Source organism: Pseudomonas sp. DC1.2 (genome assembly GCF_034351645.1).
Taxonomy (GTDB): Bacteria; Pseudomonadota; Gammaproteobacteria; order Pseudomonadales; family Pseudomonadaceae; genus Aquipseudomonas.
Map to the genome: position 1 here is coordinate 120,344 of NZ_CP133782.1, position 229,142 is coordinate 349,485.

Here is a 229,142-nt window from a genome sequence, read left to right on the forward strand (position 1 = left end):
CCGTTGGCGGCTTCACCCGTGCCTTGTTCGAAGCGGTAGTGATCGTGCTGATCGTCAGTTTTATCAGCCTCGGCGTGCGCGCGGGGCTGGTGGTGGCATGCTCGATCCCGCTGGTGCTGGCGATGGTCTTTGTGTTTATGGAATACAGCGGCATCACCATGCAGCGGATTTCCCTCGGTGCATTGATCATTGCCCTCGGGTTGTTGGTGGATGACGCGATGATCACCGTGGAAATGATGGTCACGCGCCTGGAAATGGGCGAAACCAAGGAGCAAGCGGCGACGTTCGCCTACACCTCAACCGCGTTTCCGATGCTCACCGGTACGCTGGTGACCGTCGCCGGTTTCGTGCCGATTGGCTTGAACGCGAGTTCGGCCGGTGAGTACACGTTCACCCTGTTCGCGGTGATCGCCGTGGCCATGCTTGTGTCATGGGTGGTTGCGGTGCTTTTCGCTCCGGTGATTGGCGTACATATCCTCAGCACCAACGTTAAACCGCATTCAGCGGAGCCTGGGCGCATTGGTCGGGCCTTCAACTACGGCATGCTCTGGGCCATGCGCAATCGCTGGTGGGCCATCGGCATCACCCTCGCGCTGTTCGTGGCGTCGGTGTTTTCCATGCAGTTCGTGCAGAACCAATTTTTCCCGTCCTCGGACCGTCCAGAAATCCTCGTCGACCTCAACCTTCCTCAAAATGCTTCGATAGCCGAAACGCGCAAGGCCGTGGATAAACTTGAGGCGACCCTCAAGGACGATCCAGACATCGTGCGCTGGAGCACTTACATCGGTGAGGGTGCGATTCGTTTTTACCTGCCCCTCGATCAGCAATTGCAGAACCCGTACTACGCACAACTGGTGATCGTCAGCAAAGGCCTGGAATCGCGCACCGCGCTGACTCAACGCTTGCGTGATCGGCTGCGCAAAGACTTCGTCGGCATCGGCAGCTACGTCCAGTCTCTGGAAATGGGGCCGCCGGTCGGTCGGCCGATTCAGTACCGGGTCAGTGGCAAAGACATCGATCAAGTGCGTAAACACGCGATCGAACTGGCCACCGAACTGGACAAAAACTCGCACATCGGCGAAATCATTTACGACTGGAACGAGCCCGGCAAAGTGCTGCGCATCGACATTGCTCAGGACAAGGCGCGGCAACTGGGGCTGTCCTCCGAAGACGTGGCCAACCTCATGAACGGCATCGTCGTTGGCTCTCCAATAACTCAGGTGGACGACGATATTTACCTGATCAACGTGGTCGGTCGCGCCGAAGATGCTGAACGCGGGACCCCTGAGACCCTGCAAAACCTGCAAATCGTCACGCCAAGCGGCACCTCGATTCCGTTGCTGGCCTTTGCCACCGTGCGCTATGAACTGGAGCAACCGCTGGTGTGGCGCCGCGACCGCAAGCCGACGATCACCATCAAGGCGGCTGTTCGCGACGAAATCCAGCCAACCGATCTGATCAAACAACTGAAGCCGACCCTCGATAAATTCGCTGCCGGGTTGCCGGTGGGCTACAAGGTCGCCACCGGCGGCACCGTCGAGGAAAGTGGCAAGGCCCAGGGCCCGATTGCCAAGGTGGTGCCGTTGATGCTGTTTTTGATGGCGACCTTTCTGATGATCCAGTTGCACAGCGTGCAGAAGCTGTTCCTGGTGGCCAGCGTCGCGCCACTCGGCTTGATTGGCGTGGTGTTGGCGCTGATTCCGACGGGGACGCCGATGGGCTTTGTGGCGATTCTCGGGATTCTGGCGCTGATCGGCATTATCATCCGCAACTCGGTGATTCTGGTGACGCAAATCGAGGAGTTCGAAAACAACGGTGCTTCTCCGTGGGACGCCGTGGTGCAGGCGACGGAGCATCGTCGCCGGCCGATCCTGTTGACGGCGGCGGCGGCCAGTTTGGGGATGATCCCGATTGCCCGCGAGGTGTTCTGGGGGCCGATGGCCTACGCGATGATCGGCGGGATCATCATCGCCACCCTGCTGACGCTGCTGTTTTTACCCGCGCTGTATGTGGCCTGGTACAAAATTCGCGAGCCAAAGAAAGAAGTGCAGTAAGGCAAGCAGGCTCGTTCCCACAGATGACATTCAATCTAATGTGGGAGTGAGCCTGCTCGCGAAGGCGCCCGACCTGGCTACGCCGACTTACGCCAGACACTTGCCAGCCAAGGCTGTTGATCGCGTGGCAGTCCCGTGGGGCGGTAGTAATGCTCCAGTTCGACAAACCCGGCCTCGGTCAGCAAGGTCTGCCACGCCTGCAAATCGTGATACGCCCCATAGCGTGGCCCGTTCCAGCCCTCTTGGTTCTCCCCACGGGGATTGGAACTGAACAATACCCCGCCCGGCTTTAACGTGCCGTGCAACTGCTTCAACACCCGAGGCAGTTCCTGGCGCGGGATGTGAAACAGCACCGCATTGGCAAAAATCCCGTCGAAGCGGTCGGCCGGTAGATCGAGTTTCAGAAAATCCTGCTGCCAGACCTCGCAACCGCTGTCCTCGCGGGCCATGTGTGCAAACTGCTCGGAGCCATCAAGGCCGACGGCGGTGTGGCCCCTGCGCGTGAACGTCTGCAAATCACGGCCTGGCCCGCAGCCGAAGTCGAGAATGCTGAACGGTGCTGCGCCCTGAATGTGCCGCAGCAACGCGTCGATGTTCTGACTGACGTCATGGTCGCGCGTCCCTTCACGAAAGTCCTCGGCCACCGAATTGTAATGATCCAGGGTGGTGGCGGTGATCTGCTGAAGGTCGTCGGGGGTTTGTTTCATGGTGGGCTGCGCAGGCAATTGGGGTTTGCCGAATATACGCCATCAACCTTGGGGCTGCTTCGCCGCCATTCGCCAGCAGGCTCGCGAAGGCGATATCACTGACGATTCAGGTTTGTTTCATCCCCCAACTTTCAATCGACCGATCAACCATGGCGTTGGCAATCTCCAGCAAATGCCAGATGGAAAACACCAATGCCCGGTCAGAGGCTTTGAGGTGGTCACTGCATTGATAGGCCGTGACGGACGCGCAGCGCGGCAGGTCCGTTGGGAAAAATCCCTCATCGTGTGGGGAGTGAGTGCCGCCAAGATCGCTCAGCGCTTGTTCAGCCCCCGAGCCAACCGATCCCCGCCGAGTTGAATTATCGCCACCAACACCACCAGCAACACAATCACCGTCAACATGATCTGGCTGTCGAAACGCTGATAGCCATAGCGATACGCAATATCCCCCAGCCCACCGGCACCAATCGCCCCGGCCATGGCCGACGAGTTGATCATCGTCACCAACGTAATGGTGAATCCCCCGACAATCCCCGGTAACGCTTCGGGCAACAGCACATGCCAGACGATGTGCCAGCGCCGGCAACCCATGGCTTGCGCGGCTTCGATCAAGCCGTGATCGACCTCGCGCAAACTGACCTCGGCGATGCGTGCAAAGAACGGTGTGGCAGCGATGGTCAGCGGCACCACGGCGGCCCACACGCCGTAGGTAGTGCCGACGATCAACCGGGTAAACGGAATCAGCGCCACCATCAAAATCAGAAACGGAATCGAGCGAAACAGGTTCACGAACGCGCCCAGTGCGCGGTTCAGTACCGGGGCCTGGTAGATGCCACCCTTGGAACTGGTGACCAGAATCACCGCCAACGGAATGCCCGCCAGCAACGCGATCAGTGATGACACGCCGACCATCAAAAAGGTGTCGATAAAACCCTGAAGCAAACGATCAAACCACATAGCCCAGTACCTCCACCTGTTGCGCCCAGTGACTGGCGCGTTGACGCAATTGTTCGGCGTCAAGCGACGAGCCGGTGATTGCCAGCAGCAGTTGCCCGAGCGCGTGGTCCTGAATCCGTTCGACACCGCCCTGAAGTAGCTGCACGCGACCACCCAGGGCGCTGAACAATGCCGCCAGGTCTGGTTCATCCGTGGCACTGCCGGTGAATTGCAGGCGCAGCACCACGGCGGCGTCCGCAGCCTGTGGTTGTGGCTCAAGGCGACGTTGCAGCGCTTGCGGCAACGCATGTTGCAGCGGCGCCAGCAGGGTTTTACTGACGTTGTGTTGCGGATTGCCAAACACCTCCCACACCGGGCCTTGCTCGACGATTCGCCCATGCTCCAGCACCACGACGCGGTCGCAGATGTCGCGGATCACGGCCATCTCGTGGGTGATCAGCACGATGGTCAGGCCCAGCCGTTGATTGATCTCGCGCAGCAGGCCGAGGATCGATTGCGTGGTCTCTGGGTCCAGCGCTGACGTGGCTTCGTCGCACAGCAGAATTTCTGGGTCGTGGACCAACGCGCGGGCGATGCCGACGCGTTGTTTCTGTCCACCGGAAAGCTGCGCCGGGTAGGCCTTGTGTTTGTCTTGCAGACCCACCAGTTCCAGCAGTTCGCGAACTTTAAGCTGACGCCGGTCCTTGGGCACGCCAGCGACTTTCAGCGGCAATTCAACGTTTTGCCAAACTGTCTTGGCCGACATCAAGTTGAAGTGCTGAAAGATCATGCCGATGCGCCGACGCAGCGCGACCAAGCGGTTTTCATCGAACTCGCCAATGTCCACTTGATCGATCAGCACCCGTCCGGTGCTCGGCTGTTCCAGGCGATTGATGGTGCGGATCAGTGACGATTTTCCTGCGCCGCTGCGGCCAATAATGCCGAACACTTCACCGCGCTGGATCGCCAGATCAATGCCGTGCAACGCCGCCACCGGACCTTGCTGGCCGTTGTAGGTTTTACCCAGGCCGATGAAGCGCACATGCGCGTGGTTAAGCTGTGGGTGCAGGTCGGTTTGCTTCGCATTGTGGGGCTCTGGAATCTCCAGTCGCCGTTGGATAGCGGCCGTCATGTTCAGCTTTCCCAGCCCGCTTGGTACAGCGTGCCGTGGGCCTTGTCCAACGCTGCGCGAACAGCCGGCGAATGCTGGTAGATGTCGACAAATTTGATCAGGCGCGGGTCGGTTTTGCTTTTCGGCTGGATCACGAACTGAATCACGTATTCCTTGTGGTCGAGGCCGTCGAACAGCAGCGCCGAGCCGGCATCGAAGGTCTTCGACAAACGGATGTAGGCGGGGTAGCCCTGCACCAGGTCGGCGTCATCATAGGCGCGGACCAGTTGCACAGCTTCGACCTGGAGGATTTTGATTCTCTTCGGGTTGGCGATGATGTCTTCTTCGGTGGCTTTGTAGCCGACACCCGGTTTGAGCGTGATCAGCCCGGCTTTGGCCAGCAGTTGCAGACCGCGACCGCTATTGATCGGGTCGTTGGCAATGGCCACGGTGGCGCCTTCAGGCAATGCGTCGAAGCTTGTGTATTTCTTCGAGTAGAGGCCGACGTTGTTGATGATTCCCGGAGCAAACGGCACCAAGTCAAACCCAGCGGCAGCCTTGGCGTTCTCTAGAAACGGGATGTGCTGGAAGTAATTGACGTCGATGTCGCCGGCAGCGAGGCTGACGTTCGGGGCGATCCAGTCGGTGAACTCCACGAGTTCGACTTTCAGGCCTTGTTTGGCGGCTTCGTCGACGGCGGCTTCCAGCGCAATGGCGAACGCGGCGGTGGTGCCGACTTTCAGCGGCGCCTCGGCGCCAAAGGTCACGCTGCTGAAGAGGCCGAGGGCCAGGGCCAGTGCTTTGACTGGGTGGGTCAGGAGTTTCTGGGTCATGGTCGTTATTCCAGTCAAGTTAAGGCCGATCAGTGTCGGTAATGGGCGCCGGTATGTTGCTCAGGCAAATGCGCACCGCCGTGAAACAATTTTTCGCGCAGGCTGCCCGCGTCGTAGGCGGTCTTGTACGAACCGCGGCGCTGCAACTCCGGAATCACCAGGTCGATGAAATCCACGTAGCTTTCCGGGGTGACGATCCGCGTCAGGTTGAAGCCGTCCAGACCGGTTTCGGCAATCCACGATTCCAGCTCGTCAGCCACCTGCTCCGGCGAACCGACCACCGTGATGTAGCGGCCACCCAAGGCGTGCTGTTCGAGCAATTTGCGCCGGGTCCAGTCGTTGTTTTGCAGGTTTTTGGTGGCGGACTGGATAGCGTTGCTCTTCACGTACTGGATCGGCTCATCGAGCTCGTACTGGGAAAAATCAATCGCTGTCGAGGCTGAGAAATGTGCCACGCCGGCTTCGGCACTGGCGTAGCTCAGGTATTCGGCGTGCTTGGCCCAGGCCAGTTCCTCGGTCGCGCCGACGATCACGTTCAGGCCCATAAACAGTTTGATGCCCTCGGGGCTGCGCCCGGCCTCAACGGCACTGGCGCGCACCTTGTCCACCTGAACTTTGGTCGAAGGCTTGTTCTGGCCGCTGATGAACACGCACTCGGCGTGCCGCCCGGCAAACACCAGGCCGCGATCCGAGCTGCCCGCCTGAAACAGCACCGGCGTGCGCTGTGGTGACGGTTCGCAGAGGTGATAACCCTCGACCTGATAGAACTCGCCCTGGTGTTTGACCTTGTGAACTTTGTCTGGCAGGGCGTAGATCCGTTGCGTTGGATCGTTGATCACCGCGTCGTTTTCCCAACTGCCTTCCCAGAGTTTGTAGAGCACTTGCAGGTACTCGTCGGCCTGGTCGTAACGCCGGTCATGTTCCACCTGTTCGCTCAGGCCCATGGCCTTGGCCGCGCTGTCGAGGTAGCCGGTGACGATGTTCCAGCCGACCCGGCCGCGACTTAGGTGATCAAGGGTCGACATGCGTCGGGCGAACAGGTACGGCGGTTCGTAAGTCAGGTTGGCGGTCAAGCCGAAGCCGAGGTTTTTAGTGACGGCGGCCATGGCCGAAACCAATAGCAACGGGTCGTTGACCGGCAGCTGGATCGACTCTTTGAGCGGCACATCCACCGAGTTTTGATAGACGTCATACACGCCCACGATGTCGGCGATGAACAAACCGTCGAACAGTCCACGCTCCAGCAATTGCGCCAGTTCGGTCCAGTATTCGAGGGTTTTGTATTCGGTGGAGTTGTCCCGTGGATGGGTCCACAGACCATGGTTGATGTGCCCGATGCAGTTCATGTTGAACGCGTTGAGCAGGATTTTTTTCTTGGCATCGGCCATCAGATGGTCCCCCGCAGTGGCGGGTTTTCATCGTTGAGGTAGTAATTGCCCACGGCGTGGTACTTCCAACGTACCGGGTCGTGCAAGGTATGCACCCGAGCGTTGCGCCAGTGGCGATCCAGACCGTGTTCGATCAGGGTGGCCTGGCTGCCGGCCAGCTCGAACAGCGTGCTGCCGGCGGCGAGGGAGATGTCGGTGCTGATGGCGCGGGCTTCGGCGACGGCAATCGAGGCCGCGGCGACGGTGTCGGCGTTGGTGTTCGCCTGGGCCTTGTCGAGGAATTCGCCGGAGCGTTCCAGCAGGGCTTCGGCGGCGTGCAGGCGAATAGCCAAGTGGCCGAAGCTTTTGAGGGTCAACGGGTCTTCAGTGGCGTTGTCGTTGCCGGAATCGATCCACGGTCGGGTTTTGGTGCGCACGAAGTGCAGCGCGTCTTCATAAGCGGCGCGCGCGATGCCGCTGTCGATGGCGGCATGGAGAATCTGCGCCAGCGGACCGACGGTGGTTGGGCGTTCGAAGGCGCTTTGAAACGGGATCACGTCGTCGGCGGCGACATAGACGTCTTCGAACACCACCGAACCGCTGCCGGTGGTGCGCTGGCCGAAGCCGCTCCAGTCGTCGATCACTGTCAGTCCTTTGCTGTCGCGCGGGACAAATGCCAGTTGTTGTATACCGTTTTCATCCACCACTGACGTCGGGATGCGCTGGGCGTAGATCGCGCCGGTGGCGTAGAACTTGCGGCCGTTAATGCGGTAGCCGTCACCGTCTCGCTTGAGGCTCGTCACGCGGTCGTGGGCGGTTTTGGTGCCCAGTTCCGCTAGAGCATTACCGAAGCGCTGCCCGGCCAATACGTGCGCGTACAGGCGCTTTTTCTGCGCTTCGCTGCCATTCACCCGCAGCACTTCGAGTGCATAGAAATGGTTCTGCGGAATTTGTCCGAGGGAACCGTCGGCTTGTGCGATCAAGGCAATGACCTTGGCCAGGGTGACATTCGACACCCCGGCGCCGCCGTAGGCTTTGGGTACGCTGATGCCCCACAGGCCCGAACGGGAAAAGACTTCCAGTTCCGGGTGTGGCAGGCGGCGCTCGCGGTCGCGCAACGCGCTGTCGCGTTTGAAGTCGTCGGCCAGGTCTGTGGCGACAATCAGGGCGTGCTCATCGCTGGTTATGACCGCGACGTGGTGAGAAAAAGTCATGTGTTTCTCCAGAGGTCTGGTCGGTCAGATCCAGGAATGGCGAGCGGGCAGCGTGCCGTTGAGGTGATAGGTGCCCACGGCGTGGTACTTCCAGCGCACCGGGTCGTGCAGGGTGTGTACGCGGGCGTTGCGCCAGTGACGATCAAGATTGAATTCGGCGAGGGTGGCGCGGCTGCCGGCCAGCTCGAAGAGTTTTTCGCTGGCCAGCAACGAGATCTCGGTGGTCAGCACTTTGGCTTCGGCCACGGCAATCGAGGCGCGGGCGGCGGACTCTGCGGTGACAGGCGCCGCGCTGACTTGATCAAGCACTTGCCCGGCCTTGCGCAGCAGCGCTTCGGCGGCGTGCAATTCGATTTTCAGTTTGCCGATGTCGGCGATCACGTACAGGTCATCGCTGGCGCGTTCGACCTTGGCGTCGATCCACGGCCGAGCGCGGGTTTTGACGAATTCGATAGCGTCATCAATGGCACCCCGGGCAATGCCGGCGTCGATGGCTGCTTGAATCAACTGCGACACCGCGCCTTGAATATTCGGGCTGTCGTTAATCTTCCAGTTATCCACCACCTGCTCGGCGTCGACCCGCACGTTGTTGAGCAAAATGGTGCCGCTGGCCGTGGTGCGTTGGCCAAAGCCCGACCAGTCATCAACGATGCGCAAACCGGGCGTACCACGGCGGACGAAGGCCAGCACTTGTTTGCCATCGTCGTTCAACGCCTTGACGGCGACCCAGTGGGCGAATAGCGCACCGGTGGAATAAAACTTCTGGCCGTTGATGACAAAACCGTCGCCGTCGGCGGTAATCCGCGCTTTGAGTTCGAGGGTATTTTTGGTGCCGCGCTCCGGCCCCGCATTGCCGATGCGCCAGCCTTCGAGGACGCTGTTGAACAACTGCTTTTTCTGCGGTTCGGTTGCGCAGCCCAGCACCAGATTGAGCAGGCCGAACTGATTCTGCGGAATCTGCCCGAGGGCCGGGTCCGCCGCGGAAATGATCGCGAAAACATCGGCAATGGTGACGAATGAAACCTGGGGGCCACCGTACTCGCGGGGGATGGCAATGCTGCCCAGGCCGCTACGGGTAAAGTGTTCTATTTCCGCCCATGGCAGCTTGCGCTGCTGGTCACGTTTGGCGGCGTGCAGGCGGGCGACTTGCGCCAGCTCATGAGCGGCCTTGATGGCTTGTGCGTCGTTGCGCAAGACCTGCGCGGGCAACAAGGGGGGCGCGACGTCCAGATCACTCTGGACAATGGCTTCTGCCAGACTGGACATCAGTGCCGCTCCTTGGCTGCACGCAATGCCCTGGCGATTTGCACTGGGGTGATTGTGTTCCGGACCATACCTACCTCACATCTCATGGAGACGCCGCGAACGTTGCGGCGAACGAAAACAAGAATGTCCGGTGGTCCGGTGTATATACCCTAAGCGCGTATAAATAATTAATAAACTAACTTTTAGGAATATACATAGAAGGGCAGTGGGTATTTCCCTCACCGCAGAAGCCCTGCCACGGAGTTTCCTCTTGCTACAGGGGGCCTCGGTGAGGGTTCTTAGTTGGTACGCGGTTCAGCGGCCATGAGGTGTTCTTTTAACGGCACTTTCAGATAGGGATTGGCGCAGCCGATTTTCAGCGTTCGCGGCGGCGCCCAGCGCGAGTTGTTACCCACTCGGTCAAGGATGCAGTAGGTCACCTCGAGCCTGAGATCTTCGCCGGCTTCAAGAATGATCGCCGGCGGCACCCAGACCTGGATTGTCTGCCCCACATCGCCAGCCTTGAGCTTTGGCAGGTCCATGCGCACATCACCCCAGCGCAGGGTGATTTCATCGTCCACGGCCATGTTCAGGTAGGGTTCGATGGTCAGTGGCACGCCGCGTTTTATCTGGTTCGGGTTGACCCCTTGGCGGCGAATCGTGTCGGGGATGCCTACGGGGGCCAGGCTCTGGTTTTCGTCACCGCACAACGCGAAGGTTTGTCCGCCGGGGCAGTCGAGTTTGATCTGGACGTGAGTCGTCTTCGACAGTGCCGGTGCTTGCCCGACCTGCATGACCCGGTAGTGAGTATGTGAAGTGCCATTGTTGATGAAGCTTTCCGGCACCCGCAGCTGGACAGCGTGGCCGACATCACCCGTTATCAGGGTTTTCGACGCTACGTAGCAGTTGTCCCAGTACAGTTCGATAAGGTCGCCTTCATCCATGCCGGAGTAGGGCTCCACGTCGATCCGCAGGTGCGCGGCGCAAGTGATATTGATGCCGCTCCTGTGCGATTGCGCCAGAGTGGGTGCCGCCATTTCGGGTGTGTTCGAGGTACTTGTCATGGGGTTTCTCCTTGAAGCCTTCCAGCGAAGTCCATTTCTGAAAAATCAAAAGGCGTGAATTACCAAGCAACAAACTGTTCACTATTTACACATTGAAATAATGATGAAGTGCGATGAATGGCGCCTGTTGGAGACTAGATAAGAGCGCGCCTTAACAAGTGTCAAGAGAGAGTGTTAGTTGAACGTCAGTTCTTGCGTTATTCAGAATAATCCTACGTTCCGTGGTTAATAAACCACCTCTCCCTGTCGAATTTTTCCGTGATTTTAGTGAGTATTACGCTGCGGCCCTTTGCATCTGTGGGTGTCGTTTAGTGAACGATGTGGGGGATTTTAGGCGAGTTAAATCTGTTGCAAGGCATATATATGTACCGCACGCACTGGAAAGTACGAACCTATAGTGCAGGCAGTTTAAATAAAGGAAATGGGACTATAAGACGAGGTCGCTGTTACTTCCGTCCATGGAAGTTAAGGCGTGTTACAGGTTATTCAGTTCTGCGCGTTATTCAGGAACTTGCTGAGAAACTGCCGCGTCCGCTCTTCTTTTGGGTTGGCAAACAGCGCCTTGGCTTCGCCTTGTTCGACGATCACCCCCTTGTCGAAAAACACCACGCGATTCGCCACGTCTCGGGCAAACCCCATTTCGTGGGTGACGATGACCATCGTGCGCTTTTCTTCGGCCAGGCCGCGAATGGTCGCCAGCACTTCGCCCACCAGCTCAGGGTCCAGTGCCGAGGTCGGCTCGTCGAACAGGATGACTTCCGGTTCCATCGCCAGTGCCCTGGCAATCGCGACACGCTGTTGCTGGCCGCCGGAGAGGCGTCGCGGGTAAGCATCTTCCTTGCCCGCGAGGCCAACCTTGGACAGCAGCTTCATGCCCAGGGCAACGGCTTCGTTGCGTGGGATTTTTTTCACCACCAGCGGGCCTTCGATAACATTTTCGAGGGCGGTGCGATGGGGAAACAGGTTGAAGTTCTGGAACACGAAACCCACGTGCTGGCGCAAACGTCGTACCAGACTCTGTTGCTGGTTCAGGGGGCGGCTACTATCGATCTCTATGTCACCGACCTTGATCCGGCCGCTGGTGGGTTCTTCCAGAAAATTAAGGCAGCGCAGGAAGGTGGTTTTGCCCGAGCCGCTGGGACCAATGATCGCCACCACCTCGCCTTCCTTGACTTGCAGATCGATGCCGTTGAGCACCACTTGACCCTTGAACTGCTTTGTCAGTTTTTCCACGACAATCATTGGGTCAGGACTCCTGGTCGTGCCGATTGACCCGCGCTTCCAACCGGTTTTGCAGGTGCGACAGCACCGTTGCAAGTATCCAGTAGATCAGCGCGGCGGCCAGATACATGGTGAAGATTTCGAAGGTGCGAGCGGTGATCAATTGCGCTTGGCGAAACAGTTCCGGCACTTGAATGGTAGCCGCAAGCGCGGTGTCCTTGACCAGCGAAATGAAACTGTTACCCAGCGGCGGCAGAGCGGTGCGCGCCGCTTGCGGCAGGATGGCCCGCCGCAAGGTTTGCGCACGGGTCATGCCAATACTGGCGGCAGCTTCCCACTGGCCGCGCTCGATGGAGCTGATCGCGGCGCGGAGGATTTCACACGCGTAAGCCGCCATGTTCAGCGAAAAACCGATCAGGGCCGCGGGCAGCGGATCCAGCTCAAGACCCATTTGCGGCAAGCCGTAATAGATCACGAACAGTTGCACCAACAACGGCGTACCGCGAAAGAACGAGACGTAGATACGCGCGATCCAGCTCACCAGCTTGAAGCGCGACAGGCGCATGAGTGCCAGGCCGAAGCCCAGCAGCAGGCCGAAGAACATCCCACCCAGGCTCAAGATAACCGTGTAATACGCGCCCTTGAGCAGGAAGGGCGCGGAGTCCAGCGCGAGTTGGAAACCTTCTTGCATTATTGAGTGACGTCAGCGTTGAAGTATTTTTCCGAGATTTTTTTCAGCGTGCCATTAGCGCGCAATTTCTCGATGGCTTGGTTCACGGCGGCCAGCAGTTCAGGCTCGCCTTTGCGCAGGGCAACACCGGCTTCCTGGCGGGAGAAGGCTTCGCCGGAGATGGCGGTGTCCTTGGCTTTGCTGAGCAGTTCGAGGGCGGCCAGCCGGTCAACCAAAATGGCGTCGATACGGCCTACGCGCAGGTCCTGATACTTGGTCGGATCATCGTCGTAGGTCTTGATGATGGCTTGCGGGACGTTGTCTTTGAGCCACTGTTCGTAGTTGGTGCCCAGGCCCACACCGACTTTTTTGCCCGCCAGGTCAGCAGCGGTCTTGATGGTGCCTTCATTCTTTTTCAGGGTCAGGGCCTGAATCCCAGAGATGGTGTACGGCTCGGAGAAGTCATACTTCTTCTTGCGCTCGTCCGAGATGGTCACTTGGTTGATCACCGCGTCCAGTCGTTTGGATTCCAGCGCTGCAAGGATACCGTCCCATTTGGTCGGTTGCAGTTTGACCTTTACACCCAACTCTTTGGCCAGGGCTTCGGAGAACTCGACTTCGAAGCCGGCCAGTTTGCCGTCGGCGTCGACGAAACTGAACGGTGGATAAGTGCCTTCCAAGCCGACGTTGATCACGCCCGCCTGCTTGATTTTTTGCAGTTGCTCACCGGCAACTGCCTGCCCCAGCAGGCCGGCGCTGAGTGCCAGGCCCAATGAACCCACCAGCAGATTTCGACGTAGTGCGGAAAAATTCATGACAAGCCCCTGTGTTTTCTTATGGAAGACGCTTAAGGAAAGTTGGCAAATTCGGGAGTGAAACGACAGCGGTATCCTGCCTTAAAGCAGCCTGTGCGTCTCGCTGCAAATTCGCCTGCGGCGCGACTATATGACGTTCCTGTTAGATAGGAAAATACTAAATATTTAATTTGTTATTCTTTTGTGGAATAAGAATTCAGCATCGTTTCCGTACTCTTGCAGGAGAACGATCGGTTACAGGAAGTCTTTGTAGGCAAACAACGCCGGCGCCCCACCGGTGTGCAGGAAGATAATCGGACCTTCATCGAAGCGCCCGCGCCCAATGCCGTCCAGCAACCCGGCCATGGCCTTGCCGGTGTACACCGGGTCGAGCAGCACACCTTCCTGGCTCGCCAGCAGTTTCACCGCCGCCAGTGTTCCGGCATTCGGCTCGCCATAACGCGGGCCGAAATACTCGTCCCACAGTTCAACCTTGAAACTCGCTGGCAGGCTCACACCCAACAGCTCGGCGGTACGTTCGGCCAGGCCCTGAACTTTGGGACGCTGATCTTCATCGCTGCGTGACACTGTGACGCCAATCACCGGTAAATCCGGCAGCACTTCGCTCAGCGCCAGTGCCAAGCCGCTGTGGGTCCCGGCGCTGCCTGAGGCGAGGACGACGGCGGCGAAGGTCAGCCCGGTGTCCTTGATTTGTTCGGCCAGCTCCAGGCCGGCGCGCACGTAACCCAAAGCCCCCAAGGCATTGGAACCACCGATGGGCACCACATACGGTTTTTTCCCGTTATTGCGCAGACGTCCAGCGAGGGCTTGTAGTTGATCGTCGGCGTTGTCGAGGTTTTCTACCTGCTCAACCTTGGTGTCGAACAGGTCCAGCAGCAGCCGATTGCCGTTGCTGAGGTAGTTGGTGTCGTCGGTCCCTAGCGGGTTTTCCAGCAACGCCACACAGCCCAGCCCGCATTTTGCCGCCAGCGCCGCCGTCTGACGGACGTGGTTGGACTGGAGCGCGCCAGCGGTGATCAAGGTGTCGGCGCCCTGTGCCTGTGCATCGGCAACCAGGTATTCGAGTTTGCGCAGCTTGTTACCGCCCATTGCCAGCGGTGTCAGGTCATCGCGCTTAACGTAAACGTCGCGGCCCAGCCAGGTCGACAGGCGTTCGAGTTTTTCCAGGGCAGTGGGATGGCTGAGCAGGTCGAGGCGATTAAAGCGGGCAAGCTGTTGTTTGATCATGGGTCCGTACTGGCACAGGAAGATGTCAGGACTATAGGCATGCCTATTTGGCGCGGCAACCGCCAATTGCATATAGCCAAACGGGTTGGCCACCGCACAATTGGTTCTTAATTCGGCTTGAGGGGCATGCCGTAAAGTAACCGCCGTTGACGCGGCCAGACAGTCCGGCCGCCCGTGAGGAGTCTTTACCGTGAGCGAGCGTTCCAGTCATTGGCAATTGCAGACAATCGTTAGCCAACTGCGTATGGCGCGTGACCAGTGGCGCGCACAAAACGGTCGCGCCAGCGGCGAGCAGGGCGGTCGTGAACTGCCGTCGCGAGCGGCCATGGCCGACATTCTGGAGGCGCTGTGCGGTGCGTTGTTCCCGATGCGCCTGGGCCCGGTGGACTTGCGCGAGGAGAGTGAAGATTTTTACGTGGGGCACACCCTCGACGTGGCGTTGAATGCCTTACTGGGTCAGGCGCGACTCGAATTGCGTTACGCCGCCCGTCATAGTGCCGAGGTCGATACTGAAGTCGAGGTCCGGGCCATTCAGATCATTCAGGACTTCGCCCTCGCGTTACCGGGGCTGCGCAGTCTGTTGGACACCGACGTGCTGGCGGCCTACCACGGCGACCCCGCGGCTCGCAGTGTTGATGAAGTGCTGCTGTGCTATCCGGGGATTCTGGCGGTGATTCACCATCGCCTGGCTCATCATTTGTACCGCGCCGGGTTGCCGTTGTTGGCAAGGATCAGCGCAGAAATCGCGCACTCGGCCACCGGTATCGATATCCATCCGGGCGCGCAGATCGGACGTAGCTTCTTTATCGATCACGGAACGGGCGTGGTGATTGGCGAGACGGCGATTATCGGTGAGCGTGTGCGGATTTATCAGGCCGTGACCCTGGGCGCCAAACGTTTTCCGGCGGATGAAGACGGGCAGTTGCAGAAGGGCCATCCGCGTCATCCGATTGTCGAGGATGATGTGGTGATCTATGCCGGTGCGACGATCCTGGGGCGGATCACCCTTGGCAAGGGTTCGACCATCGGCGGCAATGTGTGGTTAACCCGCAGCGTCCCCGCAGGATGCAACCTGACGCAGGCCAATTTGCAGCATGAGGAGGGGGCGCAGAAGTAAATCCCGAGGTCTCGGCTGACGGCGACGGCGACGGCCTCGCCGCAAGGCTGCTCACGAAGGGTTTCATGCCGAAGCGGGATAATGGCCGTTAGCTCATTTATCACTGAACGAATTAGCCGATCCCCGCGTCATACCCTTCCTTGAACTAACGTAGGAAAGGCACCGCCCAGCCCTGCGATTAGTCCTTAGCGTCCTATTCATGTTTAACTTGAACGTTCATTCAAGTTAAACCGCCGGTTTGCTGCCCGCTCACAACAGGAGGCTTGCCCTTGCCGAGTCCGTTATTGATTGCCCTGTTTCATCCCTTTGAGGTGCGCCTTTCATGAGTGCGCCGTCCACCCCTATTAGCGGCCAGGTCCGCATGAACCCGCCGGTGTTCTACTTTTCGGCGGGTTTTATTCTGCTGTTTGGCATTGTCGTCATTGCCATGCCCGAACAGGCCGGTGCCTGGTTACTCGAAGCGCAAAACTGGGCGGCCAATACGGTCGGCTGGTACTACATGCTCGCGATGACGCTGTACCTGGTCTTCGTGGTGGTTACTGCCTTGTCCGGCTACGGCAAGATCAAGCTCGGTGCCGACCACGACGAACCCGAATTCAGTTACCTGTCCTGGGCCGGCATGTTGTTCGCGGCGGGGATCAGCATCACGCTGTTCTTTTTCTGCGTCTCCGAACCGCTGACGCATTTAGCGCAACCACCCCAAGGCACGGCCGGCACGCCAGACGCTGCGCGCCAGGCGATGCAGATTTTGTTTCTGCATTGGGGGCTGCATGGCTGGGGCGTTTTTGCTTTCGTCGGCATGGCCCTTGCCTACTTTGCCTACCGGCATAACCTGCCGCTGGCCCTGCGGTCGGCGCTTTACCCGCTGATCGGCAAACGCATCAACGGCCCTATTGGCTATGCGGTGGACGGCTTCGGCATCATCGCCACTGTGTTCGGCCTCGGCGCCGACATGGGCTTCGGAGTGTTGCACCTCAATTCGGGTCTGGACTATCTATTCGGAGTCGCTCACACCCAGTGGATTCAGGTGGGCCTGATCACCCTGATGATGGGCGCGGCGATCATTGTTGCAGTCTCCGGCGTCGATAAAGGCGTGCGGGTGATGTCTGACATCAACATGCTGCTGGCCTGCGCGCTGCTGCTGTTTGTGCTGTTCGCCGGCCCGACGCAGCACTTGCTCAACACCCTGATCCAGAACATCGGTGACTACCTCGGCGCACTGCCGATGAAGAGTTTCGACCTATACGCCTATGACAAACCGAGCGACTGGCTCGGCGGTTGGACGGTGTTCTATTGGGCTTGGTGGATTGCGTGGTCGCCATTCGTGGGCCTGTTCATCGCGCGGATTTCCCGTGGCCGGACCATCCGCGAATTCGTCTTCGGCGTGTTGCTGATTCCGCTCGGTTTCACCCTGGCGTGGATGTCGATTTTCGGCAACAGTGCCATCGACCAAGTGCTCAACCACGGCATGAGTGCGCTCGGCATGTCGGCCATCGACAACCCGTCGATGACCCTGTACCTGCTGCTGGAAACCTACCCGTGGAGTAAAACCGTCATCGCGGTGACGGTGTTTATCAGCTTCGTGTTCTTTGTGACCTCAGCTGACTCAGGCACCGTCGTGCTGTCGACATTGTCGGCCAAGGGTGGCAACCCGGATGAAGACGGGCCGAAATGGCTGCGGGTGTTCTGGGGCGCAATGACGGCGCTGGTGACCAGTGCGCTGCTGTTCTCCGGCAGTATCGATGCGCTGAAGTCCGCCGTGGTACTGACTTCGCTGCCGTTCTCGATGATCTTGCTGCTGATGATGTGGGGGCTGCACAAGGCGTTCTATCTGGAGTCGCAGAAGCAGATTGCACAGATGCATTCCCTGGCGCCGGTCTCCGGCTCTAAACGTGGCGGTTGGCGTCAGCGCTTGAGTCAGGCGGTGCATTTCCCTTCGCGCGATGAGGTCTATCGCTTCCTCGACACGACAGTGCGCCCGGCGATTGAAGAAGTGAGCGCGGTGTTTGTCGAGAAAGGCTTGAGTGTTGTGACTCAGCCTGACCCGGCGAATGACAACGTCAGCCTGGAGATCGGTCATGGCGAGCAGCACCCGTTCATCTACCAAGTGCAGATGCGCGGTTACTTTACGCCGTCCTTTGCCCGTGGCGGGATGGGTTCCAAGCAACTCAACAACCGTCGTTATTACCGGGCCGAAGTGCATTTGGCTGAGGGCAGTCAGGACTACGATCTGGTGGGATACACCAAAGACCAGATCATCAACGACATCCTCGACCAATACGAACGGCACATGCAGTTCCTGCACTTGGTGCGCTGATTGGAGACCGGTGGCGCCTAGGCGTTGTTCAACACCCTGAACAGAACCAGTGCCGCCACCGGCACCCCAAACACCACGCTGCCGACCACCAGTTCCGCGCTGAGAGACTGGCCGGCAGTGACGATGCCGATGGCGCCGTTGATCACCGTCAGTGCCAGCCACAAGGCGACGAAGCTGTAGGTCAGGGTCTGGCGACTGAAGCCGATGCGTTCGCCGATGAACAGCATCAGTGCCAGCAGGACCAGGCCGAAGAAGATGATGATGGTGGTGTGCATAGTGGTGTCCCGTCCTTCAGAGGTGTGCTGCTTCGAGGCCGCCTTCTCGTGAAGGTGTCACTGCCGTATCAGGCTGAGCATAGTTAAACCAACCCACCATTGGCGCGCAAAATCTGCCCGTTGACCCACGCCGAATCCGGCCCCACCAGAAACGACACGACGCGAGCGATGTCTTCAGGCTGACCCAAACGCTCCAGCGGCGGCATTTTGGCGAAGTTCTGGATCTGCTCTTCACTCTTGCCATGCAAAAACAGCTCGGTCGCCACTGGCCCTGGCGCCACGGCATTCACCGTAATGTTGCGCCCACGCATTTCTTTGGCGAAGACCTGCGTCAGCGACTCCACCGCCGCTTTGCTGGCGATGTATACCGCGTAGCCCGGCAGGTTCATGCCGACCGTACTGCTGGAGAAATTGACGATTCGCCCGCCGTCGTTCATGCGTGTCGCCGCTTCACGCAAGGTATTGAAGGTGCCTCGGGCGTGGATGTTGAAGGTCTGTTCGAACAGCTCATCAGTGTGTTGCGCCAGCGGCATCACGTTGAGAATGCCGGCGTTGTTGACCAGCACATCGACCTTGCCCAGTTGCGCTTCGGTCTCATCAAACAGTCGGCGCACGTCCTCGGCACTGGCCACGTCAGCCTTGACCGCTATGGCTTGATGCCCGGCCTGGCGCAATTCGACTGCCAGCTTAGAGGCCTCGATGGCGCTGTTGGCGTAGTTGATGGTGACGGCGAAACCTTCACTGGCCAGTTGCTTGGCGATCACTGCGCCAATGCCGCGCGAGGCGCCGGTCACGATGGCAACTTTCGACGTTTGAGTCGTCATGGCGTTGATTCCTTTAGAGGTGTTTGATTGGGTGAAGCCAGACTCACATGTTTACTCAAGCTGATAAACGGGAGTGTAAGCCGCAACCCCAGAAACTTCCGTCACCTTGGTTGGACCCGTAAGGCCGGCTGCCTTCTAAAGAATAGGCAGTGGTGGCGGAGTATGATGCTGTAGCCCTCTACCTGCCCCTCCCTCAATAAAAATGGCGATAAGCCGGTATTTGACCACTGGCTTACGGCGGTTACTCTTCGGCCCTCATAAATGGATTTGACCTGTGAAGAGTGCTGATAATGCCCCAGAAATTGTCTGAGGAAAGTGATGAAACACTCAAGCGCCGAGGGCTGGTACGGTGTAAAACATGGACCTACGTCATTACTCCGATACCGCACAGCATGGAGCCATCTGGCCCCTCTAAAGCAAAAATTGCCTCAGTGCGTGAGCGGGAACAAAAGGAAGAGATCCATCGATACGAAGCGCTTCAAAAAGCCGAGCGCGCCCGACAAGAGGAATTTCTTCGTCGATGTGACGAACGTGAAAAAGCCGAGTTACTAAAACCTCCTCCCGTTCAGGACTGCACATTTGCCAAATCCACTAGCGTGGCGAAGGGGCACGTCTGCCATCCGAACGGCACAGTCCCGTTTGAGGGCTTGGGCAATTACGGCACCTATGCCGTGCTCAGCACCCGCGAGGCCATCACCTCGGCGGGCACACCTCTTCAACTGATCGGTGGCTCAACCACGGCACTGACCTTGGCTGGCCGAGTCGGTGGCTCGTTGTCGATGGGTTTGTCCGGTGCTGCCGTCAGCGCAGGTGTTGTCGCGGGAGGTATTGCGGGTACCGTCGCGATGCTCTGGCCCAATACCTTTGCGTCTGACGCCGCGTTTTACAACACCGAAGAATTCGCCAATCTGGCCGCCGCCAACATTGGTGTACGGATCAACGTCAAACACCTACCCGGTGAATCAGTCAGCGCGTTCGGGGTATACACCGGCAATAACTCCGCGTGGCGAAGTGTCCCGGTGATTGCTGCCACCGCACGCGGTGATCAATTGGTCGCGGATCTGGGTGACGGCGTAGAGTTGATCTGGACACCTGCCGTCGATACCGGCAGCGTGCTGGGCATTCCAGCGCTGGAAGGTGCCCCGCAATTACCTGCGGCGTTTGTCTTTCCCGAAGCCGACCAGGCCGAGCAACGCTATGAGCATCCGGCTAACCCACCGGACTTCCGGGACGCCATTATCTGGTTTCCGAGTCAGCCGCAAATCCTGCCGGTCTACATCTCGCTCAATGTGCGTGGTGCGCCGGGCGTGGTCACAGGCGTGGGTCAAGACGTGACGGGGATTTGGCTCGCTGGGGCAGGCATTGGGCTGGGTTCCCCAATCCCAACGCGAATTGCCGACCAGCTCAGAGGGCGCGCGTTTTCGAGTTTTGGCTCGTTCAGACGGGCGTTCTGGGTGTCTGTTTCGAGAGATCCTGAGTTGAGTTCGCAGTTCTCACCGAGAGACCTTGATCGTATGCGTGCTGGCAGAGCGCCGCGCGTCGACATTGCAGATATTGCAGGCTCTAGAATTTCACATGAGATACATCACGTTGAGTTAATTTCTGAAGGTGGAGAGGTTTACGACGTGGATAATCTACGGGTCAACACTCCCAAAAATCATATTGAAGTACACCAGGATTAAGGTGCAGCCATGAGCGATCCATTTATCAAAAACAGCCTTGCAGATTACACAGAAAACGAGTTCGTGAAATTTCTTGAAGAAATATTTAGAGAGGATGTTGCTCCGACCGGCGAGCGAGCCGATGTGCTTGTTTTGCATTTCAATAAAATTGTCGGTCACCCCAGTAAAATGAACTTGATTTATCGCCCGGAGCCGGGAGCCGACACATCTGCTGAAGGCATCACCAAGACCATCAAAGAGTGGCGCGAAGCCAATGGCCTACCGGGCTTTAAGCCTCGCTTCTGATCGATCGTTCAGGAGTGTAGTGATCAACTAATTTCGGATACCTCGATAGGGGATTTTGACGCCATCGCTCGCTCGTAAATGGTCGGTGGCAGATATCCCAGTTTCGAGTGCAGCCGTTCGTTGTTGTAAAACCCAAGAGGGTGTACTCAGTGATGTCGCGTATCGCTGTAACGCTATGAGCATCCGGCAAATCCACCGGACTTCCGGGACGCCATTATCTGGTTTCCGAGTCAGCCGCAAATCCTGCCGGTCTACATCTCGCTCAATGTGCGTGGTGCGCCGGGCGTGGTCACAGGCGTGGGTCAAGACGTGACGGGGATTTGGCTCGCTGGGGCAGGCATTGGGCTGGGTTCCCCAATCCCAACGCGAATTGCCGACCAGCTCAGAGGGCGCGAGTTCTCAAGCTTTGATGCGTTCAGGAAGGCGTTTTGGGTTGAGGTTGGAAATGACTCAGAACTGAGCAGGCAATTCAATCAGCAAAACATAGGTCGCATGCACGATGGCTATGCACCCAATGCTCGCTACAACGATGCTATAGGGAAAAGAAAAGTTTTTGAATTGCATCATATTGACTTGGTGTCGGAAGGTGGAGAAGTTTACGACGTAGATAATCTGCGGATTAACACTCCTAAAAATCACATCGATATTCATCGAGGTTAGTAGGTACGCCATGAACAACAGTTTCTCGGACTACACCGAAGCTCAGTTTATTCGCCTCATGCAGGAAATATTTACGGCTAACAATAACGGTACTCCCGACGACGTCCTGGGCGAGCTTTTGGACCAATTTTGTAAACTTGCGGAGCACCCCGATGGGACTGATTTGATCTACTACCCTGAATCGGAAGATCAATGCACCCCGGAAGGTATCACCGAAACTGTGAAAAAATGGCGCGAAGCCAACGGCTTGCCAGGCTTTAAGCCTCGCTTCTGATCGATCTTTCAGGAGTGTAGTGATCAACTAATTTCGGATACCTCGATAGGGGATTTTGACGCCATCGCTCGCTCGTAAATGGTCGGTGGCAGATATCCCAGTTTCGAGTGCAGCCGTTCGTTGTTGTAAAACCCAAGAGGCTGTACTCAGTGATGTCGCGTATCGCTGCAACGCTATGAGCATCCGGCAAATCCACCGGACTTCCGGGACGCCATTATCTGGTTTCCGAGTCAGCCGCAAATCCTGCCGGTCTACATCTCGCTCAATGTGCGTGGTGCGCCGGGCGTGGTCACAGGCGTGGGTCAAGACGTGACGGGGATTTGGCTCGCTGGGGCAGGCATTGGGCTGGGTTCCCCAATCCCAACGCGAATTGCCGACCAGTTCAGAGGGCGCGAGTTTTCAAGTTTCAACTCGTTTAGACGGGCGTTCTGGGTGGCTGTTTCGAGAGATCCTGAGTTGAGTTCGCAGTTCTCACCGAAAGACCTTGATCGTATGCGTGCAGGAAGTGCTCCACGCGCCACAGAGGTTGATATGGTGGGTATGAGACAGTCCCACGAGATACATCACGTTGAGTTGATTTCTGAAGGCGGTGAGGTCTACAACGTTGATAATCTTCGGGTCAACACCCCTAAAAATCATGTCGAAGTACATCAGGGTTAAGGTAACAACATGAGCGATCCATTCATCAAAAACAGCCTCTCGGACTACACCGAATATGAGTTCGTTAAATTCTTGGAAGAGCTTTTTAAGGAGGATGTTGCACCGACAGATGTCCGTGCAGACATCCTTTTGTTTCATTTCAGGAAAATCATCGGACACCCATGCGGTGCGGATTTGATTTACCACCCTGAGCCGGGAGCCGACACATCTGCTGAAGGCATCACCAAGACCATCAAAGAGTGGCGCGAAGCCAATGGCCTACCGGGCTTTAAGCCTCGCTTCTGATCGATCTTTCAGGAGTGTAGTGATCAACTAATTTCGGATACCTCGATAGGGGATTTTGACGCCATCGCCCGCTCGTAAACGGTCGGTGGCAGATATCCCAGTTTCGAGTGCAGCCGTTCGTTGTTGTAAAACCCAAGAGGGTGTACTCAGTGATGTCGCGTATCGCTGTAACGCTATGAGCATCCGGCAAATCCACCGGACTTCCGGGACGCCATTATCTGGTTTCCGAGTCAGCCGCAAATCCTGCCGGTCTACATCTCGCTCAATGTGCGTGGTGCGCCGGGCGTGGTCACAGGCGTGGGTCAAGACGTGACGGGGATTTGGCTCGCTGGGGCAGGCATTGGGCTGGGTTCCCCAATCCCAACGCGAATTGCCGACCAGCTCAGAGGGCGCGAGTTCTCAAGCTTTGATGCGTTCAGGAAGGCGTTTTGGGTTGAGGTTGGAAATGACTCAGAACTGAGCAGGCAATTCAATCAAGACAACATTAAACGGCTTGTAAAGGGACTGGCACCAACGACTCGCGTGCGTGATCAGATAGGAAAGCGGATTTCCTTTGAGTTGCACCATGTTGAGCGTATCGCTGACGGCGGTGCTGTTTATCATGTGGATAACCTGCGGGCTAACACCCCAAAAAATCATATAGATATTCATAGGGAGGCTCAGTGATGGAGCTTAAGGGCGCACTTTCTGATTACACCGAAGACCAGTTCAAAGCATTGATTCAGTCTATAAAAGACTGTGAAGGGACCGAGGATTTTCAGGCTGGGTTAATAGAACACCTGAACAGCCTTGCAGCGGGTGCCGGTGGTTCTGACCTGATCTATTATCCTGAAAATGGTTCGGACAACTCAGCAGAAGGAGTCGTGCAGGCAATTCAGGCTTGGTGCTTGGCCAACGAACTACCAGGCTTTAAGCCTCGCTTCTGATCGATCTTTCAGGAGTGTAGTGATCAACTAATTTCGGATACCTCGATAGGGGATTTTGACGCCATCGCCCGCTCGTAAACGGTCGGTGGCAGATATCCCAGTTTCGAGTGCAGCCGTTCGTTGTTGTAAAACCCAAGAGGCGGTACTCAGTGATGTCGCGTATCGCTGTAACGCTATGAGCATCCGGCAAATCCACCGGACTTCCGGGACGCCATTATCTGGTTTCCGAGTCAGCCGCAAATCCTGCCGGTCTACATCTCGCTCAATGTGCGTGGTGCGCCGGGCGTGGTCACAGGCGTGGGTCAAGACGTGACGGGGATTTGGCTCGCTGGGGCAGGTATTGGGCTGGGTTCCCCAATCCCAACGCGAATTGCCGACCAGCTCAGAGGGCGCGAGTTCTCAAGCTTTGATGCGTTCAGGAAGGCGTTTTGGAAAGCAGTAGCAGGCGACCCTGAATTGAGTCGGCAATTCAATGAAGACAACTTAGACCGTATACAGACAGGCTATGCACCAACTGCTCGGGATAAAGATACTGTAGGGAAAAGAAGTACGTTTGAACTGCATCACGTTGAGCGTATTGCTGACGGCGGAGCCGTATATGACGTGGATAATCTCAGGGCTAATACTCCCCAAAACCACATAGCCAATCACCGGAAACAATAGATCTATGAAAAAAAGTATCTCGGAGTACACCGAAGCTGAGTTCATTCGCTTCATGCAGGAAATACGTGGGGCAAACAAGAGCGCATCAGACGAAGTGCTGGGCGAACTTTTGGAGCAATTCAGGCAGCTCACAGGCCACCCTGATGGCAGTGACCTAATCTACTACCCTGAAGACGGTGCAGATAATTCAAACGAAGGCATCACCGAAACTGTGAAAAAATGGCGCGAAGCCAATGGCCTACCGGGCTTTAAGCCTCGCTTCTGATCGATCGTTCAGGAGTGTAGTGATCAACTAATTTCGGATACCTCGATAGGGGATTTTGACGCCATCGCCCGCTCGTAAACGGTCGGTGGCAGATATCCCAGTTTCGAGTGCAGCCGTTCGTTGTTGTAAAACCCAAGAGGCGGTACTCAGTGATGTCGCGTATCGCTGTAACGCTATGAGCATCCGGCAAATCCACCGGACTTCCGGGACGCCATTATCTGGTTTCCGAGTCAGCCGCAAATCCTGCCGGTCTACATCTCGCTCAATGTGCGTGGTGCGCCGGGCGTGGTCACAGGCGTGGGTCAAGACGTGACGGGGATTTGGCTCGCTGGGGCAGGTATTGGGCTGGGTTCCCCAATCCCAACGCGAATTGCCGACCAGCTCAGAGGGCGCGAGTTCTCAAGCTTTGATGCGTTCAGGAAGGCGTTTTGGGTTGAGGTTGGAAATGACTCAGAACTGAGCAGGCAATTCAATCAAGACAACATTAAACGGCTTGTAAAGGGACTGGCACCAACGACTCGCGTGCGTGATCAGATAACTGCGTATCACGCACCACCGCCAGGCCGTTTCCGTTTGAATTTAGGGTCGATGGCGAACTGAAGGAAGTGGTCATCGACAGCGCGCTTTCAGTGTTCGGCGCGGAAATTTATGCGGCCTCGGCGATTGCCGGACTTGGCATCATCCAGTGCCCGCATTACCGGATGGAAGCGCTGATTGCCCAAGGGCTGGTGCAGGAAATCCTGACCGACACACCGCCGCCAACGATGCCGGTTTCCGTGCTGTACCCGCACAACCGACACCTGTCGCCACGGGTTCGGGTGTTTGTGGATTGGTTGGGGGAAGTGTTTGCGGGGGCGGTGTGAGCCGCGTCCCAAATGATCGTTCCCACGCTCTGCGTGGGAACGATCATGGCCTGAAAAATCCGTCAGGCGCTCTCGCGTTCGATCACTCGGCACTCCAGCAGGTTCAATCGCTGCACCTCGTGCGCCACCGGCAACACCCCCAGACTCTCCAGCACCCGCGTCGCTGCCAGCACGCCGATTTCCAGCGCGGGCGGCTTGATGGTGCTTAAGCTCGGCAGCAGCATTTCGGCAAACGGGTAATCGCCAAAGCCGAGGACGGCGCAGTCTTCGGGGATTTTCAGCCCGGCGCGTTGCCCGGCGAGTAGCCCGCCGGCGGCGAGGTTGTCGTTGGCGAAGATGATGGCGTCGGGCGGCGGCGAGGCCTTCATCAGCGCCTCCATGGCCTGCTTCCCGGCGTCGAACGGCGCACGATCCGCATCCGGAGCGAACACCCACGGTTCCAGTCCCCACTCGCGAACCGTGGCCGCATAGCCGTCACGGCGCTCCAGCGCACTGAAATCCCCGACTGCGCTGTTTTGCACAAAGGCGATTCGCCGATAGCCTTTGCGATGCAAATACCGGGCAGCACTAACGCCCACTTCATAGTGCGAAAAGCCGATCTGCACGGGCTCGCGTTCGGGTTGGTAATCCCAGGTTTCGATCACGGGGATGTCGGTGTCGGCAATCAGTTTTTCGGTGCCGGCACTGTGGAAGTGGCTGGTTAGCACCAGCGCTGCCGGTGACCAGCCGAGGAACGCGCGCACCGCGCTTTCTTCCTGTTCGACGCTGAAGTAACTCGACGCCAGCAACAGTTGATAACCGTGGCGGCTGAGGGTGTCGCTGAAGCCCTGGAGGGTGTTGGCGAAGATGGGGCCGGAGATGTTCGGGATAACCATGCCGACAATTTTGCCGCGGGCTGACGCCAGACCACCGGCCACCAGGTTTGGCACATAACCCAACGCGGCCACCACCGCCGCGATGCGTTCGCGTCGTTCCAGCGAGACGTGCTCCGGTTGGTTGAAGTAGCGCGATACGGTAATCGCCGAGACACCGGCGTGGCGGGCCACGGTATTGAGGGTCACACGGCCGGCGCCACGGCGTTTGCGGGGCTTGTCTGCACTCAACGGGAAATCCCTCTTAAAAACTAAAACGCATATAAAAGTAATTTTTCAGTATTGGACGGTCTATGCGCGGCTTGTTGATACTGGCGATGTTAGCGCTAACAAAGCGCGCTGTCTGCTACTCGCTCGAGCGAATGCCCAAGACATATTCACAGGCGCTGTCCCCGCAGAAGGGCAGCGGTTCAGGGCAATTTTTCGAGCGGGCAGACCATGCACAACATTCCTGGGGATCCACACCCACTGGCGCAATCGATTCGCGCCACCACATTTCGACATAAGCCGCCTCTGGGCTGGTGTCTGGCCGCACTGGCGGCGTTGTCGTTGCCGCAAGCGTTCGCCACCGACAGCGTGGAGCAGGAGCCCACACTCAAACCGGTCACGGTCACCGCCACCCGTCGTGAGGAGTCGCTGCAAAAAGTCCCGGTGGCGGTGTCGGTGATTGAGGGCGAGCAGCTTGAGCGCGACAACCGCAACGGCGTCGCGAGCCTTGTCCAGCAAGTACCGTCGCTGAATTTCCGCACTGGCGCGTCGAACAAAGACACCTCGCTGTTCGTTCGGGGCGTGGGGACGATCTCTACCTCGCCCGGCGTCGAGCCCACCGTGGCCACGGTGATCGACGGCGTGGTCTACGCCCGTCCGGGACAGGCGACCCTTGATCTGCTGGACTTGGAGCGCATCGAAGTCCTGCGCGGGCCGCAAGGCACGCTGTTCGGCAAAAACGCTTCGGCCGGGGTGCTCAACATCACCAGCAAAGCGCCGACCAGCGAGACCCACGGCTACATCGATCAGTCGTACTACAGCGGCAATGAAAGTCGCACCCGGTTCGGCCTCGGAGGAAGTTTGATTCCCGGCACGTTGAAGGGTTCGATGACCACCCTGTTTGGCAGCTACGACGGTAACGTCGATAACCAGCACAACGATCAGGAGGTTAACGGTTACAACCACAAAGGCGTGCGCGGCAAACTGGAGTTCACCCCCAGCGACGACCTCAAACTCACCCTGATTGCCGACTATATGCAGTCCCACGATGACGCGCCCAATGGTGTGGTCAGCCAGTCTCTGACCCCGGCGTTTGCCACGGCCCTGAACCCGGTACGGGCCTCCAGCGACAACCGCGATATCAATACCGACACTCGCAGCCACGTCGATGACATCAACAAAGGCCTGTCGGCTCAGCTCGACTGGAACCTCGGTGACTACACCCTGACCTCGATCACTGCGTGGCGCGGTTGGGACAACACTCAGTATCAGGACGGTGACCGCCTCGGCACCGTGACCGCCGCGTTCCCCGGTACGGCTGACAAGGGCGCTCTGGCATTTGATCAGTATTCGCAAGAGTTACGTCTGGCCTCGCCGAAGGGTGAGTTCCTCGAATACGTGGGGGGCCTGTTCTACATGCACGGCAAGGATGACGAGACGTATCAGCGCACGTTGACCACGCCCACCAGCCTCAACCGGGGCGTTGCCGATTACAGCACCACCAGCGACAGTTACGCAGTGTTCGGCGAAAGCACGCTCAATTTCACGTCGGACTTTCGTGGTATTGCCGGCCTGCGCTGGACCCACGACGACCTGGAATATGATCACCGCCGGGTCTCTACGTCGGCCACCACCGTCAGCGGCATTCAGCCGGACACCAGCAGTTCCGGGTCGGTGGACGAGGACGGCTGGTCTGGGAGACTGGGCGTGCAGTACGACCTGAGCGACGCGGTGACCACCTACCTGACTTATTCGCGCGGCTACAAAGGCCCGGCCTATAACGTGTTCTTCAACATGCAGCCCAGGGACACCGAGGCGCTGAAACCGGAAACCTCCAACACTTGGGAAGCCGGGATCAAAGCCACTTCATGGAACCATCGCCTGACCACCAACCTCGCGGTGTTCCACAGCGCTTACGACAACTATCAAGCGAACTTTTTTGACACCGTCGCCGGGCAAGTAGTGACGCGTCTGATCAACGCCGGCAGCGTCAGCACCGAAGGCATAGAGCTCGATTACGCCTTGCAAGCCACCCAGCAACTGAAGTTCTCCGGCGCCCTGGCCTACACCCGCGCGCGCATCGATGAGTTCGCTTGCCCCGCAGGCGCGGCGGCGGCGTGCAACGTCAATGGCAAGCCGCTGCCCTTCAGCCCGGACTGGAAAAGCTATGTGCGCGCTGACTACACAATCGCGCTGGATAACGGTCTGGATATCGAGCTGGGCACCGACTACAGCTGGCAGAGCGAAGTGCAGTACGACATCAGCCAGAACGCTGACACTAAACAAGGTGCCTACGGCATCTGGAATGCCAGCGTTGCCCTGGCCGACTACAGCAATGGTTGGCGCGTGGCGTTGCTGGGCAAAAACCTCGCCGACAAGTCCTACTCACCGCTCCTGGCCAGCGGCGGTAATTACATCTACCGCGCCGTGCCGCGAGACGACGAGCGCTACTTCGGCGTGCAACTGCGCAAGGACTTCTGAGCATGACCCGTCAACTGAAACTGGGGGCTTTCCTGATGGCCACCGGGCACCACGTTGCTGCTTGGCGTCATCCCGACGTGCCAGCGAACGCTGGACTCGATTTCGCCCACTACAAGCGACTGGCACAGATTGCCGAGGCGGCGAAGTTTGATGCGTTGTTCGTCGCCGACAGCGTGGCGGCGCCGATTGGTGAGAGTGCGAGCCGCATGGCGCGCTCAGACCACTTTGAACCCCTGACGTTGCTGTCGGCATTGAGCGCTGTGACAGAACGTATCGGGCTGATCGCCACGGCCACCACCAGCTATAACGAGCCGTACCATGTGGCACGAAAATTCGCTTCGTTAGACCATCTTTCAGGGGGGCGCGCGGGGTGGAATCTGGTGACTTCCGACAACGCCGCCGAAGCGCAAAATTTCGGCCGCGACCAGCATATTGGCCATGCTGAGCGCTATAGCCGGGCGCGGGAGTTTCATCAGGTGGTCACGGGGTTGTGGGACAGTTGGGCAGACGACGCCTTTGTACGCGACAAAGCCAGCGGTACGTACTACCACCCGGAAAAAGTACACGTGCTGGATCATGTCGGCGAACACTTCCGCGTCAAAGGACCGCTGAATGTCGCGCGCTCACCCCAGGGCCAGCCGGTGATTGTGCAGGCCGGTTCTTCCGAGATTGGTCGGGAGCTGGCGGCAGAAACCGCCGAGGTGGTGTTCACTGCTCAGACATCGCTGGCCAATGCCCAGGCTTTCTATGCCGACCTCAAAGGTCGCCTGAGTCGGTACGGTCGCGGCGCCGATTCGCTGAAAATCATGCCCGGCGTTTTTGTGGTGGTCGGGCGGACGGAAAGCGAAGCACAGGAAAAATATGAAACGTTTCAGCAATTAGTCGAACCACAGGTTGGCGTGGCATTGCTTGGGCGTATGCTGGGCAACTTCGATTTGTCGAAGTACCCGCTGGGCGGACCGCTGCCGGCGTTGCCGCTGACAGAAAGCGGTCAGCAAAGTCGTCAGAAACTGCTGACGGAGCTGGCGGGTCAAGAGAACCTCAGCCTCGCCGAACTGGGTCGCAAGGTTGCCGGTGGTCGGGGTCATTACAGCCTGGTGGGAACGCCGGTGCAGATTGCCGACCAATTACAGGCGTGGTTCGAGCAGGGCGCGGCGGATGGTTTTAATGTGCTGGTGCCGCACCTGCCGGGTGGCCTGGAAGACTTCGCCAACGGTGTGGTCCCGGAACTGCAGCGACGCGGACTGTTCAGAACAGAGTATGAAGGTCGAACGTTGCGCCAGAACCTTGGCCTGGCGCGGCCGAGTAATCGATTGATGTAATGCCATTCGCGAGCAGGCTCGCGAAGACGTCGACACCATTTCAAAACAAACAAGAGAGGATTCGATGACTTACACCGCTGCCGAAAACCGCTACAACTCCATTCCCTACCGCCGTGTTGGTCGCAGCGGGTTGGTGCTGCCCGCGCTTTCGTTGGGCCTGTGGCACAACTTTGGCGACAGCACGCCGATCGATACCCAGCGCTCGTTGCTGCGTACTGCGTTCGACCTCGGCATCAATCACTTCGACCTGGCCAACAACTACGGCCCGCCGTATGGCAGCGCCGAGATCAACTTCGGTCGCTTGCTGCGTGAAGACTTCAAGCAGTACCGCGACGAGTTGATCATCTCCAGCAAGGCCGGCTGGGACATGTGGCCAGGCCCTTACGGCCAGGGCGGCGGTTCGCGCAAATACGTACTGGCCAGCCTCGACCAGAGCCTGCAACGCCTGGGCCTGGACTACGTGGACATTTTTTACTCCCACCGTTTCGACCCCGACACCCCGTTGGAAGAAACAGCCAGCGCTCTGGCCACCGCTGTGCAGCAGGGCAAGGCTTTGTACATCGGTATTTCGTCCTACTCCGGGGTAAAAACCCGCGAGATGGCCGCGTTGTTGAAAGAGTGGAAAGTGCCGCTGCTGATTCACCAGCCAGCCTACAACCTGCTCAACCGATGGGTCGAAAAGGATCTGCTGGACGTTACCGACGAACTGGGCACCGGAGTGATTGCCTTCACACCGCTGGCTCAGGGCCTGTTAACCGACAAATACCTCAACGGCATTCCGAAAGACGCGCGCGTTAACCGTCCGGGTGGCGGCTCATTGCAGTCCTCGCACTTGTCCGACGCCAACATCGCGCATGTGCGCGGGCTTAACGAAATCGCCAAACGTCGCGGCCAGAGCCTGGCGCAACTGGCGTTGGCCTGGACCCTGCGTGATCCGCGCGTGACCTCGGCACTGATCGGCGCGAGCCGGCCGGAGCAGATCATCGAGAACGTCGGGGCGTTGAAGAATTTGACCTTTAGCGCTGAAGAATTGGCAGAAATTGATCGGTTTGCCCAAGAGGGCGGTATCAACCTTTGGGAGAAGCCTTCGACGGCGGAGTAAGCGCGTTCTGATCGTTCCCACTCCGCGTGGGGACGATCGGTTCATCTGAAAAACGGCACATCCCCCAGCACCGTCGCCCGCTGCATCACTCGCCGTGCCGGACGGTAGTCATCCACCGCGTAATGCTGGGTTACGCGGTTATCCCAAAATGCCACGTCATCCTTCTGCCAACGCCAGCGAATCGTGAAGTCCGGCCGTGTGGTATGCGCGAAGAGAAACCTCAAAATCGTCTCGCTTTCGGTCTCCGACAGCTCATTGATCTTCGACGTGAACCCTTCATTGACGAACAGCGCCCGACGCCCGCTCACCGGATGCGTGCGGATTACCGGGTGCGACAGCGGCGGATTCTTGCGCCGTGCTTCTTCCCACTGTGCCAACGCTTCGGGTGTGTTGCCATAGCGCTCCAGCGGGAACGAACGGATGAAGTCGTGCGTAGCGGTCAACCCTTCGAGCAAGTTTTTCATCGGTGCCGACAGCGCCGCATAAGCCGCTATGCCGCTGGCCCACAAGGTGTCGCCGCCGAACGGCGGGAGTAACTTGGCGCTGAGCACCGCGCCCATGGCCGGGGTGGGCAGGAAGGTCACGTCGGTGTGCCAGATCGCGTTGTCGCGCACGTCGGTCACGGCGGTATCGAGCACCAGCACTTCGGGCTGCTCGGGCACGTTCGGATAGATCGGGTGAATGTGCAGGTCGCCGAAATAGGCGGCGAAGCGCGCCTGTTGCTGCGGCGTTATCGGTTGATCGCGAAAGAACAGCACTTGATGTTCGAGCAGCGCCTGTTCGACGGCGTTGCGTTGTTCCATGTTCAGCGGTTGGCTGATGTCGATGCCGCTGATGTGCGCGCCGAGGGCGCAGCTTAGGGGGACTATGCTCAGTTGGCTCATGGTGATTCTCTTCAGTTCGCGGGGCTCACGCATGAACAATTAGTTTGCCTGACCATGCCACGGCACCAGTTTGCGTTGCAGGGCGCGCAGGCCCATTTCCATGGCGAAGGCGATTAGCGCGATGACCAAAATCCCCAGCACCACCACATCGGTGACCAGGAATTGCGCAGCCGACTGCACCATGAAACCGAGGCCGCTGGTGGCGGCGATTAATTCGGCGGCAACCAGCGTCGACCAACCCACGCCCAGGCCGATGCGCACGCCGGTCAAGATGTCCGGCAACGCGCTCGGCAAAATCACATGGCGGATCAGCTGCGCCCGCGTCGCGCCCAGAGACTGCGCCGCGCGCAATTTGGCGGGATCGACCGTGCGCACACCGGTGGCGGTGGCGATGGCAATTGGGGCGAAAATCGCCAGGTAGATCAGCAGGACTTTCGACAGCTCACCGATGCCGCACCAGATCACAATCAGCGGCAGGTACGCCAGCGGCGGAATAGGGCGGTAGAACTCGATCAGCGGATCGAGAATGCCGCGAGCGATGCGGTTATGGCCGATAGCAATGCCGACTGGGACGGCGGTCAACACCGCAAAACCGAGGCCCAGACCGATACGGCTCAGACTCGCGCCCAAGTGCTGCCACAAGGTCGAATCCATGTAGCCAGTGGTCGCCAGCAGCCAACCTTTTTGCAGTACGGCGGAAGGTGGCGGTAGGAACAGCGGTTCGATCAGCCCCGTGGCGGTGACAGCCCACCAAATGGAGACGAGCGTCAACAGAGTCAGCAAGCTGATCCAACGTGTACTGACGCTACGTTTTGACGGCTTTGCAGGCGCAGGTTTCACTGCCACGGCTGGAATTTCATAGCTGCTCATACGCGCTCCTGGCGCTGGGCGGCGCTGCGTTGCGAGAATACTTTGGCGAGCACGTGTTCACGGGTTTCGATAAAGCGTGGGTCGGATTTGATCGCGCGTGCCGACTCGCCGGTAGCGTAACGCTGGCCGAAGTCCAGGCTCAGGCGCTCGACAATTTGCCCTGGATGAGGGGCCAGCAGGATCAGGTCGGTGGCGAGGAACACCGCCTCTTCAATGTCGTGGGTAATCAGGAACACCGGTTTGGCGGTGCGCTGCCAGACTTGCAGCAGCAGCTCCTGCATCTGTTCACGGGTGAAGGCATCGAGGGCGCCGAAGGGTTCGTCCATCAGCAGCACGCGCGGGTCTGCGGCGAGCGCACGGGCCAGCCCGACACGCTGTTTCTGGCCGCCCGAGAGCTGCCAGATGCGACGCGTGTCAAAGCCGTCGAGGTCCACCAGTGCGAGCATTTCCCTGGCGCGGATCTCGCGTTTGCCCCGAGGAACCCCTGCCAGTTCAAGACCAAAACCAACGTTGGCCAGCACGTCCTGCCACGGCAGCAAGGCGTCGTCCTGGAACACCACGCCGCGCTCGGCACTCGGGCCTTTGACCGGCACGCCGTCAAGGGTAATGCGCCCGGCGCTGGGCTCGACGAAACCGGCAATCAGGTTCAACAGCGACGTCTTGCCACTGCCGGAGGGGCCGAGGGCTACCAGCAATTGCCGTGGCCCCAGGCTCAGCGAGATATCCGCCAGCACCGGTTCCGGGCTGCCGGGGTACTGTGCGCTGATGCGCTCCAGCTGTAGCAAAGCCATTGCGGTTAACTCCCGATCAGTGGGTGATGTATTGAGCGCTGACGTAGGGTGCGTAGTCCGGCAGTACGGCTTCGACTTTGCCTTGTTCTTTCAGGAACGCAGCGGTGTCGGTGATGGCTTTGGTGGTGGGTGCGCCGAGGGTGATTACTTGATCAGCTGCCAGTGGATAGACGTTGCCTTGCAGCAGCAGCGGAATATCGCTGGCTTTGGCGCCGGAGAGCTTCACCAGTTTGTCGATGTTGGATTGGTTGGCGAGCCAGGCTTGCGGATCCTTGCGGTAGTTGGTGTAGGCGTCGAGGGTGACTTTGGCGAACGCGGTGACGATTTCGGGGTGCTTCTGGGCGAAGTCTTTACGCACGATCCAGGCATCGAAGGTCGGTGCGCCGAATTTGGCCAGCTCGCCGGAGGTGATCAAAACTTTGCCGTTTTCCTTGGCCACGCCAAGGGCTGGATCCCACACGTAGGTCGCGTCGATGTCACCGCGTTTCCAGGCGGCGACGATTGCCGGTGGCGCGAGGTTGAGGACGGTCACTTTCGACGGATCGATGTTCCAGTGCTTCAGCGCGGCGAGCAGGCTGTAGTGGCCGGTGGAAACGAACGGCACGGCGATTTTCTTGCCGATCAGGTCCTGCGGGGTTTTGATTCCGGAGCCATCACGCACGACCAGCGCTTCAGCAGCGCCGATCTGGGTCGCGATGAGGAAGGTTTCCACCGGGACTTTGCGGGTAATTGCAGCGGTCAAGGGGCTGGAACCGAGGTAGCCGATCTGCACATCGCCGGAGGCGATGGCGGCGATGATGTCGGCACCGTTATCGAATTTGCGCCAGTCGATCTTGGCGTGGGTGGCTTGTTCGTAGGCGCCGTCAGCCTGGGCGACTTTGGCCGGGTCTACGGTGGTCTGGTAGGCGACGGTGAAGTCGGCTGCCTGGGCAAAGAAGCTCGCCGCCGCCAACGATACGACCGCCAGGAGGCGAAGGGGGAAATGCAGTGTCATGAGGGGAAGCTCCTTGTCCGCGACCGAGCGTCGGCGTGAAAGGAGACTAAATGATCTAAGAATTCGAAAATAAATAACTTTTTCGAATGAGCTTATGAGCGGAAAATTCTAAGCAAGCGCACTGATCGACCCCTCACTCTGTTTAGGAATGCAGCCCGTGAAGCTCCGCGTCACTCGACGCAGAGCGTCCTTTGAGGCATTCCCACGCAGCGCGTGGGAACGATCTGCCCCCTACAAAAGGTTGCCCGCGAAAAGGTCCGCAGGACCTTCAGAGGTTAATTGCTGATTGCCAGAATGCTCGCCTGATACGACCCGACAAACACATCGAAATCGCCGACTTCGTTCTGCTCCAACTCCGCCTGTTCCGCCAGCGAAGAACGCGCCCGCGCTTCAAACTTCGCCTGATCTTCAACACTCAGCGGCTCGCTACGGAAGTAATCCGCGTGTACGCGGCTCTGGCGCAGGGAGAACTGAGCAAAGCTTTCCTTATGCTCGGCCATGGCTGCCAGCACCTGGGCCGACGGGGTCCGGGACGAGTCCTTGACCTTCTCCATCTGCACATCCAGCGCTTTGCTGTGAGCATCGCCGCCATGGCTCTGATCCAGCAACGCCGACAGGGGGGCAATTTTTTCCAGCAACTCACTGGCCCATTGCTTCATTTCCACGGCTTCACCGTCGCGCTGCAGTTGCAGACCCGGACGGCGACCTTCCTTGACGACGCTGAGGAAGTTCGAGGTGGCGTTGTTGCAGGTGGTGTAGTCCAGCAGTGGGCTGTCGTTCAGCGCGCAATAGAGCAGGAATGCATCAAGGAAACGCGACTCTTGCAAGTCGATGCCCATCGGCAGGAACGGATTGATGTCCAGGCAGCGCACTTCGACGTACTGAATACCGCGCGCCACCAGCGCCTGAATCGGCCGTTCGCCGGTGTAGGTCACGCGTTTCGGACGGATGTTGGAGTAATACTCGTTTTCGATTTGCAGGATGTTGGTGTTGAGCTGAACCCACTCACCGTCCTTGTGCGTGCCGACTTCGACGTATGGCGCATACGGTGTGGCCACGGCTTTGCGCAGGCTGTCGGTGTAGCTCTCCAAATCGTTGTAGCACGGCGTCAGTCCTGCCTGGGCGTTGCTCTGGTAACCCAAGTCGCTCATGCGCAGGCTGGTTGCGTAAGGCAGGTACAGGGTGTCTGGATCAAGCTGTTCGAGCTGGTGTGAACGGCCGCGCAGGAAACCGGCGTCCAGCGCCGGCGATGCGCCGAACAGGTACATCAGCAGCCAGCTGTAGCGACGAAAGTTGCGGATCAGCGCGATGTAGGACGATGACTGATAGTCGCGGTCGGTGCCGACAAAACCTTCAGCCTCTTTAAGCAGCGGCCAGAGCTTTTCCGGCAGGGAAAAGTTGTAGTGAATCCCGGCAATGCACTGCATGGTCTTGCCGTAACGCAGGGCCAGACCCTTGCGGTAGACGTATTTAAGCTGACCGATGTTGGACGTGCCGTAATACGCAATCGGGATGTCTTCCTCAGCCGGCAACGGGCACGGCATCGACGGACTCCACAGGTACTCGTTGCCGAGTTTGCTGTAGGCAAAGCGGTGAATTTTGTCCAGGCTCGCCAGGGTGTCGGCGGGGTCCGGCAGGGCGGGCGTTATGAATTCAAGCAGCGACTCGGAATAGTCGGTGGTGATTTGTTCGTTGGTCAGCGCAGAGCCCAATTCGTCTGGGTGCGGCGTTTGCGCCAGGCGACCTTCGCCCGTCACGCGCAGGCATTCACGTTCGATGCCGTGAAGGCACTGTTCGAGCAGAGAGAGGTTAGCGCGCTCGCCAAGCAGAGCCAGGCGGCGGTTGAGAAGTTCGCTCAAGTTGGATTCCTTCACGCGTCAGTCGCCCCAATATGGGGGTGGGCAGGACGGTCTACAAGGGTGAAGTAGAAACTGGCGTTTTCGCCCGGTTTTTGAGCCGCACAGGCTCACGTTGAAATGCAGACTTCACTCCTTGAGTCTGGCAATCGCAGACACGGAAAAGTTCGACGCCGTATTCACAGCGCCGAAACTAACTCAATTTGATGACGTTCATCTACAGGACAGCGAACGTGCCTTGTGCTTTTGCGACTAATTTTTCGCCTTGCCTCACTTCCGCTTCGACCACCAGCGTGCGACGGCCCGGATGAATTACCCGCGCCGTACACATCACTTCGCCGTCAGAAACAGCGCGAATGTAGTTGATCTTGCATTCGATGGTTGCGCTCTGCTGGTCAAAGCCGTGGGTGCTGGAGCAGGCCAGCCCCATGGCAATGTCCACCAGACTGAACAAGGCCCCGCCGTGCAGCTTGCCGCCGCGATTGCGCAGTTCCGGTGCCAGCGCCAGGGCGACGTGCGCCACCCCGGTTTCCAGACTGTGCAAGCGACACCCCAGCCGCTTGAAAAAAGCGCTTTCGGTCAGCTCGGCAGGAATGTCCATTAGCGTTTCTTCAGTTGTTTGGCGTTGGCGAACAGCGAAGCCATTGCCTGGTTGGCCGGGGCCGCTGCCGTGGTTTCCTTGCGCGGTGCGGTGCTTTGCGACTGGCGCGGTGCCGACCCTGGACGCGCGCCACGGGCGCCGTCGATTTTCTCGCCCGGCGTGTCGCTCATGCGCATCGACAGGCCAACCCGTTTGCGCGGGATGTCGATTTCCATGACCTTGACCTTGACCACATCACCGGCCTTCACCGCTTCCCGTGGATCCTTGATGAACTTCTCCGAAAGCGCGGAGATATGCACCAAGCCGTCCTGATGCACGCCGATGTCGACGAATGCGCCGAAGTTGGTCACGTTGGTCACCACGCCTTCCAGAACCATACCCAGTTGCAGGTCCTTGAGGTCTTCTACGCCTTCCTGGAACTCAGCGGTCTTGAACTCGGGACGCGGGTCGCGGCCAGGTTTTTCCAGTTCTTGCAGGATGTCGGTAACGGTTGGCAGACCGAAGGTTTCGTCGGTGTACTTCTTCGGATCGAGGCGCTTTAGGAAGCTGGCATCGCCGATCAGCGAACGGATATCGCGGTCGGTTTCAGCGGCAATTCGTTGCACCAGCGGGTAGGCTTCCGGGTGAACGGCGGACGAGTCCAGTGGATTGTCACCGTTCATGACGCGCAGGAAACCGGCGGCCTGTTCGAAAGTTTTTTCACCCAGGCGTGCGACTTTTTTCAACGCGGCGCGGGTTTTGAATGCGCCGTGCTCGTCGCGGTGGCTGACGATGTTCTGCGCCAGGGTAGCGTTGAGGCCCGAAATACGCGCCAGCAGTGCGACGGAGGCGGTATTCACGTCAACGCCCACGGCGTTCACGCAGTCTTCGACTACCGCGTCCAGGCCGCGCGCCAGCTTCAGTTGCGACACGTCGTGTTGGTACTGGCCGACACCGATGGACTTTGGATCGATCTTCACCAACTCGGCCAGCGGATCTTGCAGGCGGCGAGCAATGGACACCGCGCCACGGATCGACACGTCCAGGTCCGGGAATTCTTTGGACGCCAGTTCCGACGCCGAGTAAACCGATGCGCCAGCCTCGGAGACCATGACCTTGGTCATTTTCATGGCCGGGTATTTTTTGATCAGTTCAGCGGCCAGCTTGTCGGTTTCACGGCTGGCGGTACCGTTGCCGATGGCGATCAGGTCCACGGCATGCTTGGCGCACAGGGCGGCGAGCACGGCGAGGGTTTGGTCCCATTTGTTGTGCGGCACGTGCGGGTACACCGTGGCGTGGTCCAACAGCTTACCGGTCGCGTCGACCACCGCCACCTTGCAACCGGTGCGTAGGCCGGGGTCGAGGCCCAGCGTCGCTCGCGGACCGGCCGGGGCTGACAGCAGCAAGTCGTGCAGGTTGTGTGCAAATACGTTGATCGCTTCGGTTTCGGCACCGTCGCGTAGTTCGCCCAGCAAGTCAGTTTCCAGGTGCGTGTAGAGCTTGACCTTCCAGGTCCAGCGCACCACTTCGCTCAGCCATTTGTCGGCAGCGCGGTTCTGGTTGGCGATGCCGAATTGCTGACCAATCATGCCTTCGCACGGGTGCATGGCGCCCGGCAGCTCTTCGCCGACTTTCAGCGAGGAGCTCAGAATGCCTTCGTTACGGCCACGGAAAATCGCCAGCGCGCGGTGCGACGGCATGCTTTTCAGCGGTTCGTCGTGTTCGAAATAATCGCGGAATTTGGAGCCTTCCTCTTCCTTGCCGGCGATCACGCGGGCACTGAGGATGGCTTCCTGTTTGAGGTAGCTGCGCAATTTGTCCAGCAGGCCGGCGTGTTCGGCGAAGCGTTCCATCAGGATGTACTTGGCGCCTTCGAGGGCGGCCTTCACATCGGCCACGCCTTTTTCGGCGTCGATGAACCGCGCTGCTTCAGCCTCTGGCGCCAGCGTCGGGTCGTTGAACAGGCTGTCGGCCAGTTCGCCGAGGCCGGCTTCCAAAGCGATCTGACCCTTGGTGCGGCGCTTTTGCTTGTACGGCAGGTACAAGTCTTCGAGGCGGGTCTTGGTGTCGGCGAGTTTGATGTCGCGTTCCAGTTGAGGGGTCAGCTTGCCTTGCTCTTCAATGCTGGCAAGGATGCTGATGCGCCGTTCGTCGAGTTCTCGCAGGTAGCGCAGACGCTCTTCCAGGTGACGCAACTGGATGTCATCAAGGCTGCCGGTCACTTCTTTCCGGTAGCGGGCGATGAAGGGAACGGTAGAGCCTTCATCGAGTAGCGCGACGGCCGCTTCGACCTGTTGTGGGCGTACACCGAGTTCCTCGGCGATGCGGCTGTTGATGCTGTCCATAAAACCACCTGACAAATTGTGAAAGCAGGCTCGCAGGCACAGGAATAAAGGCTCGGCGAGACTGGTTGAACGGCCTGGCCTGCGCCGCTACCTGGATCAACAGGCATCCCGTTGACCCGTGAAATCGAACAATGACTGCTGGCGCAATGAAAATAAAAAGCGTCGATTTGCAGTCACGATCAGACGTTGCCTGACACAAAACGCTGGGCATTATAACCAGCGTTCTGTCATTCGGGGGCATCACAGGTTGTAGGCACAATGGCCGGTTTTCTGGCGTTGAAGGAAAAATCTGCTAACAATGCACACGGTGCGTATAACGGCAGCTACGCCATAATGCGCGCCGAGCTAAAAGGAGCATCCAATGAGCAGCACTGCACAAAATGCTGAAGGCGAAAAAATTCTTATTGTTGACGACGATCCGGGGCTGAGCAGCCTGTTGGAACGCTTTTTCGTCAGCAAGGGCTATCGTGCCCGCGCCGTACCGAACACTGAACAAATGGACCGTCTGCTGGCGCGTGAAGTGTTCAATCTGGTCGTCCTCGACTTGATGCTGCCCGGCGAAGACGGCCTGACGGCTTGCCGCCGCCTGCGCGGCGCGAACAATCAGATCCCGATCATCATGCTGACCGCCAAGGGCGATGAGCTGAGCCGCATCAAGGGCCTGGAACTCGGCGCCGACGATTACCTGGCGAAGCCGTTCAACCCCGACGAGCTGATGGCGCGGGTCAAAGCGGTCCTGCGTCGTCAGTTGACCCCAGTACCAGGCGCACCGGGCAGCGAAGACGAAAGCGTGACCTTCGGTGATTACGAGCTGTCCCTGGCCACCCGTGAGCTTAAACGCGGCACCGAAGTACACATGCTCACCACGGGTGAATTTGCGGTGCTCAAGGCGCTGGTCATGAACGCTCGTCAGCCACTGACCCGTGACAAACTGATGAACCTGGCCCGTGGCCGGGAATGGGATGCACTGGAGCGTTCCATCGACGTGCAGATCTCCCGTCTGCGGCGGATGATCGAACCGGATCCGTCCAAGCCGCGCTACATCCAGACCGTCTGGGGCGTGGGTTATGTGTTCGTTCCGGATGGCGCCGCCACCAAGTGATCGGCGATTTGTAGGAGCGGGTGGGCGGGCAATGGGTCAAACGACTTTGCCCGCAGACTCGCGATCCGCAATGTGCGAGCATCGCTCGCTCCTGCAAGTATGTAGCGGTTATCCATGAAAACCCCCGTTTGGTTCCCCCAGAGTTTCTTCTCCCGCACCCTGTGGCTGGTGCTGATCGTCGTCCTGTTTTCCAAGGCGCTGACCCTGGTTTATCTGCTGATGAACGAAGACGTGCTGGTGGACCGCCAATACAGCCACGGCGTCGCCCTGACGTTACGCGCCTATTGGGCGGCCGATGAAGAAAACCGCGCCAAGATCGCCGATGCCGCGACCCTGATCCGGGTGGTGGGTGCCGGCGTGCCGGAAGGTGAACAACATTGGCCCTACAGTGAAATCTATCAGCGGCAGATGCAGGCGGAGCTGGGTGCCGACACCGAGGTCCGATTACGCATGCACTCGCCGCCGGCGCTGTGGGTTCGGGCGCCAAGCCTGGGTGATGGCTGGCTGAAAGTGCCGCTGTACCCGCACCCGTTGCGTGGCCAGAAAATCTGGAACGTACTCGGCTGGTTCCTCGCCATCGGCCTGCTGTCCACCGCCTCGGCGTGGATTTTCGTCAGTCAGCTTAATCAGCCGTTGAAACGTTTGGTCGATGCCGCGAGGCAACTCGGCCAGGGTCGCAGCGTGCGCCTGCCGATCAGCGACACGCCGAGCGAGATGGCCGAGGTGTATCGGGCCTTCAACCAGATGGCGGAAGACGTCGAACAGGCGGGGCGCGAGCGCGAATTGATGCTGGCCGGGGTGTCCCATGACCTGCGGACGCCGTTGACCCGGTTGCGCCTGTCGCTGGAGTTGATGGGTAACCACAGCGACCTTAGCGACGACATGGTGCGTGACATTGAAGACATGGACGCGATTCTCGATCAGTTTCTGGCGTTCATTCGCGATGGCCGTGACGAGTCCGTGGAAGAGGTGGACCTGACCGAGCTGGTTCGTGAAGTGGTAGCCCCTTACAACCAGAACGAACAGAAAGTGCATTTGCGCCTGGAGCCGATCCAGCCGTTTCCATTACGCCGGGTGTCGATGAAACGGTTGCTCAATAACCTCATCGGCAATGCCTTGAACCATGCCGGTGCTGGGGTTGAAGTCGCGGCTTATGTGTCTGGCGATACCAGTGCGCCGTATGTGGTGCTGAGCGTCATGGACCGTGGAGCAGGTATTGATCCGTCCGAATTGGAGGCGATCTTCAACCCATTCACACGTGGCGACAGTGCACGGGGCGGCAAGGGCACAGGGTTGGGACTGGCGATTGTGAAGCGGATTGCGTCGATGCATGGCGGCAATGTTGAGTTGCGTAATCGGTCGGGTGGCGGGCTTGAAGCTCGGGTCCGATTGCCGTTGGGTTTGATGCTGCCGCGAGATGCTGTGTAAGCCGAGCATTCCCACGCCCCGCGTGGGAATGCAGCGCTGGACGCTTCGCGCGCCATCCACAGCGCAACGCGGAGCGTCCGTTGAGGTGTTCCCACTCCGCGTGGGGCGATCAGTGCCTTAACCTTTGCCTTTGGTGCGCGTCATGTTCGGCCCACCATTCTTCTCCAGATGCTCAATGATGATGCCTGCTACGTTCTTGCCGGTGGTGGTTTCAATCCCCTCAAGCCCCGGCGACGAGTTCACTTCCATCACCAGCGGTCCGTGATTGGAGCGCAGGATATCCACGCCAGCCACGGCCAGCCCCATCACCTTGGCCGCACGCAATGCGGTCATACGTTCTTCGGGGGTGATTTTGATCAGGCTCGCACTGCCGCCGCGATGCAGATTGGAACGGAATTCCCCCGGTTTGGCCTGGCGCTTCATCGCCGCGATTACCTTGTCGCCGACCACGAAGCAACGAATGTCCGCACCGCCCGCCTCCTTGATGTATTCCTGAACCATGATGTTCTGTTTCAGGCCCATGAACGCTTCGATCACCGATTCCGCTGCCGTTGCCGTTTCACACAGCACCACGCCGATGCCTTGGGTGCCTTCCAGCACTTTGATCACCAGCGGTGCGCCGTTGACCATGTCGATCAGGTCGGGAATGTCATCCGGCGAGTGCGCAAAACCGGTTACCGGCAAGCCGATGCCCCGTCGCGACAGCAGTTGCAGCGAGCGCAGTTTGTCCCGCGAACGGGCGATGGCCACCGACTCGTTGAGAGGAAACACGCCCATCATTTCGAACTGGCGTAACACCGCGCAGCCATAAAACGTCACCGAGGCACCGATCCGTGGGATCACCGCATCGAAACCTTCCAGCGGCTTGCCGCGGTAGTGGATCTGCGGTTTGTGGCTGGCAATGTTCATGTAGGCGCGCAAGGTGTCGATCACCACCATTTCATGGCCACGCTCGGTACCGGCTTCGACCAGACGACGGGTGGAATACAGACGCGGGTTTCGCGACAGCACAGCGATCTTCATTCAACACCTGTGGAGGAGGTAGATACCGGGAACACCGGCTTGTCTTGAACGTACTTAATGCCCGGGTTGACCACCAACTGGCCGTCGATCAGGGCTTTGGAACCGAGTAGCAGGCGATAACGCATCGACTTGCGGCAAGCGAGTGTGAACTCGACCCGCCAGACCCCATCACCGAGGGCCAGGGTGGTGCTGATCACATAGCGCACCTGCGTGTGACCGTTGGAGCTTTTGATGGTTTTCATCGTCACCAGCGGCGCCTCGCAACGCCGATGCCGCAGTTGCACCACCGTGCCCAGGTGCGCCGTGAAGCGCACCCACTTTTGCCCGTCGCGCTCAAACGGCTCGATGTCGGTGGCATGCAGGCTGGAGGTACTGGCGCCGGTGTCAATTTTTGCCCGAAGACCAGCGACTCCCAACTCAGGGAGCGCCACCCACTCGCGCAGACCGACAACGGTCAAATGGTCAAATGTCTTCAATAGGAATAAACCGGCAATTAACGCGTCCAGGCTTCAGGCGTTACCTGGGCCAACGCTTTGAATGCAGGTTTGGCGAACCAGTAACCCTGCATCAGAAATATTCCACAGTCCGCCAGGAAGTCTCGTTCTCCGGCGCTTTCGATGCCTTCGGCGATGACTGTAACGTTCAACTCTGCACAGATTGTGACAATCCCCCGAACAATCGCCTGACGAACGCGGTCGCGGTCGACATCGCGTATCAGCGCCATGTCGAGTTTGATCAGGTCCGGTTGAAAGTCGGCGAGCAGGTTTAGCCCCGAGTAACCAGCACCGAAATCGTCGATGGCGGTCATGAAGCCGAATTCGCGGTATTCACGCAGAATATTGGTCAAATGGCGATAGTTATCTACGTGCTCGCTTTCCAAGGTTTCAAAAATCAGTCGATCAATGGGGAAATTGTGTTTTTTCGCCGCCTCCAGGGTGCTGCGAATGCACAACTCTGGACGGTAGACGGCGTTAGGCATGAAGTTGATCGACAGAAACGACTGCATGCCTAGCGTCGCGGCACCTTCAATGGCACGCATCCGGCACAGCTGGTCAAAGCGATAGCGGTTACCTTCGTTGACCTGGTCAAGCACCGACAGTGCCCCTTCGCCGTTCACCCCCCGTACCAAGGCTTCGTGGGCAAAAATCGATTGGTCCCGCAGGTCAACGATCGGTTGGTAGGCGAAGGAAAAATCGAAACCTAATGGCTCGCTTTGCTGGCATCCCTGGCAACCGCCGTTGGGCGAGGTCAATGAAGACGGAAATTTAGTCACTTGATCACTCCATGCCGATTAATTGGCCAAGATCGCATTCTATCTGGCATGGCGGGTTCTTGCGCCCGACAGAAACGGTAGTACAGTTCCGACTACGGTCTGAATGAGGAATTCCAGTGGCGCAAAAACAGGAAGAGGACGACAAGGTCCGTCTCGATAAGTGGTTGTGGGCGGCGCGTTTTTACAAAACACGTGCCTTGGCCAAGGCGGCGATTGAAAGCGGCAAGGTGCATTGCCGGGGCGAACGCTGCAAACCTGGCAAAGAGCCGCGGATCGGCGACGAGTTTCAGATTCGTGCAGGCTTTGAGGAACGTAGCGTTGTGGTTCAGGCGCTGTCGATTGTGCGTCGCGGTGCGCCAGAGGCTCAGGCCTTGTATGCCGAGACCGACGCGAGCATCGCCAAACGTGAGGCCGCGGCCGCGATGCGCAAGGCCGGAGCGCTCGGCGTGAGTACCGATGGCAAGCCGAGCAAGAAGCAGCGCCGCGATTTGTTCAAATTTCGCGGCAGCAGCAACGACGAATAAGGCAGGCATCCCTCGATTGACGTTAGGCCCTGTGGCGAACAAGCGCCCGCCTACATTAATAGGCGCGTCAAATGGACGCAGCCTTGCCATTGTCCGCCAGTGAAGCCATATGGGCTGACTGGCTTGCGGCGTGTTGAGCCTCGGCAAAAGCCACTCGTCGAAAATCGCACATAATATCCGGCCCTTAGGCCATAACCAAAAGGCCCAAAGGGTGCAAAACCCAGCGGCCGAGGCTGCGCCTCGCTTGGAACAAACCCGGATTGTTCATAAAATGCCGCACATGGCTGAACTTCGAGCACCCCAGGGGTGCCGCATAGGTGCAGTAAGCACTTTTTTGTAATCTATTCTCGTCATCACTTCAGATACCCAGACCTATGACCGATCTACCGGATACCGACTTCACCCAACGCTTCATCTTTGATGACAGCGACACCCGCGGCGAGCTGGTGGCGTTGGAACGTAGCTATGCCGAAGTGCTCGCCAAACACCCCTACCCAGAGCCGGTCGCGCAACTGCTGGGCGAGCTGATGGCAGCAGCGTCGCTGCTGGTTGGGACTTTGAAGTTCGATGGCTTGCTGATTTTGCAGGCCCGTTCTGATGGCCCGATCCCGCTGCTGATGATCGAATGCTCCAGCGAGCGCGAAATCCGTGGCCTGGCCCGTTACGAAGCGGACCAGATCGCCCCCGACGCGACCCTCGCCGACATGATGCCCAATGGCGTGTTGGCGCTGACCGTCGACCCGACTCACGGCCAGCGCTATCAGGGCATCGTCGACCTTGACGGCGAAACCCTGTCCGAATGCTTCACCAACTACTTCGTCATGTCCCAGCAGGTGGGCACCCGTTTCTGGCTGTACGCTGATGGCCGTCGCGCCCGCGGCCTGCTGTTGCAGCAACTGCCCGCCGACCGCTTGAAAGACGAAGAAGAACGCGCCGCCAGTTGGCAGCACATTACCGCGCTGGGCAGCACGTTGACCGCCGATGAATTGCTGAGCCTGGACAACGAAACGGTGCTCCATCGCCTCTACCACGAAGAGCAGGTGCGCCTGTTCGATGTGCAGAAACTGCGCTTTCATTGCAGTTGCTCACGCGAACGTTCGGCCAATGCGCTGATCAGCCTGGGTCTGGAAGATGCCCAGGCACTGGTCATCGAACATGGCGGCAATATCGAGATCGACTGCCAGTTCTGCAACCAGCGCTACCTGTTTGATGCCGCTGACATGACGCAATTGTTCGCGGGTGCGGGTGTCGATACGCCGTCAGATACCCGTCACTAAACCGTTTCAGCGCAGGTAAATTCACTGCTCCACGCCGCAATAACGCCGTTACGACGGGAGGGCCCTACTTTTTTTGGGCTTTTCTGGCATAATCCGGCCCACTTTTTTCGCGGTAGTAGTGCGCGAGTTTCTACTACAAAACGTTTGGAGCACTCGGCCACTGGCCGACGGGGAATCTCATGACGCAAGCCAATAACGCCGTGTACACCGATCTGAGTGTTGATGATCTGGTTAAAGAAGCCCTGAACCGCGGTGAGGGCGAGCTTGCCGACACTGGCGCGCTGGTTGTACGCACTGGTCATCGTACCGGTCGCTCGCCAGTCGATCGTTTCATCGTTGAAGAGCCGTCGACTCAGGCAGCCATTGCCTGGGGCCCGATCAACCGCAAGTTCCCGGCCGACAAGTTCGATGCCCTGTGGAACCGCGTTGAAGCCTACTTGGGCGATCGCGAGCGTTTTGTATCTCATGTGCATGTAGGCTCCGACCCGGCACACTACCTGCCGGTCAAAATGACCACGCAGACGGCCTGGCACAACCTGTTCGGCCGTTGCCTGTTCATCAACCCGCAAGCGGGCCAGTACAACGCTGGTGGCAAGGACGAGTGGCAGATCCTCAACGCCCCTGAGTTCGAATGCGTACCAGAGCGTGATGGCACCAACTCCGACGGCACTGTGATCATCAACTTCGCGGCGAAGAAAGTGCTGATCGCAGGTATGCGTTACGCCGGCGAAATGAAAAAAGCCCTGTTCTCGGTTCAGAACTTCCTGCTGCCAGCGGTTGACGTTCTGCCGATGCACTGCGCTGCCAACATGGGCGAAGAGGGCGACGTGACACTGTTCTTCGGCCTGTCCGGCACCGGTAAAACGACCCTGTCCGCTGACGAAAGCCGCTACCTGATCGGCGACGACGAACACGGCTGGGGCGTAGGCGTGGTGTTCAACATCGAAGGGGGTTGCTATGCCAAGTGCATCGACCTCTCCGAGAAGAACGAGCCTGTTATCTGGAAGGCCATCCAGCACGGCGCCGTCCTGGAAAACGTCGTACTCGATGCCAACAAAAAGGCCGACTACGCCGACGACAGCCTGACCCAGAACAGCCGCGCCGCTTACCCGCGTGAACTGATCGAAAAACGCGCACCGCTTAACCTCGGTGGCGAGCCAAACGCTGTGATCTTCCTGACCTGCGACCTGACCGGCGTTCTGCCGCCAGTGTCGATCCTCAGCGAAGAACAAGCGGCCTACCACTTCCTGTCCGGCTACACCGCTCTGGTGGGCTCGACCGAAATGGGTTCCGGCAGCGGCATCAAGTCGACCTTCTCCACCTGCTTCGGCGCACCGTTTTTCCCGCGTCCGGCTGGCGAATACGCAGAACTGCTGATCAAACGCATCCGCGGCTTCGGCTCCAAGGTTTACCTGGTTAACACCGGCTGGACCGGCGGTGGCTACGGTGTTGGCAAGCGCTTCAACATCCCCACTACGCGTGGCGTGATTGCAGCCATCCAAAGCGGCGCGTTGATCGGTGCTGAAACCGAACACCTGGATACCATCAACCTCGACGTGCCATTGGCAGTGCCGGGCGTTGATACTGGCCTGTTGAACCCACGTAATACCTGGGCTGACAAGGCTGCCTACGACGAAGCTGCCAAAGCACTGGCCGCGTTATTTGTTGAGAACTTCAAGAAGTTCGACGTGAGTGACGCGATCAAGGCTGCCGGGCCTAAGCTGTAAGGCTTGGGTTTAGCGAATGAAAAAACCGCCCTTTGAGGGCGTTTTTTTTTATTTTTTATCGCCCTTGTAAGGCTTCACATTGCAAAGCCACTGCATCTGTATTCCAAGGTTCGAACGCGGAGCGTCCGTTGGGGCGCCCCCACGCACAGCATGGTTACGATCTTTATCCAGAGTGTCAGGCAGGTGCTTTCCAGCTCATCAGGCGTTGCTGAGCCACTTGCAGCAGGTCGCAGCCATCCTGTGTTAGCAGGTACACGGCGTGGGTGATGTGCGGGATGTCTTCGACGTCGCCGTGCTTGAAGCATTGGCAGTGCAGGGTCTTCAGAAGATCACTGGAGGCGCGGATGCGCTGGAGAGCGGCTTCGAGGATGTCCTGAGGATTGGCCTCTGTGTCGATGATCATGGGCGGAGAGTCGGTGAGATTGGTTTGCAGCGGGAGGTAACGATTGTTTGTGGCCGGATTCCAAGTGTTCATTGTGAGTTATCTCTGAAAGTGTCGGATGAACCGCCATCGCCGTGAACAAGCGTTGGCGGCAGGCGGTGTTCAGGTTGATCAAACCGGCAGAGATAACGGATTTTGTGTGCGTCGTTCGCGGTGTCGATGACCCGCATTGGCGTTTCGCTGTCGCGGCGGTTGAGTGGGCGGTAGCGGTCTGTCGGCGGGTGGATGTGGTTCATCAAGGCTTGTCCTGTGCGAAATCGGGAGGTGGCTCCCGGCAGGCCGAGACACTTTCAGCCGCGCCGCCGACTATAGAAGTGCGGGGCGTAGCGTGGCAATACGGCTGCGATGGACAGGTTTTGTAGGGCGTTACCCGTCTTTTGGGAACATGCCTACGCGTTTTTCAAGGGTTTTCATCGTAAAACCCTTGGGGAGAAGATTTCCTACGAGGTGGTCAGGTTAAGTGCAACCTGCCTCGGTACGGGGCGCGCCAGACCCTGTAGGGCATTTCGAAGGTGCCGGGTTAGAAACTCACGTGAATCAGGACGGCAATGGCTGCCTAGGGCCACAAGTGTGTCGCCTGGCGGAGGTGGACGCCGCCTCCGGCGCCGATGGCGCGTTGACCGGTGAAATCAACCCGGCTCAAGCCGCATGGGGAGGTAAGAGCCAGGCGTTTCAAGCGTAGAAATTAAGCGGGTAACAATGGCTGGCCGCAGGGGACTTAGTGAGGTGTTCCGTAGCCATCAGGCTGTTCGCCAGCCCTGTAGAGCGGCGCACGCCAAGGTGTCGCACGCGGCGAGTAGCGGCTCTTCAGGAAATGGATAGCAGCCGCTCAGCAGCAGCGATGCCAGGATCAGGGCGATTACAAATGTCGGTTTTTGAGGCATGGCCATTCCTTGTTCAAATGCCGCGTCCATCAGGCGTCCTGCCTTGATGTGAAGTCCGCGGACGAAAGACCTTAGCGTCTGCCGAGTGCAGATGTCAGTCGGCAATGTGCTTCGTTTGTTTCAACGTGTGGCGAGGTCGGGGGAGTGGACGCTGTATCATCCGGTATCGTTTTTGCCCCCGACCTTTTCTCGACTCGCTGTAATCGCCAGCTAGGCTTTTGGCATGACAGCGGTCAATGGAGTGACAGCTCATGCACAACACCCTGGAACAGGTTTTCGGTTATCCACAGTTTCGGCCCGGTCAGGAGGCCACGGTCAGTGCGGTGTTGGCTGGGCGCTCGGCGGCGGCGATTTTCCCCACCGGTTCAGGCAAATCCCTGTGCTACCAATTGCCGGCGGTGTTGCTGCCCCACCTGACATTGGTGGTGTCGCCACTCTTGGCGTTGATGCAGGACCAGTTGGCTTTTTTGCAGCGCCACGGTATTTCGGCGGGCAGTATCGATTCGGCCCAGAGCCGTGATGTCGCAAACGATGTGATGGCACGGGCCAAGTCCGGCGAGCTGAAGATTTTGATGATTTCCGTCGAACGCTTGAAAAACGAGCGTTTCCGTAATTTCTTGCAGCAGGTGCCGATCTCGCTCTTGGTCGTGGACGAGGCGCACTGCATCTCGGAGTGGGGCCATAACTTCCGCCCCGACTACCTCAAGCTCCCGGATTATCAGCGCCAGTTCAACATTCCCCAGGCCTTGCTGCTGACGGCCACCGCCACCCCAAAAGTGATCGCGGACATGGAGGCGAAATTCGCTATCGCTCGCGAGGACGTGGTGACCACCGGTTTTTACCGGCCGAACCTCAACCTGCTGGTGGAACCGGTGCGGGGCCAGGACAAGCGCCGCCGTCTGGTGGAGTGGATGAGCCAGCGCCCGGATCAACCCAGCATCGTTTACGTCACCTTGCAGAAAACCGCCGAGCATATTGCCGAGCACCTGGGCCGTAATGGCATTCAGGCCGAGGCCTATCACGCCGGTTTGCCGCATGAGCAACGGGAGGCGATCCAGAAACGCTTCATGGGAGGGCAGTCCAATTGCATCGTTGCCACCATCGCTTTTGGCATGGGTATCGACAAAAGTGACATCCGCAACGTGGTGCATTTTGACCTGCCAAAATCGATCGAAAACTACAGTCAGGAAATCGGTCGCGCCGGCCGTGACGGGCAGCCGTCCGACTGTCTGGTGCTGGCCAACCGCGATAGCCTCAACGTGCTGGAAAACTTCGTTTACGGTGATACACCGGAATTGGATGGCATCCGCTGTGTGCTCGACGAGTTGCAAGCCGCCGCACCTGAGGGGCAGTGGGAGTTTTTGTTGGGACCGCTGGCGGACCAGAGCAATATTCGCCAGTTGCCGCTCAAGACCTTGCTGGTGCAACTGGAGTTGCGCGCCATCATCGCCCCGCGTTACGCGTATTACGCCGAGTACCGTTTTAAATACTTGCAGGAACCCGAGGCGTTGCTCGCCCGGTTCGAGGGCGAACGGAAGGATTTCGTCGCAGCGATCATTCAGACCTCCCCTCGCGCACGGACGTGGGCCACGGTGAATTTCGATGCGCTTTACGAGCAGCATTCAGCAGAGCGCAATCGGGTGGTCAAGGCGCTGGATTACTTCCAGGAGAAGGGTTGGGTAGAGTTGGAAAGTAAGCAGATGACCGAGGTTTACAGCCTGCTGCACGCCGACTTCGATGCCCAGGCGCTAAGCTCGGAATTACACGCCTATTTCACTCGCCATGAACAGACTGAGATCGCCCGGATTCACGCGATGCTTGATCTTTTCGCCACGGAACACTGCCTGGGTTATCGCCTGGCGGAATACTTCGGCGATGAAAAGGCACCTCGACAATGCGGGCATTGTTCGGTGTGTCATGGCGATGTGGCGCGGTTGCCTGCACCGCCCGAGTTACCGGCGCTTGTGGATAAAAACTTCGAAACGTTGTGCGGCGATTTTATCCACAGGCACGAGCAGCACACAGGGAATGTGCCTTCGGCTGAGCGGGTGACCCGGTTCCTGTGCGGGATCAGCGTGCCGCTGTTTACCAAGCTCAAGGCACGGACGATTCAGGGGACGGGTGCGCTTGAGGACTATCCATATGCCGAAGTGCGGGAGTGGGCGCAAGTGCATCTCTCAGGCTGAACCGTGGCCCCTGTGCGCGCGCTGCGGTGTATTTGTGGCCGCATCCATCCGCTGAATGTCGCTCATCACGGGAATAAATTTCAAAAATGCGCTGCGCCTGACTATGGTGATGGTTGTCTTTGGGTCGCCAACAAGAGAACAACAATGAGCCAGACGTCGTTCGATATTCAGCGCGCCGCCGTGATCGGTGCGGGCACCATGGGCCGTGGCATTGTCATGTGCCTGGCTAACGCCGGCGTGCCGGTGCAATGGGTGGATAACAATCCGCAAATGCTGGAGCAGGCGCTGACGGCCGTGGCTGACATCTACGCCCATAACGTGCGTCAGGGGCGGATCGATCAGGCTGAGGCCGATGTCCGTATTGCACGGATCACCTCAGAGGCTGATTACTCGGCGATCCGCGAGGTCGATCTGGTGATCGAAGCGGTCTACGAAAACCTCGAACTGAAGCAGCAAATTTTCCGCGAACTGGATGGCTTGCTTAAACCCGGCGCGATTCTGGCCAGTAACACGTCGGCACTCGATATCGACGCGATTGCTGCGGTCACTCGCCGCCGACAACAGGTCCTGGGCCTGCACTTCTTCAGCCCGGCGCACATCATGAAACTGTTGGAAATTGTCCGTGGAGAGCAAACCGCCCCGGCGGTGCTTGAAGCGGCCCTGGTGCTGGGTAAGCGCATGGGCAAAGTCAGCGTGGTGTCGGGTAACTGCTACGGTTTTATCGGTAACCGGATGCTGCATACCTACGTGCTGGAGGCGCGCAAGATGCTGCTCGAAGGTGCCTTTCCTTATCAGGTTGACGCTGCACTGCAAGGTTTCGGTTTCGCCATGGGGCCGTTTCGCATGTATGACGTGGTTGGCGTTGATCTGGAGTGGCGCGCCCGGCAACTGGCCGGCAAAGGCCATGATGCGCCTGAGGTTCAGGTGGATAACCGCTTGTGCGAGCGGGGCCGGTTCGGCCAGAAAAGTGGCAACGGCTATTACCATTACGAGCCGGGCAGCCGCCAGGCTGAACACGACCCGGTCGTTGATGCGTTAGTGCTGGAGGTTAGCGAAGGCCTGGGTTTCCAACGCCGCGATATAGGCCCTGATGAGATTCTGGAGCGCTGCCTGCTGGCCTTGGTCAATGAAGGCGCGAAGATTTTGCAGGAGGGCATCGCTGCCTCGGCGCATGACATTGATCGGGTGTACCTCAATGGTTATGGTTTCCCGGCAGACAAGGGTGGGCCGATGGCGTGGGCAGATCAGCAGGGGTTGGCGGATATTCATCGGCGATTGTTGGCGCTGGAGACCCGGCAAGGCGCGCAGTGGAAACCGGCGCAGTTGATTGGGGAGCTGGCGGCGATGGGCAAGGGGTTTGCGGACCGATAACTGATGTGGTGCCTGCGGGCGCTGAACAATAACGTGGTTTTCACCTTAGACTGGGTAGCCATCCCTCAGGAACCAACGCTAATGTCCACCCCGACGCCCCAACGCAATGACTACCCGCACTTTCAGCCCATCACCACGCGCTGGCACGATAACGACGTCTACGGTCACGTCAACAACGTCACGTATTACAGCTTTTTCGACACAGCGGTGAATACTTACCTGATTGAGGCGGGCGGGCTGAATATTCAGGAGGGTGAAGTGGTGGGGTTTGTCGTGAGTTCTGCGTGCGACTATTTTGCCTCTATCGCTTTCCCGGATCGGATCGAGATCGGTCTGCGGGTCGGTAAGTTGGGCAACAGTTCGGTGCAGTACGAACTGGCGGTGTTCAAACAAGACGACCAAGAGGCCTGCGCGGCAGGGCGCTTTGTGCATGTGTTTGTGGATCGGGCATCGAATCAGCCTGTGGCGATTCCGCTCGGCTTGCGTCGGGCACTGGAGCGTTTGGTGGTTTGAGGGGCAAAAAAAATCGCAGCCCTAGGGCTGCGATTTCATGAGAGGCCGGTAGCGGGGGATGTCAGCCTCAGTCGTCATCGTGATGATGCTTGCGATGGCCATAGGCATGGCCGCGATGGCGGTGGTCGTCGCGGTAGTAGCCGCGATCGTCATGGCCACGATAGCCGCGACGATCATCCTGTTCGTTGCTTGAGTTGCCCATGTAGTTACCCAGTGCGCCACCCGCTCCGCCGCCTGCTGCGGAGCCGATCAGGCTGCCGGTGTTGCCGCCCATGCTGCGTCCGACCACGTTACCGCCGGCAGCGCCCAACGCACCGCCGATGGCGGCTTGGCCACGGCTGCGTTTGTCGGCGCCGACTGCGCTACCACCCGCGCCACCCAACGCCGCGCCAATGGTTGAACCGGTATTGCCGCCTAACGACTGACCGACGACCGAGCCTAGAACCCCGCCCAACGCGCCGCCCACGCCTGCTTCGGCGGTGCCGCCGGCAGAGGCAAAGCCACTGACCAGGCCAAGGGACAACAAGAGAATCGAGGAGAACTTCATAGAGGAACCTCAGGGGGATGACGGCGCGATCCTGAGGGTGTGTCTTGATTGTGACAATCGGTTTCCGACGAGTAACACGACGTGTACACATTTCTATAACTTGCTGTTTTAGCAAGGGAACTTAAGTAATTTTTGCCGGTCTTTAGCTACTTGTAATTGGCCGCTTTTTCGCAAAAGCGGCCTTTTTTGTGGGCGTGGGAAAGTGATTGATTGGGATATGTGCCCGATGAAGCCGGCTCTGCCGGCGCCTTACGCCGACTTCGCCATGATCAAGCCGGTCTCACTCGCCATTTCCAAACGAATCGCCACAAACTTCGACGTCGGTGTATGGCTGCCATCTCCGGTGCTTTCCAGCGGCACCAGCGGGTTTACTTCCGGGTAATAAGCCGCCGCCTGCCCAGCAGGAATATCAAACGCCAGCAGCGTGAAGCCTTTCACCCGACGCTCGCGACCGTCATCCCAGATCGAAACGATGTCAGCCTTCTGTCCCGGTTTGAAGCCCAGGCGAATGATGTCGGCCTCGTTGACGAACAATACATCGCGCTGACCCTTGACCCCGCGATAACGGTCATCAAGGCCATAAATCGTGGTGTTGTACTGATCGTGTGAGCGCATCGACTGCATGATCAGGTCTGGCAGCACGCCTGTGGCGCGGGTACGTTCGTGTACCAGATCTTTCGGCAGGACGTTTGCACGAAAGTTGGCACGGCCCGACGCGGTGTTCCACTTGCGTGCGCCCGCACTGTTGCCGAGGTAGAAACCACCGGGGTTCTTGAGCTTCTCGTTGAAGTCGCGGAAGCCGGGAATGGTGTCGGCAATCAGGTCGCGGATACGGCGGTAGTCGGCCACCAGCCAGTTCCAGTCCACCGGTTTGCTGCCCAAGGTGGCGGCGGCGATACCGGCGATGATGGACGGCTCCGAGCGCATCTGGTTCGACAGCGGCTGCAACTGGCCGTTGGAGGCATGGACCATGCTGAACGAATCCTCCACGGTCACTGCTTGTGGGCCTTCGGTCTGGATATCGATGTCAGTACGGCCCAGGCACGGCAGGATCAGCGCGTTTTTACCGTGGGCCAAATGGCTGCGGTTGAGCTTGGTGCTGATTTGTACCGTCAGGTCGCAACTGCTCAGGGCCTGGAAGGTGCGCGGGCTGTCGGGGGTGGCTTGAGCGAAGTTGCCGCCCAGGCCAATAAAGACTTTTGCACGGCCATCGGCCATGGCATGAATCGCCTCGACCACGTTGTGGCCGTTCTCGCGAGGCACCTTGAACTGGAAACGTCGCTCCAGGGAATCGAGGAAGGCCACCGGCGGACGTTCATTGATGCCCATGGTCCGGTCGCCCTGCACGTTACTGTGGCCACGCACCGGGCACAGACCGGCACCCGGTCGGCCAATGTTGCCGCGCAGCAGCATCAGGTTAGCGATTTCCTGAATGGTCGCCACCGAATGGCGATGCTGGGTGATGCCCATCGCCCAGCACATGATGACGTTCTTGCCCTTGGCATACATGCGTGCCGCTTGCTCGATTTCCACCAGGGTCAGGCCGGATTGCTCGACGATCTGCTCCCACGGGGTGTCGTCGAGGCTGCCCAGGTATTCCAGGACGTTAACGCTGTGTTCATTGAGGAAGTCGTGATCAAACACCGCTGGCCCGCCGACGTTCTGTGCGTCGCGTTCCCATTGCAGCAGGAATTTCGCCATGCCGCGCAGCAACGCCATGTCGCCACCCAGCGCCGGGCGGAAGTAGGCCGTGTTGGTCGGTTTGTCGCCGTTGGTGAGCATCTCCAGCGGGTGCTGCGGGTGCTGGAAACGTTCCAGGCCTCGCTCTTTCAGCGGGTTGACGCACACCACCTGTGCGCCGCGCTTCACGGCTTCACGCAGCGGTTCGAGCATCCGTGGGTGATTGGTGCCAGGGTTTTGGCCCCAGACGAAAATCGCATCGGCGTGTTCGAAGTCATCGAAGGTCACGGTGCCTTTACCCACGCCGACACTTTGCGCCAGTGCCACACCGCTGGCTTCGTGACACATGTTCGAGCAGTCGGGAAAGTTGTTGGTGCCATAGGCGCGCACGAACAGTTGATAGAGGTACGCCGCCTCGTTGCTCGCGCGGCCCGAGGTGTAGAACTCCGCCTGATTGGGGCTGGACAGTCCTTGCAGGTGTTTGCCGATCAGTGCAAACGCGGCTTCCCAACTGATGGGTTGGTAACGGTCGGTCTGCGCGTCGTAGCTCATCGGCTCGGTCAAGCGCCCCTGATATTCGAGCCAGTAGTCGCTCTGTTCCAGCAACGAGGTGACGCTGTGCTTAGCGAAGAACGCGGCGTCTACCCGGCGCTTGGTCGCTTCCCAGTTCACCGCTTTGGCGCCGTTTTCGCAGAACTTCACCATGCCGCTTTCTGGCGAATCACCCCAGGCGCAGCCCGGGCAATCGAAGCCGCCGTTTTGGTTGGTCTTGAGCATCATGCGCAGGTTTTTTAGCGCGTTATCGCTGGTCAACCATGCCTGGGCGACGCTGATCAGCGCGCCCCAGCCACCGGCCGGGCCTTTATAAGGCTTGTAGCGCGGGATGGGCTTCTGGTCGGCTTGATGATGTTGGCTCACGCTTGATTCTCCATCGCAGGACTGTAGACCCGCGGCGCACTTTTCTGCGGCAGGTGGATGAGGTTGAGGTTGTGGCGACGGGCCCATTGCACGGCAAGGCCGGTGGGCGCCGACAGGCTGACGAGGGTCTGGATGCCAGCGCGCAGCACTTTCTGGATCAATTCGAGACTGCAACGGCTGGTGACAATCGCCAGGCCGCCGGTGGTTGGGATGTTCTGGCGGATCAAGCCGCCGATCAGTTTGTCGAGGGCGTTGTGCCGGCCGATGTCTTCGCGCCCCAGCAGCAGTTCGCCCTGGCCGTTCATGAACACAGCGGCATGCACCGCGCCGCAATGTTGGCCCAACGGCTGAAACGCGCCGATGCGCTGACGCAGGCCGTCTAGCCATGCGGCCGGCGGCAACGGCGCGCCGGGCAGCACTTTCAGGTCGGGCAACGCCTGTTCGACGGCTTCCACGCCGCAGAGCCCGCAACCGCTGGTGCCCGCCAATTGCCGACGCTGCTGTTTGAGGTTCCAGAAGGCCCGGTTGGCGATGGTCACTTGCGCGTATTGCGCTGAACCCGAGCCGCTGAGTTGCAGGTCATAGAGGTCGGTGACGTCTTCAATAATGCCGCTACCCAGGCTGAAGCCGACGATGAAGTCTTCGAGATCAGTCGGGGTGACCAACATCACCGCCTGGCTGATGCCGTTATAGGCAATTGCCAACGCCACTTCTTCGGCCAGCGCGGTGCTGTCCGATTCGGTGTGGCACAGATTGCTGTAACTGTAGGTCTGGCTGGCGGCGGGCGCTGGCGTTTCCAGGGCAGGCGCCGCGCAGACTGGGCGCTTGGCGTTCATGGGGCATCACCGACGGTTTGATCAGCTCTAAGCCTAGGCGCGGCAAGTTGTCGCGTCTAATCGCTAATACTGATCTACCGATAGATGACGTCGATCAAGTGTCTGTCGGTGATTTCTGATAGATCGCAAAACAGGCTTCTGCCAGCGCCGAGCGCGGCGCGCTACGGCGCATGATCAGCCCAAGCCGGGCGAGGGTTTGAGCGCTTTCGATGGGCTGTAGGCGTAGGTGGTCGGTGAGGGTTTCCAGGCCGCCGTCCAAGGGCATTACGGCGCAGCAGAACCCGCCATGTACCGCTTGTAACAATTGATGGACCGCATCGGTTTGCAGTAACGGCTTTGGCGTCAGGCCGCGACTGTGAAAGTTGTGGTCAATCGACTGACGAAAATGCATGCCGCTGGTGAGCATGCCCAGCGGCAGTTCGATCAGCGACTCCCAACTCAGCGGCGCTTCGCCGAAACTGAAGAACCGCTGATCGTAGAGCAGGCCCATGCGGGTTTCGCTGAAAGCCAGGGAATCGAAGCGTTCGCTGTCCAGCCGTTCCAGGTAGGACACACCGAGGTCCAGGCGATTGCTCGCCAGTTGTTCGAGGATCTGCTCGGAGCTGAGGGCCGACAGTTCGAAGTGCAGGTTCGGGTGCTCGGCGTGCAGGCGCTGCATCAACGGCAGCGGATCGAAACTGGACAGCGGGACCACGCCCAGGCGTAACGTACCGACCAGATGGCCGCGACACGCTGCCGCCTCGGCTTGCAAACCGTCGTAGGCGGCCAGCACCGTGCGCGCCCAGGCCAGCACCCGTTCGCCGGGGGCGGTAAAGCCCTCGAAGCGTTGGCCACGATTGACCAGCGGCAGTTCCAGTTCTTCCTCAAGGCTGCGCAAGCGCATGGACAGCGTCGGCTGGGTGATGTGGCAGCGGGCGGCGGCCTGGCCGAAGTGCCGGGTTTCGTCGAGGGCGATGAGGAATTTCAGCTGTTTGATGTCCATCTTCGTTCCTGGGCGCGTTAAGGTTCGGATTCTAGCGCTTGCGCTTGAACGGCGTCATGCGGCGGTTTGGAGCCGGGCGGTCGTGGCGAACTGTTGCGCGCGTCTCCCGTTCGCGAGGGTGACGGTTCGGTCTAAAGCCCTGCGATTAAGTGTCGATAATCCTCAACCGCCGCGAACTCGGCTGTGTCTTTCGGTCCTTTGCGGCTGTCCGGCTCGCTCACGGCCAACAAATGCGCGACGCCAAAATTCCGAGCGCTGCGCAGGATTGGCAAGGTGTCATCAATAAACAGGCTGCGCGCGGGGTCAAAATCGATATCCGCCTGCAGGGCGTCCCAGAACTGGGGGTTTTCCTTGGCGAAGCCGTAATCGTGGGAGCTGATCAAGCGCTCGAAGTACGGCGCCAGTTCAATGCGCTCCAGCTTCAACGACAGCGAGTCGCGATGGGCGTTTGTGATCATCACTACGCGTTTGCCGGCCTGTTTGATCGCCGCCAGGAAGGTGTCTGCGTCCGGGCGCAGGGCGATCAGATGAGCGGTCTCCAGTTTCAGCTCGCGCACTGGCAGCTTCAGTTCGGCGCTCCAGAAGTCCAGGCAGTACCACTGCAATTGGCCGGCATTGCGCTCGAACAGCGGCTGCAATTCCATTTCCGCCATCGCCCGGCTCACCCCGTGCAACTCGGCGTAACGCTGAGGCAGGTGCTCCATCCAGAAATGGTTGTCGTAGTGCAGGTCCAGCAACGTGCCGTCCATGTCCAGCAGCACGGTGTCGATATCGGACCAGGGTAAAGAAGGCATGGCAAATGTCTCGAACGGTAGAAAGATATCCGACGTAAACAATCGGGAAAGCCGCGTTATAGTAGCGCGTTCACGCCAAGGAGCTTTGCATGCGCCAGAAACCCACCGTACTCGCCCGCGAGATCGTCGCCACCAGCCGTTTATTCTGTGTCGAAGAGCTGAAGCTGCGCTTTTCCAATGGCGTGGAGCGCACTTACGAGCGCTTGGTCGGCAAAGGCGCAGGTTACGGCGCCGTGATGATCGTGGCGATGCTCGATTCAGACCACGCGATATTGGTCGAAGAGTATTGCGGTGGCACCGATGAATACGAACTGTCCTTGCCCAAGGGCTTGATCGAGCCCGGCGAAGACGTGCTTGCGGCGGCTGAGCGTGAACTCAAGGAAGAAGCCGGGTATGGCGCGCGGCAGTTGGAGCATCTGACTGAGTTGTCGTTGTCTCCCGGTTACATGAGCCAGAAAATCCAGGTGGTCCTGGCCACTGATCTGTACGAAGAAAGCCTGGAGGGCGACGAGCCCGAGCCGATGGGCGTGGACAAGGTCAACTTGCGCGAGTTGTCTGCCCTGGCCCAGAACCCGCAATTCACTGAGGGTCGGGCCTTGGCGGCGCTGTATCTGGCCCGTGATCTGTTGACGCAACGCGGAGTGTTTTTGCCATGACCTTGAATTTCCCTCATCCGTTGATGGCACCCGTGGTTGCGTTGGCCTTGCAGGCCGGCGAAGCGATCCTGCCGTTCTGGCGCGTCGATGTGGCCGTGACAGCCAAGTCTGATGATTCGCCCGTCACGGCTGCCGACCTGGCGGCTCATGAGGTGATTCTGGCGGGGCTGGTCGCCCTCGACCCGAGCATTCCGGTGTTGTCCGAAGAAGACGCCAACATCCCCCAAAGCGTGCGTGCCGGCTGGCAGCGCTGGTGGTTGGTGGACCCGCTGGACGGGACCAAGGAATTTATCAGCGGCAGTGAAGAATTTACCGTCAACATCGCTCTGATCGAGCAGGGCCGTGTGGTGTTTGGCGTGGTATCGATCCCGACCAGTGGGCGTTTCTACGTCGGTGGTGCGGGGCTGGGAGCCTGGCGGGGTGATAACGCTGGCGAGCCGTTGCCGATTCAGGTCCGCGAAGTGCCGGCGCCGGGCGAAGCTTTTACGGTGGTGGCCAGTCGTCGGCATTCGAGCCCGGAGCAGGAGCGTTTGTTATCTGGACTGAGCGAGCGTCTCGGTGAACTGCAATTGGCCAACATCGGCAGCTCGTTGAAATTTTGCCTGTTGGCGGAAGGTGCCGCGGACTGTTACCCACGCCTGGCGCCAACGTCCCAGTGGGACACGGCGGCGGCGCAAGGTGTGCTGGAAGGTGCGGGCGGTGAGGTACTGGATCTGAGCGGTGCGCCGTTCTGCTATCCGGCGCGTGAATCGCTATTGAATGAGTTCTTTTTGGCGTTGCCGGCGAAGGCCGCCTGGCGTGAAAAATTGCTGGAACTCGCACGGGGATAGGGCGTTCCCACCCGCGCGAGGGAACGATCAGCGAACCTCAGCGGTGGAGGACGTACTGCCCCGTAAACGTCACCGCATCCTCTTCAGTCCCTGCATTCACAATCCGTGAATGCAGCGTCAGTCGCGCCCGCCCATAACGCTGATACATCGCCAAGAACTTCTTCCACATCGCCGCACTCGGCGCCTGGCAAATCGCCGTGGCGTCGCGGGTCACCGGCAATGGGTAGCTGATCTGCCCTTCCTGAATCACGATGTGCCCGTCTTCAATGCCTTCTTCGCGCAAGCGCAAATGCAGCCAGCCCCAACCGGCCAGGACCGCGCCGCAATACAGGCTGCCGCCGAACATGGTGCTCTTGTGGTTGACGTTGGCCGCCAGCGGCAAACTCAGGCGTAGTTGCTGGTCGTGCCAGTCGAGCACGGTCAGGCCCATGTCCCGCGTGAGCGGGATGTCGTGGTGCAGGATCGATTCCAGGTAGCGACTGTCGCGGTTCATCAATGGACCTCTGGCATGAAAAGGAAGATTGGACGGGCGCTCAATCGGAGTCCTCTGTAGGGCTATGAGCGCCGCTGTCGGCGAAATTCAGCCCGTGTTTCCGCAGTTTGTCGTGCAGGGTCTTGCGCGGAATACCCAGCGCTTCGGCAAGGCTGCGCACGGAACTGTGGGCGCGCGTCAGTTCAGCGGCGATCAGGTTTTTTTCAAAGTTTTCCACCTGCTCGCTGAGCCCGCCGCTCACCACATCGACCGGGGGGCTGATGCCGCCATCCGGCGCGCTGTTGTCCAGCGCCAGTTCCAGCCCCAGGGCAAAGCGTTCGGCGGCGTTTTGCAGTTCCCGCACGTTGCCTGGCCAGGTATGACGCAGCAAGAGCGCGCGTTGCCCCGGTTGCAGTGCGTGCGGCGGCAAGCCATGGCGAGCGCTGGCTTCACTGGCAAAGTGCTGGAACAGCATCAATGCATCTTCGCCGCGCTCACGCAGTGGCGGAATGCGCAGTGGCGCGACGTTCAGGCGGTAGTACAAGTCGGCCCGGAAGCGGCCCTGATCGGCGGATTGGCGCAGGTCTTCCTTGGTGGCGGCGATGATGCGGATGTCCAGCGCGATCAACTGATTGCCGCCCAGGCGCTCGACCACGCGCTCTTGCAGCAAGCGCAGGAGTTTGACTTGGACATCCAGGCTCATGCTTTCGATTTCATCGAGGAACAGTGTGCCGCCATTGGCAAACTCGAACTTGCCGATGCGGCGCTTTTGCGCGCCGGTGAACGCGCCGGGCTCATGACCAAACAGCTCGCTTTCGACCACCGATTCGGCCAGCGCCCCGGCGTTGATTGCCACGAACGGGCCGTTACGCCGGCTCGACAGATCGTGCAACGCTCGGGCGACCACTTCCTTGCCGGCCCCGGTTTCGCCAAGGATCAGCACGTCGGCCCGGGTGGCCGCCAGCGCACCGATCTGTTCACGCAGGCGCAGCATTGGTGCCGATTGCCCGACCAGTCGAGTGCTAAGTTCGTTGCGATCACTCAGGGCCAGACGCAAGCTGCGGTTGTCCAGCACCAGGCGCCGCAGGGCAAGCGCGCGGCGCACGCTGTCGAGCAGGGCGTCACTGGCGAAGGGTTTTTCCAGAAAGTCATACGCCCCGGCGCGCATGGCCTGTACCGCGAGCGGCACATCGCCGTGGCCGGTGATCAACAGCACCGGCAGTTCCGGGTCCTGGGCGTGAAGCTCGCTCAGCAGTTCGAGCCCGTCCATGCCGGGCATGCGGATGTCGCTGACCACCACACCGGGCCAGTCACGCTCCAGTTGTCCTGCCAGGCCTTTGGCCTCGGCCAGCGGCAGGATCTTCAGGCCGGCGAGGTCCAGGGTCTGGCTCAGGGCCTGACGCAAGTGGGGGTCATCGTCGATCAACACGACCTGAATGCGGTTATCAATACTCATGCACTGCGGTCCTCGGACGGTTGAACACTCACACCTGGCGCACCGGCGCGCAGCTTCAGGGTAATCAGGGCGCCGCCCTCCTTGTGGTTGGAGAACGACAGTTCACCGCCGAAGGCGCGCATCAATGTGTCGCAGATCGCCAGCCCCAGGCCGAGGCCCTGGGTGCGAGTCTTGGTGGTGTAGAAGGGTTCGCCGGCGCGTCCCAGGGCTTCCATGCAAAACCCCGGGCCGTTGTCGCGAATGCACAGGTTGACGCCGTCGGCGGTGGATTGGGCACTCAGCCAGAGTTTGCGCGGAGGGCCTTTTTCGGTGAGGGCATCCAGGGCATTGGCGAGCAGATTGCCGAGCACTTGCCGCAACCTGGTTTCTCCGGCCTCGACCCACAGGGTCGCGGCTGGCAAGTCGCGGATCAGTTCGACCTCCATGCTTCGGCGCCGTTTGGCGAGCAAGGCCAGAGCGTCGTCCAGCGCCGGTTGCAGGGCAACACTTTCCGGGGCGTGGCGATCACGGCGCGCGAAGGCGCGCAGGTGAGCGATGATCGAGGCCATGCGCCCGGTCAGTTCGCTGATCAGTTTGAGATTGCCCCGGGCCTCTTCCGTCCGTTGATGATCGAGCAGCACTTCGGCGTTTTCCGCGTAGCTGCGGATGGCCGCCAGTGGTTGATTGAGTTCGTGGCTAATGCTCGCGGACATCGTCCCCAGCGCGGACAGCTTGCCGGCTTGCACCAAGTCATCCTGGGCGCGCACCAGTTCCTGCTGGGCCTGCTCGCGTTCGAGCACTTCCTGTTTCAGGCGCCGGTTGAGGCCTTCGAGGTCGCTGGTACGCTCCGCCACTCGTCCTTCCAGTTCTCGCCGAGCCTTGGCTTCGAAGGCAATCCGGTCCAGATAGTGGCGGCGGCGCTGCATCATCAGACCGAGCAGCAGCATCACCACCAGCAACGTCGCGCCTCCGACCGCCACGACCGTGCGCACGGGGCGGTCGATCAAGGTTCGTGGCGCGAGGATGCTCACGCTCCAGCCGGTCTCTTCGATCTGTTGAGTTTGAGTCAACCAGGCGTTGGGGCTGAGTCGCAGCGGTTTGGGCTCGCGGGTCGGATACGGTTGAATCGCGGTGATTGCCTTGTTTTCTGCGTCACTCAACTCACGGGTCGAGCGGAAGCGCCACTCGGGACGCGAGGTCAGGATAACGACGCCGTTTTGATCGGTCATCAGCAACTGTTCCGGGGTTTTGCCCCAGAGGCTTTCTGTGCGGTCGAGGTCGACCTTGACCACCAGCACGCCGATCACCTTCTCACGGTCGCGCACGGCGGCGGCGAAGAAGTAACCGCGTTTGGCCGAGGTAGTGCCCAGCCCGAAAAAACGCCCCAGATGCCCGGCCATGGCTTCACTGAAATAAGGTCGGAAGGAAAAGTTGCGGCCGACGAAGGTGTCCTTTTGGTCCCAATTGGAGGCGGCCAGTGTTTTGCCTGTGGTGTCCATCAGGTACATGACTTCGGCACCGGTCTGGGCGCTGATGTTTTTCAGCAGGCGATTGGCGTTGCCCTGTGTCACGCCGTCGTCCGGCGCGGCGAGGGTGGCGCGCAGGGCGGGCAGGTCGCCGAGGATCTGCGGCAGCACTTCATAGCGGTGCAGGGTGCCCAGCAGGTTGGCGACGTAGAGATCGAGGGTCTGGCGGTTCTGCCCGGCCAGTTCGCTACGGTAATAGCGCTCGGCCAGGTGCTCGAGCGGCCACAGCAACGGAGCAAGGCATAGCGCGAGCAGGGCCAGGCTGCGCCAACGGGGTCTGCGGGGAAGGGTCGGAGTCATGAGCATCGAGCGCCTGTGGTGACAGGCGCATTATGCCTAGGCTTGCGGGCGCAGTCTGCGCGCCGTGGATCAGGCGCGCGGCTGGCACGAAAATTCAGGCAGCCTTTCAGGAAAAGACGTCAGCGTCCTTGAAGAAGGCAGCGGCCGCATCCTTGCCCGACAGTTTTGGCGCCTCGTCCAGTTGCCAGTCGATGCCCAGGTCCGGATCGTCCCAGCGAATGCTGCGCTCGGCTGACGGCGTGTAGTAATCGGTGGTCTTGTAGAGGAATTCAGCGAACTCGCTGAGCACCACGAAACCGTGCGCGAAGCCTTCCGGGACCCAAAGTTGACGATGATTGTCGGCGGACAGGCGCACGGCGACCCATTGGCCGAAATGCGGCGAGCTGCGACGGATGTCTACGGCGACGTCCAGCACTTCACCAGCGGTCACGCGAACGAGCTTGCCTTGGGTGTTTTCCAGCTGGTAGTGCAGGCCGCGCAGCACGCCTTTCTGCGAGCGGGAATGGTTGTCCTGGACGAATTGGGTGTCCAGGCCCGTCGCGTCTTCGAACGCCTTGGCATTGAAGCTTTCGTAGAAAAAGCCGCGCTCATCACCAAATACCTTGGGCTCGATGATCAGAACACCGGGCAGGTCGGTGGTGACTATGTTCATGGTTTTCTCCAGCAGTGGGCGTTGATGGCCGACATTCTTGCGCAAAGTATCGGCCGGCGCGAGTCGTGAAATCGTTCAAGCTATTAAATCCTTGAAATCGCTGTTGCCCAGGCGCTGTCCCTGATAACTGCCGTCCTGGACCCGAGCGCACCACTGATGGTTATCGAGGTACCACTGCACGGTTTTTCGCAGGCCGCTTTCGAAGGTTTCTGCGGGCGTCCAGCCGAGTTCACGCTCGATCTTGCCGGCATCGACGGCATGGCGCTGGTCGTGAGCGTGGTGGTTCCCGACTAAGGTAATCAAGTCGGCAAAGTGTTTGATACCGTTGGGCTTTTGCGGCGCAAGCTCTTCGAGCAACGCACAAATACTGCGCACCACGTCGATGTTTGTTTGCGCGGCGTGGCCACCGATGTTGTACGTCTGGCCGACCGTGCCGGCGGTGAGAACCTTAAGCAGCGCCTGGACATGATCGTCGACGAACAGCCAGTCGTGCATTTGCTGGCCGTCGCCATCCACCAGCAACGGTTGACCGGCGAGGGCGTTAAGAATGATCTGTGGGATCAGCTTCTCGGGAAACTGAAACGGCCCGTAATTGCTTGAACAATGCGTCAACAGCACTGGCAAGCCATAGGTGCGTTGCCAGGCGCGGACCAGGTGGTCGGACGCCGCTTTGCTGGCGGAATAGGGTGAGTGGGGGGCGTAAGGCGTGGTTTCGGTGAGTGGTCCATCAACGCCCTGCGAGTCGCCGTAGACTTCGTCGGTCGAGACGTGATGGAAGCGCAATGCCCGCTTCTCGGGCGCGGCCAAGGTCAGCCAGTAAGCGCGGGTGGCTTCCAGCACGCTGTAGGTGCCGAGGATGTTGCTCTGAATGAAGTCCGCTGGACCGTTGCTGGCGCGATCAACATCGGATTCGGCAGCCAGATGCATGATTGCGTGGGGTTCAAAGCGGCTCAGCACCTTACTGACCACGGCCTGATCGACGATGTTGGCCTGCACCCATTCGTAACGCGTGTTAGTGGCGATGCTGCTCAGGGACTCGAGATTGCCGGCGCAGGTCAACGTGTCCAGGTTGAGCACTTCATGCTCGGTGTGCTGGATCAGATGCCGAATCAGCGCCGAGCCGATGAACCCGGCGCCGCCGGTGATGAAAATGCGCATGGGCAAGCCTGAGTGCGGTTGTTGAGCGACAGAGCATAGCGGTTTGTTCGCGTGGGGTGATGGCGGATGGGGGTTGCGTATCGCCCGGAGCAGTGGCGATATAGGCGCCTAATAAAATTCCAGGGGTTGTTGTATGCCGCTCGCCACGTTAATTCATCGCGCCAGTCTGTCCGGTCCGCAAGTGTCTGCGCAGCAAGCGCTTGAGCTGTTGGCGCGGCATTACGGCTTGAGTGGACAGTTGCACGCGTTGGGGAGCCAGCAAGACCTCAATTTGCGCGTCGACAGTGAGCGCGGGCGCTTCGTGCTGAAAATCTGCCGTGGCGATTACTCGGCGCTTGAACTCCAGGCCCAGCATGCCGGGCTCAAGCATGTGAGCGAGCATTGCGGCGTACACGTGCCACGCGTGATTGCGACCGACAGCGGTGCAGACCTGCTGTCGCTGAACGTTGGCGGTCAGGCTCTGCACGTGCGCTTGCTTGATTACATCGACGGCCAGCCCCTGACTCACCTCAATCATCTTCCGCGTTCCGTGGTCGAAGGCTTCGGTCGGCTGTGCGGCGAAATGGACCTGGCACTGGCCGGTTTTGACCATCCGGGCCTTGAACGCACATTGCAATGGGACGCCCGTCACGCCAGTGCGTTGATCGCTCATTTGCTGCCGATCATCAAGGATGAACAGCAACGTGCGTTGATCGCTGGCGCGGCTGACCACGCCGAGCGGCGTTTGCAACCCTTGGTGGCGCGGCTGCCGGTGCAGGCGATCCACATGGACATCACCGATGACAATGTGGTCTGGCAGCGGGACTCGCTACGTCAGTGGCAGGTGCAGGGGGTGATTGATTTTGGCGACCTGATCCGTACCTGGCGCATCGCCGACCTCTCGGTGACCTGCGCGGCCCTGTTGCACCATGCCGACGGCGACCCGTTCTACATTTTGCCGGCGGTCCGGGCGTATCACGCCGTCAATCCATTGCAACCTGAAGAGCTGCTGGCGTTGTGGCCGCTGATCGTCGCCCGCGCGGCGGTGCTGGTGCTCAGCGGTGAGCAGCAGGTGAGCATCGATCCTGGCAATGCCTACAGTCGCGACAACCTGACTCACGAGTGGCAGATTTTTCGCGTCGCCACGTCGGTGCCGTTGGCGTTGATGGAAGCGGCGATCCTCACGGCTGTCGGCCAGACCTTGCCGACCCTGGGCGGTGAAGGTGTTGCGCCGCTGCTACCGGGCCTGGTGGGACGCGAGTTTGCGTTGATTGATCTGGGCGTGCTCAGCCCGCATTTCGAGGCGGGTAATTGGGAGCAGCAGGGCATCGATCAGCGCCTGCTAACCGAGGCCGCGCTGGCTCACGGTCTGGCGGCCAGCCGCTACGGCCAGTACCGTTTGTCACGCACTCGGCCAGACACCTCCGGCGAACCCGATACGTGCCCGCTGCATGTGGAGCTGCGGGTACCCGACGGCACGGCGGTTGAAGCACCGTTTGCCGGCGTACTCCGGCAGTCTGCGGCAGGCGTACTGCATGTGGACGGCGCGCAATTAAGCGTGCGCCTATGGGGTGTGACGCCGTCGCTGCACGGTGGTTCGGCATTGGTTAAAGGCCAGGTGCTGGGGACGGTCAGCGGGCCGTTGGTGGTGCAGTTGTGCCGAGACGCTTCGCTTGAGGCGCCGTTGTTCTGCACGCCCTCGCAGGCGCCCGCGTGGCAGGCCGTGTGTCCGTCGCCGGCAACACTGCTGGGATTGGCCTGTGATGCTGAAGAGGAACTCGACCCGCAGACCTTACTGGCGCGACGCGACGCGAGCTTCGCCCGTTCCCAAAAGCACTATTACGTCGACCCGCCGCGCATCGAACGTGGCTGGCGCAATCACCTGATCGATATGCAGGGTCGCTCTTACCTCGACATGCTGAACAACGTCGCGGTGCTGGGCCACGGTCACCCGCGCATGGCCGCTGTCGCCAGCCGTCAGTGGTCGCTCCTTAACACCAACTCGCGCTTCAACTATGCGGCGGTGGCCGAGTTGTCCGAGCGCTTGCTAGAACTGTCGCCGGACGGCATGGACCGGGTGTTTCTGGTTAACAGTGGCACCGAGGCCAACGACTTGGCGATTCGCCTGGCGTGGGCCTACAGCGGCGGCCGCGACATGCTCAGCGTGCTGGAGGCCTATCACGGTTGGTCAGTGGCGTCGGATGCGGTTTCGACCTCGATTGCCGATAACCCTAAAGCCCTGAGCAGCCGTCCGGATTGGGTGCATCCGGTCACCGCACCCAACACCTATCGTGGCCAATTTCGAGGCCTCGACAGCGCGCTGGATTACGTGCGCAGCGTCGAACACAACCTGGCGAAAATCGCCGCTCAGAAACGCCAGGTGGCCGGTTTTATCTGCGAACCGGTGTACGGCAATGCCGGCGGTATCTCGCTGCCACCGGGGTATCTGAAGCACGTTTATGCGCGGGTTCGTGCGCAGGGCGGTGTCTGCATCGCCGATGAAGTGCAGGTCGGTTATGGCCGCATGGGCAAGTTTTTCTGGGGATTTGAAGAACAAGGTGTGGTGCCAGACATCATCACCATGGCCAAGGGTATGGGCAACGGCCAGCCGTTGGGTGCAGTGATCACCCGCCGGGAAATTGCCGAGGCGCTGGAGGCCGAGGGGTATTTCTTCTCGTCGTCGGGCGGCAGTCCGGTGAGCTGCCAGATCGGCATGGCGGTGCTGGATGTGATGCAAGAAGAAAAACTCTGGGAAAACGCCCAGGTGGTTGGCGCGCACTTCAAGGCGCGGCTTGAAGCGCTGATCGAGCAGCATCCGCTGGTGGGCGCGGTGCATGGCTCGGGCTTTTATTTGGGGGTTGAGTTGATCCGCGACCGTGAAACCCTGGAGCCCGCGAGCGAAGAAACTACGGCGCTGTGTGAGCGTCTGCGTGAGCTAGGAATTTTCATGCAGCCGACCGGCGACTACCTGAATATCCTCAAAATCAAACCGCCGATGGTCACGTCGCGTCAGAGCGTGGATTTCTTCGTCGACATGCTTTCAAAGGTTCTCGCAGAAGGTCTGTAAGCTCATGCCGTTGTGGGGGCGAGTAGATTCGCTTGCACCCGACGCGGGCTTAAGTTCGATTATTATCGTGTTTTTAGTGGTTATTTTTCATTAAATCTATATTTATCGCTTTTAAGGCAGATTTTTATCGGCTATAAAGTCGTCACTGCACACGGTGTGGCTGAATCACGTCCAGTGCTTCCCATTTCTGTCATGGGCCGATGCCACACTCGACCCTCACGCATCATGTTGCCCAGGAGATGATTCATGAGCCGTATCGTTACCGTTGCCGCTACCCAGATGGCGTGTTCCTGGGACCTTGAAGCCAATATCGAGACCGCTGAGAAGCTGGTCCGTGAGGCGGCGGCCAACGGTGCGCAAATCATCCTCATCCAGGAACTGTTCGAGGCCCCGTACTTCTGCCAGAAGCCGAACCCGGATTACCTGCAACTGGCCACGACCGTTGAAGATAACGTGGCCATCAAGCACTTCCAGAAAGTCGCCAAAGAACTGCAAGTGGTGCTGCCGATCAGCTTTTACGAATTGGCGGGCCGCGCGCGTTTCAACAGCATCGCGATCATTGATGCCGATGGCTCGAACCTCGGGATTTATCGTAAAAGCCACATACCGGACGGGCCTGGCTATCACGAAAAGTATTATTTCAACCCTGGCGACACCGGCTTCAAGGTCTGGAATACCCGTTACGCGAAAATCGGCGTGGGTATCTGCTGGGACCAGTGGTTCCCGGAATGCGCCCGCAGCATGGCGTTGCTCGGCGCAGAAATTCTGTTCTACCCGACCGCCATCGGTAGCGAGCCACATGACAAGAGCATTTCTTCGCGTGACCATTGGCAGCGCGTGCAGCAAGGCCATGCCGGTGCCAACCTGATGCCGCTGATTGCCAGTAACCGCATCGGCAACGAAGAACAAGACGGCTACGACATTACGTTCTATGGTTCGTCGTTTATCGCCAATCCGTTCGGCGAAAAGGTCCAGGAACTCAACCAGACCGAAGAAGGCGTATTGGTACAGAGTTTCGACCTTGATGAACTGGAACACATTCGCAGCGCCTGGGGTTCGTTCCGCGACCGCCGCCCGAACCTGTACGGCGCCCTCAAAACACTCGACGGTTCCCTGGAGTCCTGATCACCATGACCACTTTAAACAGCACCCCGCGCACTGACGGTTTCTACATGCCCGCCGAGTGGGCGTCACAAACCCAGGCCTGGATGATCTGGCCCGAGCGCCCGGACAACTGGCGCTTGGGCGGCAAGCCGGCGCAAGCCGCGCATGTAGCCATCGCCAAGGCCATCGCGCGTTTTGAACCGGTGACGGTGGGGGTTTGCGCCGGCCAGTATGAAAACGCCCGTGCTCGCTTGGACGTGCCGAATATTCGAGTGGTCGAGATGTCCAGCGACGATGCCTGGGTCCGCGACACCGGCCCGACGTTTGTCATCAATCACAGCGGCGAAGTCCGAGGCGTGAACTGGGATTTCAATGCCTGGGGCGGTTTCGACGGTGGTTTGTATTCGCCCTGGAATCGCGATTCGCAGGTGGGTGGCAAGATCCTCGAGATCGAGCGCAGCCAGCGCTACCGCACTGAGGGTTTTGTGCTGGAGGGCGGTTCGATCCATGTCGATGGCGAAGGCACCCTGATCACCACAGAAGAATGCCTGCTCAATCGCAATCGCAATCCGCACCTGAATCGTGCGGACATCGAAGCGGTACTCAGCGCGAACCTGGCGGTGGATAAAATTATCTGGTTGCCGGACGGTTTGTTCAACGACGAAACCGACGGCCATGTGGATAACTTCTGCTGCTATGTGCGTCCCGGTGAAGTGCTACTGGCCTGGACCGACGACCCGCAGGACCCGAACTACGCGCGCTGCCACGCGGCAATGAGCGTGCTGCAAAGCAGCACCGACGCCAAAGGTCGCTCGTTCACGGTGCATAAAATGCCGATTCCCGGACCGCTGTATGCGACCGAAGAAGAGTGCGCCGGCGTCGATCCTGTCGACGGTACTCAGGAGCGTAATCCAACGGTACGTTTGGCGGGTTCCTACGTGAATTTTTTGATCGTCAACGGGGGCATCATCGCGCCGAGTTTTGACGACCCGTTGGATGCTGCGGCCAAGGAGATTTTGCAGGGACTGTTCCCACAGCACGAAGTGGTCATGGTGCCAGGCCGCGAATTGTTACTGGGGGGCGGCAATATTCACTGCCTTACCCAACAGCAACCCGCACCGCACAGGGAGTGAGTGAGGTCGTAACAGCTTGAGTTGATTGCTTATTCAGCTTGGCGCCGATGACAGGGCAGCCTTCCTCAGAAAGCCCGCGGTCCGTGAGGACCGCGGGCTTTTTTGTGTCCGCTCATCGACAGTCGAGACACATTGGCACAGCTCTTGTATCTCTCATTGTGTAATACAGGGAGGGGAGAACTGTGATGTTCTGTCACAAACCTTGGATAACTTAGCCGCTCACTTACCGGGAGAGAGCGCCGAAATGAACGCCGAAGTGAATATAGGCAGCGAGCGGGCATTGCATCCCTTGGCCGTAAACGGCGAATCGCTTCAGGTCCTGGCGCACTGGTTAAAGTCTAATGGAACGCGTCAGATCAGAGACACTGATCCGCGCCGGATGATGATCGAGCGTTACCCTGCTGGTTTTTTCAGCGAGGCGGAGTTGGAAGCATTGTGGGATGTTATAGAAGGATAAGAACAACAAGGATGGATAAAGCGCTGCCGGGAAGGCGGCGCTTTTTTATGGGCGGCATAAAAGCAGTGCGTGAGATGGGTGTTTCTGGATTTGACCGTTTCATGAAACAGACTAAGAGCCATTCCGGCGTTTTTCCGAAAAGAGCAGCGGGCTAGTCTGCGGCCATCGATTTTCCCTAGGCTTTTTCCGGAGCTATCCCATGACCCTTCACTACATTTACGACCCATTGTGCGGCTGGTGCTACGGCGCAAAACCTTTGGTGCAAGCCGCCCAAACACTGCTTGAGGTGGCTGCGCACGGCGGTGGCATGATGGCTGGGGCCCATCGGCAGACCGTTTCACCACAGCTGCGCGACTACGTGATGCCCCACGACCGACGCATCGCCGAGTACACCGGTCAGCCTTTCGGTGAGGCGTATTTCGAAGGTCTGTTGCGTGATGACACGGCCGTCTTCGATTCTGCACCGCCGATTGCGGCCGTGCTGGCAGCCGAACAGATCGCCGGATGCGGACTGGCGTTGCTAGGGCGTTTGCAGCGTGCGCACTACGTTGAAGGGCGACGCATCGCTGATGAAGCTGTGTTGTTTGAACTTGCGACTGATATAGGTCTCGAACCTCAAGCCTTCCAGGCGGCGTTCAAAGAGGCCGATACCGATCGCCATATCAAGGAAAGCCGCGCACTCTTGGCTGCCGTCGGTGGCCAAGGCTTTCCGACCTTCGCCCTGGAGCGTGATGGCCAGTTCACGTTGATCGACATCGGTCCGTGGCTTGGCAAGCCTGAAGCGTTCGCGCAATGGTTGGGTCAATCGTTTCCCACGCAAGCGTCGTCGTCCCCTGTTCAAGCCTGTGGCCTTGACGGCTGCACCCACTGAATTCATCTGGAGTCACCTATGGATAATCTCAGCCTGATCAAAAGCACCTACGAAGGCGCCAACGCCGAGGAAAGCGCGCGCAATACCGCCGCGGCGCTTGCCGATGACGCGCGGTGGACCGAAGCCGCAGGCTTTCCCTATGCGGGGACCTACGTTGGTTTCGATGCCATTGTCGAAAACGTTTTCAAACGCTTGGCGACTGAGTGGGAGGGTTTTCAGTTCAAGGTCGAGAGTTACGTGGCACAGGGTGACAAGGTCTTTGCCTACGGCAATTACAGCGGCGTCTACAAAACCACTGGCAGGCCTATGAACGCCCGTGTCGCGCATTTGTGGACCCTGGCTGACGGTAAAGTCACCCACTTTGAACAATTCGTTGACAGCCATACCGTGCAATTGGCGGTCCTCGGCAACTGATGTCTTTGACGATTTTTGATTGTTCACGGATGTTTCATGAAATTGACACGCCATTAAGGGGGCGGCTAGGATCCGCCCCAACGCCTGTGGCCAACCGCCACGACTGACAAAACAATAAAAGGCCCGCCGCGATTTTTCGTGGGCGGGCCTTTTTGTTTCGGGGTGAAAAAAGAGCGCGATCGCGCCATTTCAGCCGTTCGGCACAGTGCGTATCAACCCGTGATAAGGAAAATAATATGTTGAACAAGCGAATCAGTTTGATCGCTCTGGGGATGTTGAGTGCCACCTCGGCCATGGCTAACGACCAGGCCGATGCCAAGGGTTTTGTTGACGACAGCAGCCTCAAAGTGCTGTTGCGTAATGCCTACATTAATCGTGACTACAAAGACGGTAACCCGGACAAAGCCGAGTGGGGCCAAGCGGCCATCGGTACTTATTCGTCCGGCTTCACCCAAGGCACCGTTGGCGTCGGTGTGGACGCCTTCGGTCTTTACGCACTGCGTCTGGACGGCGGCAGAGGCCGCAGCGGCGCGGGCGGTATCGACTTCTTCAAACAGGACAACAACGGCAAAGCCGCTGACGATTTGTCCAAGTTTGGCGGCGCTGTCAAATTCCGCGTTTCCAGTACCGTCCTGACCTACGGCGACCAGATGCCGGCCCTGCCGGTGTTGAACTACGACAACTCGCGCCTGCTGCCAGAAAGCTACACCGGTACGCTGATCACCTCCAAGGAGATCAAAGGTCTGGAACTGAACGCCGGTCGCTTCACCGCCGAATCGCGTAAAAGCGCTGAAGGCCGTGACAGCGGTGGTTTGAAGTCGATCAACGTGGTGGGTGGTAGCTACCAGTTCACCGAACAATTCAAGGCAGCGGTCTACGCCTCCGACGTTGAAGACGTGCTCAAGAAGCAATACGTAAACGCGAACTACGTGTTCCCGATCGACAAGGATCAGTCCCTGACCCTCGACTTCAACGGCTATCGCACCAAGCTGGACAATTCCTATGTCCGTGAAAACGATGTCACCGGTGATGACAACAAGATCTGGAGCCTGGCGACCACCTTCGTCACCGGCCCGCACTCGTTCACCCTCGCTCACCAGCGCAGCACCGGCGACAGCAACCTGGGCTATGCCTACGGCGGCTATCAGAAGGGGCAAGGCCGGGTGGGTGATGGTGGCAACACCATTTACCTGGCCAACTCCTACTGGTCGGACTTCAACGCTGAAGACGAACGCAGCTGGCAGTTAGGCTACGGCCTGGATTTCAGCGCCTTCGGCGTACCGGGTCTGAGCTACAACGTGGCTTACGTGCGTGGTGACAACATCACTACTTCCACTAGCGAAGGCGGTTCTGAGCGCGAAATCTTCAACCAGTTCAAGTACGTGGTCCAGAGTGGCCCGGCCAAAGATCTGAGTGTGAAACTGCGCAGCTCGATCCTGCGCGTTTCGCAGAAATCCAGTGAATACAACGTCAGTGGTAATGAGCTGCGTGTGTTCGTTGATTACCCGATCAACATTTTCTGATGATCGAATGAGTGCATGCCACTCATGAAAAGAACCCGACTCGTTCGGGTTTTTTTTCGCTTTAAATCTGTAAAAAGCAGCCTGAACAGCGTTTTTTTAACGTAATAAGTCGAATCACAGCAACTTCATCGGTTGCTTCAAACAGCGCTTGATATGCCTGAAATTCTTTCTCATGGACGTAAATTCTGCACGCACTAGATTAGGCCGCTCAATGCAGTGGAGACTAGTAATGATCGTTTTAAACAGAGAAGTTGGCGAATCGCTACGACGCGACAAATTTGTCAACGTCCAGGGTGCTGACTTCAATCTCTACGGTCATTTCGCCGACTTCGTCAGACTGACCAAAAGTTGGGAAAACATGGAGCCGGACAGTTACTACGGGCAAGCCGATTCGGGGATGCGCTTTCGGCGTTACAGCGACTTCGAATACAACCCGGTGACCCGCGACCTGACGCAGCTCGAACACCGCGCGTATATGCAGTCCAAAGCCAACAACAGCTACGTGGGCGGGCTGGAGCGGCACTTCCAGGACTTCTCCAACGAAGTCATCAATTCGCCGGTGATGCGCAGCCTCATCGACATTGATTTCGAGGTGTACAAAAACGTACTACCGCCGGAACTGCATGAAGAAATCTGGCAATGCCAGATCCATCAGATACGCATCGAGATCAAACCGGGCAAGCAGTTGGAAATTACCCCGGAAGGCATTCACTGCGACGGTTATCCGTTCAGCGGCGTCCATTTTTGGGGCCGCAACAATGTGGAGGGGGCAGAGAGCCGTCTTTACAGCGCTCACGAGCAGCAGTTGGCGTCGACGACCTACCAGGAAATCCTCGACACCACTTTTTTCCTCGATCGTGACATGCGCCACTACGTGACCCCGGCGCGTAACGTTCACACCCACGACATGGCTTATCGACAAATTCTGGCCATTTCGTTCTCGCGGCCCGGGACCGCTTTCGACATTGTTCGCTGAACAGCTCAACGCCATGGACAGCCCCGCCACGTCGGTAATGATGTGGCGCGCCAATGCCAAGGATGCGCTGCGTCTGGAGCGTTTTTTTCGGCAATTCGATGAAGTGTCATTTTGCGACTGGCAAGACGCCAAATGCCTGCGCGGGGTGTTGGTGCAAAAGACCACCACCGCGTTCCTGGCGCTTGACGGCAACGGTGACGTGGTCGGCGCGGTACTGGGCGGCATGCTCGGCAGTCGTGGCACCATCAACCACTTGGCGGTAAGCCCGTTGTATCGCGCCCAAGGCGTGGGCCAGCGGTTGGTGGAGGCGGCATCGGCGGACATGAAACGAGTCGGCGTGCTGCGGATGTTCCTGTTCGTCGACGATGCTAACCTTGCCGGCAAACGCTTTTGGACTGCCCAGGGTTTTTGCGAGCCGCGTGGCGAAACGACCTTTGAGAGGGACCTATGAATGAGACGTCCAGCAGCCAACCGCTGATGGCCGAGCCGCAGCCGTCGCGCACGTTTGCCGAAGCCAGCCCGGTGGTGGCCGGTTACTTCACGGTGTCGTTCGTGTTTGGTTTGATGGCCGTCAACGCTGGGTTGCCCGTGTGGTTGCCAGTCGCCATGTGCCTGTTCGTTTATGCCGGTGCTTCGCAGTTTGCCGCGTTGGCGCTGATTTCCAGCGGCGCTTCGCTGACGACCATCATCCTCACCACGTTCCTGATCAACGCGCGGCATATGCTGATGTCGGTTTATATGGCCAAGGCGTTGCGCTCGCTGGGGCTGAGTCGTTTCGAGCGTTGGTGTTACGCCGGTGGGCTAACCGATGAGTCGTTCGCCTTCCACAGCGTCAAACTGGGCAGCGGTGCGCCGGTCAGCGTGCGTTATCTGATCGGCTTCAACCTGTTTTGCCACACGTCGTGGGTGCTGGGCGGTTTGCTGGGGGCGATCTGCGCGCAATATGCCGCGCACTTGATCAAGTATCAGCTCGACTACGCCCTGACGGCGATGATGCTGTACGTCCTGGTTTCGCTGTGCAACACCCGCAACAAGTTGATTGCCGCTTTGGCTGCGGTTGCGTGCATGGGCGCCCTGAGCCTTGTGGGCAGTTCACCGTTTAACGTGTTCATCGCCACATTCGTCGGCTGCGGGGTGGGTGTATGCCTGACCAAACGTTCCTGATTCTGGCGGTCGTACTGATGACCGCCGTGACCTTCCTGCCGCGTGCCTTGCCACTGCAAGTGAACACTGACCACTGGCCGCCCTTCGTCGCCCGAGCCCTGGAATATCTGCCGGTGGCGATCGTCGCTGCAATCACCCTTACGCCCTTGTTGATCAAGGACCATCAGGTGCAGCTCGACCGCCCGGAATTTTACGCAGCCATTCCGACGTTGTTATGTGCGTATTTCAGCAAGAACCTCTTCCTCAGTGTGGCGGTTGGGACGGCGGCGTACATCGCGCTTGGGTCGTTCATGTAGCGACAGGTCGAGCACATCGCTCAATGCCTGACCAGACAATTCCGGGTTATTGATGGCCAGCCTGACTTCGAGGAAATCCTCGAAGTCAGGGAAAATGCTCAAGCCATTGCGCAGCGCTGCCTCGCGGGACACCATGCCGAGGCCGTCCATTTGTGTGATCAGCGACAATGTCAGGGTTTCGCTGCAGGAATAAATCATCCGCTGGCCAGACTCGTAATGGCCCAATCCTGCGTCGAGAAAGCGCAAGAAGCTGTGGGAGTAAGGACAGTCATCAGCCGGACGAACCTGCAACTTGTCGCCCAGCAATACCAACGGATCATTCTCCTGACCGCAATGAGCACCCACCACCGTGACTTGCACCTCAGGTAGCACAATGCTTGGCAAACCCGGCCGTTGCGGGCCGATCAACACGGCCAGATCGAAATCCTCGTTGGTGAGTTTGCTGAGGTTTTCCATCGACTCCGCGTAGCTGAACTCCAATTGATGTTCAGGAAATACATCAATAAGGCGTCCGATCATTCGCCGGTTGAAGTCTTCCGACAGGGTGGTGTTCAACGCAACCTTGAGCGTGCGCTGTCCTGGCACCTTGAGCGCGGCGACTTTTTCTTCCAGTTGCCGCGTGGCAACCAAGACTTTGTCCATGTAGGGCGTAAGCTCCGTGCCCTGCGTCGTCAGGGTCAAGCCCTTGTTGGATCGACGAAACAGGCGGAAACCAAACTGCTCTTCGACCTTGTTCAACTGCGCCGCCAACGCCTGCACGGTCAAACAGGAATGCTCTGCCGCAGCCGACAAAGAGCCGGTCTGCACGATGCGCATCAGGTTGCGTAAGGTTCTGCTATCCATGAGGTAATGCCCTCTAAAGTGGGCTGACTATTGTTGTGTACCTGGCTGCCGATCCGGCGCCATATGCCGGCTATATTCCTGCACCTGAGCATAGTTGTCGCGGGTTTAGTAGCGAATTGATTCCGCAGCCGATGGCTGGAGGCTTACACAGGATCGGGTTTTTTGCGGATGGCGGGGTGATTGGGGTCAAAAAAAATGCCTGGGCAGGGGATGTTTTGGCATTTTTTTGGGCGGTGGTGCTCACGGAATTACCGGACTCTTCCTTAATGGTCTCGGAAGACTCTCGGAAAAGGTTGCGTCCGGGCTGATGGTTGTTATCTGAGGCAGTGGCTGAAAAACTGCTGTTGGTAACGGATTTCTGTGAACGACAGTCTTGCCTGATCTCAAGCGCCATCTGAAGCAGATGGCATGCGCCGACGCCGAGCACGCTGGAAAACGCAAGCGAACCCGTAAGGAGCGTTTCCTATCGAGATGGATCAGGTCGTACCCTGGAAGGGCCTGGGGCGTGAGAGAAACACTGCACAACAAGCTACTGTATTTGCCCTGTCGAACCTTTGGAGGGTGCGAAAACGGCTGGTTGCCAGGGCGGAGAGCCCTGCGCGCATCGCTGAGACTCCCCCATCACCTCTGCAAAGCCTTAGCGCCCGCTCATAACTGATGTCGAGCCGCATAAAGGCAGATCATTTCCATGGCCAGCGCCGCTGCCGCCAGTGCCGTGATCTCGGCATGGTCATAGGCGGGCGCCACCTCAACCACGTCCATTCCTATCACGTTGATTCCGCGTAGCCCGCGCAAAATCTCAAAAGCATGGAAAGTGGACAAACCACCGCATACCGGGGTGCCTGTGCCGGGAGCAAACGCTGGGTCCAGGCAATCGATATCAAATGTCAGATACACCGGGTGGTCACCGACTCGCTCACGAATAATGCGTGCAATATCGTGTGCATTACTTGTGTTGGCTTGCCGCGCATCCACCACCTGAAATCCCATCAGATCATCGTTGGTCATGCGCTGACCGATCTGAATCGACCTGGACGGATCTACCAAACCTTCCAAGGCATCCGGGCGTATCGCACAGATCGGTTTTCTGAGCTGGCAGACTGTTGAACTTAATCTGATGCCACTCATCTTTCGCCAGACGACCATTCGCGGTATTACCGTGGCGCCGCGCTCATCGTTCGAACGGATGAATGCATTCCTCAACGAACATAAGATTCGTCCTGTGATCGATAAGGTGTATCCATTCGAGGAAGCACGAGAAGCTTACGAAGGTACATTTGGAAAGGTAGTAATCAAAATCTCTTGATACCGTCAACGAGGGAGAGCGCTTCTGGTTAAGTCGCTTGTTGCGTTTAAAGCAAGGTCGCGGTAGGGACGGCAGTTACCTGCCGCCCCCCGTCCAGATCCGTACGTGCGGAACTACCGCATACGGCTCCTGCCTTGGGTACGTGACGCGAAGCGATCCTCAGGGTAAGGATGTGCATTTCTGGGTCTTGGTACGTAGAGGTCGGCAAGGCGTCCGTAGCGTGACCATTGAAGCCGATGACGCTGGCTGCGACGTTTGAGGGCTTGCCGCCATAGACGGCATACCGCCAGACGAAAACCACCAAGACGTATCAGGTTTCCCGGCACCGCGTGGTAGTTGAAGTACCCAGTGACCACTCGGTTAAGCCACTGACCCACGACTCGAACAGGCTCGTGACGTCGGCGCTTCAGCTCATCCCGAATAGCCAGCAGCGTCGCACGCATTCGCTTCTTGACCGTCAGTCGCAGTATTTGAAAGCCACCACTTCTGTTGGTACTACAACAGTGCGTGAAGCCCAGGAAATCAAACGTCTCCGGTTTACCCAAGCCTCGCTTCCTACGATTTCTCGCAGCAAAACGACCAAACTCAATCAGCCGTGTTTTCGAGGCGTTGAGGGATAAACCGAACCCGGCCAAGCGTTTCTGCAACTGCACCAAAAACTGCTGAGCCTGCCATTGCGTCCTGAAACCCACCACGCTGTCGTCCGCGTAGCGCACAACGATCATATCGCCACGGGCATGCCGCTGGCGCCACTGCCTTGCCCATAAATCCAGCACGTAGTGAAGATAGATATTTGCCAGTAACGGCGATATCACTGCGCCTTGGGGAGTCCCCTTGGTCGCAGCCACCCTACGGCCATTCTCCATAACACCCGCCTGAAGCCATTTGCAGATAAGCCCGAGCAGGCGCCGGTCTGCAATCCGGTGTCCTAGAAACATCAGCATCCATTCATGGTCGATCTCGTCAAAGAACGACGTGATATCCGCATCCAATATCCAGTTCACCTTCTGGCCCTTCAGCGCGACCGTCAACGCATCCAGCGCATCGTGCTGGCTGCGCCCCGGCCGAAACCCATACGAGAAACCTAGAAAGTCCTCTTCATAGATCGCATTCAGAACGGTAACAACCGCCTGTTGTACGATCTTGTCCTCCAAAGAGGCAATGCCCAACGGGCGCTGCCTGCCATCGGCTTTGGGAATGTACACCCGCCGCGATGGCGTTGCCCGATAGGCTCCACTGTGGAGCCTTGCGTGCAAATCGGTCACCCGCTGGAGAAGACCCTCCTCATATTCTCGCCACGACATACCGTCCACGCCCACCGCCGCATCGCGGCGCAAGGCATAGAAGCTTTGCGCCAATAACTGCGGTGTGATGTGGTGCAGCAATGCCGTGAACTGCATGCCCTTGTTCCTTCGGGCTGCTTCACGTACACCTTCAAGTCCCATCGACGCGCAACTGGCCCGGCTCAGTGTCCGGGGCGCGGGGGGCCTGTCGGTGTTTCCCTTGGCTACGTCCCTTTCCTCCACTATCTCCGCCGGGCTAGGCCCTTTGTTCGATGGCTTCTCAGGTACTACGGACGTATCCGACTTCTCAGCGGCGTGGGCAGCAGGGTTGCGGCTTTTGGCCTTTCCTGCTCCGCCCGGTGCTTGCGCACCGGGCACCGCTGAGATCTCCCAGTTTCTGTGCGAAGGACTTCCCGACGTGCACAGGGTCTCCGACCGCGCGGGATCAGAGCATGACAGGCGTCTAACGCCATGCTCCGTATTGCCTTCTGCTTCGCATAACAGCATCGGCATCCCGGATTCCTGATTACGCGGCTCAATGGCTGGCCCATCGGTTTCCCCTGTCAACGCTTCACCCTGCACCTCGCGGTGCAACATGCATGACTCGGGGTCTGGTTGATTCGCCATTTCTTACCAGTATCGAACTTTCATCGACTATCCTCCGCCAGCTTTGACTGGCGCACTATGCGTCCGGCCAAGTCATCTACCCAACCCCGCAAAGCCAAGACATGGTATGCACGATTGCAGCCCCTCACGACAGGCAGCAATCGGCCCATCGCGGTCAATCGATCTGAGGCGATGAGCTGGATGGCTTATACCAGTGAACTCTGGAGGCGACTAGATTAGACGAGATGATTTCTATCATTTAATGGGGGGTGTTTCGGGAGCGGGCATGTCGAGTATTGATCGAATAAATGTGTCATCAGACCCGCCTTGGAGGGCATATATGTACCAACTGCCTAAAACTTTTCTATAGCCCACATGCAGGCCTATGACTTCGCCATCATCTCGTTCAATTAGATAGTTTCTATCCTCGAATACTCCGGCTCGTTTAACACTTGGGCTGATGTGAACTTTGTACACGGAGTGCCCATCCAGCCAAGCAAGGTAGGCCTCTTGGCTTTTGGTTATTATCGTGGTTTCGTTTTTTTGCCACTTGTCGAAGTGACCGATAAACGCCTTGTCCCAGCAGTTGTTCTCAAAACGCGTCTCTATGCATTTTACATAGCTGCTTTCCAAGGAATCTATGTTTGCTATCCGTGAGTTGGCGTAGGCCGTGGAGGTGGTTCCCAGCGCCATCGCAATGACCAAAATAAGGTTTTGCTTCATGTGTTGTTGCTCCTTGCCCCAAAGCTCAATATGAAAAACCATCATCCAATGATAACCCCTCTCCGAGTCAGAGATATCTGGGCCATCCGGCTCAGACACCAGCTCGCAGAGCAATCAGAAGTCTGCCAGGGTGGAGGTCATGAGCCTGCCTTTGAGAGAAATTGGATGGCTAGTAATTTCGCACGCTCGGGAGATAGATGAATAGCGAAATTGAAGGACCGCTTCTGGCCGATAGCTACCTGCCGCGAAGGGCTGCAATCGACCCATAGCTGCCTGTCGTCTAGGGCTCCAGTCGACCCAAAGCAGCCGGTCACGTGTCTACGAAATCAGGGGCGATTCAAAAAAGCTTGCTCTAGAATGGCCCCCCAGATGGGCGTGGATCGCTTGTCAAGTATTCACTCAAAGGATGAGCATGATGGGCCGCACCAACCATATCTGCCTGATGGCGATCTATAACGATTGGATGAACGCAAAGATTTATGAGGCGGCCAGAAGTCTGACAGATGAAGAGCTGTCAGTGGACAGGAAAGCATTCTTTGGCTCTATTCTCGGGACGTTGAACCACCTGGTGGCCGGGGACACTATCTGGCTAAAGCGATTTGCCAAGCACCCAGCGAATCACTTGGCTTTGGAGCCTATTCGACAACTCCCTGCTCCCCAAAACCTCGACCCGTTACGGCTTTCAAATATCCGAGAACTTTCGGCGCATCGAGTTTGGCTCGATCAGGTAATTGTCGAGTGGTCTCGCTCCATTAAAGAGTCGGACTTGGATTACACACTCAACTACACGAGCATGAAAGGAGCCCCCGCTGACAAGAGCTTTTATGGCTTGGTCATGCATTTCTTCAACCACCAGACTCATCACCGAGGACAAGTCACTACTTTGCTTTCACAAGGTGGTGTCGACGTAGGCGATACTGATCTGGTCGTACTGATTCCTTCCGAGTCCCGCACATAATCCAAAAAACAGCTAGACCGGGCTTTTCACATCATGCCGGGTCGGTAAAGCAGCGTCTGTGCGCTGAACGGACTCAAGGATGATTGCCTCATTCGTCACCGACCGCTTCTGGCCGTTTTCTGACCTTCGTTTAGTGGTTGAACTGCCAGGATTTTCCTAGGCGATGAGTGAGCAATTGCATGGTTAGCAAATAGTAATAGCGCGTCGATTCAGTGTGCTGGTTTAGGTGGCGATTCAAAAACTACGCAAGGTGTTTTCTCTGCCAAGTCCATGGATTGTCCCGTTGCCAGCGATCAGTGATTGCTGCTTGTATGGCCTTCGCCTGACGCAGGTGGCGACATGCAGGAGAAAATCCAAGGTCTGCGCAAGAGCATGGCTGGGATCAGTCAGCGGCTGGAAGCACCGAAGACCTGGCTGGGATCGAGCGGGGTGAACGTGTTGAAAGTGGTGTGTGACATGCTCGACCTGCTCGACCAGATGAACACCCAACTGGCTGGACACAAGCATGGCCCAACACCGCCGCCGGAGAGTTCATCGGCAATGCCGCCGGCGCGCTGTTGCTGACTGGGAAATTAAAACCCATCACTGGATAGCAAAAGCCCGTCAAATGGCGGACTAAACATGCAGTGGCTTACCAGCTCCCGTAGGGTATGCCGTACTTTTCAACATAGCGTTTGGAGGATTCCTCCAATGGGAAATAACTTCCGCCAGAGAGTCCAAGATCAGGCCCCTTGGGCTCTATTTCGACCTGTGTATGTACGACTTTGACTGCTCGTCGACACTCATCCAGTGCCCAAACTTGGACAATACCGCCGGGAGCTAGCCCTAGCCGTACAGACGCGCGCTTCGCAAGGAAAGCAGCCTCAGGAACACTTGAGCATTCTTTGGTCAGTGCATCGCGCATGACCTGCCGTGCATTTTCCGGTATCTCGATCCAGCCTTGGTAGGTTTGTGGCTCGACCAGCGATTGCCAGCGAACATAGATACGTACCGGAAGTTTTGCATCAATCACATGTCTTTCATTACCTCCTCCAGTCACCAGCCAGCCACTAGCTGCCTGAGTGCCGTTTTTCCTTCCTCCGGAAGAGCTGCTTCCAATCCTACGGTACAGGTTCCCATCGACATCGACCGTGGCGCTATCCTCAACCCAGCTATCCATCGCGTAAGGTGTGACAAAACCCAACGCCCACGGGCCGGCGTCCGGGTCCGAACGTCCCCAGGCCTGGCCCGATGCTTGGCAACCGCCGAGCAACAATGCCCCCAACAAGATCCATAGTGTTCGCACGTTCGTGACTCCTAGTCGGGTACATGGGGATGCTGCACGCGGATCCCGTCCGTGGTGGGGGCATTAAAATAGAGTAATCCCGCACTGGTGCGCGGAATTGAGCCTTGCAGAATCGTCGGAGGATTCCAGTTGGCCGAGGTGTGAATATACCTCAGCTTGAGAAGGCGCTCTTCGGCAGGCGTCGTGCTGTAGTCAACGTCGAGCGCAAGGGCGCCACCAAAGCCCAGGGCAAATTGCTCTTTACCCGGGCGACACCGGACGGCGCGATGGAGCTGAAACAAGGCATTGTGGTGCAGTCGGCCGCGATCAACGGCAACGTCTACCAACTGACCACCACGGCGGCCGTCACCTTTCACCAAGGGCAGTTGCAACTCAAAGTGCCGGTGGAGGCTGAGAACGCCGGTAGCGGCTACAACCTGGCCCCGGGGTATTACGCGATCTTGCCTGAGCCGGTGCCCGGCATTGTCCAGGTAACCAACCTGGACGGCTGGCTGGAATCACCGGGTGCAGATCCGGAGCCCAACGACCAGCTACGTCTGCGCGTGCGCAACCAGTTCTCGGCGGTCAACCAGTGGCACACCGACGCGGTGTATCGCGCCATGATTTCCGCCTTCCCAGGCGTGCGGCCCGATGGCGTGTACTTTGAACACGGCGCGCCACGTGGTCCAGGTAGCGCGAACGCCTATGTGCTGTTTGATGCCGGTGTGCCGGCGGCCAGTTACCTGGGGAAAATCAACGCGCACATTCGTGACCAGGGCAATCATGGCCACGGCGATGGACGCCACCAGCCCGGGCCGTGCGACGTTCACCATCCAGTCACCGGCGCCGGTCAAAGGTCTGGTGACGCTGGATATCGGCTACAACGAAGGCACGCTGCAACGGCACTTCATTGGCTATGTCGAGCGCTGCACGCAGGCGAATGCGGTGGAACAGGTGCTGTTCTGTCGCGAGCTGGCCGCAATCCTGGCCAAGCCGCTGCCGTTGAACCTGCGTCATGTGGATCTGCGCGCCGTGCTGGGCCAGATCAGCGACCTGACGGGTTTGCGCTTTCGCGTTCCTGACCAGCCTTACTCCAGTGTCAAAGCGCCGTATTTCTACAGCCTGGCCGCCGGCTACCAGGCCATGGACAGCCTGGCGCGGGTATTCAGCATTCCCGACTTCACTTGGCACCAGCTCGGCGACGGCGAAGTGTTTGCCGGTAGTTGGGCTGACAGTTTTTTCGGCGCACGGTCGCCGCTACAAATCCCCCCGGAGTTGTTCGACGGCTACCAGGGCAACCAGAGCGCGATGGTCGCGGCCCTTCCTGGGCTACGACCAGGTGCAACAATCAACCAAGGCGAGCGGATCACCAGTGTGACCCTGGCCAACGACCAGATGGCCATCCGATGGAAGACGCAATCCGCCGCGCTGTAGAGCGCCAGTTTCCCGAACTCACCGGTGGTTACCACCTCCCACGTTTTGCCCGGGTTGTCGCCGTGGCCGACGCCCCGGCCGGCGCCGGGATCTGCGACGATTTCCGGCCGCGCTACGCCGTGGATATTGAATTGCTGGGGCCAGATGGTGAAGTCGATCCGCAGTTGCCGCTGCTCGCCGGCGTGCCCTTGCCACTGCCCACCGGTGGCGAGGAAATGGGCATGTATGCGTTTCCAGAGGAGGGCACCCAAGTGGTGGTGTGCTTTGCCTACGGCCTGCCGAACAAACCCTACATCCAAACCATTTTGCCGCACGGCCTGAGCATGCCTCGGGTGCCGAAAGGCGATCAGGTCTGGCAACACAGCGAGGCCGCCCAGCAGCGCGTCGACGCCGACGGCAACTGGCTGCGCCAGACTGACGGCAAGATCACCGACAAGGCGATCGAGCGCGAGGTGGAAGCCCTGGACAACCGCGAGCAGTTTCAGAGTCACAGCCAGGCGGTGGACGATCATTCGACCGAGACGGTGGGGGGCATCAAGACGATTGAGGCGCTGGGCGCGCTTAAGCTGATGTCGGGCGGATCGGCGAGCCTGGCGGCGGTGGACGATCTGCACCAAGCCACTGGCCGCGATTTGAACCTGGTGGTGGGGCAGAAGCATAACGCCACGGTGGGCGGCGACATGCAGGAGCGGATTGAGGGACTGCGTAAGAGCCTGGCAGGGGGCAGTCAGCGGTTTGAGGCGCCGAAGACCTGGATCGGATCGAGCGGCGTGAATGTGTTGCAGGTGCTGTGTGATCTGCTTGACCTGGTGAACCAGATGAACACCCAACTGGCTGGCCACAAGCATGGACCAACACCGCCGCCGGACACCGCCGGAGAGTTCACCGGCAATGCCGCCAGCGCGCTGTTGCTGAGTGGGAAATTAAAACCCATCACTGGATAGCAAAAGCCCGCCAAATGGCGGGCTAGACGTGCAGTGGCTTACCAGCTCCCGTAGGGTATGCCGTGCTTTTCGACATACTGTTTGGAAGCCTCCGTCTGGGGGTAGTAACGCCCACCGGATAGTCCAAGAGCAGGTCCCTTGGGCTCTATTTCGACTTGAACATGTGCGACTTTTACCGGATGTAGGCATTCATCCATCACCCAGACTTGCACAACGCCGCCGGGGGCAAGGCCGAACAGTACAGAGGCTCTCTTCGGGATTGCAGTCATCTCGGGGATACTTGGACAATCCATGCTCAAGGCATTGCGCATAAGCTGTCGTGCACTCTCTGGTATCTCGATCCAGCCTTGATAGGTTTGCGGCTCGACCACCGATTGCCAGCGAATATAGATGCGTACCGGAAGTTTTGCATCCCTGACCTCCCTTTCGTTGCCGGCCCCTTTCACTGCCCAGCCACGGGCACCATCAGTGCCATTTTTACCTCCTCCGGAAGCGCTGCTGCCAATTCGACGGTACAGGTTCCCATCGACATCGACCGTGGCGCTGTCCTCAACCCAGCCCCCCATTTCGTAAGGCGTGACAAAACCCAACGCCCACGGGCCGGCGTCCGGGTCTGAACGTCCCCAGGTCTGGCCCGAAGCTTGGCAACCACCGACCAACAATGCCCCTAACAAAATCCAAAGTGTTCGCACTTTCGTGACTCCTAGTCGGGTACATGGGGATGCTGTACGCGGACCCCGTCCGTGGTGGGGGCGTTAAAATAAACCAATCCCGTGCGTGGCGTGGAGCCTTGCAACTTCGTCGGAGGGTTCCAGTTGGCCGAGGTGTGAATATACCTCAGCTTGAGCAACTGCTCTTCGGCTGGTGTCGTGCTGTAATCACCCGCGACAAAACGGTCACAAAGTGCCTGGAGTTCGGACGATACGACATAGCGCGGTTCTGAGTCTTCGAGATGATCGAACCTTACCCCCACCTGCTTGGCCAACTCGTACATGACCCGCAGGTAAACCCGCGACAGCTCACCTCGTATTGGTCGTTTGAGTTGCAGCGCCGCGTAAACCCTCTTATTAGGATTTGGACGGCCTCGCTCAGATGCTAACAACTCACCCGAAGATGGCGTTACGATTTCCAACATTTCAGCGGGCCATCCCTTGGCCTGCCACTGTGCCATTGCCTGCTGCGCATCCCGATAGATTGAGGTGTACTTGACGTCAGTCGTCAGTGGGACATCCAGTGCCTGCATTGGACTGATTAGAAGGCACTCGTTGCCCTCGGGAAAGTACCCACCACCAATGTCCGAATGGGCACCGGGTAGCGTGTATTCAGGATGATCGGCTTTAACGCGAGTTAGTGGGAAGTTAGCGCGAAATTCATCGCGGGCGGTCAACTGAACGACCTTGGGGAAAAGGTCGCGAGGTAAATACAGTTTAAGTCCCGGCGCTTTTTGGCTGCGGATGTAGCCCAGGTTGTCGAGCCCACCCACAGAGGCCACGGTATCGAACAGCCCGATAAAGCCCATTTGGATATCTTGCTTATATTCACCATCGAAAGTCTCGTGGAACGCCCGACGAAACATCTTGATAGATTGTCCCAGTGGGCCTTTCTGTCCCAGCGCCACTTCGTTCGCAAAGTGCCGTGCAGCGGCTGCGCCCCGGCTGAAACCAAAGGTGTCGAAAGTCAGATTGACGATCTTGGAGTCCTGGTTGGTTTGAGCGAAATTGCGAATAGTCCTCATGATTTCACGAAAGGCCCCTTCCACTTTGGCGCTCACCCCCGTTGCGCCGCGCCCCATGCCGGCACCCATCAGGCTGTCTTCCTGGCCGGATGAAGTGCCTATTCCCTCAATGTAAAGCCTCCGAAACAGCTGCTGCTCTCCGGTGTCCTGAATCTCGATAGGTGAAAAATACAAATCACTGAGCTTCTTAACGTTTGACTCATCATTCGCATAACTACTGTCTGGATCACTCATGTACGGTTTACAGCTTGCATCCAGGTCTTCGGGCTTGATGGCATGACTGGCGCCACAGAGCAGCCCCAATGCGCCGTTGTTTGCATTGTTCAACGTACCGTCGAAGAACACTCCGATGCGCAACGTAATACCGACGGCCTTTTCTTCGTCCAGTTCCTCTTCCTCTTCCTCTTCCTCTAAAACCGAGTCAGCAGCGGCCGGCGCTGGCGTGAGCGCAGGTGCAGTAATCGGGGGTTGGTAGCTGGATGGCTCAATCAGATGAGTAGGCATCGGACTGACCGAGGAAACAGGCGCAGGCGTGAAGCTGTTGCCAATGATGATGGTCGATGACCCACCGGTAATGGTGTCGCCATGCGTACCTTGCGAGCCAGTGACCAAGGCGGCCTGGCCGTTGATCTGCACCGAGGGCATAGCGGCAATGGTCAAGATACTGCCGCAGGTGGTGCAGTCCGTTACGCGTGCGGCGGGTAGACCATCAAAAAATACATTGGGTGAACCAGACTCGATGGCCGCTCCGCCGCAACGAGGGCAGCTAACGGTATCGGTTTTGCGAGCAGCGGCTTTGCCGGACATTGTCGACCTCCATGTCAGTATTGATAGAGGCAGCACCATGCTGACGCTCTTTGTAAAAAACAATCAGACATTTCCCAAAGTACCAACCAGGTACAAAGTTCGTTTCAAAGTGTGGATGCCCATAATCCCGCAAAAATCCTCAACCAACAAAAAAAACATCTGAAAAAGCACTTATCCCCCTCCCGCCGACGGGCTTTGCGTCCGTTTTTTGTGCAAATTCGGATGTAGTGCAAGCGAGCCTGCAGCCCAAGCGGGCCGTGGGGCTCTGCAGGCAATCGGCAATTTCACAGAGTGCAAAGTTTTGAAAGGAAATGCAGCGCGGGTGCACAGTGATGCAAGAGGCGGTCACGGAGCGGGGATCGCTGGAGCGTCCGGTTTCATTGGACGAAAACTATGAAAACGTGGGTTTCGGTGTGTTTTCCAAAACGCGCACGATCTTTTCCGGGGGGCAATTGCCTGCATGCGGGGGAGGTGTGAATTCCCCTATGGCCCATATACGGCAAGGGCTGCAGGAGAGTTACAGCGTTTCAGAGGCTTTCACGCCTCCTCAGCGTCAACCATTCGAAGGTGAGGAAGTTCGCTCATGTTTTGCAGGCGCGTAAATTCTTTGGTCACGATCGGGATCAGCACGCGGTTCAGGGCATCACGCAACTTCACAGCCTGGTCTTCGCTCAGCTTCTTTACTGTCCCGGTCACAGAGCTGGCACACAACACATTGTCGGGATGAATGCCCAGATCATCCATGGTGCCGTCGATGTAACCCCTTAGGTATTCGCCTCGTTGGAACAGAATCGAACTTTCGGGTGCTTCCTGGTAATCCCAATGCACCTCCCAAGCCGCGCCATTCTTGATGATTTCGATGATGGGTACTGCTGCTCGGGATGCTGTCTTACGCATGCTTTGTTCCTCGATCAGTGCGCGCCGGGGCATTTTGAAGGATAGCTATGGGATGCCCCATGAAAGTTTTTTTAACCTGACCCCCAAATCCCTGTCAGACCATGGATATCTGTCAGCAAATGCTCTGTAGGCCCCGTATTTACTGGGCTGCAGATCTGACACCGAGGCTGGATGTTTGTGTCAGTTTTGCCATCAACAATAAAAAACCCTTATAAATCAGATACTTGAAAGGTATGAATCTGACACTCCTGTTTTGTCAGGTTTTGACAGGTCGCTGACACCTTTCTGACATCAATAAAAACGGCTGAGAGCCTTGATTTATAAGGTTTAGATAGTAGTGAGAATAGTAATCTGACAAAACTGACAAGCTTTTGAGGGGTCAACCTAAATTTTTTCCCGCTTCGTATAGGGGGGCTTCGTAATACGCGTACAAACCGCAACGGCTCTAAAAGTTCGGCCTATCTCGCTGAGGTCTAGTCGCGACACTTAGTCCTTCAATCGGTCTGTTTCTATCAAGCGACGCGTGTATCTGAGTGCCAGATACGCCATGAGCAGGGTTACTCCAAGCCCTATCAAGAAGGACAATTGTTTCGGGTAAGGCAAGCCAGACAACACCTCGTCGAGGGATTGACTGACCGTTCCAACACTTCCGAACGCACATGCAATCGCGATGCAGAAAGCGAGGCCACGCGGCATCGTCAATTGCCTGTCACGGAAAGCAATTGGCGTGAAAACGAAGTACAGGAAAACGAGACCGTACGAGGTCGCCAGCCTACCGAGCAATTTCCAATAGCTGCTGCTTTGGACCGTATTGTCCTCAAACTCCACTTCATTAATACCAACAATACGAGCCCGCACCTCGAACGCCGGACGTGGTCCAGAGGTAATCGTGGCGATGGTGATGGAGTCTTTGGGATTCGAAAGAAACGGAGAAATGGCCGTTTTGTTTTCAGATGTGGCGACACGGACGGGGATGTTCTTCGGAGTCGTGCTTGTGATTTCGGCGCTTATCAATTTGGCTTCATTTGCCATTTGAATTTGTAAGGCGCCGTCGAATTCTGAACTGAGAATAGGCTTTGAACCGGTATTGGTCAGTTCGATCGTCGAGATGTATGGCGACTCGACATTTTGACCGTTGAGCGATATCTGAAGATTTTGAATGTTCTGCACGGGCTGCAGAGGTGACGTTGCCAACAGGCGTACGGTTAGAGAGCGGGAAGATAGATCTATTTGGGAGGCGCCGAGCGCGAGTGCGATCACAGTCGTGGCGATGAATTTCCAATCCCAAGCCTTCCAGGTCACAAGCACTTCCTCTTGAAGTAAACCACCGCGATCTGCCAAGGCTGACGGTGGCCTTGTTACGTCCGTTGTTACGTCTGGGAGAAAAACAAAGGGCCTGCATCGCTGCAAGCCCTTGTTTTATATGGTGCCGGCACCAGGAGTCGAACCCGGGACCTACTGATTACAAGTCAGTTGCTCTACCAACTGAGCTATACCGGCGTGTTAGGGCGACGATTATAACGATTGGATTGGTTCTGTAAACCCCTGAATTCAGACTATTTTTACATCGCCCTTAGGTTAGCCGCGAACCAGTGCTTTTTTGAGTTTTTGAAGGGTGCGCCAGCCACGGCTGTTTTGCATCGAGCGCAGTTGCGCTTCGGCCAGTTCTGCCCGTTGCAGGGCGGCGGTGAGCTGTTTTTCAGCGTCCAGATCGGCGTCACTGACGGGGTAGCTGAGTGCATGCCCTTGGCACAGTTGGAAGTTGTCCAAGTTGCACGGTTGGATGTCGAAGGCGGGTTTTAGGGCCAGGTGTTCGTTGGCCAGGAACCACGTGTTGATGCCGTCGAACAGGGTGGCCTGGTAGCCAGCGTCGGTGATGAGGTGTTCCCAGGTGTGGTCGCGGGCCCATGGGGTTTCGATAAGGATGATCCAGGGGCGCCACTTCGCGAAGTCCATGCCACGCAAGACGGTTTCTTCGTAGCCTTCGACGTCGATTTTCAGGAAGTGGATGGGGCGGCTCTGCGCGTATTGCTCGCAGAGGGAGGTCAGGGTGCGGGCTTTGACGGTTTGGCTGCGCACGTCCATGCCCAGGGCCGAGCGTTCCTGGGCGGTGGCCGGGTCGACGGTGGAGAGGCCGGTGCCGGAGATGCCATAGAAAGTGAGGTCGTCGTCGCTGTTACTGGCCACGCATTGCAGATTGATATCGTTGGGGCGTTGTTGGCACAGGGCGTCGTAGTAGCTTTGCATCGGTTCGACATTGATGCCGGTCCAGCCGCGGTCATAAAAAGCTTTGGTGACGGAGTCGTGGGCGGGGTCGTTAGCGCCGATATCGATGTAGAAGCCGTTTTCGACCTGTTTGAGGGCGCGCCGTAGGCGGACGTCTTCGAAATTCTGTGCGTAAGAAATGAAGGTCACTGTGGCTTCCTGTCCGTCGAATTATTATTGGTGGTGGACGCACTTCCGGCGCCCTCTACTGCCTTGTATAACGAGGGCGGTTACGGCGCGTCATTTTTCGTATCAGGGGTCCTGAATTCGGCGGTTATGTCCTTTTGCTTGAATGCTTATGCACAACGGGTTGGCCAAAAGACCGACATCGAGAGGATTTTGTGGACCCATTCTCATCTGTTTGCAAATGACTGTTTTACGGGTTCTTTATTTATATGAACAAAAAATGATCAGCAGCATTACAGGCTTGAAACATCCGATTAAATGGATTTGAAAATATTTAATCAACAGAGTTATCCACAGGCGACGCCTGTTTAAGGACGTTCGGCCAACAGTAGGAAATTACGCGGCGTAAGCACGGTTTCGCAGAAGGTTCCGAGGTGGACGGTATAGCCCTGCTCAGACAGTAAAAGTGCCCGATCGAGTACCAGCCACAGTTCCAATGGGCGTCGGAAAAGTCCACGCAGCAGCTCCAGATTGCGCACTTCTGCCAGTCGCTGCCAGCCAGCGGCTTCGAGTGCTGACCAATTCTGCGGGGCCATTGTGGATAACTCTTTCATCGCGGCCAAATGATGGCAGTAATCAACGAACGATCTATCCAGCCAAGTGCTGGGCAGTGACGGCGTGGGCAGGTATTCGTCGACGCCACGCGTTTGCCGTTGCAGGAGGTCGAATGCCAAGCGTCGTGCCATGGAGCTGTCGCGTTGACGTCGGACTCGGGCGCCGGCGGTGACGGTTTCGCTCATGGGTAGCGAGAGATCTTCTAGGGACAGCTGTAGGTCGGATCGCCTACCCACAGAGGAAATCGCTTCATAAGTAGCCAGTTGGGTCCGGTTGTAGCAGCAAGGTGCGATAGCCAGTTGTTTGCAGCCTGCCGCGTTGGCGAGCTGAATCAACCTTACATGCAGGTCTCCACAGGCGTGCAGCGCGACCGGCGTGTGATCAGCATTCAGGAGCGAACCCACATCGGTTGCGAGTACATCTTGCTCAATATGCTGCGCGCGCAACTGATGGCGCCGGCTGAGTATCTGACCGCTTAGCACCAGCGCCGGATTGTATTCCAGGCACGTCAGTTGCTGTCCGGCTCTCAGCAAGCGTCGGCCCAAGTGGCCCTTGCCTGAGCACCAATCCAGCCAATGCGTCGGCGCAGAATTAAACATCAGCCGACTGGCAAATGCCTCGATTTGCTGCCATTTACGCCCCGGTACATCGACACTCAACCGATGCCCCGCAGCCTCCAGCGCGTGTGCTGGTAACTCACCTACTGCACTTAGCCCCAGTGATAACGCCGCCAAAGTAGAAAACGGCTCCGGCGCTTGCAGTAAACAGGGTTGGTGATGGCTGCGCTCTGCATCGTCCAGTGACCGACTGCGTAGCCACAAAGCCAGCTCAGGGTGGGACGCTTCCCAAGGAAGTTGCAGGTGGGTAAACGGTCTCGGCTTCCACAGGGCTTGATGCTCTGTCAGAAAAGTATCCAACGCGCTGAAACGGGTGAGTAAGGCCTCTCCCGTCAGCACGTGGGAATCAGCGTCCCTGGCAAGCATCGACGCGCAGCCAGCGCTCCAGCAGCTTGAAGCCACGTACCAACACATAGGCCATCAGCAGGTAGAACATGCCCGCCGCGAAGAAGATCTCTACGGGCAGGTAGGTACGGGCAATGATAGTGCGAGCCATACCGGTCAGTTCCAGCAGGGTGACGGTGCTGGCCAGGGCGCTCGCCTTTAGCATCAGGATCACTTCGTTGCTGTAGGCCGGTAGGCCGATGCGCGCGGCACGGGGCAGGATGATATAGAACAGCGCCTTGGGCCGGGACATGCCCAGCGCCCTTGCCGCCTCGATCTCGCCCGGTGGAATCGCCTGGATCGCACCGCGCAGAATCTCCGCGATGTACGCGGCGGTGTGCAAGGTCATGGTCGCCGTGGCACACCAGAAGGGATCGCGCAGGTAGGGCCACATCGAGCTGTTGCGCACTGCATCGAACTGCGCGAGGCCGTAGTAGACCAGAAACAGCTGAACCAGCAACGGCGTGCCACGGAAAAAGAAGATGTAGGCGTAGGGCAACGCCCGCACATACCAGAGGCGCGACGAACGTGCGATACCTAGCGGAATCGCTAGCAGCAGCCCGGCAATCACGGCGATGGCCACGAGTTCCAGGGTCAGCGTTGCGCCTTGAGCCAGTTTCGGCAGCCATTTAATGATGACTTCCCAGTTCATTGCGTGCTCCTTGCAAAGCCACGTGCGGCACGCTTTTCGAGCAAGTGCATGCCGGTCATCGCCAGAACGGTCAGGCCCAGGTACATAAACGCCGCCACCATATAGAAGGTGAACGGCTGTTTGGACACGGTCACGCCGATTTGCGCATGGCGCATGATTTCTTCCAGGCCGATTACCGACACCAGCGCGGTGTCTTTCATCAGGATCATGAACAGGTTGCCGAGGCCGGGCAGGGCGATGCGCCACATCTGCGGCATGATCAGTTTGGTGAAGATGCGAAATTTGGAAAGACCCAGCGCCAAGCCGGCTTCACGGTGGCCTTTGGGGATCGCCAGTATTGCGCCGCGCAATACTTCGGTGGCGTAGGCGCCGAAGCACAGGCCCAGCGCAATCACGCCCGCGGAAAAGGCACTGAGTTCGAGGTCGGGGTTACCGAAAAACTCGCCCAAGGCACGCATCAGGTTGACGGTGCCGAAATAGATCAGCAGCACCCAGAGTAATTCCGGGATGCCGCGAACCAGCGTCGAATAGAGGCCGCCGAGCCATTGCAACGGCTTGTGCGGGGAAGTCTTGGCCAAGGCGCCGAGCAAACCGAGTACCAGCCCCAGGCACAGGGCCGAGAGTGCCAGTTTCACAGTCATCAGCGCGCCAGCGGCGAGCGCCGGGCCGAATCCGTAGAGATCGATAGTCATGGATTTCTTTTCAAATCGCGGCAGGCAATGCCAAGAGCAGGCGCCGTCAGAGGGCGGCGCCTGTCCGGCAGGTCAGTATCAATAGATGCTGAACGGGAAGTACTTGTCGTTGATCTTTTTATAAGTGCCGTCAGCGACGATTTCTTTCAGCGCGGCGTTCAGTTTCTCGCGGATCGCGTCGCCTTTACGTACAGCGATACCGATCTTGTCGCTTTCCACCAGTGGGGCGCCTTTGAATTCGTATGGCTTGCCAGCGTCGCTTTTCAGCCATTCGTAGTTGACGTATTTGTCAGCCAGGATGCCGTCCAGACGACCGGAGGTCAGGTCCAGGTAGGCGTTTTCCTGGGTGTCGTAAAGTTTGACTTCAACGCCTTCCATGTTGTCTTCCATCCAGGTGCCGGCGAGGGTTGCACGTTGTGCACCGATCACTTTGCCTTTCAGCGAATCCTTGTCGGTTTTGAAGTCGACGTCTTTCTTGGCGATGAACTGCAGTTTGTTGGAGTAGTACGGGTCGGTGAAGTCCACCGCTTGCTTACGCTCATCGGTGATCGACATCGAGGAGATCAGGAAGTCGAATTTCTTGGCATTGAGGGCCGGGATGATGCCGTCCCAGTCGGAAGTGACGACGGTGCATTCGACTTTCATCTTGGCGCACAGAGCGTCGCCGATGTCTTTGTCGAAGCCGACGACGTTGCCGCTCGCATCTTTGTTGTTGAACGGCGGGTAGGCCGCTTCGATGCCCATCTTCAAGGTTTCGGCAGCGGCACCGGCGCTGAACGCCAGGGTGACGGCAGCCGCCAGGAAGATTTTCTTGTAGTTTTGCATGCGGGTAGCTCCGTTAGCGGTTGCTGGACATGAATTGTTTGCAGCGCGCCGAAAGCGGGTTGTCGAACACCTGCTGTGGCGATCCTTGCTCTTCGATCAGGCCTTGGTGGAGGAACACCACTTCGCTGGACACCTGACGGGCAAAGCCCATTTCGTGGGTGACGAGCAGCATGGTGCGGCCTTCTTCGGCTAATGCGCGGATGACATTAAGTACTTCCTGGACCATTTCCGGGTCAAGGGCTGAGGTGGGCTCGTCGAACAGGATCACCTTGGGCTGCATGGCCAACGTGCGCGCGATAGCCGCCCGTTGTTGTTGACCGCCCGACAGTTGCGCCGGGTAGGCGTGGCGCTTGTCGGCGATGCCGACCTTGGCCAGCAAGGCTTCGGCGACATCGATGGCGTCGCGCTTGCTCTGGCCGAGCACTCGGCGCGGGGCTTCGATGATGTTGTCGAGCACGCTCATGTGTGGCCACAGATTAAAGTTTTGAAACACAAAACCAATCTCGCTGCGCATGCGATTGATCTGTTTGCCGTCGGCAGCGAACAGTTCACCGTTTTTGGCGGCTTTAAGCTTGAGCTCTTCGCCGGCGACCAGAATCTGGCCTTGGTGCGGATTTTCCAAGAGGTTGATGCAACGAAGGAACGTGGACTTGCCGGAGCCTGACGAACCCAGGATCGAGATCACATCGCCGTCGCGGGCGGTCAGCGATATGCCTTTGAGCACCTCAAGCTGTCCGTAGCGTTTGTGCAAGTTGCGGATTTCAAGCGCGGGCGTGGCCTCAGCCATGTGCGTTCCTCATAGTGTTTTGTGCTCCTGCTGTTGGCGGCCTTCCTGGCGAGGCGGCCAAGCTAGCATAGCGTTCGAATGGCAGCCAACAGGGCTTCGGACGGTAATCGGGTGGCATGTGACAGGTTGTCGCATCGGTACAGCTGACTGTCGCGCTGCTAACAACCGAACGAGTGTTTGATGTAACAAATCCGTGGGTGTCGCGTAAAAAAAGGCGCGATGTTGCCAGCTTTGGCGGGGTGTTGGAAGCGCTAACCGGACAAACGTTCCTGATCTGCACTTTTATTGTGCGCTCGGCGCTTTTAAGGTGTGTTTCTGGTGCGCCGGTTCGTTCTTGAAGTGGGTCGCTGGGTAACGCTCTGGCAAATTGCCATTGATCTCAATGGGTTGCGGTGACCATTCGGTCAGTCTGTAGCCCGCGTAAACCGTGAATGTGAAACATTTTGGCGCAATTATTGCGTGCAGAATAAGGAACGCCCCGTTGGATTCTTTTTACGAGAAAGAAATGCCAGACGCGGTGGACTGAATCGCTTTCCTTGCAAAGGTAGTTTCAATGAGCAGTACGCAAAGCTCCAATGGCCTCGAACAGGGGCTCAAACCGCGTCATGTGACTATGTTGTCGATCGCCGGGGTTATCGGTGCCGGGCTGTTCGTCGGCTCGGGTCACGCTATTGCAGCGGCCGGTCCTGCCGTGCTGTTGGCCTATGCCGCCGCCGGTGCTCTGGTGGTGCTGGTGATGCGCATGCTCGGCGAAATGGCCGTCGCTTCACCGGATACCGGCTCGTTCTCGACCTACGCCGATCGTGCAATCGGTCACTGGGCCGGCTTCACTATTGGTTGGCTGTACTGGTGGTTCTGGGTGCTGGTGATCCCGCTTGAGGCCAACGCCGCCGCGACCATCCTCCATGCCTGGTTCCCGAATGTGGCGATCTGGGCGTTCACCCTGATCATCACCTTGCTACTGACGGCGACCAACCTGTTCAGCGTGAAGAACTACGGTGAGTTCGAGTTCTGGTTCGCTTTGATCAAAGTCATCGCAATCATCGGTTTTGTGATCCTCGGGATTCTTGCAATCTTCGGCTTCCTGCCGAACAGCCAAGTCAGCGGCGTGTCGCACCTGTTCGACACCCAGGGCTTCCTGCCAAATGGCATGGGCGCTGTACTGGGCGCGATTCTGACCACCATGTTTTCCTTCATGGGCACCGAGATTGTGACTATCGCGGCCGCAGAATCGAAGAACCCTGGCCAGCAAATCTCCAAGGCGACCAACTCGGTTATCTGGCGGATCGGCTTGTTCTACCTAGTGTCGATCTTCATCGTTGTGGCCCTGGTGCCTTGGAACGATCCGGTTCTGGCCAGCGTCGGTTCTTACCAGACGGTGCTTGAACGCATGGGCATCCCGAATGCCAAGCTGATCGTCGACATCGTGGTTTTGGTGGCGGTGACCAGTTGCCTGAATTCGGCGTTGTACACCGCATCGCGCATGATGTTCTCGTTGGGCAAACGCGGTGATGCGCCGGCCGTTTCCCAGCGCACCAACAAAAGCGGCACGCCTTACTGGGCAGTGATCCTGTCGACCGCGGCTGCTTTCCTGGCCGTATTCGCCAACTACGTGGCCCCGGCCGCTGTGTTCGAATTCTTGCTGGCCAGCTCCGGCGCCATCGCGCTGTTGGTGTACCTGGTGATTGCGATCTCGCAACTGCGTATGCGTAAACAGCGCATGGCACGCGGTGAAAAAATCGCTTTCAGCATGTGGCTGTTTCCAGGTCTGACCTACGCGGTGATCTTTTTCATCGTCGCAGCCCTGACCATCATGTTGTTTCAGGACGCTCATCGCGTGGAGATCCTCGCGACCGGTTTCCTGAGTTTGATGGTAGTGGCGGCCGGGGTGTTTGTGGCCCGTCGTCGCAAGCAGCAGAAGCTGGGTGGGGCGGTATTGAACTGATTTATACCGCTTGACGCAAAACGGCCGCTGTCATCACTGACAGCGGCCGTTTTTGTTTGCAGTGAAAGGCGACTACTCGGCCTTTTCTTCCAGCGCGTCCAGCGATTGACGGTAGCTGTCCAGCGCATCGCCGAAGTCGGTAATGAACTGCGGGTCAGTGAGCCACGCCTGGGCCGCTTCGCGATCCATGCCGTCGGTCCACATGCGGTAGTCGATCAACATGTCGGCGGCCAGATGGGTGGCGGCCATGGCTTCGTTGTCGGCGTTTTCCATGTCCAGCAATTCTGGATGGTCGCTGATGATTTCTGCGAGGTTCGACAGCAGGGTCAGCAGCATGTCGTTACGGCCGATGGCTTCGGCATCGCGCATTTTGCTGAACATCGCCAAGGTGTATTCCGGGATCGGCTCGCCGATTTCACCCAGATCGTCGTCCAGTGCGACGGGTTTTCTGCCGTGTATGTTGATTTGCTTGGCTTTGATCTTGGCGCGTTTGGCGCGTTTCTGTTGCTTGTTCAGGGATGCCATTGAATTCAGTTCGCTTTCGGTTGTGTTTGGGCTGCGATGGCGTCGGACGCCGCCACGTAGTCGGCCTGGAAGGCCGGGGACTCAATCCACGCCAGGGCGCTGGCTTCGTCCGCTTCGGTGGACCATTGGCGATATTCGATCAGTGCGGCAAGGATGAAGTCCATGGCGCCTTCTTCGCCCTCCTGCTCGTACACCAACGCCAGTAGTGGATCCTCCAGGAAGGCCTTGCACAGGGCTTGCTGATTGGTTTTTTCGGCGTCGATCATGGTCTTGAACAGTTCGGTAAGGTCCACCGACTCGAAGTCGATACGATCGTCGTTCGGGTCCAGCTCTACTGGCGCGACGGCCCGTTGAGTGCGGTTCTGCTTGGCCTTGGTTTTAGCGCGTGTGGCACGTTTTTGCTGCTTGTTGGCGGAGGCCATGGGCGTCGTTCCGTGTTTCGTTGAGAGGGCCTGTCGCTTAGCTGCCAGGCACTCGCCGCCCAGGTGTGTCGGGGGCCAGCTTGCCAGCTTGCAGCCAGGACAATGCAATGGGCCATAGTGTGGCTTGGTATGCGCTGCGAAAAAAGGCGAAATGTCCGACTTCTTCTTCGCCGATGTCTTGCGGGGTGATTCGCAGATGAGCGGTCGTTGCGCCGGTAAAGTAATCGAGCAGGCGTTCAATGGCGGCGATTGTGCCGTAAGGGTCATCGCTGAGGCTGATAGCCAAGGTGTGTGCGGTGACGTTGGCAAAGGTTTTTGTGTGGGCGGCGCGGCCGCTGGGTCGATTCTCGTAGCGAGCGGTGAGCGTGCTCCAGTCGCGGACGACGCCCGCAGGCGTGTCTTCGAGCCAGCCGAGGCGCTTGCCCGGGAAGTAGCCGTAAATCATTGTCACCAGTGGCATTAGCACATGCCACTTGCCAAACATCCGCCAGCGATGAGCGGGCGCGTAGTCGCGCCAGTAGGCGAATTGCGCCCCTACGCTCACCAAGCGTCGGATCAGATGCCCGGAAGCGCCCAGCCCCGCCGCACAGCCGCCGAAGCTATGGCCAACGACATCGATCGGTTGTCCGGGGAATTCGCGTTGTGCGCGTTGCAACATCGCTTCGAAATCCAGCGCGCCCCAGTCGGACCAAGTGGCTTGAAGCCCTTTCAGTGAGGCGGGGCGGGACTCGCCAATGCCCCGATAGTCATACGTGATGACGTTGAAGCCGTTGCTGAACAGGTAATCGGCAAAGCGCGAGTAATGCCGGCAACGGACCGAGGTGGCGGCGTTGATGATCACCACCGGGCGGGTTGTGTCCGGATGAGTGTGGCGCCAGGTGAAACCGCCGAGTATGAAGCCGTCGCTGGCGGGTTCCTTGAACGGCTCGCCAAGAGGCCTCGGTGGTAACTCAATCCGTGGCGGCGCCGGTGAGGGCATGTCCTGCACGTTCATTGGCTTTGGACCTTTGCGGGTAGCTGCCAACCATAGTCTTCAGGGCGCGTATGGACAATCTATCGGGTGCTATCGGTCTGTTCGGTTGAGCAGGCGCTCTTCAATTGCTCGGCGTTCCTGATCCAGCGTCGCCCGAAGTTCTTCCTCGGTTGGCAGTGCCCGCTTGTATGTGCTGGCAAACAGTTGTTCGTTCCCCTCCAGCACCGAATAGCGCACCACTGATTCATCCCTCTGTGCGCACAGAAAAATGCCGACGGTGGGGCCGTCTTCTGTTCCACGCGTAAGGTCGTCAAAGCGGCGCACATTCAGATCCATTTGGCCCACGTCTTCATGGATTAACTCACCGATTTTCAGATTGACGATGGCAAAACACTTGAGCAGGTAGTTGTAGAACACGAGGTCGATGTAGACGTCATCCCTGTCGGTGCTGATGCGTTGCTGGCGAGCGATGAAGGCGAAGCCTTTGCCCCGTTCAAGCAGGAAACTCTGCAGGTGGCTGATCAGTGCTTTTTCAAGTTCTGTTTCTGTGACCAGGCCCGCGTTCGGTAGCCCGAGAAACTCGAATACCGATGGATCCCGAACAAAATCCCGTGGACTGGCGATCATCTGCTGGATATGGGTAGCCGCCTCTTGCTCAATGCTAGCTCGGTCGCGGCTTGCCAGCAGGCGTTCGTAGTAAAGGGTGCTGATTTGGTGCTCGAGGGCACGGCTTGACCAGTTCTGAATGGCTGATTCGTTCATGTACCACCGACGGGCCTTGTCACTGTCGACACGTATCAGCCTGAGGTAATGGGTCCAGCTCAATTCGAGGCGCAGTGCGCTTCGAATTGGAAACGCCTGATAAAAAAGTAGCATTTTCCGCAGTTGGGTTTCGTCAAAGCCTTTGCCGAAATTCGTCGTCAGCACCGTCGCCAGTGTTGTCACCAGATGCTCGCCATACTCGGCTCGCCGAGCCCCTTCTTGCTCGAATTCGACAATATGCCGCCCGATCTGCCAATAGGTTTGCACCTGAGTGGTATCGACCGCGGCTAGCATTTTTTTCCGCGCCTGATGAATCAGCTCGTCAATGGGCCCGAGTAGTAAAGCAAGGTGTGGGTCTTGAGGGGTGTCAGGAGTAACAGCGCTCATGAAGTCTTCCGCGGCTGAATGAACAAGCGCAAAGCATGACAAGCGCAGCAGTGTGCCGATGCCGGGCGCTGCTGGTTAGTCGGAAGGATGCATCAGTATATTTTGCAGGACTGGTCTGGCGGAGCCCTACGCGCACGGAATAAAACCTGTAGTCCAATTCGCAGTGTGCCCAATTGCCAATTGATCTAAAACTTGAGCGTCAGCCAGGAAATCAATACGCAGTAACGATTAGGTTCTAACCATTGGGTTCTGTAGATCCCGGGAGTCGCCCTTATGAAATACATCCATTCGCTGGTTTTCCCATTCGCCGTCCTCAACGTGCTGATGTTTGCAACCCTGGCCCAGGCTGCCAGTCTCGATCCGGTTGATGATTCCGCTGTTCAGGTTCAGCCGCAGCAGCAAAACGGTATCACCTACCTGTCTGGTGGTATTGGCGAAGATGAGACGAAGGCGATTCAGCAGTCCAAGGGCTACAACGTCCACATGACCTTCTCCGCCGGACCGCAGAACAAATACATACCCGACGTGGATGTGGTTGTTCAAACAGTTCAGGGGCAGACCGTGCTGACCCTTAATCAGGCCGGACCACTGGTTTACGTCCAACTGCCTGCCGGTAAGTACACCGTGACAGCCACGCGTAACGGTGAGGTTCGGCGTGACGTGACCGATGTGGGCAGCGGCACTGCGCGTAATCTGGTTTTCCACTGGAACGAAGCAAATTAGGCGCCTCGGTTTCGGTGCATTGGCTTGTCCGGCTGTCGTGATTACGATTCGATGCAGGTAGAGGCGCAAGCGCTGTGAGAAACGACTGTTCAGTTCCTGACCAGTGTTCGCCAGCGCTTATAACGATGCCAATGATTGGAGGACTGCAACACGCAAAGGATTGGTCTCCACGCTCAGCAGCTTAATGGCTAAGGCGCAGCAGACCACGATCAACATGGGTTTGATCAGCCGGGGGCCGACCCGAACAGCTGCTCGTGCGCCTAGCTGCGCACCGATGAACGCCGCCAAAGCCATGGCTATGGCAATCGGCCAGATAATCACCCCTTTGGTGATAAAAACCGATAGAGAACCCAGGTTGCATGAGGCATTGGCAAGTTTGGTGAAGCTCATGGCCCGCATCATGCCCAGGCCGCAGAGAAGGACAAACCCGACAATGAAGAAAGAACCTACGCCGGGGCCAAATATGCCGTCGTAAAAACCCAGGATCGGCGCCACGGTAAACGAGAAAAGCAGGATGCCGATTCTCTTGCGTCGATCCTCATTGGCCAGTTTTGGCGAGAGCGCAAAATAGATAGCCACCAGAATCAGCATGATGGGCACGCATACTTCCAGATAACGCTTATCGATAGAGCTGACCAACAAGGCACCACCGGCGCCGCCAATAAATCCGCAGACAATCAGGAAACGGCCTTGGCGCCACTCGATCATACCCTTGCGAGCAAAGATTATGGTTGCCGAGACAGTTGCCGAAGCGGCCTGGAACTTGTTCGTTGCAATTGCACTAATCGGATCTACACCAGCCAGAAACAATGCAGGCAGGGTGATCAAGCCACCACCACCGGCAATAGCATCAAAAAAGCCGGCACAAAAGGCGACAAGCGCCAACATACCAATGACATCCCAAGACATTCCATTCCCTCTTTATCGTTATTGGCCAGTAATCACATGACGGTCGTTCAACAGCCTGAACATTTAAAAAATCAGCCCTGCAGCAGTAATGGATCATCTGAAATAACGATAGGGGACGAAAATTTTGAAAGTCCGAAGATGCGAACCAAGACTCGTCTGTTGTCTTTGATGACATCCCGACAGTGCAGAGCCCGGGTGTTATTGATGGCCATGGCCGATTCCTGTGTCAGCGTGTATTCAGCCGGAGTTGCTTCGTTCACGCTCTGGCAAAGGTCGGTATAGGCTTGTTTAACAAAGATAGAGGCATTCTCATTGACCGAAAACCGATACGAATTGAAACGGGCGGCGAACCCGACTTTGTCGTCGAACTCCAGAATCGAAACGTCGCCGCCATCTTCCCCTTTGCCACTGACAAAGGAGTCGCTGCGAGTGAACTGGAAGTTACTCGTGGTCAGTGCGAGGCAGTTGGTGGCGCCAATTTTATCGAGTATGGGAGGCAGAGGAATGACCCGTGTAGGTTCCAGGCTGGGGTTCCACAGGGCGGAAAGTATGAGCGACGATGGAGAGGGTGAGTGCCCGTCTTTCGCGTTTACAGCGCACCAGTAAGGCGCCTCGGTATGCGGGCCAAGTGCGAGCCCGGAATGGGAGCTCAGTTCTTTGATTTTCTGCTCTGCATTGATTTTTATGAGTCCGCCGCCCTTGAAGTTGGCCACCAATCGAACCAGTTTTCCTTCGTTATCCATGTCATAGGCGAAGGCTGTGTTATCCACCAGTTTCAACAGGATCTGACTACGGGCAGCCAGGCAAAGCGTGTCGTATCGATTTTCGAGGGACGTCAGGTTTGGTAGTTCAGTTGGAGGGATGACATCGGTAAATTTCTGCAACCCTTCAAAGATCAATACGGACATCAGGCCGTCGGAGTAGGCACCCAGCAACTCGCATTGGCCTTTCGAAAATGAGAGCTTTAACTCGGTGGCTGCCAGAGAGACTTTGGACTTGGCTCCTGGTGCCTGCGGCCCGCCGATGGCGGCCAGTTCCTCGGAGAATCTATGAAGCAGGGTCGCCTGTCGAATATCAAAGCTGAACGTTCTGATTTCTTGTTCAGTAAAAAACTCGGCGGTTTCGACGTCGTGCTTGATGGCACCAGTCATTGTCTACATCCCTGTCGTTTATTCGCTCCCGGTTATGCGGCAGCTCCTCCTTGAATTCTGCCTGGTCCGATAATCTGCGTATGTCATCCATTTCCGTTAAAGCCTACGGAGCATTCCGACAGACCCGAGGGGCTGCCAAAAATGTCGATCATCACTGCTGATATTTCTCGGGACTGGGCCTCGGCGAGCGTTACAGGCATTACATGACGTGGCGGTAGGAGGTGGGGAATGAGTGCTTCGTCCGGCACTTCGATGGCGAGTGAAGCGGCGCTTGGTCAAATCGCAGGCATAAAAAAACCCTGAATCTTGCGATTCAGGGTTTTCGGTATTTGGTGCCCAGAGACGGAATCGAACCGCCGACACGGGGATTTTCAATCCCCTGCTCTACCGACTGAGCTATCTGGGCAACGGGGCGCATTAAACTGGTTTTTCAGGGGGTCGTCAAGCAAGTTTTCAAAAAATATTTAGTTATTACCGTCGCTTACGATCCAACCCCCGTTTTTGCGGGGTTACTCAGCGGGCGGAACGTAGCCATCGGCCTTGGCGTATTCCTCGCCTGAGAAGAACTTGTCCATCTCGCCCTGCAAGTATTTGCGGTCTTCGGCGTTCATCATGTTCAGGCGTTTTTCGTTGATCAGCAGTGTCTGGTGTTTTTGCCAGTCGGCCCAGGCTTTTTGTGAGACATGGTCAAAAATATCCTGACCTTTTGCGCCCGGAAACGGAGCGCGCTCCAGGGCGGGCAATTCTTCTTTGTACTTGCGGCACATGATGGTGCGGGTCATGACGACTCTCCTGCGTTCAATACGGCGGCCGCGCGTTCGAGCAATGTTTTGACCGGGGCGGCAAGGCCCAGGCGCGGCGGGGTGGCGAGGTTATACCAGAGCCAGTCGGCCTCGGCCACGTGATGGCCGGACTCCTGGACCTGTACCAGCCAGGGTTCGATGGACAACTGAAAATGGCTGAAGGTGTGTACCAGGCTCGGCAGCGCTTGTTGCGTGCCCAGTGCCAGCGAGTGCTGCGCGGCCAGGTGTTGCAGGTCATCGAGGTCGTCGAGTTCCGGCAAGCTCCATAAACCGCCCCACAGGCCCGTTGAAGGGCGACGGTAAAGCAGAATCGCGCCTTGGCCGTTGGCGAGCATCGGCATCAGCGTGCGTTTTTGCGGCACGGCTTTACGCGGCTTGGGGATCGGGTAGCGGGTTTCCAGGCCGAGCATGTGCGCTTCGCAACCCTTTTCCAGCGGGCAGAGCAGGCAGCTCGGTTTGCTGCGCGTACAGAGCGTCGCGCCCAGGTCCATCATCGCTTGGGTGTAAGCGTTGACCCGAGCATGCGGCGTAAAGCGCTCAGCGTTCGCCCAGAGCTGTTTGGCAACCTTCGGCTCGCCGGGATAGCCCTCTTGCGCGGTAAAGCGCGCCAGCACGCGTTTGACGTTGCCGTCGAGGATCGGCGCCCGCAGGCCCATGCTCAGGCTGGCGATCGCGCCGGCCGTGGACAAACCGATGCCCGGCAGCTCAACCAGCTTCTCCACATCACGGGGAAACTCGCCACCGTATTCAGCGACGACGATCTTTGCGGTTTTCTGCAAATTGCGCGCTCGGGTGTAGTAACCCAAACCTGTCCACAAGTGCAGCACTTCGTCTTCCGGCGCGGCGGCCAAGGCTTCAACAGTTGGCAGCGAAGCCATGAAGCGGTCGAAGTAATTCAGTACGGTGCTGACCTGGGTCTGTTGCAGCATGATTTCCGAGACCCAGACTCGATACGGCGTGATGCCCTGCTGCCACGGCAAGTCGTGCCGGCCGTGGCGGTCATACCAGTCCAGCACCGCCGTTGAAAACTGCTCGGCTCTCATCGCTTGAACAACCCCTTCAAGGCGTTTTTCAGTTCAGGGCTGACTTTGTCACCGAGCTTCTCGTCGATTTTTTCGCTGAGTTTGTCTCCGGCAAATTTGGCCGCCACTTGCCCCATGCGCTCGTTGTCCAGGCGGCAGGCCTTGGCGCCCAGCTCCAGGGGGCCACGGCAGCGCAGCGGCCACTCGATGCCGACGAACTTGTCGCCGACCTGGCAGGCCGGATCAGGTATGGCGCTGGTGTCACCTTCGACGATGATGCCGACGCGGTAGTCCATGCCCATCACACGCAGATCGACGTCACCGTCACCGTTGACGGTCATGCCGGGGATGCGCACCTTGAGGTCCGGGTTGCTGGCCACGCCGTTGCGGAACGTCAGGTTGCCCTTGAGCTCCTGAAATGGCGTGTCCTTGCCCCGTTGCTCGCCGCTGAGGGTTTTGCGGTTCAGGGTCGCAATGCCTTTGCACAATTGCTGTTCGAGGTTGGCATTGAGCAGTACGCCGTTGTTGATCACGAAGCTGGCGTTGCCGTTAAGGCTGTCGATCAGCGCTTTCTGGCTGTTGCCGCTGCCGGTGAGGGCGCTGTTGAGCGTGACGAGACCTTTGACCGGCGGATTTTTCCCTTGGCTTTCGAGGATTTTTTCCACCGGCACTTTGTTGATGCGGGTTTGTAGATTCAGCGCCGGCACCGGTTGGCGAACGTCCAGCGTGCCTTTGGCATCGAACGTGCCGCCGTACAGCTCGCCGCGCAGGTTATCCAGGGTCAGCAGGCCGCCTTGGCCGGTGGCCTTGAGCGCTGCGTTGCGGATTGGCAGTTTGTCGAGGGTCAACTGGCCAAACGTCAGGTCGGCGTCTACATCGAGTTTGCTCAGGCGCTCCACCGGCAACAGGCGCTCGGTGCTCCATGCGCCTTTGGTAGGTGCGTCCGGCAGCGGCGTGGTGCCGGCGCCGGCCATGGCATCGGCTTCGGTGCTGGCGACTTGGGCTTCGCGTGCTTGCGCCGCGCTCTTGGCGTCGGCGGATTTCGGCGGCAAGTAGCGGTCAACGTTGAAGGTGTCAGCCTTAAGCACGGCTCGCAGCGACTGCTTGGCGAAGTCGTCAACCGCGATGCGACCGCTGAGGTTGCTGTCGTCGAGTTTCAGGTTGATGTTGTCCAGCGCAAGGCTGGTGGGGGTGCCCGCGAGTCGGGTCACCAGTTCGACCTTGGTCAGGCTGCCTTCGGCCATGGCCGGGAGTTTCTGGCCGACGCTGTCGACGAATTTTGCCAGGTCAAATTGCGCAATCGACAGGCCGCCGCTGATCTGCGGCGTCTTGTTCAGATCGTTGACCTTCAGTTCGCCCAGCGCTCGCAGTTGGTTGGCGGAGATCTTGATACCGGTCCATTCGGCGACGTTGGCGGCTTTATCCAGCAACAACTGGCCTTGGGCGGAGAACGTCATGGTCTTGCCTTGCAACGGATCGCCGGTCACTTCTCCGGAGAGTTTCATGTCTTCGAACTGGAACCGTTGAAGGGCGCGGGCGATGCGCAGCTCGCCGTTGAGTTCGGTACGTACCCTTAGCGCGGGTTGATTGGCGGACAGGAACGCAGTGAGTTTGAGCGGAATGTTGGTTGAGTCGTGGATCGCCCCGGTGCTCAGCTGGATACTTTCAGCGTTGAAGTTCTTGCCCGTTTGCTCGTCGTTGTATTCCACCCGAGCGTTGTTAACGGTCAGGCTGTCGATGTCCAGGCGAATCGGCTGCGGTGGCTTCTCTTCTTGCGCGATAGCTTCGGGTGCCGCTGCGCCAGGGGTGGCCTCAGGCGTGGCTGCCGTGGCCGGCTCCGGCGCTTTCTTGCCGATGTCTTCCCAGTTGCCGTGGCCGTCCTTGTCTCGGTTCAGGCGCAGATTGAGGCCTTCGACACGCACGTCGCTCATCTGCACCTCACGGCGCAGCAACGGCAACACGCGGACCGAAAGGCCGAGCATCTGCAAGTCGGCATAGGGTTCGTTGGGCTTGATCAGGGTCGCGATGCTGGCATCGTGCAGTTCCAGGCCCAGCCACGGGAACAGGCTCCAGCCAATATCGCCATTGAGCGTCAGCTCGATGTGGGCTTTGTCTCTGGCAATCTGGCGAATCTTGTCTTTGTAGTCGTTGGGATCGAAGAGGTGGGTCAGGGCGAAGCCCAGCGCCACAATGATCAGCAACAGCCCGAGAAGTACCAGACCCAGGATTTTGCCGAACGCTTTCATGGGCGAGTCCTTGTAATTAGTCGAATTCGAAATATAGCCGGGGAGTATAGCGCCGCAAAACTGACGACCGGTCAGTTCATGTGGGCAGTACATCCAACGGCAGTTTCAGTTTGGCCGCCAGTGCCTGAGCTTCCAGGTGCCCAGCAGGCGCCAGCAGATGCAGTGTCGCGCCCGAACGCGCGGCCATTTTCTGCGCTTCGCTCACCAACCGCTCGGCCACGCCACGGCGACGGGTAACTTTTCTTACGCAAATTTGGGACAAGTGCCAGATGTCCGCTCGTCGGTGAAGATGCCCGGCTCCCAGCAGTCGATCGTTGAAGCGTCCAGCGATCAGCGACCCGTCGCGCAAGCAGCCTTCGATCAGCTGAACCTCCCCTGCAAACGGCGCAAACAGCCACTGCGGCGCGTCGCGGTAAATCTTTTGCAGGTCTTGCTGATCCTGGTAGGTGGCTTCGTTCAGCAGCTCGACAATGATCGGCATGGCGGTTCCTTGAGGGGGTGCGATAGCAGATGACACAGAAAAGGTGATGTCAGTTTGGTTTTTCTGGCGCCAGCAAATGGTAACCTCTGCCAGTTCGTCCGTCCTTCTGCGACTTAGCGTCGCGCCTAATGGAGCTACACCCGAAAAACAGCCATGCCTGCGTGCATATCGGCTGGAGATGAACAGCGGCCGGCGAACCATACTAATAATTGGGGTATACACAATGAGCACGAGCATCACGGCGGAAGGCTTTGAGTCTGACCAGCCTGCGTTCCTCTCCAAGGAACGCATCATCGCCAAGCCCGGTTTCAACCGTTGGCTGGTCCCACCGGCCGCGTTGGCCATTCACCTTTGCATCGGCATGGCCTATGGCTTTTCGGTGTTTTGGTTGCCGCTGTCAAAAGCGCTGGGCGTGACGGCCCCAGTCGCCTGCGCGCCGGACATGAGCTTCATCTCGCAAGTCTTTTCGTCGCAATGCGACTGGCCGATCTCAATGCTCGGCTGGATTTACACCCTGTTCTTCATCTTCCTCGGCTGCTCGGCAGCGATTTGGGGCGGTTGGCTGGAACACGCAGGTCCGCGCAAGGCTGGCGTTGTATCGGCCCTTTGCTGGTGTGGCGGTCTGCTGATCTCTTCATTAGGGATTTATACCCACCAGATCTGGTTGATGTGGATCGGCTCCGGGGTCATTGGCGGTATCGGCTTGGGCCTGGGTTACATCTCGCCCGTTTCGACCCTGATCAAATGGTTCCCGGACAAGCGCGGCATGGCGACCGGTATGGCGATCATGGGGTTCGGCGGTGGCGCGATGGTAGGTGCTCCGCTGGCCGCTGCCTTGATGGGCCACTTCGCTTCGCCAGGCGGTGTCGGCGTTTGGCAAGCCTTCCTGGTGATGGCGGCGATTTACTTCGTGTTCATGATCGGTGGCGCACTGTCCTACCGCGTTCCGCCAACCGGCTGGAAGCCTGAAGGCTGGACCGCGCCGGTGAAAAAAGCCGCGAACGCGATGATTACCCATCGTCACGTCCACGTGAACGTAGCCTGGAAGACGCCACAATTTCGTCTGGTGTGGCTGGTGCTGTGCCTGAACGTGTCCGCCGGTATCGGCATCCTCGGCATGGCTTCGCCCCTGTTGCAGGAAGTCTTCGGTGGCAAATTGATTGGTGTTGACCTGCCGTTCGGTCAGCTGGATGCCGCGCAACTGGCTTCCATCGCTGCGATTGCAGCGGGTTTCACTGGTTTGCTGAGCCTGTTCAACATTGGCGGACGGTTTTTCTGGGCATCGTTCTCGGACTACCTGGGCCGCAAAAACACCTATTTTGTGTTCTTTGCTCTGGGCTTTGCCCTGTACTCGTTGATCCCGACCCTCGGTCACTTGGGCAGCGTTGCGCTGTTCGTGGCGGCGTTCTGCATTGTCCTGTCGATGTACGGCGGTGGTTTTGCGACGGTGCCGGCTTACCTGGCGGACCTGTTTGGTACGCAAATGGTCGGAGCGATCCATGGTCGTCTGCTGACAGCATGGGCGGCAGCGGGTGTATTGGGGCCAGTGTTGGTGAACTACTTGCGTGAATATCAACTGAGCATCGGTGTTGAACGTGCCGCCGCTTATGACATCACCTTGTACATCCTCGCAGGCCTGCTAGTGCTGGGCTTCATCTGCAACCTGATGGTGCGCCCGGTCGCTGACAAGTACTTCATGACCGACGCTCAACTGGCGGCTGAACAAGCGCTGGGCCACGACAAGGGTGCTGACAGCAGCACCGTGCTGGAGTGGAAAGCGGCGCCGGGCACCAAGCCGTTGGCGGTCGCAGCGTGGCTGGTGGTGGGTATTCCGTTGGCGTGGGGCGTTTGGGTGACTCTGCAGAAAACGGCTGTCCTGTTCCATTAAGTAAACGCGTTGTCCCTGGGGGAGCGAGCTTGCTCGCGATAGCGGTCTGACACTCGACAGCGATGTTGAGTGTGCTGGCCTCATCGTGAGCAGGCTCGCTCCCCCATTTGTTTTGCGGTTTTGCAACGAAACCGCTTGTATGGACATGTCTATCCCCGGCAGCGCTGGAATCAGCCCGTCAGGGATATCACCTCTCGTGTTTCTGTTTCGCGCCTTCACCCCTATAATGGCTGCCTTTTTCGCCCAATGATTTTGCGGAGCTGGTGATGGCCGAACGTAAGGCGTCTGTCGAGCGCGACACTCTGGAAACCCAGATCAAAGCCTCGATCAACCTGGATGGCACCGGAAAGGCCCGGTTTGATATCGGTGTTCCTTTTCTTGAGCACATGCTCGACCAGATCGCCCGTCATGGGCTGATCGACCTGGATATTGTCAGCAAGGGCGACCTGCATATCGACGACCACCACACGGTGGAAGACGTCGGTATCACATTGGGTCAGGCCTTTGCCAAAGCCATCGGCGACAAGAAAGGCATCCGTCGTTACGGCCATGCCTACGTGCCGCTCGATGAGGCGCTGTCGCGCGTAGTGATCGACTTCTCTGGCCGCCCAGGCTTGCAGATGCACGTTCCCTACACCCGCGCCACCGTGGGCGGTTTTGACGTCGACCTGTTCCAGGAATTTTTCCAGGGCTTCGTCAACCACGCCAACGTCAGCTTGCACATCGACAACCTGCGTGGCACCAACACGCACCACCAGATCGAAACCGTGTTCAAGGCATTCGGTCGCGCGCTGCGCATGGCGGTGGAACTGGATGAGCGCATGGCCGGGCAAATGCCGTCGACCAAAGGCGTTCTGTAATGCAGACGGTCGCGGTAATCGATTACGGCATGGGCAACCTGCACTCGGTGGCCAAGGCCCTCGAACACGTCGGTGCCGGCAAGGTCTTGATCACCAGCGATGCCGATGTGATCCGCGAAGCCGACCGAGTGGTATTTCCCGGTGTCGGCGCGATTCGCGACTGCATGGCGGAAATCCGTCGCCTGGGCTTCGACTCGCTGGTGCGTGAAGTCAGCCAGGACCGTCCGTTCCTCGGCATCTGCGTCGGCATGCAAGCCTTGCTCGACAGCAGTGAAGAGAACGACGGCGTTGACTGCATCGGTCTGTTTCCGGGCGCGGTGAAGTTCTTCGGCAAAGACCTGCATGAAGACGGCGAACACTTGAAAGTCCCGCATATGGGCTGGAACGAAGTGAAACAGACGGTCAGTCACCCGCTGTGGCACAACATCCCGGACTTGGCACGTTTCTATTTTGTGCACAGCTACTACATCGCGGCCGGTCATGCGCGGCAAGTGGTGGGGGGCGGTCACTACGGTGTCGATTTCGCGGCTGCGCTGGCCGAAGGCTCGCGTTTCGCCGTGCAGTTCCACCCGGAGAAGAGCCATACCCATGGCCTGCAACTTTTGCAGAACTTCGCGGCGTGGGATGGTCGCTGGTAAATGGCCGTCAAGAAAAAGCCGCCGATCCTGACCCTCACTCCTGAGCAGGAGAACGAGGCTAATCACAAGATCAAACGCTTTATGGCAGATCGCTTCGAACTGGACCTGGGTTCGTTCGAAGCGGCTGAAATCCTTGAGTTGTTTACTACCGAAATCGCGCCGCACTATTACAACAGGGCGATTTTCGATGTGCAGACGCACCTTAAAGAAAGGTTCGAAAGCATTGAAAGCGACCTGTGGGCGCTCGAGAAAAACTGATTTCCGAGCGAAGCTGAACACTCGAATTTGAAGGTTTGCCAGATGCTGATTATTCCCGCTATCGATCTCAAGGACGGTGCCTGTGTTCGTCTGCGCCAGGGCCGCATGGAAGATTCCACAGTGTTCTCCGATGACCCGGTGAGCATGGCTGCCAAATGGGTGGAGGGCGGTTGCCGTCGTCTGCATCTGGTCGACCTGAACGGCGCCTTCGAAGGCCAGCCAGTCAATGGTGACGTCGTCACCGCCATCGCCAAGCGCTACCCGAACCTGCCGATCCAGATCGGCGGCGGTATCCGCTCTCTGGAAACCATCGAGCACTACGTGAAAGCGGGCGTGAGCTACGTGATCATCGGCACCAAAGCCGTGAAAGATCCAGCCTTTGTTGCTGAAGCTTGCCGCGCGTTTCCGGGCAAAGTGATCGTGGGTCTGGACGCCAAGGACGGTTTCGTCGCCACCGACGGCTGGGCTGAAATCAGCACCATTCAGGTGATCGACCTGGCCAAGCAGTTCGAAGCTGATGGCGTGTCTGCGATCGTTTATACCGACATCGCCAAAGACGGCATGATGCAGGGCTGCAACGTTTCGTACACCGCTGCCCTGGCCGCTGCCACGCGCATTCCGGTGATCGCTTCCGGCGGTATTCACAACCTCGGTGACATCAAATCGCTGCTCGACGCCAAGGCGCCCGGCATCATCGGCGCAATCACCGGCCGGGCGATCTACGAAGGCACCCTCGATGTCGCGGAAGCGCAAGCTTTCTGCGATTCGTACAAAGGCTGAGGACTGACCATGGCGCTGGCCAAACGCATCATCCCTTGCCTGGACGTGGATAACGGCCGGGTGGTCAAGGGCGTCAAGTTCGAGAACATCCGTGATGCCGGTGACCCGGTGGAAATCGCCCGTCGTTATGACGAGCAGGGCGCCGACGAGATTACCTTTCTCGACATCACCGCCAGCGTTGATGGTCGCGATACGACGCTGCATACCGTCGAACGCATGGCCAGCCAGGTTTTCATCCCGCTGACCGTGGGCGGTGGCGTGCGTACCGTGCAGGACATTCGCAACTTGCTCAATGCCGGCGCGGACAAAGTGTCTATCAACACCGCCGCCGTGTTCAACCCTGAGTTCGTAGGTGAGGCGGCGCAGCATTTCGGCTCGCAGTGCATCGTTGTCGCCATCGATGCAAAGAAGGTTTCATTGCCGGGCGAAACCCCGCGCTGGGAAATCTTCACCCACGGCGGCCGCAAACCGACCGGCCTCGACGCTGTCGAGTGGGCGAAGAAGATGGAAGGCCTTGGGGCCGGTGAGATTCTCCTGACCAGCATGGATCAGGACGGTATGAAAAATGGTTTCGACCTGGGCGTGACCCGTGCCATCAGCGACGCGTTGGGCATTCCCGTAATCGCATCCGGCGGTGTCGGTAACCTGCAGCACTTGGCCGACGGCATTATTGAAGGTCACGCCAGTGCAGTGTTGGCGGCGAGTATTTTCCACTTCGGCGAATACACCGTGCAGGAAGCCAAGGCCTACATGGCACATCGCGGCATCGTGATGCGTTAAAGATACAGGCCAGTGGACAGCATGGCGGCCTCAAGGCACTCTGGGGCACGCCATGGATTCCGGTAGCCCGACATGCTTAAACGCCTCCTCCTTGTTCTCGCCAGCGCTTCTCTGCTGCTGATCAACGTAGCCCGCGCCGCAGAAAGCCCGGACACCGATCTGGTGTTGCTGACGGAAAACTTTCCTCCGTACAACATGGCGAAGAACGGTAAGAACTTCGCCCAGGACGAGAACATCAACGGCATCGCCGTGGACATCGTCCGTGAGATGTTCAAACGCGCCAACGTCACCTACAGCCTCACGCTGCGCTTCCCTTGGGAGCGAATCTACAAACTCGCCCTCGAGAAACCTGGCTACGGCGTATTTGTGATGGCACGGCTGCCAGACCGCGAAAAACTCTTCAAGTGGGTCGGCCCGATTGGTCCGGACGATTGGATCATGCTGGCCAAGGCTGACAGCAATATTAGCCTCGACACCCTGGAGCAGGCGCGTCGCTACAAGATTGGCGCCTACAAAGGTGATGCGATTGCCGAGACGTTGGGCAAGCAAGGACTCAAGCCCATCCTGGTGCTGCGCGATCAGGACAACGCCAAGAAACTGGTCAATGGCCAGATCGACTTATGGGCCACTGGCGACCCTGCCGGCCGTTATCTTGCGCGTGAGGATGGCGTGACCGGACTCAAGACCGTATTGCGCTTCAACAGCGCCGAACTCTATCTGGCCTTGAACAAAGACGTGCCAGACGAGGTCGTGGTCAGGCTTCAGGCTGCGCTGGATCAGCTGCGCAAGGAAGGCGTGGTCGACGAGATCATGGCGCGCTACCTCTAAGCGGTTTCAGGGGCGCTGAATGACGTCGGTACGAACGCCGGAAGTGCTCAGGTTGCGGTCCATGGTGAAGCTGCACATCGTGCGAGGCAGGTCATCGAGGAACATTGCAATAGCGTTTTCTACCTTTTCGTATGACTTGGGATCGATATCAGCACAATTCGTTTCGCCAATCGGGCCGGCATAAAACTGCGTCCAAATGCTTCGGTCTTGCTTCTCGCGGAACGTGATTAGGATTAAGTCGTCCAAAGGTTCAGTGATGAAAGTCGGTTCTGGCAGTTTATCCACAGCGGGTTCTACGATACGTGCCGGATATATCTGGGTGTTCCTTTGAAGTCCGGTAGAGGGCCGTTGATTGGCTGATTCCACACCCAGCAAGCAAAGATAATAGAGCCCCGTCTCTCGACCGATAGGTTCATCCACTTTGCCGTCTGCCGTACTTTTAGTACCGCTGAAGCGCTCGGACGAGTAGCAGGCTTGAGCGTCACGTACCGTTTTAGAACGATAAAAAGGAGTGCTCATCGTAAAGTCGATATCCCAGACTGGCGTTGGATCGCTGCTATTAATCGGCTTCTTGTAAAGTTGAACGTCGGTGTCCTTGGAAGAGGAGTAATAGAAGTTGGGTTTTAAAGTGCAGAAAGCCGCGTCCATATCAAATCGACCACCGCTGAAGCAATACGAAAGATAATCGACAGGAAAACTGTGACTTGCCTGATCAGGCAAGAGGGATTTGGTTTTAGTGTCTGCGCACAGTGCATGCCAGAAACACAAATCATCTGGCGAGATGCCGTAGGTTGTTCCAGACAGTACCCCGGTAATTTCCCCTGACGCTGCATCCAGTACCGGAGATCCCGACGACCCCGGCGCGATGCCCTTGCAGTCTTGTTTTTGGTAATTGGTGTGGACGGTCAGGTACTTGACCAGCGTGGTCTTTGCCGGCTCTTGGGTGCAGCTCGACAACCTGAGACCGGGTGCGATCTCCGGGGCGCCGATGACGTGAACCCGGCCGGGCCTTGTCGGCGCGGCAGACGCAAGTTTGAGCGGGGTGATGCCATCCTTCAGCAGCGTGTCCAGCGACGTGTGCAGTTCCATGATGGCGACATCGGTGCTGGCGAGACTGGCCCAGTTGACCTTGTTGATCTCATAACGTTTGCCGTCCACCAGCGTGTCGTGGAAATAGTTGAATTGCATCTGGCCTTTGTAGGCGGTGTTGGCGGCGCTGCCGGAAATGATTGAAGCGCAATGGCCATTGGTCAATATATAGGCCGGGCCTCTAGTGGTATTTGTCGCGCCGCGAGTATCCAACAAACTTGCCGTGCAATAGCCGGCGTCATCTACGAATATTTTGCCGATGCCATTCCAGTGTTTGAATTGAGTGTCTGCATTGCTGAGCAGAACGGGCTCTGGAGACTCCGGATAATTACTCGAACAAGCGAGTTGCGGAAGTGTCAGTGCTGCCAGGGTACAGATTTTTAGTGCAAAAAATTTAAGGGCCATAACCGATCCTTGGTTGTGGGGATTAATAGAATATTTTTGATAAAGGGTGATGCGGGCGGGAGTCTAACGGAAAAATTAGTGCGGTAATTAGAGTGGAGTATGTCTTGTTGTAAGTTGGTATTTAGTGGGCCAGTTAGTTGGCCGGTGCTGACGAGTAGTTGCCTGTAAGGCGACTCAACGATAAATCCCGTCTTTACCATGTGCCGCCGTGGCGCGATTGCTGCGCACGCTGATCATCAGCTTGATGTCGATCCAGTCAATACCCTGCGCCTTGAGCTTGGGCAGTTCGCGCTCCAGCACCGCCAGTGTCTGCGGGTACGGATGCCCGATCATTACCGCCGAGCCTTGTTTACGCGCCAGACTGATTGCCGTCTGTAGTTGCGTGAAAATCGCTGCCTCGGTGCGTTCGTCATCGAGAAACACATCCCGCGAAACACTGGCCAAGCCAATCTTCTGCGCCTCAGCCGCTGCAACCGTCTGGGCACTGGTACGGCTGTCGACAAAGAATTTGTGACGCCGCTGCAATTCGCCCATCAGCCAGGCCATGGCGTCCGGCTGTGCGGTCATGCGGCTGCCCATGTGGTTGTTGACGCCCGCAGTGAAAGGCACGGCCTTGAACGCAGCGTCCAGGCGTTTTGCCAATTCGTCGATGGGCAGGTCGGGGTGCCAGGCGAACGGGCCGGTGGCTGGGTCCATGGGCATGTGCAGCATGACGATCTTGCCTGCGCGATGAGCTTCGCGGGCAAATTCAGCGGCGTGCGGGGTGTCGGGCATGATCGCCGTGGTCACCGGGCCGGGGAGGGCCAGCACACGACGGTCCCGGGGCAGGTTCTGCCCCAGGTCATCGATGATCAGGCTCAGGTAGGCCTTGTGTGGCGTTGTTCGGGCGGGATCTGCGTGAGCAGCACCCGCCAGGCAGCACATCAAGCTGAGGAGCAGCAGCAACCGCACGCGCATCTCAGCGGCCAGAGGTGATGCTCAGCCCTTTGAGCAGGCTCAGGGCCTGGGCCAGTTGGTAATCGTCATCCTGCGGCATCGCCTTGGCTTTGGTGCCGGAGCCGGTCGGTTTGTCGGCGCCGCCGTTGCCATTGCCCAAGTGACCTTGCAGATCGGCTTCCTTGAAGTATTCGCCGTCTTGCTCGTTGGTGATCTTGGCCTTGCGCACTTCGATGTCCGGCACGATGCCCTGGGCCTGAATCGAGCGGCCATTAGGAGTGAAGTACAGCGCGGTGGTGATTTTCAGCGCCCGATCGTTGTTCAGCGGCAATACGGTTTGCACCGAGCCTTTACCGAAGCTGGTGGTGCCCATCAGCACGGCGCGTTTCTGGTCCTGCAAGGCACCAGCAACAATTTCCGACGCCGATGCGCTGCCGCCGTTGATCAGGACCACCATTGGCACCGCTTCGCTTTCATCTTTGCCAGTGGCAGAGAAGCGCAACTCGGAGTTGGCGATGCGGCCTTTGGTGTAGACGATCAGACCTTTGGTGATGAAGTGATCGACCACTTCCACCGCAGCTTGCAGCACGCCGCCGGGGTTGTTACGCAGGTCGAGGACGATACCGTTGAGCTTCTTGCCGTTGTCCTTGCGCAGTTTTGCCAAGGCATTGGAGACTTCTTCGCCGGTCTTGACCTGGAACTGGGTGATGCGGATGTAGCCGTAGCCAGAGTCCAGCAACTGAGCCTTGACGCTCTTCACTTGAATAGTGGCGCGGGCCAGGGTCACGTCGAACGGTGTGCCGCCGTCGCGCACCAAAGTCAGGGTGATCTTCTGGCCGAGCTTGCCGCGCATCTTGTCGACGGCTTCGGTCATGCTCTGGCCACGGGTCGGCTGGCCGTTGATCTTGACGATGAAGTCGCCCGCCTGAATGCCGGCCTTGGAAGCCGGGGTGTCATCAATTGGCGAAACCACTTTGATGAAACCGTCTTCGGCGCCCACTTCGATGCCCAGGCCGCCGAATTCGCCGCTGGTACTCTCTTGCAGCTCAGCGAAGTCTTCCGGGCCCAGGTAGGCAGAATGCGGGTCGAGGTTGCTGAGCATGCCTTTGATGGCATTTTCCAGCAGGGTCTTGTCGTCCACCGGTTCAACATAGGCCGCTTTGATCCGGTCCATGACCTCGGCAAAGGTGCGCAACTCTTCAAGCGGCAGCGGCGCTTTGGTCGTTGCAGCGGTGCCTGCTGGCGCGACTGCCGGGGCAGGTTGAGCGGCGAACGCCAACGGCGCGCCGATCACCAGTGCGATCGTCAGGGCCAGCGAGGTAAGGCGGGACAAATGCAGCATGTCGAACGAACTCCTGAATTAGGTGCAGTGCTTATCCTTGCGCACGGCACCATTGCGCTGGATCACTCGGGTGACCCTGCTGACGAATTGCGAAATACAGTGCCGGTGTGTCCTGGCCGCCACTGTTACCGACAGTGGAGATGGATTCACCTGCTTTTACCACGTCACCGGCCGATTTGAGCAACGTCTGGTTGTGACCGTAAAGACTCAAGAAACCGTTGCCATGGTCGAGAATTACCAACAGTCCGGCGCCACGCAACCAGTCGGCGAACACCACGCGCCCGCCGTGTACGGCATGCACCTGGCTGCCGGCAGAGGCGCTGATCATCACGCCGTCCCACTTGGTGCGGGTATCGTCGCCGCGGCTTTCACCGAAGCGTGCCAACAGTCGACCATCAACGGGCCATGGAAGTTTGCCGCGGGCAGAAGCAAATGCACCGCCAAAGGTCTCGCCGGAACTTGAAACCAGTGCGCCGGGCGACGGTTTAGCGGGTTTGCGTGGGGCGTCGGAGGCGTCTGACTGAGCCTGGGCCTCACGTAACCGCTTTTTTTCGGCTTCCTGCTGGGCAATTAGCGCTTTTTGTCGCGCTTGTTCTGCCTCACGGGCCTGGCGGGCCAAGGTTTCTTCGATGGTTTTAAGGACTTTAGACAGGTCTGCCTGATCCTGCTCGCGGGCCGCGAGTTTTTGATCGCGTGCCTTAACGTCGTCGTTGAGCTTGGCCAGGACTTGCTGGCGTTCCTTGCGCACTTTGTCGAGTTCGTCGCGCTGGCTGTTGAGGCTACTTTTTTGCACCAGCAACTGGGCTTGCTGCATCGAAATATCTTTTTCGACGTTGGCCAGTTGGCGCAGGGTTTCGTTGAAGTTTTTCAGTTGCTCCAGGCGGGCCTGGCTCAGGTAATCGTAATAGGTGAGGGTGCGGGCGAATTTCTCTGGATTCTGCTGGTTGAGCAGTAGTTTGAGGTATTCCTGACGGCCGTTTTGGTAGGCGGCGCGGGCCTGAATGGCGATCAGTCGTTGCTGTTCAGTGCGTGCGCTCTGGAGTTTTTTTTTCTCGGCGTCGAGTCGCTGCAGCTCGGATTCGCTTTTCTTCAGCTCTTTTTGCAGGGCATCGACCTGCTTCTCGAGCTTGCCCATCTCGGTTTCGGTGCCCTTGAGGTCTTTCTGCACACCGGATTTTTCTTCCTGAAGCTTGCCAAGCAGTTTCTTCAGCTCAGTGATGTCCTGACGCGTGGCGTCCAACTGTTGTTGGGTTTGCGCGCGCTCGTCAGCAAAGGCCGGTTGGAGCAGGCAAGTCAGAGCGAGGGCTATCAGGACGCGGAGCATAGAGGCGGGCGACACCAGGAAAATGGACGGCCTAGTATGCCCGCCAAGCGCCGCAAAAAAAACGCCCATTTCGGGCTGTGTGATAACTGGCCCCAAAAACCCTCCCAAGCCATGTGGGAGGGTTTGGCGGTGTACGAAGGATCAGACCAGAATCGAAGTGCCCGTCATTTCTTTCGGTTTTTCCAGGCCCATCAACATCAGCATGGTCGGCGCCACGTCTGCCAGCACTGCGCCATGGCGCACCTTGAGGTCACGCTTGCCGACATAAATGAACGGCACCGGCTCGGTCGTGTGGGCGGTGTGCGCCTGATGCGTTTCTTCGTCGGACATTTTCTCGCAGTTGCCATGGTCAGCAGTAATCAGCGCTTCGCCTCCGACCTTTTCCAGTGCTTCGACGATACGCCCGACGCACAGGTCCAGGCATTCCACGGCTTTCACCGCGGCGTCAAGGTTGCCGCTGTGGCCGACCATGTCGCCGTTGGCATAGTTGACCACGATCACATCAAAGCGCTGGTGTTCGATGGCATCGACGATGCGGTCGGTAACTTGCGGCGCACTCATCTCGGGCTGCAAGTCATAGGTGGCGACTTTTGGCGACGGGATCAGGATGCGCTCCTCGCCCGGGAACGGTTCTTCGCGCCCGCCGGAGAAGAAAAAGGTCACGTGGGCATATTTCTCGGTTTCAGCGATGCGCAGTTGGGTCTTGCCGTTTTTCGCCAAGTAATCGCCCAGCACGTTTTCCAGGCTGCCGGCAGCGAAGGCCGAGGGCGCGGGAATACTGGCGGCGTATTGGGTCAGCATGACGAAGCCGGCCAGTGCGGGCTGGCGGGCGCGTTCGAATTCCTTGAAACCGTCTTCGACGAATACGCGGGTCAGCTCGCGGGCACGGTCGGCACGGAAGTTCATGAACACCACGGCGTCACCGTCTTCGACCTTTACCGGCTCGCCGATGGAGGTGGCTTTGACGAATTCGTCGCTCTCGCCGCGCTCGTAAGCGGCTTGCAAACCCTGCTGGGCGGTGGCCGCGTTGAACTGGCCATTGCCGTCGACAATCAGGTTGTAGGCTTGGGCCACACGGTCCCAGCGGTTGTCGCGGTCCATGGCGAAATATCGGCCAATGATGCTGGCGATCCGGCCTTTGCCCAGGGCCTGGAAGGTAGCGTCCAGTAACTCAATGGACGACTCGGCGCTTTTTGGCGGCGTGTCGCGGCCGTCGAGGAAGGCGTGCAGGTAAATTTTTTCGGCGCCGCGCTTGAACGCCAGCTCAGCCATGGCGACCAGGTGATCCTGGTGACTGTGAACGCCGCCGTCGGACAGCAGGCCCATGAAATGTACGGCTTTGCCAGCAGCAACAGCTTTGTCCACGGCGGCGCAAATGGTCGGGTTCTCGAAAAACTCGCCGTCGCGGACCGATTTGGTGACGCGAGTGAAGTCCTGATACACCACGCGGCCGGCGCCCAGGTTCATGTGGCCGACCTCGGAGTTGCCCATCTGGCCGTCCGGCAGGCCGACGTCCATGCCCGAGCCCGAGATCAGGCCGTTCGGCACGGTAGCGGTCAGACGGTCCAGTACGGGCTTCTTCGCCAAGTACACGGCATTGGCTTCGTGGCTCTCACTGTGACCGAAGCCGTCGAGAATGATCAGGACCAAAGGTTTAGGCGTGGTAGTCATGGAATCCACTCGTGGCTGAGTTAAAAAGAGGGCGATGGAAAAGGGAGTCGCAAGTTTAAAGCTAAGTTCCGACCGCGTCACCGCCGGACGGGGTTTGGCCCGCCTTAGGGGCTGTGTATACTGGCCGACTTTTAACGCCCTGGAACCTCCTTAAATGGTCGATCACCTGATTGCATTTGCCACCACCCACTATCTGCTTGTCGGCATCTTCGCCGTTCTGCTGGCTTTGCTGATCGCCCACGAGATGAAGGGCGGCGGCCGCAGCCTCAGCACCGGTGAGCTGACCGGGCTGCTCAACCGTGAAGAAGGCGTGGTGATCGACATCCGTTCGACCAAGGATTTCTCCGCCGGCCACATTGTTGGCGCGTTGAACATTCCTCACGACAAACTGACCGCGCGTGTCGGCGAACTGGAAAAGCACAAGGCCAAGACCATCATCCTGGTCGACGCTCAAGGCCAGACTTCCGGCACCCATGCCCGCGAGCTGATGAAATCCGGCTTCACCGCCGCCAAGCTCTCCGGCGGCATTGCCAGCTGGAAAGGCGACAATCTGCCGCTGGTGAAGTGATATGAGCAACGTCGTCGTCTATTCCAGCGATTACTGCCCTTATTGCTCGCGAGCCAAATACCTGCTCGAGAACAAAGGCGTAGCCTTCGAAGAGATCAAGGTCGATGGCAAGCCACAAGTGCGTGCCGAGATGTCCAAAAAGGCTGGGCGCACGTCCGTACCGCAAATTTGGATCGGCAGCACCCACGTCGGCGGTTGTGATGATTTGTTTGCTCTGGAGCGCGCCGGCAAGCTCGACGCGCTGCTCAAGGCCTGAATTCCCTTCCCTCTTACAAGACCCAAGATCAGAAAGGATCTGAGATGACTGACCAACAGAACACTGCAGCCAGCGAAGAAGAAACCGCACCGCAATTCTCCTTGCAGCGCATCTACGTGCGTGACTTGTCTTTCGAGGCCCCGAAAAGCCCGGCGATCTTCCGCCAGCAGTGGGAGCCGAGTGTCGGTCTGGATCTGAACACCCGTCAAAAGGCCCTGGAAGGTGACTTCCACGAAGTCGTACTGACCTTGTCCGTGACCGTGAAAAACGGTGATGAAGTGGCGTTCATCGCTGAAGTGCAACAGGCCGGGATCTTCCTGGTCAAGAACCTGGACGAGGCTTCGATGAGCCACACGTTGGGCGCGTTCTGTCCGAACATCCTGTTCCCGTATGCTCGCGAGACCCTGGACAGCCTGGTGACCCGTGGTTCGTTCCCGGCACTGATGCTGGCGCCGGTGAACTTCGATGCGCTGTACGCGCAAGAGCTGCAACGTTTGCAGACGGCTGGCGAAACCCCAACTGTGCAATAAGCGTTCAATGCAGTAACGAAAAAAGCGCCGTAACAGGCGCTTTTTTCATGGGCGGCGCAATGATCGTTCTCACGCGCGTGGGAACGATCAAAGGGTTACTTGAAACCGAGTTGGCGCCAGCCTTCGTACACGGCAACCGCCACGGTGTTCGACAGGTTCAGGCTGCGGCAGCCTTCGCGCATTGGCAGGCGCAGGCGTTGTTCGCCGGGCAGTGCGTCGAGCACCTCGGCTGGCAGGCCTCGGCTTTCCGGGCCGAAGAGAAAGGCATCGCCCTCGGCGAAGCTAGCGTCATGGAAGGGCCGCGAGCCTTTGGTGGTAAAGGCGAACAACCTTGGATGGCCAAGGCTTTCCAGGCAACTGGCCAAGTCGGCGTGACGTTGCAGGGTGGCGTACTCGTGGTAATCGAGGCCGGCCCGGCGCAGACGCTTGTCGTCCATGTCGAAGCCCAGCGGTTCGATCAAATGCAGGTGGCAGCCACTGTTGGCGCACAGCCTGATAACGTTGCCGGTATTCGGCGGAATTTCTGGTTGGAAGAGGATGACGTGAAACATGCACGGCTCCGAAGGTAAAGATGAGCAGCATTCTACGCCGCAAGCCGATCCGCGTTCGAAACTATTCCCGCGGGTGATCGGGTCGCTGGCGATTGTCGGGATCATGGTGGGGCTGATGATTGGTCGCCTGACCACCCCCGACCCCAGCCAATTGCAGCAGGTGGAGGTCACGAACGACGGACTTGTGGTGTGGTTCAACAACGAACCGAAGATTCACGGCGAGGTAGTCGACGGCAGTGTGGCGTTGTTGTTCGACGCGGCTGGCAAAGCTCAGAAAGGTCAGCTCAAGGTCAACGACAAGGGCGTGAACTGGCGAGTTCGTTTGAGTGATGGGGGGTTGTTGCTGACGGTGATTGCTGCGCGCCCACTTCAGGGCGATTGGGCTGGCCGCGCGGTCGATGACCGCTGGCGGCTGGAGATTCACCTGCGAGAGCAATAAAAGAGGGAGTCCCCGGCCTGCCTGTACCAAGGTTCCCAAAACGGCGGGGCCCGCGCATAGCGGCGAGAGCCCGGTGTAAAGAAGGAATCCCTGACCTGCCTGTATCAGGGACCCCAAAACGGAGCAGGCTCGTCGCGTGTGCGGTGTGAGCCTTGTGTAAAGAGGGGAATCCCCGGCCTGCCTGTACCAAGGTCCCCGAAACTGGGTAGTGAACTGAATCACTGATTGGACTGTTGCAGGGCGCGTGCCAGGTTTTAATAACGTCCAGCAAAAAAGCGTTATTAGGCGCTAAAAGCCCCGAGATACGGGGCTTTGTCGTTTTTTTTGAGTGGGTTTTATTGCGCTTGGAGGCGGGGTTTGCGGTCAACGGTTGTGCGCGATTGCGGTTCACAGTGCATTGCGGCGGTGCATTCGGCCCCAAATGCATCGCGGGCAAGCCCGCTCTCACAAGGATCAAGGGCCTTCACTCGATCGTGAAAACACTGAAAATCCACTGTGTGAGCGGGCTTGCCCGCGATGGGGTCTAACGATCAGCGCAGATTAAGAGGTTGTTTAGCCCTCATCCCCTTCATCATCATCCCCGCCATCAACTTTCATCCCCAATTCCTTGATCTTGCGCGTCAGGGTATTGCGCCCCCAGCCCAGCAGCACGGCGGCATCGCGGCGGCGGCCGGCGGTATGTTTGAGGGCGGTTTCGATCATGATCCGCTCGAAGGCCGGTACGGCGCTGTCGAGCAGGCTCGACTGGCCGCGGCCCAGCGCTTGGTCTGCCCACTGGCGCAGCGCCTGCTCCCAATTGGTGGCCGGTGCTGCATCCTGCGGCAGGCTCAGCAGTTCTGGCGGCAGGTCGCTGATGTGTACTTCGCGACCTGAAGCCATCACCGTGATCCAGCGGCAGGTGTTCTCCAGCTGGCGCACGTTGCCGCCCCACGGCAGGTTCTTCAGGTATTCCTCGGTCTCGCTTTTGAGCAGCTTCGGCTCTACCGCCATTTCCTGGGCGGCGCGGCCAAGGAAGTGTTTGGCGAGGGTCGGGATGTCTTCGCGACGGTCCGATAACCGTGGGATATGAATACGGATCACGTTGAGGCGATGGAACAAGTCTTCGCGAAATTTCCCGGCGTGTACCAGGGTTTCCAGATTCTGGTGGGTCGCGGCGATGATTCGTACATCAACCTTGACTGGCGTATGACCGCCAACACGATAGAATTCGCCGTCGGCGAGCACCCGTAGCAAACGGGTCTGGGTGTCTGCCGGCATGTCGCCGATTTCATCGAGGAACAGCGTGCCGCCGTCGGCTTGTTCAAAACGCCCGCGCCGCAGATTGGCGGCACCGGTGAACGCCCCTTTCTCATGTCCGAACAGCTCGGATTCCATCAAGTCTTTAGGGATTGCCGCCATGTTCAGCGCAATGAACGGCGAGGCCGCACGTGGGCTGTGACGATGCAGGGCGTGGGCGACCAGCTCTTTGCCAGTCCCGGATTCACCGTTGATCAGCACTGTGATGTTGGAGTGGCTCAAGCGCCCAATGGCGCGAAAAACTTCCTGCATCGCCGGCGCTTCGCCAATGATTTCCGGGGTGCGGGTCAGGGTTGGGACGACTTCCAGACCTTGCTGTTCCTGCGCGTGCAGGTTGGCGCGCTTGACCAGCGATACCGCTTCGTCCACATCAAACGGTTTGGGCAGGTATTCAAACGCCCCGCCCTGATAGGAGGCTACCGCGCTGTCGAGGTCGGAGTGAGCGGTCATGATAATGACCGGCAGCCGTGGGTGTTGTTCGCGAATCCGCGCCAAAAGGTCCAGACCGCTGGCGCCCGGCATGCGAATGTCGGAGATGATCACGTCCGGCTGCTGACGTGCCAGGCGGCTCATCACGCCATCGGCGCTGTCAAAGCTCTGCGTGGTCATGCCTTCCTGTTGCAAGGCTTTTTCCAGGACCCAACGGATAGAACGGTCGTCATCGACGATCCACACGGTTTCACTACGGCTCATGTCGATGTGGCTCCTTGTTCCAGTGGCAGAAAGATCGAGAAGGTGGTGTGGCCTGGATGGCTTTCACATTCGATCAGGCCCTGGTGCTGGCTGATGATGTTCTGAGTAATGGCCAGGCCCAGCCCTGTACCGTCGGGGCGGCCGCTGACCATTGGGAAGAAAATGGTGTCTTGCAGTTCGCTGGGAATCCCTGGACCGTTGTCGATAATTTCGATCTTGGTCACCAAGCGATGACGAATGTGGCCGATGGTGAACTGGCGCATGGCGCGGGTGCGCAAACTGATGCGGCCCAGACGCAGCTCATTCTGGCTGCTGATGGCCTGCATGGCGTTGCGCACGATGTTCAATACGGCCTGAATCATTTGCTCGCGGTCGATCAACACGTCGGGAATGCTGGGGTCATAATCGCGCACCAATGTGATGCAACCCTGGCTTTCAGCCTCGACCAAGTGACACACGCGCTCCAATACTTCATGAACATTGCACATGGCCAGCGACGGCAGTTTGTTGGAGCCGAGCATCCGGTCCACCAAGTTACGCAGGCGGTCGGCTTCTTCGATGATGACGTTGGTGTAGTCGCGCAGGCTCTCTTCTGGCAGTTCGCGGGCTAGCAATTGCGCCGCTCCACGGATCCCGCCCAAGGGGTTTTTGATTTCATGAGCCAGGCCGCGTACCAGCATCTTGCTGGTTTCCTGCTTGGACAACTGCGCCTCTTCCTTGGTTATTCGCAGCAAGCGGTCGCGCGGGTGGACTTCCAGCAGCAGCAGGGTGTCGCCGTTGCTCAGGATGGGGGTCACCGCGTAATCAACCGTCAGGGTCTGGCCAGTCAGGGCGGTAAGCATCGCTTCGCGCTTAGTGAACGGATGCGCTTGCTCGACGGCCTGGCGCAGCGAATTGAGCGCCTCGGTGGACTCGGTAAACAACTCACTGATGAATTGGCCATGGCTACGCTGGCCACTGATAGCCAACAGCATCTCTGCCGCCGGGTTCATGTACTCAAGGCGCAATTCGGCGTCGAGCAGAATGGTTGCGGTGGTCAGGTTATCGAGTAGCAAGCGGTGCAGTGCGTCGCTTATGGTCATCAGGACCTCTTTTGGAGCAGGGCGCGCGCAAGAACTAAGCGCTGATGCAGGGAAAATGCAAAAACCAAACCAAAGCTCCGAAAAGAAGCGTTTAAGGCCTGAAAAGGGCGTTTTACGCTCGATCGCGTGGCGTTATGCCAGCTTTTGCGGGTACTTTCGAACCAAAATGGATTTGGATGTGGGAACGGTGCAACGTATCGCACCAATATAGTGCGCAAACCTGGGTGAGGTTAAAAAAACTTAAGGAAGGGATTTTTTTCTTCTGCGGGTTTGTCTTTGAGCGGGCATTCGGGCCGCTGACCGTAATCGGTGAGGGTGCAGGGCGTGACCTGGCGCTTCTGCGCGAGGGAGATGCGCAGCATGTGAAACGGTTGGTTGGCCGTGCGCTCGACGATTCGGCCCTGTTCGTCGAGGATTTCCACTGACAGGTTATGGCTGCCCCGGTCGATGTTGCTCAGTGCAAACACCGGGCTGGGGCCGGGCTCGGCGGTAGGCTTGCCGTCCAGCAGCAAACGATAGCGATGGCCCTTTTGCAGGCCTGGTTCGCTGGTGACGCTGACGATCAGTTCGCCGGCACTGCTGCGTATCGTGGCATCAGGCTCGGGCACCAGCACACGAAGCATGTCGTAGCGGAACAGCGGTTGTTGTTCAGTTTTTTGCGCGGTGATCAGCGGTTTTGCGTTGCTGGGGTTGGCGGTCATGCGGTTGCCGGTGGCCAGCGGGACGCGCTTGGCACTGCCAGTGCGTGGCTGGTCGGTGAAGACCCGGTTGCCCTGTGCATCGACATAGGTATAGACGTCAGCCATCGCCGGGAAAGCGATCAGGCACGCGATCAGCAGCCAGCCCTTCAAGGCGTATGCACCCGTTGCACGGTGAGTGCCACGCTCGGGCTTTGTTGCACGACGTTGTTCCCGTCGATTACTTGCACCGCGAGACTGTGGTCGCCGCGATCAATATTCACCAGTTGCAGGATCGGCACGTTGCTCGGTTGGCCGTAAGGCTGGTTGTCCAGCAAGAGCCTGAGTAGATGCGGGGCCTGCAGCCGCGGTTTGATCAGGACGCTGACGGTGAAGGTGCCGTTGTTGGCACGCAGGGCTTCTTCGGTGGGCAGTCCGGTCAGTTCCAGCACCTCGTAGGCGCTGCGCGGCTGCTGGCTGCTGCTGGTGGCTGTGGGCGAGGCTGGTGGGCGGGCCGGCTGGTGCTCAACGCTGTTAAGCGGCGGCAATTCCACCGGCTGCGCTTTGACGCCATCGGGCGGCTGGTTGCTGTAGGCGGTGTTGCCTGAGGCATCGGTGTACTTGTAGATCTGCGCGGCAGCGGGCAGGGCGACCAACAGCAACATCAATAGAAAACCACGACCCATAAATTCAACCAGAAACGAAAGCGTTGGGTTGCAGCATAGGCCACGGCGGAGGGCTTGGCATCGGTTGCTTACATTCCGTTATTCAAATCGTCGGCGTCGCTTTCGCCCGCAGGCTCGACGCGCGGCGCCTGAGTGAGCCGTTATGAGACTGTCTTTAGGCATCAAGAACTAAGGCAGCCTGTGCGGCTGGCGCCTATTTCGCGCCGTTCAGGCAGGGCGCTAACACTTCGCGCAAACCGCTGGCCTCGGTAGGCAAAATAAATTTGGCAATCAGTGGCTTGTCGCCTTTTTGTGTTGAGGGCACTGTCAACGTGACGAGCTGGCCGATGGCAGCCTTCGTCAGCCAAAAGCGCAACTCGCTTTTGCTGGCGCTCATCGCGAATTCGAACACCCAGCCATCGTCTTGCAGGCGCCTTACTGAGCCAAAGCCACTTATCCGGTAGTCGATGTGGGCGCGCCTGGCGGTGCTCATGCGCAGCGGGCCGTGCAGGGTTGCGTTCGGACCTTCATAGGCGTCGGCGTTGAAGCCCAATCGCTGCGTAGGGATTATCAATGAGAGATGGGCGTGGCAGCCGACCTGCAAAAGCGCTTGGCTGGTCTTGCTTCCATAGGACGCTTTGCCGTCGAGAAGTGCCATTTGATAAGGGTTTTCGGCGTCAGGTTTTTCTACCTGCCAGTGCATCAGCGAGGTCACGGAGCCCAAGCTGTCGGCCATTGCGCAAGCCGGTGTCAGCATCCCCGCGAGCAGCGTGAGCGAGCAAAGTAAGGCGTGCCCGGATTTCATCGATGGCGCCTCGCAAAAACCGTGACAGTAGACGATGTTTTCTTGAGCGGCTTGCTCAATTGATATCAAGAGAATGCCAAACCTTCGGTCTCTACTCGTCGCCCACAAAAAAGGCCTCCCGAAGGAGGCCTCATTTTTGTCACGCCGCTTGCGCAGGCGCTACCGGATCAGCAGCTGTAGTACAGCTCGTATTCCAGTGGGTGTACGAAGGTGCGGACCTTGATTTCTTCTTCGCTTTTCAGAGCGATGTAAGCGTCGATGAAGTCATCGGAGAACACGCCGCCTTTAGTCAGGAACGCGCGACCTTTGTCCAGCTCTTCCAGGGCTTCTTTCAGGCTGCCGCACACTTGTGGGATCTCTTTCGCCTCTTCAGGCGGCAGGTCATACAGGTTTTTGTCAGCTGCGTCGCCAGGGTGGATCTTGTTCTGGATGCCGTCCAGGCCAGCCATTACCAAGGCTGCGAAGGCCAGGTACGGGTTAGCCGCTGGATCCGGGAAGCGTGCTTCGATACGGCGAGCGCGAGGGCTGGACACGTAAGGAATACGGATCGAGGCGGAACGGTTGCGAGCCGAGTAGGCCAGCATGACCGGTGCTTCGAAACCTGGGACCAGACGCTTGTAGGAGTTGGTCGACGGGTTGGTAAAGCCGTTCAGCGCCTTGCCGTGCTTGATGATGCCGCCGATGAAGTACAGGGCGGTATCGGACAGGCCGGCATAGCCTTCGCCAGCGAAGGTGTTTTTGCCATCTTTGGCGATGGACAGGTGAACGTGCATACCCGAACCGTTGTCGCCGTACAGCGGCTTAGGCATGAAGGTCGCGGTGCGACCGTAGGCATCAGCAACGTTGTGGACGCAGTATTTCAGGGTCTGAACTTCGTCAGCCTTAGCGACCAGGGTGTTGAACTTCACACCGATTTCGTTCTGACCGGCAGTGGCCACTTCGTGGTGGTGAACTTCGATGACCAGGCCCATCTCTTCCATGGCGTTGCACATGGAGGTACGGATTTCGTGGTCATGGTCGAATGGCGGAACAGGGAAGTAGCCGCCTTTGACGCCTGGACGGTGGCCTTTGTTGCCGCCTTCGATGTCCTGGTCGGACATCCAGGAACCCTGTTCGGAGTAGATTTTGAACATCGAGCCGGAGATGTCGGACTTGAACTTCACCGAATCAAAGATGAAGAACTCTGGCTCTGGACCGACGAACACGGTGTCGCCGATACCGGTGGACTTCAGGTATTCCTCGGCACGTTTGGCGATGGCGCGTGGGTCGCGGTCATAGCCTTGCATGGTCGACGGCTCGATCACGTCGCAGACGATGATCAGCGTAGTGTCTTCGGTGAATGGGTCGAGGACGGCAGTGCTGTCGTCCGGCATCAGGATCATGTCGGAAGCTTCGATGCCTTTCCAGCCAGCGATGGAGGAACCGTCGAACATTTTGCCTTCTTCGAAGAAAGCATCATCCAGCGCATCGCGAGCCGGCATGGTCACGTGGTGCTGAGTGCCTTTGGTGTCCGTGAAGCGCAGATCAATCCACTTGACGTCATGATCTTTGATGAGTTGAACCGACTTCGACATAGTGTCCTCCGGGTGGCTTCGGGCGGGTATTGGATGCCCTTAGAATTTGGGTGATGCCGGCGCGAATACTCTGCCATGGCAACCTGCCTCACAAGGGAGCAAATTGCATGCCAGTGCCCCACCATGGGTTTTTTGCCCCAATATCACGCTTATAAAGGCATGAGGTGTCGCAAAACTGAAAATCACGCTCTTAAATGTAGCGCTCAAATCTCGGAATGACCTGTTTTGGTGCGCGAAAAACCATCTGCACATAAACTGGTCAAACCTTGAGCAATTTCCGCTATAATCCGCGCCCCCCTTTTTCGGCTGGCCCTCTGCGCGCTGTTTTCATGAAACTAATCGTAAAAGTCTTCCCCGAGATCACCATCAAGAGCCGCCCGGTACGGATGCGTTTCATCCGCCAATTGGCTAAAAACATCCGTGCCGTGCTCCGCGATCTGGACCCGGCTGTGGTGGTGAACGGCGTGTGGGACAACCTCGAGCTGGAAACCCGCATCAGTGAGCCCAAAGCGCTGAAGGAGATGACTGAGCGCCTGAGTTGTATGCCAGGCATCGCGCATTTTCTGCAGGTAGATGAATACCCGTTGGGCGACTTCGACGACATCGTCGCCAAGTGCAAGCAGCACTACGGCGATGCATTGGCCGGGAAGGTTTTTTCGGTGCGCTGCAAGCGCGGCGGACACCACGACTTCTCATCCATGGATGTCGAAAAATACGTCGGCAGCCAGCTGCGTCGTCAGTGCGGCGCCGCCGGGATTTCCCTGAAAGAGCCAGAAATCGAAGTTCGCATGGAAATTCGCGACCAACGGTTGTACGTGATCCACAGCCAGCACAACAGCATCGGTGGTTATCCGCTAGGTGCCCTGGAGCAGACGCTGGTATTGATGTCAGGCGGCTTTGACTCGACAGTCGCCGCTTACCAGATCATGCGTCGCGGGCTTATGAGCCATTTCTGCTTCTTTAATCTGGGTGGACGTGCCCATGAACTGGGCGTCATGGAGGTCGCGCACTTCATCTGGAAGAAGTACGGCAGCTCCCAACGCGTGCTATTTGTCAGTGTGCCGTTCGAGGAAGTCTTGGGAGAAATTCTCGGGAAAGTCGATAACAGTCATATGGGTGTAGTTTTGAAGCGTATGATGTTGCGCGCTGCTTCCCGTATTGCCGATCGGCTGGACATCGATGCGCTGGTCACCGGCGAAGCGATTTCCCAGGTGTCGAGTCAGACCTTGCCGAACCTGTCTGTGATCGACTGCGTGACCGACAAGTTGGTCTTGCGCCCACTGATCGCCAGTCACAAGCAGGACATCATCGACCTGGCCTACGAAATCGGCACCGCCGATTTCGCCAAGCACATGCCGGAGTATTGCGGGATCATCTCGGTGAACCCCAAGACCCACGCCAAGCGCAACCGCGTGGAGTACGAAGAACAACAGTTCGACATGGCCGTCCTTGAGCGCGCGCTCGAGAACGCCAAACTGGTGCCGATCGATCGCGTGATCGACGAATTGGGCCAGGACTTGCAGATCGAAGAGGTCAGCGAAGCGCTGGCGGGTCAGATCGTCATCGACATCCGTCACCCGGATGCCGCTGAAGACGAGCCGCTGGTGCTGGCTGGCATTGAGGTAATGACGATGCCGTTTTATGCATTGAACGCTCGTTTCAAGGAACTGGACCCTACTCGCCAGTACCTGCTGTATTGCGACAAAGGCGTGATGAGTCGCCTGCATGCCCACCATTTGCTCAGTGAGGGGCATGCCAATGTGCGCGTTTATCGACCGAGCTAAGTGCCCGGGGCTGTTTGCCTGTGGCCTGCGTCACCGGCCCCCCGACGCCGCCGTCAAGCTGTAACGGCTTTGCCGGACTCTACTGTTAATCGCTGCCACGACCTGTCAGCACACCGAATCCTCTGATCGAGATACACAAGTGATCGAAAATCTACGCAACATCGCCATCATTGCTCACGTTGACCATGGTAAGACCACCCTGGTAGACAAACTCTTGCGTCAATCCGGCACCCTGGAGCGCAACGAGCTCAACGACGAGCGCGTGATGGACTCCAACGACCAGGAGAAAGAGCGCGGTATTACCATTTTGGCGAAAAACACCGCCATCAACTGGAACGGCTACCACATCAACATCGTGGACACCCCGGGCCACGCCGACTTCGGCGGCGAAGTTGAACGCGTAATGTCGATGGTTGACTCCGTTCTGCTGCTGGTTGACGCTCAAGACGGCCCTATGCCGCAAACCCGTTTTGTGACCAAGAAGGCGTTCGAAGCCGGCCTGCGTCCAATCGTGGTGATCAACAAGGTTGACCGTCCAGGCGCGCGTCCGGACTGGGTTCTGGACCAGATCTTCGACCTGTTCGACAACCTCGGTGCTACCGAAGAACAGCTGGACTTCAAAGTCGTCTACGCCTCGGCCCTGAACGGCATTGCCGGTCTGGAACACACCGACATGGCTGAAGACATGACTCCGCTGTACCAGGCCATCGTTGATCACGTTCCAGCTCCAAAAGTTGACCGTGACGGCCCGTTCCAGATGCAAATCTCGGCACTGGACTACAACAGCTTCCTGGGTGTTATCGGCGTTGGCCGTATCGCTCGTGGTCGCGTCAAGCCGAACACTCAGGTTGTGGCCATCGACGTTGACGGCAAGCGCCGCAACGGTCGTATCCTGAAGCTGATGGGTCACCACGGTCTGCACCGCATCGACGTTGACGAAGCAGCTGCCGGCGACATCGTCTGCATCAGCGGCTTCGACCAGCTGTTCATCTCCGACACTCTGTGCGACCCACTGAATGTTGAAGCGATGAAGCCGCTGACCGTTGACGAACCAACCGTTTCCATGACCTTCCAGGTAAACGATTCGCCTTTCTGCGGTAAAGAAGGCAAGTTCGTCACCAGCCGTAACATCAAGGAACGTCTGGACAAAGAACTGCTGTTCAACGTTGCTCTGCGCGTTGAAGAAGGCGACACCGCCGACAAGTTCAAAGTCTCCGGCCGTGGTGAGCTGCACCTCTCGGTACTGATCGAAACCATGCGTCGCGAAGGCTTCGAAATGGGTGTTGGTCGTCCAGAAGTGATCATCCGTATGGTTGACGGCGTGAAGCACGAACCCTACGAAAACGTGACCATCGACCTGCCGGAAGAATCCCAGGGCGCGATCATGGAACAGATCGGTATCCGTAAAGGCGACCTGACCAACATGGTTCCGGATGGCAAGGGCCGTGTGCGCCTTGAGTACAACATCCCGGCTCGTGGCTTGATCGGTTTCCGTAACGAGTTCCTGACCCTGACCTCCGGTGCAGGCATCCTGACCTCGATCTTCGACCGTTACGACGTGATGAAGTCCGGCGACATGTCCGGCCGTCAGAACGGCGTGCTGGTTTCGGTTGCTACCGGTAAGGCGCTGACTTACTCGCTGGAAACCCTGCAAGCTCGCGGCAAACTGTTCCTGGGTCACGGTGAAGACGTGTACGAAGGTCAAATCGTCGGCATCAACAGCCGCGACAATGACCTGGGCGTTAACCCAACCAAAGGCAAGAAGCTCGACAACATGCGTGCCTCGGGTAAAGACGAAACCATCGCTTTGGTTCCGCCTATCCGTTTCACTCTGGAGCAAGCGCTGGAATTCGTTCAAGAAGACGAATTGTGCGAAGTCACTCCTAAGTCCATCCGTCTTCGCAAGAAGATCCTGGGCGAAAGCGAGCGTACCCGCGCAGCGAAGAAAAACGGTAACTGAGTCTCGACTTAGTTAGCGCTTAAAAAAAACGCCCCCGACCGCAAGGTCGGGGGCGTTTTTGTTTGTCTGGAGTGATCGTTCCGGCGTGTGGGAACGATGGTGCAGCGAAATTAGGGATCAGAATTTTTCGAGGGTACGACGACTGCTGCTGGTTTCACGCGCCACTTCTTTAGGCTTGTAGGCGCAGTAACCAGGGCGCGGCCCGATCTTCGGGTGGTTGCGGCAGGTGTCCGGGCGTTTTTCGTAAATCGTGCACAGACGGCTCTTGCGATCCAGGTACAGGCAGTCGTTGTTGCTCATGCGCTGGAGGGTGAAAATCTCGGACTTCTGGTTGTAGCGCTCGACGATCCCTTCCTTCTGCAAACGCTTGGCGATGTTCTTCGCCGGCTCACCGCGCTCGAACTCATCGACAATGCCAATGCGGATCAAGTCCTTGATCTTGACCTCGACCGGCAAGGTGCAACAGCTGGAAACGCAAGAGCCGCACATGGGTGCGGAATATTTGGCCCAGGTATCGAGGCGGTCGATCTCCGCGGCGGCGATCAGGTTGGACTTCATCATCGGTTGTTACCAGCGTGCATCAGGGCGCGCGATCATACCGGGACTGGTGGATTTTTGAACAACCTTTCGCCAGATTTTTTCTGATCTCATCAAATCACTCCGGTATTGCGGCACGGCCCCTGCATTCATTCAGTCACACGCCAACGTAATATCGCGCTATCTCGCACTAACAGGAAAAACTGCCGAACCAGAGCCCCCACCGTCTGTCAGACCGTCTAGGCTCAGACAACTCAATGCTCGCTCGAGGTCTTATCGATGACACAAGAACCACTTGTTCGCGAAGCAGAGGTGGCCGCATTCCGCGACGCCGTCCTGACCAAACTCACTTATGCGGTGGGCAAAGACCCGGATCACGCCTTCGACCACGACTGGTTCGAAGCCATTGCCCTGGCAGCGCGCGACCACATGGTCGAACACTGGATGGATCACACACGGCAAATCTATCGCAAAGGTCAGAAGCGGGTTTACTACCTTTCTCTGGAATTTCTCATCGGCCGCTTGCTCTACGACAGCCTGAGCAACCTCGGCCTGCTGGACATAGCGCGCGAGGCGCTGACGGAACTTGGCGTTGACCTTGAGCGTATTCGCCTGCTGGAGCCCGATGCGGCGCTGGGCAATGGTGGCCTCGGTCGTCTGGCGGCGTGTTTCATGGAAAGCATGTCCACCCTGGGCATCGCCGGTCATGGCTACGGCATTCGTTACGAGCACGGTTTGTTCCGGCAAGCCATCGTCGATGGCTGGCAGCAGGAACAGACAGAGCACTGGCTGGATTTCGGCAATCCCTGGGAGTTCGAGCGTCCAGAGGTCGTTTATTCGATCGGCTTTGGTGGCGGCGTCGAGACCGTGACCGACGAAACCGGCAAGACCAAGCAAGTCTGGACCCCTTCTGAAACCGTAAGAGCGATTGCTTACGACACGCCGGTGGTTGGCTGGCGTGGGGCGAGCGTCAATACCCTGCGCTTGTGGCGGGCTCGTGCGGTTGAGGATTTGCACCTGGAACGCTTCAACGCAGGCGACCACTTGGGCGCTGTGGCGGATGTGGCGCGGGCCGAAAGCATCTCTCGGGTTCTGTACCCGGCGGACAGTACCGAGGCCGGCCAGGAACTGCGCCTGCGCCAGGAATACTTCTTCGTCGCCGCCTCCCTTCAGGATTTACTGCGCCGTCATCGGAACATGCACACCTCGGTGCTGACCCTGGGTGACCACGCTGCAATCCAGCTCAACGACACCCATCCCTCGATTGCCGTCGCCGAGCTGATGCGTCAGTTGGTCGATGTCTACGACGTGGCGTGGGATGCCGCGTGGCAGGTCACCGTCGATACGCTGTCTTACACCAACCACACCTTGCTGCCAGAAGCGCTGGAAACCTGGCCGGTGGGGCTGATGGAGCGGATGCTGCCGCGACACATGCAGATCATTTACCTGATCAACGCCCAGCACATAGATTCCCTGCGGGCCAAGGGCATTCATGACTTCGAAGTGCTGCGTGCGGTGTCGCTGATCGAGGAAGACAACGGCCGTCGCGTGCGCATGGGCAACCTGGCGTTTCTGGGTTCCCACAGCGTCAATGGCGTGTCTGGGTTGCACACGCAACTGATGCGCAAAACGGTGTTTTCCGAACTGCATAAGCTTTACCCGGAGCGGATCAACAACAAGACCAACGGCATTACCTTCCGCCGCTGGCTGTACCAGGCCAACGCTGAGCTGACCGCGATGATGGTCGAGGCCCTGGGCCCGGACCTGCTGGATAACGCCGAGCAACGTTTGATCGAACTGGAACCGTTCGCCGAGAAACCAGCCTTCCGCAAGGCCTTCGCCGAGCAACGCCTGCACAGCAAGAAGGCCCTGGCGTACCTCATTCATGAGCGGCTCGGTATTGCGGTCAACCCGGCGGCGATGTTCGATGTGCAGGTCAAGCGCATTCACGAATACAAGCGGCAGTTACTCAACCTGCTGCACACGGTGGCCTTGTATCAGGCGATTCGTGCAGAGCCAGAAGTGGATTGGGTGCCACGGGTGAAAATCTTCGCCGGTAAAGCGGCGGCGAGTTATCACCAGGCCAAGCTGATTATCAAGTTGACCAACGACATCGCCCGGGTGGTGAACAACGATCCGACGGTGCGCGGTTTATTGAAAGTGGTGTTCCTGCCCAATTACAACGTCAGCCTCGCGGAAAGCATTATTCCAGCAGCGGATTTGTCGGAGCAGATTTCCACCGCAGGTTTCGAAGCTTCCGGCACCAGCAACATGAAGTTCGGCCTCAACGGCGCGCTGACCATCGGCACCTTGGACGGCGCCAACGTCGAAATGTGCGAGCGCATCGGCGCCGAGCACATGTTCATTTTCGGTCTGAGTGCCCAACAGGTTGAAGCGCGTAAGCAGAACCATGAGTTCAGCGCCGCGCCGGACATTGCTTCGTCCCATCGCTTGAATGACGTGCTGCAAGCGATTCGCGGCGGGGTGTTCTCACCGGATGATCCGTCTCGATACACCGGGCTGATCGATTCGTTGGTGGACTATGACCGCTTCCTGGTGTGTGCCGACTTTGCGTCCTACTGGGATGCACAGATGCGGGTCGAGGCGCATTGGCATGACTCCAAGGCGTGGTGGCGCTCGGCGGTGTTGAACACCGCGCGGATGGGCTGGTTCTCGTCCGACCGGACGATTCGCGAGTACGCGACGGAGATCTGGAAGGCCCTGGAGTAACTTTTAGCAATAATTACGAGCGAGGCCCAACGCCCGTTGGGCCGGATCGATATACTAAGCGCCGGTTACACCGGGCGGCAGGTTTGGCGACTTCACTGTGGGAGCGAGCCTGCTCGCGAAAGTGCTCTAACAGTCAACGCATAGGTTGAAGGTTATGGCCCCTTCGCGAGCAGGCTCGCTCCCACGGGTTTGTGTGGTTTCACACTAAACTCGGCCAAAGGCTGTTTTGCCCGGACTCGCCCCGCCGCGGGGCCACTTAGGGATATCGACCATGCAATGGATGTTCATGCTGATGGGCTGGGTGCTGGGCTGGATACTCGACGAGTCATTCAGCGATGCTCTGTTGGGCGGGCTCCTCGGGTTGGGGCTGGGCCAGGCTTTTCGCATTGGTCGCTTGAGCAAAAAAGCGGCCGAGCAGCAGCGTTTGCTTGAACAGGCGCAGGTTGCGTTGAGCTCGGTTCAGCAGCGCCTGGCGTTGCTGGAGGCGCGCCCTGTCCATACGCCAGAAGCCATCGAACCGGTGGTCAGCGAAGTCGCTGCTGTGCCTGAATTCAGACTCGACGAAGTGGTTGCCGAGCCCCCTGAGCTGATCTGGGAACTTGCGTCCGAACTCGAGCCGCTTGGCGCTGGCATCGCTGAAACCAGCCCGCCACTGCCGGCCGATGTCTGGATCCCGCAACCGGCCGCCCGCGAACCGCGACAACCGACGGCCCCTCGCGTACCTAATGTCATTGATCGCGTCCTCAGCGGCGCCCGCAACTGGCTGTTCGGTGGCAACACGGTATTGCGGGTCGGCGTGGTGCTGCTGTTCCTCGGCCTGGCGTTCTTGCTGCGTTATGCCACCGAAGGTGTGGTGGTGCCGATCGAGTTGCGTTACGCCGGCGTCGCCGCCAGTGCGCTGGGCTTGCTTGGCCTGGGCTGGTGGCTGCGCCACCGCAACCAACATTACGCGCTGATGCTGCAAGGCACGGGTATCGCGGTGTTGTACCTGACAGTGTTCGCCGCGATGCGCTTGCACCCGCTGCTCGACCCGACGGCAGCCTTTGGCCTGCTGGTAGCGGTGACGCTGTTCTCGGCGATTCTGGCGATTACTCAGGATTCGCTGGCACTGGCCTGCGCGGCTGCGCTGGGTGGGTTCGCCGCGCCGATCCTGACCTCGACCGGTGCCGGCAGCCATGTCGCGCTGTTCAGCTATTTCGCCCTGCTCAACGCCGGTATCTTCGCGATTGCCTGGTTCAAGGCTTGGCGGCTGCTTAACCTGATTGGTTTTGTTGGCACCTTCGGCATCGGTTTCGCCTGGGGCTTGCGCGCTTATGAGCCGCAGTTGCTGTGGAGCACCGAGCCGTTCCTGATTGTGTTCTTCCTGATGTACCTCGGCATCGGCCTGTTGTTCGCCCGGCGAAAACTGCTGGAAATGAGCGACGCGCCTGAAGATGACAGCCGCGAGGCGCTGTTGCACTGGTCGGCGCGCAAGGGCGATTATGTCGATGGCACGATGGTGTTCGGGCCGCCGCTGGTGGCCTTCGGGTTGCAGTTCGCACTGGTCCAGCACTTGGAACTGGCCGCCGCTTTTAGCGCGCTGGCACTGGGCGTGATCTACATGGGCCTGGCCCGGCTACTCATGGGCGGCCGTGCGTTGCTGCTGGCGGAAACCTGCCTGGCACTGGGTGTGATTTTCGCCAGCCTGGCAATCCCCTTGGGCCTCGATGCACGTTGGACGGCTGCCGCCTGGGCGGTAGAGGGCGCGGGGATTTTCTGGCTCGGGCTGCGTCAGCAACGACCGCTGGCCCGCGCCTTCGCCCTGCTGTTGCAACTGGGGTCGGCGCTGGCGTTTCTCAGCGAGTTGCACGCGGGCGAAAGCAGCTTGCTGAACGGTTCGCTGCTGGGGGCGTTGATGCTCGGCGCGGCGTTGTTGTTCAGTTTCTACCAACTGCGCAAAGCCCCGCCAGAGCAGACTTCTGAATGGGAGCGCCAAAGCCTGCCCGTGTTGGCGTGCCTCGGTCTGACCTTTCTTTATTTGCTGGCGCCGCTGTTCTTCCTGACCCACGGCACGGCGATCAGTTGGGCGTTGGCTGGGTTGGTGACATTGTTTGTTGGCCTGCGCCTGCATTCGCGCACGTTCATGTTCAGCGCATTTGCCGTGCAGTTGCTCGGTGGCGCGTTGTTCCTGATGCGGTTGCACGGCACAAGCGATGGTTGCGCCGCGGTGTTCAGCGCCGGCTGGAGCGGTTTGCTCAGTGCCTCGCTGATTGGCCTGGCGATGATCGTCGGCATGTTGCTGGCAGCCCGTGATGAGAGGGTGCGCGACGATGCGCGCTTGCTGCGTGGTTTGTCGGTGATCTTGCTGGCTGGATTGGTGCTGATGAATCTGGCGGTGTTGTTCGTGCTGCCGTGGAAAACCGCGAGTGCGGTGTGGGCGGCCAGCGGGCTGTTGATCATTTGGCTGAGCTTGTACCTCAAACAACCGTTGAGCTTTGTCTTCGGCCTGCTGTTGCAGGTCATTGGCGGTGCGCAGTTCCTGTTCAGCGGCCCTGATCTGCTGGAGCCGTTGGTCAGTGAAGGTTTGCGGCCGTTGGCCCACAGTGGTTTCTGGACCCCGCTGGTGCTTGGCCTGGCCGCGTTCGTCGGTGCCTGGCGCTTGCAGCTCGGTAAGCATGACTCGGCCTTCGATGTGTTGAGCCTGAATCGCTTGTCCGAACTGCTGCTGGTGTGGGGCGCGGGCTGGTGGGCGCTGGCGTGGATCAGTGAAGTGCTGCGCTTTGCGCCGGTAAACCTGCAAGCGACCTTGCTGCTGGCCGTTGCGGCGCTGAGTGTGGCGTTGTGGACGCTGTTGGCGCAGCGGCTGAAATGGTCGGCGCTGGCGTTGCTTTGCACCTTGCTGATTCCGGCCGCGGGGCTGGTGTTGGTCGCGGCGTGGCATTGGCGCTATCACCCGGCGGCCAGCTTCGGTTGGTTGGTGTGGGCGGCGGTGTTCGTCGCGCATTTCATCTCGCTACGGCGTCTCGCGCCGGTGCTGCCAGCGCGCGCCCTCAGTGCTGCCCATGTACTCGGCTGTTGGTTGTTGATTGGTGTGCTGGCGCTGGAATTGCGTTATGGCTTGCTGCTGCTGTCCGAGCAATACAACGCCTGGCGCTGGTTGGGCTGGGCGATTCTGCCGAGCCTGTACCTGGTGTTCGCCGCCTCGCCGCGAAACTGGCCGTGGCCGGTGTCGGCGTACTCGCGCGAATACCGCGTGTATGCCGCCGCACCGCTGGCATTGCTGATGCTCGCTTGGTTCTGGCTGGCGAACGGCGTCAGCGACGGCACCGCCGAACCGCTGCCTTACGTCCCGTTGATCAACCCGCTGGAGCTGGGCCTGCTGTTTGCGCTGTTCGGTGTTTACGTCTGGTCGCGCAGCGCCGTGACGCAATTTGCGTTGCCGAAAATGTACGCTGAGCACGCCACGCAACTGATAGCGGGTGTTTCGTTGTTTGTGTTTTTCTCCGGGATGGTCACGCGCACGGCTCACCATTGGGGTGGCGTACCCTTCGATCTGGACCTGCTGCTTGCGTCGATGCAGGTGCAGGCCGGTCTGTCGATTGTCTGGACCATGATGGCCTTGGGTCTGATGATTGGCGGCCATCTGCGTCATCGTCGTGAGGTTTGGCTGATCGGTGCGGCGCTGATCGCGGTGGTGGTGGCCAAACTGTTCTTTATTGAATTAAGTAACCGTGGCGGGCTGGCGCGGATCGTCTCGTTTATCGGTGTTGGCGTGTTGCTGTTGGTGGTGGGCTATTTCGCCCCGCTGCCACCCAAGCGCGCCGAGGCTGCGTCAGAGGCTGAAAAACCGGCCCCGCAAACCGAAGGAGTGTCGTCTTGAGTCAGAAGCTAAACCTGGGATGGTTGGGCGCTGTTGCGCTGGGTGTGGCGTTTTCGGCCAGTGCTCAGGAAAAACCGGCGGACTTCACCACGCAAGTACCGTTGTCCGTGAGTGGCGAAGGCCCTTGGTATCGTCTGGAACTGCCGCTTAACGTGCAACTGAGTGCGCGACAGACTGACCTCAGCGATGTGCGTGTCTTCAATGCTGCCGGTGAGCCTCAAGCCTATGCCTTGGCGCGGCAAACCGCGCAGACCAGCGAGAGCCGCACCCGCACCGACGTCAAGTGGTTCCCGCTTTACAACTCGGCGGACGCCACCGAACGCGCGCCGAGTGTGCGGGTGCAATCGAGTGCCAATGGCACGTTGGTCGACGTGCAACCCTCCCGTCAGTTGGAGGCCAGCGATGAAGTTCTGCGCGGCTGGTTGCTTGATGCCAGCGCGATCAAGGCGCCGTTGCAGCAATTGATTCTCGACTGGGCCAGCGAGCGCGACGGCTTTCAGCGTTTCAGCATCGAAGCCAGTGACGACTTGCAGCATTGGCAGGCGTGGGGCGAAGGGCAGGTCGCGCGGTTGATGTTTGCCGACGAGCGGGTCGAACAGCACGAAGTCGGCCTGCCGGGGCAATCGGCGCGCTACCTGCGTTTGCTCTGGCATTCACCGCAAGCCGCACCGGCGCTGGTCTCGGCCCGGTTGGAAAGTGCGAGCACGCGCAGCCTGCCGCTGCCGTTGGTTTGGTCGCAAGCCTTGAGCGCCAGCACCGTCAAAGCCGGGGAGTACCTCTGGCAATTACCGATGGGGTTGAACGTCGAGCGTCTGCAAATCGAGTTGAAACAGCCCAACACGCTGGCGCCGGTGACATTGGCCGGTCGGCGCGACAGCAGCCTGCCATGGCAGCCGTTGAACAGTGGTTTGCTGTATCGCTTGACCCAGAATGGCCAGGAGGTGCTGCAAAACGAAATGCAACTACCGGGGCAAACGGTGCAGCAACTGAAACTGACCGTGGACGAACGCGGTGGTGGCCTGGGGAGTGACGCGCCGACGGTGAAATTTGCCGTGCGCTCCACGCAATTAGTCTTCCTGGCGCGTGGGGCAGGGCCTTATACGCTGGCGCTCGGTAGCGCGACGGTGAGGGCGGCGAATTTGCCGTTGTCGACGTTGATTCCCGATTACAGCGCGGCGCGATTGGCGGCGTTGGGCAAGGCAACGGTGGACGGCGGGGCGGTGTTGACACCGACCTCTAACCCGTCAGCCATTGCGGTGGCGGAGACGAACTGGAAGAAAATCGGCCTGTGGTCGGTGTTGTTGCTCGGCGTGCTGCTGTTGGCGGCGATGGCGGCCAGCCTGCTGCGCAAACCTCCCGCTAACAGTTGAAGAGGGGGGCTCGCGATTGCGTTTGAGCGGTCGATAAAAATGTCCATTTCGAACTACGCTCTCCTCCGCGCATGAACTCTATTTGGCGTATCACGTCTGATAGGAGGAAATGCGCCCCGACTCGCGTTAAACTGCGCGGGTTTTTAGTCCACCACCCTCCGGAGCCGTCCATGTCCCGCGTTACCCTGAGTCGCTATTTGATCGAGCAGACCCGTAGCAACAACACGCCTGCCGATCTGCGTTTCCTGATCGAAGTGGTGGCGCGCGCCTGCAAGGAAATCAGCCACGCCGTGTCCAAAGGCGCCCTGGGTGGTGTTCTGGGCAGCATGGGCACTGAAAACGTCCAAGGCGAAGTGCAGAAGAAGCTCGACGTGATCTCCAACGAGATCCTGCTCGAAGCCAACGAGTGGGGCGGTCACCTGGCCGGCATGGCGTCCGAGGAAATGGACAATGCCTACCAGATTCCGGGCAAATACCCGAAAGGCGCGTACCTGCTGGTATTCGACCCGCTGGACGGCTCGTCGAACATTGATATCAACGCGCCGGTCGGTACGATCTTTTCGGTGCTGCGTTGCCCGAACGAATACCTGAGCCAGAACGAAGCCTTGAACGAAAAGGCCTTCTTGCAGCCCGGCACCGAGCAGGTCGCCGCCGGTTATGCCATCTACGGCCCGCAGACCATGCTGGTGCTGACCCTGGGTGATGGTGTGAAAGGCTTTACCCTGGACCGCGAAATGGGCAGCTTCGTGCTGACCCACGAAGACATCACGATCCCGGAGTCCACTCAGGAATTCGCGATCAACATGTCCAACCAGCGTCACTGGGAAGCGCCGGTGCAACGCTACGTCGGCGAATTGCTGGCTGGCGAAGAAGGCCCACTGAAAAAGAACTACAACATGCGCTGGGTCGCCGCGATGGTCGCGGACGTTCACCGCATCCTGACCCGTGGTGGCTTGTTCATGTACCCGCGTGACAGCCGCGAGCCGTCCAAACCGGGCAAACTGCGCCTGATGTACGAAGCCAACCCAATGTCGTTCCTGGTGGAGCAGGCTGGCGGCATGTCCACCGACGGCCATCAGCGCATTCTCGACATTCAGCCTGAAGGCCTGCACCAGCGCGTGGCGGTATACCTCGGTTCCAAAGAAGAAGTTGAGCGCGTCACGGCTTACCACAAGCAGTAAACGCATGACTGCGCCTTGGCAGCCGTTGCTTGAGTGGTGGTTCGGTACAGCCGACACACCCTGAAGTCGCGGCAGGCCAGGGCGGTTTCTGGTTCGGGGCAGCGCGACAGCCAAGACCTCGAAGCGCAAGCGCGCTTATGAACAACCAGAGTAGATACCCGCCGAATTCAAAATTGCAGGGTTGCCCTGCAACCTGCAATCTCCCACATGGATCTTCAGCGAACACCCATTGTGTGTACCGCCGAGATCCCCTGTGCGAGTGAGCCCGCTCGCGAAGGACCCCCAGAGAGCGCTTAGATCCTGAAGCTTCCAACCAATTGCTTCAACCGCGCCGCCTGCTGTTCTAGATCGGCGCAGGCGCGCAACGTCGATTGCAGGTTTTCCACCCCTTCCTGGTTCAGCGTGTTGATCTCGGTGATGTCGACGTTGATCGACTCCACCACTGCGGTCTGCTCTTCGGTGGCCGTCGCCACGGATTGGTTCATCCCGTCGATTTCGCCGATGCGCTGAGTCACGCTGCCCAAGCGTTCGCCTGCCTGGTTGGCGATGCCGACGCTGCTTTCACTTTGGCGCTGGCTGTCGGTCATGGTGCTGACCGCTTCCCGTGCGCCGACTTGCAGCTCTTCGATCATCTTCTGCACTTGCTGCGCCGAATCCTGGGTTCGGTGGGCGAGGTTGCGCACCTCATCCGCAACCACGGCAAAACCACGTCCGGCTTCACCGGCGCGCGCCGCTTCAATGGCTGCGTTCAGCGCCAACAGGTTGGTCTGCTGGGAAATGCTGGTGATCACCTCCAGAATCTGTCCGATGTTCACGGTGTTGCTGTTCAGCGTTTCAATATTGGCGCACGAGTCGCTGATTTTTACCGACAGTTGCTGCATTGCCGCGATGGTTTTATCCACCACCTGCTGACCTTCTTCAGCCAAGGTACGAGCGTCGCTTGAGTGCTGTGAGGCGAGGGCGGCGTTCTGCGCAATTTCCTGGGCGGCGGCGCCCAGTTCGTTGATCGCCGCGGCCACGCTGCTGGTGCGCGAGGATTGTTGATCAGAGTTAAACATCGACGAATTTGAGGCAGCCACCACGCGCAAAGCGACTTCGTTAACCTGGCCAGTCGCCGAAGCCACTTCGCGAATCGAGGTGTGAATCCGTTCCACAAAACGGTTGAACGAAGTGCCCAGTGCGCCGAACTCATCGTGGCCGTGAATGGTCAGGCGTTTGGTCAAGTCGCCTTCACCTTCGGCGATGTCATGCATGGCGCGGCCCATGGTCAGGAGCGGCTGCATCAGGAAACTGATCAGCATGCCCAGCAGGCCGATGATGATCACCACGGCGATGACCATCGCGATAATCGCCGAGGTGCGGAATTCGCTGAGCATCGAGAACGCGGTGTCCTGATCGAGCACCAGCGCCACGTACCAATCCGCCGACGGCACGCCGTTGACGTGGGTGAAGGAGATGAACTGCGCCTTGCCGTCCACCGCGACTTCTTTCAGGCCGGGGCTGACTTTAGGTGCGCCGTTCGGATACGCATCGGCGAGACTCTTGAGCACCAGTTTGCTGTCTGGGTGAATCAGGATTTTACCGTCGGCGCTGACGATGAACGCATGGCCATGCCCACCAAAGTTCAGCGAGTTGATGATCGCGCTGACACTGGACAGGTCAATGTCCGCGCCGGCGACGCCGATCATTTTGTTCTCGTGCTGCACAGGCGTTGCAACGGTGATCACCAGTTTGCCGGAGGAGGCCGCGATGTAAGGTTCGGTGACGATGGTTTGCCGCGCGCTGTCGGCGGCCTTGTACCAACCGCGGGCACGGGGGTCGTAATCCGCGGGGCGATTACCTGCCGGCACCGAAAACATCACGCCTTCGACACTGCCGAAGTAACTCAACTGGAAATTGCTGGTGTAAGCCGGCAGGTCGATGACCCGTTTCAGGTTGGCCGGGGCGCTGCCGTCGACGGCGATCTGTTGGGACAGCGATTGCAGTAACTGGATGCGGCTTTCCAACCAGGTCTGGATATTACTGGTGGTCAGGCTGCCGAGTTCCTGCATTGACAACTCGGTACTGCTGCGCAGTGTTTGCCGCTGGCGGTAATCGTTGAACAGGATGAAACACGCAAACGCTACGGCTACCACAAGGGCGGCAGCCAACAAGATCTTATGGCTGAACTTCATGTTTCTGGTCATTAAATGAGCTACCGCGCGGGTGTGGGCAAAAAAAGGGGCGTCAATTTGCCACAGTAGAAGGCATTGGGCTGCCTCTGTTTCGACTGCTCGCGGCCAAAGATTAGGGGACTTTTGGCGAAAGCCGACGAAATACTCAATAACGCGAGAAAGTCGCTGATTTATCGGCAAAAGGTCGATGAGTGGCCCAATAAATAGCCGGCCCTTTGGGGAACCAGACCGGGGTTTTCTCTTCTAAGCTTCTGCTTGGCAGCCACGCCAATCCCCCTTCGCTCCAGGAGTTACACCATGTCGCTGCGATCCATCGCCTTGCTCTCGTTCTGCGTGCTGTTGGCCGCGTGCAGCAAGGTCAATCAGGAAAACTACTCCAAGCTGTCGGCCGGCATGCCCAAGGCCGAGGTTGAAACCCTGCTCGGTAAACCGGCTGACTGCTCTGGCGCGCTGGGCATGTCCAGTTGTACCTGGGGCGACAAGAACAGCTTTATCAGCGTGCAGTACGCCGGTGACAAAGTGCTGATGTTTTCCGGCCAAGGCCTGAAATAAACCGGGGCTTCGCGCCCACGGGAGAAAAATAATGAAGCGGTTATTGATAGTCCTTTTTGCCGGCCTGGTACTGGCCGGCTGCGCTACGTCCGGCGTAGATCCACTGGCGCCCAAAACCGTCAGCAGCGTCAATCTCAAGCGTTATCAGGGTTCCTGGTATGAGTTGGCCCGCCTACCGATGTACTTTCAGCGCAACTGCGCGCAATCCGAAGCCCATTACACCCTCCAGCCTGACGGTAACGTGGCGGTTATGAACCGCTGTCTGACGGCCGACTGGAAATGGGAAGAAGCCAAGGGCACGGCTTATCCACAGGTGCCGGGCAAGACCGACAAGTTGTGGGTCGAGTTCGATAACTGGTTTTCGCGGTTGATTCCGGGTGTGGCGAAGGGGCAATACTGGGTGCTGTACGTCAGTGATGACTACAAGAGCGCGATTGTCGGCGACCCGAGTCGTCGTTACATGTGGCTGTTGTCACGGACCCCGACCGTCAATGCCGAGGTGCGTGAAGAGCTTCTGAGCAAGGCGCGGCAGCAAGGTTACGACACCACGCGGCTGATCTGGCGCGCGTCGGATGCACAGATGGCCAAGACCTCGCACTAACGACCGCTCGATACGTAATGCGAGAACGAGCCTGCTCGCGAAGAGGGCCGTCAGCTCCAACAACAATGTTGGCTGACCGTGCGCTTTCGCGGGCAGGTTCGCTCTTACTATTTCCCCCGGTGTTAGCCCAAGAGGTCGCGCAGGACTTGGGCGAAGGCGCGATTACTTGCTTCGTCATCGGCGTGGCGTCCGTCACGCACCACCCACTGACCATTGACCAGCACATCGCGTACCTGGCGATCGCCACCCGCAAACAGCCAGCGATTCAAAATACCGTCACCGGTGGCCGTAGCCAGGTACGGATCGTTGCCATCGAGTACCAGCCAATCGGCACGTTTGCCGACTTGCAGTGCGCCAATCGGCTGCCCCAGCGCCTGCGCGCCACCGTTCAGCGCAGCGTCGTATAACGTTCGGCCGACCATCGGCTGATCCGCGCCATACAAACGATTACGCCGTTGATCCCGCAGACGCTGGCCGTATTCCAGCCAACGCAACTCTTCCACCACGCTCAATGACACGTGACTGTCGGAACCGATCCCCATGCGACCGCCCTGGGCGAGGAAATCCACCGCTGGGAAAATTCCGTCACCGAGGTTGGCCTCAGTCGTCAGGCACAGTCCGGCGACGGCGCGACTCTTGGCCATCAGCGCGACTTCTTCCGGGTTGGCGTGCGTCGCGTGGACCAGACACCAGCGTTGATCGACTTCGGTGTTTTCATACAGCCATTGCAATGGCCGGCGACCGCTCCAGCTCAGGCAGTCATCGACTTCTTTCTGCTGTTCGGCGATGTGAATGTGTACCGGACATTGTGCATCGCTCGCGGCCAGGACTTCGCTGATCTGCTGCGGCGTGACGGCGCGCAACGAATGGAAACACAGGCCCAGCGACTGTGCCGGTTGCTGCATCAGGATCGGCTTCAAGCGTGACTGAAGCTTGAGGTAGTTTTCGGTGCTGTTGATGAAGCGACGCTGGCCTTCGTTCGGGGTTTGGCCGCCGAAACCGGAGTGGCTGTAGAGCACCGGCAGCAGGGTCAGGCCGATACCGGCGGCACTGGCCGCGTGGCTGATGCGCAGCGCCAATTCGGCGGGATCAGCGTAAGGCTGGCCATTAATGTCGTGGTGAACATAATGAAATTCTGCGACCGAGGTGTAACCCGCCTTGAGCATTTCGATGTACAACTGGCGGGCGATGACGCCGAGTTGCTCGGGGCTGATTTTTCCGACGAGGCGATACATTAAATCGCGCCAGGTCCAGAAACTGTCGTTCGGATTACCCGCCACCTCCGCCAGCCCTGCCATCGCTCGCTGAAAGGCATGGGAGTGCAAATTTGGCATGCCTGGCAGCAGCGGACCGCTTATCCGTTCGGCGCCCTCTGCGTGGGAATCGGCCTCAATTCGGGTCAGCAGGCCGTCGGCGCTGACCTCAAGACGTACATTGTTGGCCCATCCACTAGGCAGCAGCGCGCGTTCGGCAAAGAAGGCGGACATGGTTCGGCACCCCATCGTGTTTTATTTGTATATACATATACAGACGTTTGCCTGCTCGGTAAACTCCGGCAAGCTAGCGACTTCATACCGATGAACAAGGATTAACCGTGCCGACTCCGCCTGCCGTCTCTCCGTTGGCCGCGTACATGGGTGACAGTCCGGCGCCCTTGTACGCCCGCGTCAAGCAGATGATTACTCAGCAAATCGACAGTGGAAACTGGCCGCCGCACCACCGTGTTCCCTCCGAAAGCGAACTGGTCACCCAACTGGGTTTCAGCCGCATGACCATCAACCGCGCCCTGCGTGAGATGACCGCCGACGGTTTGCTGGTGCGCATGCAAGGGGTCGGTACATTTGTTGCGGAGCCGAAAAGCCAGTCGGCGCTGTTTGAAGTTCATAACATCGCCGACGAAATCGCCTCCCGTGGCCATCGCCATACCTGCAAAGTCATCACCCTCGAAGAAGAGTCTGCCGGCTCAGAGCGTGCCCTGGCGCTGGACATGCGTGAAGGCCAAAAGGTATTCCATTCTCTGATCGTGCATTTCGAAAACGATATTCCGGTGCAAATCGAAGACCGTTTCGTCAATGCGTTGGTGGCACCTGACTACCTCAAGCAGGATTTCACCCTGCAAACGCCTTACGCCTATCTGAACCAGGTCGCGCCGCTGACGGAAGGCGAGCACGTGGTCGAGGCGATCCTTGCCGAGCCGTCCGAGTGCAAATTGCTGCAGATTGAAAAGGGCGAGCCATGCTTGCTGATTCGTCGCCGCACCTGGTCTGGCCGTCAGCCGGTCACCGCCGCGCGATTGATCCACCCAGGTTCGCGTCATCGTCTGGAAGGGCGCTTTCATAAGTGAGAGAAAGGCATGAGTCAGTTGAAGGTTTTGCGGGCTGAAGATTACCCGCGCATGCCGTGGAAAAACGGCGGAGGCAGCACTGAAGAAATTACCCGCGATACCGGTACTGGTCTCGACGGTTTCGGCTGGCGCCTATCGATTGCCGACATCGCTGAGTCGGGCGGCTTCTCGACGTTCGCAGGTTACGAGCGAGTCATCACGGTGCTGCAAGGCGAGGGCATGACGTTGTGCGTTGACGATCGGGACACCCGACCGCTGTTGGCGCTGGACCCGTTTGCGTTCAGCGGTGAGAGTCAGGTGTCGTGTTCCTTGCTCGACGGGCCGATTCGCGACTTCAACCTGATTTATGCGCCGCAGCGCTACAGGGCGCGTTTGCAGTGGCTGGCCGGTGAGCAGCGGTTTTTCAGTTCCGCCGGTACATTGCTGGTGTTCAGCGTCACGGAGGTGCTGCAAGTGCAGGTCGGTCATGACAACGCACAATTGGGTCGCCATGATTGCCTGCAACTTAACGGCAATGCCGGGCTGCTGGAAGTTTCTGTCAGTGGCCAATGCTGCGTGATTGAGCTGGCTGCACGCTGATCAACCCCCTACACCGATCGTTACCCCGCCGTGCGTGGGAACGATCAAGCGATTCGAAAATGCGCACCACTTTGTTACCGAACGCCCCGGCGTGGCGCAAAGCCACGCTCAAGTAACAGCCGTCACCCCCGCGCAAAAACGCCCCGAAAAATTTCATCTGCTGCAAAACCCTTGATCTGCAAGCCTTCCAGCCTTCCCAGAAGTTTTCTTGAAGCCCCATCCATCAAGTTGGCCGCTCGATTGCATATGCTTGTATGTACAAGTAAAGACGTATGCGTATGAGTCGACCGAGGCTCCTCGCAACGCCCACTGATTCGCTTGTGGCGCAAGACGCGCACAGGCTGGCTTGCCCACTGCCAGGGTTGGCTTGGATTGATCGCTGAGGAGTTTTTTCCGTGACTGACAATACCCAGAAACCTACGACTGCTGCTTTTACTAAGTACCGTGACGTCGAAATCCGTGCGGCCCGTGGTAACACGCTGACCGCCAAGAGCTGGATGACTGAAGCGCCGCTGCGCATGTTGATGAACAACCTCGACCCGGAAGTCGCCGAGAACCCTAAAGAACTGGTGGTTTACGGTGGTATCGGTCGTGCAGCGCGTAACTGGGAATGCTACGACAAGATCGTCGAAAGCCTGACCCACCTGAACGACGACGAGACCCTGCTGGTGCAATCCGGCAAGCCGGTCGGCGTGTTCAAGACCCACAGCAACGCACCGCGCGTACTGATCGCCAACTCCAACCTGGTGCCCCACTGGGCGAGTTGGGAACACTTCAACGAACTCGACGCCAAAGGCCTGGCCATGTACGGCCAGATGACCGCTGGCAGCTGGATCTACATCGGCAGCCAGGGCATCGTTCAAGGCACCTACGAAACCTTCGTTGAAGCCGGTCGCCAGCATTACAACGACAACCTCACCGGTCGTTGGGTGCTGACCGCTGGCCTCGGTGGCATGGGCGGCGCTCAACCACTGGCGGCTACGCTGGCGGGCGCTTGCTCGCTGAACATCGAATGCCAGCAGGTCAGTATCGATTTCCGTCTGAACAGCCGCTATGTCGACGAGCAAGCCACTGACCTCGACGACGCCTTGGCTCGCATCGCCAAATACACCAAAGAAGGCAAGGCGATTTCCATTGCCCTGCTGGGTAACGCGGCTGAAATCCTGCCGGAACTGGTCAAGCGCGGCGTGCGCCCGGACATGGTCACCGACCAGACCAGCGCCCACGACCCACTCAACGGTTACCTACCGGCTGGCTGGACCTGGGAGGAGTACCGCGCTCGCGCCAAGACCGAACCCGCTGCCGTGGTCAAAGCCGCCAAGCAATCGATGGCGGTCCACGTGAAAGCCATGCTCGATTTCCAGAAAATGGGCATTCCGACCTTCGATTACGGCAACAACATCCGTCAGATGGCCCAGGAAGAGGGCGTGGAAAACGCATTCGATTTCCCGGGTTTCGTGCCGGCTTACATCCGTCCACTGTTCTGCCGTGGTATCGGTCCATTCCGTTGGGCTGCGCTGTCGGGCGATCCGCAAGACATCTACAAAACCGACGCCAAAGTCAAAGAGTTGATCCCGGACGACGCCCACCTGCACAACTGGCTGGACATGGCCCGCGAGCGCATCAGCTTCCAGGGCCTGCCGGCACGTATCTGCTGGGTAGGCTTGGGCCAGCGCGCCAAGCTCGGTCTGGCGTTCAACGAAATGGTCCGTAGCGGTGAATTGTCTGCGCCTATCGTGATTGGTCGCGACCACCTGGACTCCGGCTCCGTGGCCAGCCCGAACCGCGAAACCGAATCGATGCAGGATGGCTCTGACGCGGTATCCGACTGGCCGCTGCTCAACGCGCTGCTCAACACCGCGAGCGGTGCGACCTGGGTTTCCCTGCACCACGGCGGTGGCGTCGGCATGGGCTTCTCTCAACACTCGGGCATGGTGATTGTTTGCGACGGTACGGACGAAGCGGCCGAGCGCATTGCGCGCGTGCTGCACAACGACCCGGCGACCGGCGTTATGCGTCATGCCGATGCCGGTTACCAGATCGCGATCGACTGCGCCAAAGAGCAAGGCCTGAACCTGCCGATGATTACCGGTAAATAACGCTGAAATACCCGTTTGAGTGAATCCCATAACAATCCACAGAGGTTGAACCATGGCTGTTAACAACGATCGTGCAGGCAGTAAACCGTTGATCGAGAAACGTTCGATCGACTACATCCCGGAAGCGGAAAGACACGGTCGTCTATTAAGCCAGTTCACCCTGTGGCTGGGTGCCAACCTGCAAATCACCGCCATTGTGACCGGTGCTTTGGCCGTCGTGCTCGGCGGCGATGTGTTCTGGTCGTTGATCGGCTTGTTGATCGGGCAACTGCTCGGCGGCGGCGTCATGGCGCTGCACGCGGCCCAAGGCCCGCAACTGGGCTTGCCGCAAATGATCTCCAGTCGCGTGCAGTTTGGCGTGTATGGAGCGGTGATTCCGCTGGTGCTGGTGTGCCTGATGTACATCGGTTTCTCGGCCAGTGGTTCGTTGCTGGCGGGGCAAGCAGTGGCGCAGTTGCTGCACGTCGAAGACTGGGTCGGCATTGTGCTGTTCGCCGGCTCGATCATGGTCTTCACCGTCTTCGGCTACCGGGTGATTCACGGCATCGGCCGGATCGCCAGCGTCCTGGGTGTGATCGCTTTCGTTTACCTGTTCTACAAACTGTTGGCCGGCAACGACATCATGGCGTTGCTCGGTAACAAGCATTTCTCACTCGCGAGTTTCCTGTTGGCGGTGTCGCTGTCGGCGTCCTGGCAGATCGCGTTCGGCCCTTATGTGGCGGACTACTCGCGTTACCTGCCGCGCAGCACTTCGGCTTCGAAAACCTTCTGGGCCGTGGGCCTGGGTTCGGTGATCGGCGCGCAGGCGTCGATGGTCTTCGGTGTGTTCGCCGCAGCGCTGGCGGGCTCACAATTCGCTCACCATGAAGTGTCGTTCATCGTCAGCCTCGGCGGCACCGGTATCGTCGCCGGTTTGCTGTACTTCGCGGTGGCGTTTGGCAAGGTCACGGTGACCACACTCAACGCATACGGCAGCTTTATGTCGATCGCGACCATCATCAGCGGCTTCCGTGGCAGCCGGCACATCCCAAGTGCCGTGCGCTTGTTGTACATCTTCATCATGGTGTCGTTGGCCACCGCTTTGGCGTTGCTGGGCAAGGACTCGTTCCTCAAGGATTTCTCCGCGTTCATCCTGTTCCTGCTGGCGTTCTTCACGCCGTGGAGCGCGATCAATCTGGTGGACTTCTACTGCATCACCAAAGAACGCTACGACATCCCGGCACTGTCCGACCCGAACGCTCGCTACGGTCGCTGGAACCTCATGGGTATCAGCATCTATGTGTTCGGCGTGTTGATTCAGATGCCGTTCATGTCTACCCACTTCTATACGGGCCCTCTGGTGGCGAGTCTCGGTGATACCGACATCTCGTGGATCATCGGCCTGGTGGTGCCTGCGGTGATGTATTACTTCGCCGCTAAAAAGTGGCACAGCCCAATACCCGATCATTTGATCCTGCCGGTCGAGCAGGGCGTGGTCACCGAACAAAAGCTGAGTAAGGCCGGTCGTGCTGCTGCGATCTAGACCTTGATGGGACGTGGACAGGGCTGGATGCCTCTTGACTGCCGTAAGCCAACTCATGATTAGGAGCGTCACACAATGAAATCGAACAAGACCCTGCTGAGCACTTTGCTTTCCATCGGCTTGCTGGCCAGTGCCGGCGCCACTCAGGCTGCCGGTTGGTGTGAGTCGGGCAAACCGGTGAAATTCGCCGGCCTGAATTGGGAAAGCGCGATGCTGCTGACCGACGTGCTGCAAGTTGTGTTGGAGAAAGGCTACGACTGCAAGACCGACAGCCTGCCGGGCAACTCGATCACCATGGAAAACGCCCTGAGCAGCAACGATATTCAAGTGTTTGCCGAAGAATGGGTTGGCCGTAGCGAGGTCTGGAACAAGGCTGAGAAGGCCGGCAAAGTCGTCGGTGTCGGCGCTCCGGTGGTGGGTGCGATTGAAGGCTGGTACGTGCCGCGCTACGTGATCGAAGGTGACGCCAAACGCAAGCTGGAGCCCAAGGCTGCGGGTCTGAAAAACATTGCTGACCTGGCCCAGTACGCTGCTGTGTTCAAGGATCAGGAAGAGCCCTCCAAGGGCCGCTTCTACAACTGTCCGGCCGGCTGGACCTGTGAACTCGACAACAGCGAAATGCTCAAAAGCTATGGTTTGGAAAGCAGCTACACCAACTTCCGCCCAGGCACCGGTCCGGCGCTCGATGCGGCGGTGCTGTCGAGCTACAAGCGTGGCGAGCCGATCCTGTTCTACTACTGGTCGCCAACGCCGCTAATGGGCCAGGTGGACCTGGTGAAACTTGAAGAGAAACCGGGTGTGGACAAGCGCGTGACCATCAAAGTCGGGCTGTCCAAGACCTTCCACGACCAGGCCCCGGAACTGGTGGCTGTGCTGGAAAAGGTCAACCTGCCGATCGACATCCTCAACCAAAACTTGGGGCGCATGACCAAAGAGCGGATCGAATCGCCAAAACTGGCGAAGATCTTCTTGAAGGAACATCCTGAGGTCTGGCATGCCTGGGTGAGCGACGACGCAGCCAGGAAAATCGACGCGGCCTTGTAGGTCGGGCTTTTCCGACTGCCGGCGACGGCAGTCGGACGCTTGATCGCAACCCCTTGATTGAGAGTCTCTTATGTTTCCCGAAAGCTTTACCTTTTCCATTGCCGAGTGGGTCAACGGTTGGGTCGATTCGCTGGTGACCAACTACGGCGACGTGTTCCGGCAGATCTCCGACACCCTCCTATGGGCCATCGTCCACCTTGAAGGCCTGCTGCGTGCAGCGCCCTGGTGGCTGATGCTGGCCATCGTGGCCGGCATCGCGTGGCACGCGACCCGCAAAGTCGTTACCACCGTGGTCATCGTCGGTTTGCTGTTTCTGGTGGGGGCGGTTGGCCTCTGGGACAAGCTGATGCAGACCTTGGCGTTAATGCTGGTGGCGACGCTAATCTCGGTGTTGATCGGCATTCCGCTGGGCATTCTTTCGGCCCGCAGCAATCGTCTGCGTTCGGTGCTGATGCCGCTGCTGGACATCATGCAGACGATGCCGAGCTTCGTGTATTTGATCCCGGTGCTGATGTTGTTCGGCCTGGGCAAGGTGCCAGCGATTTTCGCCACCGTGATCTACGCAGCGCCGCCGCTGATTCGTCTGACCGATCTGGGCATCCGCCAAGTGGACGGTGAGGTAATGGAAGCGATCAACGCTTTTGGTGCCAACCGCTGGCAGCAACTGTTCGGGGTGCAATTGCCCCTGGCCCTGCCGAGCATCATGGCCGGGATCAACCAGACCACCATGATGGCCCTGTCGATGGTGGTGATTGCCTCGATGATTGGTGCTCGTGGCCTGGGCGAAGATGTGTTGGTGGGGATTCAGACCCTCAACGTTGGACGAGGCCTGGAGGCCGGTCTGGCGATCGTGATTCTGGCAGTGGTCATCGACCGCATTACTCAGGCCTATGGTCGGCCACGGCATGAGGCGAACAAATGAGCAACGCAGCCATCAGCAAGATCGAAGTCAAAAACGTCTTCAAGATTTTCGGCAACCGTTCCAAGGATGCACTGGCGATGATTGGCCAGGGCAAAACCAAGGACCAAGTGTTGGCCGATACCGGCTGCGTGGTCGGCGTGAACGATTTGTCGTTAAGCATCGCCACCGGCGAAATCTTTGTGATCATGGGCCTGTCGGGTTCCGGAAAATCGACGCTGGTGCGTCACTTCAACCGCCTGATCGATCCCACCAGCGGCGCGATCCTGGTGGACGGCGTGGACATCCTGCAATACGACATGGAAGCCCTGCGCCAATTCCGTCGGCACAAGATCAGCATGGTGTTCCAGAGCTTCGGCCTGCTGCCGCACAAGACCGTGGTGGACAACGTCGCCTACGGCTTGAAAGTGCGCGGCGAGAGCCAGCAGGTGTGCGCCGAGCGCGCGCTGCACTGGATCAACACCGTGGGCCTCAAGGGCTACGAAAACAAATACCCGCATCAGCTCTCTGGTGGCATGCGTCAGCGCGTTGGCCTGGCCCGTGCTTTGGCGGCGGACACTGACATCATCCTGATGGACGAAGCGTTCAGCGCCCTCGACCCGTTGATTCGCGCCGAGATGCAGGACCAGTTGCTGGAACTGCAAAAGACCCTGCACAAGACCATCGTCTTCATCACCCACGACCTCGACGAGGCCGTGCGCATTGGCAACCGCATTGCGATCCTCAAGGATGGGCGGTTGATTCAGGTGGGGACGCCGCGCGAGATCCTGCATTCACCGGCGGATGAGTATGTGGATCGGTTCGTACAGCGGCGGGCCGCAGTGGTTTAAGCACTGATCGTTCCCACGCTCTGCGTGGGAATGCATCCCGTGACGCTTCGCGTCACACCTGCGCAGGGCTTGAGCCTTGCTCTGAAAACGGGGCGCAGAGCGTCCCAGGCGGCACTTCCACGCAGAGCGTGGGAACGATCAAGTTCAAGAGGTCAACGATGTCCCAGGCTGAAAAAATCGTTATCGCCGACGCAAAGTTGCGTTGGCAGGATGTGGTCATGGTCGCCCGTCATGGCGCACAGCTTGAGCTGTCTGCGCAGGCATGGGCACGGATCGACAATGCTCAGGCCATCGTCCAGCGCATCGTCGTCAGCGGCGAACGCGCCTATGGCGTCAACACCGGCCTGGGTGCCCTGTGCAATGTTTCGCTTAAAGATCACCAACTCAGCCAACTGTCGCGCAACACGTTGCTCAGCCACGCCTGTGGCGTTGGCGCGCCGCTGGCCGACGAGCAGACCCGCGCCATTCTCTGTGCCGCGATTCTCAATTACAGCCAGGGCAAATCCGGTATTCATCGCCAAGTGGTTGAAGCCCTGCTGGCGCTGCTCAATCGCGGTATCACCCCGCAAGTACCGTCCCAGGGGTCGGTGGGTTATTTAACCCATATGGCCCACATCAGCATTGCGCTACTGGGTGTCGGTAATGTCAGCTATCGCGGGCAAATTGTCAGCGCTGAGCACGCCTTGGCTGAAGCCGGGCTTGCGCCAGTGTTGCTCGGTGCCAAGGACGGTTTGTGCCTGGTCAACGGCACGCCGTGCATGACCGGCCTGAGTTGCCTCGCGCTCGCCGATGCGACGCGCCTGCTGCAATGGGCGGACGTGATCGGCGCCATGAGTTTCGAAGCGCAGCGCGGTCAGATCGCCGCGTTCGATGCCGAAATCATCGCATTGAAGCCGCACCCGGGCATGCAGCAGGTCGGCAGCAACCTGCGGGCGTTGCTTGCAGGCAGTGAAGTGATTGCCACTAGCCTGGGCCTCCGGACTCAGGACGCACTGAGCATTCGTTCGATCCCGCAGGTTCACGGCGCGGCCCGCGATCAACTGGCGCACGCCGTCGTGCAGATTGAAACCGAACTCAACGCCGCCACCGACAACCCGTTGCTGTTGGGCACCCCGGATAGTTTCCGGGTCATGTCCCAAGCCAATCCGCATGGTCAATCGGTGGCGTTGGCCGCCGATGTGCTGGCGATTGCCATGGCAGAAATCGGCTCGATTGCAGAGCGTCGCCTCGACCGTTTGATCAATCCGCACGTCAGTGGGTTGCCGGCGTTTCTAGTGGCCAATCCCGGCGTCAATTCCGGAATGATGATCGTCCAGTACGTCGCCGCCTCGTTGTGTGCGCAAAACCGCCAATTGGCGCAGCCGGCGGTGCTCGACAACTACGTTACTTCGGGCCTTCAGGAAGACCACCTGAGCCTGGGCACTAACGCAGCGCTGAAGTTGCACCAGGTGCTGGAAAACTGCACGCAGATCCTCGCTATCGAGTATTTGCTGGCGGCCCAGGCTTTCGAATTTCTCAAACAACACTCTTTTGGCGTCGGCACCGACGCGGCGTGGCGGTTGCTGCGCACGCGGGTGGCGGCGTATGACCAGGACCGCTGGCTGGCACCGGACATCGCCAGCGCTGCGTCGATTGTCAAAGACCCGAATCTGCTGCAACACGTGTTACCGAACTTGCACTGATATCCATCAAAACCAGCGTGCCAAGGCGCCCCCGCTTAACAACGCGGGCGGCGACGGACAACGGAAATTTCCGGAGCGTCTGGTGAGTTAATAAAAACTCTCAAAAGGAGAATGAAATGACTGCGCTTAACCTGATCCCCGGCCAACTGAGCCTTGCCCAACTGCGTGATATCTATCAGCAACCGGTGAAAATATCCCTCGACCACAGCGCTTCGGCCCAGATCGAAGCCAGTGTCGCCTGCGTGGAACAGATCCTCGCCGAGAACCGCACCGCTTACGGCATCAACACCGGTTTCGGCCTGCTGGCCTCGACCCGCATCGCCAGCGAAGACCTGGAAAACCTCCAACGCTCACTGGTGTTGTCCCACGCGGCGGGCGTCGGCGAGCCGATCAGCGACGCACTGGTGCGTCTGGTCATGGTGCTTAAGGTCAACAGCCTGAGCCGTGGTTTCTCCGGTATTCGTCGGGTGGTGATCGATGCGCTGATCGCCCTGATCAACGCCGAGGTGTACCCGCACATTCCCTTGAAAGGCTCGGTCGGTGCTTCCGGTGATTTGGCGCCGTTGGCGCACATGTCGCTGGTGCTGTTGGGCGAGGGCAAGGCGCGCTACAAAGGCGAATGGATGGACGCCACCGAGGCGCTGAAAATCGCCGGCCTGACGCCGCTGACGTTGGCTGCCAAAGAAGGCCTGGCACTGCTTAACGGCACGCAGGTGTCCACTGCCTACGCATTACGCGGTCTGTTCGAAGGCGAAGATCTGTTCGCGGGTGCCGTGGCGCTGGGCAGCCTGACCGTTGAAGCCGTGCTGGGCTCGCGTTCGCCGTTCGACGCGCGCATCCATGCCGCCCGAGGCCAGAAAGGCCAGATCGACGTGGCTGCCGCTTACCGTGACTTGCTGGGCGAGCGCAGTGAAGTGTCCGATTCGCACCAGAACTGCGAAAAGGTCCAGGACCCCTACTCCCTGCGCTGTCAGCCGCAAGTCATGGGTGCCTGTTTGACTCAGTTCCGGCACGCGGCCGACGTGTTAGTCATCGAAGCCAACGCCGTGTCGGATAACCCGCTGGTATTCGCTGCCGAAGGTGACGTGATCTCCGGCGGTAACTTTCACGCTGAACCCGTGGCCATGGCCGCTGACAACATGGCGCTGGCCATCGCTGAAATCGGCTCGCTGAGTGAGCGTCGTATCTCGTTGATGATGGACAAGCATATGTCGCAACTGCCGCCGTTCCTGGTGGCCAACGGCGGCGTGAACTCCGGCTTCATGATCGCCCAGGTGACGGCCGCTGCCTTGGCCAGTGAGAACAAAGCGTTGTCTCATCCGCATTCGGTGGACAGCTTGCCGACGTCCGCCAACCAGGAAGACCACGTTTCCATGGCGCCAGCCGCTGGCAAGCGCCTGTGGGAAATGGCCGAAAACACGCGCGGCGTTCTGGCGGTCGAATGGCTGGCTGCCTGCCAGGGGCTGGACCTGCGTCACGGTCTGAAGACGTCGTCGAAACTGGAGAAGGCGCGCGCCATCCTGCGGGCTGAAGTGCCGTTTTATGAGAAGGATCGTTTCTTTGCACCGGACATCAATGCAGCGACTGAGCTGTTGGCGACGCGTTGCCTGAATGAGCTGGTGTCGGTGAAGTTGCTGCCGAGCCTGTAATTAGCCTCGGTTTTATGATCGTTCCCGCGCGCTGCGTGGGAGCGATCATTTCCTCCAATAAAAATAATTAAGGACGAGCAATGCAACCGCGCACGCAAGGTTTGAAACGCGGGCTCTCAGCCCGACATATTCGCTTCATGGCATTGGGGTCGGCGATCGGCACCGGGCTGTTTTACGGTTCTGCCTCGGCCATCCAGATGGCCGGTCCGGCGGTTCTGCTGGCGTACCTGATCGGTGGCGCGGCAGTGTTCATGGTCATGCGCGCCCTCGGCGAGATGGCGGTGCATAACCCGGTCGCTGGCTCCTTCGGTCAATACGCCAGCACGTACCTGGGACCAATGGCAGGCTTCATTCTGGGCTGGACCTATGCCTTTGAAATGGTCATCGTCGGCCTGGCTGACGTCACCGCGTTCGGCATTTACATGGGCTTCTGGTTTCCTGAGGTCGCCCGCTGGATCTGGGTCCTCGGTATCGTCTCGGTGATCGGTGGGCTGAACCTGTGCAACGTCAAAGTCTTCGGTGAAATGGAGTTCTGGCTGTCACTGCTCAAAGTCACCGCGATCATCGCGATGATCCTCGGCGGCTTCGGCATCATGCTGTTCGGTATCAGCAGTGCGCCGGGCACGTCGGTGGCCAGCCTCAGCAACCTCTGGACCCAGGGCGGCTTCATGCCCAATGGCATTGGCGGCTTGATCGCGTCGTTTGCCGTGGTGATGTTTGCGTTTGGCGGCATCGAAATCATTGGCGTCACCGCCGGTGAAGCCAAAGATCCGCAACATGTTTTGCCTAAGGCGATCAACGCTGTACCGCTGCGGATTCTGCTGTTTTACGTGCTGACGATGGTGGTGCTGATGTCGATTTTCCCTTGGCACCAGATCGGTACTCAGGGCAGCCCGTTCGTGCAGATTTTCGACAGTCTGGGCATCAGTTCGGCGGCGACCGTGCTTAACATCGTGGTGATTTCAGCAGCGGTTTCGGCGATCAACAGTGACATCTTCGGCGCCGGCCGCATGATGTACGGTCTGGCTGAACAAGGTCATGCGCCCAAGGCCTTTGCCCGGTTATCGCGTCAGGGCGTACCGTGGATGACCGTGGTGGTGATGAGCGCCGCGTTGCTGCTGGGCGTGGTGCTGAACTACCTGATTCCGGAAAACGTGTTTTTGCTGATCGCCTCCATCGCGACCTTCGCTACTGTTTGGGTCTGGCTGATGATTCTGTTCACTCAAGTTGCGATGCGTCGTTCCATGACCGTCGAACAGGTCAAACGGCTGAAATTTCCGGTGCCGTTCTGGCCGTATGCGCCAATCGCAGCGATTGTCTTCATGCTGTTTATCTTCGGCGTGTTGGGCTATTTCCCTGACAGTCGCGCAGCGCTGATTGTTGGCGTGGTCTGGATCGTCCTGTTGGTGCTGGCGTATCTGACCTGGGTTAAACCGGCAGCAGGGCAGGCGGCTGAAGTTGTACGCGACCCTTCTTTCTCTCATCGATAACCTCGGAGGCTACGGATGAAAACGCTCTGGCAACACTGCAACGTTGCAAGCATGGCGCGGGGCACTTACTCAATCATTGAGGATGCCGCCATCGTGACGTCAGGAGCGCACATTGAGTGGATCGGACCTCGCGGCGAACTGCCGCCTGGCGACTACCCGCACGTCAACGACCTCCACGGCGCCTGGGTCACTCCGGGCTTGATCGACTGCCACACCCACACGGTGTTCGGCGGTAATCGCAGCGGTGAATTCGAACAGCGCCTGCAAGGCGTCAGCTACGCCGACATCGCTGCCGCCGGTGGCGGCATCGCCAGCACTGTGCGCGCCACCCGTGCGGCCAGCGAAGACGAGTTGTTTACCAGCGCGGCCAAGCGCCTAAAGAGCCTGATGCGCGACGGTGTGACCACGGTCGAGATGAAGTCCGGTTATGGACTGGACCTGGCCAGCGAGCGAAAAATTCTGCGCGTCATCCGCCGCCTTGGTGCCGAACTGCCGGTCAGCGTGCGCAGCACTTGCCTGGCCGCTCACGCCTTGCCGCCGGAATACAAAGATCGCGCCGACGACTACATCGACCACCTCTGCGCCGAGATGCTCCCGGCTCTGGCTGCCGAAGGGCTGGTGGATGCGGTCGACGCGTTTTGCGAATACCTGGCGTTCTCGCCAGCACAGGTCGAGCGGGTGTTTATCACCGCTCAGGAACTCGGGTTGCCGGTGAAACTGCACGCCGAACAGTTGTCATCGCTGCACGGGTCGAGCTTGGCGGCGCGCTACCACGCACTGTCCGCCGATCACCTGGAATTCATGACCGAAGAAGACGCCATCGCCATGGCCGCGTCCGGCACCGTCGCTGTGTTGCTGCCGGGAGCGTTCTACTTCCTGCGCGAAACTCAGTTGCCGCCGATGGACGCCCTGCGCAAACACGGCGTGAAAATCGCCATTGCCAGCGACCTCAATCCCGGCACATCGCCAGGGTTGTCGCTGCGCTTGATGCTCAATATGGCGTGTACCTGTTTTCGCATGACCCCGGAAGAAGCGCTGGCCGGTGCCACCCTGCATGCCGCGGCTGCGCTGGGCATGGCTGACACGCATGGTTCGCTGGAGGCTGGCAAAGTCGCGGATTTTGTCGCCTGGCACATCGATCGTCCTGCCGACCTGTCGTATTGGCTGGGCGGTGACCTGGAAAAACGCGTCGTGCGTCACGGCGTTGAAGTCGATTTATAGGTTGATAGGAGAGTGGTTGTGGATAAGGTTCTGAACTTCAAACAAGGCCGCGTGCCGCTGCTGATCAGCATGCCACACGCCGGCGTGCGCCTGACCCCGGCGGTCGAGGCCGGGTTGATACCCGCCGCCCGCAATCTACAGGACACCGACTGGCATATTCCGCTGCTTTACGAGTTTGCCGCTGAGCTGGGCGCCAGTACCCTGGACGCCGAGTACTCGCGGTATGTCATTGATTTGAATCGGCCGTCCGACGACAAGCCGCTGTACGCCAGCGCGACCACGGGTCTGTACCCGGCAACGTTGTTTGATGGCACTCCATTGTTCCGCGAGGGCATGCAACCTTCTGCGGCGGAGCGCGCGACCTATCTGGAGCACGTCTGGACGCCTTACCACCGCACGTTGCAGAACGAACTGGCGCGACTCAAGGCTGAGTTCGGCTACGCACTGCTGTTTGATGCGCACTCGATCCGCTCAGTGGTCCCGCACCTGTTCGACGGCAAGCTGCCGGACTTCAACCTCGGCACGTTCAACGGTGAGAGTTGCGCTGTGCAGTTGGAGACGTTGCTGGAAGGGATTTGCGCCCGGCACACCGATTACAGTCATGTGCTTAACGGGCGCTTCAAGGGTGGCCACATCACCCGGCACTACGGCAATCCGGCCGAGCACATCCATGCGGTGCAACTGGAGTTGGGGCAATGCACCTACATGGAAGAGGCCGAGCCGTTCCGCTATCGCCCTGACTTGGCGGCACCGACGCAGGGGGTGTTGAAGGAATTGTTGGAAGGGTTATTGGCTTGGGGCCAAAAGCACTACGCGTGACCGATCGTTCCCGCGCGGAGCGTGGGAATAATCAAGTCAGACTGTCGCCACCGTGCAAATCTCGGTCGCCACAGTTCGCTTTTACCCGCTCGACGCTGCGTAATGTTCTGGGCACGGTGCATGAAGACACCGACCCCAACAATAATCTGCCGCACGAGATCATTCCGATGAAAAGACTGTTCACTCGCTGTCTCTCAATCCTCTGCGGCACCGCCCTCTTGAGCACCAGCGTTCTGGCCAGTGAAGACGCTTCCTGCAAAGTCGTGCGCATGGGCGTGGTCAACTGGACTGACGTCATCGCCACCAGCGGCATGGCCGATGTGTTGCTCAATGGCCTAGGCTACGAAAGCAAACAAACCAGCGCCGTGCAGCAAATCATCTTTGCTGGCATCCGCGACAAACGTCTCGATATCTTTCTGGGCTACTGGAAACCGGCGATGGATAAGAACATTGCGCCGTTCCTTGCCGCCAACCAGCTCAAGGTCATGGACACACCCAGCCTCTCGGATGCCCAGGCGACGCTTGCCGTGCCTGACTACGTTGCGGCGGCGGGCCTGAAAACCTTCGCCGACATCGCCCGCTTCAAGGATCAACTGGGCGGCAAAATCTACGGGATCGAGCCCGGCAGCGGTGCCAACACCACCATCAAAACCATGATCGAGACCAATCACTTTGGCTTGAAGGATTTCAAACTGATCGAATCCGGTGAGGCCGGCATGCTCGCGGCCGTGCAGCGGGCGGTGAGTCGCAAGGAGTTCGTGGTGTTCGTCGGCTGGAACCCGCACCCGATGAACATCAACATGAAGCTCGCGTACCTGACCGGCAGTGACGACGTTTATGGCCCGAACGAGGGCGCGGCAACCGTTTCCACCGTCACCGCTGCGGACTACGCCGAGCGCTGCCCGAACGTCAATCATCTGCTGCAAAACCTGACGTTCACCGCCGCCCAGGAAAGCCAACTGATGGTGCCGATCATGGAGCGCAAAACGCCGCAGGATGTCGCCAAACAATGGTTGCGTGACCACCCGGAAGATCTTCAACGCTGGCTAGCCGGTGTCAGCAGTGTTGATGGCAAGGATGGCGTGTCGCGCGTACAGGCCAGCCTGAAAAACTGAACCCGGGCGCACTTTTTGTGTGGGGTCGAGCCTGATCGCGCGCCCACACAAAGTCTGGCCACATAATCCCCTGATCGGACTGACAGCAAGCTCATGGCCCTTTATCCCCTCACCGACACAATGTCAGCCTTCGTCGCGAAAACCCTCGGCTTCAACAGCACCGACAGTAGCCTCGCCGGGTTGCGTCAGGCCTACAGCGAAATGTGCCGGGCCTTTACCCCGCCACGTCCTGCCGGGCTTGAAGTCACGGACTTCACGCTGTCCGGGGTGGCGGTCCGGTCTTATCGACCACCGGTGACGCCAGCAGCCAGCGGTTGGCCTTGCCTCTTGTACCTGCATGGCGGCGGCTGGGTGGTGGGGAACCTGGATTCCCACGATTTTATCTGCGCAGAGCTGGCGGCAACGCTGGGGGCGGTGGTGGTTGCCGTGGACTATCGGTTGGCGCCTGAACATCCCTTTCCGTCCGGTTTCGAAGATTGCCTGAAGGTCTGGCGAGCCCTGCGCTCGGGGCCCTTTTGGTTCGATCCAGAAAAAATGATCGTGGCCGGCGACAGCGCCGGCGGTAATCTGGCCGCGGCCCTCTGCCTGGCCTTGCGTGACGCTGGCGAGCCGTTACCCATGGCGCAGGTCCTGATCTATCCGGGCCTGGGCGGTGATCAGCGATTGCCCTCGCGCGAGGAGTGCGCCGACGCGCCGCTACTCAGCAGCAGCGACCTGGCGTGCTACCAGGCACTCTATCTACGGGGCAGCGAAAAACTGACGGCCTACGCGATGCCGTTGCTGGCCACCGATTTCAGTGGATTGCCACCGGCCTTGATTGCCGTGGCGCAGTTCGACCCGCTGCGCGATGACGGCGTCGTCTATGCCGAGCGCCTGAATGCCGCCGGCGTGGCCGCGACGCTTTACTGTGGGCCAGGGTTGGTTCACGGCTGTCTGCGGGCTCGGGGGCAAGTGCCGGAGGTCGACCGGCTCTACGAAACCTTGCTGGTGTACATGGCTGACAAACTCTGACTCTGCAAGGGCATGCTCATTGACGTAATTCGGGTTTATGATGCCGGACGGCAGACTAATAGAAGTCCCCCCAGGGATGACCTCGACCCCTTACGGAGCGCGCAATGCAGACTTTGTACCCGCAGATCAAACCCCACGCCCGGCACGATCTGGCCGTCGATGAAACTCACACCCTGTATGTAGACGAAAGCGGTTCACCGCAAGGTTTGCCGGTGGTGTTCATCCACGGCGGCCCCGGTGCCGGCTGCGATGCTCAAAGCCGACGGTACTTCGACCCGAACCTGTACCGCATCGTGACCTTCGATCAGCGCGGTTGCGGTCGTTCCACACCGCACGCCAACCTGGAAAACAACACCACCTGGGACCTGGTCGCCGACCTTGAGCGGATTCGCAAGCACCTGGGCATCGAGAAATGGGTGCTGTTCGGCGGCTCTTGGGGATCGACGCTGGCCTTGGCCTACGCGCAAACCCACCCGGAGCGTGTACACGGTCTGATCCTGCGGGGGATCTTTCTCTGCCGTCCGCAGGAAATCGAATGGTTTTACCAGGCCGGCGCCAGCCGTCTGTTCCCCGACTACTGGCAGGACTATATCGCGCCGATTCCACTGGACGAGCGCGACGACTTGCTCAGCGCGTTCCACAAGCGCTTGATCGGAAACGATCAGATTGCCCAGATGCACGCCGCCAAAGCCTGGTCCACTTGGGAAGGTCGGACGGCCACCCTGCGTCCGAACCCGCTGGTGGTCGACCGTTTTTCCGAACCCCAGCGTGCGCTGTCCATCGCCCGCATTGAATGCCACTACTTCACCAACAACGCGTTCCTGGAACCCAACCAACTGATCCGCGACATGGGCAAGATCGCCCATTTGCCGGGCGTGATCGTTCACGGTCGTTACGACGTGATCTGCCCGCTGGATAACGCCTGGGAATTGCATCAAGCCTGGCCGAACAGCGAATTGCAGATTATTCGCGACGCGGGGCATGCGGCGTCGGAACCGGGCATTACCGATGCGCTGGTGCGTGCCGCTGACCAGATGGCCCGCCGTTTGCTTGATCTGCCACCGGAAGAAGCGTGAAGGGGCTGCTACAACGCGTGCGAGGCGCGCGAGTCGAGGTGGCGGGGGAGGTGATCGGCGCGGTGGACCAGGGTTTGTTGGTACTGGTAGCGGTGGAGCCCGATGACACTCGCCTCAACGCCGACAAACTTCTGCATAAGCTGCTTAACTATCGGGTATTCAGCGACGCCGAGGGCAAGATGAATCTGTCCCTGGCAGAGGTGGGAGGTGGGTTGCTGCTGGTGTCGCAGTTCACCTTGGCCGCCGACACCAAGAGCGGGTTGCGCCCCGGTTTTTCGACGGCGGCGCCTCCGGCGTTGGGTGAAGAACTTTTTGACTATCTATTAGGCAAAGCGAAACAGGTGCATGGCACTGTGGCATCAGGTAGATTCGGCGCGGATATGCAGGTGCATCTGGTCAACGATGGCCCGGTAACCTTCCTGTTACAGACCTGAATCTGCTTGAAAGATCTTTTTAGAGGTGTTTCGACTGAAAACAGGGGTTTTTCGCGATAAATACTTTGTTACCCCTGATGCGTTGTAACGCGGCCTACTAGATAATCGCGCGCTACGGGGATCGGCGTTCGTTGGTCCATTTTGACTTAGGTAGAGACTTGTCCGGGACCGTTTGGGGAATCATTTAGCCCCATCGGAGTCGGAATAATGCTCGCCAACTTGGCAAGGGTGGTTTGCAAGGTCGGTTTTTTCATACCGTTTTCCTTGCAGGCACTTAATCTGGCCGTTGGTTTTTTGATCTGTTTTCGGCGAGGGTTGCTCGTGATTGTTAGTCCCTGTAATGCACCAAAATTGTCTACCAAACGGATACGAAGCGCACTGGTAGCGGGCTCGGCACTGCTTTGCCTGTTCAGCGCCGGCCAGCTTTGGGCATTCAATCTGGATGATGTATCGGTTAAGGCAAAAGAGCTGGCCGGGCAGAAATACGAAGCCCCGCGCAGTAACCTGCCGAACGAATTCCGCGAGATGAAATTCGCGGACTATCAAAAAATTCGTTTCCGCACCGAAAAAGCCGAATGGGCCGATCAGAAAACGCCGTTCAAGCTCTCGTTCTATCACCAGGGCATGCACTTCGACACGCCGGTGAAAATCAACGAAATCACGGCGAGTAACGTTGAAGAGATCAAATACGACCCGAGTCGTTTCGATTTCGGCGACTTGAAATTTGATCCTAAAGCCACCGAACAACTGGGTTATGCCGGTTTCCGTGTGCTGTACCCGATCAACAAAGCCGACAAGCAAGACGAAATCATGACCATGCTCGGCGCGAGTTACTTCCGCGTTGTCGGCAAGGGGCACACCTATGGCTTGTCCGCGCGCGGCATGGCTATCGATACCGCGCTGCCGTCTGGCGAAGAGTTTCCGCGCTTCACCGAGTTCTGGATTCAACAGCCAAAACCGACCGACAAGCACCTAGTGATTTTCGCCCTGCTGGATTCGCCTCGCGCCACCGGTGCCTATCGCCTGACCCTGCGTCCAGGCAGCGACACGATTGTCGACGTCAAGGCACGGATGTTCCTGCGTGACAAAGTCACGAAGCTCGGTGTCGCGCCGCTGACCAGCATGTACCTGTTCGGCGCCAATCAGCCGTCGAAAGTGCTGAACTACCGCCGCGAACTGCATGACTCCAGCGGTCTGTCGATCCATGCCGGCAACGGCGAATGGATCTGGCGTCCACTGAACAATCCGAAACACTTGGCCGTGAGCAACTTCTCAATCGAGAACCCGCGCGGTTTCGGCTTGCTGCAACGTGGCCGTGACTTCAGCCACTACGAAGACCTCGACGACCGCTACGACAAGCGCCCAAGCGCCTGGATCGAGCCCAAAGGCGACTGGGGCAAAGGTTCTGTCGATCTGGTCGAGATTCCAACCGCCGACGAAACCAACGACAACATCGTTGCGTTCTGGAGCCCGGAAAAACTGCCAGAGCCTGGCCAGCCGCTCGACGTCGCTTATCGCATGCACTGGACCATCGACGAAGCAGCGCTTCACGCTCAGGACAGCGCTTGGGTCAAGCAGACCCTGCGTTCTACCGGTGACGTGAAACAGTCCAATCTGATTCGTCAGCCTGATGGCAGTGTTGCCTATCTGGTCGACTTCGAAGGCCCATCGCTTGCTGCCTTGCCGGAAACTGCCGATGTCAGCAGTCAGGTCAGCGTTGGCGACAACGCCGAACTGGTCGAGAACAGCGTGCGTTATAACCCTGAGACCAAGGGCTGGCGCCTGACGCTGCGGATGAAAATCAAGGACCCGAGCAAGTCCACCGAGATGCGCGCGGCGCTGGTCGAGAACATCGTGCCTGCTGACCTTGCGAACACCTCGATTCCTACGTCCAGCTCCTCCGTGGCCAAGGCTGATAAAGTCGCCGCCAAGCAACAGGAGAAGGAAGACAAGGACGCCAAGCAGGGCGACGCAAAACAAGCTGATGCCAAGCCAGCCAAGGTTGGCAAGGATCAGGCCGCCAAAGACGCCAAACAGCCTGTGGCTGCAGACGCGGTCCCAGCCACACCGGAATCGGCATCGACTCAAGAAGTCCTGACCGAGACCTGGAGCTACCAGTTGCCTGCCGATGAGTAATTCTCACCCACAGCCAGAGACTCTGTCCGAGTACCTGGCGCATTTACCGATGACCGACGAGCAGCGCGCGGAACTCGCGGGCTGCCAGTCCTTCAGCGAACTGCACCAACGCTTGTCGTCTTCGACATTCGACGCACCGACCGACGCGGCTCAAGCGTCTGTCGGCCGTCGTTTGACGCTCAACACCGCCGAAGAGCTGGACGAAGCGCAGATGCTGGCCGTCGACGCCAGTGGTCGGGTCTGCCTCAAGGCGACGCCTCCCATCCGCCGGACCAAAGTTGTGCCGGAGCCATGGCGCACCAATATTCTGGTACGTGGCTGGCGGCGCATGACGGGTCGCACCAATCCTCCGGCTCCGCCGAAGGATGAGCGTGTGCTGCCGGCGGCTCGCTGGCGGACCGTGGGCTCGATCCGTCGCTACATTCTGCTGGTACTGATGCTGGGCCAGACCATCGTTGCCGGCTGGTACATGAAAGGCATCATGCCGTATCAGGGCTGGTCGTTTGTTGACCTCAACGAAGTGCTGCGCCAACCGTTCCTGGCCACCGCGACGCAAGTGCTGCCGTATGCGTTGCAAACCAGCATCCTGATCCTGTTCGGGATTCTCTTTTGCTGGGTTTCGGCAGGTTTCTGGACCGCGTTGATGGGCTTCCTCGAGTTGCTCACCGGGCATGATAAATACCGTATTTCCGGCGCCAGCGCTGGCAACGAGCCGATCGCCAAGGACGCACGCACCGCACTGGTGATGCCGATTTGCAACGAAGACGTGCCACGGGTATTTGCCGGTTTGCGGGCGACTTTTGAGTCGGTCGCGGCCACGGGTGACCTTGATCGTTTCGACTTCTTTGTCCTGAGCGATAGTAACGAAGCCGACATCTGCATCGCCGAGCAACAGGCCTGGCTGGATGTCTGCCGCGAGGCCAAGGGTTTCGGCAAGATTTTCTACCGTCGCCGTCGCCGTCGCGTTAAACGCAAAAGCGGCAACCTCGATGACTTCTGCCGTCGCTGGGGCGGTGACTACAAGTACATGGTCGTGCTCGACGCGGATTCCGTGATGAGCGGCGAATGCCTGACCAGCCTGGTGCGCTTGATGGAAGCGACGCCGGATGCCGGTATCATCCAGACCGCGCCTCGTGCGTCGGGCATGGACACCCTGTATGCGCGCATGCAGCAGTTTGCGACCCGTGTCTACGGTCCGCTGTTCACCGCCGGTCTGCACTTCTGGCAGTTGGGTGAATCCCACTACTGGGGCCACAATGCAATCATCCGCATGAAGCCGTTCATCGAGCACTGCGCCTTGGCGCCGTTGCCGGGTAAAGGTGCATTTGCGGGCGCGATTCTGTCCCACGACTTCGTCGAAGCGGCATTGATGCGCCGTGCCGGTTGGGGCGTGTGGATTGCCTACGATTTGCCGGGCAGCTATGAAGAGTTGCCGCCGAACCTGCTGGACGAACTCAAGCGTGACCGTCGCTGGTGCCACGGCAACCTGATGAACTTCCGGCTGTTCCTGGTCAAAGGCATGCACCCGGTACACCGTGCGGTGTTCCTGACCGGGGTGATGTCTTACCTGTCGGCGCCGTTATGGTTCTTCTTCCTGGTGTTGTCCACGGCGTTGTTGGCGGTGAACACCCTGATGGAACCGCAATACTTCATGGAACCGCGACAGCTCTATCCGCTGTGGCCGCAATGGCATCCGGACAAGGCTGTCGCGCTGTTCTCGACAACTATTGTGTTGCTGTTCCTGCCAAAGTTATTGAGCATCATCCTGATCTGGGCGAAGGGCGCGAAAGAGTTCGGCGGCAAGTTCAAGGTGACGTTCTCGATGCTGCTGGAGATGCTGTTCTCCATGCTGCTGGCGCCGGTGCGGATGATTTTCCACACCCGATTCGTCCTTGCCGCGTTCCTTGGTTGGGCCGCGACCTGGAACTCGCCGCAACGTGATGATGACTCCACGCCCTGGAGCGAAGCCGTCAAGCGCCACGGTCCACAGACCTTGCTGGGCTTCTTCTGGGCCTTGCTGGTGATCTGGCTGAACCCAAGCTTCCTGTGGTGGTTGGTGCCGATCGTCGGTTCGTTGATGCTGTCGATTCCGGTGTCGGTGATCTCCAGCCGTGTCGGTCTGGGCCTGAAGTCCCGTGACGAGAGCCTGTTCCTGATTCCTGAGGAATACAATCCGCCACAAGCCCTGCTGGCCACGGATCAGTACACCCATGAAAACCGTTATCACGCGTTGAAAGACGGCTTCATCCGCGCGGTGGTCGATCCCCAGCAGAACGCGTTGGCGTGCTCGCTGGCGACTTCCCGTCACGGTCAGGCCGAGCCGATTGAATGGCTGCGGGTCGAGCGCGTTCGTCATGCGTTGAAGGTCGGACCTTCTGGGCTGAATAACCACGACCGTCTGCAACTGCTGAGTGACCCGGTGGCGTTGGGTCGTTTGCATGAGCAAGTCTGGAATGAAGGCCACGCCGAGTGGCTGGACGCCTGGCGGACTTCGGTGAAAGCCGATCCGCATGCGCCGGTGCTGCCGCTCAAACCACTGAGCGCACAACCTCAGTTGGCCTGACGAAAAAACCCCGCGAAAGCGGGGTTTTTTTTGCGCCGACTGATCGTGGCTGATCGTTCCCACGCTCTGCATGGGAACGATCGGCGTATGAGTAACAAATCCTGCGTAAACCCTTGTGCAAACGAGCGAGTGCGTTAGCATCCGTCCCCGAATTGGTGCGCCCGGATAATTTGTGTCCGTATTGGTGCGTTTCCGCAGCGGGAACGGCCATTTGTGCGCCTCACACGTAATGGTTTGGGGACTTGATGATGAAGAAGTATCTCTCGATGCTGCTGGTCGGCGTCACGGCACTGGTTGCAGTCAGCGCGGCGCAGGCCGGTGCCATCGATGACGCGGTCAAGCGCGGCACGCTGAAAGTCGGGATGGACCCGACCTACATGCCGTTCGAAATGACCAACAAGCGCGGCGAGATCATTGGTTTCGAAGTCGACATCCTCAAAGCCATGAGCAAGGCCATGGGCGTCAAGCTGGAACTGGTGTCTACAGGCTACGACGGCATCATCCCGGCCCTGATGACCGACAAGTTCGACATGATCGGCAGCGGTATGACCCTGACCCAAGAGCGCAACCTGCGCCTGAACTTCAGCGAACCGTTCATCGTGGTCGGCCAGACCCTGCTGATTCGTAAGGAGCTTGAAGGCACCATCAAGTCTTACAAGGACCTGAACACCGCCGACTACCGTATCACCTCCAAACTCGGCACCACCGGCGAAATGGTCGCCCGGAAAATGATCTCCAAAGCCCAGTACCACGGCTACGACAACGAGCAGGAAGCCGTGCTCGACGTGGTCAACGGTAAGGCCGATGCCTTCATCTACGACGCGCCTTATAACGTCGTGGCGGTGACTAAGGTCGGTGCAGGCAAGCTGGTGTTCCTCGACAAGCCGTTCACCTACGAGCCACTGGCCTTTGGCCTGAAGAAGGGTGACTACGACAGCCTTAACTTCATTAACAACTTCCTGCACCAGATCCACGAAGACGGCACCTACGATCGCATCCATGACAAGTGGTTCAAAGACACCGCTTGGCTCAAGGACATGGAATAGCCCACCGCTGATCGTTCCCACGCAGAGCGTGGGAACGAGCGAATCTAAGAGTCCTGCAAATGAAAGCTAAAAAATCCCAACTGCCCTGGCACGTCCTGACCGTGCTCGTGCTCATCGGCCTGGCCGGCGCGTTGTATTACGCCACCTCGCTGATGGCCTACGAATGGCGCTGGAATCGTGTGCCGCAGTACTTCGCCTACCACGCCGAGGAGTCCCTGCGCGCCGCCGATATTTCCACGGTCAGCGAACTGGTGCGCCAAGGTGACAAGGCTCAGGTCACCCTACGTAATGACGCGGGCGTCGAACAACACCTGACGGTCGATGACAATAGCCTGCAAGTTGCTCAGGGTGATGACGTGGCTGAAGGCGACGTTGTCGGTGTGACCCGACATTGGGCCGCAGGCCCGTTGCTCTGGGGTCTTTGGACCACGCTGTGGTTGTCGATGGTGTCTGGCGTCCTTGGTTTGCTGATTGGCCTGGCTACCGGCCTGTGCCGACTGTCCACCAACCCGACTCTGCGCGACCTCTCGACGATCTACGTCGAATTGGTGCGCGGTACACCGCTGCTGGTACAGATTTTCATCTTCTACTTCTTCATCGGCACCGTGATGAACCTGTCCCGAGAATTCGCCGGGATTGCTGCGCTGTCGCTGTTCACCGGCGCCTATGTGGCCGAGATCATCCGCTCTGGCGTGCAGTCCATTGCCCGTGGCCAGAACGAAGCCGCGCGCTCGCTGGGGTTGAGTGCCGGCCAGTCGATGCGCCACGTGGTGCTGCCGCAAGCGTTGAAGCGTGTGCTGCCGCCGTTGGCCGGTCAGTTCATCAGTCTGGTCAAGGACACCTCTCTGGTGTCGGTGATCGCGATCACTGAACTGCTCAAAAGCGGCCGAGAAGTCATCACCACCTCGTTCTCGCCGTTCGAGATCCTGTTCTGCGTCGCCGCGCTGTACCTGTTGATCAACCTGCCGCTGTCGAAAATCGCCAGCCGGCTTGAGCGGAGGCTCGCGCAAAGTGATTGAAGTCCGCAATTTGGTAAAAGTCTTCGATACCCGTGGTCAGGTCGTTCGTGCGGTGGATAACGTATCGACCACCGTCGCCACGGGCGAGGTGTTGGTGGTGATCGGTCCGTCCGGCTCCGGCAAGTCAACCTTCTTGCGCTGCCTCAATGGCCTTGAGGCATTCGACTCAGGCTCGGTGAGCATTGGCGGCCTGCAACTGGCCGATCCAAAAACTGATGTGAATGCCTATCGTCGGGACGTCGGCATGGTATTCCAGCATTTCAACCTATTCGGACACATGACCGTGCTGGACAACCTCTGTCTGGCCCAGAAAGTCGTGCGCAAGCGCGGTAAGCGGGAGCGTGAGGCCAAGGCCATGGCGTTGCTGGAAAAGGTCGGCATCGCGCAGAAGGCCAACGAGTTCCCGTCGCGCCTGTCTGGCGGCCAGCAACAGCGTGTGGCGATTGCTCGCGCGTTGGCCATGGAACCGAAGGTCATGCTGTTTGATGAACCGACGTCCGCGCTCGACCCGGAAATGGTCGGCGAAGTGCTGGACGTGATGAAAACCCTGGCCGTCGAAGGCATGACCATGGTCTGCGTCACCCACGAAATGGGCTTTGCCCGGGAAGTGGCGGATCGGGTGCTGTTTTTCGATCACGGGAAACTGCTGGAAGACGCTTCGCCGGCCGAGTTCTTCGGCGCCCCGAAAGACCCTCGCGCCCAGGCGTTTCTGCGCCAGGTTCTTTAATCGCTTCGACTGATCGTTCTCACCGCGGTGGGAACGATCAGCCTGACCGACTAAACCTTGAACTTGCCGACCAACACCTGCAACTGCGTGCCCAACCGCGCCAGCTCAACGCTGGACGCCGCGGTCTCTTCACTGGCGGCCGAGGTTTGCTCGGACACGTCGCGCACGTTCAGTACGCTGCGGTTAATTTCTTCTGCCACGGCGCTTTGTTGTTCGGCTGCCGCCGCGATCTGCTGATTCATCGACTGAATTGCCGACACGGTGCGTGTGATGTTTTCCAGCGAGCCGCCGGCGCGACGGGTCAGTTCGACGCTGCTGTCGGTCAGGGCGCGGCTGTTATCCATGATGGTCGAAACTTGTTGGGTGCCGGCTTGCAGGCCGACGATCAACTCTTCGATTTCCTCGGTAGACTTTTGCGTGCGCTGCGCCAGGCTGCGCACTTCGTCGGCCACCACCGCAAAGCCGCGTCCGGCTTCACCGGCGCGGGCGGCTTCGATGGCGGCGTTCAGCGCCAGCAGATTGGTTTGTTGGGCCACGGACTTGATCACGTCGAGCACGCTGCCGATCTTGTCGCTCTCGCGTTTGAGATGACTCATGGCTTCGGTGGAGTTGCCCACTTCCTTGGCCAGGCGCTCGATCTGAGCAATGGCTTCGCCGACTACTTTGTCGCCTTCGCGGGCTTGTTGGTCTGCGGCAACTGCGGCTTCTGACGCTTCCTCGGCGTTGCGTGCCACTTCCTGCACGGTGGCGGTCATTTCGTGCATGGCGGTGGCCACCTGATCAGTCTCAATCTTCTGGCTGTTGACCCCGGCACTGGTTTGCTCGGTCACGGCGGACAGCGCTTGGGCGGCGCTGGCGATTTGCGTGACACCTTGGCTGATGCCTCCGATCAATTCACGCAGGCCCACGGTCATGCTCTGCATGGCGCGCTGAAGCTGGCCCAGTTCATCCTTGCGCAGTGAAACGAGGTTGTGGGTCAAGTCGCCAGCGGCGACGCGCTCAGCGACGTTGAGGGTCTGGCTCAAGGGAATGACAATCTGACGAGTGATGGCGAGCGCAGCGAGCAAACCAAAGACCAGCGCCAGTACCGAGGACATCAGCAGCAGGCTCTTGGCGTGGTCGGCGTCGGTGTCGCGGACGACCGTTTGCGAGACGGTCAGTTTTTTGCTGACGTCGAGCATGATGTCGCCCTGTTCGCTCATGCGCTTCAGGGCGGCGGCACTGGCGAGCTGTGAGTCGCGAAACTGGCTGACGGCGGCGCGATAGGCTTTGAGCGAATCGGTGGCCTGTTGCAGGTTGGCGGTGTATTGCTCCGGCAGTTTGGCTGTCAGGCCTTCGAGGCTTTTCAGCGCGTTGTCGATGGCGTCCAGCGCGGGTTGCTCGGCTTCGGTCTTGGCACTGTAGGTGTAGCCGCGGACCTGGAAGCGTGCTTGCTGGATCAGTTTGCTCAGGTCGATCACGCTGTTGAACTGGGCAATGTTGTCGCCTTGCAGCAGGGACTTCTCGACTTCCGAGACTTTGACCACGGCGTTGTCCGCGTTGGCTCCCAGCTTGTTACGAGCGTCTTCGCGATTGGCTCCGGCCTGAGTCATGGCGATGAAAGCTTGTCTGTACTGGTTGACCGCGGCCAGTTGCTGATCGATCAGCGCCACGTCAGCGGGTTGCTCGATCAGTTTGCGTGCGGTTTGCAGGCCGGCTTCAAGTTGCCCCAGCAGCTCGTTGACCACGCCAGGGCCTTGTTCGCCACGGCGCATTTCGTAGTCGAGGCGGGCCAGTCGCAAGTCTTTGGTCAGCTCAGTGAGGCTGGAAATAAACCCTAGCTTGTCACCACGGCTCATGACACCGGTCAGGCCGGTCCAGCCGGTGAAGGTAATTAACAGGGTCAGGAGCAGGACCAGACCGAAGCCGACACCCAGTTTACGATTAACGCTGACGTTTCCCAGTTTCTCGGCTAGCCATCGGTACATGCTGCTATTCCCCTTGGACCACAAGTTGGTTTTATGGGAAGCATATCGGCGTGCGGGACGGAATCTGTAGGCGCCTTTGGTCGCGGGGTGGCGGTTTGTTTAGAACAGCCGTGCGAGCAGCGCGGTGACGGCGGTTTCAACACGCAGGATGCGATCGCCGAGTTGTACCGGTTGCAGGCCAGACTTTCTCAACAGCTCGATTTCGTAGGGAATCCAGCCACCTTCTGGGCCGATGGCCAGGGTGACGGCTTCGTCCACGCTACGGGGGCAGGGCGGGTAAAGGCCGGGGTGGCCCACGAGGCCGAGGGTGCCCTCGCTGATGGCGGGCAGGCGATCTTCGACAAACGGTTTGAAGCGCTTCTCGATGATGATCTGCGGCAGTATGCAGTCTCGGGCCTGCTCCAGGCCGAGGATCAATTGCTCACGAATCGCCTCGGGGTCCAGGAACGGTGTCTGCCAGAAGCTCTTCTCGACGCGGTAGCTGTTGACCAGAATGACCCGTGACACACCCATGGTGGCGATGGTCTGGAATATCCGGCGCAGCATCTTCGGGCGAGGCAGCGCCAGCACCAGGGTCAACGGCAGTTTGGCCGGTGGCGATTGATCAAGCGTGACGTGCAGTTCGGCTTCGCCGGCTTCCAGGCGCAGCACGTGCGCCGAACCCATCAGCCCGCCGATGCGCCCGACACGCAAGCTGTCACCCACTTCACAGCGATGGACTTCATGCATGTGCGTCAGCCGGCGATCGTGCAGGAGCACTCGGTCGGGCGCAATGAAATCGGCCTCTTCGAGCAGCAGCAGGTTCACGGCTGAGTCGCTGGCGGCTGGTCGTTGTGATCGTCAGCCGGTTGATCGTCCGGGTGGTCACCGCGTTTGCTGATCAAGCTGCCGAACAGGATGCCGATTTCGAACAGCAACCACATCGGTATGGCCAGCAGTGTCTGCGAGAAGATATCGGGCGGTGTCAGGATCATCCCGACAACAAAGCAGCCGATGACCACGTAGGGGCGAATTTTCTTCAGGTATTTGACGTCGACTACGCCGATCCACACCAGCAGCACCACGGCCACCGGTATTTCGAACGCCACGCCGAAAGCGAAGAACAGCGTCATGACGAAATCGAGGTAGCTGGTGATGTCGGTCATCATTTCCACGCCGGCCGGGGTGGCGGCAGCGAAGAACTTGAAGATCAGTGGGAACACCAGGAAATACGCGAATGCCATGCCGGTGTAGAACAACAGGATGCTGGAAACCAGCAGCGGCACTGCAATGCGCTTCTCATGCTTATACAGCCCTGGTGCGATGAAACCCCAGATTTGGTGCAGGATTACCGGAATCGCCAGGAACAACGAAACCATCATGGTCAGTTTCAACGGCGTCAGAAACGGCGAGGAGACGTCAGTGGCAATCATCGTCGCGCCGGCCGGCAAGTACGCCCGCAGCGGTATGGAAACAAAGGTGTAGATCTGCTGGGTGAACGCGAACAGCCCGGCAAAAATGATAAAAATCGCTGCTACACAACGCAGCAGGCGGGTACGCAACTCGGTGAGGTGCGAAACCAACGGCATGTGCTGGTCGTTTTCAGGAATATCGCTCATGAGACTCGCGGCGGCAATGTAGGGTCGTGAGGAGCCGGCGTCGTCGGCGCGGCAGCAGGAGCAGCAGGTTCTTTAGGGGTTGTTGCGACAACGGGTGCAGGTGCAGCCGTCGCAACGGTGGGCACAGGCGCGTCAGCCGCCGGCGCATGAATCGTCTGGGCGGCCACCGGCTCAACCGGCGTCGCGTCTTGCTGCGTCGGCGAGAAAATTTTACGCGCCTCCTGCTCAAGCGACAGGATGTGTTCGTTGTGCAGTTGCCGACGAATCTCGTCGGCACCGATTTCACGTTCGACTTCCTGTTTGATCGCGTTGAAGCTGCGCTTCAGCCGCCCGATCCACAGGCCGGCGGTGCGCGCAGCACCCGGCAGACGCTCGGGGCCAAGGACCAGCAGGGCGACGAGGCCGACGAGCAGCAGTTCAGAGAAGCTGATACCAAACATTAGTCAGTGCTCACACGTCTTTGCGGATCGGCTCTTCGACTTTCTGCGCCTGCACGTCAATGGTGTGCGGGTGGTTCAGAGGTGAAGTGGACTGTGGTTGAACGGGCGGAACCGGTTGGGCCGGGGTCACGGTCGGGTCAACCGGCTTCTCTTCATCGTTCATGGCTTTGCGAAAGCCCTTGATCGACTCGCCGACGTCAGTGCCGAGGTTTTTCAGTTTCTTGGTGCCGAACACCAGCACCACGACAACCAGGATGACGATCCAGTGTTTCCAGTCAAAAATGCCCATGCTGCTGCTCCTCTCAAATAGTTGTTCAGGCGGACGGACGCGAGGCTTTCTCGACGTGTCCGGACAGACCGAAGCGACGGTCCAGTTCATCGAGTACAGCCTGTGGATGCTGCCCCAGTTGGGCCAGCATGACCATGCTGTGGAACCACAAATCGGCGGTTTCGTAGATCACATCGCTGCAGTCACCGCTGATAGCGGCATCCTTCGCGGCAATGATGGTTTCGACCGACTCTTCGCCCACTTTCTCCAGAATCTTGTTCAAGCCCTTGTGGTACAGGCTGGCGACATACGAGCTGTCGGCGGCAGCGCCTTTGCGCTCTTCCAGCACTTGGGCCAGACGGGTCAACGTGTCACTCATGGGTGTGTCCTGCGGAATAGATGGCGTGCGGATCCTTGAGAACAGGGTCGACGGTTTTCCAGTCGCCGTTTTCGAAGACGCGGTAGAAGCAGCTCTGGCGGCCGGTATGGCAAGCGATATCGCCGATCTGCTCGACCATGAGAATGATGACATCGGCGTCGCAGTCCAGGCGCATCTCATGCAGGGTCTGCACGTGGCCGGACTCTTCGCCTTTGCGCCACAACTTGCCACGGGAACGTGACCAGTAAATGGCACGGTTCTCGGCAGCGCTCAGTTCTAGCGCTTCGCGGTTCATCCAGGCCATCATCAGGACGCGCCCGGTCTTGTGATCCTGTGCAATCGCTGGCACCAGGCCATCGGCGTCCCACTTGATCTCGTCCAGCCAGTTTTTCATCTTCGACTCCGACAGCGGGCCCAACACTTCATTAGTCGGGCACAGGCGTTGAAACAGTGTGCCAGCGTGCGGGAGCTCTGGCTATCGGCGAACGACCAGATACAAACCGACGGCCAGCATGATGCCGGCCGGCCAATGACCCAGTTCGCTAAGCGGACCGCCAGCCAGCACAATAGCGCCGCCCGCCAGATGCGCACAGCCCAGCAGCCGCAGGAACCAGTCGTCCTTGCGCTTGTGCCAAGGTGGCGGAGGGTCGTAGGCATGAGGTTGGGACATACGCTCAAGCAGATCGCGAGCCATGTTGGCCAGGTGCGGCAGTTGTTCGAACTGGCTCTGTACGTTGCCGATCAAGGTTTTTGGGCTGACACGCTCGCGCATCCAGCGTTCGAGGAACGGCTGGGCGGTGTTCCACAAGTCCAGGTCCGGGTACAACTGACGGCCGAGGCCTTCGATGTTCAACAGGGTTTTTTGCAGCAGAACGAGTTGCGGCTGCACTTCCATATTGAAACGGCGAGCGGTCTGGAACAGGCGCATCAGCACTTGGCCGAAGGAAATATCTTTTAACGGTTTTTCGAAGATTGGCTCGCACACCGTTCGAATCGCCGCTTCGAATTCGTTGAGTTTGGTTTCCGCCGGCACCCAGCCGGAATCGATGTGCAACTGCGCCACGCGGCGGTAATCACGTTTGAAGAACGCGAACAGATTACGCGCCAGGTAGTCCTGGTCTTCCGGGGTCAGGCTGCCAACGATGCCGCAGTCAATCGCAATGTACTGCGGGCTCCAGGGGTTCACGGTGCTGACAAAAATGTTGCCGGGGTGCATGTCGGCGTGGAAGAAACTGTCGCGGAACACTTGGGTGAAGAAAATTTCTACGCCGCGCTCGGCGAGCATCTTCATGTCGGTGCGTTGGTCGGCCAGGGTCGCGAGGTCAGTGACTTGAACTCCGTAGATGCGCTCCATCACCAGCACTTTCGGGCGGCACCAGTCCCAATAGACTTGCGGTACGTACAGCAGCGGCGAGCCTTCGAAGTTGCGCTTCAACTGGCTGGCGTTCGCCGCCTCGCGCAGCAGGTCGAGTTCGTCGTAAATGGTTTTTTCGTAGTCCTGGACCACGTCCACCGGGTGCAGCAGGCGTGCGTCGGCCGACAGCCGTTCAGCGGCGCGGGCGAGAATAAATAGCCATGCGAGGTCTTGGGCAATGATCAGTTTCAGCCCCGGACGGATCACCTTGACCACCACTTCTTCGCCGGTTTTCAGTTGCGCGGCGTGTACCTGAGCCACCGAAGCCGACGCCAGGGGTTCTACATCGAAGCGGGCGAAGACCTCACTGATTTTTTTACCGAGCTGTTCTTCGATCAGCCTGATCGACACTTGCGAGTCGAACGGCGGCACGCGGTCTTGCAGCTTCATCAGCTCATCGGCGATGTCTTCGGGCAGCAGGTCGCGGCGCGTCGACAGAATCTGGCCGAACTTGATGAAAATCGGTCCCAGGTCCTGCAATGCCAGGCGCAATCGTGCGCCACGGCTCAGGTCCAGCGTCTTACGCGGGAACCAGCGCCACGGCAAGGCGTAGCGCAGCGCCAGCAGGAACCAGGGCAGTGGAAGGGCGAACAGCAGGTCATCGAGGCGGTAGCGGATCACGACGCGCTGGATGCGCAACAAACGGCGGACGGCAAGCAGCTTCATGCGTTATCGCTTGGGTCGAGGGATCGGGAAAGGCGCTCGAAACGCGCCTCGAGACGTTCCAGATCGAGTTTGATCTGGTCCAGTTCATTGAAGCGGGCTTCGGCTTCACGCAGGCCGACGAGGGCGCGCGATTCTTCGGCCAGGTATTCACCGAGGTTCTGGTTCAGGCTGGCGAACCCTTGCTGATAAAAGCGTGCGCGGCTGCGCAGATGACCGCCGACTAACTGCGTGGCGACCGGGCCGAGCCAGCGCGAGAGTTCGTACTCCCAGTCCAGCTCAAGGTCTTGCAAGACTGCGGCCAGTTCGAGCAGCACGCCGCTGTCGCCATCGAGTTCGACGTGCGGGCTGTGCAAGATCGAGGTTTTGTCCTTGCTCATTGCCAGTTTCAACAGGCTGGAGGCCGGCGCACGCAAGGTGCAGTCAGCGCCGGTTTCCCACTGGGAGGCCAACATCAAGCCTTCGTCGCTGGGCAGGATGAACAGTTGCAGCGCCGGGCTGCGGCAATCGACTGCAATCACTTTGCCGGTCAAATGCGCCAGGCGCGGCAGTGCGGTGCTGTCGAGGCGCAGCACCCGGTTCAGGCCAAGTTCGACACTGGCGAGTAGGCCGGCCAGTAACATCAGGGCTTGATGCCGCGGTGCAGGGCGACGATACCTGCGGTCATGTTGTGGTAGGTCACGCGGTCGAAACCGGCTTCGACCATCATCGACTTCAAGGTTTCCTGATTCGGGTGCATGCGGATCGATTCGGCCAGGTAGCGATAGCTTTCCGAATCATTGGTGATCAGCTTGCCCATCAGCGGCATGAAGGCGAACGAGTAGGCATCGTAGGCTTTGGACATCAGCGCGTTGGTAGGCTTGGAGAACTCCAGCACCAGCAGACGACCGCCCGGTTTGAGCACACGCAGCATCGAGCGCAACGCGTCTTCTTTGTGGGTAACGTTGCGCAAGCCGAAGGCGATGGTCACGCAGTCGAAATGGTTGTCAGGGAACGGCAGTTTTTCCGCATCGGCCTGCACGAATTCGACGTTACCGGCCACACCCAGATCCAGCAGGCGGTCACGGCCGACCTTGAGCATGGATTCATTGATGTCGGCTAACACCACTTGGCCGCTCGGACCAACGAGGTGCGAGAATTTTTTAGTCAGGTCGCCCGTACCGCCGGCGATATCCAGCACGCGGTTACCGGTGCGAACACCCGACAGCTCGATGGCAAAACGCTTCCACAAACGGTGCATGCCGCCCGACAGGAGGTCGTTCATCAGGTCGTACTTGGCGGCTACTGAGTGGAACACCTCAGCGACTTTTTCCGCTTTTTGGCTTTCCGGAACGTTTTTGAAACCGAAGTGTGTGGTGGGTTCGGCATCGCTGCCTTTGCGCTGATCAGTCATATCGCTGTCACCAGAAGAGAATGCGGGACATTCTAATCCCGGTGGCGGGCTTTGTCTTGGCATGCCTAAAGGTAAGATACGCAACCACCGGGACGTTTTGCCGCAGCAGTGGTCAAGATGTCGGGAAAAATATTTATAAAGCAGGAGTCATTCGATGGCCCGTATTAGTGTTGAGCGTGCCCACGACCTGGGCAAGGAAGCGGCCCGGGCGAAGGCCGAAAAGTTGGCGCAGAAACTCTCCGATCAATATGGCGTAGAGCCGCAATGGTCCGGCGATACCCTGAACCTCAAGCGTTCGGGTGTGAAAGGCGCGGTGCATGTGGGTGAAGACTCGATCAAGGTTGATGTCGAGTTGGGACTGTTGATGTCGGCGATGAGTGGCACCATCAAATCGGAAATCGAAAAGGCCCTTGATAAAGCGTTGGCCTGATTCGGTCTGACTTTTGGAGGGGGCAATGTCCCCAGGGTTTTATGTCAGTTGTTAGGGTGCCGTTTCTAATTTTTCGTCCTACTTTGTGCCAGAGCCCGACACTTTCGCGGGCAGTTCCTCAACCTTTCTGCGCGTGAGGTGCATCATGGCCAATGTTATTTCGAAGAAAAAAATCGACACATCGACGAGTGCTTTGCACGACGTTAAATCCTATGCCCGCAAGGTCTGGCTGGCGGGCCTCGGTGCCTATACCAAGGTTGGTCAAGAAGGTAGCGAGTACTTTCAAGAGTTGATCAAGGCTGGTCAAACGGTTGAAAAGAAAGGCAAAAAAGTAGTTGCCGAGAAACTTGAAGCGGCCAATGCCGAGATTGATGACGCCAAGAGTGAAGTGAGCACGTTCAAAGGCAAGGTTGAAGTTCAACTCGACAAGGTCGAGAAGGCTTTTGACTCGCGTGTTGCAAGTGCCTTGAATCGTATCGGCATTCCGTCTAAACATGACGTCGAGACACTCTCTGCTAAGCTCGATGAGCTGACGGCATTGCTCGAACGTGTCGCGCGTAAATCTTAAGGAGAACGGGATGGCTGGTAAAAAGAATACTGAAAAAGAAGGCAGCTCGTGGATCGGGAAAGTCGAAGACTACTCCCGCAAAATCTGGCTGGCTGGTTTAGGCGTGTACTCGAAGATCGACACTGACGGCAGCAAGCTCTTCGATACATTGGTTAAAGACGGCGAGAAAGCCGAGAAGCTCACCAAAAACGCTGTCGGCAAAAAAGTCGATGCCGCCAAGGACACTGCTTCGTCGGCCAAGTCGCGTCTCAGCGATGTGAAAGACCGCGCGCTGGGCAAGTGGGATGAGCTGGAGGGGGCTTTCGACAAGCGCTTGAACAGCGCCATTTCACGCCTGGGTGTACCGAGCCGCAATGAAGTCAAAGCGCTGCACAGCAAGGTCGATACCCTGACCAAGCAAATCGAAAAACTTACGGGCGCCAAAGTTGCGCCTGTGGCAGCGAAAACCGCAGCGGCCAAACCCGCCACTAAAACAGCGGCCAAGCCGCTGGTGAAGGCTGCTGCTAAACCTGCTGCGAAAGCGGCGGCTAAGCCTGCTGCCAAGACGGCCGCTGCAAAACCAGCCGCCGCCAAGCCGGCCGCCAAAGCAGTTGCCGCTAAAGCCGCGGCTAAACCTGTAGCCAAGCCCGCCGCCAAGCCGGTGGCAAAAACCGCAGCGGCCAAACCCGCCGCTGCCAAAAAGCCTGCGGTGAAAAAAGCGACCGCTCCGAAAGCGGCCGCACCGAAACCCGCAGTGACTGCCGCCAAACCGGCAGCGTCGGCCAGCACAACGAACTCCGTTGCTGCGCCGACCCCCGCTGCTACCCCGACTGCCGCGTCAGCTCCATCGACGCCAACCAGTCAGTCCTGACGATCACGCCCAGCCTGCAAGGGCCGGGCGTTTTTAGGCTCAGTTCTATCAACACCGCTGTGCCCCTGTGGGACCGAGCTTGTTTGCTCCCGCCGGGGTCAGTCGTGTTCTTCGAGGTACTGCAACGCGAGTTGCTCGGTCGCAGCCTTGATCGGCGGCAGCAAATGCGGCGCCACCAGCATCATGATCTGGTACACCACCAGCCGCACTTCACCTTCACGATCAAGAATCCGCTGGTAATCCAGGGAAAACAGCAACGTCATGGTGATCTGTTCCACCAGCTGCCCCAATGCCTGCGTATCGCTGACTAACTGTCCTTGAGCCTTCAACCGCGCGAGTAATGACGCCAGCGTGCGTTTCAGCGCATTGAGCAGGTTGCGGATGCCCTTGGCCAGTTTCGGCAGGCGCCCTGCCAGGTTCGACAGGTCCTGAAACAGAAACCGGTAATGCGCGAGGCGCTCCACGATCAGGTGCAAGAACAGCCAGTAATCTTCGGGGGCCAGTTGCACGTTGGGCGGCGGATCGAGCAACGGTGCCAGTTCATTCTGGAAGCGCTCGAATAGTCCGAGAATCAACGGCTCCTTGCCGTGGAAGTGGTAGTAGAGATTACCTGGGCTGATGCCCATTTCATTGGCAACTTCCATGGTTGAAACGTTCGGTTCGCCCTTGTGGTTGAACAACTGAAGGGCACATTCGAGGATCCGGTCGCGGGTTTTCATCCAGTCTTCTTAATGGTCGAGTCAGACCACGGTCGGTGTCGACCGTGGCTCGTTGAATATCAGCGCACGTGAACGTAAGTACCCGGTGCCGCCTCCAGCGGTGGGTAGTTCTGGTTGCCCAGGGTCATCAGGGTTTCCCTCTGTGCACCAGAGCGTTCTTGAACCCAGGCGAGCCATTGGGGCCACCAACTGCCGTTGACTTGTTTGGCGTCGTAATACCAGGCGCGAGGGTCGCTGCTCAGTTTGGCGTTTTCGACATAGTTGGCTTTAGGGTTGCTTGGCGGGTTGAGAATGCTTTGGACATGGCCGCTGTTGGAGAGCACGAAACGCCGCTCGCCTCCCAGCAGCAGCGTTGAGCGATACACCGCATCCCACGGCGTGATGTGGTCGTTAATACCGCCCACGCTGAAGCTGTCGACGGTGACTTTCTGTAAGTCGATTGGCGTGCCGCAGACTTCGAGGCCGCCGGCATGGCTCAACGGGTTGTGCTTGAAGAAGTCCAGCAGGTCGCCATGGAACGCCGCTGGCAACCGGGTGTTGTCGTTGTTCCAATAGAGGATGTCGAACGCAGGCGGCTCTTTACCCAGCAGGTAGTTGTTGACGAAGTAGCTCCAGATCAAATCGTTGGGGCGCATCCAGGCGAACACTTTAGCCATGTCGCGCCCCTCCAGGACGCCCTTTTGGTAGGAGCGGCGCTTGGCGGCTTCCAAGGATTGTTCGTCGGCGAACAGCGTGGCCGGGCTGTCCATTTGGCTGTCGAGCAGGCTGACCAGATAAGTCGCACTGGAGACGCGTCGCAGTTGGCGTTTGGCTTGTAAGTGCCCTTGCAGTGCAGCGATGGTCAGGCCGCCGGCGCACGCGCCCATTAGGTTGACCTCGCGGGCTCCGGTGATTGCGCGGCAGACGTTCATCGCCTCTTCCACCGCCTCAACGTAAGTCGAGAGCCCCCATTCCCGATGGCGCACGTCCGGGTTCCTCCAGCTGATCATGAAGGTTTGCAGGCCGTTTTTCAGGGCGAACTGGACGAAGCTGTTCGCCGGGCTCAGGTCGAAAATGTAGTATTTGTTGATTTGCGGTGGCACCACCAGCAGTGGTTTGGCGTATTGCTTCTCGCTCATCGGCTTGTACTGGATCAGTTCCAGCAGTTCGTTGCGAAACACCACGGAGCCGCTGGTGGTGGCGACGGTTTTACCCACCTCGAAAGCCTGTTTGGTGACCTGCCTGGGCAGCCCGTCGTTGTGCAGGAAGTCGTCGATCAAGTGGCTGGCGCCGCGCACCAGGCTGTTGCCGCCGGAGTTGAAAATCTCTTTGAGCGCCAGTGGATTGAGCAGGGTATTGGACGGCGCCACGGCATCGTTGAGCAGCGCGAATGCAAAGTGCGCGCGGGCGCGATCATCGGGGCTCATGTGGCTTTCGTCGATCCAGCTTTTGACCTGGTTTTGCCAGCTTAAATACGCCTGCAAGCTGCGTCGGTAAAACGGGTTGAGGCTCCACGCCGGGTCGGCAAAACGGTTGTCGTGCGGATTGGTCGGATGCAGGGTTTCGCCCAGCAGCACTCGGCCCAGTTGGCCTCCGAGCTTCAGTGCGTGCCTGGCGCTGTGCAATGGGTTGCGCAAACCATGGGCCGCGACGCTGCGCAGGGTCGAAAACAGATCCCGGCCGCGCAGACCAGTAATCGCGCTTTGTGCGTTGATGAAGGCGGCGGGCGTGGGCAACGAGCTCGTCGCTGGTTTGTCTCGCATGAGTTAACACTCCTTCGTCATCAGGCCAAAAACAACAAACCGAACCAGATCACCATAGACGCTGTTACGGGTTGTTGCGCGGTGCGGCGTCCTGCCGCGCACTTTTCGCAAACAAAAGCCGGGTCGGTTTAACTGCCCTGCGGTGCCGGGTGCGGGTGCATCACCGCACGCTGACGCTCTTCTTCAAGAAATTTCATGATGATCGGCGCCACCGCTTCGGCCCTGGTAATCAGAAACAGATGCCCGTCATCGATGATGTGCAACTGCGCATTGGGAATTTGCCAGGCGAGCATGCGCATGTTAATCAGCGGAATCAGCGGATCGTCGTCGCCGGCCAACACCAGCGTCGGCTGATGAATCTTGTGCAGCCAGTGAATGCTGGTCCAGCCGAGACCGGCGAACAGTTGCCAGTAGTAACCGAGCTTGCCCGCCGAACGCACCTTGGCAGCGTGGCTGGCGGCCAGTGTCGGGTCGCGGCGGAACGAGCCACCGTAGATCATCGGGGCGATGCGGATCACATGGGATGGCTGAATGTAGCGTCGCGGACTGGCCATCAGCCACAGCACTTTCGGTTTGCCCGGCACCATCACCGCCCCGGCTGCCGTGGCTGCCAGGACCAGTTTCTTGCAACGCTCGGGATAGTCGTAGGCGAACTGTTGCGCCAGTGCTCCGCCCCACGACACGCCGATCACGTTGACTTGCCCATAATCGAGATAGTCGAGCATTCGTGCCGTGAGTTTGGCCAGGCCGGGGAAGCGATACGGACGGTTTGGCGTCGATGAACCACCGACCCCCGGGACGTCGAAAGCAATAACTTCGAGGTCCGGGTCGAGTGCTGCGACGAACGGAAACACCAGCTCCAGGTTGGCCCCAATGCCATTGAAAATCAGCAAAGGCGTCAAGTGAGGCTTGCCGGGGCGTACTGCCGTGCGAAGGGTCTGGCCATCCAGTTCGACGGTACGGAATATGAACGGTTGCGGCATGCTTCAGGCCCTGTGGGTCACTCTCTCAAATTCATCCTCGACCCGCTTGTTGTAGCAGGCTTGCTCGCGATAGCGGTGAGTCAGTCAGCACGTCGGCTGAAGCTGCTACCGTCATTGCGCGCAAGCCCGTTCCCACAGGGGAGAGAGGTGTGTCAGCTACCGCTCATGGACGTAAGTGCCCGGCGCAGCTTCGCCGGCGTTGTACGTCTTATTGCCCAGTGTGGTCGGAGATTTTTTCAGCTTGCCCGAACGCTCGGCCTGCCATGCTTGCCAGTGCAGCCACCACGAGTCCGTATGTTTGGTTGAGTTTTCTTGCCAGTCCTCGGCTTTCACCGGCATATCAATGCTGGTCATGTAGCGCGATTTCGGGTTGCCCGGCGGGTTCAGAATGCTTTGGATGTGCCCACTGCTGGACAACACGAACTCGACCTTGCCGCCAAACAGCTGTGCTGATTTGTAGCAGGACTTCCACGGCGTGATGTGGTCGTTGGTGCCTGCCAGGGAAAAGATGTCGGCAGTGACTTGCTTGAGGTCAATCGCGGTTCCGCACACTTCCAGTGCATTCGGGCGAATCAGCGGGTTGTTTTTGAACATCTCGATCAAGTCGCCATGGAAGGCGGCGGGCAAGCGAGTGGTGTCGTTGTTCCAGAACAGAATGTCGAACACTGGTGGCTCATTGCCTAACAGGTAGTTGTTGACCCAGTAGTTCCAGATCAGGTCGTTGGGCCGCATCCAGGCGAAGACTTTTGCCATGTCGCGACCTTCGAGCACACCAGCCTGGTAGGAGTGGCGCTTGGCAGCTTCGAGCGTTTGCTCGTCGACGAACAGGGCAACGTCGCTGTCCAGGGTGGTATCCAGCACGCTGACCAGCAGGGTCAGTGCGTTGACTTTTTTCTCGCCGATCGCAGCGTAGTGGCCCAGCAGGGCGGTGCAGGTAATCCCGCCGGAGCAGGCACCCAGCATGTTCACGTCTTTGCTGCCGGTAATTGCGGTGACCACATCCACCGCCTCCTTCAGCGCTTCGATGTAGGTCGACAGGCCCCACTCGCGCTGAGCCTTGGTCGGATTACGCCAACTGATAATGAACGTCTGCACGTTGTTACGCAGGCAGAAACGCGCCAGGCTCTTGTCCGGGCTGAGGTCGAACACATAGAACTTGTTGATCTGCGGTGGGACCACCAGCAGCGGGCGTTCGTACACCTGTTCGGTGATGGGACGGTATTGGATCAGCTCCAGCACGTCGTTGCGAAACACCACTGCGCCTTCGGTGATGCCCAGGCTCTTGCCGACTTCAAAGGCGCCCATGTTGACCTGGCTCGGCATGCCACCGTTATGCACGATGTCCTTGGCCAGGTGGGAGAGGCCGTCCAGCAGGCTTTTACCGCCGGTTTCAAAGAAGCGTTTGACTGCCGCCGGGTTGGCCGCGCTGTTGGTGGGGGCCATGGCTTCGGTCATGAGGTTGACCACGAAATGCCCGCGGGCAACATCTTTGGGCGAGAGGTTGCTGTCATCGATCCAGTCGTGGAGTTCCTTGCGCCACGCCAGGTAAGTTTGCAGGTAGCGTTTGTAGAGGGGGTTCTGGCTCCAGGCCGGATCGTTGAAGCGACGGTCATCGCTACCGGGCTGTAACTGCGACTTGCCGAACAGAACGTTCTTCAATTCAAGGCCGAAATGGGCGACATGCTTGGCGCTGTGAATCGGTTGTTTGATGGCCTGCCTCAGCACCATCCGAGCAGAGGCGAGCAGGTCCTTTCCACGTAGCCCAACAACGGGATTAAGCCCCAGGGTGTTTTCCGAGGCTTGATACTTCAGGTCATCGTTGTTCTTGTTGCTCATCTACGACGCTCCATTGTCCTGAGACGAATACCCGAATGCTGCTGCGTAGTCACACAGCCACTGCCAGGTACTGCTGCTCGGGTGACCGTTAATTCTGCATCGTCTACTTTTTAATACACAAAGCAGTGCAGGGAACTTGCCAGCTCTATTGGTTACCCGAGTTTAATTTTTTTCGCAAGCAGGCCGATCCTCGGCACCGCCGTCCAGCATTCAAACAGATGAAATTAGAAAATGCCCTCTAAAGAGCTACAGGCCTGACTTAGAGCATCAGCTTGACAACGGCCTGGTCAGGATCGCGGGTTTTGCCAGCGGCTTTGAGCTCGGCAAGATAATCATCCCAGAGTGCGTCCTGACGTCGCGCCAGCTCGTACAGATATTCCCAAGTGAATAGCCCGCTGTCGTGACCATCGTCGAAGGTTAATTTCAGTGCGTACTGACCGGCCGGCTCGACCTTGCTCAGGCCTACCGCGATCTTGCCAAATTGCAGGATGGGTTTGCCGTGGCCCTGGACCTCGGCGGAGGGTGAATGCACCCGCAGGAATTCGGCGGGCAGATGATATTCCTCGCCGGACGCGTATTTCAGCGTCAGGGTTTTCGAGGCTTTGTGCAGGTTGATGGCGGTGGGGAGTTGGGTCATGGCGGGATGTCCGGTGCGTGCGGGACTTTGTGGGAGCGAGCTGGCTCGCTCCCACAGGTTCTCGACCGCTGTAAGTAGGGCTTACAGGATATAGCGGGACAGGTCTTCGTTCTCGGCCAATTCGCCCAAGTGGCTGTTGACGTAAGCGGCGTCAATCAGGATCGCCTTGCCGTCATTGGCACCGGCCAGGTCGCCGGCGCTGAACGACACTTCTTCAAGCAGCCGCTCAAGCAAGGTGTGCAGGCGGCGGGCGCCGATGTTCTCGGTCTTCTCGTTGACCTGCCAGGCAATTTCCGCCAAGCGTTTGATACCGTCCGGCAGGAACTCGATGGCCAGGCCCTCGGTTTTCAGCAGTTCGCGGTATTGCTCGGTCAGCGACGCATGCGGCTCGCTGAGAATGCGTTCGAAATCTTCAGGCGTCAGCGCTTTCAGTTCGACCCGAATCGGTAGGCGACCTTGCAGCTCTGGCACCAGATCGCTCGGCTTGCTCAGGTGGAACGCGCCGGACGCGATGAACAGGATGTGGTCAGTTTTGACCATGCCCAGCTTGGTGTTGACGGTGCAGCCTTCGATCAGCGGCAGCAGGTCGCGCTGCACGCCTTCGCGTGAGACATCGACGCCGCCGGAGTTGCCGCGCTTGGCAACTTTGTCGATTTCGTCGATGAACACGATGCCGTGCTGCTCAACCGCTTCGAGGGCCTTGGCCTTCAACTCTTCTTCATTGACCAGGCGACCGGCTTCTTCGTCACGCACCAGTTTCAGCGCTTCCTTGACCTTGAGCTTACGGCTCTTGCGTTTGCCCTTGCCCATGTTGGCGAACAGGCTCTGCAACTGGTTGGTCATTTCTTCCATACCCGGTGGCGCGGAGATATCGACGCCCGCCACTTCAGCGACTTCGATTTCGATCTCCTTGTCATCCAACTGACCTTCGCGCAGGCGTTTGCGGAACAGTTGGCGGGTATTGGAATCGCCTGCCGGCGCTGCATCATCGTTGCTGAAACCCATGCGAGCCGGTGGTAGCAACGCGTCGAGAATACGTTCTTCGGCGGCGTCTTCGGCGCGATGGCGAACCTTGGTCATTTCCTGTTCGCGCAGCAGTTTGATGGCAGCGTCGGCCAGGTCACGAATGATCGATTCGACATCACGGCCGACATAGCCGACTTCCGTGAACTTGGTGGCTTCGACCTTGATGAAGGGTGCATTGGCCAGCTTGGCCAGGCGCCGGGCAATCTCGGTTTTACCTACACCGGTCGGGCCGATCATCAGAATATTTTTTGGCGTGACTTCAACGCGCAGTTCTTCCGGCAGTTGCATCCGGCGCCAGCGGTTACGCAGTGCGATGGCGACGGCGCGTTTGGCATCGTCCTGGCCGATGATATGGCGATTGAGTTCGTGGACGATTTCACGGGGAGTCATGGACATAGTAGTTGGCGGTCCTCAAGCAAAAATGAGCCGTGGCACGGAGGCCAAAACAGGCTTATTCCGCGAGGTCCTGCTCCTCAATGGTGATGTTGTGGTTGGTGAATACGCAGATATCGCCAGCAATGCCCAGGGCGGTTTCGACGATTTCCCGGGCCGACAGGTCGGTTTTCTTCAGCAGCGCGCTCGCGGCAGCTTGAGCGTAGCCGCCACCAGAGCCCATGGCGATCAATCCGTTTTCTGGCTCGACCACATCGCCGTTGCCGGTGATGATCAGCGAGGCGTCTTTGTTGGCGACTGCAAGCATGGCTTCGAGGCGGCTGAGGGAACGGTCTGTACGCCATTCTTTGGCGAGTTCGACGGCGGCGCGAACCAGGTGACCTTGATGTTTTTCAAGCTGGCCTTCGAACCGCTCGAAGAGGGTGAAGGCGTCAGCGGTGGCCCCGGCAAACCCGGCGATGACCTGGCCGTGGTATAGGCGGCGAACTTTTTTCGCGTTGCCTTTCATCACGGTATTGCCGAGAGAAACCTGGCCGTCGCCGCCCATGACGACTTTGCCGTGGCGGCGAACTGAAACGATGGTGGTCAAGGGGGAGTCTCCACGCAGCGAGGCGAAAATGCCTTATGCCAACTCATATGGGGGTGGTGGAGCGTTTTTCAACTGCGGGGCGGGAGAGGGGACGAGCGGTGCCGAGGATGATCGCTCCCACGGGGTGTGGGCGTGGGAGCAATCAGGCGAGGGTTAGCGGCTTTGGCGTTGTTGTAACAACAGGTTGCTGAAGCCGCTGCCGGCCAGTTGTTTCTGTGCGGTGGTCAGTTGTTCGCGGTTGCTGAACGGTCCGACCAATACGCGATACCAGGTCTCGTCTTTCACCGTGCCGGATTCAACGGCCACGGCCTGACCGAGCAGGATGATCTGCGCCCGAACCTTGTCCGCGTCAGCCTGTTTGCGGAACGAGCCGGCCTGCAGGAAGAACTTGGTCACTGGCGCGGCTTTCGACACCGGTGGTGGCGGTGGTGGCGTAATCCCGGCCAGTGCTGCCTGCGCCCGTGCGGTGTCGATTTTTGCCGCTTCGGCTGGCGTAACTGGCGTGGTCGGGATCGCCGGCACTTGTGGTGTCGGCAGGGTTTTTTCCGGCACGGCGTCCGGTGGCACGATCACTTCCGATTCCGGCAGCAAGGTATAGAAGTCGTACTTCGGCTTCACCGGTTGCGTCGGGCTCGGCGGGGTCTTGTTGGCCTCGGCGATCTTGCTGGCCTTCTGCTGTTCGATTTTTTCGCGTTTGACGCTTTCGCTGCCTTTGCCCGGCTCCAGCTTCATAAGGAACACGATGAACGCGCCGACGGTCAGGCCGATGGCCATCCACAACCAGCCCGGAATCGGTTTCTTCGCAGGGGCTTGATAGCGGCTGGCGCCACGCTTGGGTGCAGGTTTTTTCTTGGCAGCCAACTTACATACGCTCCAGAGTTTCCAGACCCAAGAGTTCCAGGCCTTGCTTGAGTGTGCGGCCGGTCAGCGCGGCGAGGCGCAGACGGCTTTGCATTTGCGTCGGGGTGTCGGCGCTGAGGATCGGGCAGTTCTCGTAGAAGCTGGAGAACAGGCCGGCGACATCGTACAGGTAGGTACACAGGATGTGCGGCGTGCCTTTGTCGCTCACGTTGTTCAGCACTTCACCGAACTGGGCGAGCTTGGCGGCCAGGTCGTGTTCTTGAGCGGCTTCGAGGACGATCTGGCCTTCGACTTCGCTGAAGTCCTTGCCGAGCTTGCGAAACACGCCGGCCACGCGCGTGTAGGCGTACAGCAGGTATGGCGCGGTGTTGCCTTCGAAGTTCAACATCTGATCGAAGTTGAAGCTGTAGTCGCTGGCACGGTGCTTGGACAGATCGGCATATTTCACCGCGCCAATGCCCACGACCTTGGCGATATTGCGCAGTTCGTCTTCGGCCAGCTCCGGGTTTTTTTCTTTCACCAGTGTGTAGGCGCGGTCCTTGGCTTCGTTCAGCAGGTCGATTAGCTTCACAGTGCCGCCATCACGGGTCTTGAACGGACGGCCATCGGCGCCGTTCATGGTGCCGAAGCCCATGTGTTCCATGTCCATCGGGTGCGTGACAAAACCGGCCAGGCGCGCGACCTGGAACACTTGCTGGAAGTGCAAAGCCTGGCGCTGATCGACGAAGTACAGCGCGCGATCAGCTTTCAGTGTGCCGCTGCGATAGCGCACGGCGGCGAGGTCGGTGGTGGCGTAGAGGTAGCCGCCGTCAGCCTTAACGATGATCACCGGCAGCGGGTCGCCATCGGCGTTCTTGAATTCATCAAGGAACACGCATTGCGCGCCGTTACTTTCGACCAGCAAACCTTTGGCCTTGAGGTCGTTGACCACGTTGATCAGGTCGTCGTTGTAGGCGCTTTCGCCCATCACGTCGGCCATGCTCAGTTTGACGTTCAGTTGTTGATAGATCGCTTGGCAGTGGGACAGTGAGATGTCGCGGAAACGCGACCACAGCGCCAGGCATTCAGCGTCGCCGGCCTGCAATTTCACCACCAGGCCGCGGGCACGGTCCGCGAACTCTGCGGATTCGTCGAAGCGTTGTTTGGCGGCGCGGTAGAAGTTTTCCAGGTCTGACAGCTCGTCGCTGGTGATCGGGTTTTCTTGCAGGTACGCCATCAGCATGCCGAACTGGGTGCCCCAGTCACCGACATGGTTTTGACGGATAACCGTGTCGCCGAGGAACTCCAACACCCGGGCCACGCCGTCGCCAATGATGGTTGAGCGCAAATGGCCAACGTGCATTTCTTTGGCCAGGTTAGGCGCTGAAAGATCCACCACGGTGCGCTGCAACGGGCCGGCCTTGCGCACGCCAACGTTGTTGTCAGCCAGGGCCGCGTCCAGCCGCGAGGCCAGGGCCTGGGTGTTCTGGAAGAAGTTCAGGAAGCCTGGGCCGGCGATTTCGGTCTTGGTGACGTTTTCATCAGTCGGCAGCGCGGCGATGATTTTTTCCGCGAGGTCACGCGGCTTCATGCCAGCGGGTTTGGCCAACATCATGGCGATGTTGCTGGCGAAGTCGCCGTTCTTCTTGTCACGGGAGTTTTCCACCTGGATCGCCGGCGACAGGCCTTCAGGCAACACACCTTCGTTGACGAGTTGGGTGATGGCTTGTTGGATCAGCTGGCGAATGGTGTCTTTCATGGTGGTCTCTGTCGACCGCAAGCGCGGCGGCGCTTTGATGCGCGGGTGGAAAAACTGGGCATTATCCGTGGCGAACACGGGCTTGCCAACTATAGCGGGCAGGTTATGGGTCTGTGGTGACAAATCAGGCCTCTTCGCATGCCGGTTTGCTCCCCAACGATGGCCGTCGGGCCACACGCGCACCGCAGAGCGAGCTTGCTCGCAACAGCAAGCCAACCCTTAATACAAATCGACGGGATCAACGTCCAAAGACCAGCGTACCGCCCGCCCGCTGGGCATTTGTTCCAGCACCAGCAGCCAATTGTTGAGCAGTCGGTGCAGCGGTGCGCGGGCTGATGCTTGCAACAACAACTGCGCACGATAACGCCCGGCCCGGCGTTCCATTGGCGCCGGCACCGGCCCCAGCAATTCAATACCGGTCAGTTTCTGCTCGGCCAACAAGTGTTCGGCGGCGCTGCACGCTTCATCAAGAAACGCTTCAGCCTGCCCTGGCTTGTGTGCTTCGGCGCGCAGCAACGCCAAGTGCGAAAACGGCGGCAGCCCCGCCGACCGGCGCTCGCTCAAGGCTTGTTCGGCGAAGGCGAAATAGCCCTGTTCGGTTAATTGCACCAGTAGCGGGTGGTCCGCCAAGTGCGTCTGAATGATCACTTTGCCCGGCTCTTCTGCCCGGCCCGCGCGTCCTGCAACCTGCACAATCAACTGCGCCATGCGCTCGCTGGCGCGGAAGTCGCCTGAGAACAGACCGCCGTCGGCATCCAGGATCGAGACCAGGGTCACCCTCGGGAAGTGATGTCCTTTGGCAAGCATCTGCGTGCCGACCAGAATGCACGGCTGGCCCTTCTGAATGGTGGCAAACAGCTGATTCATCGCATCTTTGCGCGAGGTGCTGTCACGGTCGACCCGCAGCACCGGTACGTCCGGAAATAGAATCGCCAGCCGTTCTTCAGCGCGTTCGGTGCCGGCACCCACGGGCCGCAAATCGACCTTGCCGCACTTCGGGCAATGCCTGGGCACACGTTCGACGTAACCACAGTGGTGGCAGCGCAACTCGCCTGAGCGTTGGTGTACGGTCATCCGCGCATCGCAGCGCTGGCATTCGGACATCCAGCCGCAGTCATGGCAGAGCAGTGTCGGTGCGAAGCCGCGACGGTTGAGAAACACCAATACTTGCTGGCCGGCCGCCAGGGTTTGGCCGATGGCTTGCTGCATCGGTCCGGAAATACCGCTATCGAGAGGACGACTTTTCACATCCAGACGCAGGAATCGCGGTTGTTTAGCCCCCCCGGCCCGTTCGTTCAGGCGTAGGAGCCCATAACGACCGGTGTAGGCGTTGTGCAGGCTTTCCAGGGAAGGCGTGGCAGAGCCGAGGACAATCGGGATGTTTTCCTGGCGGGCACGAACCAGCGCAAGATCCCGTGCGTGGTAGCGCAGGCCTTCCTGCTGTTTATAGGAGCCATCGTGCTCTTCGTCGATGATGATCAGCCCGGGATTTTTCATCGGCGTGAACAGCGCCGAACGGGTGCCGATAATAATGTCCGCCTCGCCGTCTCGCGCGGCAAGCCAGGCTTCGAGGCGCTCGCGGTCGTTAACCGCCGAGTGGATCAGGGCGATGCGTGCATTGAAGCGTTGCTCGAACCGCGCCAGGGTCTGCGGGCCGAGGTTGATCTCGGGGATTAACACCAGCGCTTGTTTACCGGCCTCCAGGGTTTCGCGGATCAGCTGTAAATAGACTTCGGTTTTGCCGCTGCCAGTGACCCCGGCCAGCAGGAACGCGTGATAACTGTCGAAGCCTGCGCGGATGGCTTCGTAAGCGGCGCGCTGTTCCGGGTTGAGTGGCAGCTCCGGCTGCGCCAGCCAGTGCTCGTGGCGGGCGCCGGGGGCGTGCTTGCGGATTTCCACCTGCACCAGATCTTTGGCCAGCAACAGGTCCAGGCTGTCTTTGCTCAACATCAGTTTGCTCAGCAACTGATGGGCGACGCCGTGAGGATGTTGCGCCAGGGTCGCGAGGGCCTCGCGTTGGCGAGGCGCGCGGGCGATGCGTGGGTCATCCAGGCTGGCGCCTGGCGCGGCGGACCAGAAGCGCTCCTGGCGAGCTTCGGCCAGTTCGCCCTGACGCAGCAGTACCGGCAATGCCCAGCTCAGCGTATCGCCGAGGCTGTGTTGATAATACTGAGAGGTCCACAGGCACAGTTTGAACAATGCCGGCGGCAGCGGTGGCGTAGCGTCGAGCAGGGCCAGGGCCGGTTTAAGCTTTTCTACAGGCACTTCACTGTGATCGGTGACTTCCACCAAAATACCGATCATCTCCCGCCGGCCGAATGGCACCCGCAGGCGCATGCCCGGCTGCAACTGGGCGCGCAGAACCCCGGCCGGGGCGCGGTAATCGAACAGGCGGCGCAGGGGCGAAGGCAGGGCTAGGCGCAAAATGGCGTCGGGCACGCGGGGGATTCTCGTTGGGCGGGCAATAAATGAAAGGCTGTGCGCATCACCGGTGGGGGCGTGCTAAGTGGCGGGAGCCTAGCAGACGACTGGTGTAAGCGACAGCTTGCGTGATTGCCATTGTCTGGTAGAATCCGCGGCCTAATTACGTGCGGTATTCAACAATAGTGTTGAGTGGCGGCACGCTAGCCTGAGGAATACACCATGAAAGCCGATATCCATCCAGCATACGAAACCATCCAAGTAACTTGCAGCTGCGGCAACAAGTTCGAAACTCGTTCGAACCTGTGCAAACCACTGGGTACTGACGTATGCAACGAGTGCCACCCGTTCTACACCGGTAAGCAGAAGACTCTGGATACTGGCGGTCGTGTACAGCGCTTCGCAGACCGTTTCGGTGCTTTCGGCAAAGCCAAGGCTCCTGCTGCTGCAGAGTAAGGCTGAAAAGCCCGATGGGCTTTTCCCAGCTGTTAAAAAAGGCGTCCCTTGCGGGCGCCTTTTTTGTGTCCGCTGTTCGCCGCCAGCAACGGGCGTGTCGGTAGCGCCGAATGTCGCGCCAGTCGACTGCCAACAATCCGCGGAACGCCGTGCGCGTCAGAGTGGGCTCGCACTGTGGCGACACTCTCCTGTGCTGAAAGCAGAGCAGATCAGCCCGTCTGTTTTCGTTGTGCTCCGCGGGCGTGTGAGCAACGTTCAGCGCAATCGCGGTGGGATTTTGATCGATTTGCAGGGTTCGGTTGTATTGCACGTTGCACCCAATGGGCTGCGACAGTTTGATAGCGCTGCTCTTGAGTGGCTCAAAGGCAGGTAAGTAGAGGCTCGTGGCTGGGTTCTGGGCCGTTCACGCCGTGGCGGGCTCAAGGAGAGGTTGTCGCGCTGGCGGTAACCTCTTAGTGATCCGTCGATGCTGAATGCAATGCAGTCTGAAAAATTGTAGACATTTTTTCTTTTGATTGTGAACAGTAAGACCCTTGTGCGCCGTGGCTCTTGGCCCAAAGTCGTAGGGCTGGGCGCTTGACAGGGGTGACTGGTCAGTCTTGTAGGGACTTTACGAGACGCGTATCCTCGGCGGTCCGTCTGTCCAACAGTAAAAAGCGGAATGCCCACATGTCTGATTTGAAAACTGCCGCTCTCGAATATCATGCCTATCCTCGTCCAGGGAAGCTGAGTGTCGAGCTCACCAAGGCCACTGCTACCGCCCGCGATCTGTCGCTGGCCTACAGCCCCGGCGTAGCAGAACCAGTACGCGAAATCGCCCGCGATCCTGAACTGGCCTACAAATACACCGGCAAGGGCAACCTGGTTGCAGTCATTTCCGATGGCACCGCGATTCTCGGCCTGGGTAATCTCGGTCCATTGGCTTCCAAGCCCGTCATGGAAGGTAAAGGCGTGTTGTTCAAGCGCTTTGCCGGTATCGACGTGTTCGACATCGAAGTCGACGCTGAAAGCCCGCAAGCTTTCATCGACACCGTTAAACGTATCTCCATCACGTTCGGTGGTATCAACCTGGAAGACATCAAGGCGCCAGAGTGCTTTGAGATCGAACGTGCTCTGATCGAGCAGTGCGACATTCCGGTGTTCCACGATGACCAGCACGGCACTGCGATCGTTACCGCGGCCGGCATGATCAACGCCTTGGAAATCGCTGGTAAAACCCTGGCTGACGCCAAGATCGTCTGCCTCGGCGCCGGTGCGGCCGCCATCTCCTGCATGAAATTGCTGGTGAGCATGGGTGCCAACATCGAAAACATCTTCATGGTTGACCGCACCGGTGTGATCCACTCCGGCCGTGACGACCTCAACCAGTACAAAGCTGTCTTCGCGCACGCGACCGACAAGCGCACCCTGGCAGACGCCCTGACCGGTGCTGACGTGTTCGTCGGCCTGTCCGGCCCGAACCTGCTGAGCGCTGAAGGCCTGAAGTCCATGGCGGCCAACCCGATCGTGTTCGCGTGTTCGAACCCGGATCCGGAAATCGCCCCGGAACTGGCTCACGCTACCCGTGACGACGTGATCATGGCGACTGGCCGTTCGGACTACCCGAACCAGGTCAACAACGTACTCGGCTTCCCGTTCATCTTCCGTGGTGCTCTGGACGTTCGCGCCAAGCGTATCAACGAAGAAATGAAAGTGGCTGCGGCCAACGCCCTGCGCGAACTGGCCAAGCTGCCAGTGCCTCAGGAAGTGTGCGACGCCTATGGCGGCATCAAGCTGGAATTCGGTCGTGAGTACATCATCCCGAAACCAATGGATGCACGTCTTATCACCGTGATCTCCGATGCCGTGGCCAAGGCTGCGATCGAGACCGGTGTGGCAACCCTGCCGTACCCGAAGAACTACCCGCTGAAAAGCGTGGATGACGTGTTCAACGGCTAAGCCGTTGTAGCGCTTCAATCAAAAGCCCTGGCTCTTATGAGTCGGGGCTTTTTTGTGCGTGTGGATTTTGCAGCGGTTGTAATGGTCTCTTTGCGGGTAAGCCCCGTCGATGCATTTATTAGTGGCAAAAAAAGCCCCGCTTCTCTTGAAGGCGGGGCTCTTGCGTTGCGCTACCGGATCAGAACAAATCGATCGGTGCTGCTTCGTCTGCTGGCAGCGGGCTGCCTGGCGCAGTGCCGTTACCCAGCTCGTTCACTGACGGTGGCGTATCTTCGGCCTTGAACAGCTCGAAGTAGGCCCCAGGCGTGCTTGGGGTCGCTGCGCGACCGCTGACAGGGTCAACCCTCAGGCTGAGGATGCCTTCCGGTTCGGCCTGCGTATGCGGCGGTTTGCCTTTGAGTGCGGCGCCCATGTAGTTCATCCAGATAGGGAGCGCGACGGTGCCGCCGAACTCCTTGCGTCCCAAGCTTTCAGGCTGGTCAAAACCGGTCCAGACCGTGGTCACGTAATCGGCGTTGTAGCCGGAAAACCAGGCATCCTTGGATTCGTTGGTGGTGCCGGTTTTGCCCGCAATGTCGCTGCGTCCCAAAGCCAGGGCGCGGCGGCCGGTGCCGAGCTTGATCACATCCTCCAGCATGCTGTTGAGGATGTACGTAGTGCGGCCATCAACGATGCGTTCGGCCACGGCTGGGGTTTGCGGCGCATTGCCTTGAGCGGCAGGCGCCTCGCTTGGGGTCGGGTTGACCGTGAACGTCTGGGCGGCCGGTGCGGGGATTCCGTTGGTTGCTGCATCGCCCCGTGGAACGCTCGGCGGGTTGGCGACGAACAGCGTATCGCCATTGCGGCTTTCGATTTTGTCGATGATGTAAGGGGTGATCTTGTAACCGCCGTTGGCGAAGGTGCTCCAGCCAGTGGCAATTTCCATCGGCGTCAGCGTTGCGGTGCCCAGGGCCAGCGACAGGTTGCGCGGCAGATCCTGTTTGTTGAAGCCGAAGCGGCTGATGTAGTCGATGGTGCGATCCACGCCCAGTGCCTGCACCAGTCGGATCGATACCAGGTTGCGCGACTTGTACAGCCCTTCACGCAAGCGGATCGGGCCGAGGAAGGTATTGGTGTCGTTCTTTGGGCGCCAGACTTTATCAAGGTATTCGTCAACGAACACGATCGGTGCGTCGTTCACCAGGGTGGCGGCGGTGTAGCCATTGTCGAGGGCAGCGCTGTACACGAACGGCTTAAAGCTCGAACCCGGCTGACGTTTGGCTTGGAGGGCACGGTTATAGTTGCTTTGCTCGAAGGCGAAACCACCGACCAGGGAGCGGATAGCACCGTTCTGCGGATCAAGGGATACCAAGGCGCCTTGTGCCACGGGTATCTGGCTGAACTTCAGCGAATTGTCCGGTTGGCGCTGTACCCGAATCAGGTCGCCGACCTGGGCGACATCCGACGGCTGCTTCGGATTGGCGCCCATGCTATTGGTGTTCAGGAACGGACGCGCCCATTTCATGCTGTCCCAGCCGACATGCTCGTCGCCGGTACGGGTCATCACTTGCAGACCGTTCTTGTCGATCAGGGTGACGATGGCCGGTTCCAGGCTGCTGACGGTGCGCTGCTTGGTGAGTTCGGTGGCCCATGCTTCACGCGTCTTGCCCGGCAAGCGCGATTCAGGGCCGCGATAGCCGTGGCGTTGATCGTAGGCCATCAAGCCTTCGTGGACCGCCGTGTTAGCCAGTTCCTGAAGGTTGCTCGGCACGGTAGTGGTGACGCGGAAACCTTCGGTATAAGCCTCGCTGCCATAACGGCCGACCATTTCGGCCCGAGCCATTTCGGCAATGTACGGCGCGTTCACTTCCGGGGTCGGAACGTGATAGCTGGCGTTCAGCGGTTCGTTGATGGCCGCTGTATAGTCGGTCTCGTTAATTTTGCCGAGCTTGTACATGCGCCCCAGAATCCAGTCGCGTCGCTCTTTGCTACGGGCAGGGTTCGCCAGCGGGTTGAAACGCGAAGGCGCCTTTGGCAAGCCGGCGATCATTGCCATTTGCGCTAGGCTGACATCACGAATCGATTTACCGTAATAAACCTGCGCTGCGGCCTCGATGCCGTAAGCGCGGTTACCCAGATAGATCTTGTTGACGTACAGTTCGAGGATCTCGTCCTTGGTCAACTGTCGTTCGATCTGCAAAGCCAGGAGGATTTCGGTAGTCTTGCGCGAGAAGCTGCGTTCGCTACTCAGGAAAAAGTTTTTCGCCACCTGCATGGTGATGGTGCTGCCGCCTGACTGGATGTGCCCGCTTTTGACCAGTTGGCTCGCGGCGCGCATCAGGCTGCTGGGATCGACGCCATAGTGGTTGGCAAAATTGTCGTCTTCAGCACTTAGTAACGCATTAATGAAGTTGGGGGGAATGTCGGCGAAACGGATCGGAGTGCGGCGCATCTCGCCAAATTCTGCGATTAACTTGTTGTCGCTGCTGTATACCCGGAGAGGAATCTGCAACTGAATGCTTCTCAGTGCCTCCACGGACGGCAATCCCGGACTAAGGTAAAGATAGGCGCCGCTGAGACCTAAGAGCAGTCCGCAGAAAACGGCGACGATGGACCAACCGAAAAATTTCAGCAGACGAATCAAGGCTTTTGGACATCCAGGGCAAAGAATGAATTTGGCGTCAGGGTCTCGGCTAAACAGAGAACGACCCGCGCAGGCAGTAAAAGCGGAAAAAAACGCTGGGCATTATAAGCATTTTTCCGTGGGGAGCGTCATTTGCGCTTCTGTCAAGACGGGGCGATTTAACGCGTTGCATATTACAGAGTCCGTAACTCACGGAAAGTCATAGGGAATTGTTAGTGCTAGGACTCTTCAATAAAAAGAATGGGACGCTTCTGGGGATCGACATCAGCTCCACGTCTGTGAAGCTTTTGGAGCTGAGCCGTCAGGGCGACCGTTACCGCGTCGAGGCTTATGCGGTCGAACCGCTGCCGGCCAGTGCGGTGGTCGAAAAAAACATCGCCGAACTCGAAGGCGTGGGTCAGGCGCTCGCGCGCGTCCTGGTCAAGGCCAAGACCAGCGTCAGGAACGTCGCCGTGGCTGTGGCCGGTTCCGCGGTCATAACCAAGACGATCGAGATGGACGCCGGGCTGTCCGACGACGAGATGGAAAATCAGCTCAGAGTTGAGGCCGACCAGTACATTCCCTATCCATTGGACGAGGTCGCCATCGACTTCGAGGTCCAGGACGTCTCTGCGCGCAACCCTGAGCGAGTCAATGTGCTGCTGGCTGCCTGTCGCAAGGAAAACGTCGAAGTCCGTGAAGCGGCCCTTGCCCTGGCCGGGCTGACGGCACGGGTGGTGGATGTCGAGGCTTACGCACTGGAGCGATCCTTTGGTTTGCTGGCCACCCAACTGGCTGCTTCCCAAGAGCGCCTGACCGTTGCCGTGGTGGACATCGGTGCGACCATGACCACCTTGAGCGTGCTGCACAATGGCCGGATCATCTACACCCGCGAGCAACTGTTCGGCGGTCGTCAGCTCACCGAGGAAATCCAGCGCCGTTACGGCTTGACGGTCGAGCAGGCCGGGCTTGCGAAAAAGCAGGGCGGTTTACCCGACGACTACGTCAGCGAAGTGTTGCAGCCATTCCGTGAAGCCTTGGTGCAGCAGGTATCCCGTTCGTTGCAGTTTTTCTTTGCCTCAGGTCAATACAACGCGGTCGATCACATCCTGCTGGCTGGGGGCACCGCCTCCGTCTCCGGGCTTGATCGGCTGATCGAGCAGCGTTTGGGGACGCGTACCCAGGTGGCTAACCCTTTTGCTGACATGTCCCTGAGCAGTAAGGTTAACGCGGGTGCTCTGGCCAGCGATGCGCCGGCATTGATGATTGCCTGCGGGCTCGCTCTCAGGAGTTTCGACTGAATGGCGCGGATCAATCTTTTACCTTGGCGCGAAGAGCTGCGCGAAGAACGCCGCAAGCGTTTTCTCCTGATGTTGGTGGGGGTGCTGGTCGGCTCCGTTGGCTTGATTTTGATTGCCGATCAGGTCATCAATGCCGACATCGATCAGCAAGTTGCCCGAAATGAATATCTTGGCAAGCAGATCGCTGTGGTCGATGAACGCATCACGCAGATCAGTGACCTCAAGGCTCGTCGCCAGCAATTGGTAGAGCGCATGCGTATCATCCAGGACCTGCAAGGTCATCGGCAGGTCAGTGGGCGAATTTTTGACCAGTTGGCGCGCACCTTGCCGGACGGTGTGTATTTCACCGAAGTGAAAATGGTCGGCAAGACGCTATCCCTCAAGGGGGCCGCAGAGTCGAACAATAAAGTCTCGGAGCTGATGCGCAATCTGGAGGCGTCCGACTGGTTCGATGCACCCAGTCTGACAGAGGTTAAGGCAGCGACCGCCGGGCAACTGGATCAGGCTAACGTCTTTCAATTGAGTGTCCAGCAAACTCAGCCTTCTGATCTGGAGGACGGTAAATGAGGTCGTCCGAATGGTTCCAAGGGCTAAGCAAGATCGACATCAACGATCTTGACACCAACAACATCGGTTCCTGGCCACCGGTCATCAAGGCGGTGGCAGGTTTGCTGCTTATGGTGATGGTGCTGTCGCTGGGCTATTACTTCTACATCAGCGATCTTGAAGACCAGCTTGCGGTCAAGCGTGCTCAAGAGACGACACTCAAGGAGCAATTTGCCCGTAAGGCGAGCATGGCGGCGAATCTGGAGCTGTACACCCAGCAGATGAAGGAAATGGAAGATTCCTTCGGCGTGCTGCTGCGGCAACTGCCCAGCGACACTGAAGTGCCCGGGCTCCTGGAGGACATTACTCGCACCGGTTTGGGGAGTGGGCTGGAGTTCGAAGAGATCAAGTTGCTGCCGGAAGTTACCCAGCAGTTCTACATCGAATTGCCAATCCAGATTACCGTCACGGGCGCTTATCACGACCTCGCGACGTTCGTCAGTGGCGTAGCTGGACTGCCGCGAATCGTCACCTTGCATGATTTCGACCTTGTACCGGTCAATCCTGACGGCGGTACAAAGCTGCACATGAACATCCTTGCCAAGACTTATCGTTACAACGACAAGGGGCTTGAGAAATGACCCTGTTTCGTTGCCTGTCGATGGTGGTGTTGATGGCCGGTCTGGCGGGTTGTGGTGGCGGCAATGACTTTGCCGACCTGGATGCGTACATGAATGAAATGCGTCTGCGTGCGCCCGGCAAGATCGAATCGACCCCGATATTCCGCTCCTACCCAACATTCACTTACCGCGCCGCTAGCCTGCGCAGTCCGTTTTCCCGACAGGTCAAAGTCGATTTGGCCGGCCAGAAACATGGATCGCGCAACGTCAAGCCCGATCCAAATCGGGTCAAGCAGTACCTGGAAGGTTTTAACATCGAGCAGTTTGAAATGGTCGGCACGATCTCCAATGCCAGCGGCTCGTTCGCGTTATTGCGCGGGGCGGGCGGTGTGCATCGGTTGAAAATCGGCGATTATTTGGGGCGTAACGATGGACGGATTGTTGCCATCAGTGGCTCGCAAGTCGATGTGGTCGAAATCGTTCCTGATGGCGAAGGCGCCTGGCTGGAACGGCCGCGGACCATCCCTTTGAAAGAGCACTCATAGTGGAACTCGAATAATGAACAGGATTTTTTCAACCGTCGGTATTTCGCTATGGATAGCGCTGTTGTCGCCGATGGTACAAGCGGCCAACCTCAAGGCCCTGGATATCGCAACACTGCCAGGAGATCGTGTTGAGTTGAAATTGTCGTTTGATGGGGCGCCTCCTGCTCCTCACGGCTACACCACCGAGTCTCCGGCGCGCATCGCACTGGATCTGCCAGGCGTGGTCAACAAGCTTGCGAACAAAAATCGCGAACTGGGTGGCGGCAATGCCCGCAGTGCTACGGTGGTGGAGGCCAAGGATCGCACGCGGCTGATCATCAACCTCACTCAACTGACGCCCTACAGCACCAGAGTTGAAGGCAACAACCTGTTTGTAGTGGTCGGACAGGGGGCTAACAGCACCGCTTCCAGAGCCGCCGCCAGCGCGCCGCGCACGGCCACCGCCCAAGCGGCGCCGGTGAAGGCCTATGTGCCAGCCGGCAAGGCCATCCGAGGCGTGGATTTCCAGCGTGGCACGCAGGGTGAAGGCAATGTAGTGATCGACTTGTCGGACCCAACCATTGCGCCCGACATTCAGGAGCGCGAAGGCAAGATCGTTCTTGGGTTTGCCAGGACCCAATTGCCTGACCCGTTACGCGTGCGTCTGGACGTCAAGGATTTCGCCACGCCAGTGCAGTTCGTTAACGCCAGTGCCACGGGTGACCGTGCCACGATCAGCATCGAGCCCACGGGTGCCTTTGAATATTCGACCTACCAGACCGATAACAAGCTGACGGTCAGCATCCGCCCGGTGACTGTCGATGACCTGCAAAAGCGCAACGCCGAACGTTTTGCTTACACCGGTGAAAAGCTTTCGCTGAACTTCCAGGACATCGATGTGCGCTCGGTGCTGCAACTGATCGCGGACTTCACCAACCTCAACCTGGTGGCCAGTGACACGGTGCAGGGCGGCATCACATTGCGTCTGCAGAACGTACCGTGGGATCAAGCGCTGGACTTGGTGCTGAAAACCAAAGGCCTGGACAAACGTAAGATCGGCAACGTGTTGCTGGTAGCGCCAGCGGATGAAATAGCTGCCCGCGAGCGCCAGGAACTGGAGTCGCAAAAACAGATTGCCGAACTGGCACCCCTGCGTCGTGAACTGTTGCAGGTCAACTACGCCAAAGCTGCGGACATCGCCAAGCTGTTCCAGTCAGTGACCAGTTCAGAATCTAAAGTCGACGAGCGCGGTTCAATCACCGTCGACGATCGAACCAACAACATCATTGCCTACCAGACCCAGGATCGCCTCGACGAGCTTCGCCGTATCGTCGCGCAACTGGACATTCCGGTGCGCCAAGTGATGATCGAGGCGCGGATCGTTGAGGCCAACGTCGATTACGACAAGAGCCTGGGGGTTCGCTGGGGTGGCTCGCTTCAGAACAAGGGCAACTGGAACACATCCGGCGTCAGTAACGGCACCAACGCTTCCTCGACCATAGGCACGCCTGGCAGCACCAGTACCAACTCGCCGTTTGTCGACATGGGCACCGCCTCTAATACCTCGGGGATCGGCATTTCCTTCATCACTAACAATGTCCTGCTGGACCTTGAGCTGACAGCGATGGAGAAAACGGGCAACGGCGAAATCGTCTCGCAACCGAAGGTGGTCACGTCCGATAAGGAAACCGCAAAAATCCTCAAGGGCACCGAGATTCCGTATCAGGAAGCCAGCTCCAGCGGTGCGACGTCCGTCGCCTTCAAGGAAGCCTCGCTGTCCCTGGAGGTGACACCGCAGATCACACCGGATAACCGCATCATCATGGAGGTCAAGGTCACGAAGGATGAGCCGGATTACCTGAACAAGGTGCAGGACGTTCCACCGATCAAGAAAAACGAAGTCAACGCCAAAGTGTTGGTCAACGACGGAGAGACCATCGTTATCGGTGGGGTTTTCTCAAATACTCAGAGCAAGGTTGTAGATAAGGTGCCATTTCTCGGCGATGTGCCGTATCTTGGCCGCCTTTTCCGGCGTGACGTGGTTTCGGAGAAAAAATCCGAGCTACTGGTGTTTCTCACTCCACGTATCATGAATAACCAGGCGATTGCTGTGAGTCGTTGATTCTGTGCGAAATTTGATTCTTGTAGGACCGATGGGCGCTGGAAAAAGCACCATCGGCCGGTTGTTGGCAAAAGAGCTGCGCCTGCCGTTCAAAGATTCCGATAAGGAAATTGAATTGCGCACGGGTGCCAATATCCCGTGGATCTTCGATAAGGAAGGCGAGCCAGGCTTCCGTGATCGTGAGCAAGCGATGATTGAAGAACTGTGCGAGTTCGACGGCGTGGTGCTGGCGACGGGCGGCGGTGCAGTGATGCGCGAAGCCAATCGTCGGGCGCTGCACGCCGGTGGGCGAGTGGTTTATCTGCATGCATCCGTCGAGCAGCAGGTCGGCCGCACCGCCCGTGATCGTAATCGCCCGCTGCTGCGCACCGCCGACCCTGCCAAGACCTTGCGCGACCTTCTTGCGATCCGTGACCCTCTGTACCGTGAGATCGCCGATTTAGTGGTGGAAACCGATGAGCGGCCACCGCGAATGGTGGTCCTCGACATTCTCGACCGCTTGCAGCAGCTTCCTCCCCGTTAATGCGTGGCTCGAAATGCGCTATCCTCGGCGTCCTGTCACGGTCGCTCAAGGCTGTGGCGGATGGCTATCAAGCGGCGCACACCAGCCGATGCCATGGACATTCGTTAATTCAAGGCAGGACGCCTGATTCCATCTTCACTGTGGGGACACATGCAGACACTCAAGGTCGATCTCGGCGAGCGCAGCTACCCGATTCATATTGGCGAAGGTTTGTTGGATCAGCCCGAGCTACTGGCCCCGCATGTTCGGGGACGGCAAGTGGCGATCATTTCCAACCAGACTGTCGCACCGCTCTATCTCGAACGTCTGACCCGCAGTCTTGCGCAGTTCTCGGTGATTTCGGTGGTGCTGCCAGACGGCGAAGCCTTCAAGACCTGGGAAACCCTACAGCTGATTTTTGATGGTTTGCTGACTGCACGACATGATCGTCGCACGACGGTCATCGCCCTCGGCGGCGGTGTGATTGGTGACATGGCCGGTTTTGCCGCGGCCTGCTACCAGCGCGGTGTCGATTTCATTCAGGTGCCGACCACGCTGCTGTCGCAAGTCGACTCTTCGGTGGGGGGCAAGACCGGGATCAACCACCCGCTGGGCAAGAACATGGTCGGTGCGTTCTATCAGCCCAATGTGGTGTTGATCGATACCGCGACCCTTAATACCCTGCCTGCTCGCGAATTGTCTGCGGGCCTTGCCGAAGTCATCAAGTACGGGCTGATCTGCGACGAGCCGTTCCTCACGTGGCTCGAAGAGAACGTTGATCGCCTACGGGCGCTGGATCAGGTGGCGCTGACCTACGCGATCAAGCGTTCCTGCTCCGCCAAGGCTGCGGTGGTTGGTGCCGATGAAAAAGAAACTGGCGTGCGCGCCACGCTCAATCTGGGGCATACCTTCGGCCACGCCATCGAAACTCACATGGGCTATGGTGTGTGGTTGCATGGTGAAGCTGTCGCTGCTGGCACCGTAATGGCGCTGGAAATGTCTGCGCGCCTGGGCTGGATCAGCGAGCAAGAGCGTGATCGCGGTATCCGCCTTTTCCAGCGCGCCGGCTTGCCGGTCATACCGCCCGAAGAGATGAGTGAAGCCGATTTTCTCGAACACATGGCAATTGACAAGAAAGTGATCGACGGTCGTTTGCGACTGGTGCTGCTGCGCCGCATGGGCGAAGCAGTGGTGACCGACGATTATCCGAAAGAGGTTCTACAGGCCACGCTGGGAGCGGATTACCGCGCCCTGGCTCAGCTTAAAGGTTAATAAGATCCCGATGACTAGTTTGCATGCCGACGAGGCTTTCCTCGGCCATTTTCAGTTAAGTCATGACCCTTTTGCTCCACGGGTGCCTGGCTTCAAATTCTTTCCGGCCCAGCGCAAACCGGTGTTGGGGCAGCTCCATCACCTGGCGCGCTACAGCCAGTTGCTGCTGGTAGTTACCGGCCCGCAAGGCAGCGGCAAGACCCTGCTGCGCCAGGCGTTGGTGGCCAGCACCAATAAGCAGTCCGTGCAAAGCGTGGTGGTGTCTGCTCGTGGCGCGGGGGATGCGGCGGGTGTGCTGCGTCAAGTGGCTCAGGCGTTGAACGTCGCCCATGCCGAAATCGGCGCGATTCTGGCTCAAGTGGTGCAGTTGGCTCTTACGGGGCAGGAAGTCTACTTGCTGGTGGATGACGCCGAGCAACTGGATGAATCCGCGCTCGATGCGTTGATGGCCCTGGCCGCTGGTGCGCCGGAGGGTCGGCCGCACGTTTTCCTGTTTGGCGAGTCGTCGCTGATTGCTCAACTGGAGGCTCTAAGCCTCGAGGAAGAGCGTTTTCACGTCATCGAATTGCAGCCGTACACCGAGGAAGAAACCCGTGAATACCTGGACCAGCGTCTTGAAGGTGCTGGCCGGGGTATCGAACTTTTCACCGCCGATCAGATCTCTGATATTCACGAAAGCTCCGACGGTTGGCCTGGCAACATCAACCAGGTTGCCCGCGATGCAATGATCGAAGCAATGATAGCCAGCCGCACAGCGGTGAAGCGTCCAAGTATGGGGTTCAAGATGCCGAAGAAACACGTATTGGCGATTTCCGCCGTCGTCGTGGTCGCGGTGGCCGCCGCCTGGTTGATGCCGGGTCGCAGCAAGGCGCCGACTACCGGCGCACCGGCCAATGAGCAGGCGCAACTGCCGCTCGGCCAAGGCACGCCAAAACCCAATGTCGGTGGCGCTCCAGCCGTGGAGTTCGCCGGTAACTCGCAGCCGATGCCGTTACCGCTGGTCGGTAACTCGCAACCGGTCATGCGCGGTCCTTTGGCTGAAGCAGCCGGCGGTATTACCGAAGGCGACGATGGCGTGCCAGTCGAAGGTTCGAGCGCTACACCGCCAACCGTGACCACCGTTGCGCCGCCTGCCGGTATTCAGCCTGGTCCTGCACCCACGTCGGCGGCCAAGCCGACACCGGCGCCGACTCAGGTCGCTACCGCCAAGCCTGCGCCAGCACCCGTGGCCAAGCCGGCGCCAGCGCCAGCCAAGCCAGTCGTTGCCGCCAAACCTGCCGAGAAGCCGGTTGTCGTGGCCAAAGCCGCTGGTGGCAACTGGTACGCCGGCCAAGCACCGGGTAACTATGTGGTGCAGATCCTCGGCACCAGCTCCGAAACCACTGCGCAAAACTTCGTCAAGGAGCAGGGCGGCGAGTACCGCTATTTCAAGAAAGTCCTCAACGGCAAGCCGCTTTACGTCATCACCTACGGTAACTTCGCTAACCGCGATGCTGCTGTTACCGCGATCAAGGCCTTGCCAGCGAAGGTTCAGGCTGGTAAACCTTGGCCTCGCTCTGTCGCCAGCGTCCAACAAGAACTGGCAACAGCTCGCTGAAGATTCGGCGGCCTTATCCAGGCCGCCTCTCCCGGCACCTCAAAATTTCTACAAGTGCATGCCGTCTCTACAGACCGCGTGCCTTGTGGCGTCTGCGTCACAGTAGTCTTTGAGTCGTTGCAGTCAACACTAAAAATGTTTTGACTAGCACAGCAGATCGCTTTAAACCTTTCACAAATGCGACATAGATTTGCGACAGTTCGTCGTCAGATTTGTGAGCCCCTGTGTCGGTGTGTACAATGACCTCCCTTTTGCCCCCGCAAAGCTGGCGAACGTCTAGCGTGGATGGCAAGTGGTTGAATTGAAAAGAAATTTGCCTCGAAAAGAGGCAGCCTGGTGAGAAAGTGTCTATGAAAGCAGGTCTGTACCAACCAGATGAATTCAAGGATAACTGCGGTTTTGGCCTGATAGCCCATATGCAGGGCGAGCCCAGTCATACCCTTTTGCAAACGGCCATTGAGGCCCTGACCTGCATGACCCACCGCGGTGGGATCAATGCCGACGGCAAGACTGGTGACGGTTGCGGTCTGCTGATTCAAAAGCCGGACGTATTCCTGCGTGCCATCGCCCAGGAAACCTTCGGCGTCGAACTGCCCAAGCAATATGCCGTGGGCATGGTCTTCTTCAACCAGGACCCGGTTAAAGCCCAAGCAGCTCGCGAGAACATGAACCGCGAGATCCTGGCCGCCGGGCTGCACCTGGTTGGCTGGCGCAAAGTGCCAATCGACACCAGCGTCCTTGGACGCCTGGCCCTTGAGCGCTTGCCGCAGATTGAGCAAGTGTTTATTGGCGGTGAAGGTTTCAGCGATCAGGACATGGCGATCAAGCTGTTCAGCTCACGTCGTCGTTCGTCCGTGGCCAACGCCGCCGATACCGACCACTACATCTGCAGCTTTTCGCACAAGACCATCATTTATAAAGGCCTGATGATGCCGGCGGATCTGACCGCCTTCTATCCAGACCTCCGCGACCAGCGCCTGCAAACCGCGATCTGCGTGTTCCACCAGCGTTTCTCTACCAACACCCTGCCGAAATGGCCGCTGGCTCAGCCGTTCCGCTTTCTCGCCCACAACGGCGAGATCAACACCATCACTGGCAACCGCAACTGGGCCGTGGCCCGTCGTACCAAGTTCGCCAACGACCTGATGCCCGACCTCGAAGAGCTCGGCCCATTGGTCAACCGCGTCGGTTCCGACTCCTCAAGCATGGACAACATGCTTGAGCTGATGGTCACCGGTGGCATCGACCTGTTCCGTGGCGTGCGAATGATCATTCCGCCTGCGTGGCAGAACGTCGAAACCATGGACCCGGACCTGCGGGCGTTCTACGAATACAACTCGATGCATATGGAACCCTGGGACGGCCCGGCCGGCGTGGTGATGACCGACGGTCGTTACGCGGTGTGCCTGCTCGACCGTAACGGCCTGCGCCCGGCGCGTTGGGTCACCACCAAAAACGGTTTCATCACTCTGGCGTCCGAAATCGGTGTCTGGAACTACCAGCCTGAAGACGTGATCGCCAAGGGCCGTGTCGGTCCGGGTCAGATCTTTGCTGTGGACACCGAAACCGGGCAGATCCTCGACACCGACGCCATCGATAACCGCTTGAAGTCGCGGCATCCCTACAAGCAATGGCTGCGCAAGAATGCCCTGCGCATCCAGGCAACCATGGAAGACAACGACCACGGTTCGGCTTTTTACGACGTGGACCAGCTTAAGCAATACATGAAGATGTACCAGGTCACGTTTGAGGAGCGCGACCAGGTGCTGCGTCCGCTCGGCGAGCAAGGCTACGAAGCGGTCGGCTCGATGGGCGACGATACGCCGATGGCCGTGCTGTCCCAGCGTGTGCGCACGCCGTATGACTATTTCCGTCAGCAGTTCGCGCAGGTCACCAACCCGCCGATCGACCCGCTGCGTGAAGCCATCGTCATGTCGCTGGAAATCTGCCTCGGTGCCGAGCGCAATATCTTCCAGGAATCGCCGGAACACGCTTCGCGCGTGATCCTCAGTTCGCCGGTGATTTCCCCGGCCAAATGGCGTTCGCTGATGAACCTCGATCGTCCGGGCTTCGAACGCCAGATCATCGACCTCAACTACGAAGAAAGTGTTGGCCTCGAAGCCGCGATCCGCAACGTTGCCGATCAGGCTGAAGAAGCTGCGCGCGCGGGTCGCACTCAGATCGTGCTGACCGACCGCCACATTGGCCCTGGCAAGTTGCCTATCCACGCATCCCTCGCCACCGGCGCGGTACACCACCGTCTGACCGAAAAAGGCCTGCGCTGCGACTCCAACATTTTGGTGGAAACCGCCACTGCGCGTGATCCGCACCACTTCGCGGTGTTGATCGGTTTCGGCGCCTCGGCGGTCTATCCGTTCCTGGCCTACGAAGTGCTGGGTGACTTGATCCGCACCGGTGAAGTGCTGGGCGACCTCTATGAGGTGTTCAAGAACTACCGCAAAGGCATCACCAAAGGGCTGCTGAAGATCCTGTCGAAGATGGGTATCTCGACCATCACCTCGTATCGCGGTGCGCAACTGTTCGAAGCCATCGGCCTGTCCGAAGAAGTCTGCGACCTGAGCTTCCGTGGCGTGCCGAGCCGCATCAAGGGCGCGCGTTTCGTCGACATCGAAGCCGAGCAGAAAGCCTTGGCCGCCGAAGCCTGGAGCCCGCGCAAGCCGATCCAGCAAGGTGGCCTGCTGAAGTTTGTCCACGGTGGTGAATATCACGCCTACAACCCTGACGTGGTCAACACCCTGCAAGCCGCTGTGCAGCAAGGCGACTACAGCAAGTTCAAGGAATACACCGCGCTGGTGGACAACCGTCCGGTGTCGATGATCCGCGACATGTTCAAGGTCAAAACCCTGGACACACCGCTGGATATCAGCGAAATCGAACCACTGGAGTCGGTGCTCAAGCGCTTCGATTCCGCCGGTATTTCGTTGGGCGCCCTGTCGCCGGAAGCTCACGAAGCCCTGGCCGAAGCCATGAACCGCCTCGGTGCGCGTTCCAACTCCGGCGAAGGCGGTGAAGACCCGGCCCGTTACGGCACCATCAAGAGTTCGAAAATCAAGCAAGTCGCGACCGGCCGTTTTGGCGTGACCCCGGAATACCTGGTCAACGCCGAAGTGCTGCAAATCAAAGTCGCTCAGGGCGCCAAGCCCGGCGAAGGTGGTCAGTTGCCGGGCGGCAAGGTCAATGGTCTGATCGCCAAGCTGCGTTATGCGGTGCCGGGCGTGACCCTGATTTCGCCACCGCCACACCACGACATCTACTCGATTGAAGACTTGTCGCAGCTGATTTTCGACCTCAAGCAAGTCAACCCCAAGGCACTTGTCTCGGTGAAGCTGGTGGCCGAAGCAGGCGTCGGCACCATCGCCGCCGGTGTGGCCAAGGCCTACGCCGACTTGATCACCATTTCCGGCTATGACGGCGGTACGGGTGCATCGCCGCTGACCTCGATCAAATACGCGGGCGCTCCGTGGGAACTCGGCCTGGCCGAAACTCACCAGACCCTGCGTGGCAATGACTTGCGCGGCAAAGTCAGGGTTCAAACCGATGGCGGCCTGAAAACCGGCCTCGACGTGATCAAGGCGGCGATCCTCGGCGCTGAAAGCTTCGGCTTTGGCACCGCACCAATGATCGCCCTCGGCTGCAAATACCTGCGCATCTGCCACCTGAACAACTGCGCCACCGGCGTCGCGACTCAGAACGAAAAGCTGCGCAAGGATCACTACATCGGCACCGTCGACATGGTGATCAACTTCTTCACCTACGTCGCCGAAGAAACCCGTGAGTGGCTGGCCAAGCTGGGCGTGCGCTCCCTCGAAGAGCTGATCGGTCGTACCGACCTGCTGGAAATCCTCGAAGGTCAGACCGCCAAGCAGCGACATCTGGACCTGACTCCGTTGCTCGGCAGCGATCACATCCCGGCGGACAAACCACAGTTCTGCCAGGTCGAGCGCAACCCGCCCTTCGACAAAGGCCTGCTGGCCGAAAAAATGGTCGAGATGGCCACCTCGGCCATCAACGACAAGAGCGGTGCCGATTTCTCTCTGGACATCTGCAACTGCGACCGCTCGATCGGCGCACGCATCTCCGGTGAAATCGCTCGTAAGCATGGCAACCAAGGCATGGCGAACGCGCCGATCACCTTCCGCTTCAACGGCACAGCGGGTCAGAGCTTCGGTGTGTGGAACGCTGGTGGCCTGAACATGTACCTGGAAGGCGATGCCAACGACTACGTCGGCAAAGGCATGACGGGCGGCAAACTGGTCATCGTTCCGCCTAAAGGCAGCGCCTACAAGACGCAGGACAGCGCGATCATCGGCAACACCTGCCTGTACGGCGCCACCGGCGGCAAGTTGTTCGCCGCGGGCACCGCGGGCGAGCGTTTCGCGGTGCGTAACTCCGGCGCTCACACCGTGGTTGAAGGCACCGGCGATCATTGCTGCGAGTACATGACCGGTGGTTTTGTCTGCGTCCTGGGCAAGACCGGTTACAACTTCGGCTCAGGCATGACCGGCGGTTTCGCCTACGTGCTTGACCAGGACAACACCTTCGTTGATCGGGTCAATCACGAGCTGGTGGAAATCCAGCGGATCAGCGGCGAAGCGATGGAAGCCTATCGCAGCCACCTGCAACGTGTGCTGGACGAATACGTCGCGGAAACCGACAGCGAATGGGGTCGTAACCTCGCTGAGAACCTCGATGACTATCTGCGTCGTTTCTGGCTGGTCAAGCCCAAGGCTGCCAACCTGAAATCGTTGCTTTCCAGCACCCGTGCCAATCCGCAGTGATATGCGCCTGAAGAGTTTGATGAGGTTTTAACAATGGCTGAACGTCTGAATAATGACTTCCAGTTCATCGAGGTCGGGCGCAAGGATCCGAAGAAGAAACTGTTGCGTCAACGCAAGAAAGAGTTCGTGGAAATCTACGAGCCCTTCAAACCCCAGCATTCGGCCGATCAGGCCCACCGCTGCCTGGGTTGCGGTAACCCGTATTGCGAATGGAAGTGCCCAGTGCATAACTTCATTCCCAACTGGCTGAAATTGGTGGCCGAGGGCAACATCCTTCAGGCCGCCGAGCTGTCGCACCAGACCAACACCCTGCCGGAAGTCTGCGGCCGGGTGTGCCCACAGGATCGCCTGTGCGAGGGGGCTTGCACCCTCAACGACGGTTTCGGCGCGGTGACCATCGGTTCGGTCGAGAAGTACATCACCGACACCGCGTTTGCCATGGGCTGGCGCCCGGACATGTCCAAGGTCAAACCGACCGGCAAACGTGTGGCGATCATTGGTGCGGGGCCTGCCGGCCTGGGGTGTGCCGACGTGCTGGTACGCGGTGGCGTGGCCCCTGTGGTGTTCGACAAAAACCCGGAAATCGGTGGCCTGCTGACCTTCGGCATCCCGGAGTTCAAGCTGGAAAAGACCGTGCTGAGCAATCGCCGCGAAGTCTTCACCGGCATGGGCATCGAGTTCCGCCTGAATACCGAAGTGGGCAAGGACGTGACCATCGAGCAGTTGCTCGAAGAATACGATGCCGTATTCATGGGCATGGGCACCTACACCTACATGAAGGGCGGCTTTGCCGGTGAGGACCTGCCGGGCGTGCATGACGCGCTCGACTACCTGATCGCCAACGTCAACCGTAACCTGGGCTTTGAAAAGTCGCCGACCGATTTCGTCGACATGAAAGGCAAGAAGGTTGTGGTGCTGGGCGGCGGCGACACGGCGATGGACTGCAACCGCACGTCGATTCGCCAGGGTGCCAAGTCGGTGACCTGTGCTTATCGTCGCGACGAAGCGAACATGCCAGGCTCGCGCAAAGAGGTGAAGAACGCTAAGGAAGAAGGCGTGAAATTCCTCTACAACCGCCAGCCGATTGCGATTGTCGGTGAAGACAAGGTCGAAGGTGTGAAAGTGGTCGAGACCCGTCTCGGCGAACCGGACGCCCGTGGCCGTCGCAGCCCCGAGCCGATCCCCGGTTCCGAAGAGATCATCCCGGCCGATGCCGTGGTCATCGCATTCGGTTTCCGCCCAAGCCCGGCGCCGTGGTTTGAACAGTTCAGCATCCAGACCGACAGCCAGGGCCGTGTTGTGGCCCCGGAGCAAGGCAAATACAAGCACCAGACCAGCAACCCGAAAATCTTCGCCGGTGGCGACATGGTTCGCGGCTCTGACCTGGTGGTGACCGCGATCTTCGAAGGCCGTAATGCCGCCGAAGGGATCTTGGATTACCTGGGCGTCTAAAGCCTCCACTGATTGTTCCCACGCTCTGCGTGGGAATACAGCCTGTGACGCTCCGCGTCCCAAAAGGCGTGACGCGGAGCGTCACAGGAGGCGTTCCCACGCAGCGCGTGGGGACGATCTTTCGAAGCCGAAACCGCGATTAATTGACCCGATAGGCAAAATGCTGACCTGCAACCGTGCCTTTTGCTTCGCGCTCTGAGAAAATGCCCGCACTTTTTTTCCGGATGCCGACATGACTGCCCTGAAGAACGACCGTTTCCTTCGCGCCCTGCTCAAGCAACCCGTAGACGTCACGCCCGTGTGGATGATGCGTCAGGCCGGTCGCTACTTGCCGGAGTACCGCGCCAGCCGCGCCAAGGCCGGTGACTTCATGAGCCTGTGCATGAACCCGGAGTTCGCTTGCGAAGTCACGATGCAACCGCTCGACCGCTATCCACAACTGGACGCGGCGATCCTGTTCTCCGACATCCTGACCATTCCCGATGCGATGGGCCAAGGCCTGTACTTCGAAACCGGTGAAGGCCCTCGCTTCAAAAAAGTCATCAGCACTCTGGCCGACATCGAAGCCCTGCCGATTCCTGATCCGCACAAGGACTTGGGTTACGTCATGGACGCCGTCAGCACCATCCGCCGCGAACTGAACGGTCGCGTGCCACTGATCGGCTTCTCCGGCAGCCCGTGGACCCTGGCCACCTACATGGTTGAAGGCGGCTCGTCGAAAGACTTCCGCAAGACCAAGGCCATGCTCTACGACAACCCGCACGCCATGCACCTGCTGCTGGACAAGCTCGCGCAGTCGGTCACCAGCTACCTCAACGGCCAGATCATGGCCGGCGCGCAAGCGGTGCAGATCTTCGACACCTGGGGCGGCAACCTCTCGGCGGCGGCGTACCAGGAATTCTCCCTGGCCTACATGCGCAAAATCGTCAGCGGCCTGATCCGTGAACACGACGGCCGCAAAGTGCCGGTCATCCTGTTCACCAAAAACGGCGGCCTGTGGCTGGAAAGCATTGCCGACGCTGGCGCCGATGCACTTGGCCTGGACTGGACCTGCGACATTGGCGAAGCCCGCCAGCGCGTCGGCAACAAAGTCGCCTTGCAAGGCAACATGGACCCGACCGTGCTCTACGCCAAGCCAGAAGCCATCCGCACCGAAGTCGGCCGCATCCTCGCCAGCTACGGCAAGGGCAGCGGTCACGTGTTCAACCTTGGGCATGGCATCACCCCGGAAGTTGATCCGGAACATGCGGGCGCGTTCATGCGCGCAGTGCATGAGCTGTCGGCGCAGTACCACGAGTGATCGTCGCCCAATAAAAAACGCCCGGCTTATGCCGGCAATGCTGTTCACTTAAGCCGTAGGCTGGAAGTTTTTGATTTCCGACTCTATAGCGAAAGCCAAGAAAAACGCCGCTTCTCCATTTAGGGGTAAGCGGCGTTTTTCCTTAAATGAACAGCATTGCGGCTTATGCCGGGAGTTTTTGTTTGGTGCGCCAGGCATGGTGTACCTTGGCTCATGATTACCGCTAGGGCACAGTTGGGGCTAAACCTGTGCGGTACCCGCCAGCGGCGGCAACTTTGCCAGTTTTAACGCCACCAGCAACGCAATCACCAACAACCCACCTATAAACATCCCGATCCCGCTCCATCCGCCCACGTGCCAGAACACCCCGCCCACCGTCCCGGCAATGCTCGACCCGGCGTAATAGCTGAACAGGTACAACGAAGACGCCTGCCCTTTGGCCTTGATCGCCCGGCGCCCGATCCAGCTACTCGCCACCGAGTGCGCACCAAAGAAGCCAAATGTGAAGATCAACATCCCGATGATTACCAGCGGCAGCGGCGTGAACATCGTCAGTGCCAGGCCCGCAAGCATCAGCGCGATGGTCGCCCACAGCACCCTGCGACGACCCAGTTGGTCGGCCAATGAGCCAATTTTCGCCGAGCTATAAATCCCCGACAGGTACACCACCGACAGCAAGCCGACAAAGGCCTGGTCCATGTTGTAAGGCGCCGCCAGCAGGCGATAGCCGATGTAGTTAAACAGCGTCACGAACGCGCCCATCAGCACGAACGCTTCGACAAACAGCAGCGGCAGGCCGGCGTCGCGAAAGTGCAGGGTGAAGCCGTCCAGCAGACTGCGCGGGTGCAGCGAGCGGGCGTGGAAGTTGCGTGACTCCGGGAGGATTTTCCAGAACACCGTTGCCGCGATCAGTGCCAGGCCGCCGATCACCAGCATCGCCGTGTGCCAACTGACGAAGTCGATCAACACCCCGGTGATCAGACGGCCGCTCATACCACCAATCGCGTTGCCGCCGATGTACAGGCCCATGGCCAGGCCGATGTGCTGGGGATGGATCTCTTCGCTCAAGTACGTCATCGCGACCGCCGCCAAGCCGCTCAACGACAACCCGATCAGCGCACGCATGATCAACACGCCTTCCCAACTCGGCATCATCGCGCTGGCCATGGTGCAGAGGGCGGCGGCGAACAACGCGGTCACCATCACCGGCTTACGCCCGACGCGGTCGGAAATCGGGCCGGTGATCAGCAAACCGATGGCGAGCATGCCGGTGGCCACCGACAGGATCAGGCTGCTCTGCGCCGCGTTGATCGAATATTCGTGGGACAGCAGCGGCATCATCGGTTGCACGCAATACAGCAGGGCGAAGGTCGCGAAGCCTCCGGAGAACAGCGCCAGCACCGTGCGCATAAACATCGGCGTGCCCTTCTCGATGTAGATCTCTTTTAATTCGGCGACCACATCATCGAGCGCGGCGGGCGCAACTTCATGAGTCAGGGGGGCGGCAGCTGTTTTCACTTCGGACCTCGGAGGGGCGCAGCCGGGCAGGCAATGAAAAAAGCATATAGCCGCCTAACGATTCAATCCAATATATTGTTCGACCTGTTTAAGAGGTTTTGCGACCTAATGGATTTTTCATGGAACTGCGTCACCTGCGCTACTTCATTGCCGTCGCCGAAGAACTGCATTTTGGCCGTGCCGCCCAAGTGCTGGGTATCTCTCAGCCACCTCTAAGCCAACAGATTCAGGCGCTGGAGAACGAGGTTGGCGCGCGGTTGTTTGAGCGGACTAATCGTCGGGTCGAACTCAGCGAGGCCGGTCGGTTGTTCCTGCAAGAGGCACGATTAGTCCTGGCACAGGTCGATAAAGCCGCCGACGTGGCACGGCGTGCGCAACTCGGCGAACTGGGCGAGTTGAAGATCGGCTTCACCTCCTCTGCGCCGTTCAACTCGACGATTCCTCAAGCCATTTTCTCGTTTCGCCAGCGCTTCCCGGCGGTACACCTGAATCTACGGGAGATGAGCAGCACCCAAGTCGCCGATTCGCTGGTGGACCAGTCGATTGAGGTCGGGATCATGCGCCCGCTTGGGTTGCCGGATTCGCTCAGCGTGGTGGAGTTGATGCGCGAACCGCTGGTGGCGGTGCTCAGCTCCAAACATCCGTTGGTCAACGGCAGTGAGGACGGTTTGTTTCTGTCAGCCCTGGCCCTCGAACCGTTCGTGTTTTTCCCACGCAGCTATGGCAGCGGTTTGTATGCGCAATTGCTTAGCCTGGCCCGAGACGTCGGCTTCAGCCCGAACTTTGCGCAAGAGGCCGGCGAGGCGATGACCATCATCGGATTGGTCGCGGCGGGACTGGGCGTGTCGGTATTGCCGGCGTCTTACCAGCGCATGCGCATTGACGGTGTGGTCTATCGCCCGCTACTCGATCCAGACGCCGTTTCGGCCGTGTGGCTGGTGCAGCGCAAAGACCAGAAGTCACCGATGGCCAGGGCGTTTGTGGAACTGCTGACACGCAAAGTTGAACCTTTAACAGAGTGAGGCATGCGTTTGATGGAGCGCCAGAGAGAGGACATTTCAGGTAATGGATAAAGCCCCAAGTCAAAATCGCTAGTAGGGACGCAAGAGCTGTCGGCCAAGAGTGCGTTCAACGTTTTGCGGCGTCTTGCGCGAGAACCACAGGTTGGCGCGGTTAATCACCATGACCGGGCATAGTCGCAGCGTCACAAGTAACCCGATGCCTTGGCGCAAGATGTTTCTGGTTCACCCCTTTTTGCGCGCCTACGTTTTTCATCGACAGTCACGACCTCTACTCAAACTTTTTTGGCAAGAATCGCGCGTTTCGACGGCTCCAGATTGAGGACGAGTACGCTCGTCAGCACAATGACCGTTCCGACAATGACCATGACTGATGGGCGTTCACTCAGAACCAACGAGGCCATAAACATGGCTGTTGGCGGTATAAGGTAAAGCGAAATGGACGCACGGCTCACGTTGCAGTGTGCCAACACGTAGGCCCAGGCGAGGTAAGCGAGGGCACTGGGGAAAATGCCGAGAATTAGCACCGCGAGGTTCACCGAAGTTGAGGCGTTTTGCACTTCGCTCCAGAGGCCAGGCACATAGACCAGCAGCAGCGCCGTCCCCGACCAGATGGTGTAACACACCATCGTCAGCCCGTCATAACGATGGGAGTGGCGTTTTTGCAAGGCGAAATACAGACTCCAGGAAAACGCCGCGAGCAGGATCAGCAGCCCGTGCGCGTCCAGCTCACCAAAATCACGGTCTGCGGTGACGACCACCGCAGCGCCAAGTAGTCCGCACAGCACACAGACCCATTGCCAGCTGTTAACCCGTTCCTTAAAGGCGAAATGCGCCAATAACGCGCTGAACAGCGGCGTGGACTGCGCGAGTACGCTGGCGGCCCCCGCGCTAACACCTTGTTGGCCGTAGTTGAGGGCTATGTGATGCAGGCTGACTGCAAAAAATCCCAGCAATGCCAGCAGCGGTAAGTCTTTCAGTCGGGGCAAGGAAATATGCATCACCAATGCGACCCCGGCCATGAGCGTTGATGCAATTAAAAATCGTACCAGCGCAAGATGACCGGGCTCGTAAGCCTGTAGCCCGATATGGATTCCAATGGGGGAATAGGCCCAGCAAAAGATCACAAAAATCGCCGCCAACGCCACTCTTATGCCGGGCGTTGCATTCATCACGTCGCCACCCTAGGCGCAACAAGACCGTGCAGGCTGGGCATGGCATGGGCTATACCGTTCCAATACCGCTCGGTGATGAGCAGGAAGCGGTTGAACGAAACGCTGACTTCCTCTATGTGCTGGTCGGTGGCGCATTCGTGCGTGGCCGCTTTCACGGCCTGGACCTTGTGTTCTTTTTCCGCATCACCGATGTGGATGTAGAAATACTCGCAGTGCTCGTGAAAGTCATCGTTATTGGCGTAGAGGTGTTTGTAGTTGCGCGCCCCTTCGTACAAACGGGTGAGCATCGAATAGGCCAGCCACTCCTGAGCCAACAACGTGCCGAGTACATGGCGCGGATTGTTGTTGTGGCCACCGTCGGTGTAAAGGCTCAATTGTTCGCGACTAAACGTTTGACTACTTTCCAGCACCGGCAAAGCCATGAGTTCATCCATGCTGTACGGCCGATCAGCGAGACGGCTGAGAAGGTCGATCAGATAATTTTCCAACAGCGCGAGGTGGGCCTTTTCCGGGTTGCCGTAACCCATTTCGGAGTAGAGGTTCTTGACGATTTCGATCTGAGCGTCAAGGTCATCAGTACTCAGAAATGACAGAGCAACCATACGAGAGGTCTGCGTGGTACGCGCCAGATAGTTTCGAGCAAACACCTCAACGTCGGCTAGGCAAAGTGAGCCACCCATCCATCGTTGGTAGAACGCGTTATCCAAGGCTTTATGGGTAAACACACTTTCGGCGAGGGACTGGATTTTTCGCTGAATTAACTCCATAAAAACTCCTGCTGATCGAGGGGGATGAAAGGGCCATGGCGGCACGGCAACGCGCTTGCTGAAGTATCAAAAACACCCAGCCTCACTACAAGTGACTTAAAGTGAACTATGCATTCACTTTGGGTGAGCCATGGAATTGTCCCAACTGCGCATGTTCAAGACGGTTTCCGACTTCGGTAGCATCGCGCGCGCCGCCGAGTTACTGCACTGCGTGCCGTCCAATATCACCGCACGCCTCAAGTCCCTGGAGAGTGAGCTGGGCACACAGCTTTTTTTCGCGACGGTCGAGGGTTGCGGATCACCCCAGCTGGGGAGGTATTTCTTGATTACGCGACGAGAATCCTGTGCTTGGCTGATGAAGCCCAGCGCGCCTTAGCGCCCACTAACACGCCAAGCGGTCCGCTGCGCATTGGTGCCATTGAGTCGAGTGCTACGGGAAGGCTGCCGCGGTTATTGGCCAAGTACCATGCGCTGTACCCGCAGGTGTCGCTGGAATTGAGTACCGGCACTTGGGCCCAACTGCTGGACGATACTCAACATCATCGTCTTGATGGGGTGATCGTGGCGGTGAATATTGAACGCCCCGGTCTCAAGCGCGCCGTGATGTACCGTGAAGATTTAATCCTCATCGCGGCCGCCTCGCATGGACCATTACTCAAGGCGGCGGATCTGCAAGGTAAGGCAATTTTTATGTGGCCGCCGGGCTGTCCATACCGCTGCGCGCTGGAACAGTGGCTGTTGCGCCATGGCCAGTTGCTGCCGATCGTCAGCATTGCAAGCTATGGCGCCATAGTTGGCTGTGTCAGTGCCGGTGCTGGCGTTTCGCTGGTGCCCCGCGGGATCTATGAGCAGTACCGCCATAGTGCGGGTTGGCAAGGGTATGAACTTCCGGAACTGACGAGTATCGATAACCTGTTTTACTGGCATGAACACTCAGGTCGACACCCTGCTCGGGAGGCGTTTTTGGCGTTACTGCAGGAAGAATTTGCCCAAGGCTGAGGGCGTTCCGACATTGAGATTTCGCTAAAAATCACGCCCTGAAATGTACAGTCAGGGGCGTAATAGAAGCAGCCGACGGTGATTTTCGAATACGCGAAAACGATGGTTTCAATGGCAAAGCCATCATTCTGCCGGACCTCGTCACTGTGCGGGTCGACCTCTGTGAGGTCGACCGTTTTTTTACGCCGGCACTTGCCTCTGTAACCGTCGCCCGACGACATCCAACAAGTCGCAGCCATCGCGCAAAGACGTCACCAATACCCGCGCCAGCTCACTGTAAACGCCTTCGCTGAACGCGAGACTTTCCAGCAGTTGTGTCGCCGTGCGGATACGGTAAGCCGCGGTTTCATGTAATACATCCAGCGGTGCTTCGGTATCGATCAGCAACGATGCGATGGTGCAGTCGGTGCCAGTGATAGGCATATATCGATCCATGACAAAACCTCCACTCGGGAAAGAAGGCGGCCGCTCAGCGGGCGCGATTGACTGGCGCCTCAGGCACACCACTGGGTGGGTCCAGATTGTCCAGTGCGCGGTTTACCAACAACTCGGCCAGCACCGCCAACTGCTGAATCGCCAGCGCAACATTACGCCGAGAGCTTTCGAGTTCGCGGGCAAGGTCAGTGCTCATGACGTTGAGCGAGGCCAGTGTTTCGCAGGCATGAGCGAGCAGCGATAGCGTGTCGATGTTTGGGTGCAGTGTAAAAAAGTGGCTGACGGGGTCGGGTTGGCCAGGTTCGCGCAGACGGTCGCTAACGAGGCGTTCGGTGGCCTTAATATCATCGATGGATGAAGGACCAGTTGATCGCGGAGAATTGGGGCTGGCATTTTTCATGGTGGAGTTCCTTGCAAGGTTAAAGAAGTGCCAGTCCCATACCGCAGACCAGAATGGTTTACGGCAATGCGTGAGTTGACGGGCTGGTAGGTTTATTACCAGAAAAGTCATCGTTATTAATCAAATTATTTAACATCTATGTAATTAAATGATTCATGTTTATCGGCTGCTGCTTTGCATGTGTAAGTTTCGTTGTTGGTAAGTTCTCTCATTGTTGTAGGAAGTGTCCTTAGTTTGAGTGAGGTTCATCTGTCAGATTTTTTTCAGAAAAATTGAGTTGTGAAACAATGTTTGACGGTTGTTTGGTGCGTTTGCGATATTGTTTCACGTGGAGCCTACGTAGGTAGGGCGTTAGCTTGGAAAAATTCACTTCTGTAGCCGTTCAGTCAAAACGTATGGAGTGTTGTCACTGTAAACAAATGGTAAGTATTTAATGTTTAAGAGAGAAAAGACTGAAACGCTAAAAAGTAACATTAGGTATTTGATAAAAAGTCGCGGGGAGACGCAGCTGTCTTTGTGTTCTGCCAGTGGTTTGACTCGAACCACCATCTACAACATTCTGGAAGGGCGGGTCGTCAATGTTCAACAGTCTACTATTCGCAAAATTTCTGATTTTTTTGGTGTGTCCTATAAGGAGATAGAAACGGTTGATTTTGAAGAAAAGGAAATCATAGAAAGCAGTGTTTCTTTACAAGGCAACATGAATCCAGCGGCAGTTCCTATTATTAAAGAAAGTTTGCTGGTTGAGAACCTTGACAAGAGGATTGGTGAGTTGGTGGCTACTCATCCTCTTACGTATTATTTTGGGATGGCCAGTAATTTGATTGGTGTGCTCTTGGAAAATGAAATAAGTGGTGTAAATGAGTCAGGTGATTTATTGATCGTTAAGAAGGGTTTATTTAGTAGCGATAAAGAAAAGCTTGTGTACGATAAAATAAAAAAGAAACTGTTTGTAACTGCTGAGTCTGGTGTTTGCTCAGATGTTGTTTTTGTAATTGGGGATATTATTGAGGAAAGATTTAATGGGTAGTGGATGTGAGAATAGTAAATATAAGTTGTTAGGGTTTGAAAATAAAAAAAGCCTCGCGGTTATTATGATTATTTCTACAGGGAAAGTAACTAAGGTCAAGCTGGGCGATTTGTTGAGTAGTGATATGGTGGATGATTTAAATAAATTGGAAATAAAGAGTGTGTACAAGAAGTTTTATGCTGGTGGTGGAGGGGCATCAACGGCATACGACGTAAGTGACCGTCATGAGCGTTCATGGATGATTTATGTAGCTCTCAATCTACTGCTTTTTGCGCTTTATATTTTTACAAATATAGCTGCGACAAAACTGGTGTACATAAAGCAGTTTGATATTGTTGTCACTCCAGGTGTTTTTCTGTACCCGCTGACATTTCTCATAGTCGATATGTTAAATGAGTTTTATGGGCTTAGACTTGCCAGAAAAGCGATCCTGTTTGCTTTTGTAAGTAATGCCTTTATCACTGTGTTGCTGAGTGCTACTAGCTATCTGCCAGGCTTGCCCGGTTGGAAGCTCGACATGCCTTACAGTGAAGTTATGACTCATGTGTCCTCCGTGTTAGTGGCGTCCTCTATATCTTTTATTTTTTCTGAATATGTAAACTCGTATTTGTTAAGCAAGATAAAAGAACTTACGAATTCAAGATTTTTATTTCTTCGAGTGTTTTTAAGCACTTTTTTTGCTGTGATAATAGATAGTTTTATTTTTTGTTTTATCGCGTTTCACGGATCGATGACGAGTGCTGAGATATTCAGTATTTTATATATCCAGATCGCGATAAAAATGTTTTTCGCTGTTTTTAATGTGTTGCCCGCTTATGGCGCAAGGTCATTATTTAAAAAATATGTGGCTGGAGCCAGCACTGCATAAAAGTGGGGGAGTGAGCGAACTCCCCCCGGAGTACTACTTTAATTTCAGTTTTTCGCTCAGGCTTTTAAACGTGTCTGATTTGTTTTCAAGGAACTCATTCAGGCCTTTTGCTCTAAGTCGGCATGCGTCACAGTCAGCACAACCGCTTCCTTGCAGACCGTTGTAGCACGTCAATGTATGGTGCTGAATCAACTCAAGCTTTCCGTGATATTCGGCCAAAGCCCATGTTTCTGCCTTGTTCAACCACATCAGCGGTGTTTCGATCCGCAAAATAAAAGAGAAACTGTTTGTAACTACTAAGTCTGGTGTTTGCTCAGATGTTATTTTTGTAATTGGGGATGTTGTTGAGGAAAGATTTAATGGATAGCAGTTGTGAAAATAGCAAATATAAATTGTTGGGGTTTGAGAATAATAAAAGACTGGTTGTGATTATGGTTCTTTCTACAGGGAAAATTATCAAATTAAAAATCAACGAAGTATTAAAGAGCGAAATAATAGACAATTTAAGTCGTATGGAAATAAATAATATATACAGGAAATACTATTCTGGGGGTGCTGCGTTCACTACTTATGATTTAAATGATCGCAATGAGCGATCCTGGATGATCTATGTTTTTTTAAGTCTGCTTCTTTTGGCACTTTATATTTGTACAAATGTTGCAGCTACAAAGCTTGTTTATCTAAAAGAACTCGATCTTGTTGTGCCTCCTGCCGTTTTTCTTTATCCGTTGACATTTTTGGTGGTTGATTTATTGAACGAGACATACGGGCTTAGGCTGGCGAGGAAAGCTCTATTGTTCGCTTTTGCAAGTAATGCATTAATTGTTTTGTTACTGAATGCTGTTAGTTATTTTCCTGGATTGCCTGGCTGGAAACTTGATGCGCCCTATGCTGAGGTTGTTGCTCATGTTTCTTCTGTGTTAGTGGCATCTTCAGTTTCTTTTCTATTCTCTGAGTACGTAAATTCATATTTGCTTTGCAAAATAAAGGAGCTTACGAGTTCGAGATTTTTGTTTTTGAGAGTGTTTTTTAGTACATTTTTTGCAGTGATAATAGATAGTTTGCTATTTTGCTATTTTGCTATTTTGCTATTTTGCTATTTTGCTATTTTGCTATATTGCTTTTTACGGTGTAATGCAAAATAGTGAAATACTTAGTATGGTTTACGCTCAGATAGCTATAAAGATGTGTTTTGCTGTGTTTAATGTTTTTCCTGCCTATGGAGCAAGATCATTATTTAAAAGATATATCGCCGCTGGGGACACTAAGTGAAAATAGCGGGCGTGATTTGTAACCTCTCACGCCCGCCCAGTAATAGGCTGATATTATAGTGCTAGTTTCATATTTAGATTTTTTTTGATTTCTGCTCTATTTTCTAGAAACTCATTCAAACCTTTTGCGCGAAGATTGCAGGAGTCACAGTCGGCACATCCACTTCCTTTTATACCGTTGTAACAGGTAAGTGTCTGGTAGCGAACTAA

At 58.4% G+C, this 229,142-nt stretch carries 209 protein-coding genes, 2 tRNA genes and 15 pseudogenes (2 of these 226 running past the window's edge); 113 read left to right on the top strand and 113 right to left on the bottom strand.

Annotated features, from left to right (window positions below):
• A protein-coding gene (locus tag RHM68_RS00510; protein WP_322220013.1) for an efflux RND transporter permease subunit crosses the window boundary here: on the top strand, positions 1-2,054 show its 3' portion. 1,000 nt of this gene lie to the left of the window's left edge; 2,054 of the gene's 3,054 nt are visible here — the last part of the coding sequence; the start codon falls outside the window, past its left edge; the stop codon is at positions 2,052-2,054.
• 77 nt (positions 2,055-2,131) lie between these two features.
• On the opposite strand, the gene RHM68_RS00515 is transcribed toward RHM68_RS00510, so the two are convergent.
• The 13 genes and pseudogenes from RHM68_RS00515 to RHM68_RS00570 form a co-directional block, all read right to left on the bottom strand.
• Positions 2,132-2,761 (bottom strand): class I SAM-dependent methyltransferase, encoded by a 630-nt coding sequence (locus tag RHM68_RS00515; RefSeq protein WP_322220014.1) that lies wholly within the window; start codon positions 2,759-2,761, stop codon positions 2,132-2,134.
• 106 nt (positions 2,762-2,867) lie between these two features.
• Positions 2,868-3,023 (bottom strand): annotated as a pseudogene (locus tag RHM68_RS26560) (DUF6124 family protein); the annotation flags it as partial.
• Positions 3,024-3,073: 50 nt separating this feature from the next.
• A complete protein-coding gene (locus tag RHM68_RS00520; protein WP_322220015.1) occupies positions 3,074-3,718 on the bottom strand; it encodes a methionine ABC transporter permease in 645 nt (214 codons plus the stop codon).
• Positions 3,708-4,829: a methionine ABC transporter ATP-binding protein gene (locus tag RHM68_RS00525; RefSeq protein WP_322220016.1), complete on the bottom strand. Its 1,122-nt coding sequence runs from the start codon at positions 4,827-4,829 to the stop codon at positions 3,708-3,710. Before RHM68_RS00525 ends, RHM68_RS00520 begins: the two co-directional genes overlap by 11 nt.
• Before the next feature lie 2 nt (positions 4,830-4,831).
• Positions 4,832-5,641: a MetQ/NlpA family ABC transporter substrate-binding protein gene (locus tag RHM68_RS00530; RefSeq protein ID WP_322220017.1), complete on the bottom strand. Its 810-nt coding sequence runs from the start codon at positions 5,639-5,641 to the stop codon at positions 4,832-4,834.
• Positions 5,642-5,670: 29 nt separating this feature from the next.
• The gene (locus RHM68_RS00535) at positions 5,671-7,029 is read right to left on the bottom strand and encodes an LLM class flavin-dependent oxidoreductase (protein WP_322220018.1); all 1,359 of its coding nucleotides are present in this window, start codon (positions 7,027-7,029) and stop codon (positions 5,671-5,673) included.
• A complete protein-coding gene (locus RHM68_RS00540) occupies positions 7,029-8,222 on the bottom strand; it encodes an SfnB family sulfur acquisition oxidoreductase (protein ID WP_322220019.1) in 1,194 nt (397 codons plus the stop codon). Before RHM68_RS00540 ends, RHM68_RS00535 begins: the two co-directional genes overlap by 1 nt.
• Positions 8,223-8,246: 24 nt before the next feature.
• Positions 8,247-9,488: an SfnB family sulfur acquisition oxidoreductase gene (locus RHM68_RS00545; RefSeq protein WP_322220020.1), complete on the bottom strand. Its 1,242-nt coding sequence runs from the start codon at positions 9,486-9,488 to the stop codon at positions 8,247-8,249.
• A 278-nt stretch (positions 9,489-9,766) separates the two neighbouring features.
• Entirely contained in the window at positions 9,767-10,531 is a 765-nt protein-coding gene (locus RHM68_RS00550; RefSeq protein ID WP_322220021.1) for a hypothetical protein, read from the bottom strand.
• 486 nt (positions 10,532-11,017) lie between these two features.
• Positions 11,018-11,773, bottom strand: a complete 756-nt coding sequence (gene tcyN, locus RHM68_RS00555) for an L-cystine ABC transporter ATP-binding protein TcyN (protein ID WP_322220022.1) — start codon at positions 11,771-11,773, stop codon at positions 11,018-11,020.
• A 4-nt stretch (positions 11,774-11,777) separates the two neighbouring features.
• Positions 11,778-12,443: a cystine ABC transporter permease gene (gene tcyL / locus RHM68_RS00560; protein WP_322220023.1), complete on the bottom strand. Its 666-nt coding sequence runs from the start codon at positions 12,441-12,443 to the stop codon at positions 11,778-11,780.
• Positions 12,443-13,237: a cystine ABC transporter substrate-binding protein gene (tcyJ, locus tag RHM68_RS00565; protein WP_322220024.1), complete on the bottom strand. Its 795-nt coding sequence runs from the start codon at positions 13,235-13,237 to the stop codon at positions 12,443-12,445. The genes tcyL and tcyJ overlap by 1 nt, the downstream gene beginning before the upstream one ends.
• 234 nt (positions 13,238-13,471) lie before the next feature.
• Positions 13,472-14,464, bottom strand: coding sequence for a D-cysteine desulfhydrase (locus RHM68_RS00570; protein WP_322220025.1), 993 nt, complete (start codon positions 14,462-14,464; stop codon positions 13,472-13,474).
• Positions 14,465-14,654: 190 nt separating this feature from the next.
• Between RHM68_RS00570 and epsC the strand changes: the two genes are divergently transcribed.
• Positions 14,655-15,581, top strand: coding sequence for a serine O-acetyltransferase EpsC (gene epsC, locus RHM68_RS00575; protein ID WP_322220026.1), 927 nt, complete (start codon positions 14,655-14,657; stop codon positions 15,579-15,581).
• 361 nt (positions 15,582-15,942) lie between these two features.
• Positions 15,943-17,898, top strand: a complete 1,956-nt coding sequence (gene betT / locus RHM68_RS00580) for a choline transporter BetT (RefSeq protein WP_322223637.1) — start codon at positions 15,943-15,945, stop codon at positions 17,896-17,898.
• Positions 17,899-17,915: 17 nt separating this feature from the next.
• Here the strand turns inward: betT and RHM68_RS00585 are convergent, their stop codons facing one another.
• Both RHM68_RS00585 and RHM68_RS00590 read right to left on the bottom strand, forming a co-directional pair.
• Positions 17,916-18,173: a hypothetical protein gene (locus RHM68_RS00585; protein WP_322220027.1), complete on the bottom strand. Its 258-nt coding sequence runs from the start codon at positions 18,171-18,173 to the stop codon at positions 17,916-17,918.
• Between the two features lie 83 nt (positions 18,174-18,256).
• Positions 18,257-18,997 carry an SDR family oxidoreductase gene (locus RHM68_RS00590; protein WP_322220028.1) on the bottom strand — a complete coding sequence of 247 codons (741 nt, stop codon included), beginning with the start codon at positions 18,995-18,997 and terminating at the stop codon, positions 18,257-18,259.
• Positions 18,998-19,287: 290 nt separating this feature from the next.
• On the opposite strand from RHM68_RS00590, the gene RHM68_RS00595 reads away from it, so the two are divergent.
• The 12 genes and pseudogenes from RHM68_RS00595 to RHM68_RS00635 form a co-directional block, all read left to right on the top strand.
• Positions 19,288-20,679, top strand: a complete 1,392-nt coding sequence (locus tag RHM68_RS00595) for an S-type pyocin domain-containing protein (RefSeq protein ID WP_322220029.1) — start codon at positions 19,288-19,290, stop codon at positions 20,677-20,679.
• A 9-nt stretch (positions 20,680-20,688) separates the two neighbouring features.
• The gene (locus RHM68_RS00600; protein WP_322220030.1) at positions 20,689-20,964 is read left to right on the top strand and encodes a bacteriocin immunity protein; all 276 of its coding nucleotides are present in this window, start codon (positions 20,689-20,691) and stop codon (positions 20,962-20,964) included.
• Positions 20,965-21,249: 285 nt separating this feature from the next.
• Complete coding sequence (locus tag RHM68_RS00605) at positions 21,250-21,624, top strand: HNH endonuclease signature motif containing protein (protein ID WP_323567358.1); 375 nt, start codon at positions 21,250-21,252, stop codon at positions 21,622-21,624.
• Positions 21,625-21,634: 10 nt separating this feature from the next.
• The gene (locus RHM68_RS00610; protein ID WP_322220032.1) at positions 21,635-21,898 is read left to right on the top strand and encodes a bacteriocin immunity protein; all 264 of its coding nucleotides are present in this window, start codon (positions 21,635-21,637) and stop codon (positions 21,896-21,898) included.
• Between the two features lie 285 nt (positions 21,899-22,183).
• On the top strand, positions 22,184-22,558 hold the full coding sequence (locus tag RHM68_RS26565) for a hypothetical protein (protein WP_323567359.1): 375 nt from the start codon (positions 22,184-22,186) through the stop codon (positions 22,556-22,558).
• 9 nt (positions 22,559-22,567) lie between these two features.
• Positions 22,568-22,843, top strand: a complete 276-nt coding sequence (locus tag RHM68_RS00615; RefSeq protein ID WP_322220033.1) for a bacteriocin immunity protein — start codon at positions 22,568-22,570, stop codon at positions 22,841-22,843.
• A 309-nt stretch (positions 22,844-23,152) separates the two neighbouring features.
• A complete protein-coding gene (locus RHM68_RS26570; protein ID WP_323567361.1) occupies positions 23,153-23,509 on the top strand; it encodes an HNH endonuclease signature motif containing protein in 357 nt (118 codons plus the stop codon).
• Positions 23,509-23,769, top strand: coding sequence for a bacteriocin immunity protein (locus tag RHM68_RS00625; protein WP_322220035.1), 261 nt, complete (start codon positions 23,509-23,511; stop codon positions 23,767-23,769). Before RHM68_RS26570 ends, RHM68_RS00625 begins: the two co-directional genes overlap by 1 nt.
• Positions 23,770-24,054: 285 nt before the next feature.
• Positions 24,055-24,432 carry a hypothetical protein gene (locus tag RHM68_RS26575; protein ID WP_323567360.1) on the top strand — a complete coding sequence of 126 codons (378 nt, stop codon included), beginning with the start codon at positions 24,055-24,057 and terminating at the stop codon, positions 24,430-24,432.
• A gap of 4 nt (positions 24,433-24,436) precedes the next feature.
• Positions 24,437-24,697, top strand: a complete 261-nt coding sequence (locus tag RHM68_RS00630) for a bacteriocin immunity protein (protein ID WP_322220036.1) — start codon at positions 24,437-24,439, stop codon at positions 24,695-24,697.
• A 309-nt stretch (positions 24,698-25,006) separates the two neighbouring features.
• Complete coding sequence (locus RHM68_RS26580) at positions 25,007-25,297, top strand: hypothetical protein (RefSeq protein ID WP_323561188.1); 291 nt, start codon at positions 25,007-25,009, stop codon at positions 25,295-25,297.
• Positions 25,234-25,560: pseudogene (locus RHM68_RS00635) on the top strand (LysR substrate-binding domain-containing protein); the annotation flags it as partial. The gene RHM68_RS26580 and the pseudogene RHM68_RS00635, both read left to right, overlap by 64 nt.
• A 62-nt stretch (positions 25,561-25,622) precedes the next feature.
• On the opposite strand, the gene RHM68_RS00640 reads toward RHM68_RS00635, so the two are convergent.
• Positions 25,623-26,663: a LacI family DNA-binding transcriptional regulator gene (locus RHM68_RS00640; protein ID WP_322220037.1), complete on the bottom strand. Its 1,041-nt coding sequence runs from the start codon at positions 26,661-26,663 to the stop codon at positions 25,623-25,625.
• Between the two features lie 207 nt (positions 26,664-26,870).
• On the opposite strand from RHM68_RS00640, the gene RHM68_RS00645 reads away from it, so the two are divergent.
• The 3 genes from RHM68_RS00645 to mgrA all read left to right on the top strand — a co-directional run bounded on the left by RHM68_RS00645 (position 26,871) and on the right by mgrA (position 31,544).
• Positions 26,871-29,120 carry a TonB-dependent receptor gene (locus tag RHM68_RS00645; protein WP_322220038.1) on the top strand — a complete coding sequence of 750 codons (2,250 nt, stop codon included), beginning with the start codon at positions 26,871-26,873 and terminating at the stop codon, positions 29,118-29,120.
• 2 nt (positions 29,121-29,122) lie between these two features.
• Positions 29,123-30,442 (top strand): LLM class flavin-dependent oxidoreductase, encoded by a 1,320-nt coding sequence (locus RHM68_RS00650; RefSeq protein WP_322220039.1) that lies wholly within the window; start codon positions 29,123-29,125, stop codon positions 30,440-30,442.
• A gap of 64 nt (positions 30,443-30,506) precedes the next feature.
• Positions 30,507-31,544 (top strand): L-glyceraldehyde 3-phosphate reductase, encoded by a 1,038-nt coding sequence (gene mgrA / locus RHM68_RS00655; protein ID WP_322220040.1) that lies wholly within the window; start codon positions 30,507-30,509, stop codon positions 31,542-31,544.
• 41 nt (positions 31,545-31,585) lie between these two features.
• On the opposite strand, the gene tauD is transcribed toward mgrA, so the two are convergent.
• The 7 genes from tauD to RHM68_RS00690 form a co-directional block, all read right to left on the bottom strand.
• The gene (tauD, locus tag RHM68_RS00660) at positions 31,586-32,428 is read right to left on the bottom strand and encodes a taurine dioxygenase (protein ID WP_322220041.1); all 843 of its coding nucleotides are present in this window, start codon (positions 32,426-32,428) and stop codon (positions 31,586-31,588) included.
• A gap of 39 nt (positions 32,429-32,467) precedes the next feature.
• Positions 32,468-33,298: a taurine ABC transporter permease TauC gene (gene tauC / locus RHM68_RS00665; RefSeq protein WP_322220042.1), complete on the bottom strand. Its 831-nt coding sequence runs from the start codon at positions 33,296-33,298 to the stop codon at positions 32,468-32,470.
• A complete protein-coding gene (gene tauB / locus RHM68_RS00670) occupies positions 33,295-34,089 on the bottom strand; it encodes a taurine ABC transporter ATP-binding subunit (RefSeq protein ID WP_322220043.1) in 795 nt (264 codons plus the stop codon). The genes tauC and tauB overlap by 4 nt, the downstream gene beginning before the upstream one ends.
• Positions 34,090-34,105: 16 nt before the next feature.
• Positions 34,106-35,083, bottom strand: a complete 978-nt coding sequence (gene tauA / locus RHM68_RS00675) for a taurine ABC transporter substrate-binding protein (RefSeq protein WP_322220044.1) — start codon at positions 35,081-35,083, stop codon at positions 34,106-34,108.
• 275 nt (positions 35,084-35,358) lie between these two features.
• On the bottom strand, positions 35,359-36,942 hold the full coding sequence (gshA, locus tag RHM68_RS00680) for a glutamate--cysteine ligase (protein ID WP_322220045.1): 1,584 nt from the start codon (positions 36,940-36,942) through the stop codon (positions 35,359-35,361).
• Positions 36,943-37,156: 214 nt separating this feature from the next.
• On the bottom strand, positions 37,157-37,540 hold the full coding sequence (locus RHM68_RS00685; protein ID WP_322220046.1) for a PaaI family thioesterase: 384 nt from the start codon (positions 37,538-37,540) through the stop codon (positions 37,157-37,159).
• On the bottom strand, positions 37,540-39,864 hold the full coding sequence (locus tag RHM68_RS00690) for a Tex family protein (protein WP_322220047.1): 2,325 nt from the start codon (positions 39,862-39,864) through the stop codon (positions 37,540-37,542). Before RHM68_RS00690 ends, RHM68_RS00685 begins: the two co-directional genes overlap by 1 nt.
• 361 nt (positions 39,865-40,225) lie before the next feature.
• Here RHM68_RS00690 and ompR point away from each other — a divergent pair, with 361 nt between their 5' ends.
• Positions 40,226-40,966, top strand: a complete 741-nt coding sequence (gene ompR / locus RHM68_RS00695) for a two-component system response regulator OmpR (protein ID WP_322220048.1) — start codon at positions 40,226-40,228, stop codon at positions 40,964-40,966.
• Positions 40,967-41,080: 114 nt separating this feature from the next.
• Positions 41,081-42,394, top strand: a complete 1,314-nt coding sequence (locus RHM68_RS00700) for an ATP-binding protein (protein ID WP_322220049.1) — start codon at positions 41,081-41,083, stop codon at positions 42,392-42,394.
• 117 nt (positions 42,395-42,511) lie between these two features.
• Here RHM68_RS00700 and rimK read toward each other — a convergent pair whose 3' ends face one another.
• The 3 genes from rimK to RHM68_RS00715 are packed head-to-tail and all read right to left on the bottom strand — an operon-like array spanning position 42,512 to position 44,690.
• Positions 42,512-43,417, bottom strand: coding sequence for a 30S ribosomal protein S6--L-glutamate ligase (gene rimK, locus RHM68_RS00705; RefSeq protein ID WP_007949201.1), 906 nt, complete (start codon positions 43,415-43,417; stop codon positions 42,512-42,514).
• Positions 43,414-43,875, bottom strand: coding sequence for an ATP-dependent zinc protease (locus RHM68_RS00710; RefSeq protein ID WP_322223639.1), 462 nt, complete (start codon positions 43,873-43,875; stop codon positions 43,414-43,416). The genes rimK and RHM68_RS00710 overlap by 4 nt, the downstream gene beginning before the upstream one ends.
• A gap of 35 nt (positions 43,876-43,910) precedes the next feature.
• Complete coding sequence (locus RHM68_RS00715) at positions 43,911-44,690, bottom strand: EAL domain-containing protein (protein ID WP_322220052.1); 780 nt, start codon at positions 44,688-44,690, stop codon at positions 43,911-43,913.
• A 116-nt stretch (positions 44,691-44,806) separates the two neighbouring features.
• Between RHM68_RS00715 and RHM68_RS00720 the strand changes: the two genes are divergently transcribed.
• The 3 genes from RHM68_RS00720 (at position 44,807) to RHM68_RS00735 (ending at position 48,218) form a co-directional block, all read left to right on the top strand.
• On the top strand, positions 44,807-45,214 hold the full coding sequence (locus RHM68_RS00720) for an RNA-binding S4 domain-containing protein (protein WP_322220053.1): 408 nt from the start codon (positions 44,807-44,809) through the stop codon (positions 45,212-45,214).
• Positions 45,215-45,588: 374 nt separating this feature from the next.
• The gene (gene hslO / locus RHM68_RS00730; protein WP_322220054.1) at positions 45,589-46,491 is read left to right on the top strand and encodes an Hsp33 family molecular chaperone HslO; all 903 of its coding nucleotides are present in this window, start codon (positions 45,589-45,591) and stop codon (positions 46,489-46,491) included.
• Positions 46,492-46,670: 179 nt separating this feature from the next.
• Positions 46,671-48,218, top strand: a complete 1,548-nt coding sequence (locus tag RHM68_RS00735; RefSeq protein WP_322220055.1) for a phosphoenolpyruvate carboxykinase — start codon at positions 46,671-46,673, stop codon at positions 48,216-48,218.
• 175 nt (positions 48,219-48,393) lie between these two features.
• On the opposite strand, the gene RHM68_RS00740 is transcribed toward RHM68_RS00735, so the two are convergent.
• Together RHM68_RS00740 and RHM68_RS00745 are read right to left on the bottom strand one after the other, a co-directional pair.
• A complete protein-coding gene (locus RHM68_RS00740; protein ID WP_322220057.1) occupies positions 48,394-48,693 on the bottom strand; it encodes a hypothetical protein in 300 nt (99 codons plus the stop codon).
• Positions 48,690-48,896: a hypothetical protein gene (locus tag RHM68_RS00745; protein ID WP_322220059.1), complete on the bottom strand. Its 207-nt coding sequence runs from the start codon at positions 48,894-48,896 to the stop codon at positions 48,690-48,692. The genes RHM68_RS00740 and RHM68_RS00745 overlap by 4 nt, the downstream gene beginning before the upstream one ends.
• 224 nt (positions 48,897-49,120) lie before the next feature.
• Here RHM68_RS00745 and RHM68_RS00750 point away from each other — a divergent pair, with 224 nt between their 5' ends.
• Positions 49,121-49,342: a hypothetical protein gene (locus RHM68_RS00750; RefSeq protein ID WP_322220060.1), complete on the top strand. Its 222-nt coding sequence runs from the start codon at positions 49,121-49,123 to the stop codon at positions 49,340-49,342.
• 58 nt (positions 49,343-49,400) lie between these two features.
• On the opposite strand, the gene RHM68_RS00755 is transcribed toward RHM68_RS00750, so the two are convergent.
• Positions 49,401-49,544 carry a hypothetical protein gene (locus RHM68_RS00755; protein ID WP_322220062.1) on the bottom strand — a complete coding sequence of 48 codons (144 nt, stop codon included), beginning with the start codon at positions 49,542-49,544 and terminating at the stop codon, positions 49,401-49,403.
• 251 nt (positions 49,545-49,795) lie between these two features.
• Between RHM68_RS00755 and RHM68_RS00760 the strand changes: the two genes are divergently transcribed.
• The 3 genes from RHM68_RS00760 to RHM68_RS00770 all read left to right on the top strand — a co-directional run bounded on the left by RHM68_RS00760 (position 49,796) and on the right by RHM68_RS00770 (position 53,614).
• Positions 49,796-51,730: an ATP-dependent DNA helicase RecQ gene (locus tag RHM68_RS00760; RefSeq protein ID WP_322220064.1), complete on the top strand. Its 1,935-nt coding sequence runs from the start codon at positions 49,796-49,798 to the stop codon at positions 51,728-51,730.
• A gap of 144 nt (positions 51,731-51,874) precedes the next feature.
• On the top strand, positions 51,875-53,101 hold the full coding sequence (locus tag RHM68_RS00765; RefSeq protein ID WP_322220065.1) for a 3-hydroxyacyl-CoA dehydrogenase: 1,227 nt from the start codon (positions 51,875-51,877) through the stop codon (positions 53,099-53,101).
• An 81-nt stretch (positions 53,102-53,182) separates the two neighbouring features.
• Positions 53,183-53,614 (top strand): thioesterase family protein, encoded by a 432-nt coding sequence (locus tag RHM68_RS00770; RefSeq protein ID WP_322220067.1) that lies wholly within the window; start codon positions 53,183-53,185, stop codon positions 53,612-53,614.
• Positions 53,615-53,681: 67 nt separating this feature from the next.
• On the opposite strand, the gene RHM68_RS00775 is transcribed toward RHM68_RS00770, so the two are convergent.
• From RHM68_RS00775 to yrfG, 5 genes are all read right to left on the bottom strand, one after another.
• Positions 53,682-54,161 (bottom strand): glycine zipper domain-containing protein, encoded by a 480-nt coding sequence (locus tag RHM68_RS00775; protein WP_322220068.1) that lies wholly within the window; start codon positions 54,159-54,161, stop codon positions 53,682-53,684.
• A gap of 249 nt (positions 54,162-54,410) precedes the next feature.
• Positions 54,411-56,759, bottom strand: coding sequence for an FdhF/YdeP family oxidoreductase (locus tag RHM68_RS00780; protein ID WP_322220069.1), 2,349 nt, complete (start codon positions 56,757-56,759; stop codon positions 54,411-54,413).
• Complete coding sequence (gene fdhD, locus RHM68_RS00785; RefSeq protein ID WP_322220070.1) at positions 56,756-57,595, bottom strand: formate dehydrogenase accessory sulfurtransferase FdhD; 840 nt, start codon at positions 57,593-57,595, stop codon at positions 56,756-56,758. The genes RHM68_RS00780 and fdhD overlap by 4 nt, the downstream gene beginning before the upstream one ends.
• Positions 57,596-57,689: 94 nt before the next feature.
• Positions 57,690-58,577, bottom strand: a complete 888-nt coding sequence (locus tag RHM68_RS00790; protein ID WP_322220072.1) for a LysR family transcriptional regulator — start codon at positions 58,575-58,577, stop codon at positions 57,690-57,692.
• Between the two features lie 131 nt (positions 58,578-58,708).
• Complete coding sequence (gene yrfG / locus RHM68_RS00795; protein WP_322220073.1) at positions 58,709-59,371, bottom strand: GMP/IMP nucleotidase; 663 nt, start codon at positions 59,369-59,371, stop codon at positions 58,709-58,711.
• A gap of 89 nt (positions 59,372-59,460) precedes the next feature.
• Between yrfG and nudE the strand changes: the two genes are divergently transcribed.
• Positions 59,461-60,027: an ADP compounds hydrolase NudE gene (nudE, locus tag RHM68_RS00800; protein WP_322220074.1), complete on the top strand. Its 567-nt coding sequence runs from the start codon at positions 59,461-59,463 to the stop codon at positions 60,025-60,027.
• Positions 60,024-60,857 carry a 3'(2'),5'-bisphosphate nucleotidase CysQ gene (gene cysQ, locus RHM68_RS00805; protein ID WP_322220075.1) on the top strand — a complete coding sequence of 278 codons (834 nt, stop codon included), beginning with the start codon at positions 60,024-60,026 and terminating at the stop codon, positions 60,855-60,857. The genes nudE and cysQ overlap by 4 nt, the downstream gene beginning before the upstream one ends.
• Positions 60,858-60,894: 37 nt before the next feature.
• On the opposite strand, the gene RHM68_RS00810 is transcribed toward cysQ, so the two are convergent.
• The 5 genes from RHM68_RS00810 to rfbB form a co-directional block, all read right to left on the bottom strand.
• Positions 60,895-61,350, bottom strand: a complete 456-nt coding sequence (locus RHM68_RS00810; protein WP_322220076.1) for a thioesterase domain-containing protein — start codon at positions 61,348-61,350, stop codon at positions 60,895-60,897.
• 40 nt (positions 61,351-61,390) lie between these two features.
• A complete protein-coding gene (locus RHM68_RS00815; RefSeq protein ID WP_322220077.1) occupies positions 61,391-62,785 on the bottom strand; it encodes a sigma-54 dependent transcriptional regulator in 1,395 nt (464 codons plus the stop codon).
• A complete protein-coding gene (locus RHM68_RS00820; protein WP_322220078.1) occupies positions 62,782-64,590 on the bottom strand; it encodes a sensor histidine kinase in 1,809 nt (602 codons plus the stop codon). Before RHM68_RS00820 ends, RHM68_RS00815 begins: the two co-directional genes overlap by 4 nt.
• Positions 64,591-64,696: 106 nt before the next feature.
• Positions 64,697-65,242 carry a dTDP-4-dehydrorhamnose 3,5-epimerase gene (rfbC, locus tag RHM68_RS00825; protein ID WP_322220079.1) on the bottom strand — a complete coding sequence of 182 codons (546 nt, stop codon included), beginning with the start codon at positions 65,240-65,242 and terminating at the stop codon, positions 64,697-64,699.
• A 75-nt stretch (positions 65,243-65,317) separates the two neighbouring features.
• Positions 65,318-66,400 carry a dTDP-glucose 4,6-dehydratase gene (gene rfbB / locus RHM68_RS00830; RefSeq protein ID WP_322220080.1) on the bottom strand — a complete coding sequence of 361 codons (1,083 nt, stop codon included), beginning with the start codon at positions 66,398-66,400 and terminating at the stop codon, positions 65,318-65,320.
• 133 nt (positions 66,401-66,533) lie between these two features.
• Here rfbB and RHM68_RS00835 point away from each other — a divergent pair, with 133 nt between their 5' ends.
• The 12 genes from RHM68_RS00835 to RHM68_RS00890 all read left to right on the top strand — a co-directional run bounded on the left by RHM68_RS00835 (position 66,534) and on the right by RHM68_RS00890 (position 77,384).
• The gene (locus RHM68_RS00835) at positions 66,534-69,446 is read left to right on the top strand and encodes an aminotransferase (protein ID WP_322220081.1); all 2,913 of its coding nucleotides are present in this window, start codon (positions 66,534-66,536) and stop codon (positions 69,444-69,446) included.
• Positions 69,447-69,692: 246 nt separating this feature from the next.
• Complete coding sequence (gene aguB / locus RHM68_RS00840; protein ID WP_322220082.1) at positions 69,693-70,571, top strand: N-carbamoylputrescine amidase; 879 nt, start codon at positions 69,693-69,695, stop codon at positions 70,569-70,571.
• 5 nt (positions 70,572-70,576) lie between these two features.
• Complete coding sequence (gene aguA, locus RHM68_RS00845; protein ID WP_322220083.1) at positions 70,577-71,683, top strand: agmatine deiminase; 1,107 nt, start codon at positions 70,577-70,579, stop codon at positions 71,681-71,683.
• A 244-nt stretch (positions 71,684-71,927) separates the two neighbouring features.
• Complete coding sequence (locus tag RHM68_RS00850; RefSeq protein WP_322220084.1) at positions 71,928-72,140, top strand: hypothetical protein; 213 nt, start codon at positions 71,928-71,930, stop codon at positions 72,138-72,140.
• Between the two features lie 11 nt (positions 72,141-72,151).
• On the top strand, positions 72,152-72,295 hold the full coding sequence (locus tag RHM68_RS00855) for a hypothetical protein (protein ID WP_322220085.1): 144 nt from the start codon (positions 72,152-72,154) through the stop codon (positions 72,293-72,295).
• A 44-nt stretch (positions 72,296-72,339) separates the two neighbouring features.
• Positions 72,340-73,011, top strand: coding sequence for a DsbA family protein (locus tag RHM68_RS00860; RefSeq protein WP_322220086.1), 672 nt, complete (start codon positions 72,340-72,342; stop codon positions 73,009-73,011).
• A gap of 18 nt (positions 73,012-73,029) precedes the next feature.
• Positions 73,030-73,425, top strand: a complete 396-nt coding sequence (locus tag RHM68_RS00865) for a nuclear transport factor 2 family protein (protein WP_322220087.1) — start codon at positions 73,030-73,032, stop codon at positions 73,423-73,425.
• Positions 73,426-73,661: 236 nt separating this feature from the next.
• Positions 73,662-74,948, top strand: a complete 1,287-nt coding sequence (locus tag RHM68_RS00870) for an OprD family porin (protein ID WP_322220088.1) — start codon at positions 73,662-73,664, stop codon at positions 74,946-74,948.
• Positions 74,949-75,177: 229 nt separating this feature from the next.
• Complete coding sequence (locus RHM68_RS00875; RefSeq protein WP_322220089.1) at positions 75,178-75,924, top strand: 2OG-Fe dioxygenase family protein; 747 nt, start codon at positions 75,178-75,180, stop codon at positions 75,922-75,924.
• Between the two features lie 13 nt (positions 75,925-75,937).
• Entirely contained in the window at positions 75,938-76,375 is a 438-nt protein-coding gene (locus RHM68_RS00880) for a GNAT family N-acetyltransferase (protein WP_322223641.1), read from the top strand.
• Positions 76,372-77,088 (top strand): AzlC family ABC transporter permease, encoded by a 717-nt coding sequence (locus tag RHM68_RS00885; protein WP_322220090.1) that lies wholly within the window; start codon positions 76,372-76,374, stop codon positions 77,086-77,088. Before RHM68_RS00880 ends, RHM68_RS00885 begins: the two co-directional genes overlap by 4 nt.
• Positions 77,067-77,384: an AzlD domain-containing protein gene (locus RHM68_RS00890; RefSeq protein WP_322220091.1), complete on the top strand. Its 318-nt coding sequence runs from the start codon at positions 77,067-77,069 to the stop codon at positions 77,382-77,384. Before RHM68_RS00885 ends, RHM68_RS00890 begins: the two co-directional genes overlap by 22 nt.
• Here the strand turns inward: RHM68_RS00890 and RHM68_RS00895 are convergent.
• Positions 77,301-78,227 carry a LysR family transcriptional regulator gene (locus RHM68_RS00895; RefSeq protein ID WP_322220092.1) on the bottom strand — a complete coding sequence of 309 codons (927 nt, stop codon included), beginning with the start codon at positions 78,225-78,227 and terminating at the stop codon, positions 77,301-77,303. The two genes, RHM68_RS00890 and RHM68_RS00895, sit on opposite strands and share 84 nt — an antisense overlap.
• 394 nt (positions 78,228-78,621) lie before the next feature.
• Between RHM68_RS00895 and RHM68_RS00900 the strand changes: the two are divergent.
• Positions 78,622-78,728: pseudogene (locus RHM68_RS00900) on the top strand (IS5/IS1182 family transposase); the annotation flags it as partial.
• Positions 78,729-78,875: 147 nt separating this feature from the next.
• Here the strand turns inward: RHM68_RS00900 and RHM68_RS00905 are convergent.
• A pseudogene (locus RHM68_RS00905) lies at positions 78,876-79,286 on the bottom strand (arginase family protein); the annotation flags it as partial.
• Here RHM68_RS00905 and RHM68_RS00910 point away from each other — a divergent pair.
• A pseudogene (locus tag RHM68_RS00910) lies at positions 79,282-79,533 on the top strand (zinc-binding dehydrogenase); the annotation flags it as partial. The pseudogenes RHM68_RS00905 and RHM68_RS00910 overlap by 5 nt on opposite strands.
• Positions 79,534-79,646: 113 nt before the next feature.
• Here RHM68_RS00910 and ltrA read toward each other — a convergent pair.
• Together ltrA and RHM68_RS00920 are read right to left on the bottom strand one after the other, a co-directional pair.
• Positions 79,647-80,933 (bottom strand): group II intron reverse transcriptase/maturase, encoded by a 1,287-nt coding sequence (gene ltrA / locus RHM68_RS00915; RefSeq protein WP_369124956.1) that lies wholly within the window; start codon positions 80,931-80,933, stop codon positions 79,647-79,649.
• A 744-nt stretch (positions 80,934-81,677) separates the two neighbouring features.
• Positions 81,678-82,145 carry a hypothetical protein gene (locus tag RHM68_RS00920; RefSeq protein WP_322220093.1) on the bottom strand — a complete coding sequence of 156 codons (468 nt, stop codon included), beginning with the start codon at positions 82,143-82,145 and terminating at the stop codon, positions 81,678-81,680.
• A 415-nt stretch (positions 82,146-82,560) separates the two neighbouring features.
• On the opposite strand from RHM68_RS00920, the gene RHM68_RS00925 reads away from it, so the two are divergent.
• Complete coding sequence (locus RHM68_RS00925) at positions 82,561-83,103, top strand: DinB family protein (RefSeq protein ID WP_322220094.1); 543 nt, start codon at positions 82,561-82,563, stop codon at positions 83,101-83,103.
• A 130-nt stretch (positions 83,104-83,233) separates the two neighbouring features.
• Here RHM68_RS00925 and RHM68_RS00930 read toward each other — a convergent pair.
• Positions 83,234-83,440, bottom strand: a pseudogene (locus RHM68_RS00930) (hypothetical protein); the annotation flags it as partial.
• A gap of 2 nt (positions 83,441-83,442) precedes the next feature.
• Between RHM68_RS00930 and RHM68_RS00935 the strand changes: the two are divergent.
• Complete coding sequence (locus tag RHM68_RS00935) at positions 83,443-83,667, top strand: hypothetical protein (RefSeq protein WP_416195220.1); 225 nt, start codon at positions 83,443-83,445, stop codon at positions 83,665-83,667.
• 67 nt (positions 83,668-83,734) lie between these two features.
• Here RHM68_RS00935 and RHM68_RS00940 read toward each other — a convergent pair whose 3' ends face one another.
• Both RHM68_RS00940 and RHM68_RS00945 read right to left on the bottom strand, forming a co-directional pair.
• Positions 83,735-84,388, bottom strand: a complete 654-nt coding sequence (locus tag RHM68_RS00940; protein WP_322220095.1) for a DUF2931 family protein — start codon at positions 84,386-84,388, stop codon at positions 83,735-83,737.
• 11 nt (positions 84,389-84,399) lie between these two features.
• Positions 84,400-84,582 (bottom strand): annotated as a pseudogene (locus RHM68_RS00945) (DUF2235 domain-containing protein); the annotation flags it as partial.
• On the opposite strand from RHM68_RS00945, the pseudogene RHM68_RS00950 reads away from it, so the two are divergent.
• The 3 genes and pseudogenes from RHM68_RS00950 to RHM68_RS00960 all read left to right on the top strand — a co-directional run.
• Positions 84,580-85,164, top strand: a pseudogene (locus tag RHM68_RS00950) (baseplate J/gp47 family protein); the annotation flags it as partial. The pseudogenes RHM68_RS00945 and RHM68_RS00950 sit on opposite strands and share 3 nt — an antisense overlap.
• Complete coding sequence (locus tag RHM68_RS00955; RefSeq protein WP_322223643.1) at positions 85,151-85,801, top strand: hypothetical protein; 651 nt, start codon at positions 85,151-85,153, stop codon at positions 85,799-85,801. The pseudogene RHM68_RS00950 and the gene RHM68_RS00955, both read left to right, overlap by 14 nt.
• Positions 85,774-86,745 (top strand): phage baseplate assembly protein V, encoded by a 972-nt coding sequence (locus RHM68_RS00960; protein ID WP_322220096.1) that lies wholly within the window; start codon positions 85,774-85,776, stop codon positions 86,743-86,745. The genes RHM68_RS00955 and RHM68_RS00960 overlap by 28 nt, the downstream gene beginning before the upstream one ends.
• Before the next feature lie 38 nt (positions 86,746-86,783).
• Here the strand turns inward: RHM68_RS00960 and RHM68_RS00965 are convergent, their stop codons facing one another.
• The 11 genes from RHM68_RS00965 to RHM68_RS01015 all read right to left on the bottom strand — a co-directional run bounded on the left by RHM68_RS00965 (position 86,784) and on the right by RHM68_RS01015 (position 97,147).
• Positions 86,784-87,437, bottom strand: a complete 654-nt coding sequence (locus tag RHM68_RS00965) for a DUF2931 family protein (protein WP_322220097.1) — start codon at positions 87,435-87,437, stop codon at positions 86,784-86,786.
• A gap of 11 nt (positions 87,438-87,448) precedes the next feature.
• On the bottom strand, positions 87,449-89,287 hold the full coding sequence (locus RHM68_RS00970) for a PAAR domain-containing protein (protein WP_322220098.1): 1,839 nt from the start codon (positions 89,285-89,287) through the stop codon (positions 87,449-87,451).
• 537 nt (positions 89,288-89,824) lie between these two features.
• On the bottom strand, positions 89,825-90,184 hold the full coding sequence (locus RHM68_RS00975; RefSeq protein WP_322220099.1) for a hypothetical protein: 360 nt from the start codon (positions 90,182-90,184) through the stop codon (positions 89,825-89,827).
• Positions 90,185-90,670: 486 nt separating this feature from the next.
• The gene (locus RHM68_RS00980) at positions 90,671-91,486 is read right to left on the bottom strand and encodes a hypothetical protein (RefSeq protein ID WP_322220100.1); all 816 of its coding nucleotides are present in this window, start codon (positions 91,484-91,486) and stop codon (positions 90,671-90,673) included.
• 122 nt (positions 91,487-91,608) lie between these two features.
• Positions 91,609-91,684, bottom strand: a tRNA-Thr gene (locus RHM68_RS00985).
• A 78-nt stretch (positions 91,685-91,762) separates the two neighbouring features.
• Positions 91,763-92,599 carry an FkbM family methyltransferase gene (locus RHM68_RS00990; RefSeq protein WP_322220101.1) on the bottom strand — a complete coding sequence of 279 codons (837 nt, stop codon included), beginning with the start codon at positions 92,597-92,599 and terminating at the stop codon, positions 91,763-91,765.
• 344 nt (positions 92,600-92,943) lie between these two features.
• Positions 92,944-94,173, bottom strand: a complete 1,230-nt coding sequence (locus RHM68_RS00995; protein WP_322220102.1) for a methyltransferase — start codon at positions 94,171-94,173, stop codon at positions 92,944-92,946.
• On the bottom strand, positions 94,154-94,843 hold the full coding sequence (locus tag RHM68_RS01000; protein ID WP_322220103.1) for an ABC transporter permease: 690 nt from the start codon (positions 94,841-94,843) through the stop codon (positions 94,154-94,156). The genes RHM68_RS00995 and RHM68_RS01000 overlap by 20 nt, the downstream gene beginning before the upstream one ends.
• Complete coding sequence (locus RHM68_RS01005) at positions 94,840-95,535, bottom strand: ABC transporter permease (protein WP_322220104.1); 696 nt, start codon at positions 95,533-95,535, stop codon at positions 94,840-94,842. The genes RHM68_RS01000 and RHM68_RS01005 overlap by 4 nt, the downstream gene beginning before the upstream one ends.
• Before the next feature lie 78 nt (positions 95,536-95,613).
• The gene (locus RHM68_RS01010) at positions 95,614-96,360 is read right to left on the bottom strand and encodes an ABC transporter substrate-binding protein (protein ID WP_322220105.1); all 747 of its coding nucleotides are present in this window, start codon (positions 96,358-96,360) and stop codon (positions 95,614-95,616) included.
• Positions 96,361-96,373: 13 nt separating this feature from the next.
• Entirely contained in the window at positions 96,374-97,147 is a 774-nt protein-coding gene (locus RHM68_RS01015; protein WP_322220106.1) for an ABC transporter ATP-binding protein, read from the bottom strand.
• A gap of 553 nt (positions 97,148-97,700) precedes the next feature.
• Between RHM68_RS01015 and gabP the strand changes: the two genes are divergently transcribed.
• Positions 97,701-99,092 (top strand): GABA permease, encoded by a 1,392-nt coding sequence (gene gabP / locus RHM68_RS01020; RefSeq protein ID WP_322220107.1) that lies wholly within the window; start codon positions 97,701-97,703, stop codon positions 99,090-99,092.
• Between the two features lie 72 nt (positions 99,093-99,164).
• On the opposite strand, the gene RHM68_RS01025 is transcribed toward gabP, so the two are convergent.
• The 4 genes from RHM68_RS01025 to RHM68_RS01040 form a co-directional block, all read right to left on the bottom strand.
• Positions 99,165-99,617, bottom strand: a complete 453-nt coding sequence (locus RHM68_RS01025; RefSeq protein WP_322220108.1) for a hypothetical protein — start codon at positions 99,615-99,617, stop codon at positions 99,165-99,167.
• A 5-nt stretch (positions 99,618-99,622) separates the two neighbouring features.
• Positions 99,623-100,039, bottom strand: a complete 417-nt coding sequence (locus RHM68_RS01030) for a hypothetical protein (protein WP_322220109.1) — start codon at positions 100,037-100,039, stop codon at positions 99,623-99,625.
• A gap of 37 nt (positions 100,040-100,076) precedes the next feature.
• Positions 100,077-101,033: an alpha/beta fold hydrolase gene (locus tag RHM68_RS01035; RefSeq protein ID WP_322220110.1), complete on the bottom strand. Its 957-nt coding sequence runs from the start codon at positions 101,031-101,033 to the stop codon at positions 100,077-100,079.
• A gap of 69 nt (positions 101,034-101,102) precedes the next feature.
• Positions 101,103-102,161, bottom strand: a complete 1,059-nt coding sequence (locus tag RHM68_RS01040; RefSeq protein ID WP_322220111.1) for a PDDEXK nuclease domain-containing protein — start codon at positions 102,159-102,161, stop codon at positions 101,103-101,105.
• Positions 102,162-102,434: 273 nt separating this feature from the next.
• On the opposite strand from RHM68_RS01040, the gene RHM68_RS01045 reads away from it, so the two are divergent.
• Positions 102,435-102,884, top strand: coding sequence for a carboxypeptidase regulatory-like domain-containing protein (locus RHM68_RS01045; RefSeq protein ID WP_322220112.1), 450 nt, complete (start codon positions 102,435-102,437; stop codon positions 102,882-102,884).
• 117 nt (positions 102,885-103,001) lie between these two features.
• On the opposite strand, the gene RHM68_RS01050 is transcribed toward RHM68_RS01045, so the two are convergent.
• From RHM68_RS01050 to RHM68_RS01080, 7 genes are all read right to left on the bottom strand, one after another.
• Entirely contained in the window at positions 103,002-103,793 is a 792-nt protein-coding gene (locus RHM68_RS01050; RefSeq protein ID WP_322220113.1) for a TSUP family transporter, read from the bottom strand.
• Between the two features lie 71 nt (positions 103,794-103,864).
• Positions 103,865-104,944, bottom strand: coding sequence for a hypothetical protein (locus tag RHM68_RS01055; RefSeq protein ID WP_322220114.1), 1,080 nt, complete (start codon positions 104,942-104,944; stop codon positions 103,865-103,867).
• A 330-nt stretch (positions 104,945-105,274) separates the two neighbouring features.
• Positions 105,275-105,350, bottom strand: a tRNA-Phe gene (locus tag RHM68_RS01060).
• Between the two features lie 103 nt (positions 105,351-105,453).
• Positions 105,454-105,726, bottom strand: a complete 273-nt coding sequence (locus RHM68_RS01065) for an oxidative damage protection protein (RefSeq protein WP_322220115.1) — start codon at positions 105,724-105,726, stop codon at positions 105,454-105,456.
• Positions 105,723-106,790 (bottom strand): A/G-specific adenine glycosylase, encoded by a 1,068-nt coding sequence (gene mutY / locus RHM68_RS01070; RefSeq protein WP_322220116.1) that lies wholly within the window; start codon positions 106,788-106,790, stop codon positions 105,723-105,725. The genes RHM68_RS01065 and mutY overlap by 4 nt, the downstream gene beginning before the upstream one ends.
• Positions 106,787-109,015, bottom strand: a complete 2,229-nt coding sequence (locus RHM68_RS01075; RefSeq protein WP_322220117.1) for an AsmA family protein — start codon at positions 109,013-109,015, stop codon at positions 106,787-106,789. Before RHM68_RS01075 ends, mutY begins: the two co-directional genes overlap by 4 nt.
• 76 nt (positions 109,016-109,091) lie before the next feature.
• Positions 109,092-109,496, bottom strand: coding sequence for an acetyl-CoA sensor PanZ family protein (locus RHM68_RS01080; RefSeq protein WP_322220118.1), 405 nt, complete (start codon positions 109,494-109,496; stop codon positions 109,092-109,094).
• A gap of 223 nt (positions 109,497-109,719) precedes the next feature.
• On the opposite strand from RHM68_RS01080, the gene RHM68_RS01085 reads away from it, so the two are divergent.
• From RHM68_RS01085 to RHM68_RS01115, 7 genes are all read left to right on the top strand, one after another.
• Entirely contained in the window at positions 109,720-111,384 is a 1,665-nt protein-coding gene (locus RHM68_RS01085; protein WP_322220119.1) for an OFA family MFS transporter, read from the top strand.
• 266 nt (positions 111,385-111,650) lie between these two features.
• Positions 111,651-112,244 (top strand): imidazoleglycerol-phosphate dehydratase HisB, encoded by a 594-nt coding sequence (gene hisB / locus RHM68_RS01090; protein WP_154744815.1) that lies wholly within the window; start codon positions 111,651-111,653, stop codon positions 112,242-112,244.
• Positions 112,244-112,882, top strand: coding sequence for an imidazole glycerol phosphate synthase subunit HisH (hisH, locus tag RHM68_RS01095; RefSeq protein ID WP_322220120.1), 639 nt, complete (start codon positions 112,244-112,246; stop codon positions 112,880-112,882). Before hisB ends, hisH begins: the two co-directional genes overlap by 1 nt.
• On the top strand, positions 112,883-113,140 hold the full coding sequence (locus RHM68_RS01100) for a DUF2164 domain-containing protein (RefSeq protein WP_322220121.1): 258 nt from the start codon (positions 112,883-112,885) through the stop codon (positions 113,138-113,140). It begins immediately after the preceding gene.
• Positions 113,141-113,182: 42 nt separating this feature from the next.
• A complete protein-coding gene (gene hisA, locus RHM68_RS01105) occupies positions 113,183-113,920 on the top strand; it encodes a 1-(5-phosphoribosyl)-5-[(5-phosphoribosylamino)methylideneamino]imidazole-4-carboxamide isomerase (protein WP_322220122.1) in 738 nt (245 codons plus the stop codon).
• A 9-nt stretch (positions 113,921-113,929) separates the two neighbouring features.
• Entirely contained in the window at positions 113,930-114,700 is a 771-nt protein-coding gene (hisF, locus tag RHM68_RS01110) for an imidazole glycerol phosphate synthase subunit HisF (RefSeq protein WP_121731627.1), read from the top strand.
• A 72-nt stretch (positions 114,701-114,772) separates the two neighbouring features.
• Positions 114,773-115,528, top strand: coding sequence for an ABC transporter substrate-binding protein (locus tag RHM68_RS01115; protein WP_322220123.1), 756 nt, complete (start codon positions 114,773-114,775; stop codon positions 115,526-115,528).
• Between the two features lie 6 nt (positions 115,529-115,534).
• On the opposite strand, the gene RHM68_RS01120 is transcribed toward RHM68_RS01115, so the two are convergent.
• From RHM68_RS01120 to gpmI, 5 genes are all read right to left on the bottom strand, one after another.
• Positions 115,535-117,022 carry a serine protease gene (locus RHM68_RS01120; RefSeq protein ID WP_322220124.1) on the bottom strand — a complete coding sequence of 496 codons (1,488 nt, stop codon included), beginning with the start codon at positions 117,020-117,022 and terminating at the stop codon, positions 115,535-115,537.
• A gap of 174 nt (positions 117,023-117,196) precedes the next feature.
• A complete protein-coding gene (locus RHM68_RS01125; RefSeq protein ID WP_322223645.1) occupies positions 117,197-117,973 on the bottom strand; it encodes a divergent polysaccharide deacetylase family protein in 777 nt (258 codons plus the stop codon).
• Positions 117,974-117,980: 7 nt separating this feature from the next.
• Positions 117,981-119,300: a S41 family peptidase gene (locus RHM68_RS01130; RefSeq protein WP_322220125.1), complete on the bottom strand. Its 1,320-nt coding sequence runs from the start codon at positions 119,298-119,300 to the stop codon at positions 117,981-117,983.
• Positions 119,301-119,331: 31 nt separating this feature from the next.
• Positions 119,332-120,624 carry a murein hydrolase activator EnvC gene (locus RHM68_RS01135; protein WP_322220126.1) on the bottom strand — a complete coding sequence of 431 codons (1,293 nt, stop codon included), beginning with the start codon at positions 120,622-120,624 and terminating at the stop codon, positions 119,332-119,334.
• 141 nt (positions 120,625-120,765) lie between these two features.
• Positions 120,766-122,295 carry a 2,3-bisphosphoglycerate-independent phosphoglycerate mutase gene (gpmI, locus tag RHM68_RS01140; RefSeq protein ID WP_322220127.1) on the bottom strand — a complete coding sequence of 510 codons (1,530 nt, stop codon included), beginning with the start codon at positions 122,293-122,295 and terminating at the stop codon, positions 120,766-120,768.
• Positions 122,296-122,449: 154 nt separating this feature from the next.
• On the opposite strand from gpmI, the gene RHM68_RS01145 reads away from it, so the two are divergent.
• The 3 genes from RHM68_RS01145 to secB are packed head-to-tail and all read left to right on the top strand — an operon-like array spanning position 122,450 to position 123,649.
• A complete protein-coding gene (locus tag RHM68_RS01145) occupies positions 122,450-122,863 on the top strand; it encodes a rhodanese-like domain-containing protein (protein ID WP_322220128.1) in 414 nt (137 codons plus the stop codon).
• Position 122,864: 1 nt separating this feature from the next.
• On the top strand, positions 122,865-123,119 hold the full coding sequence (gene grxC / locus RHM68_RS01150) for a glutaredoxin 3 (RefSeq protein WP_322220129.1): 255 nt from the start codon (positions 122,865-122,867) through the stop codon (positions 123,117-123,119).
• 44 nt (positions 123,120-123,163) lie between these two features.
• Positions 123,164-123,649, top strand: coding sequence for a protein-export chaperone SecB (secB, locus tag RHM68_RS01155; protein ID WP_322220130.1), 486 nt, complete (start codon positions 123,164-123,166; stop codon positions 123,647-123,649).
• A 95-nt stretch (positions 123,650-123,744) separates the two neighbouring features.
• Here the strand turns inward: secB and RHM68_RS01160 are convergent, their stop codons facing one another.
• Positions 123,745-124,200, bottom strand: a complete 456-nt coding sequence (locus RHM68_RS01160; protein ID WP_322220131.1) for a tRNA (cytidine(34)-2'-O)-methyltransferase — start codon at positions 124,198-124,200, stop codon at positions 123,745-123,747.
• Between RHM68_RS01160 and RHM68_RS01165 the strand changes: the two genes are divergently transcribed.
• Complete coding sequence (locus RHM68_RS01165; RefSeq protein WP_322220132.1) at positions 124,199-124,639, top strand: hypothetical protein; 441 nt, start codon at positions 124,199-124,201, stop codon at positions 124,637-124,639. The genes RHM68_RS01160 and RHM68_RS01165 overlap by 2 nt on opposite strands.
• Positions 124,640-125,191: 552 nt before the next feature.
• Here the strand turns inward: RHM68_RS01165 and ntrC are convergent.
• The 6 genes from ntrC to glnA form a co-directional block, all read right to left on the bottom strand.
• The gene (gene ntrC, locus RHM68_RS01170; RefSeq protein ID WP_322220133.1) at positions 125,192-126,628 is read right to left on the bottom strand and encodes a nitrogen regulation protein NR(I); all 1,437 of its coding nucleotides are present in this window, start codon (positions 126,626-126,628) and stop codon (positions 125,192-125,194) included.
• Positions 126,625-127,710, bottom strand: a complete 1,086-nt coding sequence (glnL, locus tag RHM68_RS01175; RefSeq protein WP_322220134.1) for a nitrogen regulation protein NR(II) — start codon at positions 127,708-127,710, stop codon at positions 126,625-126,627. The genes ntrC and glnL overlap by 4 nt, the downstream gene beginning before the upstream one ends.
• A gap of 230 nt (positions 127,711-127,940) precedes the next feature.
• Positions 127,941-128,561: a DUF4124 domain-containing protein gene (locus RHM68_RS01180; protein WP_322220135.1), complete on the bottom strand. Its 621-nt coding sequence runs from the start codon at positions 128,559-128,561 to the stop codon at positions 127,941-127,943.
• Positions 128,558-129,073, bottom strand: coding sequence for a DUF4124 domain-containing protein (locus RHM68_RS01185; protein WP_322220136.1), 516 nt, complete (start codon positions 129,071-129,073; stop codon positions 128,558-128,560). The genes RHM68_RS01180 and RHM68_RS01185 overlap by 4 nt, the downstream gene beginning before the upstream one ends.
• 193 nt (positions 129,074-129,266) lie before the next feature.
• On the bottom strand, positions 129,267-129,857 hold the full coding sequence (locus RHM68_RS01190; protein ID WP_322220137.1) for a hypothetical protein: 591 nt from the start codon (positions 129,855-129,857) through the stop codon (positions 129,267-129,269).
• 167 nt (positions 129,858-130,024) lie between these two features.
• Positions 130,025-131,431, bottom strand: a complete 1,407-nt coding sequence (gene glnA / locus RHM68_RS01195; RefSeq protein WP_322220138.1) for a glutamate--ammonia ligase — start codon at positions 131,429-131,431, stop codon at positions 130,025-130,027.
• A 329-nt stretch (positions 131,432-131,760) separates the two neighbouring features.
• Here glnA and thiI point away from each other — a divergent pair, with 329 nt between their 5' ends.
• Together thiI and typA are read left to right on the top strand one after the other, a co-directional pair.
• Positions 131,761-133,215 (top strand): tRNA uracil 4-sulfurtransferase ThiI, encoded by a 1,455-nt coding sequence (gene thiI, locus RHM68_RS01200; protein ID WP_322220139.1) that lies wholly within the window; start codon positions 131,761-131,763, stop codon positions 133,213-133,215.
• 139 nt (positions 133,216-133,354) lie between these two features.
• Positions 133,355-135,175 (top strand): translational GTPase TypA, encoded by a 1,821-nt coding sequence (typA, locus tag RHM68_RS01205; protein WP_322220140.1) that lies wholly within the window; start codon positions 133,355-133,357, stop codon positions 135,173-135,175.
• A 117-nt stretch (positions 135,176-135,292) separates the two neighbouring features.
• Here the strand turns inward: typA and RHM68_RS01210 are convergent, their stop codons facing one another.
• The gene (locus tag RHM68_RS01210) at positions 135,293-135,733 is read right to left on the bottom strand and encodes a YkgJ family cysteine cluster protein (RefSeq protein ID WP_149416955.1); all 441 of its coding nucleotides are present in this window, start codon (positions 135,731-135,733) and stop codon (positions 135,293-135,295) included.
• A 258-nt stretch (positions 135,734-135,991) separates the two neighbouring features.
• Here RHM68_RS01210 and RHM68_RS01215 point away from each other — a divergent pair, with 258 nt between their 5' ends.
• The 5 genes and pseudogenes from RHM68_RS01215 to RHM68_RS01235 all read left to right on the top strand — a co-directional run.
• Positions 135,992-138,442 carry a glycogen/starch/alpha-glucan phosphorylase gene (locus tag RHM68_RS01215; protein ID WP_322220141.1) on the top strand — a complete coding sequence of 817 codons (2,451 nt, stop codon included), beginning with the start codon at positions 135,992-135,994 and terminating at the stop codon, positions 138,440-138,442.
• Positions 138,443-138,713: 271 nt separating this feature from the next.
• Positions 138,714-142,301 carry a DUF2339 domain-containing protein gene (locus tag RHM68_RS01220; protein ID WP_322220142.1) on the top strand — a complete coding sequence of 1,196 codons (3,588 nt, stop codon included), beginning with the start codon at positions 138,714-138,716 and terminating at the stop codon, positions 142,299-142,301.
• A complete protein-coding gene (locus tag RHM68_RS01225) occupies positions 142,298-143,671 on the top strand; it encodes a DUF3999 domain-containing protein (protein WP_322220143.1) in 1,374 nt (457 codons plus the stop codon). Before RHM68_RS01220 ends, RHM68_RS01225 begins: the two co-directional genes overlap by 4 nt.
• 170 nt (positions 143,672-143,841) lie before the next feature.
• Positions 143,842-144,852: a class 1 fructose-bisphosphatase gene (locus RHM68_RS01230; protein WP_322220144.1), complete on the top strand. Its 1,011-nt coding sequence runs from the start codon at positions 143,842-143,844 to the stop codon at positions 144,850-144,852.
• A 4-nt stretch (positions 144,853-144,856) separates the two neighbouring features.
• Positions 144,857-144,987: pseudogene (locus tag RHM68_RS01235) on the top strand (DUF924 domain-containing protein); the annotation flags it as partial.
• Between the two features lie 158 nt (positions 144,988-145,145).
• On the opposite strand, the gene RHM68_RS26585 reads toward RHM68_RS01235, so the two are convergent.
• Both RHM68_RS26585 and RHM68_RS26590 read right to left on the bottom strand, forming a co-directional pair.
• Positions 145,146-145,910, bottom strand: coding sequence for a methyl-accepting chemotaxis protein (locus RHM68_RS26585; RefSeq protein ID WP_416195233.1), 765 nt, complete (start codon positions 145,908-145,910; stop codon positions 145,146-145,148).
• A gap of 93 nt (positions 145,911-146,003) precedes the next feature.
• A pseudogene (locus RHM68_RS26590) lies at positions 146,004-147,038 on the bottom strand (cache domain-containing protein); the annotation flags it as partial.
• A gap of 285 nt (positions 147,039-147,323) precedes the next feature.
• Here RHM68_RS26590 and RHM68_RS01245 point away from each other — a divergent pair.
• Positions 147,324-147,578: a hypothetical protein gene (locus RHM68_RS01245; protein ID WP_128872236.1), complete on the top strand. Its 255-nt coding sequence runs from the start codon at positions 147,324-147,326 to the stop codon at positions 147,576-147,578.
• A 31-nt stretch (positions 147,579-147,609) separates the two neighbouring features.
• Positions 147,610-148,179: a lipocalin family protein gene (locus tag RHM68_RS01250; protein ID WP_322220146.1), complete on the top strand. Its 570-nt coding sequence runs from the start codon at positions 147,610-147,612 to the stop codon at positions 148,177-148,179.
• A gap of 122 nt (positions 148,180-148,301) precedes the next feature.
• Here the strand turns inward: RHM68_RS01250 and RHM68_RS01255 are convergent, their stop codons facing one another.
• The gene (locus tag RHM68_RS01255; RefSeq protein ID WP_322220147.1) at positions 148,302-149,666 is read right to left on the bottom strand and encodes a formimidoylglutamate deiminase; all 1,365 of its coding nucleotides are present in this window, start codon (positions 149,664-149,666) and stop codon (positions 148,302-148,304) included.
• 146 nt (positions 149,667-149,812) lie between these two features.
• Here RHM68_RS01255 and hutC point away from each other — a divergent pair, with 146 nt between their 5' ends.
• The 21 genes from hutC to RHM68_RS01360 all read left to right on the top strand — a co-directional run bounded on the left by hutC (position 149,813) and on the right by RHM68_RS01360 (position 175,504).
• The gene (gene hutC, locus RHM68_RS01260; protein WP_322223647.1) at positions 149,813-150,523 is read left to right on the top strand and encodes a histidine utilization repressor; all 711 of its coding nucleotides are present in this window, start codon (positions 149,813-149,815) and stop codon (positions 150,521-150,523) included.
• A gap of 9 nt (positions 150,524-150,532) precedes the next feature.
• On the top strand, positions 150,533-151,102 hold the full coding sequence (locus RHM68_RS01265; protein ID WP_322220148.1) for a HutD family protein: 570 nt from the start codon (positions 150,533-150,535) through the stop codon (positions 151,100-151,102).
• Positions 151,103-151,497: 395 nt separating this feature from the next.
• Complete coding sequence (gene hutU / locus RHM68_RS01270) at positions 151,498-153,201, top strand: urocanate hydratase (protein WP_322220149.1); 1,704 nt, start codon at positions 151,498-151,500, stop codon at positions 153,199-153,201.
• A gap of 52 nt (positions 153,202-153,253) precedes the next feature.
• Positions 153,254-154,723: a cytosine permease gene (locus RHM68_RS01275; protein WP_322220150.1), complete on the top strand. Its 1,470-nt coding sequence runs from the start codon at positions 153,254-153,256 to the stop codon at positions 154,721-154,723.
• A 75-nt stretch (positions 154,724-154,798) separates the two neighbouring features.
• Positions 154,799-155,767 carry an ABC transporter substrate-binding protein gene (locus tag RHM68_RS01280; RefSeq protein WP_322220151.1) on the top strand — a complete coding sequence of 323 codons (969 nt, stop codon included), beginning with the start codon at positions 154,799-154,801 and terminating at the stop codon, positions 155,765-155,767.
• 70 nt (positions 155,768-155,837) lie between these two features.
• Complete coding sequence (locus tag RHM68_RS01285; protein WP_322220152.1) at positions 155,838-156,689, top strand: proline/glycine betaine ABC transporter permease; 852 nt, start codon at positions 155,838-155,840, stop codon at positions 156,687-156,689.
• Positions 156,686-157,516 carry a glycine betaine/L-proline ABC transporter ATP-binding protein gene (locus RHM68_RS01290; RefSeq protein ID WP_322220153.1) on the top strand — a complete coding sequence of 277 codons (831 nt, stop codon included), beginning with the start codon at positions 156,686-156,688 and terminating at the stop codon, positions 157,514-157,516. Before RHM68_RS01285 ends, RHM68_RS01290 begins: the two co-directional genes overlap by 4 nt.
• 158 nt (positions 157,517-157,674) lie before the next feature.
• The gene (locus RHM68_RS01295) at positions 157,675-159,198 is read left to right on the top strand and encodes a histidine ammonia-lyase (RefSeq protein ID WP_322220154.1); all 1,524 of its coding nucleotides are present in this window, start codon (positions 157,675-157,677) and stop codon (positions 159,196-159,198) included.
• Positions 159,199-159,314: 116 nt separating this feature from the next.
• Positions 159,315-160,847: a histidine ammonia-lyase gene (gene hutH, locus RHM68_RS01300; protein ID WP_322220155.1), complete on the top strand. Its 1,533-nt coding sequence runs from the start codon at positions 159,315-159,317 to the stop codon at positions 160,845-160,847.
• 80 nt (positions 160,848-160,927) lie between these two features.
• A complete protein-coding gene (locus tag RHM68_RS01305) occupies positions 160,928-162,337 on the top strand; it encodes an amino acid permease (protein WP_322220156.1) in 1,410 nt (469 codons plus the stop codon).
• 15 nt (positions 162,338-162,352) lie between these two features.
• A complete protein-coding gene (gene hutI, locus RHM68_RS01310; RefSeq protein WP_322220157.1) occupies positions 162,353-163,558 on the top strand; it encodes an imidazolonepropionase in 1,206 nt (401 codons plus the stop codon).
• An 18-nt stretch (positions 163,559-163,576) separates the two neighbouring features.
• On the top strand, positions 163,577-164,377 hold the full coding sequence (gene hutG, locus RHM68_RS01315) for an N-formylglutamate deformylase (RefSeq protein WP_322220158.1): 801 nt from the start codon (positions 163,577-163,579) through the stop codon (positions 164,375-164,377).
• Between the two features lie 167 nt (positions 164,378-164,544).
• Positions 164,545-165,492, top strand: a complete 948-nt coding sequence (gene choX / locus RHM68_RS01320; RefSeq protein ID WP_322223648.1) for a choline ABC transporter substrate-binding protein — start codon at positions 164,545-164,547, stop codon at positions 165,490-165,492.
• Positions 165,493-165,585: 93 nt separating this feature from the next.
• Complete coding sequence (locus RHM68_RS01325; protein WP_322220159.1) at positions 165,586-166,503, top strand: alpha/beta hydrolase; 918 nt, start codon at positions 165,586-165,588, stop codon at positions 166,501-166,503.
• A 104-nt stretch (positions 166,504-166,607) separates the two neighbouring features.
• The gene (gene pip / locus RHM68_RS01330; RefSeq protein ID WP_322220160.1) at positions 166,608-167,579 is read left to right on the top strand and encodes a prolyl aminopeptidase; all 972 of its coding nucleotides are present in this window, start codon (positions 166,608-166,610) and stop codon (positions 167,577-167,579) included.
• Positions 167,576-168,013: a D-aminoacyl-tRNA deacylase gene (gene dtd / locus RHM68_RS01335; RefSeq protein WP_322220161.1), complete on the top strand. Its 438-nt coding sequence runs from the start codon at positions 167,576-167,578 to the stop codon at positions 168,011-168,013. Before pip ends, dtd begins: the two co-directional genes overlap by 4 nt.
• 321 nt (positions 168,014-168,334) lie before the next feature.
• A complete protein-coding gene (locus RHM68_RS01340; protein WP_322220162.1) occupies positions 168,335-170,149 on the top strand; it encodes a glucan biosynthesis protein G in 1,815 nt (604 codons plus the stop codon).
• Positions 170,142-172,712, top strand: a complete 2,571-nt coding sequence (gene mdoH / locus RHM68_RS01345; RefSeq protein WP_322220163.1) for a glucans biosynthesis glucosyltransferase MdoH — start codon at positions 170,142-170,144, stop codon at positions 172,710-172,712. The genes RHM68_RS01340 and mdoH overlap by 8 nt, the downstream gene beginning before the upstream one ends.
• A gap of 248 nt (positions 172,713-172,960) precedes the next feature.
• A complete protein-coding gene (locus RHM68_RS01350; RefSeq protein WP_322220164.1) occupies positions 172,961-173,758 on the top strand; it encodes a transporter substrate-binding domain-containing protein in 798 nt (265 codons plus the stop codon).
• 59 nt (positions 173,759-173,817) lie between these two features.
• Positions 173,818-174,777: an amino acid ABC transporter permease gene (locus RHM68_RS01355; protein ID WP_322220165.1), complete on the top strand. Its 960-nt coding sequence runs from the start codon at positions 173,818-173,820 to the stop codon at positions 174,775-174,777.
• Positions 174,770-175,504: an amino acid ABC transporter ATP-binding protein gene (locus RHM68_RS01360; RefSeq protein WP_322220166.1), complete on the top strand. Its 735-nt coding sequence runs from the start codon at positions 174,770-174,772 to the stop codon at positions 175,502-175,504. Before RHM68_RS01355 ends, RHM68_RS01360 begins: the two co-directional genes overlap by 8 nt.
• A gap of 50 nt (positions 175,505-175,554) precedes the next feature.
• Here the strand turns inward: RHM68_RS01360 and RHM68_RS26595 are convergent, their stop codons facing one another.
• The 11 genes and pseudogenes from RHM68_RS26595 to ubiE all read right to left on the bottom strand — a co-directional run bounded on the left by RHM68_RS26595 (position 175,555) and on the right by ubiE (position 183,626).
• The gene (locus RHM68_RS26595) at positions 175,555-176,427 is read right to left on the bottom strand and encodes a methyl-accepting chemotaxis protein (RefSeq protein ID WP_416195234.1); all 873 of its coding nucleotides are present in this window, start codon (positions 176,425-176,427) and stop codon (positions 175,555-175,557) included.
• Positions 176,413-177,471: pseudogene (locus RHM68_RS26600) on the bottom strand (methyl-accepting chemotaxis protein); the annotation flags it as partial. The pseudogene RHM68_RS26600 and the gene RHM68_RS26595, both read right to left, overlap by 15 nt.
• Positions 177,472-177,570: 99 nt before the next feature.
• Positions 177,571-178,278 carry a 16S rRNA (uracil(1498)-N(3))-methyltransferase gene (locus tag RHM68_RS01370; RefSeq protein WP_322220168.1) on the bottom strand — a complete coding sequence of 236 codons (708 nt, stop codon included), beginning with the start codon at positions 178,276-178,278 and terminating at the stop codon, positions 177,571-177,573.
• Positions 178,275-179,069, bottom strand: a complete 795-nt coding sequence (gene tatC / locus RHM68_RS01375) for a twin-arginine translocase subunit TatC (RefSeq protein WP_322220169.1) — start codon at positions 179,067-179,069, stop codon at positions 178,275-178,277. The genes RHM68_RS01370 and tatC overlap by 4 nt, the downstream gene beginning before the upstream one ends.
• Positions 179,066-179,509, bottom strand: coding sequence for a Sec-independent protein translocase protein TatB (gene tatB / locus RHM68_RS01380; RefSeq protein WP_322220170.1), 444 nt, complete (start codon positions 179,507-179,509; stop codon positions 179,066-179,068). Before tatB ends, tatC begins: the two co-directional genes overlap by 4 nt.
• Before the next feature lie 10 nt (positions 179,510-179,519).
• Positions 179,520-179,798 carry a twin-arginine translocase TatA/TatE family subunit gene (locus RHM68_RS01385; RefSeq protein WP_322220171.1) on the bottom strand — a complete coding sequence of 93 codons (279 nt, stop codon included), beginning with the start codon at positions 179,796-179,798 and terminating at the stop codon, positions 179,520-179,522.
• A gap of 25 nt (positions 179,799-179,823) precedes the next feature.
• Positions 179,824-180,156: a phosphoribosyl-ATP diphosphatase gene (locus RHM68_RS01390; protein WP_003220849.1), complete on the bottom strand. Its 333-nt coding sequence runs from the start codon at positions 180,154-180,156 to the stop codon at positions 179,824-179,826.
• The gene (gene hisI, locus RHM68_RS01395; RefSeq protein ID WP_054054645.1) at positions 180,149-180,550 is read right to left on the bottom strand and encodes a phosphoribosyl-AMP cyclohydrolase; all 402 of its coding nucleotides are present in this window, start codon (positions 180,548-180,550) and stop codon (positions 180,149-180,151) included. Before hisI ends, RHM68_RS01390 begins: the two co-directional genes overlap by 8 nt.
• A gap of 81 nt (positions 180,551-180,631) precedes the next feature.
• Positions 180,632-182,236, bottom strand: coding sequence for a ubiquinone biosynthesis regulatory protein kinase UbiB (ubiB, locus tag RHM68_RS01400; protein WP_322220172.1), 1,605 nt, complete (start codon positions 182,234-182,236; stop codon positions 180,632-180,634).
• Positions 182,233-182,856, bottom strand: a complete 624-nt coding sequence (locus RHM68_RS01405) for an SCP2 domain-containing protein (protein ID WP_322220173.1) — start codon at positions 182,854-182,856, stop codon at positions 182,233-182,235. The genes ubiB and RHM68_RS01405 overlap by 4 nt, the downstream gene beginning before the upstream one ends.
• Positions 182,856-183,626: a bifunctional demethylmenaquinone methyltransferase/2-methoxy-6-polyprenyl-1,4-benzoquinol methylase UbiE gene (gene ubiE / locus RHM68_RS01410; protein ID WP_322220174.1), complete on the bottom strand. Its 771-nt coding sequence runs from the start codon at positions 183,624-183,626 to the stop codon at positions 182,856-182,858. The genes RHM68_RS01405 and ubiE overlap by 1 nt, the downstream gene beginning before the upstream one ends.
• A gap of 154 nt (positions 183,627-183,780) precedes the next feature.
• Between ubiE and RHM68_RS01415 the strand changes: the two genes are divergently transcribed.
• The 3 genes from RHM68_RS01415 (at position 183,781) to RHM68_RS01425 (ending at position 185,474) form a co-directional block, all read left to right on the top strand.
• Complete coding sequence (locus tag RHM68_RS01415; RefSeq protein WP_322220175.1) at positions 183,781-184,056, top strand: polyhydroxyalkanoic acid system family protein; 276 nt, start codon at positions 183,781-183,783, stop codon at positions 184,054-184,056.
• Positions 184,057-184,201: 145 nt separating this feature from the next.
• Entirely contained in the window at positions 184,202-184,624 is a 423-nt protein-coding gene (locus RHM68_RS01420) for a phasin family protein (protein ID WP_322220176.1), read from the top strand.
• A gap of 10 nt (positions 184,625-184,634) precedes the next feature.
• Positions 184,635-185,474, top strand: coding sequence for a phasin family protein (locus RHM68_RS01425; protein ID WP_322220177.1), 840 nt, complete (start codon positions 184,635-184,637; stop codon positions 185,472-185,474).
• Positions 185,475-185,572: 98 nt separating this feature from the next.
• Here RHM68_RS01425 and RHM68_RS01430 read toward each other — a convergent pair whose 3' ends face one another.
• The 10 genes from RHM68_RS01430 to RHM68_RS01475 all read right to left on the bottom strand — a co-directional run bounded on the left by RHM68_RS01430 (position 185,573) and on the right by RHM68_RS01475 (position 198,437).
• The gene (locus tag RHM68_RS01430; RefSeq protein ID WP_322220178.1) at positions 185,573-186,193 is read right to left on the bottom strand and encodes a TetR/AcrR family transcriptional regulator; all 621 of its coding nucleotides are present in this window, start codon (positions 186,191-186,193) and stop codon (positions 185,573-185,575) included.
• 59 nt (positions 186,194-186,252) lie between these two features.
• Complete coding sequence (phaC, locus tag RHM68_RS01435) at positions 186,253-187,935, bottom strand: class II poly(R)-hydroxyalkanoic acid synthase (RefSeq protein ID WP_322220179.1); 1,683 nt, start codon at positions 187,933-187,935, stop codon at positions 186,253-186,255.
• Between the two features lie 128 nt (positions 187,936-188,063).
• Complete coding sequence (gene phaZ, locus RHM68_RS01440; RefSeq protein WP_322220180.1) at positions 188,064-188,918, bottom strand: poly(3-hydroxyalkanoate) depolymerase; 855 nt, start codon at positions 188,916-188,918, stop codon at positions 188,064-188,066.
• 156 nt (positions 188,919-189,074) lie between these two features.
• Complete coding sequence (gene phaC / locus RHM68_RS01445) at positions 189,075-190,754, bottom strand: class II poly(R)-hydroxyalkanoic acid synthase (RefSeq protein WP_322220181.1); 1,680 nt, start codon at positions 190,752-190,754, stop codon at positions 189,075-189,077.
• 259 nt (positions 190,755-191,013) lie between these two features.
• Complete coding sequence (locus tag RHM68_RS01450; protein WP_322220182.1) at positions 191,014-191,391, bottom strand: DUF971 domain-containing protein; 378 nt, start codon at positions 191,389-191,391, stop codon at positions 191,014-191,016.
• An 81-nt stretch (positions 191,392-191,472) separates the two neighbouring features.
• Positions 191,473-192,813, bottom strand: a complete 1,341-nt coding sequence (hslU, locus tag RHM68_RS01455; protein WP_322220183.1) for an ATP-dependent protease ATPase subunit HslU — start codon at positions 192,811-192,813, stop codon at positions 191,473-191,475.
• Between the two features lie 55 nt (positions 192,814-192,868).
• Positions 192,869-193,399, bottom strand: a complete 531-nt coding sequence (hslV, locus tag RHM68_RS01460; protein WP_322220184.1) for an ATP-dependent protease subunit HslV — start codon at positions 193,397-193,399, stop codon at positions 192,869-192,871.
• 153 nt (positions 193,400-193,552) lie between these two features.
• Positions 193,553-194,260, bottom strand: coding sequence for an SPOR domain-containing protein (locus RHM68_RS01465; protein ID WP_322220185.1), 708 nt, complete (start codon positions 194,258-194,260; stop codon positions 193,553-193,555).
• 1 nt (position 194,261) lies between these two features.
• Positions 194,262-195,998 carry an arginine--tRNA ligase gene (gene argS / locus RHM68_RS01470; RefSeq protein WP_322220186.1) on the bottom strand — a complete coding sequence of 579 codons (1,737 nt, stop codon included), beginning with the start codon at positions 195,996-195,998 and terminating at the stop codon, positions 194,262-194,264.
• A 219-nt stretch (positions 195,999-196,217) separates the two neighbouring features.
• Positions 196,218-198,437, bottom strand: a complete 2,220-nt coding sequence (locus RHM68_RS01475; protein ID WP_322220187.1) for a primosomal protein N' — start codon at positions 198,435-198,437, stop codon at positions 196,218-196,220.
• A gap of 204 nt (positions 198,438-198,641) precedes the next feature.
• Here RHM68_RS01475 and rpmE point away from each other — a divergent pair, with 204 nt between their 5' ends.
• The 3 genes and pseudogenes from rpmE to RHM68_RS01490 all read left to right on the top strand — a co-directional run bounded on the left by rpmE (position 198,642) and on the right by RHM68_RS01490 (position 200,813).
• Positions 198,642-198,875, top strand: coding sequence for a 50S ribosomal protein L31 (gene rpmE / locus RHM68_RS01480; protein ID WP_322220188.1), 234 nt, complete (start codon positions 198,642-198,644; stop codon positions 198,873-198,875).
• Positions 198,876-198,969: 94 nt separating this feature from the next.
• A pseudogene (locus RHM68_RS01485) lies at positions 198,970-199,323 on the top strand (thermonuclease family protein); the annotation flags it as partial.
• 221 nt (positions 199,324-199,544) lie between these two features.
• Complete coding sequence (locus RHM68_RS01490) at positions 199,545-200,813, top strand: malic enzyme-like NAD(P)-binding protein (RefSeq protein WP_322220189.1); 1,269 nt, start codon at positions 199,545-199,547, stop codon at positions 200,811-200,813.
• Positions 200,814-200,991: 178 nt separating this feature from the next.
• Here the strand turns inward: RHM68_RS01490 and RHM68_RS01495 are convergent, their stop codons facing one another.
• Positions 200,992-203,433, bottom strand: a complete 2,442-nt coding sequence (locus RHM68_RS01495) for a penicillin-binding protein 1A (protein ID WP_416195235.1) — start codon at positions 203,431-203,433, stop codon at positions 200,992-200,994.
• 218 nt (positions 203,434-203,651) lie between these two features.
• On the opposite strand from RHM68_RS01495, the gene RHM68_RS01500 reads away from it, so the two are divergent.
• From RHM68_RS01500 to hemE, 11 genes are all read left to right on the top strand, one after another.
• The gene (locus RHM68_RS01500; RefSeq protein ID WP_322220191.1) at positions 203,652-204,716 is read left to right on the top strand and encodes a pilus assembly protein PilM; all 1,065 of its coding nucleotides are present in this window, start codon (positions 203,652-203,654) and stop codon (positions 204,714-204,716) included.
• Complete coding sequence (locus RHM68_RS01505) at positions 204,717-205,283, top strand: PilN domain-containing protein (RefSeq protein WP_322220192.1); 567 nt, start codon at positions 204,717-204,719, stop codon at positions 205,281-205,283.
• The gene (pilO, locus tag RHM68_RS01510; protein ID WP_322220193.1) at positions 205,280-205,903 is read left to right on the top strand and encodes a type 4a pilus biogenesis protein PilO; all 624 of its coding nucleotides are present in this window, start codon (positions 205,280-205,282) and stop codon (positions 205,901-205,903) included. The genes RHM68_RS01505 and pilO overlap by 4 nt, the downstream gene beginning before the upstream one ends.
• The gene (locus RHM68_RS01515; protein WP_322220194.1) at positions 205,900-206,427 is read left to right on the top strand and encodes a pilus assembly protein PilP; all 528 of its coding nucleotides are present in this window, start codon (positions 205,900-205,902) and stop codon (positions 206,425-206,427) included. Before pilO ends, RHM68_RS01515 begins: the two co-directional genes overlap by 4 nt.
• A gap of 13 nt (positions 206,428-206,440) precedes the next feature.
• Positions 206,441-208,528, top strand: coding sequence for a type IV pilus secretin PilQ (gene pilQ / locus RHM68_RS01520; RefSeq protein WP_322220195.1), 2,088 nt, complete (start codon positions 206,441-206,443; stop codon positions 208,526-208,528).
• A 4-nt stretch (positions 208,529-208,532) separates the two neighbouring features.
• A complete protein-coding gene (gene aroK, locus RHM68_RS01525; RefSeq protein WP_322220196.1) occupies positions 208,533-209,051 on the top strand; it encodes a shikimate kinase AroK in 519 nt (172 codons plus the stop codon).
• A gap of 150 nt (positions 209,052-209,201) precedes the next feature.
• Positions 209,202-210,302, top strand: a complete 1,101-nt coding sequence (gene aroB, locus RHM68_RS01530) for a 3-dehydroquinate synthase (RefSeq protein ID WP_322220197.1) — start codon at positions 209,202-209,204, stop codon at positions 210,300-210,302.
• 10 nt (positions 210,303-210,312) lie between these two features.
• Positions 210,313-211,899 (top strand): SPOR domain-containing protein, encoded by a 1,587-nt coding sequence (locus tag RHM68_RS01535; protein ID WP_322220198.1) that lies wholly within the window; start codon positions 210,313-210,315, stop codon positions 211,897-211,899.
• Positions 211,900-212,249: 350 nt separating this feature from the next.
• The gene (gene gltB, locus RHM68_RS01540; RefSeq protein ID WP_322220199.1) at positions 212,250-216,698 is read left to right on the top strand and encodes a glutamate synthase large subunit; all 4,449 of its coding nucleotides are present in this window, start codon (positions 212,250-212,252) and stop codon (positions 216,696-216,698) included.
• A gap of 33 nt (positions 216,699-216,731) precedes the next feature.
• Positions 216,732-218,150 (top strand): FAD-dependent oxidoreductase, encoded by a 1,419-nt coding sequence (locus tag RHM68_RS01545; protein ID WP_322220200.1) that lies wholly within the window; start codon positions 216,732-216,734, stop codon positions 218,148-218,150.
• A gap of 232 nt (positions 218,151-218,382) precedes the next feature.
• Positions 218,383-219,450 carry a uroporphyrinogen decarboxylase gene (gene hemE / locus RHM68_RS01550; protein ID WP_322220201.1) on the top strand — a complete coding sequence of 356 codons (1,068 nt, stop codon included), beginning with the start codon at positions 218,383-218,385 and terminating at the stop codon, positions 219,448-219,450.
• A 240-nt stretch (positions 219,451-219,690) separates the two neighbouring features.
• Here the strand turns inward: hemE and RHM68_RS01555 are convergent, their stop codons facing one another.
• Positions 219,691-220,947, bottom strand: a complete 1,257-nt coding sequence (locus RHM68_RS01555) for an MFS transporter (protein WP_416195236.1) — start codon at positions 220,945-220,947, stop codon at positions 219,691-219,693.
• A 140-nt stretch (positions 220,948-221,087) separates the two neighbouring features.
• Here RHM68_RS01555 and RHM68_RS01560 point away from each other — a divergent pair, with 140 nt between their 5' ends.
• Positions 221,088-221,990, top strand: a complete 903-nt coding sequence (locus tag RHM68_RS01560; protein ID WP_322220203.1) for a LysR family transcriptional regulator — start codon at positions 221,088-221,090, stop codon at positions 221,988-221,990.
• Between the two features lie 272 nt (positions 221,991-222,262).
• Here RHM68_RS01560 and RHM68_RS01565 read toward each other — a convergent pair whose 3' ends face one another.
• A complete protein-coding gene (locus RHM68_RS01565) occupies positions 222,263-223,159 on the bottom strand; it encodes a DMT family transporter (RefSeq protein ID WP_322220204.1) in 897 nt (298 codons plus the stop codon).
• A complete protein-coding gene (locus RHM68_RS01570; protein WP_322220205.1) occupies positions 223,159-223,929 on the bottom strand; it encodes an iron-containing redox enzyme family protein in 771 nt (256 codons plus the stop codon). Before RHM68_RS01570 ends, RHM68_RS01565 begins: the two co-directional genes overlap by 1 nt.
• A gap of 130 nt (positions 223,930-224,059) precedes the next feature.
• Here RHM68_RS01570 and RHM68_RS01575 point away from each other — a divergent pair.
• Positions 224,060-224,928, top strand: a pseudogene (locus tag RHM68_RS01575) (LysR family transcriptional regulator).
• A 180-nt stretch (positions 224,929-225,108) separates the two neighbouring features.
• On the opposite strand, the gene RHM68_RS01580 reads toward RHM68_RS01575, so the two are convergent.
• A complete protein-coding gene (locus tag RHM68_RS01580; protein ID WP_322220206.1) occupies positions 225,109-225,363 on the bottom strand; it encodes a hypothetical protein in 255 nt (84 codons plus the stop codon).
• 34 nt (positions 225,364-225,397) lie between these two features.
• Positions 225,398-225,763, bottom strand: coding sequence for a DUF6124 family protein (locus tag RHM68_RS01585; protein WP_322220207.1), 366 nt, complete (start codon positions 225,761-225,763; stop codon positions 225,398-225,400).
• A gap of 433 nt (positions 225,764-226,196) precedes the next feature.
• Here RHM68_RS01585 and RHM68_RS01590 point away from each other — a divergent pair, with 433 nt between their 5' ends.
• A complete protein-coding gene (locus RHM68_RS01590; RefSeq protein WP_322220208.1) occupies positions 226,197-226,793 on the top strand; it encodes a helix-turn-helix transcriptional regulator in 597 nt (198 codons plus the stop codon).
• Positions 226,786-227,661, top strand: a complete 876-nt coding sequence (locus tag RHM68_RS01595) for a queuosine precursor transporter (RefSeq protein ID WP_322220209.1) — start codon at positions 226,786-226,788, stop codon at positions 227,659-227,661. The genes RHM68_RS01590 and RHM68_RS01595 overlap by 8 nt, the downstream gene beginning before the upstream one ends.
• A 33-nt stretch (positions 227,662-227,694) precedes the next feature.
• Here RHM68_RS01595 and RHM68_RS01600 read toward each other — a convergent pair.
• A pseudogene (locus RHM68_RS01600) lies at positions 227,695-227,931 on the bottom strand (7-cyano-7-deazaguanine synthase); the annotation flags it as partial.
• A gap of 89 nt (positions 227,932-228,020) precedes the next feature.
• Here RHM68_RS01600 and RHM68_RS01605 point away from each other — a divergent pair.
• Positions 228,021-228,933 (top strand): annotated as a pseudogene (locus RHM68_RS01605) (queuosine precursor transporter).
• A 53-nt stretch (positions 228,934-228,986) separates the two neighbouring features.
• Here RHM68_RS01605 and queC read toward each other — a convergent pair.
• Positions 228,987-229,142 carry the end of a 7-cyano-7-deazaguanine synthase QueC gene (queC, locus tag RHM68_RS01610; protein WP_322220210.1) on the bottom strand. Its footprint extends 540 nt past the window's final position, so the window shows 156 of its 696 coding nt (coding positions 541-696); the start codon falls outside the window, past its right edge — the gene reads right to left on this strand; its stop codon occupies positions 228,987-228,989.

Coding starts and splice junctions, on each gene's coding strand:
- RHM68_RS00515 (WP_322220014.1), bottom strand. CDS start 2,761: ATGAAACAAACCCCCGACGACCTTCAGCAGATCACCGCCACCACCCTG.
- RHM68_RS00520 (WP_322220015.1), bottom strand. CDS start 3,718: ATGTGGTTTGATCGTTTGCTTCAGGGTTTTATCGACACCTTTTTGATG.
- RHM68_RS00525 (WP_322220016.1), bottom strand. CDS start 4,829: ATGACGGCCGCTATCCAACGGCGACTGGAGATTCCAGAGCCCCACAAT.
- RHM68_RS00530 (WP_322220017.1), bottom strand. CDS start 5,641: ATGACCCAGAAACTCCTGACCCACCCAGTCAAAGCACTGGCCCTGGCC.
- RHM68_RS00535 (WP_322220018.1), bottom strand. CDS start 7,029: ATGGCCGATGCCAAGAAAAAAATCCTGCTCAACGCGTTCAACATGAAC.
- RHM68_RS00540 (WP_322220019.1), bottom strand. CDS start 8,222: ATGACTTTTTCTCACCACGTCGCGGTCATAACCAGCGATGAGCACGCC.
- RHM68_RS00545 (WP_322220020.1), bottom strand. CDS start 9,488: ATGTCCAGTCTGGCAGAAGCCATTGTCCAGAGTGATCTGGACGTCGCG.
- RHM68_RS00550 (WP_322220021.1), bottom strand. CDS start 10,531: ATGACAAGTACCTCGAACACACCCGAAATGGCGGCACCCACTCTGGCG.
- tcyN (WP_322220022.1), bottom strand. CDS start 11,773: ATGATTGTCGTGGAAAAACTGACAAAGCAGTTCAAGGGTCAAGTGGTG.
- tcyL (WP_322220023.1), bottom strand. CDS start 12,443: ATGCAAGAAGGTTTCCAACTCGCGCTGGACTCCGCGCCCTTCCTGCTC.
- tcyJ (WP_322220024.1), bottom strand. CDS start 13,237: ATGAATTTTTCCGCACTACGTCGAAATCTGCTGGTGGGTTCATTGGGC.
- RHM68_RS00570 (WP_322220025.1), bottom strand. CDS start 14,464: ATGATCAAACAACAGCTTGCCCGCTTTAATCGCCTCGACCTGCTCAGC.
- betT (WP_322223637.1), top strand. CDS start 15,943: ATGAACCCGCCGGTGTTCTACTTTTCGGCGGGTTTTATTCTGCTGTTT.
- RHM68_RS00585 (WP_322220027.1), bottom strand. CDS start 18,173: ATGCACACCACCATCATCATCTTCTTCGGCCTGGTCCTGCTGGCACTG.
- RHM68_RS00590 (WP_322220028.1), bottom strand. CDS start 18,997: ATGACGACTCAAACGTCGAAAGTTGCCATCGTGACCGGCGCCTCGCGC.
- RHM68_RS00595 (WP_322220029.1), top strand. CDS start 19,288: ATGCCCCAGAAATTGTCTGAGGAAAGTGATGAAACACTCAAGCGCCGA.
- RHM68_RS00600 (WP_322220030.1), top strand. CDS start 20,689: ATGAGCGATCCATTTATCAAAAACAGCCTTGCAGATTACACAGAAAAC.
- RHM68_RS00610 (WP_322220032.1), top strand. CDS start 21,635: ATGAACAACAGTTTCTCGGACTACACCGAAGCTCAGTTTATTCGCCTC.
- RHM68_RS00615 (WP_322220033.1), top strand. CDS start 22,568: ATGAGCGATCCATTCATCAAAAACAGCCTCTCGGACTACACCGAATAT.
- RHM68_RS00625 (WP_322220035.1), top strand. CDS start 23,509: ATGGAGCTTAAGGGCGCACTTTCTGATTACACCGAAGACCAGTTCAAA.
- RHM68_RS00630 (WP_322220036.1), top strand. CDS start 24,437: ATGAAAAAAAGTATCTCGGAGTACACCGAAGCTGAGTTCATTCGCTTC.
- RHM68_RS00645 (WP_322220038.1), top strand. CDS start 26,871: ATGCACAACATTCCTGGGGATCCACACCCACTGGCGCAATCGATTCGC.
- RHM68_RS00650 (WP_322220039.1), top strand. CDS start 29,123: ATGACCCGTCAACTGAAACTGGGGGCTTTCCTGATGGCCACCGGGCAC.
- mgrA (WP_322220040.1), top strand. CDS start 30,507: ATGACTTACACCGCTGCCGAAAACCGCTACAACTCCATTCCCTACCGC.
- tauD (WP_322220041.1), bottom strand. CDS start 32,428: ATGAGCCAACTGAGCATAGTCCCCCTAAGCTGCGCCCTCGGCGCGCAC.
- tauC (WP_322220042.1), bottom strand. CDS start 33,298: ATGAGCAGCTATGAAATTCCAGCCGTGGCAGTGAAACCTGCGCCTGCA.
- tauB (WP_322220043.1), bottom strand. CDS start 34,089: ATGGCTTTGCTACAGCTGGAGCGCATCAGCGCACAGTACCCCGGCAGC.
- tauA (WP_322220044.1), bottom strand. CDS start 35,083: ATGACACTGCATTTCCCCCTTCGCCTCCTGGCGGTCGTATCGTTGGCG.
- RHM68_RS00685 (WP_322220046.1), bottom strand. CDS start 37,540: ATGGACATTCCTGCCGAGCTGACCGAAAGCGCTTTTTTCAAGCGGCTG.
- RHM68_RS00690 (WP_322220047.1), bottom strand. CDS start 39,864: ATGGACAGCATCAACAGCCGCATCGCCGAGGAACTCGGTGTACGCCCA.
- ompR (WP_322220048.1), top strand. CDS start 40,226: ATGAGCAGCACTGCACAAAATGCTGAAGGCGAAAAAATTCTTATTGTT.
- RHM68_RS00700 (WP_322220049.1), top strand. CDS start 41,081: ATGAAAACCCCCGTTTGGTTCCCCCAGAGTTTCTTCTCCCGCACCCTG.
- rimK (WP_007949201.1), bottom strand. CDS start 43,417: ATGAAGATCGCTGTGCTGTCGCGAAACCCGCGTCTGTATTCCACCCGT.
- hslO (WP_322220054.1), top strand. CDS start 45,589: ATGACCGATCTACCGGATACCGACTTCACCCAACGCTTCATCTTTGAT.
- RHM68_RS00735 (WP_322220055.1), top strand. CDS start 46,671: ATGACGCAAGCCAATAACGCCGTGTACACCGATCTGAGTGTTGATGAT.
- RHM68_RS00740 (WP_322220057.1), bottom strand. CDS start 48,693: ATGAACACTTGGAATCCGGCCACAAACAATCGTTACCTCCCGCTGCAA.
- RHM68_RS00745 (WP_322220059.1), bottom strand. CDS start 48,896: ATGAACCACATCCACCCGCCGACAGACCGCTACCGCCCACTCAACCGC.
- RHM68_RS00755 (WP_322220062.1), bottom strand. CDS start 49,544: ATGCCTCAAAAACCGACATTTGTAATCGCCCTGATCCTGGCATCGCTG.
- RHM68_RS00760 (WP_322220064.1), top strand. CDS start 49,796: ATGCACAACACCCTGGAACAGGTTTTCGGTTATCCACAGTTTCGGCCC.
- RHM68_RS00765 (WP_322220065.1), top strand. CDS start 51,875: ATGAGCCAGACGTCGTTCGATATTCAGCGCGCCGCCGTGATCGGTGCG.
- RHM68_RS00770 (WP_322220067.1), top strand. CDS start 53,183: ATGTCCACCCCGACGCCCCAACGCAATGACTACCCGCACTTTCAGCCC.
- RHM68_RS00775 (WP_322220068.1), bottom strand. CDS start 54,161: ATGAAGTTCTCCTCGATTCTCTTGTTGTCCCTTGGCCTGGTCAGTGGC.
- fdhD (WP_322220070.1), bottom strand. CDS start 57,595: ATGAACGCCAAGCGCCCAGTCTGCGCGGCGCCTGCCCTGGAAACGCCA.
- RHM68_RS00790 (WP_322220072.1), bottom strand. CDS start 58,577: ATGGACATCAAACAGCTGAAATTCCTCATCGCCCTCGACGAAACCCGG.
- yrfG (WP_322220073.1), bottom strand. CDS start 59,371: ATGCCTTCTTTACCCTGGTCCGATATCGACACCGTGCTGCTGGACATG.
- nudE (WP_322220074.1), top strand. CDS start 59,461: ATGCGCCAGAAACCCACCGTACTCGCCCGCGAGATCGTCGCCACCAGC.
- cysQ (WP_322220075.1), top strand. CDS start 60,024: ATGACCTTGAATTTCCCTCATCCGTTGATGGCACCCGTGGTTGCGTTG.
- RHM68_RS00810 (WP_322220076.1), bottom strand. CDS start 61,350: ATGAACCGCGACAGTCGCTACCTGGAATCGATCCTGCACCACGACATC.
- RHM68_RS00815 (WP_322220077.1), bottom strand. CDS start 62,785: ATGAGTATTGATAACCGCATTCAGGTCGTGTTGATCGACGATGACCCC.
- RHM68_RS00820 (WP_322220078.1), bottom strand. CDS start 64,590: ATGACTCCGACCCTTCCCCGCAGACCCCGTTGGCGCAGCCTGGCCCTG.
- rfbC (WP_322220079.1), bottom strand. CDS start 65,242: ATGAACATAGTCACCACCGACCTGCCCGGTGTTCTGATCATCGAGCCC.
- rfbB (WP_322220080.1), bottom strand. CDS start 66,400: ATGCGCATTTTCATCACCGGCGGCGCCGGGTTCATCGGCTCGGCGCTG.
- RHM68_RS00835 (WP_322220081.1), top strand. CDS start 66,534: ATGCCGCTCGCCACGTTAATTCATCGCGCCAGTCTGTCCGGTCCGCAA.
- aguB (WP_322220082.1), top strand. CDS start 69,693: ATGAGCCGTATCGTTACCGTTGCCGCTACCCAGATGGCGTGTTCCTGG.
- aguA (WP_322220083.1), top strand. CDS start 70,577: ATGACCACTTTAAACAGCACCCCGCGCACTGACGGTTTCTACATGCCC.
- RHM68_RS00850 (WP_322220084.1), top strand. CDS start 71,928: ATGAACGCCGAAGTGAATATAGGCAGCGAGCGGGCATTGCATCCCTTG.
- RHM68_RS00855 (WP_322220085.1), top strand. CDS start 72,152: ATGGATAAAGCGCTGCCGGGAAGGCGGCGCTTTTTTATGGGCGGCATA.
- RHM68_RS00860 (WP_322220086.1), top strand. CDS start 72,340: ATGACCCTTCACTACATTTACGACCCATTGTGCGGCTGGTGCTACGGC.
- RHM68_RS00865 (WP_322220087.1), top strand. CDS start 73,030: ATGGATAATCTCAGCCTGATCAAAAGCACCTACGAAGGCGCCAACGCC.
- RHM68_RS00870 (WP_322220088.1), top strand. CDS start 73,662: ATGTTGAACAAGCGAATCAGTTTGATCGCTCTGGGGATGTTGAGTGCC.
- RHM68_RS00875 (WP_322220089.1), top strand. CDS start 75,178: ATGATCGTTTTAAACAGAGAAGTTGGCGAATCGCTACGACGCGACAAA.
- RHM68_RS00880 (WP_322223641.1), top strand. CDS start 75,938: ATGGACAGCCCCGCCACGTCGGTAATGATGTGGCGCGCCAATGCCAAG.
- RHM68_RS00885 (WP_322220090.1), top strand. CDS start 76,372: ATGAATGAGACGTCCAGCAGCCAACCGCTGATGGCCGAGCCGCAGCCG.
- RHM68_RS00890 (WP_322220091.1), top strand. CDS start 77,067: ATGCCTGACCAAACGTTCCTGATTCTGGCGGTCGTACTGATGACCGCC.
- RHM68_RS00895 (WP_322220092.1), bottom strand. CDS start 78,227: ATGGATAGCAGAACCTTACGCAACCTGATGCGCATCGTGCAGACCGGC.
- ltrA (WP_369124956.1), bottom strand. CDS start 80,933: ATGCAGTTCACGGCATTGCTGCACCACATCACACCGCAGTTATTGGCG.
- RHM68_RS00920 (WP_322220093.1), bottom strand. CDS start 82,145: ATGAAGCAAAACCTTATTTTGGTCATTGCGATGGCGCTGGGAACCACC.
- RHM68_RS00925 (WP_322220094.1), top strand. CDS start 82,561: ATGGGCCGCACCAACCATATCTGCCTGATGGCGATCTATAACGATTGG.
- RHM68_RS00935 (WP_416195220.1), top strand. CDS start 83,443: ATGCAGGAGAAAATCCAAGGTCTGCGCAAGAGCATGGCTGGGATCAGT.
- RHM68_RS00955 (WP_322223643.1), top strand. CDS start 85,151: ATGGCCACGGCGATGGACGCCACCAGCCCGGGCCGTGCGACGTTCACC.
- RHM68_RS00960 (WP_322220096.1), top strand. CDS start 85,774: ATGGAAGACGCAATCCGCCGCGCTGTAGAGCGCCAGTTTCCCGAACTC.
- RHM68_RS00970 (WP_322220098.1), bottom strand. CDS start 89,287: ATGTCCGGCAAAGCCGCTGCTCGCAAAACCGATACCGTTAGCTGCCCT.
- RHM68_RS00975 (WP_322220099.1), bottom strand. CDS start 90,184: ATGCGTAAGACAGCATCCCGAGCAGCAGTACCCATCATCGAAATCATC.
- RHM68_RS00995 (WP_322220102.1), bottom strand. CDS start 94,173: ATGCTTGCCAGGGACGCTGATTCCCACGTGCTGACGGGAGAGGCCTTA.
- RHM68_RS01000 (WP_322220103.1), bottom strand. CDS start 94,843: ATGAACTGGGAAGTCATCATTAAATGGCTGCCGAAACTGGCTCAAGGC.
- RHM68_RS01005 (WP_322220104.1), bottom strand. CDS start 95,535: ATGACTATCGATCTCTACGGATTCGGCCCGGCGCTCGCCGCTGGCGCG.
- RHM68_RS01010 (WP_322220105.1), bottom strand. CDS start 96,360: ATGCAAAACTACAAGAAAATCTTCCTGGCGGCTGCCGTCACCCTGGCG.
- RHM68_RS01015 (WP_322220106.1), bottom strand. CDS start 97,147: ATGGCTGAGGCCACGCCCGCGCTTGAAATCCGCAACTTGCACAAACGC.
- gabP (WP_322220107.1), top strand. CDS start 97,701: ATGAGCAGTACGCAAAGCTCCAATGGCCTCGAACAGGGGCTCAAACCG.
- RHM68_RS01025 (WP_322220108.1), bottom strand. CDS start 99,617: ATGGCATCCCTGAACAAGCAACAGAAACGCGCCAAACGCGCCAAGATC.
- RHM68_RS01030 (WP_322220109.1), bottom strand. CDS start 100,039: ATGGCCTCCGCCAACAAGCAGCAAAAACGTGCCACACGCGCTAAAACC.
- RHM68_RS01035 (WP_322220110.1), bottom strand. CDS start 101,033: ATGAACGTGCAGGACATGCCCTCACCGGCGCCGCCACGGATTGAGTTA.
- RHM68_RS01040 (WP_322220111.1), bottom strand. CDS start 102,161: ATGAGCGCTGTTACTCCTGACACCCCTCAAGACCCACACCTTGCTTTA.
- RHM68_RS01045 (WP_322220112.1), top strand. CDS start 102,435: ATGAAATACATCCATTCGCTGGTTTTCCCATTCGCCGTCCTCAACGTG.
- RHM68_RS01050 (WP_322220113.1), bottom strand. CDS start 103,793: ATGTCTTGGGATGTCATTGGTATGTTGGCGCTTGTCGCCTTTTGTGCC.
- RHM68_RS01055 (WP_322220114.1), bottom strand. CDS start 104,944: ATGACTGGTGCCATCAAGCACGACGTCGAAACCGCCGAGTTTTTTACT.
- RHM68_RS01065 (WP_322220115.1), bottom strand. CDS start 105,726: ATGACCCGCACCATCATGTGCCGCAAGTACAAAGAAGAATTGCCCGCC.
- mutY (WP_322220116.1), bottom strand. CDS start 106,790: ATGAGAGCCGAGCAGTTTTCAACGGCGGTGCTGGACTGGTATGACCGC.
- RHM68_RS01075 (WP_322220117.1), bottom strand. CDS start 109,015: ATGAAAGCGTTCGGCAAAATCCTGGGTCTGGTACTTCTCGGGCTGTTG.
- RHM68_RS01080 (WP_322220118.1), bottom strand. CDS start 109,496: ATGCCGATCATTGTCGAGCTGCTGAACGAAGCCACCTACCAGGATCAG.
- RHM68_RS01085 (WP_322220119.1), top strand. CDS start 109,720: ATGAGCACGAGCATCACGGCGGAAGGCTTTGAGTCTGACCAGCCTGCG.
- hisB (WP_154744815.1), top strand. CDS start 111,651: ATGGCCGAACGTAAGGCGTCTGTCGAGCGCGACACTCTGGAAACCCAG.
- hisH (WP_322220120.1), top strand. CDS start 112,244: ATGCAGACGGTCGCGGTAATCGATTACGGCATGGGCAACCTGCACTCG.
- RHM68_RS01100 (WP_322220121.1), top strand. CDS start 112,883: ATGGCCGTCAAGAAAAAGCCGCCGATCCTGACCCTCACTCCTGAGCAG.
- hisA (WP_322220122.1), top strand. CDS start 113,183: ATGCTGATTATTCCCGCTATCGATCTCAAGGACGGTGCCTGTGTTCGT.
- hisF (WP_121731627.1), top strand. CDS start 113,930: ATGGCGCTGGCCAAACGCATCATCCCTTGCCTGGACGTGGATAACGGC.
- RHM68_RS01115 (WP_322220123.1), top strand. CDS start 114,773: ATGCTTAAACGCCTCCTCCTTGTTCTCGCCAGCGCTTCTCTGCTGCTG.
- RHM68_RS01120 (WP_322220124.1), bottom strand. CDS start 117,022: ATGGCCCTTAAATTTTTTGCACTAAAAATCTGTACCCTGGCAGCACTG.
- RHM68_RS01130 (WP_322220125.1), bottom strand. CDS start 119,300: ATGCTGCATTTGTCCCGCCTTACCTCGCTGGCCCTGACGATCGCACTG.
- RHM68_RS01135 (WP_322220126.1), bottom strand. CDS start 120,624: ATGCTCCGCGTCCTGATAGCCCTCGCTCTGACTTGCCTGCTCCAACCG.
- gpmI (WP_322220127.1), bottom strand. CDS start 122,295: ATGACTACCACGCCTAAACCTTTGGTCCTGATCATTCTCGACGGCTTC.
- RHM68_RS01145 (WP_322220128.1), top strand. CDS start 122,450: ATGGTCGATCACCTGATTGCATTTGCCACCACCCACTATCTGCTTGTC.
- grxC (WP_322220129.1), top strand. CDS start 122,865: ATGAGCAACGTCGTCGTCTATTCCAGCGATTACTGCCCTTATTGCTCG.
- secB (WP_322220130.1), top strand. CDS start 123,164: ATGACTGACCAACAGAACACTGCAGCCAGCGAAGAAGAAACCGCACCG.
- RHM68_RS01165 (WP_322220132.1), top strand. CDS start 124,199: ATGCACGGCTCCGAAGGTAAAGATGAGCAGCATTCTACGCCGCAAGCC.
- RHM68_RS01160 (WP_322220131.1), bottom strand. CDS start 124,200: ATGTTTCACGTCATCCTCTTCCAACCAGAAATTCCGCCGAATACCGGC.
- ntrC (WP_322220133.1), bottom strand. CDS start 126,628: ATGAGCCGTAGTGAAACCGTGTGGATCGTCGATGACGACCGTTCTATC.
- glnL (WP_322220134.1), bottom strand. CDS start 127,710: ATGACCATAAGCGACGCACTGCACCGCTTGCTACTCGATAACCTGACC.
- RHM68_RS01185 (WP_322220136.1), bottom strand. CDS start 129,073: ATGGGTCGTGGTTTTCTATTGATGTTGCTGTTGGTCGCCCTGCCCGCT.
- RHM68_RS01190 (WP_322220137.1), bottom strand. CDS start 129,857: ATGAAATCCGGGCACGCCTTACTTTGCTCGCTCACGCTGCTCGCGGGG.
- glnA (WP_322220138.1), bottom strand. CDS start 131,431: ATGTCGAAGTCGGTTCAACTCATCAAAGATCATGACGTCAAGTGGATT.
- thiI (WP_322220139.1), top strand. CDS start 131,761: ATGAAACTAATCGTAAAAGTCTTCCCCGAGATCACCATCAAGAGCCGC.
- RHM68_RS01210 (WP_149416955.1), bottom strand. CDS start 135,733: ATGAAGTCCAACCTGATCGCCGCCGCGGAGATCGACCGCCTCGATACC.
- RHM68_RS01215 (WP_322220141.1), top strand. CDS start 135,992: ATGACACAAGAACCACTTGTTCGCGAAGCAGAGGTGGCCGCATTCCGC.
- RHM68_RS01220 (WP_322220142.1), top strand. CDS start 138,714: ATGCAATGGATGTTCATGCTGATGGGCTGGGTGCTGGGCTGGATACTC.
- RHM68_RS01230 (WP_322220144.1), top strand. CDS start 143,842: ATGTCCCGCGTTACCCTGAGTCGCTATTTGATCGAGCAGACCCGTAGC.
- RHM68_RS26585 (WP_416195233.1), bottom strand. CDS start 145,910: ATGTTTAACTCTGATCAACAATCCTCGCGCACCAGCAGCGTGGCCGCG.
- RHM68_RS01245 (WP_128872236.1), top strand. CDS start 147,324: ATGTCGCTGCGATCCATCGCCTTGCTCTCGTTCTGCGTGCTGTTGGCC.
- RHM68_RS01250 (WP_322220146.1), top strand. CDS start 147,610: ATGAAGCGGTTATTGATAGTCCTTTTTGCCGGCCTGGTACTGGCCGGC.
- RHM68_RS01255 (WP_322220147.1), bottom strand. CDS start 149,666: ATGTCCGCCTTCTTTGCCGAACGCGCGCTGCTGCCTAGTGGATGGGCC.
- hutC (WP_322223647.1), top strand. CDS start 149,813: ATGGGTGACAGTCCGGCGCCCTTGTACGCCCGCGTCAAGCAGATGATT.
- RHM68_RS01265 (WP_322220148.1), top strand. CDS start 150,533: ATGAGTCAGTTGAAGGTTTTGCGGGCTGAAGATTACCCGCGCATGCCG.
- RHM68_RS01275 (WP_322220150.1), top strand. CDS start 153,254: ATGGCTGTTAACAACGATCGTGCAGGCAGTAAACCGTTGATCGAGAAA.
- RHM68_RS01280 (WP_322220151.1), top strand. CDS start 154,799: ATGAAATCGAACAAGACCCTGCTGAGCACTTTGCTTTCCATCGGCTTG.
- RHM68_RS01285 (WP_322220152.1), top strand. CDS start 155,838: ATGTTTCCCGAAAGCTTTACCTTTTCCATTGCCGAGTGGGTCAACGGT.
- RHM68_RS01290 (WP_322220153.1), top strand. CDS start 156,686: ATGAGCAACGCAGCCATCAGCAAGATCGAAGTCAAAAACGTCTTCAAG.
- RHM68_RS01295 (WP_322220154.1), top strand. CDS start 157,675: ATGTCCCAGGCTGAAAAAATCGTTATCGCCGACGCAAAGTTGCGTTGG.
- hutH (WP_322220155.1), top strand. CDS start 159,315: ATGACTGCGCTTAACCTGATCCCCGGCCAACTGAGCCTTGCCCAACTG.
- RHM68_RS01305 (WP_322220156.1), top strand. CDS start 160,928: ATGCAACCGCGCACGCAAGGTTTGAAACGCGGGCTCTCAGCCCGACAT.
- hutI (WP_322220157.1), top strand. CDS start 162,353: ATGAAAACGCTCTGGCAACACTGCAACGTTGCAAGCATGGCGCGGGGC.
- choX (WP_322223648.1), top strand. CDS start 164,545: ATGAAAAGACTGTTCACTCGCTGTCTCTCAATCCTCTGCGGCACCGCC.
- RHM68_RS01325 (WP_322220159.1), top strand. CDS start 165,586: ATGGCCCTTTATCCCCTCACCGACACAATGTCAGCCTTCGTCGCGAAA.
- pip (WP_322220160.1), top strand. CDS start 166,608: ATGCAGACTTTGTACCCGCAGATCAAACCCCACGCCCGGCACGATCTG.
- mdoH (WP_322220163.1), top strand. CDS start 170,142: ATGAGTAATTCTCACCCACAGCCAGAGACTCTGTCCGAGTACCTGGCG.
- RHM68_RS01350 (WP_322220164.1), top strand. CDS start 172,961: ATGAAGAAGTATCTCTCGATGCTGCTGGTCGGCGTCACGGCACTGGTT.
- RHM68_RS01355 (WP_322220165.1), top strand. CDS start 173,818: ATGAAAGCTAAAAAATCCCAACTGCCCTGGCACGTCCTGACCGTGCTC.
- RHM68_RS26595 (WP_416195234.1), bottom strand. CDS start 176,427: ATGCAGAGCATGACCGTGGGCCTGCGTGAATTGATCGGAGGCATCAGC.
- tatC (WP_322220169.1), bottom strand. CDS start 179,069: ATGAGCGATATTCCTGAAAACGACCAGCACATGCCGTTGGTTTCGCAC.
- tatB (WP_322220170.1), bottom strand. CDS start 179,509: ATGTTTGGTATCAGCTTCTCTGAACTGCTGCTCGTCGGCCTCGTCGCC.
- RHM68_RS01385 (WP_322220171.1), bottom strand. CDS start 179,798: ATGGGCATTTTTGACTGGAAACACTGGATCGTCATCCTGGTTGTCGTG.
- RHM68_RS01390 (WP_003220849.1), bottom strand. CDS start 180,156: ATGAGTGACACGTTGACCCGTCTGGCCCAAGTGCTGGAAGAGCGCAAA.
- hisI (WP_054054645.1), bottom strand. CDS start 180,550: ATGAAAAACTGGCTGGACGAGATCAAGTGGGACGCCGATGGCCTGGTG.
- ubiB (WP_322220172.1), bottom strand. CDS start 182,236: ATGAAGCTGCTTGCCGTCCGCCGTTTGTTGCGCATCCAGCGCGTCGTG.
- RHM68_RS01405 (WP_322220173.1), bottom strand. CDS start 182,856: ATGTTACTGGCCGGCCTACTCGCCAGTGTCGAACTTGGCCTGAACCGG.
- ubiE (WP_322220174.1), bottom strand. CDS start 183,626: ATGACTGATCAGCGCAAAGGCAGCGATGCCGAACCCACCACACACTTC.
- RHM68_RS01415 (WP_322220175.1), top strand. CDS start 183,781: ATGGCCCGTATTAGTGTTGAGCGTGCCCACGACCTGGGCAAGGAAGCG.
- RHM68_RS01420 (WP_322220176.1), top strand. CDS start 184,202: ATGGCCAATGTTATTTCGAAGAAAAAAATCGACACATCGACGAGTGCT.
- RHM68_RS01425 (WP_322220177.1), top strand. CDS start 184,635: ATGGCTGGTAAAAAGAATACTGAAAAAGAAGGCAGCTCGTGGATCGGG.
- RHM68_RS01430 (WP_322220178.1), bottom strand. CDS start 186,193: ATGAAAACCCGCGACCGGATCCTCGAATGTGCCCTTCAGTTGTTCAAC.
- phaC (WP_322220179.1), bottom strand. CDS start 187,935: ATGCGAGACAAACCAGCGACGAGCTCGTTGCCCACGCCCGCCGCCTTC.
- phaZ (WP_322220180.1), bottom strand. CDS start 188,918: ATGCCGCAACCGTTCATATTCCGTACCGTCGAACTGGATGGCCAGACC.
- phaC (WP_322220181.1), bottom strand. CDS start 190,754: ATGAGCAACAAGAACAACGATGACCTGAAGTATCAAGCCTCGGAAAAC.
- RHM68_RS01450 (WP_322220182.1), bottom strand. CDS start 191,391: ATGACCCAACTCCCCACCGCCATCAACCTGCACAAAGCCTCGAAAACC.
- hslU (WP_322220183.1), bottom strand. CDS start 192,813: ATGTCCATGACTCCCCGTGAAATCGTCCACGAACTCAATCGCCATATC.
- argS (WP_322220186.1), bottom strand. CDS start 195,998: ATGAAAGACACCATTCGCCAGCTGATCCAACAAGCCATCACCCAACTC.
- rpmE (WP_322220188.1), top strand. CDS start 198,642: ATGAAAGCCGATATCCATCCAGCATACGAAACCATCCAAGTAACTTGC.
- RHM68_RS01490 (WP_322220189.1), top strand. CDS start 199,545: ATGTCTGATTTGAAAACTGCCGCTCTCGAATATCATGCCTATCCTCGT.
- RHM68_RS01505 (WP_322220192.1), top strand. CDS start 204,717: ATGGCGCGGATCAATCTTTTACCTTGGCGCGAAGAGCTGCGCGAAGAA.
- pilO (WP_322220193.1), top strand. CDS start 205,280: ATGAGGTCGTCCGAATGGTTCCAAGGGCTAAGCAAGATCGACATCAAC.
- RHM68_RS01515 (WP_322220194.1), top strand. CDS start 205,900: ATGACCCTGTTTCGTTGCCTGTCGATGGTGGTGTTGATGGCCGGTCTG.
- pilQ (WP_322220195.1), top strand. CDS start 206,441: ATGAACAGGATTTTTTCAACCGTCGGTATTTCGCTATGGATAGCGCTG.
- aroB (WP_322220197.1), top strand. CDS start 209,202: ATGCAGACACTCAAGGTCGATCTCGGCGAGCGCAGCTACCCGATTCAT.
- RHM68_RS01535 (WP_322220198.1), top strand. CDS start 210,313: ATGACTAGTTTGCATGCCGACGAGGCTTTCCTCGGCCATTTTCAGTTA.
- gltB (WP_322220199.1), top strand. CDS start 212,250: ATGAAAGCAGGTCTGTACCAACCAGATGAATTCAAGGATAACTGCGGT.
- RHM68_RS01545 (WP_322220200.1), top strand. CDS start 216,732: ATGGCTGAACGTCTGAATAATGACTTCCAGTTCATCGAGGTCGGGCGC.
- hemE (WP_322220201.1), top strand. CDS start 218,383: ATGACTGCCCTGAAGAACGACCGTTTCCTTCGCGCCCTGCTCAAGCAA.
- RHM68_RS01560 (WP_322220203.1), top strand. CDS start 221,088: ATGGAACTGCGTCACCTGCGCTACTTCATTGCCGTCGCCGAAGAACTG.
- RHM68_RS01565 (WP_322220204.1), bottom strand. CDS start 223,159: ATGAATGCAACGCCCGGCATAAGAGTGGCGTTGGCGGCGATTTTTGTG.
- RHM68_RS01570 (WP_322220205.1), bottom strand. CDS start 223,929: ATGGAGTTAATTCAGCGAAAAATCCAGTCCCTCGCCGAAAGTGTGTTT.
- RHM68_RS01580 (WP_322220206.1), bottom strand. CDS start 225,363: ATGGATCGATATATGCCTATCACTGGCACCGACTGCACCATCGCATCG.
- RHM68_RS01585 (WP_322220207.1), bottom strand. CDS start 225,763: ATGAAAAATGCCAGCCCCAATTCTCCGCGATCAACTGGTCCTTCATCC.
- RHM68_RS01590 (WP_322220208.1), top strand. CDS start 226,197: ATGTTTAAGAGAGAAAAGACTGAAACGCTAAAAAGTAACATTAGGTAT.
- RHM68_RS01595 (WP_322220209.1), top strand. CDS start 226,786: ATGGGTAGTGGATGTGAGAATAGTAAATATAAGTTGTTAGGGTTTGAA.